Source organism: Mucilaginibacter gynuensis (assembly GCF_039541195.1).
In the GTDB taxonomy this organism is placed as follows: Bacteria; Bacteroidota; Bacteroidia; order Sphingobacteriales; family Sphingobacteriaceae; genus Mucilaginibacter; species Mucilaginibacter gynuensis.
Map to the genome: position 1 here is coordinate 461,372 of NZ_BAABFT010000003.1, position 213,639 is coordinate 675,010.

A 213,639-nucleotide genomic window follows, 5' to 3' on the forward strand; every position below is an offset into this window, starting at 1 on the left:
TGTGGATCTACAATTACGAACTGAAGACACCCAACCGGAAACCCTGATGCAATAATGACCATGAGAAAGATAAAGAATATATTGATCGCTGTAGGCACCTTGCTAACCGCAGGTGTTTGGTCGGCATGTAAAGTAGCTAAAGATATCGAGAAGGCTGATGCCGTATTGCCGGCCGTCTTCCGCAACAATGCCGATAATACCGCGGACAGCACATCGGCCGGAGATGTCCATTGGAGAACTTTCTTTGTCGAACAGGAGCTCAAAGACCTGATCGATTCAGCTTTACACAGAAATAATGACCTGCTGATCGCGATCAGGAACATCGAAGCGGCCGATCTTCAGCTGCGACAGGCCAAGCAGGGAAATACCCCGATCATCGGGGTCCAGGCAACAGCTTCCACCAACCGCCCCTCGGACAACAGTCTTAACGGTTTATCGCTGACTTCCTTTTTGGGGCAGAAACATGTGGAGGATTATACACTTGCGCCTACATTATCCTGGGAGGCTGATATCTGGGGAAAGGTCCGAAGCAGAAAGGCTGCGGCTTTGGCAACCTACCTGAGATCAGGGGAAGCCCGAAAATTATTGCAAACGCAACTGATCAATAATGTTTCCAAAGGTTATTATAACCTGCTACTGCTTGATGCCCAGATCGCGATCGCCAAAAGGAATGTCCTGTTGAACGACAGTACACTCAGCATCATCTTGCTTCAGTATAATGCCGGACAAGTATCTTCACTTGCGGTCCAACGCGCGGAAACACAAAAACTGGCTGCTGAGCGTTTGATCCCGCAGTTCGAACAAGCTTTTAACATCCAGGAAAATGCGCTTAGTATCCTTTGTGGCAGGCTCCCGGGCCCGGTTTTGCATAAGCGAGGCTTACGAGATCTTGAAGTTAATGATCAGTTGAACGCCGGGATCCCTTCGGATCTTCTCAAAAGGCGTCCGGATGTGCGGCAAGCTGAATTAGCCTTGGCAGAGTCCAATGCGTTGGTCGGTTATGCTAAAGCGAACATGTACCCTTCACTCACGATCACCGCGCAAGGCGGGCTGGATGCATTTAAAGCAAGTAACTGGTTCAACATTCCCGCGTCCTTATTCGGAACCGTGGTCGGCGGGATCACCCAGCCAGTTCTCAACCAGCGTAAGTTAAGAACAGCTTATCAAACGGCACTTGTACGTCGGGAGCAGTCCGTCATCGCCTTCAGGCAGTCTGTACTGCTCGCTGTCGGTGATGTTTCAGACGCTCTTATCAGTATCAACAAACTCAAGGAGGAAGAACTATTCCTTCAGCAAAGAGCAAGAACGCTGAATTCGGCTACACGCAATGCGCAACTACTGTTTTCGAACGGCCTGGCCAATTACCTTGAGGTTATAACGGCGCAGGAAAATGTACTTCAAAGCGAACTTGATCTCGCTATCGTGAGAAGGTCACGGCTGGATGCCGTGGTCGACCTCTACCGGTCACTCGGAGGAGGCAGGTAATACAACATTCCTCTGATATAATTATTCAAAAATAACGATTCCGGTATTATTAAAGTCTGATAAATAGACCGGTAAAAAGTAATCAATATGACTTTAAAAGCCTATATCCATTATTTTAAATCTGTTCTGAATGGGGTTGAGTTGAACGCCCCCTACGATAACCCTGAGTATCTTAACTATGTCCGGCTGAACTGCAGCAGGCATCAACGCTGGATGAAGATCGGTGATGTCGATCCTGATCTGGAGGCGATGACAGATATGCTAAATGAGCCCCAGAAATGGATCTTTATTACAGAACCGTGGTGTGGAGACGCTGCACACATACTGCCTTTTGTCGTAAAACTAACTCAAGATAATCCTATGATCGATCTGGAGATACAACGGCGTGATCATGAACCTTTTTTGATCGAAAGATATCTCACTGGCACTAGTAGGTCCATCCCTAAACTGATCATCAGGGAAAAAACAGGTACCGATCTTTTAGTTTGGGGCCCCCGGCCCAAACGTTGCCAAGCGCTTTACGATCGTTTGAAGAATAATCAGGAAGAAGATGGGAAATTGCATATCGATATACAAAACTGGTACAACAAGGATAAGGGAATATCTTTCCAGCGGGAGTTGCTGGGCCTGATGAAAAAGGTATCGAAAATACGTTACTAGGCTACCAGTTAACTTTATTTAAAACAAAAGAAGGTCCGCCGGATCTGAAAATAAAAAGTGTTAAAGTAAATTGTTCGATATCAAAGCCAGTACCTAAAGGTACCGGCTTTAATTTATACTTCCCGATCATTTCGCATTACCAGCTAGCCGGGACCAGCATTTTACCGGGTCAGTATGTGTGATCGCGTTTGTATCCATTACTGACCCACTCGGTTATCAGTTCCGCATAACTTTCGTGTGTGTCTTCCCAGGCGTAGTGCCCGGAAGGCAGTACATGAAACTCGTTGTTCGGTAACCTCTCATGGAGAATTTCCCCATTTTTTAATATCGCTAGAGGGTCGGTTTCCCCCCAGATGATGAGCACAGGTAACCGCAGGTTATCCATGTCCAACTTTGAAAGACCGGCTGGCAGTGATTTTAAGAATTTCATAGTGTCCCAAAATCTTCCGTCTTCATAGCTGACCAAGTAGTCTTCACGCACATCATGCGACAATTGATAGCTGGTCATGTTGGCCAGCGCGCCATTAATGATAGCCTTTGACCCATAACTTTTGAGCGTATCCATATCAGGGTCGAGTATCATCCCGGTCAGTATCCCATCGGAACAGATAGGTAACACGCAAGCCGCGCTGCCAACGACCGCACTTTTTATCCTATCCGGATGATATTGACCGACGAACATAGCTACGCTCGATCCGACATCAGGGCCTACAATATGCATCGGACCCAGATCGAAATGGTCGATAGCTTTTTTTACAAAGCCGGCCATAACCACGGGGCTCAAAAGCGCTTCCCTTATTTGGGATCTCCCGAATCCGGGAAGATCGATAGCGATCACATTGAATTTTTCCGCGAGTTTATCCCATATCGGTTCAAACGCCCAGATACTCTCAGGTAAGGGATTAAGCAATAAAATACTTTCAGCAAAGCCTGAAATGCTGGCTGCATAACGGATAGCCAGGTTATCGATGATTGTTGTTTGGATCGGTGACATTTTTTCCTTATTGAACTTGAGATCAAAATTAACCTATCATTTCAACGGAGATCTGTACAGATAGAGCACTCTGTTGTATCATTAGCCTGTATCTTGGGAAGGTCACCAATCGGCAACAGCAGCAAGCCGATAAACGTTTTTCTGTACTATTCTTCAGCTGATTTGGACTAATGCAAGGGCGTGGATCCCGGTACCTTTGTCTTATTCATTAACAGAACACGAAAAACAATAAAAATAGAACAAGATGGCAAAGACGATTTTCATCACAGGGGCTTCAATGGGATTCGGTAAACTATGGGTAGAAGCATTATTGGAACGGGGAGATAATGTAGCAGCAACCTCAAGGACCGCGGATGCCTATCAAACTTTAAAAGAAAGATATGGTGAGCGTTTTTTACCGATCCAACTGGATATTACGGACAGAAGCGCTGCAATAGCAGCAGTACAGCGAACGAAAGAACATTTCGGATCACTGGATGTCGTGATCAATAATGCAGGCTACGGATTGTTTGGCGCTATAGAAGAGGTAGATGAGCAAGCGGTAAAGGATATTTTTGAAGCAAATGTTTTCGGAACACTTTGGGTGACCCAAGGTGCGGTCCATATATTCAGAGAGCAGAAACATGGCCATATCATACAGTTATCAAGTGTTTTAGGTATATGGACGTTACCTACGCTCGGTATCTATAATGCGACCAAATTTGCTGTTGAGGGTTTAAGCGAAGCGCTGGCAAGCGAAGTTGAGCAATTCGGGATCAAAGTTACATTGATCGAACCGAACGGTTTCACCACAGATTTCGGAGGAACCTCTGCCGTACAAAGCGGATCGATCCCGGCCTACGACGATCTGAAGTCGTCACTTGCGCACACTGAAGGCCTTTTACCAGAAGATTATGGCGACCCGAAAGCAACTGTTCCGGCTATTCTTCAGCTGATCGATGAAACGAAACCACCTTTGCGTTTATTCCTCGGCAAGGTCGGCTTACCAAAGACAGAAAGAGTATATGCGGAAAAACTGCACACCTGGAAGTCATGGGATCATGTTGCCATAGCCGCCCATGGTTAATTGACCTGCGGTATCTGACCGCGGGTCAGATCCCATTCTACGCACCAAGAAGATCTTGATCAATGAAACAGCAAAGTTTAAAATTCCTTCATGTCAGCACCCTGCTGGCATTTATCCTTATTCCGTTAGGCGGTCTGACCACGGACATATATATCCCTTCGCTGCCATCTATGGCCCAGGGACTTGGCGTAAGCATGAGGTCAGTTCAAGTGACCTTATTGCTTTTTATGATCAGTTCCGGGATCAGTCAGCTATTTATTGGGAGCATATTGGACAGTTTTGGCAGGTACAGGATCAACGTCGCAGCATTGATCACTTTTTCAATAGCCAGTTTTGTCATTGCAACGATCCCCAACATTCAGGTCATCTACGCGATGCGGATCGTTCAGGGTATTACCGTATCACTGATCATCGTAGGTAAGCGGGCATTTTTCGTAGATATGTACCGTGGGGAACAGCTGAAACACTATACCAGTCTTTTCTCTATCGTTTGGGCCACAGCCCCGATCGTTGCGCCGTTCATCGGCGGTTACCTGGAAACACATTTCGGTTGGCGATCAAACTTTTACCTGCTTGGTTCACTAACTGCACTGGTATTGTTTTTCGAATTGAGATATACCGGAGAAACCTTGCAGACCTCCCGTGCTTTTAAACGGGCAGATATTGCCGAGGTTTACCGGATGATGCTGGGTACGCGCGACTTCACACTGGGTTTGTTGATCATTGGTTTCAGTTATTCCCTGTTGGTGGTCTACGGCATGGTCAGCCCTTTCATAATTGAGAAAAAGTATGGGCTTAGCCCGCTGGTATCGGGTTATAGTTCCCTTGCTTCGGGAATTGCCCTGATGAGCGGAGGCATCATTTCAAAAATACTCATCAATAAACCTTTACTTTTTAAGATCGTCCCCGCTACCGTTATTTTGCTGTTACTCGTTGCGGGAATGGTACTCACAACGGCATACACTGAGAACATTTGGATCCTGGTAGGCTTCACTTTACCGTTACATGTTATTTCCGGCTTTGTGTTTAACAACGTCTATGCGTATTGTCTGCAGCGTTTTACACAAAGCGCTGGTACAGCTAGCGGTCTTACCGGTGGTGGTATTTATGTGATCAGTTCGGTCGTAGGATATGGCCTGATAAACTTATTTAACATCAGGTCTGCGCATTCATTTGCTTATATCAATCTGATCATCGCGTTGCTTATGGCTGCGGCTGTCGCCGTTTTTGTAAATGTTAAAAAAGTAAAGCAATAAAAGAACCTGCGGCCGTTGCCTGAAAACAGTGTCACCTAGTAAACATAGAACATTTACAAAACATGAGGTTAGCTTGAGCAGACCCTGCCCCGAACGATTGTAAGCCCAGGATCACTAAATTTACGTTACAATTTTAAAATGATACACTATTCGTCTCTTACCGAAATGTCGCTTGAAAACCAATGGCCGTTACCCGAGCACCCATTATTTCACATTCTCGGCACTATGAAAGATTGTAAGCTGGGGAACCGGGAGTTCACGTCTGATTGTTACCTGATCGCGTTCAAGAAGATAAAGGCAGGACACATCATGTATGGCCGGACCAGGTACGATCATGAAAATGGCTCGATGTTCTTCGCCAAACCCCGGCAGATCATTGAGATGAAAGGCTTGGAATTCGAAGAAGAAGGATTTATGTTACTGATCCACGAGGACTATCTGAATGGGCATGAACTCCACCATGCGATCGAGCAATATGGCTTTTTTGATTACGAAACGGATGAAGCCTTACATTTATCGCCAAAAGAAGAGTCGGTGATCTGGGAGTTGCACGATAATATTCAGAATGAATACAATAATAACCCGGACGAATATAGTCGGGGCATCATTCTCGGACACATCGCCTCGATCTTAAGATATTGCCAGCGTTATTTCAAGAGACAATTTATAGACCGCCGGCAGCTTTCTGGTAAAACGGTCTCCAGGTTTAACGAAGTGCTGAAAAACTACCTTGGTAACCACATCATCAAAGAACAGGGGCTGCCGACCGTGAACTATATGGCGGAACAACTTTTTATTTCGCCACGATATATGAGTGATCTGTTAAAGCAAGAAACCGGCAAGACGGCAATGGAACTCATTCATCTTACGTTGATCTCTGAGGCGAAGAACTTATTAAAGCTTGGTGAGAAAACCGTTTCAGAGATCGCATATGAACTTGGGTTTGAAAGTACATCCTATTTTAATCGGCTTTTCAGAAAAAACACCGGAACTACGCCGCTGGAATTCAAAAAAAACCGTTTGAATTGATACGTAAATCGAGGCGGTAAACCCTATGACCGGATGCTATTCAAAAAGTTTTTTAAGAAATAGGTTAAGATATTCCGCGATAGTATGAGCGCTTTTGACGCCAGGAGTTTTCAAGATCGATCAGCGGGGCGATATGGTAATTCGCGACATTTACCATTTTTGATGCGAAATATCGCCTCATTTTGCCTTGTTTTATATCAAGTTATTGATTTTTAGGTATTTAAATATATGGCATTGGAGTTGGTTATGAGTGTCTCGGGAAAAGTATTTACACCCCCGATATACCATCATGTTCAAATATTTAATAATAGGGATCCTTACCTTAGGGGTATCCTCCGTCAGTGCGCAGGAACACCAGCCGGTGAAAGCTAGCGAAGATAGTACGATCGTTGCGATCCATCCTGCTTATGATAATGTAAGCGGGGTCCACCGTTGGCTGTTCGGAGAAAATTTCCGTAAGGAATGGGCCATGCCCGTTAAACTACCGGTCATTCGTATTTCGCAATGGAACGGGGGGCTTCAGCCTGTCAAGCAAGGTGGTGGCATGCAATCCACATCGCTTCGTTTAAAAGATGCCAATGGCAAAGAATGGGTATTACGTTCCGTGGAAAAGATCCCGGACAAGTTGGTCCCTGCCGGTATGCTGGGCACGTTTGCCGTAGATTGGGTAGGTGATGAATTCAGCGCTCAGCATCCTTATTCCGCACTGATAGTTCCGCCTTTGGCTGAGGCGGTCGGCGTCCCCCATACCGATCCTGTGATCGGGGTTGTAGCTGATGATCCTGCACTCGGCGAATACAAAAAAAAATTCGCAGGAATGGTTTGTCTGCTCGAAGAGCGTGAACCGGTCGGCCATTCGGAAAGCACCTTTAAAACCGAGGAAAAACTGATCAAAACTTATGATAATCGTTTGGACGGGGAAGTCATGCTAAAGGCGAGGCTGCTTGATCTGCTGATCGGCGATTGGGATCGCCACGAAGATCAATGGCGCTTCAAAGACTCGGTGAACGGCAGTCAGACCATGTTCATTCCGGTACCGAGAGACAGGGACCAGGTACTACATGTTACGCAGGGCCTTTTCCCGTTATTAGCATCGGTAAGCTGGCTAGACCCTGTGTTAGGGGATTTCAATGGCGAGATCCCGCGCGTGAAATGGTCGCTATACAAAACACGATTCATCAAGTCTTTCCCTGACCAACAGTTCAGCTATGCAAAGTGGATGCATATTACCGATGAGTTCATAAAAGCGGAATCCGATAGTGTGTTAGAGGCCGGCTTGAAAAGACTTCCTGCAGCAACTTATATTTTCCGTCATGCTGAACTTTTGCAAAAACTTAAAATGCGGCGTGATCATCTGCATGAAGCAATGGCAGAATATTACCGGTTCATTAACCGGATCGCTGATCTCAGAACGACAAGTAAAAGCGAAAACATCCTTATCACCGACGCGAGCGACGGCGGATTGGATGTCAAAATAGTCAAAGCTCCGAAAAGTGACCAAACCGATGATCTTTGGAATATACACTATGACCCGAAGATCACCCATGAATTACGGCTTTACACGTCCGGTGGTGCTGACCAGGTCAAGATCAATGCTCCGATATCCCCGATCAAATTGCGGATCATCGACAGTACCGGTATCAATACTATCGGAATTGTTGCCACAAAAAGGCCGATCCGAATTTACGCACCGATGCCTGGCACAAAAATATCTGGACTAACCGGCCGCGCGATCACACATTTCTCTAATGATACGTTAAATAACCGCTTTGTTCCCACTGACCTGTATAATATCTGGATGCCGATCGTGTCCGCCGCGATCAACGCAGATGACGGATTTTTACTGGGACTGGGATTCCGTTACAAAGGCGTGGACGGTTTTAGGAAGGGAGCATACAGCAATATCCAATCTTTGATGCTCTCTCACTCTTTTGAAACCGATGCATTCAGGATACAATACCAGGGTGAGTGGATCAGATCGGCCGGCAGCGCAGATATCGTGCTGAAGGCAGACCTGATGGGCCCCGACAATAAAATGAATTTCTTTAGCAGAGGGAACGAAACAAGGATTGACAGATCTGGAGATTACCATCGCTATTACCGGACAAGATTAGACCTTTATACCCTAGATCCTGCTTTGCGCTTACATGTCGGCAAGGGCCATACTTTAATGGCAGGTCCCTCTCTTCAATATTATCACTTTAATACCGACATAAATGACAACCGCTTCATCAATACACCGAATGCCCTGCGTAACTCATTCGACAGTACCACCTATAGGCATGACAAGGTGCACCTTGGGCTAAAATTCGACTATACGAACAATCAGCGCAACAACGAAATACTGCCATCTGCAGGCTATCTATTGACCGTGAACCTTTCCGGCTTTAAAGGTTTAAACTCCAGCGCTGACAGTTACGGACAGCTTACACCGGAATTTACCTATTATCAAAGTTTAAATGCTAGCGGTACCTTCGTCTTATCAGACAGGGTCGGCGGGGGCATAACTGTAGGGAAACCTGCTTACTATCAATCGCTGTACCTAGGAGGTCAGGGTAATTTACTCGGATACCATAAATATCGGTTCGCCGGTCAGAATGCGTTTTATAATAATTTGCAGGCGCGTTTTAAACTTACAGATATCGCCAGTTACATCGTTCGCGGACAGTTGGGGATCACAAGCTTCTATGACGTAGGTAGGGTCTGGGTAAAAGGAGAATCGTCAGATAAATGGCATCAGGGTACCGGAGGTGGGATCTATTTCTGCCCCGCCGGCCTAACTGTGATACAAGCGTTGGCCGGATATTCCAATGAGGGATGGTATCCGTATATCTCGATGAATTTCAGGCTATAAGTTCATCGCATCGCTATTTGATCAGCGACGTAGATCCGGAAACGAACTAACATGGAGCTGGGCTCGGTCTTATTTCATCAGTACTACAATACCCTTTATTGATACCACGAACGGCAAATACGTAAACATAACTTTGTCTGGTTGATCTCCCGATAAAAGTTGGCTGGTGTAACCTGAAAGTATTAAAAGTCATTTATAGCTTATGATCCTTGAATCGGCAATTTTACATGGATTTGAAGCCTTATCAGAAGTCCCTTCTGAGCAGTTGACCTGGTTATACAATGAATGTTCGCTTTTGGAACTTTCAGATGGTCAATTACTGTGTTCGCCCGAAGAGGAACTCACAGGGACATATTTCATATTCAGCGGAAGTTGTGCTGTCTGCCGCTACCAAGCAGGAATAAAACACGAGATCGGAGTCCTGTACAGTGGAGAGATCACCGGCTACCTGCCTTATTCACGTAGTTACCGTACCTCCGTCCACATTTTTGCTAAAGAACGGGTAAAGGTATTGGTGCTGCCACTTTCCAAGACCACAGACATGATCGCTTCGCACTATGAGTTGACCCAGGCACTGGTACATGTTATGTGCAACAGGATACGCTATATGACCTCTTTTCAGTTACAGAACGAAAAAATGACCGCGTTAGGTAAACTTTCCGCTGGTATCACACACGAGATCAATAACCCGGCGGCAGCCAATGTTCGCGGTGCGGCCGAGATCTTAAATTACCTAAGATCTATCCCGTCAGATATCGGCACATTAACAAACAGGCTGAGGGAAGACAAGAAACGAGAAACTGTAGTGCTTAAATTGAAGGAACTAGAAGATAAAGTCGAGGATGAGCGTTCTATATCACTTAAAGAGCGCACAGTGCTGGAACTTGGGATCACCGAATGGCTGGAAGACGAGGGACAAGAGGACTGTGACGAACTGGCAGAAAAATTCGCAGAGTTCGGGGTCGGCGTTGATGGACTTAAGGATCTGTCAGCACATTTTGTTGGCAATGACCTATGCTGGGTATTGAATTGGATCGGTGCTTTTTTAGAAGCTCAGCGGACAGCTCTGAATATCCGGGGGGCATCTAGACGTATCTCTGAACTTGTTCAATCTGTCAAAAGCTATACGCATATGGACCGGGGTACTGACCGGCAGTTTGTAGATCTTCATTCCAGTATCATGAACGCGCTAATGCTTCTAGAGCACAAGCTCAAAAGGCTCAATATTTCATTTATTGAGGACTTTGGACTCGACATTCCAGAGATCTGTGCTTTCGTTGGAAAGCTTAACCAGGTATGGACCAATCTTATCGATAACGCGCTTGATGCCATGGAACTCACAAAGAATGGGGTATTGTCCATTATTACCCGGCTTGACAAAGAAGAAGTTACCATAACGATCAAAGACAACGGGACCGGAATTCCGGAGGACATACGTACACTTATCTTCGACCCCTTTTTTACGACCAAAGAGATCGGAAAAGGGACCGGGATCGGCCTGGAGATTGTCAATATGATCATCGCACAGCACTCGGGCAGCATGGAAGTAGCATCAGTTCCCGGAAACACCTCATTTACCGTACGACTTCCTATTGAAAACAAACAGATCTGATCATGCAAAAACCCATTATATTTTCTGTGGACGATGATATCCAAGTACTAAGGACGCTTGCCAAAGATCTAAGGTCCAAATACGGTAAAGCTTACAAGATCATCAGTATGGCATCCGCTAAAGAAAGCCTCCGCGACCTGGCAGACCTCAAACGGTCCGGTGCAAAAGTTGCCCTTTTACTGAGTGATCAGCGTATGCCCGAGATGGAAGGTGTATCATTCCTCCGTCAGGCAATGAAGATCTTCCCGGACGCAAAGAAAGTATTATTGACCGCGTACTCGGACACAAATGCCGCTATCGATGCCATCAATGATATAAAACTTGATCATTACCTGCTAAAACCCTGGGATCCGCCGGAACAAAGGCTCTACCCTGTACTGACCGATCTCTTGGAAGATTGGCAAAGAGCGTTTATACCAGACTTCAGAGGCATAAAAATAATTGGTTATCAGTATTCACCACATTCACATGAGATCAAAGATTATCTGGCCGGAAATTTAGTTCCCTACCGCTGGCTTGATATCGAAACAAATAACGAAGCGCATACTTTCCTGGAGGAAAACCTCCTTTCACAGTCAATGTTGCCGGTGATCATTTACGAGGACGGTAGTTTTCAATCCAGGCCGAGCATACAAGGAATTGCGTCCAAGACCGGGAGATCAGCCCAATTAAGTTATGAATTATATGATGTGATCATCATTGGCGCTGGTCCTGCGGGACTTGCAGCCGCTGTTTACGGGGCATCTGAGGGCTTGAAAACGGTTCTGGTCGAACGTAAAGCCCCCGGAGGACAGGCCGGAACAAGTTCCCGGATCGAAAACTACCTCGGCTTTCCCGCCGGTCTGAGCGGCGCGGATCTTACACAAAGAGCGATCACTCAGGCTACCCGTTTGGGGGCGGAATTTATTTCGCCGTGCAGGGTGGTCGATATCCGCTTGAAGGATGAATATAAGATCGTTGTGCTGGAGGACAAGAAGGAGATCATCACCAGGGCTATAGTAATTACGACCGGTGTTGACTACCGTCGCCTTGAAGCCCCGGGCATAGACCGATTCACCGGCGCCGGTGTCTATTACGGATCTGCCATGACCGAAGCTTATGCCTGCCGGGGAAAAAATGTAGTCGTGTTGGGTGGTGGGAATTCCGGCGGACAATCTGCCGTATATCTTTCCAACTTCGCTCGATCGGTCTATATCGTTGTCAGGCGGAACAGCCTGGTCGAGACCATGTCCGCTTATCTTATTGAACAGATCGATAATATTAAAAATATATACCTTATCACGGAATCAGAGATCGAAAGCGTCAAGGGAACGGAGCATCTCCAGGAAGTCACTATTCGCAATATTTCCACCGGAAGCACGAAATGTTTACCGGCGGCCGCATTATATATTTTTATTGGGGCAAAACCATATACAGATTGGATCCAAGCGAATGTCGCCAGAAATGACAAGGGGTACATCTTGACCGGCAGAGACCTGTTGATAGAACGAGACCGAACGAACGAAAAAAACCAACGGGACCCTTACTTATTGGAAACCAGTTGCCGCGGTATTTTTGCAGCGGGAGATGTCCGCGCCGGAGCAATGGCAAGAGTGGCCTCTGCTGTTGGAGAGGGCTCTATGGCAATTTCATTCGTTCATAAATATCTCTCAGAACAATAAGCATCATCCTTATACTAAATGTTGCATCTTGCGAGTTCATCCACCAGCCGTACAATATTTTCATTCCTGTTGCATAGGCTTCTACGATCGATCACTAGGTATGGTCAAAAATTAGTTCGACAATGCCCTGCTCGATATTAATTGGATCCGCCAATACACTTTTCAATGACGCCACGGACTTTATCGTAGTTCTTGTTGCACCACCCTGTTCGGTTGACCAGAGTAACGTAAGCCAAGGTTCTTGATCGCCATATTTTAGACGATCTTCGTTTATTTCAACAGTTTATCGTTCTATTGCAGCGGTACAATTTTGTGAACTATCTGTACCACTGTATGAGGAATGATAACCACTACTTTTGTTACAGCCGTCAAGTCGACCGGCGTGTCTAAATGAAAATACATCTATCATGAAAAAATACTTTAAAATATTAAGGGTCAAGGCAACGGACCTGGTACCTCAGGTCGGAAATTATCCGGTAACTGCGATCAGTCCATTCGGTCCTCCTTTTGAATCCAAAGAAGACGGCAAGAATTGGCTAAAAGAAAACGCCGAGAATGGACAAGAATATTTTTTCACCAGGTTCTATACTACGAGTGCCCCTGATGGACTTGTTGTAGCTCAGCAAAAAACTAAGGAGATCAAGCATGTCGATCCTGCTAAATGAAAGGATCAAATGGATGTGGCTATTTTCGATTTTCGCATTAACAGGGAAATATTGTGCGACCTGGAGATCATTGTACCTCGCACATCAGAAGATTTCTGATACTATAGAAAAGGTCGGAAGGTTTGCTATAAACCTGATTGGCGATAACTTCAAAATTTAAATACAAAACATAAAAAAAATGGATGCTAAAATAGGAATAACAAAGGAGAACAGACAGGTAGTTTCGGAACAACTGGCCAAGTTGCTTGCTGATGAGTATATACTTTATACAAAAACACGAAATGCCCATTGGAATATCGAGGGAGAAGATTTTTTGTCTAAACACAAATTCTTTCAAGAACAGTATGAAAAGATCGACGATTTCATCGATAGGGTTGCAGAACGAATACGTAAAATAGGTCATTATGCCCCGGCAACATTAAAGAATTTTTTAGCACTGACCCATTTGACCGAGTACTCTGAGAGAAAGAACGATTCCATTGGTTTCATAAGGGACCTGCTGGCGGATCATGAAACCGTGATCGAGTTCATCCGGGGCAATATTGACCCTGTGGCCAACGATCATTCGGATGCAGGGACAAGTGATTTTTTAACTGGATTGATGGAAGAACATGAGGAAATGGCCTGGTTCCTAAGAGCCCACTTAAAATAGGGCTATTTATCTATTCGGTTGTGCCGGGCAGGAAAATTCCTACCGGCATTTTTTTAGCGGTCCTTGATTCATTTCAAAACAAAAAGGGTCCTGGGATATCGTACTAAGTGGAAAGTAATAGGTAGATCAACAGTATGATACCGATGAAAAACAGTACCACCGCAAGTAATTTGATAAGTATTTTAGGGTTATCATCATTCCCATTTTCAATAGCGGAATCGGTATCGCGATACCGCAAATAGGAAAAAACGATGATAACGGCTCCTAAACTGACGAGTAAAATTCCGACGATGTGCGAATTGACGGAAGGACGGACAAGTTCGGGCCGGGGAAGGTTGATAGCAAGGGAGACTTCTTTTAGAAAGATCGAAAATTTCACAACAACGAAACCAAAACCCATGATCGACACCGCGGTCCTTATCCACGCTAAAAATGTGCGTTCATTTGCCAAATTATCGCTCCATAGAGGTCTATTCTTATTCATATTACCTGACTTACGCTTTTGATCATGAAACTTCAGTCCTCAGGAGTCAAACGAGTCCGTTACGATCCGGTAAAGGGTTTGGCATAATAGGTAGCCGATCACTATGGTACTGCCAACAAGCATAAGGGCGGCGAAGACCGTGTGCGGAATATCGGGTCTGTGGTCATGATATCTAAAGACCGAGATCGTAATAGCGACCAAAGGAAAGCTGACTGACCACCATGTCGCCCTGAATGGACATGCCTTGGGAATATGAGCGATCTTACTGCCTAATATAAAGAGCAGGAATATATTAAAATAAAAAAATATGGTACTGACGAGATCCTGGGACCCATGAAGATTGGAATAAGCCGAAAATGCCAGTGCGAACGGGCCGGTCAGGATAAGCATGGTCGGCTGCAGGGCCACGGGTAGCTGAGCCTGGAAGGTCAGCCTCGAAAAGATGACCGGTAAGAGTATGATCGTAAAAATGATACCGATGGCAAAAAAAATGAAACAGATCTCCCTTGCTCCGTGAAAGTCAAAAGAACTGCCAACTATCGGAACATCCAAAGTTCCTACTACCGGCAATATCCAGGCTGGCATGGCATTCTCAGGCTGTTGTTGGTTATCCAACCATTTTCTGATCACATGGAGTGCAAAGAAAAACATCAATATTGCCCCCAACAACCAGATCGCAAAAGCAAAAAACGGGTAATAAGGTTTAATTATACCTGGCAATAATAGAAGGGAAATAATGAATGTAGCAAAAAAGCTTACCGAAACCGGATGGTCGAATTCCGTCCTAACGATGTTGCCAAACCTGAGTAACTTAAAGATGTAAGTTATGGTCAAAAGTAAAAATGAGAGTATAGCTATGACACCTATCCCTTCCCCGATCTGTGGTGGAACTTGCCATAATTTATATGCCAGCCTCCAGGAAAAGCACAGACCGGTAAGGCCCATTACCCCACCGAATAAGCTTACGGGTAAAAATTCAAGAAATGATCTTTTGGTTGTTGAGTTCTCTATAGCCATATAGAACAAATGTCCGTTTTCTCCAACATCCCGAATAGTAGGAATAACAGAAAATGAGGTATAATTAGCCGTAATAGCCCTAGTTGGAAAGTTGGTCTTTAAAGGCTATTCACTTGATCTAATGATCAGATTCGTGATTTTAACCTTATCAGCCATTTTTTTTCAAAAAGGTTAAAAAAAATCTTTTTTTTTCGTAAAATCAACGTATAATCCCCTAAGCAAAATGTAATGATCTTTTTGATCATTTAACGGATAAGCTGGAGATTCTGATGAACCAGACCACCTGATTCCGGGGCAAGCTGACCACCAATTCCGGGGCAAACTGACCAGGGGATTCCGGGACAAACTGACCACCCTGAACGTGTAGCAAATGCTGTAGAAGCAACCATCTTTTGGAGGCAACATATACCTCCAAACATGGCCAATTCGACGATCAGCATGAGTAAGATTAGAAAGATTTTAAGGATGTACAGCCAGCAGCGGCCCATAATGACCATCGCTGCCCAGACTGATGCATCCCGGAATACTGTAAAGAAGTACCTGGCCGCCTTTAAAGCCAGTAGCTTTACCTTTGAAGAGATCGATGCCCTTAACGATAAGGAACTCGAAGATCTCTTCGGGAAAAGCAAAGAACACCCGCCTACCAGCCGTATGCAGTCCATGCAGCGCTGTTTTCCCCAAGTAGATAAAGAACTCAAACGCACAGGTGTCAACCGGTACATGCTATGGGAAGCCTACCGCAAAGAGTTTCCTGATGGCTACCAGTACAGCCAATTTTGCTTTTATTACAACCAATGGAAAGCCAGGGTCAACCCGACCATGCACATGGATCACAAAGCCGGTGATAAGCTTTATGTGGACTTTGCAGGCGAAAAGCTAAGCTATACCGATAAGGATACCGGTGAAGTTATTGCAGTAGAGGTCTTTGTGGCTATCCTCGGAGCCAGTCAGCTTACCTATGTAGAAGCGGTTATGAGCCAGCAAAAGGAAGACTTTATTGCAGCCTGCGAGAATACCCTGCACTTTATCGGCGGCGTTCCTGCCGCCATTGTGCCGGATAACCTGAAGGCAGCTGTAACCAAAAGCAGCCGTTATGAACCTACTTTGAACGAAACGTTTGAGGACTTTGCAGATCATTACGGCACCACCATACTACCAGCGCGGGCGTACCGCCCGCGTGATAAAGCACTGGTAGAAGGTGCTGTTAAGATCATCTATACCAAGATCTATGCACCGATCAACCGGGTTACCTATCATTCTTTAAAAGAGCTGAATACAGGTATCTGGGAAGCATTGGAAACCCATAACAGCCAGTTGCTTAAAGGCCGTAACTACAGCCGCAGGCTACAGTTTGAAGAGATCGAACGGCATACCCTGATGCCGCTGCCTGTCCTGCTTTACCAGTTCAAAAAGCACTTCTATGCTAAGGTTATCAAGAACGGCCATGTCAATCTTGGCCCTGATAAACACTATTACAGTGTGCCTTACCGCTTCATCGGCAAGCGGGTAAAGCTATTGTATTCCCGCACTATCGTGGAGATCTACTCCAACTATGAGCGTATCGCTTTGCATAAGCGGGCAAAGAACCCTTACGGCTATACAACCGATAAAGACCACATGGCCACTACGCACCGCTTTGTAACTGACTGGACACCTGATAAGTTCCTGGATTGGGCCGCATCCATCCATGAGGATGTGCGGCTGTATATCCTGAAGATCCTTGACCGGAAGCAACACCCGGAGCAGGCCTATAAGTCCTGCCTGGGTGTGCTTGGCTTCGCCAAGAAAGCCGGGAACGAGCGCTTAACAATGGCCTGCCAGCGTGCGCTCAGCTATGGTATCCATAACTATAAAACGATACAAACCATCCTGGAGAACAAGATGGACGGCTATGAGGAAAGCATGTTTGCCGACGAACTGCCTATGCCTAACCATGATAATATCAGGGGAAAAGACTATTACAAATAACCATTAAACAACAAATAACATGAACACAAGTACATTGGACAAACTGCGGAAGATGAAGTTCTTCGGCATGTTCCATGCCTTCAAAAGCAGCATGGAAACGGGTAAAACGAATGATTATACAGCGGATGAGCTGCTGGCCCACCTGGTAGATGCAGAGTGGGACGACCGGCAAAACAGGCGTATCGAACGAACGATACAATATGCCAAGTTCCGCTATAAAGCCTCTGTAGAGGACGTTCATTACCATGCCGACCGAAGCATCGACCGGAACCAGATTATGCGCCTGGCAGACTGTACCTTCATTGACCGCAATGAAAACATACTGGTCACCGGCAGCACCGGTATCGGTAAAAGCTATGTGGCTTCTGCACTCGGCTATCAGGCCTGTATGCTCGGCTACAGAGTATTTTATGCCAGCACACCTAAGTTATTCGCCAAACTGAAAATGGCTAAGGCAGACGGCTCCTATATCAAGGAACTCGCTAAACTGGAAAGGACACAGCTGCTCATACTGGATGACTTCGGTATCCAGCCTTTTGATGCACAAAGCAGGGCTGCGCTAATGGAACTTATCGAGGACAGACATGGCAAGACCTCACTTATCATTACCTCGCAGTTACCGGTAAGCAAATGGTTTGAAGTGATCGGTGAAAAAACGGTTGCTGATGCAATCCTGGACCGGATCGTTCATGATGCGCACCGTATCGAACTAAAGGGAGAATCTATGAGAAGAAAACGTAACGTTGAACCGGAAACCAGCTACTAATGAAAATACCTTTTAAATAACTATTTTTGTACACGCTTTTATAGCGTTTGCTGCACGCCCCACGTCAGCTAATTGCCTGGTCAGTTTGGCCCGGAATCAGGTGGTCAACATCTCCATAACATACACGCTTGGATACATCATCTGTCTGATCATCCTGTCTTCCTTTTATTTTGTGTACCGGATGAACAGGAAAATAAATCACTAAAAGATCATGGTAGCGGTATTTAAGACCAATATAAAGAATGAGCAAGAGGTGGCTTTTATCATACAAAACTTGCAGGAACATTACCACAGCGCGGCGATCAATGTTGATCTTGATGACGAAGACAAAGTTTTGAGGGTAGATAATCCGGTTGTAGATGCCATAAAAATAATCCTGCTATTGTCCGCATGGAGCTTTAAATGTGAGGTGCTCGGCGTGATAAAAGCGAATAAAAGTAAAAGCAAAATCAAATAAATATGCCTCAACAGAAAGAAACGACCGACGGTAACCTGAACGAATTGTTAAGCTGCAACAGGGATACCGAGTATAGTTTTGACATGACCTTTGGCAACCGGCATGGCAAGGCCTGCATATTGAACGGAGAAGGCTTTACCGTGATCGATGCAAGATTTACAACAGCAAAAGGCCCGGCAGTTTGGTCCCACGAAAATGATCGCTCATTTGTCGAAATGAATTTCGTACTTGATGGACGCCTTGATCAAAGTCAATCCGGCCTGCTCGAAAAACAGCCTTATACCAAAGGCTATCACAACTGTTTATTTAATCCGGATTCTTTAGAAGAGAACAGTCTCTTGTGTGGACAGGGATTTCACATGATCAGTGTTCAGTTCGAACCCACAGCAATGCAACGCCTGTTATTGAATTATGCTCCGGACCTGGAGGTCATCGCGCATAAATTGGAAGATCATAAACCTTTCCTTCGCCAGGCACCTGTGTTAGACCTGCCGGTAGCCATCGATCTCCTGCTCAGGAACCTATGGCAAAGCCCGGGCCCGAAAGGGCTTAAGCGAATGTATTTTGAAGCGGTCGTTCTGCAATTGCTTTGTTATCAATGTGAGATCCTGCTGCCATTTGAGCGATCAGCGAAGCCCGCCGCCATCACTTTGTCAGAGCGTGATAAATTATTTTATGCGCGTGATCTTCTGCTGGTCCGTTTGAACGACCCGCCCAGCTTAGCTAATTTAGCGAGGGATTGCCAATCCAATGAGTTCAGTCTCAAAAAAGGTTTCAAGGCGTTATTTGGGCAAACTGTTTTTAACTTTGTACTACAGGAAAGAATGAAAAAGGCATGTTTTGCGCTACATTCAGGGGAAAAGACCATCTCTGAGATCGCTTATGAGCTAGGTTATACGCATCCTCAGCATTTTCATCGGGTGTTTAAAAAGTCTTTTGGCTTAACGCCGACGGAAATGAAAAGGTCAGCATTTCATACGATCCAACAGTCGCTGAAAACTTTTATCTGGATGGTTTTTCCTTTTACAGAATTTGCAGGTGATCTGTTCTGTCTGGCCATATAGTCTGCGTTCATAGCGGCAGATCATTATTCCAATAAAGATAATGTAAAGTCACTTTCCATGGTACTCTTATGATCAAACCATTTACGGATTCAGTGAGCAGGATCTGACACGCGATCCTGCTAAAAATATTTTGATCATAAAGATCGTGTAGAATATCGGTTTCCAAATATCCTGGCAATGGTAACTTCTCCATGCACTTTAGAACTTCAAAGTGGCAACCTGATCCGCGCATCCTGCTGCAATTGCAGAACAGGCTGGCATTTAACTTTCTAAAAAGATCGAACAGGGTGAGATTATAAGTTAATATGACCGGGATCAGGTGGCGGTTATGATCGCTGTCTATCATGGTAATATAGATGGTCCGTGCCCAGCCCGAACTGGTATTTATGCCCATTATAACTCTATTTAACACAAGGTCTTATTAACGGACGACAACCGAAACCACCTGGCTTGTATGGGCGCTAAAATAGCCCAGCGTTTTGGGGCTGATATTGGTCGGCGGGTTGGATGGTGCAACACCGCCACCCGGCCCGGAGTCCTGCTGTTGTACCAGGGTCAGCCAGTAGGTATAGATGGGCTTATCGATACATTGCATTTCCACCCGTAAACGATCGCCCGGATAAATTTTGATATCATTCTGGTCAAGATCAGCATGAACGTATTTCCCATCGTTAAAATCATCATTTAAGGCGAAAACAGCTTTGACCTGCTTGTCATTGACGAACATCAGGAAGCGGTACTGGTTACCAAGGCCCATCGGGTCCTGGTAGTGTACGGTAATATCCCGCTCTTTTTTTTCGAATTCGTTGACTCTTGAGGTGACCGAATCCAGTTTGACCGCATTCGGCAGGTTACTGGTCGCGGTATGGGTCTTCCCATTCACGACAACGGTCATTTTGTAAGATCTTCCCGAAACACCGGCCAACGGTGCCACGCCATAAGTTCCCGGCGTATTGGCATTCTCCGCTAATGTGTAGGAATTTCCCTGGTCATCTGAAAGCAGCACAGTTGCCCCGCTCACCGGTGGATAAGTGTTGGTGTTGGTGAACGGGACGTTCGTGCTGAGTTTAATTAATTGTTGGGAATTGGAATCGGTAATATTTCCTTCAATGACCAGATCGCCTGCTTTGTTACCCAATTTAAGGTCGATGACCTTTTCACACGCGCTAAGGGTCCAGGTGATCATTAATAATAAAATGCTGTATTTTGAGATTTTCATGTGGTTGTTGCTAAAATTTGAAGTTCCAGGTTACTGAAGGAATAGGCGCTGCGAAAATGCTGGTCTTCACAGCCTCGGTCTTTGTAGGGTCGGTCTTGCTATCGCGGAAAGTGATCATGAACGTGTCTTTATAGCCATAGACATTATAGATACCGAACGTCCAACTCGATTGGAATCTGCCTTTTTTCTTACTTTCCAAAGTCGCACCAAGATCCAGGCGGTGCGTGGCCGGTTGGCGATAACCGTTTCGTTCCGAGTAGGAATAGGTGGTCAAACCGCCCACATTGTATTTACCTGTCGGGAAACTGACCGCGTTGCCGGTCCCGTATATGAAAGCTGTCGAAAATGTCCAGCGGTCATTGTATTTATAGATACCAACGACAGAGACATCGTGCGTCCTGTCTTGTCTGGCCGGATAATAACTACCGTTATTTATCGCATCGAATCTTCTTTCGGTCTTCGATAACGTATAGCCCACCCAGCCGTTGAACTTACCGTATTTCTTTTTCAGGAAAAGTTCCATCCCATACGCGCGGCCATCACCATAGGTCAATTGAGATTCTACGTCCGGGTTAACGATCAGTTGCGCGCCATCCTTGTAATCGATCTGATTCTGCAATTTCTTATAATAAATTTCCGCGGAAAACTCATAGGCGTTCTCTTTAAAGTTCCGGAAATAGCCTGCCGAGAACTGATCGGCGATCTCCGGTTTGATATTATTACTGCTCATTACATACAGGTCAGTGGGACGGCTACTGGTCGAATTGCTCAGCAAGTGAATATTTTGCGTATTACGGTTGTAACTGGCTTTTACAGAACTTTCCTCATTGATCGTATAGCTGGCAGATAAGCGGGGCTCCAGGTTGACATAATTCTTCACACTTTGACCGGACCTGTAAGCAGTAGCATTAAGTGCATTACCTGCGGCATCATAAGTTTTGAAAGTCCCGGGACCGAGCAGGAACATACCCGCAAGCCGCAAACCATACAATACCGTGAGTTTATCATTGACTTTCCATTCATCACCGGCATAGATCGCATTTTCCAGTCCATACCTTCGTTCTGTGGTTTTGTTGTTGAAACTGGAAGTGGAGGGCGAACTGATCTCGCCGGGCGCGATGGTATGGTGAAGGACATTCAGTCCAAACCTGAGCAAATGCTTGTCGTTGATCGTATATTGCAGGTCTTCTTTAAAGTTCAGATCGGAGATTTTGGAGGTCGCTTTATAACTATCATTGCTTTGAAAGTTTTGAATGGTATAGTTGTAGTTACTATAGACGAGCGATGTATTGGAAAAGAGTTTATTGCTGAACAAATGATTAAAGCGGACCGTTGCGGTCGCATTTCCCCAGTCGGTACCAAAGATCTTTTTCAATCCAAGCACGTCCTTGCCAAAATACCCCGAAACATAGATAGCATTCTTATCGTCAAAATGATAATTCGCTTTGGCGTTAATGTCATAGAAATACAGCGAGCTGCCTTTAAGTACCGAATCGGACGACAGTTTAAGGAACATGTCGATATAGGTACGGCGGGCACTGATCATAAAGGAGCCTTTGTCTTTTACGATCGGTCCTTCGACCTTTAAACGGGAGGAGATCAAACCCAGGCCACCCTGTGCAGTAAATTTCTGATTATTGCCATCATTCATTTTGATATCCAGAACGGAAGATAACCTCCCGCCATATTGAGCCGGCATACCGCCTTTGTAAAGGCTGACATCTTTGATGGCGTCTGAGTTAAAGGTGGAAAAGAAACCGAGTAAGTGCGAAGCATTGTAAACGGTAGCCTCATCCAGTAAGATCAGGTTTTGATCCGAAGCACCACCGCGTACATAAAAACCCGTATTGCCTTCTCCTGCGGATTTAACTCCGGGCATCAGGGAAATGGTTTTGAGCACATCTTTCTCACCCATCAGTACCGGGACATTGTTGATCTGTGCCATATTCAGTTTTTCCATTCCCATTTGTGGAGAGGCGATGTTGTCGTTGTTGGGCCGGTTAGCACTGATCACTACTTCAGTGAGTTCGCTTTTTGGGGATAATGAAATATTAATAGTTTGGCTTTGTTGAAGAGATACCTTTTTGCTGATGGTCTCATAGCCGATATAAGTATATAGCAGTGTATATTCTCCCGCTGAGGCTGATAATGAGTAAAAGCCATAACTATTGGTGGCTGTACCGGTCTGTGGTAACTCTTTGATCCTGACGGTCGCACCGATCAGTGTTTCTCCGGTCGATAGATCTTTTAACGTACCACTGATCGTAAATCTCTTTTGTGCATAACTGAAATTGGCCATCATGCTTATTAGCAGGGTGCATGTGATCAGCAAATAGTTTCTCGTTCGATTTTTCATTTAAGAAGTGCTTTGAATGTTTTGATCAGATCATGATGATCCTCAGATGTCGTGCAAAGCTATCTTGCCTTCAAATCGGTGAAGTGCATAGAACGGAATAATATGTACCATATCGGGAAGTCTGGAAAGAAAATGCCCGCATATCAAGGTTTAGTTAAACTTCCTATAGAGTTGCTCTAATTCGAACAGCCCTGTTTCTTTGATCATTTGTAGATCATGATAAACTCTGACTATATACAAAGTGTTCTAACATACACTCTCTCAACAAGAGGCCATATTTACACACCCAGACAGGTTAGAATAAATATTTCGGAAGGACGAAGCCACCATAGGAGGATGTATCATTCCCTCCACCAAAGAGCCTGAAAATGCGTTGCATAAATTTACTACTTAGAAACATGGCTATTGCACGGAGGATAGCAATGCCAAACGATGATCTGGGATAAAGATAGCGAAGCCAGTTTACAAAAAAAGTACGGCCACTGTCAACGTAAGGGCGCATAATTTTCTCATATTCGCTAACGGCTTCTTTATAGTTCTGGTGTTTTTTGAGTTCCCCGGCCAAAACGTAGGCACCCGTTAAGGACAGCGGTGTGCCTTGACCGGTGAGCGCAGAAGGACAATAGGCAGCATCACCCAAAAGTATGAACCTACCCTTTGACCAGGTGGAGGCGATGATCTGCGTGTACGGTCCGAGGTAAAAATCCTGGTCGTAGTCCAGATCTTCAAGCACTCTGTTGGCAAGCCCGCCCGCACCTGCAAGTGCCTCCCTAACCATTCGTTTTTGTTCAGCCGAGTTGATGTCTCTGGTGTCAAACTGCTTTCGGCGGAAATTAACCAGGACCGTTGTATCCCTGTTATATACAGGCCTTACTAATATAAAAGAACCGCCTTTACCGTTATATATTTTTGCCCAGTCACCATCCTCAGCACGTCGCGGGATCCGAAAATATGCAGCATAAAGTCCTATATATTTATATCGGATACTTTCATCCATGACCATTCTTCGGGTATTTGAACTTACCCCCTCTGTACAAAAAACAAGATCAAATTCGTCTTTGGTGCCATCACTAAAGGTGACGAATACTTTACGCTCATTCTGATGGATGTCCGTAATCGTTATGCCAAAGCGATAGTTGCATTTCTCCTTCGTTTCATCGTACATGATATGGGCGAGGTCACCACGCAGGATCTCGTAGGAACTGGTAAAAGAGCCCACGGCACCTTTGGCTAAAGAAGCTATAGCCTTACCCGAGTTATTCAGCAACTGAACACCTTTCTCCCTTGTATTCATCGCTTCTATCTTTTCTTCAAGCCCCATTAATTTGATAACCTCTTGTCCGGGACCCTCAATATCGACGTTTTGACCACCTGTTCGGAATACCTCAGAACGCTCAATTACCGTTATGGAATACCCATCTTTTTGCAACCAGAAGGCCAGTGCGGTGCCAGCAATGCTGGCACCAGATATTAATACTTTCTTTTCAGATCTCATGTCTTTTTATATTTGTTGAAAATTGTCTATCAGGAATATATTAACCCCAAAATCCTTTCACCTTGATCTGCGATGATGAGAACCCGCACTCCTTTAGCGAACGCTTAAGTTTGCTTACTAATCTGTTGTTACCGACGATGTAAAACACAGTTTGATCGGGATGAAATTTTTGTTCGACAACCCATTGCAGCAGGGATCCGTCACCCACTTCGTCCTCACATTCGATAGGCTGTAAGCGCGAGTCGAGAGACTCCCGAAAAGATCTTAGGTGTTGCCGCTCATTCAGCAATACGGAACCCGTAAAATGACTTATTGACCTGCTCATCTGTTCTAATGCCAGCAAATGACCAAGACCGCTTAGATCACCCAGTCCCACAGACCATTTTTGCGGATCCGGTGCATGGTTAGTACGCTCAGTTTTCAGGTAATTCACGACATCGCCTTTTTGTAATCCTGCTGCCCATTTACTTCCAAACCCATTGTGTCCCGTATCGATGAATACTGTGCAGGTACGTTTGTCGGCATCCCAACCGGAAGGCGTATAATCGCGAAAAGTGAAGTCATCCACTTTAAACTTGATATATGGTATGCTTTCCCATTCCATATCCATATCCGGTAAATGAAGGTCTATCTCGACAAAAGTGGCAGGCTCCCAGGTTCTTACTGCCAGTACCTGACCCGATCGCAGTAATGATGGAATAAGCAATAGATCGGCCTTTTTCCTGAGCTGTTTTAGAAGAGAATTTTCCATGTGCCTAACATTTGCACAAAGGAACCAATAGTATGACGGGCAGAAAATGGCGGTTTGAGGGCAATGATAGGACTATTTACGGTATTGCCTGCGGAAAGCTATTGCAGGCATTCCGACTTCTTTTGTGAAGATCCGTCCGAAATAGGAATGGTCATCATAGCCTAATTCATAAGCTATCTCTTTAGAAGTTAGTTCACTGTAGTATAAAAGTCGCTTTGCCTCCATAATAGCTTCATGACGGATCCAATAGCTCACCGTAAAACCAGAGATCTTTTTCACTACCTCATTAAGATAGGATTCGGTAACATGAAGTTGCAAAGCATATGCTGAAGGGCTTTTTAAATTTTTGATCTCGGTCGATAACAACTTTTTAAATTCCTGAAGAAGTTGATGTGGTCGCGAAAGGCCAGAATTCACTCCGGTCATATGGCTGTACGATCTCGCTACCTCCAATAGGAAGGCTTGAACAAGTGCGTGGATAGCGGGACGATAGAGAACATCGTTGTTTGGGGCTTGTCGTTTTTCAAGGATCAGGTTAAGCAAGTCGCCAAATTGCCTGAGTTGTAAAGGATCCAACGGGATAGGTTGTTGCAGCATCAATTGTCCTCCTAAGGCATCTCTGCTTTGGGTGGGCATTAAAGAAGCCTCTACCCCAAGAAACCAGCCTTTAGCTGCATCTTGATCAACAGGTTGATTAACTTGACCCGGAAGTACAAAAAATAATGAGGGACTATTTACTTGAACTGTTTGGAAATCGACCAAAACAGAACCGCTGCCACTTTCAAGCAGAAAAAAAGTATAATGGTCATCCCGGTGTGCCTCGGTCGGGAAATTATCCGTAAGGTCGTTAGAAGGGATACGCTTAATATCGAACCCGATATTGTCGCTATTTTCCAATCTATCCAAAAGTATCTCTTTCATAAAATTTGCACGCTTGAACAAATTTAGGCTCAAATTAGGTTTACAGCTATTCTTTTTACCATTTTGTTAGGCTGCAGCTGCCCAACCAGTTTAGCCGGATAAACCATAAAACTGGATCAGGACGACGTTAGGACTCCTAACTATGTTTGTCATGACAATAAGGTCAACAAATCAAACTCATCAAAAAAATGGCAAAATCAATTTTCTATCATGCGGGTTGCCCGGTATGTGTAAGCGCAGAACAAGACATCATTAACTTGATCGGCGAAAACAATGTGGAGGTCGTAAATATCGGCGAAGACCGAAGCCGTATCGCCGAAGCAGAAAAAGCAGGTATCCAGTCTGTACCGGCGTTAGTAACACCAAACGGCAATGTATTGCACATCAACTTCGGCGCATCTTTAGCTGACGTTAAAGGATAAATCATCGGAGCCCTGTTTGAAAGACAGGGCTTTTTTTAATCACAGATCACCATAAAACACAAATGAAACGTATATATTTTTTGATCATCACTGCGCTGATCATCACCCTTCAGACCCAGGCCCAGGACACTAAAGCGCCTCATGGTTACACCTATGGCACCAAAGAGATAGCCAAGTCACCCTTTACCCTGGACGATCTCCAACTGCTGGAGCAGTCCATGCTATTCAATGACGAAGACGTCAAATACCTGCGCATGAGCCACGATATCCTGGCCGGACAGACCGACCAGATACTGGATGTTTGGTACGGCTTTGTCGGTTCAACACCCCAACTGGTCTATTTCTTCGGCAATAAAAGCACCGGTAAACCAGATGGCGAATATCTGGCCAAGGTACGGGCCCGCTTCAAGATGTGGATACTGCAAACCGCTGAAGCTAAATATGACCAGGACTGGCTGAACTATCAGTACGAGATCGGCCTGCGTCACTATTCGGCCAAGAAAAACAAGACCGACCAGGCCAATTCGGTACCCATTATCAATTACCGTTATATCCCGGCATTGACCATACCGGTGGTGACCACCCTGAAGCCGTTCCTGGCAAAAACAGGTGCCAGTTCAGCTGATGTAGAAAAAATGTCAAATGCCTGGCTAAAATCAGTGCTGTTACAAAGTATTCTTTGGGGACAGCCTTACATGAAAAAAGGAGAATTCTAATTATGGAACACGTTCAATGTTTGATCATTGGATCCGGCCCGGCAGGTTACACCGCAGCGATCTATGCTGCGCGTGCCGGGCTTAATCCACTTTTATATACCGGAATCGCTACCGGCGGTCAGCTGATGCTCACGACCGAGGTCGATAATTTTCCCGGCTATCCGAACGGCGTTAAAGGACCTGCCATGATGGATGACCTGCAAAAACAGGCGGAGCGTTTTGGTACAGAGATCCGCTATGGTCATGTCAGCAGCGTCGACTTTTCGGCGCGGCCGCACCAGGTGATCATTGACGAAACGATCATAATATCGGCCGATAGTGTGATCATTTCTACCGGCGCGTCGGCCAAATGGCTGGGCCTGCCTTCTGAACAAAAATACAACGGCAGCGGCGTTTCAGCCTGTGCGATCTGCGATGGATTCTTTTATCGCGGGCAGGATGTGGCGCTTTGTGGCGGCGGCGATACTGCTGCTGAAGAAGCCCTTTACCTGGCCAAGCTTTGCCGGAAGGTTTATATGATCATCCGTAAAGGTGAGTTCGCGGCATCCAAAGCGATGGCCGACCGGGTGCTGGCCACTTCGAACATTGAAGTACTGTTCCATAACGAGGTGACCGAGGTTTTAGGCGATGGCCTGGTGGTCACCGGCGTTCAGCTGATCAATAACAGAACCAACGAAGACCGTGAACTGGCGGTAACAGGTCTGTTCGTAGCGATCGGTCACAACCCGAACACCAGCATTTTTAAGAAATGGCTTGAGCTGGATAAAGCCGGCTACGTATTGACCAAAGGCAAAAGCACTGAAACCAATGTCCCGGGCATATTTTGCTGCGGTGATGCGCAGGATCCCTATTACCGGCAGGCGGTCACCGCCGCAGGAAGCGGCTGTATGGCGGCGCTGGACGCTGAACGCTATTTGGCTGTTCATGGCTCCGAAGCGATGACCACTGCGGATCAACTTGAAAATTCAGAGACCAACTAATATCAAACCTTTAAAAAAATGGCAGATCAAATAGAATTAATACCAGGGAATTCCCTGATCACCGCGACCCCCGAAGAGGGTCGCGCATTAGCGGTAAAAATGTCGCGCCTGATCATCAAAGTTACCCAGCCGGATGCAGATGTCAGGACCAAGCTGCGCAATGTTTATGCTGAAGACCCGATGATGCTGATCGCTATCGGGCAGACCGTCGCTACCGAATTTGCGACGATCGCCGCTGCAAATAACTACTGGCAGAAATCATAACAAAGCTTAAAGTTTAAGATCATGGGTAATGTTCAGCTTGTCAGACTTACGGACGATCGTGATCACGGCTTTTTGCGACTGATCGCCCAGGATGATCCGGTAAATACCGATCACCTGGGACTTTGTACGAATGATCGGTCCGATCCGCCAGTTATCACCGAACCGGCTAAGGGCTTAACCTTAGGCTACCTGAGAACAGGGGTACTTTGTGGGGTAGTTTCTTTCACAGCAGGTGATCTTAAAGGAAAAAAGCGGTCGACCGGGGAGATATCGAGTTTATATGTGTGGAGCAAAGGTCATCGTTACATCATCGGCGAACGAATGCTGATGACCTTACTACGGATCATCAGCGAGGAATTCCCGAAGATCACTGAGGTGAAATTATCAGTCGTCTCCTACAACGAACCGGCAAAGAGACTTTATTCCAGGTTCGGCTTCAGGCATCAGGTAACGCTGGAAAAAGCCATCCGTATCGCGGGAGAATACCGGGACAAGGATCTGATGATGTTGGAACTTGATAAAAAGTATTAATATCAAAAAGATGAGGTTGCAGACAATAAAAGAGAACGAACTGGTCTGAAGAAAGCTTATCGATTCGGTTGCTGAGATATTCAAAGCTGAAGGCTATGCGGATCGGTACTACTAAGATTGCGCTACTCGCCGTTATAAACAAAAAATAATCTATTACTACTTTGAAAGCTTCGACTGACCGGTCGGGGCTTTTGTCGTAGAGGCAGGTTATCGGATGAAACTCGCGCAGCATTTCAGACGACTCGCCGTTCCCGAATATCTGTAGGGAACCAAGCAATTGATCAACTCGTTATTGTATTTATTAAACGATTCTCCATTCCCGATTTGATAGCGGTCAATTTATCGGATTGACCTGAGTTTAGAAACCAGCAGGCTGACAATGCCGGAAGTAATCAGCCACCTGCTTGATATGATATTTGAAAAAGCGAAGTAATTACCTCTGTTAACTCCAAAAAAAGCCGGACTTTTTAAGTTCCGGCTTTTTTTGGAGTTGTTATGATAAGTTCGGATGGCTGAAGTTATCAACTTCTTCAATGGTCATGCCTAAAGCATTTGCAACCCCGATGCCATAGGCCGGATCGGCTTTAAAACAATTCCGGATGTGTCTTACCTGTATAAACTGCTGCGCACCGCCAACGGCTGCAGCCGTGTTGCTGAACAGCAGTTCTTTTTGCTTGTCATCCATCAGGCGGAACAGGTTGCCTGGCTGGGTGAAGTAATCGTCATCATCTTCACGGTAATTGTGGGCATAGGCGTCACCTTCCAATTGCAATGGCGGTTCTTTGAACTCAGGCTGTTCCTTCCACTGGCCAAAGCTGTTCGGCTCATAATGGATCGTCGAACCGAGATTACCATCGGTACGCATGGCACCATCACGGTGGAAGGAATGGAAAGGACATTTCGGCGCGTTCACCGGGATGTGGGAATGATTCACGCCTAAGCGATAACGTTGCGCATCGCCGTAAGAGAACAAACGCCCCTGTAACATTTTATCCGGTGAATGACCGATACCAGGCACAACATTGGCCGGGTTAAAGGCTGCTTGTTCAACTTCTGCGAAGTAATTGGCCGGGTTACGGTTCAATTCCATTTCACCCACCGGAATGAGCGGGTAATCAACTTTCGGCCAAATTTTGGTCAGGTCGAACGGATGAAAACGATAGGTTTTGGCATCTGCTTCCGGCATGATCTGTACGCAAAGCTGCCATTTAGGGAAATTACCGGCTTCAATGTTATCATACAGATCCTTTTGGCTTGACTCACGATCCTTGCCGATGATCGCCTCCGCTTCTTCATTGGTCAGGTTCGCGATGCCCTGCAGGCAACGGAAGTGGAATTTCACCCAAAAACGCTCGTTGTTCGCATTGATGAAACTAAAGGTATGGCTGCCGAAACCGTGCATGTGCCGGTAGCTTTTAGGGATACCACGCTCGCTCATGACGATGGTCACCTGGTGCAGGGCTTCCGGTAATAAGGTCCAGAAATCCCAGTTATTGTCCGCGCTGCGCATATTGGTCCTCGGGTCGCGTTTTACCGCATGGTTCAGATCGATGAATTTCATCGGGTCACGGAAAAAGAACACCGGCGTGTTATTGCCTACCAGGTCCCAGTTACCCTGGCCGGTATAAAATTTCACGGCAAAGCCACGGATGTCACGCTCGGCATCGGCCGCACCGCGCTCGCCGGCAACGGTCGAGAAGCGTAAGAACAGGTCGGTCTTTTTACCGATCTCCGAAAAAATATCCGCTTTGGTATAAGCGGTAATATCATGGGTTACGGTAAACGTACCGTAAGCGCCGGAACCTTTCGCATGCATGCGTCGTTCAGGAATGACCTCACGGTCAAAATGCGCCATTTTCTCCAGGAACCAGAAATCCTGTAACAGCACCGGTCCGCGTGGACCGGCCGTCTGCACGTTCTGATTGTCGGCTACCGGATTGCCGGCTGCCGTAGTTAACTTATTGTTTTGTTCGTCCATTTTATAAATTGTTAAGTATTTAAAATTGTAGTTCTTTATGTTGTCGGTGCCAGAAAAATATCCAGCAGCCGGTTCATGGTACGTTTTGCGGTTCTTACATTGGTACACCCGGTGATCTGGCAAGCCATACCCTGGATGTAGGGCGCGTGATCAAGCTCAGACCAGCCATGCTGGATCATATCGATGACATCATATCGCGACACCTCCAGGTGAAACTGTAATCCCAGAACGTTATCCTGATAAGCAAAAGCCTGGTTTTCATTGGCTGCAGAGATCAGCAGGTTAAGTCCGCCCTGCGGGATATCGAACTGATCACCATGCCAGTGATATACGGTTGGCTGATGTTTGAAAAGCTCATAGAACCAGCCGACCATCAGACAATCTTCGGCAGGCGCGACCGGGAACCAGCCGATCTCCTTGTTCGGTGCTTTCCTGACCGCAGCGCCGAGACTGGCAGCGATCAGCTGTGCACCAAGGCAAATGCCCAGTACTTTCTTCCCGGCCTGAATGCATGCATAAATAAATTCTTTTTCCGTATTCAGCCAGATATAGCGGTCACCATCATTTACGCCCATAGGGCCGCCCATAATGACAAGCGCATCCAGCTCATCCGGCTCAGGTATCTGAAAACCGTCTTCAAAGAATCTGGTGAAACTTACTTCATACTGTTGCAGTTCTGCCCACTCCAATATCGAAGCCGGTCCTTCAAAAGCTATGTGTTGTAAAAAATGTATTCTCATGACGTTGCAGTGCTTAAGGCGGAAGTTTCATTCCAGTAATAACTGTCAGGTGTCGGGCGCTGCCCGAAGATCGCGGTGCCCACCCTGACGATCGTGGCGCCCTCCTCAATGGCGATCTCCAGATCACCGCTCATGCCCATGGACAGTTCCCGGACCGAGACACCCGGGATGTTCGCGTCAAGGACCTTTTGCTGTATGTTTTTAAGCAGCTGAAAACAGGCGCGGACCTTTTCCGACTCATTGCTCAGCAAGCCGATGGTCATCAATCCTTTGATGCGGATGTTCTTTAAGGCAGCGACCTGTCTGACCAGTTGCAGCGTCTGGCCGGGATGCACGCCAAATTTGCTTTCCTCATCTGAGGTGTTTACCTGGATGAAGACATCGATGGTCTTTTGCTCAAATGCCAGCCGCTGGTCCAGTTTTTCTGCCAGTTCGAAGCGGTCGATGGATTGGATACAGCTCACGTCGTATTTCAGCAGGTCCTTGATCTTGTTGGTTTGCAGGTGGCCGATGAAATGGTTAACATGCTTGACAGACCTCAGTGCGCAATATTTTTCTTTGAGCTCCTGGACCTTGTTCTCCGCGATCACGCGATGCCCGGCTTCCAGCGCGACCGCGATTCGTTTGGCGGGAACGGTCTTTGTCGCCAGTAATAATAAGATCTCATGAGGGTCCCGGCCGCTTTTTTCACAGGCCTTGATGATCCGGTCCTCTATTTCTTTAATATGTTCAATGATGTTAATTTGATCTTCCATGACACAAGGTTTAAACTGTTTCAGGAACCTTATTTATTTGATGATCTTCCTGACCGGCTTCGAGCAGACAGATCAGGTTTCTCTTTACGGCAGTAAGGGTAAGGTCCTTGACTTCGGCGAACGACAGTTCATAGCGCCGTTCCACGGAGCTGATATTTTCCGGGTATTTGGAAAGCAACTGGTCGTAGTAACCGTCCAGCACCGCTGAAGATGGTAAGGTGTAGCTCAACTGCAACTGGAAACGCCTTAATAAAGCGTGGTCGATAAAATCGCGGTGATTGGTCGCGCAGATCAATAAAGTATCTGCTGTGAGCCGGTCCAGCAACTGGATCAGCGTATTCACTATACGGCGCATCTCGCCAACATCTTTATCGTCGATACTTCTGCCTTTACTGATCTGATCGAACTCATCCAACAGTAGTACCGCTTTCATTTTGGCCGCATGATCGAAGACCATCCTCAGGTTTTGCGCGGTCTCGCCGATCTTGGCATTGATGACCGTACTCAGGTTAAGTACGATCAATGGTTTACCCAGGGCATTGGCGATCGCTTTTGCCGTGGCAGTTTTACCGCAACCGGAACTGCCGTAAAGCAATACTTTATTATTGACCGGCAGCTCATATCGTAGCAGCTGCTCCGCATAGCTGAATTCTTTCAGCAGGTCGTTCAGTTGCGCACGATCTTTTTCCGGCAGGAAAAGATCGCTGAATGCAATTCTTTCTTTATCATTTATAATGAGATCTGACAGATACATCCGGGTTAGTTTATCTGATCGTCCGCGATCACATTTTTCTCCATTTTGCAATGCATGATACCGGCTTCCCCGAAAGGGCTGCCTACCTTAACAAAGCCAAAGTTTTCATAAAGGCCGGTAGCCTGGACCTGTGCGTGCAAATAGATATAACCGGCATCTGATGGCAGATCCTGTAACATGGCCTCCACCAGACCTTTTCCAATTCCCAAGCCCCGGAATTCCGGTAGCACACAGATCCGTTCCAGCTTATAGCCTTGTGTTGTTTCCCGCCAACGTGACGCGCCTGCCGGGGCACGATCAACGGTGGCCAGAAAATGTACAGACTCGTCTTCAAAGCCTTTTTCAAGTTCCGGTATACATTGCTGCTCTATCACAAATACCTGCGTTCTGATGGCGAAGACCTCTTCCAGTTTTATCGGGTCGGTCACTTTTTCCACCTGTATTTTCTTTTTCACTGACATATATGGATCTTTATTACCACAGGCCTGAACGGCAACGGGTAACTGTGGTAAATTTAAGTTAACCCGTCACCATCAGGCTGGTACAGAATTTTCAAAACATGGTAGTCCAGATCAGAACTTAGGCCTGTAAAGCAGCGACATCCTCCAGGATCTTGGTTAACTGTTGCTGATCAGCAGTACTCAGCGGCTGCAACGGACTTCTTAACTCACCGCCTGCTGTGCCCAGAATTTCAAGACCTGTCTTGATCGCGCGTGGTAAACCTTTGGCAACAATGAATTTTAGCAGGTCAAGCTGATCCAGGAACACTTTTTGAGCGGCGTTCAGGTCGTTTATTTTGATCATCTCGTATAAGCTGAGATTCAATTCCGGGATCAGGTTCGGCGCTGCTGTACACCAGCCGGTCGCACCCGCGGCGAATGCCGCTAAGGCTAACGGGTTTGAGCCGTTATAGAAAGCGACATCGTCACCCAGCTCTTTTTTCAGGGTGTGCATGCGCTGCACATCACCGGTACTTTCTTTGATCATGGTCACGTTCGGTATCTCGAGTAACCTTTTTAAAAGTGTGGTCGACATATCGACACCACCGGTAGCCGGGTTATTATAAGCCATGATCGGGATATTGATCTTAGCAGCGACCTTATCATAGTGCGCCACGATCTCGTCGTCGGTGAGTTTCCAGTAGCTCATCGGAATGATCATGACGGCAGTGGCACCTGCCTTTTCAGCGAACTGCGCGTGATAGACCGTTCTTTCCGTGGTTAAATTGGAAACACCCACCAGCGTTGGCACACGGCCACCTACCTGTTGGATGGTTGCTTCGGTGATCGCTTCTTTTTCTGTATCGGTAAGATAGGGAAGTACACCGGTGCTGCCCAGGGGTGCGATACCATGTGAACCTGTGCTGACCAGGCGTTCAACCAAAGTTTTAAATAGCGGTATATCGACTTGCTCATTTTTATCGAATGGCGTGATGGGATAAGCGATGATCCCTTTAAATGGTACATTATTCATATGTAATAGCTGGTTTAAAAGCCTCCGGTAAAGGAGGCCTGTCCGTAAATAGATTAAAGATCCCTGCCTTCTTCTTCACGAAGTGCGACACCCAGGTTTTGCAGTTGCGGCGCGTTCTCGCAGGCAATGTACTTGGCCGACTCGGCATCGCTCAGGTTCTGGTGCCTGTGCCATGCCCATGACGGGATGTATACGGCATCACCTTTTTGCCACTCTATCTTTTCACCCTCGATCTCGGTATAGCCTTTGCCTTCCAGCACATACAATACGGTCTCATAAGTGTGACGGTGTTTATTGGTCAGCTGACCCGGCAGCAAGCCGCCAATGGTCATGCTCACATTCTTACTCGGCAGGTCGACAAAGAATACCGGGTGTTTACGTTCGGTAGAGAACTGGTTGTGCTCGCCGGCATGTTCCACGTTGCGGTGTACCAGGTAAGGTGGTTTTACAAACACCGGCCTTGCAAAAGTTTTATGAAAATCTTTTGAACTGAATTGTTTTTGTTCGTCATGGATCGCTGTTTTGAACTCGGTCTCGGCAGTGTTGAATTTTGTATTTGACATCTTAAAAAAATTAAGTGTTGTTGCATTATTGCATTACAAAATTGATGTATATTTGGAGTATATAAGTGATACAGAATTTATAATTTAAGGTAGTCCAGTTATGTTAAGACCTTGGGATCTTCAGATCAATATCAATGTAGATTGCGAAAGAGCGGTGTATATCCAGATAGCGGATTCGATCATCGCTGCGATCAAAGCCGGTAAGTTGCGAAGCGGTTCGCCATTACCCGGCAGCCGTCAACTGGCCACCCAGTTAAAGCTGAACCGTAATACGGTGATCGATGCCCTGGATGTGCTGCTGGCAGAAGGCTGGCTGATCTCCAAAGAACGGAGCGGGACATTCGTCGCCGAGCGGTTACCTGAGTTCAGGGAAGTGAAAAGGGATAAGGAAACGATCGTTGTACCCCAGGCCGCGACGCTGGTGCCGGAGATCGTATTTAATGATGGATTCCCGGATAGCCGTATCGCGCCCATACCTGAGCTGGCAGGTGCTTACCGGCAGATCTTCAACCGGAAAGGCCGCTGGCAAATGATGGGATATGTCGACAGTGCCGGTGATCTTGACTTCCGTAATGCGATCATTGAAATGCTTAACTATAAGCGGGGCATGCGCCTGACCGCCGAGGAGATCTTTGTGACGCGTGGCAGCCAGATGGCGATGTACCTGACCGCCCATTGTCTTTTGCAGAAGGGCGATGTAGTAGCAGTTGAAAATCCCGGTTATAAACCCGCCTGGCAGGCGATCGAACATGCCGGTGCAAGTATCTTACCGGTCAATGTGGACAAGGATGGCATTATCGTCGATGACCTGAGCGCCTATTTACGCAAAGGCAAAACGATCAAAGCGATCTACATTACGCCCCACCATCAATTCCCAACCACAGTTACCTTAAGTCTTACCCGCAGGCTGGAACTGATCGAACTATCCAATCACTATGGTTTTACTATAATTGAAGACGATTACGACAATGAGTTCCACTTTGGTCAGCGACCGATCCTGCCGGTCAGCAGTTTTGAGAACGTAGAACATTTTGTCTACATCGGTACCATGAGTAAGATCGTAGCACCGGCCTTACGCATAGGTTACCTGGCCACCTCGAAAGAACTGATCCAAAAGGTAGGGCAATTGCGCCGGATCATAGACACGCAGGGCGATAACATGATGGAACAGGCCGTTCTGCAATTGATCAATGAAGGGCATATCAAACGGCATTTGCGCCGGGCCACACTGCTTTACAAAAGCAAGCGTGATGTTTTTGAAAAAATGATCAAAGAGCATCTTGGCGGGAAGGTGGATTTTCAAAAACCGGAAGGCGGTCTGGCTTTTTGGTTACAGCCAAAGGTGAAGACCAACATGGTCACTCTACACAAAAAGCTTTTAGAAAAAGGCGTGCAAATATTACCGCCTGAAAGTTTCAGTTATGGCGAGCCGGTCAATGGCCTGCGCCTGGGTTATGCCTCGTTAACGGAAGAACAGCTGGAAGAAGGATTGAAAAAGATCGCGAAGCTGCTATAGGACCTTTGCCGGAATGTGGTCAGCACAATCCACTTGCAGCGCAGCGACAGCCAGTTGTTTTTCCAGCAGCCGGCAGAAATGCCCGTCATTTCTCATTTCATGATAATGACAGCTCAGACACATCCGTTGTACCGGAACAACGCCGCTGTTATGCAATTCAAAGATCAGGGAACCCAAAGCGTCAAATAGCACCTCTTTTCCTGGAGCGGGTAAATTTCCCAGGGCAGCTGTCAATAGGTTGGTGTACTGTGCCGCTTCAGCCGCGGCCTGTAAACCCTCCGGCATCAAACGGATGCTGAAATTACGCAGATCGCTTCTAGTCGCAGCCTTATTTATCAAGCCTTTTTTTTCCAGGGCACTGACAGTTTCACTCAGGCTGGCCTTACTCACACCAAATTCCCTGGCCAGCGCGGTGATGCTGCTAGCGGCGTTAGGGTGGCGCAGTAAAAATATGAGGAGCTGGGATTGTACCGGGTTTAACTGCTGTTGCTTGCCGCTGTTCCAGGCCATGGTACGGAGCGCCTGGGATATACGCTCAAAGGCGACAATGATCTTGTGATCGATGCCGCCTTCTGCTGTGGTCACTATCTGTTTATCGTCAGTCACAACCTTCCATTTCTATGATATAATAACCGTTCTGTTCGATGGCCCGTTGTACTTCAGCCGGCGCGATCTCCATATGGCAAAGACGGCATTCTTTGGCAGTCAGCGACTGGCCCTCCTGTCCTTTGGACTTTAAGTAATTGTTACCCATTTCGTGGATGACGATCTCATTCGTGATCTCACTTGGGGCGAGGATATCGAAATGCATCGTGTCACCGTCTTTCTTTTCGACGTAGGTATCCCAAACTGCAACTTTCATGATCTTAATTGAATAGTAAAGAGGCCCTGCCGGTACGGCAGGGCCGGTTATGTTTAACCTTTTACATCGGCTAATGATGCACCGAAATTGATGTGCAGTACATTGCCATTAGGGGTCACCAGAGCAGGTACTGACTGGATGCCTGCTTTTTCCGCTTCAGCGATACGGGCTCTGTCTTCACCGATGTTCACTACTTCCACATTGTTTTCACCGATCAGACCGATAATGTCTTGTTCTGCGCTGACACATACCGGGCAACCGGCGTGATAGAAAATTGATCTTGCCATTTTTATAAGTTTTACTTGTTACTAAATTGTGATACAAACATAGTTAGGAGTCCTAACCCTGTCCTGATCCAGTTTTGTGGTTTATAGCCGTAAACTGGTTGGCCTGAAGAGAACAGGAAACAAAAAAGCCGACCATGGGCCGGCTTGGTCAGGTTCGCAAAGGTTCTTTGTTTATTGACAATTATAGATCCTTTGGTCGAGCCCCCTTTGTTTAAGTTAACTACGAAGCCCAGAATGCCCGTTCTGCAATAAAAAAAAGCCGGCCTGAGCCAGCTTTTTACGATCAGAGTATCCGCTACAACATATAAATGAGGAGCATCCCCAGGTTGACGAGCAGACTTGCAAAGAATGCAGTCAACGTAATGCGGATGCCCGCACCGCCCATATTGGCGACCAGGTTACCAAAGAAACCCAGTACAGTAACAGCCAGTAAAATAACCGGTGCGTTATAATAGTAAATGATCACCGCAGGCACGGCCAGCACCAGGTTGCCATGCACCACCAGGTTAATGCACCACCACATCGTTTTATGGTCTTTCTGGCCATCTGCGAACCTGAGGTAAGCTTTGACCGGGTTGAACCTGTTTCTTGCGATCGGTTTCGCTGCCCAGGCAGCTGTTGTATTTGTTTTAAGCGTAAGCATAAGCTGAAAATTTATGGGTTTAAGATCAGTTCAGTGACAGCACCTGCGGTCCGAATTCTTCAAAATAGATGCGGTCTTTATCAACCCCGGCGGCTAAAAGGTCCCGGTATTGCTTTTGGATAAAGACGGCCGGGCCACAGACAAAGTAGTGCGCGTTCGGGTCAGCGTTAAATTCCGGTATCCCGGCAATGTCCAGAAAGCCTGCGTAAATACCGGCTTGTTTGTTCTCTTCGGTCGGTTCGTTATAAAAAGTATAATGAGCTAAATTAGGGAACCCGGACGCCATAGCTTCCACGTAATGTTTAAAGGCATGAACGCCCTCATTGCGGCAGCCATGTAACCAGGTGACCGGATGCTGGTGGTCATTGCTGATCAGGCTTTGCAGCATGCTCAGCAAAGGTGTTAAGCCAACACCGCCGCTGATCAGGGTGACCGGTGCATCCAGCCCGTCTGCTAACACGAAATTACCCGATGGGGCGGTGATCTCCAGAACATCCCCCTCGTGCACATGATCATGCCGCCGGTTACTGATCATACCATTGGTATCTATTTCTTTACCTAATTCGCGCTTAACGGAAATGCGGTAGTATTCGTTATTAGGGGCGCTGGAGATACTGTACTGGCGTGCCTGGTTCAATTTAAGTTCGGGCAGAAAAGTTCGTAAACTAATGAACTGCCCGGGTTGGTGGCTGGCCACCTTTCCACCATCTGAAGGGTACAGGTAAAACGAAGTGATCTCGGCCGACTCGGCGATCTTTTGTTTTACCACAAATGGTCGCCAGCCTGTCCAGCCATATTCGGTATTGGTTTTCTGTTGATAGATACCTGCTTCATGCCCGCTCATTAAAGCCGCCAGTTGCTGGTAAGCGGCTGTCCAGGCGTCTACAATAGCCGGTGTGGCAGCTTCGCCCAATACTTCCTGTATAGAGGCGATCAAATGCTTACCGACGATAATATAATGCTCGGGACGAATGTCCAGGCTGACGTGTTTGTGACCGATACGGTCGACCACAGGCAACAGCACCATCGGGTTGGCGATGTTCTCCGCGTAAGCCAGTACAGCCAGTGCCAGCGCGGTCTGCTGTTTATCACTTTTTTGGTTACCCATATTGAACAGGTTCTTCAGTTCCGGGTGATGGGTGAACATCCGGTTATAGAAATATTTGGTAAGCAACACGCCGTTCTCTCTTAGAACGGGTACGGTTGCGGTAATGAGGGCTTCTTGATCTTTTGTCATAATAATATATAAATACCTTTTTATCCTTTATTTGATTGCAATAAGCCAGCACTGCTGATCGACGGGACAAATGTAATTGCCAGAATAATAAAAGACAAATTTATCTTTTATTATTTTTTTACTAACTTTGTTTAAGATTATGGCAATATTTTCAAAGACATGCGAATACGGGATCAAGGCAGTATTGTTTATTGCCCACACCGGTGTGCAGGGTCGCAAGGTCGGGATCAAGGAGATCGCAGCGGGCATTGATTCACCTGAGTTCTTCCTGGCCAAGATCCTGCAGGACCTGAGCCGTAAGGGGATCATTAATTCTTTTAAAGGACCCACCGGCGGCTTCTTCATCGATGAGGCTAACCTCAAGCGTCCGCTCAGCGATATCGTCGAAGCAATTGATGGTGACGGCCTTTTCCGGGGTTGTGCGTTGGGGCTTAAGCAATGTTCGGAGATAAATCCGTGCCCCTTGCACGAAGAATTCAAAGCCATCAGGACACGTATCTACGATATGCTGCATACAATCAATATTGACCAGTTCAACCAGGAACTGATGAGCGGCCTGTTATCCTTAAAGAAATAGATAAAAGCGTTATGAATTTAAAACCGGAATCATTAGCAACAACAAACTATCTGCCGGTGGCCTGGGAATACCGGGAAGTCATCGAAGAGCAGATCGCCAAAAAGACAAGCGGCAAGATCAACTTTTTTTGTCGGGAGGAAGGGATCTGTGATGCTGCCGGCACCATCGTGGAGATGAAAGAGATCCAGGGCGAAGGCGTGTTTATTTTCCTGGATAAGGGTTCACGGATCCGGATCGACCGCATCATAACGCTTTTCGGTAAACCCGGGGCGGCTTATGATGAGTATGATGCTTACGGACTGGCCTGCCTGGATTGTACCGGTGGCTATGATAAAGAAGAGTTGAAGGGCTACAGTATTTAACGGCTTAGCAAATTCCGCGACACTGTTGCGGAATTTGGCTTCATCAATATGCTAACAGGCTATATTGATAGTTTGCTATCAATTGATCTGAACTGGCCATTCGAAAAGGGAATGCTTTAAAATGGAGCCACGTTGTTGTGGCTCCATTAATTTCGCAGACATTGTTTGCGAAATTGGCAGGGTGTCTAAAATGCGGTACCTTAACCTTTCAATCTAAATCCTATCGGCTCACGCGGTTGCGGATGATATTTCGCTTCGAGCAATTCATCCAGGTAGCGAAACACGATCTCCATATTCTTATCCTGGTTGTCAAGTTTACTTTTGATCTTTTCGATCTCCAAACGCAATTCAGTGTTATCAGTGAGCATTTGACGTACTTTGGTAAATACCCGCATGATCTGGATGTTAACTGCGATGGCCGGCGCACTGCTGATCACACTTGAAAGCATGGCAACGCCTTGTTCGGAAAATACCATAGGGGCATATTTGATATTACCACCCTGTTTCAAGGTGCCAAATTGGCTCCTTGAAATTTCCTCCGGGGTTAATTCAAACATAAAGTCATCAGGGAACCGTTCAAGATTTCGCCGGACTTGCCGCTTCAGGTATTTGGTTTCGACTTGGTAAAGGTTGGCCAGATCGCTGTCTAACATAACCTTTTGACCTCTTATCAAATATATTTTATTGGTGATGATGTCATCTGACACAAAATGATCTTCCATGTTTTTATTTTTAATTATCAGCTTACTTTTCTTAGCCCGGATCTTTTTACCGCTTTCCGTTTAGGTGCTTCCGGTTCGAGCTTTTCCCGAAGTACGTTCATATCATCGCTGATCTTTTTCATTAAGACACGCGCATAGATCTGAGTGGTAGCGATCTTGGTGTGTCCCATCATTTTGCTCACCGTCTCGATCGGAACATTATTCGAAAGGGTTACTGTGGTAGCAAAAGTGTGACGCGCAACGCCGAAGGTTAGTATCTTTTTGATACCATTCATAAAGCCGATCTCTTTCAGGTAACTATTTACTTTCTGATTGGACAAGTTTGGAAATAGTGTACCGGTTATTTCAGCGCGGTCAGCGTTACGGTAACGCTCCAAAATTTGCTGGGCGACGGGAAGGATCGGGATATTGGTCGGTTCGTTGCTTTTTTGACGGAATAATTTGATCCAGTTCGCGCCATCTTCACCCGCTGAGATATTGTTCTCCTTCAAATTCATCAGGTCCACATAGGAAAGTCCGGTGTAGCAACTGAAAACGAAGAGATCACGAACGATGTTCAGCCGGTCAACCGCAAAATCTTTTACCTTGATGGAGTCAAGTTCTTTTTGATTAAGGAAGGCGGTCTCGACCTTTTTGTAGCGGAACTTATAATTCTTGAAAGGGTCACGGGATATCCAGGTCAGTTTGAGCGCCAGGGTCGTCATCTTACGCAGGCGGATCAGGTGTTTCATCACGCCGTTGTTGTTCATCGGCCGCTGATGGTCTTTGGGCTTGTGGTTCCGCAAATAGGTCTCAAAATCAATGATGAACTTATAGTCTATATCATTGATCCGGATATCCGTCGTATTTCGCTTTTCTTTCAGAAATTTTTCCAGGTAGCGGCGTGTAACGGCGTAATGTTTAAGCGTGCTCCAGGTCAGGGCCGCTGCGGCCGTCTCGTAATGGTAATCCATCAACTTGCTCAGCGAAAAGGTTTCCTCAGCTTCTTCTCCCAGGAACATGGATTTTAGTAATTGCGGTGTTACTTCTTTACCGGCGATCTGTAATTGCTGGTAATAAGTAGTGATCGTGAATTTGACCTGCTCCAGGTAAGCATTGGTCTCTTTTGCTTCGGGGACTTTGATCTTCAGGCCGCCCCGTCCTTTGTCCCAGTTGTCGACCTTGACGTAGTGCTTGAGCGCAAAATGGATCCGCTCTTTGTTGACCGTTACGGACACGTAAACGTTGGTCACGCCATCCTTTGCCTTTTCTTTTTTGATGGTGAAATGCACACCAAATGACTGCGATGTTTTCATCTTTTTACAGTTTTTAAGTGAATAAATGAATAATTACCGCCTGAAACCGTCATTTTTCAGGGCGCAAAAAGGGCGCAGGAAAGATTTGAATAGCAGTCTTTTTAAGTCTTTTTTGATCTATATTTAAAGACTTAAATAACTGTATAACAGTCCATTAACCCATAAATGCGCCTAAAATTAAAATTTAATTCCAGGGTGTCGGATTGGTGTTTTTCCCTGTGCATTCGTAAGGACTGAAAAGGATCAGAATAAAACAAAAAACCCTCTAAATCAGCGATTTAGAGGGTTGAGTGATCTTAAAAAATCACGTTTCGTGCGCCCACCTGGGCTCGAACCAGGGACCAAAAGATTATGAGTCTTCTACTCTAACCGACTGAGCTATAGGCGCCGGAAAACTTTGTTGTTTTTCGAGGCGCAATATTACATATTTGCCTTCAATTAACAAAAGCTAATTATGAAAAATATTAAAAATATAATCTTCGACTATGGTAACGTCATCTTCAGTATTGATTTTTCCAGGGCACAGCAGGCATGGAGTGCGCTGGGTATCAATAACTCCGATCAGTTTTTTGGCCATTTACAGCAGGATGCCGTATTTGATGCTTTTGATAGGGGAGAGATCACTGCCGAAGCTTTTCGCGACAAAATAAGGGCCATAACCGGTAATAATGCACTCACCGACGAGCAAATTAACACCGCCTGGAACAGCATGCTGCTCGGAATTGCCGACGGTAACCACGAATTATTATTAAAATTGAAGGCTAAGTACCGTTCGTTTTTGCTCAGCAACATCAACGCCATCCATTACGATCATATTATGGACTACTTGAAACGAGAGTTTGATTTTGAAGGTAACGATCACCTGTTCGAGAAAACGTATTACTCGCACCTTACGGGCAAGCGCAAACCCGAGGCGGCCATATTTGAGCAAGTGTTGCAGGAGAACAATCTGGATCCGGCAGAGACATTGTTTATCGACGATAGTCCGCAGCATTTGGCGGGTGCGGAAAAGTTGGGGATACAAACCTTTTTAATGACACAGCCCGATACCTTACAGGCTTACTTTGAGCGCAACGGTTTGCTGTAGTATAAAACAACAGAGGGACTGTACTACAATTAATGCGGTACAGCCCCTCTTATTTATGTTGTGTGCTTATTATTTAACTTCTTCGGCAGTAACAGCAGGCGCGGCAGCTTTAGTTTTAGCCGGTGCTTTTACTTTCTTAGGCTTGCTTTCTTTAATTGCAGCTTCGGTAATTACAGCCGCTTCGGGCTCAATGGCCTTTTCTGCCGGGGCAGCAAGCGCTGTTTCGTCTATGATAACCTCTTTTGAAATTTCTTTTGCCAGTTTTTTGGCGCTTAGTTTAATTTTTTTATCCAGCTTGTCTGAATCTTTGGCTACTTTGGCGGCTACTTCTTTAAGGTTCTTGATTAAAATGGTCTGTATATCTCTTTTTGCGCTTTTACGTGCAGTTTTAATAAGTGATTTCAGTTTATGTTTTTTCATATCTCGCTGATTTATTGAGCAAAGATAGGTTATCTAATGGTTAATTCAATGTTATGTTTATGTTAACAACCTGGGGCTGTATTAACAATTCTTACTGAAAATCTACTAACAAGGTATAAAAAAAGAGCACCTTGCAGTACTCTTAATTCTTTAACTATTTAACTGACCTCATTTATTGTATAAAGAACGGGTTGCAAGCGCAATAAATATGGCGCAAAGGTAACGGGGATACATCACGTCATTGTTAATAAATGGTTATTTCAATAGCAATGTGTATTATGTTGAAAAAATTAATAGCTGCAATGCCAAAAAGTACAACCACGGTATACAAACATTACCATTTGTACAAATTGCCCAAATAAACCCATTTAGCATTTGTTAAGGGTACAATTATGCAACACTAAACCAAGGTGGCATTTAAGCCGAAAACCGCAATTAAAGGCCATATAATGCTATTTTAATGCTTGATAAACCATACATTCCATTAAATTTGTTGCAATTATAGATCTGTACCCCGCATTTTCTTTCGCAGCCTTATCTTTTTTAAAACAAAAGACAGGGGCTTTTTTTACTATAGGCGTGTGTGGCAGGTTTTAAAAGCGTTTAGCGTACTAATGAGATCAAGGCACTATCTAATTCTTATATACACATTACTTTTAGGCTGTTTTATTACACCCGCTGAATTGTTGGCACAATCATACGGACTGGGCTTCTCTTCTCATGAAACCGTGCAGGATAAACGTACAGGGTTTGATCTTAGTCCGGATAAGACGCTGTGTTTTAAGAATGATTTTGAGATCGCGTTCGATTTTGCCTTTCTGCCCAATCATGATAATTACTTCGGCTATATTTTCAGGCTGATTGATAACGACAAACAAAATATCGATCTGCTGTATGATCGCCGGTTGGAGGGCAACCACTTTAAACTGGTTATCGGCGATAAGTTTTCAAACATATCTTTCAATATTGATGAAAAGAAACTGCTTACCGGCTGGACGCGCCTGCGTTTAAAGTTCGACTTGCGTAACAGCATGTTAACCGTGTTTGTAAATAATACGCCCTATAGTCAGCGTATCCAGGTAAGTAAGAACGATTGCTTCAAGATCCTGTTCGGCTCAAACGATTACCTCGATTTTAAAACCAACGATGTGCCGCCCATGAAGCTGCGCAATATCACCATCATCGAGGGGCAAAAACTTACCTACAACTGGCTGCTTAACGAGGGCGATGGCAATACCGCGCGCGATGAGGTGAACGGCAGCATTGCTAAAGTAATTAACCCGTTATGGATTAAAAAGCTGCACTGTATATGGCAGCCGGTAAAATCGTTCACGGTTAACGGGCCTGCGAGTATAGCGTTTAACCCCGATAGCGAATCGGTTTACATTGTATCTAAAGATTCGCTGATCAATTATTCGGTAACGCTTTCAAAAACTAAATCATACGGCTATAATTCTGGTAACCAGTTTCTCATCCGTGGTAACCAGTCGCTTTATAATACCGTATTAAAAAAGCTGTATAACATCAATACCGACCGTAAACAGGTTGCCACCTTCAATTTCAAAATCCAAACCTGGGATTTGAAACATAACAACCTCGATTTTGAAACCAATTATTGGCATACCAATAAATTTTATCACCCTGCCGATTCTTCGCTATATGTTATAGGCGGTTATGGCCAGTTCTTTTACAAGAACGAAGTGCAGCGTTACGATATACATAGTAAAATATGGGATAAGATAGATGTAACGGGCGAAACACTGGTACCCCGTTACCTTGCCGCTTTGGGCGTAACTGATAAGGGCGCTTATATTTTAGGCGGATACGGCAGCACTACAGGTCAGCAAATACTGAACCCCCGTAACCTGTACGATCTGCTTTATTTTGATGTAAAAGCCCGTACGTTTAAAAAGATATACGAGTTGAATATTAAGGGCGAAGATTTTGTGTTCGCCAATTCAATGGTGATCAATAAAGATCAGGATTCATATTACGCGCTTATCTTCCCAAAACATAAGTATAACTCGCGCCTGCAACTTATCTCCGGTTCGTTAACCAAGCCCGAGTTTAAAATGTTGGGTAATGGTATCCCTTATACTTTCCACGATATCAGCTCTTATGCCGATCTGTTTTACTGCCCGCTGAGCAAAAAGTTTATAGCCGTAACGCTGTTTTTTAATGGTAAAGGGCAAACGCGGGTAAATATGTATTCGCTGTATAGCCCGCCAATTGCAAATGAAGTGCCCGCGGCTAAGGCTAAATCGTACATGGCTTATTGGTTGTATGGCATAATAACTTTATTGATCTTGTTAGCAGCCATGGTATTCTATCGTCGCAACAGGAAGCCTAAAACCCCGGCTATAGCACCAGAAAGTCATTCGGCCCAACTTCAAACTACAACACTTGCCGAAGTAATTGTACCACCTGTATTGCCGGTAATAGAGGAAGAAGAGGAAGTGACCCACAACCGGAATTCCATTTACCTGTTTGGAGATCTGCAATTGTTTGACAGCGAGGGTACCGACATTACCCGCCATTTAACGCCGCTTACTAAAGAACTTTTCCTCATCATTATACTGTATACAATCAGGTGGGGCAGGGGTATCACTTCAGAAAAGCTGAAGGAGATACTTTGGTTTGATAAATCGGCCGAAAGTGCACGTAACAACCGTTCGGTAAATATTGCCAAGCTTAAAAACGTGCTGGATAAGGTTACTTCCTGCCAAATCACTAAAGAAAGCGGTCACTGGAAAATTAGCATTGACCCGCAGGTGGTTAAAATAGATTACAAGGATTACCTTGATGTGGTGAAGGATAAGCGCCGCCTGGATAAACAGAAGATCTCGGGACTGGCAAAGATCATTCAGCGCGGCAACTTCCTGGCCGATGTAGAGTACGAGTGGCTGGATACCTTTAAATCAGAGATCTCGAATGAGATAATCGACACCTACCTGCACTTCGCAAGTTCTATCAATATTAATGATGACCCGGAGTTTTTGATAAAACTGGCCAACTACATCTTCTATTTCGACCCGGTGAATGAAGAAGCCATGGTGCTGAAATGCAAATCCCTCATTATTTTGGGTAAGCACTCCATCGCTAAAAATGCTTACGACTCTTTTTGCAAAGAATATAAAACCATTTACGGCGAAGACTACGATAAGGATTTTAATACCTTTTTAGAGTAGTAGGTAAAATTTTACCAATATTTTCAATAAATAATAGCTTAATGCGGCAGATAAATTGATTTTACCTGCCGCATTAATAGTTTATTAAGCAATTATTAATAGCACAACGGCAAATTTGGCGATAGTTATAAACCATAACAACACTGCCTCATTTTGTAAACACTCCGGCATTCACCGTAATGCCGTAACACCGTTTTGTTGACTAATAAGCGTATGAAAATAAAAATTACTTTAATTATTCTGTTATCAGTATGTATGGGCTTGGGTAGTTATGCCCAGCTGAAGCATAGTAAACAAACCCTGTATCCCGAATACAAAGGGTTGGTAATGGCCGGTTACCAGGGATGGTTCAGGGCCGAGGGCGATGGTTCAGGCGCTAAGCGATATGCTTACGGCAACGAAAACCGCACCGGAATTGATATGTGGCCTGATGTTACCGAATACGAAAAAACCTACGATACACCTTTCAAATTAGCTAACGGACAAACGGCTAAGTTTTTCAGTTCGTATGATAAAAGCACTGTCGACCTGCATTTTAAGTGGATGCAGCAATACGGGGTAGATGGCGTGTTTATGCAGCGCTTTTTCGGCAACGCCAAAAATCATGATAAAGAATCTCTTACCATATTGCAGAACGCCTTTGAGGCGGCCTCAAAATATGAACGTGCCATTGGCGTGATGTATGATCTTTCGGGATTGAGCGGCGCTAACGAGGACTGTTCGGCATTGATCGAGGACTGGAAATACCTGGTTGACCAGTTGAAGGTAACCAACCAACCCGGCAAAAAAACATAAATCCATCATAACGGTAAGCCACTGGTTACTATATGGGGTGTTGGCTTCCCCGACAGACCGTATAATATTCGTAATATTGGTTTGGAAAGATTGATCGATTTCCTGAAGAACGACCCTGTTTACGGCGGCTGTACCGTAATGCTGGGCGTACCAACCAACTGGCGCAACCTCAATGCCGATTGCATCAACGACCCTTACCTGCATACCCTCATAAAAAAAGCCAACATCGTACTACCATGGACGGTACAACGTTAGTCGCCGTTACTGCATAACGATATGGACAGGCTGCGTGATAACACCATAGATGATATGAAATGGTGTGCCGATAACAACATTGCCTACGTGCCCTGCGTGTATCCGGGTTTTAGCTGGCACAATTTGAGCCGCTATGAATTTCCGGATGATGTGAAACCTGTTAACTCTATACCGAGGCAAGGCGGCCGTTTTTACTGGCAGCAAATAGCCACTACGCTTAACGCGGGCGCTACCATGTTATATGTAGCCATGTTTGATGAAGTGAACGAAGGTACCGCCATTTTTAAAGGCAGCGATAACCCGCCGGTGAGCACCGTAACTTCCTTTATTAATATGGACGGCAAACCATCCGACCATTATTTATGGCTCACGGGCGAGGCCGCCAAAGCGCTGCGTAATCAAAAGCCGCTCACTATTAAAATGCCCGGGCGAAAGCCTTAGCCGGTGTGGCAGCCGCAACTCCATTTATGGAGCCGAACAGCGGTAAAGCGTTTGTTTGACAGTTATAAGCCACTCATTATCAATCAGGATAAAAAAAATAAAAAAATTTAGCTTTTTTATGCAATCGATTGCATAAAAATGAATTAATCATCGGTTTTTAACTGTTTTCAAGCTGAAATTAATGTTTTGTTAATGTTTTATTAGTTGCCTCCACGTTTAATTGCATCATATTATAAACCCCGTACAATCCAATATTCGCCTGCCTTAGTGCAATAAGGAGTGTATATCAAATAACCAATTGAAATATGTATAACTACGAAAATATTCCGCCGTGAATATGCTGCCGCTTACGCTAACTATTACCCTAACCAGGTAACCAAACAATTTAAACTTAAACATAAAAGAGAAACAGTATGAAAATATTTAAATACTTACTTATTATAATTCTTCTTTACCCGCTCAGTTTGCTCGCCCAGCAACCTGTAGTTGTTACAGGTAAAGTAACTGACGCGGCCGACGGCTCGGCCCTGCCGGGGGTAACCGTTTTAAGTAACGGTACCGGCGCAACCGCCGTAGTTACCAGCGTTACCGGCGAGTACAAAGTAACCCTGCCGGCCAACGCCACCCAAATTACCTACACCTTTGTAGGCATGGGCACCGTTACCGAAAAGCTGAACGGCCGCACGGTAATTAACGTTACGTTATCATCGGCCCAATCGGCACTTAGCGAGGTGGTGGTAGTAGGTTACGCTACGCAAAAGCGCGAAACCATAACCGGCTCGGTATCTACCATAAAAGGTAAGGATATCGTAGTCACCAAAAACGAAAGCGTTGTAAACATGATGACCGGTAAAATACCCGGTGTGCGCATTGTACAGCGTACATCAGAACCGGGTGGTTTTGCTAATGACTTAAACATCCGTGGTTTTCAAACCGCGCCCCTTATTGTAATTGACGGAGTGATCAGCGGTACTGATCAATCGGTATTAGGCCGTATGGACCCTAACGAGATCGAGAGCTTATCGATATTGAAAGATGCCGCGGCTTCTATTTACGGTATCAGGGCATCGGGCGGTGTTGTGCTGGTAACCACCAAAAAGGGCGACAAGAACGGCAAGTTCGATATTAACTACTCGGTTAACCAGGCTTTCCAACAATTTGTGGGCATGCCCGAAGGTGTTAACGCGATCGACTTTATGATGCTTACCAACGAAAAGAACAAGCATAATTTTGATAATAACTTTGTAAGCGTACAACCACCAACCTATACCTATGCTAACTTTAAACCATACCTTGATGGTACTTATAAATCATCCGATTGGATAGGGCTGGCCTTTAAGGATTGGGCACCGCAAATACAGCATAACCTCAACATAAACGGCGGTACCGAAAAAATAACCTATTTCTTCAACTTCGGTTACCAAAAGCAGGATGGAGTATTTAAAAGCGGTGATATCAACTATAACAAATACAATTTCCGCTCAAACGTAACGGTTAACATTACCAAAGGCTTAAGGGCACAGGTGCTGGCATCGGGCTGGATCGACGAAAAGAACCAACCTTACCAGGATCAATGGACCATTTACAAATATGCCTGGAACCAGATCCCTATCAAGCAGATCTTCGCTAATGATAACCCACTATACCCGGCTGTAATTGATGATAACATGAACCCGGATGTGGTTACTTATGCAGATAAAGGCGGTTTCAGAAAATTCAAGAAAAAGAACTTTACAGGCCAGTTAAACCTGCAATATGAAATACCGGGCATAAAAGGCTTAACCGCTAAAGCGTTGTTCAACTTTGATACCGGTAATGATGATAACGCCGTAATCAGGCGTGCCTACACGTTGTATAACTACAATGCCGAAAACGATACATACATGCCAACAGTCGCGCAAAGCCCTAACAGGATTTACCGCGACTACTATACAAGGCAAAATACCCAAAGCCAGTTGTCATTAAGTTATGCCAATACCTTCTTTAAAGATCATAACGTAGCGGCAACGTTGGTATATGAGCAAAGTCACCAAACCGGCGACGATTTCTTTGCACAGAGGGATGCTGAATTACCTATCGATTACCTGTTTGGCGGTTTGGCCAATAACCAGCAACAAGGCGGTATGTATACAGGTGGTTTGTACGATGTTGGTTTCCGCAGTATCATAGGCAGGTTTAACTACGATTATAAAGGTAAATACCTTGCCGAGTTCATCTTCCGTCGTGATGGTTCTAACAGGTACCAGCCGGGGCCCGATCAATGGGGCTTCTTCCCGGGCTTGTCGTTAGGCTGGGTAGTTACAAAAGAGTCGTTCTTCCGCGAACTGGTTCCGGAGAATATATTAACCAGCTTAAAGTTCAGAGGATCATGGGGGCAAACAGGTGATGAGCGCGGCGCGCCGTTTAACTACATCAATGGTTATAACTACCCTGTTGGCTCATACATATTTGGCAGCGGCGCGGTAAACGGTTCTACTCAAAAATTGGGTAACCCGGGTTTAAGCTGGGCTATCAACACTAAAAAGAACTTAGCGTTAGATTATGTTTTGTTTAACGGTACCGTTGATGGTAGCGTGGAGATATTCAGAAGCGACCGTACCGGTTTGGAAGCAACGCCCGCGACAGCCTTGCCGGGAACTGTAGGTGCCGATGTACCGCAGATCAATTATAACAGTGATAGGGTACAGGGTTTGGATTTCAACATAGCCTATCATAAAAAAATTGGCGAGGTTGGCCTGAACCTGAATGGTAACGTAAGCGCAACCCGTGCGCAAAGAAGGATCATTCTTCAGGGGCAGTTTGGTAACGAAATGGAAAACTGGAGAAACAACCAGGCCAATAGGTATACCAACATCTGGTGGGGGCCAACTTATGCCGGTCAGTTCACCACTTACGATCAGATCTATAACTACCCTGTTAATACGGGCGGCGGCAACAACGGTGTAATACCGGGCGATTACTACTATGAAGACTGGAACGAAGACGGCGTGATAGACGGTAAAGATGACCACCCTATAGCAACGCAGGATATCCCGCTGTATAACTATGGTTTAAATATCGGCGTTACTTATAAATCATTTGATTTGAGTGTGCTTTTACAAGGAGCATCAGGTGTTTACGTACAATACGGCGAGCAATTTGCCGAACCGCTGATGTACAACCGCAGCGCCTTAACCCGCTTTTTGGATAGCTGGCACACCGTTAACCCAAGCGATAATATTTACGACCCTAACACACAATGGGTACCGGGCTTTTACCCTGCAATGGGTTCGCCGGTGGCGAAGGGTACAAAAGCGATACAAAACGCGAGCTACCTGCGCGTAAAAACACTGGAGTTGGGTTATAGCTTACCTGCCTCGCTGCTACAAAAAATAGGTGTTAAAAGATGCAGGGTTTATGCCAACGGCTATAACCTGTTAACCTTCACCGGTCTTAAAAATTACGATCCCGAACATCAGGGGCCAAGGCCGGGTCAGGATTTTGGTGTAGCCCTGGGCGGTTATACCTATCCAATGAACAGAACTTTTAACATAGGAGCTAACGTTTCCTTTTAACTTATTGAAACATGAAAAGATTACATAAATTAATTATAGCGTTATCTGTTACCGTTGGGGCAAGTATTACCTCATGCCAGCGGTTAGATATACCTCCAACCAACATTGTTGGCCCCGATGTAATATTTGGTACCGAGGCGGGTGTAACATCGTTTTTAGCCAATATTTATACCGGCCTGCCCATCGAGGATTTTAAATACCGTCCCGATGGCGGTTTCAGAACCGGAGGTAACGATTGGGAGAACTTTTATAATTCGGCCTCGGTTACCGGCGAAGAGGTCGGTCCGTTTGGTGGTATGGATATAGGCGGTGGTTTCGGCTACTGGCCTTATGGCGACATCCGTAAGGTAAATATCCTGTTAGATGAATTGCCGAAACACGCTGCCGAACTTACCCAGGTAAAGGTTGACCAGCTGATTGGTGAAGGTCACTTTTTAAGAGCCTACTATTACTTCGGTTTGGCTAAACGTTACGGCGGCGTACCAATTATCAAGGTAGCGCAAGATCCGGGCGCTCCGTTAGAAGAGTTACAGGTACATCGTGATAAAGAAGAAGATGTATGGAACTTTATAGGCGAAGAGCTTGATTTGGGCTACCAGATGATGCCCGAAACCAGCCCGGCCGGTCGTGCTAATAAATACGTGGCAGCAGCCTTAAAATCAAGGGCTATGCTGTATGCCGCTACTATTGCCAAATACGGTTCGGTAAATTTTGTTGACGGCCCTGCCCGTGCCGAAGGTTTTGTAGGTATAGGTGCCGATAAAGCCAATGGCTTTTTCACCAAAGCTTATGATGCTGCCAAACTGCTGGAAGGCCACTATTCATTATATGAAAGAAATCCGGACAAGCTGCAAAACTATATCGACCTGTTTTTGAAAACAGGTGACAGCCCGGAAGCCATATTTGTAAAACAATATTCAATACTAAACCAAACCGCGCACAGCTGGGATGCTACCATGTCGCCGCGTTATTTCACCGCGAACGCGCTTTCACGCTCATACCCAACGCTTGACCTGGTACAGCTTTGGGGAGATCTACCGGTAACCAACGGCGATGGCACACCGAAACGCTTTAACGATCGTGCCGAATTGATGCAGGGTCTTGAGCCAAGGTTACTGGCAACGGTATACTTTCCGGGTGCTACGCTGAGGGGCTTAACCTTTGATATGCAAAGGGGGATTTATCCGTCATTCAGCGGTACGGCTGCTGCCGAGGTTGCCAAGCCTAACAATTCAAGGAGCTTTATCCTTTCGGGCGATGTAAAAACCCTATACCAGGGCAAACAGATCATCGGTTTTACCGGCCCCTGGACCGGCGGTGACGAGCTTACCCGCACCGGTTTCTACGTGCGTAAATATGTTGATTATAACAAACCACAGGCATCTGTTGACCTGAACAGGAGCGAGCAGCCATGGATGGATCTTCGCTATGCCGAAGTATTGCTGAACAGGGCTGAAGCCGCTATTGAGTTAGGTAATACAGGCGATGCCTTAACCGATATTAACCTGATCAGGGTAAGGGCAGGGGCAACGCCTTATGCTTCTATCGACCTTGAAAAAGTACGTAAAGAAAGACGCATGGAGCTGGCCTTTGAAAACCACTACTACTGGGATTTGAAAAGATGGAGAACTGCCGACATCGTGCTGAACAACGCGAGGTTTAAGGGCCTGATGCCATACTTCGTGTTCAACGAAAACAAATTCATCTTTTTGGCCGAGCCGGAATTGTTTCAGCGTAACTACAACTTTGATAAGCGGTTTTACTACGAGCCTATACCGGGCGGCGAGCTGGGCAAAAACCCTAACCTGTATCCTAATAACCCTAATTACTAACAATATAAACGTATAGAGACATGAAAAAACAGATTAGTAGAATGTTGTTAGGCCTAACCATACTGGCAAGTTCTGCATGTACCAAAATAGATAACTACCCGGGGCCCGATGCTTCATTTGAAGGTAACCTGATATCAACCGAAGGCGGCAACCTGCTTACATCGCAAAACAGCAGCCAGATAAGGCTGGAGCAGATCAGCTGGAGCGCTACGCCATCTCCGCAGGAGATACCATCCAAGTTTGACGGTACTTTTAAAGATAGCAAACTGTTCAAAGGCAAATACAAGGTGATACCCAAAGGCGGCGCTTTTTGGCCAATTTATGATACCATTACGGTTGATATAAACAAAGGCACCAAGCACGATTTTACCGTAACACCGTACCTGCTTATCAAAAACTTTACGGCTACGCTAAACGGCACTACCTTAACGCTAACCTATGATATTGAGGCGCCTATTTCGGCAGGCCTGCCAACCATACTGGAAACGCAGCCATTCATCAATACCACTAAACTGGTGGGCGCGGGCGCTTCAATCAGGGATTACTCTGATGCATACCTCAAACGCATCAACAAAGAATATGTGGATATGACGGATGCCGAAAAGACCATCAGCATTGATGTAGAGAACATGGTGCCCGGCCGTAAATTCTTCGCGAGGGTAGGTGTGCGCCTCAACGATAGCTTTAAAAGCTACAATTTTTCCGACATCATAGAAATAGATATCCCCAAACCATAATCAACAACGGGCATGCATACGTATTTTCGTGTGCATGCCTTAAAAAAACAATTTTGCGGGTTACCACACCGCGTAATCTTTAAAAAGATAAATATATGCTGATGAAAAAGTTTAGGATACTCGTTTTGCCGGTTTTATTAACCGCGGCACTTATATCATGCTCAAAAAGCAAAGGCGAAGCCGAAATAAAACCGCCTGTTGAACCGCCGGTAACCAACCCGGGTAAAGTGTATGATACTACGGGTTTACTGTACAAATCATACACCGGTTTGGTAATGGCCGGTTACCAGGGTTGGTTTGCTGCCGAAGGCGATGGCTCACAACGAGGCTGGTACCATTACCAGGGTAACGGGGGCTTTTATCCGGGCAATACCAATGTTGATTTTTGGCCAGATATTACCGAGTACACCAAGCGCTATAAATCACCATTTAAGTTCGCTAACGGCGATGATGCTTATCTGTACAGTCCGTACGATGAGGAGAGTGTGGACCTGCACTTTAAATGGATGAAAGATTACGGTATTGACGGTGTGCACATGCAGCGTTTCGTAGGCGAAATAAAATCAAGCAACGCGTCGGGCAAAAGGCACTTTAATAAGGTGCTGGCCAACGCGCTAAAGGCAGCCAAAAAGTATGGCCGTGCTATCAGCGTAATGTACGATTTGAGCGGCTGTTCAAGTGCCGATGTAGCCTATCTGGAGCAAGACTGGAACGAATTGCAAACCCTTTTCAAACTGGCCGATAACAAGGTTAACCCAACTTATTTGTATCACAATGGCAAACCGCTGGTAACCATTTGGGGCGTAGGGTTTAATGATAACAGGCGATACACCATTGAGGATGTAAACAAACTGGTTGACAAGATAAAGGGAACCGACAACAAGTTTTCGGTAATGCTGGGTGTGCCTTTCTACTGGCGCACGCTGGGTAACGATACCGAAAAATCACCTGCCCTGCACGCACTTATCAAAAAGTGCGATATCATAATGCCATGGGCTGTGGGTAGGTTCGATTCTAAAGGATATAACCAGCAGGTGGTGTATGATGATATACAATGGTGCAAAGCCAATAAGGTTGATTATGTGCCGCTGGTATTCCCCGGTTTTACATGGGGTAATATGCACAAGGATCCGAGCATTTATTACGCTATACCACGCCTTAAAGGCGACTTTTTATGGCAGCAGATTGCAGGGGCCAAAACGGTAGGCGCAAAATCATTATACGTAGCCATGTTTGATGAGATTGACGAAGGTACTGCCATTTTTAAAGCCGCTTTAGAGAAAAATACACCACTGAACGGCGATGCAGGTTTACGGTTTGTAGGGATAGAGAATGACCTTACATCCGATTATTACCTGTGGTTAACCGGGCAGGGGGCTAAGTGGTTTCATGGTGCATCAGGGTATACCCGTAACAAACCGTCACGTTAGGCTATGCTATACTAATACCAAATAAGAAATAAGGGCGCTTTACAGCATCCTAACCCAATTTTAAACTTTAAAAACTTAAAGGAAATGAGATTAATGAAATTGATGATGGTATGTTCCATCGCTGTAGCCGCGCTTACTATGGCCGGCTGCAAAAAAGAGAAGTTCAAATCAAGGGACACCAGCCAGATAGTACCTCCGCCCGATGTACCTATTGATACCGTGGTGGTTGATCCTTCTTTGGTACTGTTCGCCAGTGCCGATGACGCGGCCGATTGGTCAACCGTAGGCGCGGTAAATATCGAAACCGAAAATAAAAAGGAAGGTACCGGTTACATCAAAAATACCATTACCAACGGTAACGAATTTATGCAGTTCATTTATAAACCTGCTACCCCGCTTGATACTAAACTGACAGCCACAAACGGTCAGTTCATGTTTTGGTGGTACCTTTCAGACCCTTCATTGGTTAAGGCCGATGGCCAGATAGAAATAAATAGTGTCGGCGACTTTGATAAGGAAGAGTATGGATGGTCTATAGCCGCCCTTAAGCCAACCCTTAAGGCAGGCTGGAACGAGATCAAACTTAATTTTAACGCTGCCGACAAAGCCGGAGGCGATTTTAACCCGGCAAGTGTTAAGCAATTCCGTATCTTCTTTTTCACCGAAGGTAAAGACCATGCCGACCTCATCAGCGGTGTTGATGGCTTAAAGTTTCGGATTGCTCCGCCAATGCCCGATGTAAGCTTTGATAAAGCCGACCTGCCCGATGGCTGGGAAACCGTTGGCACGCCAACTATTGAAACCAATGGTAAAAAAGAGGGTATAGGTTATCTTAAAAATACCATCGCCAACGGCGGCGATTTTATGCAGTTCATCAAACAATTGCCTGCCCCGCTTAACACCACCTTTACCGAAAATAACGGCCAGTTCAAATTTTGGTGGTATATCTCTGATGTATCCTTACTTAAGGCTGATGGCTCTATCGAGATGACCAGTTCGGGTAAATCAGATGCTTTTGAGTCTGCCTGGGATATCGCGCCGTTGTTGCCAACACTTAAAAACGGCTGGAACGAAATTAAGCTCGACTTTAGCACAGCCATAAAAACCGGCGACGGTGGCGCCAATTACGCGGCTGTTGACCATTTCCGTATCTTCTTTTTCACTACGGGTAAAGATCACGGCGACCTCATCACCGGTATCGACGACCTGCGTTTCGGTCAAAAACCATAAGCCCCTATATTTTAACAACAAGTATGGCAGCAGTGTAAGCTGCCGCCATACTTAAAAACTACTGCAATGAATATCTGTAACTTATTAAGAACATCGGCCGCGCTGGTAATGAGTGTGTGTATGCTGCCGTGCGCTGCCCAAACTAAAAAAACGGATACAGTTCCGTCAAATCCAATCATCCGCAATATGTATACTGCCGATCCATCGGCACATGTATGGAAAGATGGGCGTTTATATATTTATGCTTCGCACGATATTGCCCCGCCCCGCGGCTGCGACCTGATGGATCAGTATCATGTATTTTCAACCGATGATATGGTACACTGGAAAGACCATGGTGAAATACTGCGTGCCAGCCAGGTAGAGTGGGGCAGGCCCGAAGGCGGCTTTATGTGGGCGCCTGATTGCGCTTACAAAAACGGAACCTACTATTTCTACTTTCCGCACCCAAGCGGCACCGAGTGGAACGCTACCTGGAAAATTGGAGTAGCCACGAGTAAAGATCCCGCAAGTGGTTTTAAATCGCAAGGCTATATTAAAGGGTTAGAATCAATGATTGATCCATCAGTATTTGTTGACGATGACGGCCAGGCCTACTTCTATTATGGCGGCGGCGGTACCTGCAAAGGCGGCAAGCTAAAAGGCAATATGGTTGAAATTGATGGCGAAATGAAAAAGATGGAAGGGTTGGAAGATTTTCATGAGGCCAGCTGGGTACACAAACGCAACGGTATCTACTACCTGTCGTACTCTGATAACCATGATGTAGCAGGCAAGCACAACCAAATGCGCTATGCCACCAGTAAAAGTCCGCTTGGCCCGTGGACGTCAAAAGGTGTTTATATCGATCCTACGGATAGCTTTACCAACCATGGATCTATCGTTAAATTTAAAGGGCAATGGTATGCATTTTACCACAACAGCACCCTCTCCAATCACGATTGGCTACGATCGGTTTGTGTTGATAAACTGTATTACAACGCCGATGGTACTATAAAAAAGGTTGTTCAAACCGGCGCTATCAAAAAGTAAGCGCTTAAAAATACAAAGGAAGGAAAAAGGTAAATTGGTTACATGGCGGTTTTTGAAACGGGCCGTCATGCCTTCCTTTTGCCTGTACTTTTTGCCAATTACTACCAATTATGAAGAAGATATTGATCAATACCCTGCTTGTTTGCGTGCTTGCTATGGTGGCCGGCAGCTGCTCAAAAAAGAGCAGTAAGCCCCAAGCCGATAAGCCGGATAATACGGTAAAGGAAGAACCCGACACATTGGTTAATCCATTCATTACCCACATGTACACAGCCGATCCATCGGCGCATGTATGGGCCGACGGACGTTTGTATGTTTATGCTTCGCACGATATTGCCCCGCCCCGCGGTTGCGATTTGATGGATCAGTACCATGTATTTTCAACCGACGATATGGTGCACTGGAAAGATCATGGCGAGATACTCCGCGCCAGCGATGTAGAGTGGGGCCGCCCCGACGGTGGTTTTATGTGGGCGCCTGATTGCGCTTTTAAAAACGGTACGTACTACTTCTATTTCCCGCACCCGAGCGGTACTGAGTGGAATACCACCTGGAAAATAGGCGTAGCCACGAGTAAAAACCCGGCAAGCGATTTTAAATCGCAGGGTTATATCAAAGGCCTCGAATCGCTGATAGACCCATGCGTTTTTGTGGATGATGACGGACAGGCCTACCTGTACTATGGCGGCGGCAACGTTTGCAAAGGCGGCAAGCTAAAAGATAACATGATGGAAATTGACGGCGAAATGAAACCCATGCAGGGACTGTTTGATTTTCATGAGGCCAGCTGGGTACATAAAAAAGATGGGGTTTATTACCTGTCGTACGCCGATAATTTCGACCAGGCAGGTAAGCACAACCGCATGAGGTATGCAACAAGCAATAGTCCGCTGGGGCCATGGACGGTAAAGGGCATAAATATTGACCCTACCGATAGCTTTACCAACCACGGTTCCATAGTGAAATTTAAAAATGAATGGTACGCTTTTTACCACAATAGCGCCCTCTCGCATAACGATTGGCTGCGGTCTATCTGCGTAAATAAGCTGTATTATAATGCTGATGGTACCATTAAAAAAGTAGTGCAAACAGGTATGGCAAAAAAATAAAGGGTATGTAGGGTGATGGGGCTTTTCAGGGAAGTATTTAAGAATATTGCACAACGGAATTGTGCGATTCCCCTCTTGAGAGCAAGCTGTCAACTTAAGGGTTAAAGTAAAGCGCATAGCTAACTCACCCGGTCTACGCTTCGCTGGACCACCCTCTCTGCTTCGCAAAGAGGGTGAAAAAAAGCAAAGCCCCTTTTCGCTTGCGGAGAGAGGGGTGACGAGCGAAGCGAAGTCGGGGTGAGTTGATAAGCAAACATTTCATCGATCAATACTTAAGTCGACGGCTATGTTCTCAATAGAGAAATAAAACTTTAAAAAGTGATCTCCCGGCAAGCCTCCTGCAATACCTGCTTAATAATTTGTAACAGATTTTTAAAACAGGTGGATATGAACGCAAACATTGTATTAGGTATTGATATTGGCGGCTCGCACATTACCGCCGCGCTGGTTGATATGACCAGGCGAAGTATTATTCAGGATTCCTACAAGCGGCAGCACATTAATTCGCGGGGCAACCGCGAGGAGATCATCAATAGCTGGTGTGCCGTAATAGGCGATGCTTTCAGGGGAACATCATCAAAAGAAGAGAAGAAGATCGGCATCGGTATGCCCGGCCCGTTCGATTACAGTACCGGTATCTCATACATCCAAAATACCGAAAAGTATGATGCCCTGTACGGCGTAAACGTAAAAAAGCTGCTGGCCGAACGCCTGGGCATCTACGTTAACGATATCCGGATGATGAACGACGCGGCCTGCTTTCTGCAAGGCGAAGTTTTTGGCGGCGCGGCGCAAGGCTGTAAAACAGCCATCGGTATTACGCTGGGCACCGGCCTGGGTACTTCCTATTACTGTGACGGCGTAGCCAAAGATGTTAACCTTTGGAAGATGCCCTTTAAGGAAAGCATAGCCGAAGATTACATCTCTACCCGCTGGTTCCTGAAAATGTATCGGGCTTTATCGGGCAATACGGTAAACAATGTAAAAGAGCTTACCGCCCTGCACAATACCGATTCAACCGTGCGCGAAATATTCAGCGAGTTTGCCCATAACCTGGCGCAGTTTATCAGCCTGTTTGTAAACGATACCAATCCGGAGATAATTGTGCTGGGCGGTAATATAGCCAACGCGCACGCTTTGTTCTTCCACTACCTCAACATCTACCTAAAAACAAATAAAATAAATATACCCGTTAAGCGCGCACAACTTAATGAAGAGGCTGCCATAGTGGGCGCGGCAAGCTGTTTTGAAATATAAATGCGTTAATATCAATTTATTGTTACGTATTACCGCCCGCATTAATGTTTTATTAAGCTTTTCTTAACTGTGCAGGCCTTTATTTGCCCTTAACCAATTTTACCGGCAGTGCTTTTAAATGTGCTGTGATACTATATTATTAAATGAATAACACACTTTTTAACAGTCCTCCGCAGAAGAAGATGACGCGAAGACACTCAAAATATTATCCCCTAACCCCTTGATCAATTTAAACACCATCGGCTGTAATAATGCCGGTGGTTTTACAAAAACTTAAACCTAAAACCCTAATTATAAATGAAGCTAAGCATCCGTTTTTTCAGCATAATACTTCTGTTCAGTTGCAGTATGGCATCGGCCCAAAAACTCAACAATAAATGGACACCACTTTTAACTGCCGATCTTAAATACTGGGACAAGTTTATCGGTGTGCCGCACACCAGTCTTGCCCTGGAAGGTTACCCTAAAGGCGACGGAATGAACGGCACACCGCTGGGTTTAAACAACGATCCGCTGAAAGTTTTTACGGTAGAAATGGTAGACGGGCAGCCGGTATTGCACATCAGCGGACAAATGTATGGCGGCCTAAGCACCAAAGCCGAGTTTGAAAATTACCACCTGAAACTGGAGTTTAAATGGGGCGAAAATAAGTACCAACCCCGCTTGAAAGATAAACGCGATAACGGTATCATTTATCACGCCACCGGTCCGCATGGTGTGTTTTGGAATGTATGGATGCGCGGTCACGAGTTCCAGGTACAGGAGGGTGATATGGGCGATTACTATTCGCTATCAGGCGTAGGGATGGATATTCACGCGGGTTTAAAGCCCGGTACCACAAGGCCCGAGTGGATCTACGATCCGGCTGGTCCGCTGGTGCAGTTTACGTCAGACAGAACTCCCGCCAGCACCTGTACCCATCTTGGCAATTATGAAAAGCCCAACGGCGAATGGAATAGTTTAGAGTTGTATTGCTATGGCGATAAAAGTATCCACGTAGTTAACGGGCACGTGGTAATGGTGCTGCAAAACTCGCGCCTGTCGCCGCACGAAGGTGCCGAAACCGGCTTCATCAAAGGGAAGATCCAGCTGCAATCTGAAGGGGCCGAAGCCTATTATCGTAACATCAGCATTAAAAAATTAGATAAACTGCCCGCGCTGTAAACAGGCATCAAAACAGAAGTAAAACCAATTAAATACCCTAAATAATATATGAGAAATATAAACAAACTTTTACTGATGGGCTTGTTCGCCCTGGCAAGTTGCTCAAAAGGAGGCAGCAAGCAAGAACCTACGCCTGATAAGCCCGATAACCCTAATAATGGGGGCGTTGATTTAACCCCTTCGCCCGTTGGCGATGTGGTGGGCAAGGTAGTGGTAGGCTACCAGGGTTGGTTTGCCGCTATTGGCGATGGTTCGCCGATAAACAGGTACTGGCATTGGTCGCACACGTGGGAACAGCAGCCATCGCCAACCAACACCGCTATTAAATCGTGGCCGGATGTGCGCGATTATACCAGCACTTTCCCAACAGCGTACGCCAATTTGGGTAACGGGCAACCTGCTAATGTGTTTTCATCCTTTACCGACCAAACCGTTGATATGCAGTTTAAATGGATGAAAGATTATGGCATTGACGGTGCCGCGCTGCAACGTTTTAACCCCGATCCTAACGGACTGGAAGGCCCGGTTCGGGACGCCATGGCTGCCAAAGTAAAGGTAGCTGCCGAGCACAATGGTGTTAAGTTTTACATTATGTATGATGTAAGCGGCTGGACCAATATGCAATCGGAAATTAAAACGGACTGGACAAACAAGATGTCTAAGTACATCACCTCATCGGCTTATGCCAAGCAAAACGGCAAGCCCGTGGTGTGTATATGGGGTTTCGGGTTTAACGATAGCAACCATCCATGGAGCGCCGATGTTTGCCTGGATGTGATCAACTGGTTTAAAGATAAAGGCTGCTACGTAATTGGCGGCGTGCCTACCAACTGGCGTAAGCAGGAGAGCGATTCGCGCCCCAACTTTATAAAGGCTTACAAGGCTTTGGATATGATTTCGCCGTGGATGGTGGGCCGCATAGGCAATGCCAACCAGTCCGACGGTTTTTTTGTGAACATTAACAAACCCGATCAGGCGTATTGCAATGCCAACGGTATTGATTACCAGCCATGTGTTTTGCCCGGCGATTTGCAGGAACGCCAGCGCGCCCACGGCGATTTTATGTGGCGACAGTTTTACAACATGAAAAGGGTAGGCGCGCAAGGGCTATACATATCTATGTTTGATGAGTATAACGAGGGCAACCAGATAGCCAAAACCGCCGAAAGCCAGGAGTTTGCCCCGGCAGGTCAGGGTTTTATTACGCTGGATGAAGACGGTACCAAGTGCTCGTCCGACTATTACCTGCGCCTCACCGGCGATGGCGGCAAAATGTTTAAAGGCCAGATACCACTTACCGCAACACGCCCTACACCACCTATGTAAACGTTTGTAATAAATAATTGCTTAGCTGCAAGTAATTGTAAATTATACTACTTTTAATATAACCTATACATCATGAGAAATTTACCTTTACTTGCAGCTTTTTTGTGCCTGTTTTGCGGCAGCATGTTCGCTCAAACGGGCAAGGTATTCGATAATCAATCGGTACCGAGTAAAATATTGAAGATGGACCGTAAGTACGCGGTATACCTGCCGCCCGATTATGAAACTTCATCGCGCAGTTACCCGGTGCTTTACCTGCTGCATGGCGCAGGCGACGACCATACCGGCTGGGTGCAGTTTGGCGAGGTGTTGAACATTACCGATGCCGCCATCAAAAACAGCACCGCCACCCCTATGATCATCATTATGCCCGATGCCGACTCTGGCAGGCGCGGCTATTTCAACGATGTAAAAGGCGATTGGAATTACGAGGATTTCTTTTTTAACGAACTGGTGCCTTACGTAGAAAAGAAATACCGAATCAAAGCTCAAAAGCGTTTCCGTGCCATAGCCGGGTTATCTATGGGTGGGGGCGGCAGTTTTGTTTACGCGTTGCATCACCCCGAAATGTTTTCGTCGGTATGCCCGTTAAGCGCGGCTACCGGGGCGTTTACTTTGGAGGATGCCAAACAAAACCTAAGCAAAGCCAATCCGGGAATTGCGGATAGTACAGTAAGTAACTACTTTAACCGTTACAGCGTACTGGCACTGATCAATAACATGCCGGCAGATCAGCTAAAATCGCTTCGCTGGTATATAGACATCGGTGATGACGACTTTTTATATGAGGGTAACGACCTTGTTCACATCGCCCTCCGCAAAAAGAACATTCCCCACGAATTCCGCATCCGCGATGGCGCCCACAACTGGACCTACTGGCGAGCCTCACTACCCACTGTATTGGGGTTTGTGAGTGATGCTTTTCATCAGTACTGATAGTGAGTTGTATGTGGTGAGTTGTAAGTTATAAGATAGCCGTTTCGCTCTTGCGGGCTTACAGTTTTTGGTAAGCTGAAAGCTTACCCCATGTTGGGTCACGAGTACGCTATGCTAAACTCGCGACAACGCTGATGAAATATATTGGCAGGCGGCCGGAGGCCGCGAAATAGTTGCCACTTGGCCGGAGCCAAGCGGCTGCGGGATAAGGGGTGCCAATACAAAAGCACAACCTTACATAACCAAAAAAATGCGGCATCGTAAGGAACGGGTAGCACAAGCCCTGCCCAAGCACAACCCAAACATAGTTCCTTGCGCAGCCGCGACTTTTTTCTTTGGTGACTTTCTTTTTTGAGAGAAAAAAGAAAGTTACATCCACTAACGTTGATTACAGCACAACCATACCTAACAAGGCACTAACTAACAAGGCACTAACTAACAAGGCACTAACTAACTAACTAACTAACTAACGTGCAAATAGATGCTTCGTACCTCAGCACGACAGTGAAGGATATACGAAAACATTAATAAATAAAACTACCATCACCTCTGCGCTGCAACGATCGGCCATTACGTTTTGGTGAACCGCTCCATTTTTGCAGATTAACCCTTGCGCTAAACATAAAATAGCGGCTTAGAGCATTAGTTAATGTATTGGTAATACTTGTTGAAGTGATTGTTTGATCAACAAAATTGTTTTGCTTCAATATATCAAACACCTGGAAAGTTAGAGTAAGGTTTCTGCGGGCGAAAAACTCTTTTTCAACGCGTGCATTTATTACTAAAGGATTACGACTAACATTGCTGGCCACTCCTTGTATGAAGTTTTTATTAGCGCTGTAGCCAAATCTAAGTGTACGTTCTTTTAAGAAGAAAAATTGTCCGTCTATACTTAATGTAGTAGTTCTTCTGTTGGTGTTTTTATCCGGAGTTAAAGAAAAATAAGTACGCGTTACATCATAACCCACGTAAGGGTTTACCTCAATGTTTTCGTTAGGGTTTATTCTTGGCCCTAAACGTTGATTGAAATTCCATTGATCTGTGAGGCTAACTCTATTATTAGTCATCGATACATCGTGATTGTAATTAATACCACCGTTTAACGATAAGTTGTACTTACGATCGGCCAGCTGTTTTGAAATGCTGTAATTACCGTTTACACTATAGTTGCCATCAATATTCACAAAGTTACGCTCATAAATAAATGCCCCCCTTGGGTCAAGTATCTGGATAGTGTTATTAACAATGCGATTATTGACAATGCGTGTACCCACGTTTGCCGAAAAGTTAAGGCGGGAATTAGTAATGTAATTATTGTAACGTAAATTAACGGTATGTACAAATGCAGGCTTCAGGTTAGGGTTACCAACTACCGGGCTTTGCGGGTTAGATTCATCACGCACTGGCTGTATCTGATCAAAGGATGGCTCATTAGGATTACCCGAATAATTAATAGAAAACCGTTCCTGTCTTGACCATGCGTATTCAAACCTGGCTATAGGTATTAGGTTAAAATTAGTACGATGGATACTTACGTTACCCAGGCTTACTTTGGTGCCTTCCAATAAAGTTGGCACTGCCGTAACACCTAACGATAAATTGTATTTTTTTTGATTTAAGCGGTAGTTAACCGCGAAACGGGCTTCAGTAAAAGCATAATTGAAAATATTACTTAACGAATCGATTATTTGTAATTGCCCAAATGAGTCAATATTACTGGTAAGTGCTTCGTTGCTGTAACTACGGCGATTCACCTGTGCGTTAAATTCTAACTGTGATAATGAATCTAACGGTTCAACGTAAGTTGCGCTTGTGCGATAATTCTTGGTTAAATTACTACGTGCTATATTACGATACACCAAAGAGTCAATCGATACAGAATCACTGTCATTACGGTAATATATCAGGTTATTATTTTGAATATTAACGTTTTCCTGGTCGTTGTTGGATATATTAAGCTGTATAGAGAAGTTACGGCGTTTCTTTTTGAACAAATGCTGGTAAAACAAAAAGCCGCCATAGTTTGGAGTAGTATTATCTCCGCTGTTTGTGCCAATTATATCACGATGTTCGGCACCTGTTCTGAAGGTAGATGAGGTGTTGGAATTAAATGCGCCGGAATAGTTATAGTAAGGACTAACCTTTAAATAGTTAGCGCTATCAATGTTGTATTCCAGTTCAAAATTAAAGTTATGGGTATTGTTTCTGTTTCGTGAGTCACTGCTGTTCCTGAAATTAATAGTTCCTCTGTCAGTAAATTGCTGTCCTTCGCTTCTGTTAATTGAATTTACCCTGGTGTTATTAAACCTATACGAAGTATTAATCTGGACTTTTTTACTTAGTTGGTCCCTGTAATTAAGGTTTATGCCGGAAGCTTTCGTGGTTCCGCCGCTTCCGCCGCCGCTACCCACACCGTTGATGGTATTTCTAAGGTTACCATCTACAACAACTACCTGGTTACCATTTATCCGGTTGGCATTTACGTTGCTTTCAAACCGCTTTTGACTGCCAATCCCTGCATTGGCCCGCACAAAATGCCCAACCGATCTATCCGGTTTAGTGGTGATGTTCAATATTTTTTGCGGATCACCGTCTTTAATGCCCGTACGTGCGGCCTGGTCGCCGTAATCGTCCACAACCTGTATCTTTTCTACTATATCGGCTGGCAAACTTTGGATGGCCTTCGCCAGATCGCCGCCTGCATAATCTTTACCATTCAGCTTGGCTTTGGTCAGTTTTTGGCCCTGGTGGGTAACAGATCCGTCGGAACCTACTTCCATGCCTTCCATCTTTTTCAACAGCTCATCAACGGTAGCATTGGGGCGCACCTTATAATCGCTGGCGCGGTACTCAACGGTATCTGTTTTGTAGGTGATGCTGGGCGTACCGTTTACGGTAACACCTTCGAGGGTATGCTCTTCGCTTTTAAGTATAAAAGGGTCAAGCACCAGGCGCGGCAACACGTCGTTGTTCAGCATTTTCTTTACAACGGTTTTGTAGCCGATGCTGCTGATGGTAACCACAAACGTTGCCGATTTTACATTCGGGATAATAAAAACACCATCCTCATTAGTGGTGGTTGATATACTATCGGTAGCCGATATTTTTAGTTTTACGGTAGCGCCTATAAGGCCATTATCGGCAGTATCTTTAATAATGCCGCTTACCTCGCGAAAGGGCAAGGGCGGCTTGGTTTCATTTTGCGGACGGCCTGTTTGTTGTTGACGGTTAGGGTTGTTTTGCCTGTCGGTAGTGGTAGTGCGTGTGCCGCCACCACCGCCCTGCCTGCCGCCGCCGCCACCTCCGCCACCCGTTCGTTGGGCAAATGTGGTACCGGCATATATGGTGATCAATAATAAAAGTAATAATTTCTTCATGGATAAGGTTTAAATGGCCGGTTACTTTAAAGCGATTTTATACTTGCCCCAAAAGTCAGAGGGCGAAGTCATTTCGGGATCACCACCGCCGAAGAAGCCGGCACGGCCTCCGTTCATTTTTTCAGGGTCGATGCCGTTTATTTTTACGTGGTAAGCAATTTGTTTTGCTTCGGTAGCGGTGAGGCCAAGCAGGGTTAAGGGTACAGCAAGTTCGTATTGAAAATCGCCTTTATCATCAAAGCTAACCACAGTTTTAATGCCGTAGGTGTTGTATATGGAAACCACGGTATCAGTTATCGCTTTAATATTGATCACGCTAAACTCTTTCATGGTTTTGGCTACATCCTTGCGCGACGCGATCATAGTTGAATCGGGCGCGCCATTCGGGCCCGGTCCACGGCCACCGCTGAAACGGCCACGGTTGCTGCCATCATTCTTTAAATACGGGTAAGTGATCTGCGGAGCGCTTTTGTCGTTCTTTTTACCTTCGGTATTGATAGTTACGGTGATACCACCGGCAAATATTTTACCAATATGGCGCTGGTCGCTGCATTTTAGTACGATATACAGGTTGTTATCATTATTAGCCAATGTATAATTGAGCAGGGTAGCACTGTTGAAGGGTTTAAGGTTCCACTCGGTAAGTTTGCCATCAACCTTAACGGCATCAGGGGCACGTAAGCCATCAGACGGATCTGTTTTTTGAGCGAATGCGGCGGCCGAAAAACCCATTAACAGCACAATATTATAGCAACGTTTTAATAATATGTTTTTTAATAGCATAAGTAGATCATTAACGGTTATTAGAAATTAATATCTGTAATCAGAAAAAAATTGGTCAGTGCCCGGCAGTACAACACCTATCAGGAGCCGGATTTTTAAGACGTTTAAAAACAAGCGTATGATAAGCGGTGCCGGTTTGTTAAATGCCTTACTGTTAGCTGGTCAAAATTAGTGCTAACAATGTTACCCCCGAAAAATTGAAAGTAATAAATCCAATACAAAGCGCCCGGTTTTGCCATAAACAGCCTATATGCACAAACATTTTACAATTGCCGCAAGCATAAATGTTACGGCCATTTAAAATATTATAATATGTGCGAATAAGGGATGTAATTAGTGAGTGGCTATTGGTTAGTAGTGAGTATTTTTTTTGCCTAACCTTGCGCTCGTTTTCAACGAGTGCTTAACATGGGTTGGCGATTGTATCGCCACAGAAGCGTCGCAGACGCAAGACCAGTTTAAGCACTCGTTGAAAACGAGCGCAAGTGGAAAGAATGCTTTTATCTAACCAAACCCTATTTAGCCGGCGGGAACAACTGCATAAACCTTACAATACTGCTGGCTTCGTACGATTGCATGTCGCCTTCAGGGGCAGGTACATTGTAATTACGGAAAGTGAGGTCGCGTTTTTTGTCGCGGTTTTGCCAGCCGGTATTAATGTTTTTGTAAACCCATGGCAGGTATTGTTTTTGGCCGCAATCTTTAACCAAACGGTATATATAATCCGCGAATATCGATTTTAATATACCCTGCTCGTTGAAATCGCCTTCGGCGGGTAGTATGCCGTTGGTGCCCATGTGGTTCATGGTATAATCGGCGGCTAACTTGGCATCTTCAAGGTAAGTGGCATCCTTGGTGGCTTTATATAATAATATAGCCGCGCCAATGCAGGTACCCTGGTTGTAGGTATAATCACTATAGCCTACATGTTTGCCTATTTTATTATCGGCTACACGGCCATTGTTAAACAGGTTGTTTTTTGCCCATCCGTATACCAATTTCGCTTTGTTGAGATACGCGGTATCGCCGTTTATATTGTACAGGCGTACCGCTGCAATGGCAGTAGGGTAGTTGATACAGGCGTTTTTACCGGTATGTTTAAAATCCCAGAACATACCACCATCCGACGGATCGTGCGAACCTTCCCAAACATGATTAAAACCCTCAATCGATTTTTTAAGATACTCCGGGTTACCGGTGATCTGGTGCGCGCGGGCCAGCGAAGCTATCCACCACATCATATCATCGTAAATGAACCATACTACGTGGTTGCTCCAGTTGTAGGCGTCGTAATGTTTATGGTTACCCTCGTAAATGTCGGTCACAAACTTCAGCTGGGCGGGTTTTTTATCGCGCTCGTAAATATCCATGGCCTGGTCCCAGTAAATGGCCTGTACCCATATTGCGGCAACACCTTCGTGTTTGGTGGTGCCATCGTATAGTTTGGCTTTGCTATCGTAAAAATATTTGTTGAAAGCCTCAAAAGCCTTAGCGGCATCAGCCTTGGTATAAGCGGGTTTGTCTTGCGCCCTGCCTAAAGCGGTAATAAAAAGCAGGACTATAATAATACGGTAAGCGTACTTATTCATACTTGTTTTGGTTAAATTAATATAGGGTGATCAATTGTGCCCGAAATATAACTGATTCCTGTAAATAAGCCGTTAACCGGTGCGGCAAATATCATTTTTGTTACGATGGCGGGGTGTAAAAACAAAAGCACCTGTACGCGTGGCATACAGGTGCTTTTTTATATTAAGTGAAACTACCGTTTATTCGGTAGGTACCAGTACCGATAATATGTTACCTGCGGGATCTTTAAACCAGGCAATATCCGGCCCCATGCCGTTGGCGCGGCAAATGCCCTTTTCGTCGGTTTTTAAATCGGGCATATCATAATGTTCAAATTTTACGCCCCGCTTGGTCAGCTCGTCAACTGCCTCGTCAATGTTCTCCACAGGGAAGTTGAGTATGGTGAAAGTGGCCGGTTCGTGGTTGGGTTTTGGATAAATCATTACAGGGTTGCTGCCTGCAATGTTGAGCTGTATCAGGTGCTCCATTATGGTTTCCACATCTAAACCGAGTGTGTCCTGGTAAAATTCTTTGGCTTTCGGAATATCATTTACCGAAAAACCGCTGAACGCTTTTGTGTTCCTGAACATAATACTGTTATTTAGGGTTATTAAATGATATCGATTGCAATCAGCACAGCCGATAATTTACTTATGTAACAATAATATTAACATTGCAGTAGGCTAAAAGTTGTAACTTTCTCAATATAAGATGCTTGGTATTGGTTAGATATAGCAATCTTTACGCCGCTAACGCTATTCAATAACAGTCAAAATAACAGTAAATAAAAATTAACAAGCCCAATTAATGAAATATTAGTGTTTTATTAATGAACGCACTTAATATTGGCAATACAATTACAACCTAACTCAAAAACCAATTAAACAATTAGCCATAAATGACTAAGCTTTATACGTTCATTTTTTTGCCGGTACTGGTGTTGGCCTCGGTATGTGCCAACGCGCAAAGCAATACCAATTTAAAACTCTGGTATGATCATCCCGCCGGTAACACCTGGACGGATGCCTTGCCCGTTGGGAACGGAAGACTGGGCGCCATGGTTTACGGCAACCCCGAAAAGGAAGTGCTTAAACTCAACGAAACCACGGTGTGGACAGGCGGCCCGTCTGACAATAACAACCCCGACGCGATAAAGGGTTTGCCCGAGGTACGCAAGCTGCTGTTTGAAGGCCATTACAAAGATGCCCAGCGCCTGGCCGAAAAAACCATACAAGCCAAAGAGAATAACGGAATGATGTACATGCCGGTAGGTAACCTCTATCTTGATTTCCCCGGCCATGCACAACTAGAAAATTACTATCGCGAACTTAACCTCGAAGATGCCATAGCCCGTACATCATACACGGTTAACGGTGTGAAATTTCAGCGCGAGGTATTCGCGTCGGTACCGGGACAGGTAATTGCGGTTAGGCTTACGGCAAGCAAGGCCGCCGCGCTCAACTTTAGCGCGTATATGCTATCGCCTCAAAAAACTACCATTAAGGTGAACATCCAAAACGAATTGGAACTATCTGGCACCACGCCCGACCATGAAGGGGTAAAAGGACAGGTTAACTTTGTATCGCTGGTGAAAATTAAAACCGAAGGCGGTGAGGTTACCCATTCAGATACCAGCTTCAATATAAAAGGAGCTACATCGGCAACGGTGTACATCTCCATCGCTACCAACTTTGTTAATTACCATGATGTGAGCGCTAATGCGGCGCAACGTGCTTCGGCGTACCTGCAAGCGGCTTTAAAAATACCTTACGCGGGTTTGTTAACGGCTCATAAAGCGGCCTATCAAAAATATTTTAACCGTGTAAAGCTTGATCTGGGGATTACGGATGCTATTAAAAAGCCTACCGATGTGCGCCTGAAAGAGTTTGCGCAGGGCGACGATCCTCAATTGGTGTCATTATATTTCGCCTTCGGCCGATACCTGCTTATTTCTGCCTCGCAACCGGGCGGGCAACCAGCCAATCTGCAAGGTATCTGGAACGACAGGATGGACCCGCCATGGGATAGCAAGTATACCATCAACATCAATACCGAAATGAACTACTGGCCTGCCGAAAACACCAACCTTACCGAACTGCACGAGCCTTTGCTGAGCATGGTGAGAGACCTATCGGTAACGGGGCATAAAACCGCCGAAGTAATGTACGGTGCCAAAGGCTGGCTGGCGCACCACAATACCGACCTGTGGCGTATTACCGGCCCGGTTGATAATATATTTTATGCCATGTGGCCAATGGGCGGGGCATGGTTGAGTCAGCACGTTTGGGAGAAATACCTGTACAGCGGCGATAAAAAATATTTGGCCACAGTGTACCCCGCGCTGAAAGGCGCGTCGGAGTTCTTTTTAGATTTCCTGATTGAAGAGCCTACCCATAAATGGCTGGTAGTTTCGCCGGGAATCTCGCCAGAAAATTCACCAAAATCGCACGAAGGTTCGTCGCTCACCTATGGTGCTACTATGGATAACCAAATCGTGTTCGACCTGTTATCAAATACCATCAGGGCAGCCGAAGCATTGGGGAATGATAAGGCATTTGTTGAAAAGCTGAAAGCTGCCCGTAAACGCTTGCCGCCGATGCAAATTGGGCAACACAGCCAGTTGCAGGAATGGCTGGGTGACCTGGACGATCCGAAAGATCAACACCGCCATGTATCACACTTGTTCGGTTTGTATCCGGGCAAGCAAATTTCGCCTTTTCAAACGCCTGAACTGTTTGATGCCGCCCGTACTTCACTCATTTACCGCGGCGATGTATCAACCGGTTGGAGCATGGGCTGGAAGGTAAACTTTTGGGCACGCTTTCAGGATGGTAACCACGCCTATGAACTTATCAGGAAACAGCTTACCCCACTGGGCGTAAACGCCGGTGGCGGCGGTACCTATAATAACTTGTTCGACGCGCATCCGCCGTTTCAGATAGATGGCAACTTCGGATGCGTAGCCGGTATTGCCGAAATGCTGATGCAAAGCCATGATGGTACTTTACAGTTATTACCCGCCCTGCCCGATGTATGGAAAAACGGCAGCATCAGCGGTTTAAGGGCACGCGGTGGTTATGAAATTGTAAACCTGCAATGGAAGGATGGCAAGGTAGCAAGCATCAGCATAAAATCTACCTTGGGTGGTAACTGCCGCTTACGAGTGCCTAATGCCATTAAATTGGCCGCTAACGGTACATTGAAAAATGCTACTGGTGCCAATACCAATGTTTTTTACCAAACAGATGAGGTAGCAAAGCCTATCATTTCGCCGAAGGCAAACTTAAAACCTACCGGCATACAAAACACCCTGGTTTATGACATGCCTACACAAAAAGGAGCTGTTTATACGCTGGTAGCGCAATAAGATAAGCATAGCTGATAAAACGTTTAATTAACGGCGCCTACATGGCATAGCGGGTTGTACAGAAATAGTATATTGTGCCCACTAAAAGCATTTTATAAAAAGACAGATTTATAGAGGAAATATGATAAAAAACAAAATGGCCATTAAAGCGGCCGTACTATGCATGCTCATCAGCTGCGGCGTAATAACAGCGCGGGCACAGGAGAACAACGATGGGAAAGGGAATTTAAAATACGTTGATACGCGTATAGGTAACGTAGGCCAGCTGCTGGAACCTACCCGCCCTACGGTACAGCTTCCCAATCAAATGATGCGGATGTTCCCGATACGTAAAGATTACCTGGACGATCAGATCTCCAGCTTCCCGCTGCTGATTGTATCGCACCGTTTGGGTGAAGCCTTTTCTATCAAACCATCGGTTAAAGAAGTAAGCGCAGGCAGCTACCGCGCCAGGATGACGTATGATCACGATCTGGAAGTGCTTCGCCCGTGGTATTACTCAACTTATTTGGTTGATGATGATATTACGGTACAGTATGCGCCGGGCAAAAAGGTGGGTATCTACAATTTCGAGTTCCCGGCGAGCGCCACAAAAAGTATTTTGTTCGATACCTATAACGACGGACAAGCGCAGTGGAAAATGATCTCGGACAAAGAGCTTACCGCTGTTGAAACCTATCACGATGATATAAAGATCTACATGTATGGTGTGTTCAGCGAGAAGGGCACATTCGGTATTGTATCAAACAACCAGGTATCGGCAGGTAGTGAGGTTTCAGGCAAACGTGCCCGCGCATATATCAGCTTCCCTAACGCGGCGTCAAAAAATATCGAATTCAGGTACGCGGTATCTTTTGTAAGTGCCGAACAAGCTAAAAAGAACTACGATAACGAATTAACCGGCACCACATTCGGCCAGCTTAAAACCTCCGGCGAAAATGCCTGGGATAAGGTAATAGGCCAGATAAAGGTTGATGGCGGTACCGAAGCGCAAAAACGCAGCTTTTACTCGGCGTTATACCGTTGCTACGAGCGCCCTGTTGATATAACCGAAGATGGTAAATATTACAGCGGTTACGATAAAAAGGTGCACGATACTAAGCGCCCGTTTTTGGTTGACGACTGGATGTGGGATACCTATTTAGCACACCATCCGCTACGAACCATATTGAACCCTAAGCAGGAAGAAGATATACTGAACTCGTTCGTGAACATGTACGAGCAAAGCGGCTGGATGCCAACCTTCCCGGTGGTGTTTGGCGATCATGCCTGTATGAACGGTTTCCACTCGACCGTGGTATTTACCGATGCGCTTAATAAAGGCCTCAAAAATTTCGATGCCAATAAAGCTTATGAGGGTATGCTGAAAAACGCTAACCAAGCCACCATGTTACCATGGCAAAACGGCCCTAAAGGCACACTGGAAGATTTTTATTACAAAAACGGATATTTCCCGGCCCTGCATCCGGGCGAAAAAGAAACTCATCCCGAAGTGCACTCATGGGAAAAACGCCAGGCGGTGGCTATTACTTTGGGCCATAGTTATGACGATTGGGCACTGGCGCAGTTCGCCAAAAAGTTGGGTAAAACCGCCGACTTTGAAACCTTCAGCAAACGGGCTTTGAACTACAAAAATCTTTGGAACAGCAAAGAAATGTTCTTTTTACCTAAGGACGAAAAGGGTAATTGGATCGACATTGACCCTAAGTTTGATGGCGGTATGGGCGGTCGTGATTATTACGACGAAAATAACGGCTGGACCTACATGTGGCAGGTACAGCAGGATATTCCCGGCCTTGTTGGCCTGATGGGCGGTAAAGATAAATTTGAGGCCCGTTTAGACCTATTGTTCCGCGAAGGCCTTGGTCGCAGCAAGTACGAGTTCCAGGCTAAATTTCCGGATGTTACGGGTATAGTAGGGCAGTACTCTATGGGTAACGAGCCAAGCTTCCATATTCCGTACCTGTATAACTACGTAGGCGCACCGTGGAAAACTCAAAAACGCATCCGTTTCCTGCTTGATGTATGGTATAAAGATAACATCTTCGGTATCCCCGGTGATGAAGACGGCGGCGGTATGACGGCCTTCGTGGTATTCTCATCAATGGGCTTTTACCCGGTAACACCAGGCACGCCGGTGTATACCATAGGCAGTCCGCTGTTTGAGCAGGTAACTATCGACCTTACCAACGGCAAGCAATTTAAAATGGTAGCCAAAAACTGCTCGGTAACCAACAAATACATACAAAGCGCCACCATGAACGGTAAAACGCTGGATACGCCATGGTTCAGCCACGAGCAACTAATGAACGGCGGCGAACTGGTGCTTGTAATGGGGCCAAAGCCTAACAAACAGTGGGGCGTTAAATAGACATTTGTATTTGTAAAGAAAGTGCACTGTTCGATTTAGCAAACGCTAATATCAGCAAGCAAAAAATTGGACAAGCGGATTCTACAACAAGTATGTTTAAGTAAGATATAGTGTTGATAATAGTAAATATTTAGCAGATTTAGTAAAAGCTCAAAACAAGAAACACAGGTAAGCGGAGTTCATATATGCTTTAAATGCCTTAATTCAATTGTAAGGCGAAGATTTATAACCCGGCATATTCGCGGTTTTAGCGTATTGATATTCGCTAAAAGTAAATGGCTTTAAGCCCTGCTAAATTATTTTAATAAAATGCCCCTTTTTGAGGGGCATTTTATTTATTCTCATTATCTTTCGACACTAATTATACATAAAACATACTTTACAATGGAAAGAAGAAAATTTATTGCAAGTACTGCATTGCTGGGGGCCGGGGTTTTTGTTAGCAAGTTCCCAGTAAAAGCCGGGGTGTTAGAGTACCCTGTTGTACGTACTGCTGCAGCTTCAAGAAATTTTACCAGCAAAGCCGTTGAGGCAGCTATTAAAGAGTTTAAAGCAAAAGTTAAAGACAAAGAGCTGGGCTGGTTGTTTGAAAACTGCTTTCCTAATACCTTAGATACCACTGTTACCTACAAACTAAAAAATAACCGCCCGGATACTTATGTAATTACCGGCGATATTGATGCTATGTGGCTGCGCGATAGCAGCGCGCAGGTTTGGCCGTACCTGAGCATGATTAAAAAAGACGCTGCCTTGCAGCAACTGATTGCAGGTATTGTAAACCGCCAGGTGGTTAATATTTTAAGGGATCCTTATGCTAACGCTTTTTACGATGATCCTGCAAAGGTAGGTGAGTGGAAAGATGACGTTACCGATATGAAACCCGGTTTGCACGAACGCAAATGGGAAATAGACTCGCTTTGCTACCCTATACGTTTAGCTTACAATTACTGGAAATTAACCGGCGATGTAAAACCTTTTGATGGCGAGTGGAAAAAAGCTATTCAAACTATACTAAAAACTTTTAAAGAGCAGCAACGTAAAGATAACGACGGGCCATACTCTTTTCAGCGTAAAACCGCCTGGGCTACTGATGGCGTACCAATGAATGGTTACGGTTACCCGGTTAAGCCTGTTGGTTTGATCTGCTCATCGTTCAGGCCGAGTGATGATGCTACCATCTATTCATACCTTATCCCGTCGAATTTCTTCGCGGTGATCAGCCTGAAACAAGCGGCAGAAATGTCGACCCAAATACTTAAGGATGACGCGCTGGCCGGTGAGCTTACAGCGCTTGCAACAGAGGTAGATGCAGCCCTGCAAAAACACGCGGTAATTGATCACCCTGATTACGGTAAGATCTATGCCTATGAAGTAAACGGTTTCGGCAGCTATAACCTGATGGATGACGCTAACGTACCAAGCTTACTATCGCTGCCATATTTGGGCGCTTTAAAGAATACCGATCCGGTATATCAAAATACCCGTAAAATGCTGTTATCAACCAATAACCCTTTCTTCTTTAAAGGCACAGCGGCTGAAGGTATTGGCGGTCCGCACATTGGTAAAGATATGATTTGGCCAATGAGCATTATTATGCGTGCTATAACCAGTAACGATGATGAAGAGATCAGAACCTGTATCCAGGTGTTAAAGAAAACGCATGGTAATACCGGTTTTATGCACGAATCATTCCATAAAAACGACCCGACCAAGTTTACCCGTAAATGGTTTGCATGGGCAAATACCCTGTTTGGAGAGCTGTTATGGGAAACCTACCAGGCTAAACCTCAACTATTAGGTTAATAACCTGTATAAATAGCTTTAAGTAGGGATATCACTGTATCCATTAAACATAAAGACTAAATAAAATATAAGTAATTGATTATTAAGCCCTGCTGATTAAAAATCAGCAGGGCTTTTTGTTTTGGGGCAATTTAATACGCTATCCTCCCGAAAAACTTTAAAAAAAGCGTTAAAATAATACTTGTTGAGTTGACACTAATCGCCGTTTTGAGGCTGTGAGGGCATTTTTTCTTAAAAAAATATGTTAAAAATGTATATGGAACAAAGCGTATCACTTTTTAATTTATTTACTAACTAAAAACCACGTTTAGTGCTGATAATTAGGCATATTATCAATTTTTATTTTGTTATCTAAGCGTTTCAAAATTAAGTTAAGTAACTAAAAATCAGATATTTATGAAAAAAATATTTGTTTTTATGTTTTTTACTTTGATACCTTTGATTCACAAACAAGGCCAAATACATCCTCGTATAAGCCTTTTTGCATAACCAATTATTGCTTACTTAACCAATTAACTATGACGTATAAGTTTTACTTCTATTTAATTTCCTATGGCTAAATATTGGCCAAAATCTTAAAAACGGAACCCAACCAATTTCCGCAACACCCAATACACAATTATTAAACTTTATTATCCATGAGAAAAAAAATTACTTTATTTATCTTCCTGCTGTTGGCAGGATTCTCAGCCGCCTTTGCCCAGGACCTAACCGTAAAAGGTAAAGTGGTTGATCAGAACGCGCAGCCGCTGCCCGGCGTATCGGTAGTGGTTAAAGGCTCACCATCAGGTACCCAAACCGATGTAAACGGTAACTACAGCATAACAGCTCCTTCAAGTGGTACACTTGTATTTTCATTTATAGGCTACGCTAACCAGGAAGTTAGGATTGGCGGCCAATCTACCATCAACATCAACATGAGCGATGATGTGAAAAAACTTGAAGAAGTAGTGGTAATTGGTTACGGTACGCAAAAGAAAAGCGTTGTAACCGGCGCCATATCAAGTGTTAAATCAAAAGATTTTCAAGATCAGCAGGTGGTTAACATTACCGATGTGCTCAAAGGCCGCACTTCGGGCGTTGTGGCTACACAAAGCTCGGGTTCGCCGGGTTCTACCGCTACCATACGGGTGCGTGGTATCACTTCAATCAACAATAGCGAACCGTTATATGTTATTGATGGTGTTATCGGCCTTAACGGTGGCTTAGAAAATATCAACCCTAATGATATCGAATCTGTAGAAGTGCTTAAAGACGCATCGGCGGCCATTTACGGTTCACGCGCATCAGCCGGTGTTATATTGGTTACTACTAAAAAGGGTAAACTTGGGGCATCGTCAATTAGCTATAACGGTTATATCGGTATACAAAATGTGGTTAAAAAGATTGATATGGCTAATGCATCTGAGTATGCAACCCTACGTAACCAGGCATTAACTAATGATGGCGTAGCTACAACCGATCCAAGGTATTTTGACGGACACGATGCATTTCACCCAACCCCGGCCAATGCTGGTGTAGGTACCAACTGGCAAGATCAGATCTTCGGTGATAACGCTAAAATTCAAAGCCATTCATTATCTGTACAAGGCGGTAACGATAAATCGAACTACTATACTTCATTTGGTTATTTAAACCAACAAGGTATTATCTTCCCCGAAATATCAAACTACAAACGCTATAACTTTACGGTAAACAGCAGCACAAAAGTAAAATGGCTTACCGTAGGCGAAAACTTCCAGTACGCTTATACCCGTAGCCAGGGTGGTGTTAATACCAACAGTGAGTTTGGTGGTCCGTTAAGTTCGGCATTGAACCTTGATCCGCTTACACCAGTAGTGGTAACAGGCGATATTCCTAACGTTCCGGATTATCAAAATAACCTTAATTTCCTGATCCGAGATCCGCAGGGCCGTCCTTACGGTTTATCGCAACTGGTACGTAACGAATTAACCAATCCGGTTGCATTTGTTCAAACCCAGTTAGGTAACTACGGCTGGTCGCACAATGCTTTGGGTAATGCCTTTGCCGAAATTTCACCAATAGCTGGTTTAAAAATCCGTACGCAGATAGGTGGTAAGCAGTCATTTTATGGCAGCCAGTCGTTTTCACCTTTATATTTTCTGAATACACTTGTAAATAACAAAAACAATCCTAACGCTTACAGGGCTACCAACCGCAACGTTACCTGGAACTGGGATAATACTGCAAGTTATACTCGTTCAATAGGCGACCACAACTTTAGCGTATTGGTTGGTACCAGCGCGCAATCGCAAAGTGCTGTTGGCGTAGGTGCACAATACAATAACCTGCCGATAACCTCTTATCAGCAATTGTCATTTAATTTTGATTTGCCAAATGCACAACGTATTGCTAATTCAAACGAAGACCAACCATATACAGTAAGCTCATTATTTGCTCGTGCAACTTATGATTATAAAGAGAAATACCTGTTCACCGGTATCGTCCGTCGCGATGGTTCATCACGCTTCGGTTCAAACAACGTTTACGGTGTGTTCCCTTCGGTATCAGTAGGCTGGGTTGTAAACAAAGAAAATTTCTTTCCGCAGGATATATTCCTAAACAGTTTAAAAATCCGTGCTTCTTATGGTGCTGTGGGTAACGAGCAATCATTAGGGCCATTCTACTACACATCAGTTGTTGTCGGTGGTGCTAACTACGTGTTTGGCCAAGACCAATTAGTTATTGGTAACTCGCCAAAAGCACCTGCAAATGCTGATTTAAAGTGGGAGTCAGTTCGTACCTCTGATATTGGTTTTGACGCGGTATTGTTTAATAGCTTAAATCTTAGTGTTGATTTATACCGTAAGTTAACCAAGGGCATGATTCAAAATGTTGACCTGCCTGCTTACGCTGGTTTCAATGAAGCATACCGTGCAAACGTAGGTGACCTTGAAAATAAGGGTATTGAGGTGGAGTTGGGTTACAACAGGAAGTTTGGAGAGGTGAATATGAGCTTTAGCGGTAATTTATCTTACAACAAAAATAAGGTTACCTATTTAGGTTTAACCAAGTTTATGGATCAGGGTAATTTCCAGGCAACCAATTATGCCCTCTATCGTACACAAGTTGGCCAGCCTGTAACATCATTTTATGGTTTTAGAGAGTTAGGCACATTTAAATCACAAGCTGAAATTGATGCTTACACATTTAACGGAACTAAAATACAACCCGATGCGAAACCAGGCGATTTCAAATGGCAGGATACCAATGGCGATGGTAAGATAGGTGAAGATGACCGCCAGTTTTTAGGCAGCCAATTGCCAAGCTGGACCTACGGCTTTAACGTTGGCGGTACCTACAAAGGCTTTGACCTGAAAATATTCGGACAAGGTGTTTGGGGTAACATGCTTTATCAGGGTTACCGCCGTTTAGATATTGGCGATGCCAACTATCAAAGATCGGCTCTTAATGCCTGGACCCCACAAAATTCAAATAGTAATTATCCACGTTTATCAGTTGCTGACCCCAACCATAATTTTTCTTATCCATCAAACTTTAACCTGCAAAGCGGCGCGTACTTCCGCATAAAAACCGCGCAGATAGGTTATTCTTTACCAGCTACAGTGCTGCGTAAGTTAGATGTGAACAGGTTGAGGGTGTATGTAAGCAGCAACAACTTAGCTACGATCACAAAGTATGATGGTTTCGATCCTGAAATTCAGGGCGGTATCGACAGGAGTATCTATCCTCAGTCGCGCTCGTTCCTGTTGGGCTTAGATATCACTTTGTAAACAATTAATTACCATAAAAAATGAAAAGAAAATACATCAGTTACGGCGCGGCAACCATGTTGCTGGGTGTGGCGTTGTTTGCCAGCTGTAAAAAATCGTTTTTGGAACTGCAACCCGCAGGTCAAACATTGGAAGTAAATTATTATTCAACTCCTGCCGAGGCATTTGCAGGTTTAGTAGCGGCTTATGAGCCATTATCAACTGAAACCGGGGGCATCGACAATACTTATTCGGGAGTGTTGGGCCCACTTAATTCAGCCTCTGACGATTGTGTTACCGGTGGTGGTAGCTCAACGGATATGACCACCTGGCAGGTTTGGAATAACTATACATTATCGGCCGCGCAAGGGCCGCAAGGGGAATATTGGGGACTTGATTTTAAAGGTGTTAGCCGTGCAAATATTATTTTATCCAAATTGCCGGCTGTACCCGGACTGGATGATGCTACAAAAGCACGTTACACTGCTGAAGCCAAATTTTTAAGGGCGCATTATTATTTTGATTTGGTAAGATTATTTAAAAATATCCCTCTATTTACCACGCCAATTGATCCTAAAGAAGCTTACAATCAACCACAAGTAGCACCTGCAGAAATTTATACGCTTGTTGAGGCTGATCTGAATGCCGCAATTCCTGATCTTCCTGCAACTGTATCGGGAGCAGAGAATGGTCGTGCTACTAAAGCTGCTGCTACTGCATTATTGGGTAAAGTATTATTGTACCAGGAAAAATGGGCTGCTGCTGCCGCTCAATTTAAACTGGTTAACGGTACACCCGGTGGTACAGGGCCATTCGGCAATAAATTGTTAGCCAAGTTTGGAGATATCTTCAGTCCTGATCATAAATTTAATACCGAAGCTATTTTTGAAATTGCGCATACCGGTTCACAAAGCTATAGCTGGAATAACTGGGGTTCATTCAAATCAAACGTATATACCCAAATGATCGGCGCACGTTCATACAATGGCCCGGTATTTATGCAGGGCTGGGGCTTTAACCCGGTTACAAAAAGTTTGGTTGATGCGTTTAAAGCAACTAACGACCCGCGTTATGGTTATACCGTAGTTAATATGGATAGCTTAACAGCCGCAAGTAGTTCAAGTTATGAACACAGCTACCAAAACACAGGTTATTTTATGGTGAAATTTGCACCGCTTATTAAATATAAAGCCGGTACAGGTACCACCGAACTAAACTATCCTAACGATTATATTGAGATTCGTTTAGCTGATACTTACTTAATGGAGGCTGAAGCCCTTATTAAAGCGGGTTCTGATGCCGGTCGTGCTAAAGATTTGCTTGATGCGGTACGTGCCCGTGTTGGTTTAGCCAGCGTGCCTGCTACATTGGATAATATTTACAAAGAGCGCCGTTTAGAGTTGGCTACTGAAGGTCACCGTTGGTTTGACCTGGTACGCACAGGGCAGGCAGCAGCCGTATTGGGTGCAGATGGTTTTAAAACCGGTACTCACGAGTTATTGCCAATTCCGTTAAGAGAATTGAACAATACCAAACTTAAACAAAACCCAGGCTATTAATTTAACCCCTGCAATACCCTGCCGGCATAGTCGGCAGGGTTATTAAATAACCCTATAAAGCAAAACTTATGAAAATGAATACAGGCCTGTTGATGTGTGCTTTTACGGGCTTGATGCTGGTAGCTTGCGGCGGCAAAAAAAAGGACGCTACGCCCTATGTACCCGTAACGGTGAAACCGCCCGAAGATAAAGGCTGGAAGTTTGAAACCACACCATCATTTGCCGATGAGTTTGATAATACCGGTTTACCACTGGCCGATAACTGGATGTATGATACCGGTGGCAGCGGCTGGGGTAATAACGAACTGCAATATTATACCAACACCACCAATAATGCCGAGGTGAAAAACGGCATGTTAACCATTACAGCCAAAAAAGAAACTATGGCGGGTATGGGGTATACTTCATCGCGCATGGTATCAAAATTTGAGCATAGCCTGCTTTACGGCAGGGTTGAGGTTCGTGCCAAATTGCCTTCGGGGCGTGGTACATGGCCTGCAATATGGATGCTGCCCGATGGATACGTGTATGGCGCATGGCCAAAAAGCGGCGAAATTGATATTATGGAGCATGTGGGTTACGATCCTAATGCGGTACACTTTAGTACCCATACCGAAGTAAACAACGGCGGTAACTCAAAAACCAGCACCAAAATGATCGAAACCGCCATGACCGATTTTCATAACTACCGTGTTGACTGGACACCTTATGCCGTACGCGGGTATTATGATGATGACCTGGTATTTACTTATATCAACACAGGTAAGGGTTCGTCTTTATGGCCGTTCGATCAAAAGTTTCACCTGTTGCTTAACATAGCCGTTGGCGGTAACTGGGGTGGTATAAAGGGAGTGGATGATACCGTTTTTCCGGCCGCTATGCAGGTTGACTATGTGCATTTTTACAAAATGATACCTCAATAATTTGAACAGGCTTCGCAAGCCATTTTTGACCCGTTTTTCTGATATCTAATTACTTGATTTTTATATGAAGTTAAAGCCGACCCTTTTAACTGCTGCTATTGCTTTGCTTATAAATAACGGCGGAGCTATGGCCCAATCTGCTAAAAAACAGCCGGATAATGTTGATGTTAAGGTGAAAACCCTGCTGGCGAAAATGACACTGGAAGAAAAGATAGGGCAGCTGAACCAATATACCGGTGATAATGACGCTACCGGGCCGGTGAGCAAAAATAATAACAAGCTGGAGCAAATAAAGCAGGGTAAGGTAGGCTCTATGCTGAATGTACGCGGCGCTAAAGATACCCGCCAGATACAGGAAGCGGCCATGCAATCGCGGTTGAAAATTCCGCTGCTGTTTGGGCAGGATGTGATACATGGCTATCGTGTAACGTTCCCGGTTCCGCTGGCAGAGGCCGCGAGTTGGGATTTAGGCGCTATTGAACTATCTGCAAGAATAGCTGCCAAAGAAGCGGCGGCATCGGGCCTGCACTGGACGTTTGCGCCCATGGTTGATATTGCCCGCGACCCACGCTGGGGCAGGGTGATGGAAGGCGCCGGTGAAGACCCATACCTGGGTTCGCTGATCGCAAAAGCACGGGTACACGGCTTTCAGGGCAAAAGCCTTGGCGACCTGGATGCTATAATGGCCTGCGCCAAACACTTCGCGGCCTACGGTGCCGCTATAGCCGGGCGCGATTATAATTCGGTTGACATGAGCGACCGCTTGCTGTGGGAGGTATACCTGCCGCCGTTTAAAGCCGCTGTTGATGCGGGCGCGGCCACGTTCATGAACTCTTTTAACGATTTGAACGGCATCCCGGCAACGGGAAACAGTTACCTGCAACGCGATATTTTGAAAGGTAAATGGGGGTTTACAGGTTTTGTAGTGAGCGATTGGGGATCAATAGGTGAAATGATAGCCCACGGCTATGTAAAGGATAGTTATGATGCTGCCAATGCCGCCATTACCGCGGGAAGCGATATGGATATGGAAAGCCGTGCCTACATCGGTAACCTGCAACAATTAGTGAAGGATGGCAAGGTATCGGTAAAGCTGATTGATGATGCCGTAAGCCGGATATTAAGAAAGAAATTTGAATTAGGCTTATTCGACGATCCGTACCGCTTTAGTAACGAGGAGCGCGAAAAGTCGGTGCTTAATTCGGCAGAGAATAAACAAGCCGCTAAAGAAGTGGCAGAGAAGAGCATTGTACTCTTAAAAAACGATAAGCAATTATTACCGCTGTCAAAAAATGTGAAAAGCATCGCGGTGATTGGCCCGCTGGCGAAATCTAAAAAAGATATGAAAGGTTTTTGGTCGATAGACTGGGCCGGTGCCGACGAAAACGACCTGGTATCATTATACGATGGTATCCAGCACAAGTTAGGAAACAACACAAAACTATTATATGCCCGGGGCTGTGCTATTCAGGATAGCAGCCGTGCCGGGTTTGATGAAGCCGTAAAAGCGGCTAAAGATGCCGATGTGGTAATTATGGCCATTGGCGAAGCAGGTGATATGAGTGGCGAGGCCAAAAGCAGGTCGAACATCCACATCCCCGGTGTGCAGGAAGAATTGGTGAAAGCCATACAAGCTACCGGCAAGCCTGTTGTGGTACTGGTAATGGGCGGTCGTCCGCTGATATTTAACTCGACTGCCGATAACGTGCCCGCCATATTATATACCTGGTGGCTGGGCAGCGAAGCCGGTAATGCCATCGCCGATGTTTTATTCGGCGATTACAACCCCGCAGGGAAATTGCCTATCAGCTTCCCGAGATCGGAAGGGCAGATCCCGGTATTCTACGCGCAAAAAAGTACCGGCAGGCCATCTGTGAATGATAAGGATATCATCTATAAATCGGCCTACCTTGATTTGCCTAACAGTCCGCGTTTTGCATTTGGTTATGGGTTGAGTTATACCACTTTTAAGTACAGCGATCTTAAATTATCTAAAACCAAACTTAAAAATACAGAGACGCTGACTGCCACCTTCACCCTAACCAATACCGGCAAATACGCCGGCGAAGAAGTAGCCCAATTGTACCTGCACGATGTAGTAGCCAGCGCGGTACGCCCTGTAAAAGAGCTGAAAGATTTTAAGAAAGTGATGCTGAAACCGGGCGAATCGGTAACTATCAGCTTCGTGATAGGGAAGGATAAGCTATCCTTTTATAACTCAAAAATGGTGTGGACAACAGAGCCGGGCAAGTTTGAACTGATGATAGGCAGCGCGAGCGACGATGTACGCCTGAAGAGTGATTTTGAATTAGTTGATTGATCAATACAGAAAGATAAGATGAAAAAGATTACTGATTATACGTTTACCGCTTTAATAATACTGGCACTTGGCATAACGGCAGGCTGCGGCAAAAAATCATCCGGAACGGTTACGCCTCCACCGGTTGTTCCGCCCGTGGTACCCCCACCGGTTACGCCTGCAAAAACCGATGTGGCCATGTGGCTTACCAATGCTGATCAATCGGTACTGTTTAAAAAACAGAATGTGAGTTTGCTGTTCAGTACGGCTACCAACCAAAACCCAACCATTGAGGTTGATACTACGCAAACCTACCAAAGTATTGATGGCTTCGGTTTCGCGTTAACGGGTGGCAGCGCATCGCTGATCAACAGTTTGCCATCGGCCCAAAAGGACGCGCTCATTAAAGAACTTTTCGCTACTGATACCAATAACATCGGTATCAGCTATATCAGGCTTACATTGGGCGCTTCAGACCTGAGCGCGGCTCCGTTCTCCTATGATGAACCGGTGCTGAGAACTACCGACGAGGATATGAAGGAGTTTACCATAGATATGGAAAAGAAAGATCTTATCCCGGTGATCAAAAGCATTTTGGCTGTTAACCCTAATATTAAAATACTGGCATGTCCATGGAGCGCCCCAACTTGGATGAAGGATAACAAAAGTTTTTACGGTGGTAGTTTAAAACCCGAGTATTTTGGCGCCTTTGCCAAATATTTTGTAAAATATATACAAGCCATGAAGGCCGAAGGGATAACTATTGATGCCATTACCCCGCAAAACGAACCGTTGAATGCTTACAATAACCCAAGTATGCTGATGCTTTCGGCAGATCAGGGTAAGTTTATCAAGAACAACCTTGGTCCGGCGTTTAAGGCCGCCAATATCAATACCAAGATCATTATTTACGATCATAACCTCGATCACCCCGAATACGCTACCGATATTTTAAAGGATGCCGACGCGGCTGCTTACATTGATGGTTCGGCGTTTCACCTGTACGCGGGTAATATCAGCACGCTAAATTCGGTACATAATGCCGCGCCAACCAAAAATGTGTATTTCACCGAGCAGGCCACCTTTGGCGATGGCAACTTTGGCAGCGACCTTTCATGGCATGTGAGCAACCTCATTGTGGGCGCTACCCGCAACTGGAGCCGCAACGTTATCGAGTGGAATTTGGCATCTGATCCGCAATTTAAACCACATACCACAGGGGGCTGTGGTACCTGCCAGGGCGCTATTACGGTTGGTGCATCGGTAGCGCGTAACGTATCGTACTATATTATAGCCCATGCCGCCAAGTTTGTAAGGCCGGGTTCGGTACGCATCGCCTCAAACATTGTAAACAATTTGCAAAACGTAGCCTTTAAAACGCCCGATGGCAAAAAGGCTCTCATTGTACTCAATAGCAACAATGCTACTACAACATTCAATATAAAGTTTAAAGGTAAAATGGTTTCAACCACGCTCTTTTCGGGAGCGGTGGCAACTTATGTATGGTAATTAATCCAAGCACAATTTATAAATATATTATATGCAAAAGATCTATAAGTTCGCTATAATGCTGTTATGCTCGCAGCAGGTGTGGCAGCAGGCCGGGGCGCAGTCGGCGGTAAAAAACAGCAGCTTTTCGTCAGGGGCCAAAACGGTAAAGGTGTATACCACAGCCAAAAATACCGACTATCGCCTGTCGCAAACCGAAACGCTGAAGTTTGCCAAACACGGCCAGCCTTTTGAAACCGAAGCCTGCATCTTTGTTGATCCGTCAAAAACATTCCAAACCTTTTTGGGAGTAGGCGCCGCGCTTACAGATGCTTCTGCCGAAACATTTTACAAGCTGCCCAAGGATAAGCAGAAACAGCTATTGCAGGATTTTTACGATCCTCAAAAGGGGATAGGCTATACACTGGCCCGTACCAATATCCAAAGCTGCGATTTTTCGAGCGATAGCTATGCCTACGTTAAAGAAGGCGACGGCGCGCTGAAAACCTTTAATGTTGAGCACGATAAAAAATACCGTATCCCTTTTATAAAAGAAGCTATAGCGGCTGCAGGTGGCAAGTTAACCATGTATGTTAGTCCGTGGAGCCCACCTGCTTTTATGAAGGATAATAACGATATGTTGCACGGCGGAAAGCTGAAAGCTCAATATCGTCAGTCGTGGGCTAACATGTACGTGAAGTTCATCAAAACCTACCAGGCGCTGGGCATCCCTATCTGGGGTTTATCGGTACAAAACGAACCAATGGCCAAGCAAACCTGGGAATCGTGCATGTACACTGCCGAAGAAGAGCGCGATTTTGTAAAGTACTTTTTAGGCCCAACGCTGCACAAACAAGGCCTGGCCGATAAAAAACTGATCATTTGGGATCATAACCGCGATTTGATCTATCAGCGTGCCAGTACCGTACTGGAAGATCCCGCAGCAGCCAAATATGTATGGGGAACCGGTTTCCACTGGTATGTGCATGATGTGTTTGAGAACGTAAAACGTGTAAAGGAAGCCTTCCCTGATAAGAACCTCATTTTTACCGAAGGCTGCAGCGAACGCTTTAATCTCGAAAAAATTAATGAGTGGCAATGGGGCGAACTGTATGGAAAATCAATGGTGAACGATTTTAACAACGGTGTAGTAGCCTGGACAGACTGGAACATCTTTTTAGATGAAACCGGCGGACCAAACCACGTGGGTAACTTTTGCTATGCCCCGGTGCATGCCAATGTTAAAACCAACGAGATCACTTACATGAACTCATATTATTACATAGGCCACTTCTCAAAGTTTGTAAAACCGGGTGCTAAGCGCATCATCAGTTCATCAAACCGCGATAAACTGCAAACTACGGCCTTTATCAATAAAGATAACAAGCTGGTGGTAGTGGTGCTTAACCTAAGCGATGATGAATTGCCTTATAACTTATGGATTGCCGGTAATGCTGCAAAAACAAAAAGTTTACCTCACTCTATAACAACACTTGTGGTACAATAATCGTATTATTATGGTATAAACCATTATAACCTGTTTTTGAAATAAACGGATATCATTGCGGGGCTAAGGCATTGCTTCGTGCCTCGCGATGACGAGTTTTTAAATACTATTTAAGCATTATACTTATCACGATGAAGCGCAAAAGAATATTATTGTTGTGTTCAATATTCCTGGTACCGCTCGTCCTGATATTTTCTCAATGCGATAAACTTAATAAAAAAGATGATCCACGGGGGGAGTTGTATGCAGGCTCGGCAACCTGCATACGCTGCCACAAAGATGTATACACTAATTATTTACATACCGCTCATTTTAAAAGTACGCGCGAGGCCGAAGCAACAACTACCCACGGCGACTTTGCCCGCAATAACACCTTTGTGTTTAACGCGCATAGCAAGGTAGTGATGGAAAAACGCGCCGGGGGCTTATACCAGGTAGGCTATACCGATGGTAAAAAGACCGATGAGCAGCGCTTTGATATTACGTTTGGCGGGGTTAAGGCCGAAACCTATTTGTACTGGAAAAACAACCAGATATACCAGTTGCCGGTATCGTACTTCAGCAAATTGCATGGCTGGGCCAATAGTCCGGGGTATGATACTACACAGGTTAACTTTACCCGTATTATCGGCAAGCGTTGTTTTGAGTGCCATGCGTCGTACATAAAAGAACTGCCTGCCGAAACGCAAAGCCTGAGCCAAACGGTAGAGTTTGATAAGGCATCGCTGATCAACGGGGTTGATTGCGAACGCTGCCATGGCCCTGCGGCAAACCATGTTAATTTTCATACGGATTTTCCGGAGGAGAAGAAACCCAAGTACATTGCCCGCTATGCCGAACTTACCCGCGGACAAAGAATTGACATGTGCGCGGTTTGCCATTCGGGTAATAAGAACATGATTATTACCACCACCTTCAACTTTAAACCCGGCGATAAGCTGGCCAATTTTGTGGAACCCGATTTCGAGGTAAACCGTAATGATAATACGCTGCTTGATGTGCATGGTAACCAAAGCCAATTGCTTGCGCTAAGCCAATGCTTTATAAAGAGTAAAATGGATTGCGCTACCTGCCATAATACGCATGTGAACGAGGAAGCGAATCTATCCCTCGACTCAAAGAAATGTATGAGCTGCCACAGTGATGCAGGCCACAACTTTTGCAAAATGGCCGATAAGATTGGCCCGGCTATAAAAAATAATTGTATTGATTGCCACATGCCCGAGCGTTCGTCAAACATTATAGCGGTAGAAACGGCAGGCGCCGGCAAAACCAATCCGTACATGGTACGCACGCACCGGATAGCGGTATATCCCGATCAAACAGAAAAAGTTTTGGCTTATTTAAAAAGTAGTAAAAATTTAAGTAAAAATTAACATATTAAAGGTCTACAAACCGATCTAAATTATGAAGAAGAAATTATCGGGGCTGTTTTTGCTAACGGCCTTATTTTCAATGCCTCTGCTTGCGCAAAATAAATTTATAAGCGCTAAGGGAAAAGAGATCATCGGCACAGATAACAAGCCTTTTTTAATTAAAGGTACCAACTTAGGTAACTGGCTGGTGCCCGAAGGTTATATGTTTAAGCTCAAGGGTATTAACTCGCCCAAGCTGATCAACCAGGCATTTTCGGAGATCATCGGTCCTGATGATATGAAGATTTTTTGGAAGCAGTTTTTGGATACCTACATTACCGAAGCCGATATCCATTATCTTAAAACTACGGGTATTAATTCTATTCGTATCCCGTTCAATTACAAGCTGTTCACCAATGAAGATTACATGGGCGCTAACGACTCGACCCGCGGTATCAAGCTGCTGGATAAAGTGATTGGCTGGTGTAAAAAAGAGAACCTGTACGTGATACTGGATATGCACTGCGCACCGGGCGGCCAAACCGGCGATAATATTGATGATGGCTATGGCTATCCCTTCCTGTTTGAGAGCAGGCCGAGCCAGTTGCTTACCATGCGGATCTGGAAAGACATCGCGAAGCATTACAAAAATGAACCGATCATTTTGGGTTATGATCTGCTGAACGAGCCCATAGCCCATTACTTTAAAGCAGATTATTTTAACCCGCACCTGGAGCCATTATACAAGGAAATTACCGCCGCTGTGCGTTCGGTTGATAAAAACCACCTGATATTTTTAGGCGGCGCGCAGTGGGATAGCAACTTTAAACCATTCGGTACCCCGTTTGATGATAAACTGGTATACACCTTCCATAAGTACTGGACGGATGCCACCGTTGCCGTGATACAGGATTATATCGACTTCCGTAATAAATATAACGTGCCTATCTACGTAGGCGAAACCGGCGAAAATACCGACGAGTGGGTGCGCGATTTTAGGATAGTACTGGAGAAAAACAATATTGGCTGGCATTACTGGCCATACAAAAAAATGGATAACCTGCGTGGTTTCCGTACGTTTGATGAACCTGCCGGTTATGCCAAAATACTGGAATACACCGAAAAGCCGCGCCAAACCTTTGAGGATATCCGCAAGGCTACCCCCGAAGACCGTAAGGCACTTAAAGAGATATTATTTAAGGTGTTGGAGAACAGTAAGTTTGTGAATACCAAACCCAACAAAGGCTACATTGAAGCATTGGGCATGGTAGCTGGGCAGTAGCCACAGGTGCTGGGAAAAAACCAATGTCATCTCGACCGTAGGGAGAGATTTTCTTCGCTCTAAAAGTCTGCTACTTATATAGTGAAGAAGATTTCTCCTCGTTCCTCGTTCGAAATGACATAAAAACATCTTACCAACACCTGTGGGAGCAGTAGTGACGGATAGAATTTAAGAAATATAGTATATTGCGAGCTTATAAATAAACCTGAATGCCCTGCCAATTGGGCGTAAAAAACGTTTAAAAGATCTGTGTGAGTATGCTGAAAACCTTCATAAAGCGGTTAGCCGTTATTGTGTGTTTTGTAGGTATGGCCTTGAGCGCTTTGGCGCAAAAGGCCGTTCCATTAAATGATGATATCAATCAGCATATATTTGCCTACGCCGAAATTGAGAGCTTTAAAGATACTACCAACACGCTTAGTTTTGAGCAGGTTAGGAGCGCCGCTTACACCTCCAAGTTTAAATCGAGCAGTATTTATACCCCGAAGGCTTTAAGTCCGGCGGCTACTTACTGGTATCGTATAGTGATTGATCATACGGCATCAAAAAAGAACTGGCTGCTGGAGTTTATGGATCAAACCATCGATAGTATTACCACTTACACGCCCGATAATAATAACCGGTACAAAATAGCCGTTTTTGGTGCCGCTTACCCGTTTTCGCAGCGGTTGTATCGCCATAAAAACTTTACGCTCAATATTGATGGTAACGTTAGGGGGCAGCATGTGTATTACATACGTGTGCGGTCGCACCAGCAGGTGAACGTTATTATAGCGCTGCGTTCGGTGGGTTGGTTTGTGCATTACGCGCTGGATGAGTACTTCTTTTTCGGTAGCTTTTATGGTATGCTGATGGTTTTCGGGTTGTATAACCTGATGATGTTTTTCGCCATAAAGCAAAAGCAGTACCTGTATTACGTAATGTACAACCTAAGTATAGGTTTCTACGAAATGTGTACCGATGGTATCGCCTACCAATACCTGTGGACTGATTCGCCAATATGGAACCAGTACGCGTATGGTGTAGCCCTGTTTTTTGCCAGCGTTTTTGGCATGCGGTTTACCCAAAGCCTGCTGCATATTAAAGCCCGCGCGCCAAAGCTGAACAAGCTGATATGGGCGGTAATAGGTTTGCGCACTATCTTTTTTATAGTATGCTTAACGGTTGACAGAAACTGGTTCAATTATAAAATTGTTGAGATAGTGCCGCTGCTACTGGCTTGTTATGCAGGTTTTTATGTAATGAGCAAAGGCTACTGGCCGGCGCGTTTCTTTGTGGTGGGCTACAGCTTTTTGTTTGTCGGCTTTATTATCAAGATCCTCATCGCGTTTGATGTGCCCTGGTTACCTTTTGGGCCGGTTACACATTATAGTTTAAGTTTTTGTTTTATTATGGAGATGCTCTTTATCTCCTTCGCGATAGGTGAAAAGGTGAGGGCATTGAAGAAAAAGAAAGATTATGTGCAGCGCCGTATCATCAGGCAGATGAAGCAAAATGAGGAACTGAAGGATAACATCAACCGCCAGTTGGAAGAGCAGGTTAGGGAGCGTACCAGGGAACTGATAGAAAAATCGGAGGTGATTGCCCAGCAGAACGACGAACTGAAATCGGTAAACCTGCTGCTGAAAGAACAAGCCGAAGAAATATCGCGCATCAATGTGTTATTAGAGAATGATAACATTACCCTGCATACCAATATTGAAAAGGTAACGCACGACAGGGTAATGTCGGCCGAGGTAGATTTTGAAGAGTTCAGCCGCATTTATCCCGACAGGGAAACCTGCTTCAAGTTCCTTTCGGACTTGAAATGGGAGAACGGTTACCATTGCCGTAAATGCACGCACACCCATTATAGCGGCGGGCACTTGCCATACAGCAGGCGCTGTTCAAAATGCGGGTACGAAGAATCGGTTATCGCCTATACTATTCTGCAAAACACGCGGATTCCTATCAACAAGGCATTTTACATGATCTTTTTGATGTACTCTACCAAAGGAAAGATCTCGTCGCACAAGCTCTCCGAAATTGTAGAGATTCGCCAAAGTACCTGCTGGGCCTACAGTTCGCGCATCAAAAAGCTGATGGAAAGCAAAAAGAAAGAACTCCGCAACGCCGGGCATAAGGGCTGGAGTAAACTGGTACTGGAGGTAATAGAGGAATAGAGGCTTGCTTATTTTGCTTCCACTGTCATTCAGAGTGAAGAATCTATTACGCAATATTCTTATCAGTTGATTAATAGATGCTTCGTTCCTCGGCATGACAGTGTTTTAAATGCGATAAACAGGCTGACAGCCATTCAAACCTACCCAAAATCTCTGTGTAACTCCGTGCAAACCTCTGTGTACTTTGTGGTTAAATTTTCGATCTACTTTATCGTCTCCACATCTTTTGACTTCCGCCTAAAGGCCGGGAAATTCATCGGGCTTTTCTCCGGGCGTTCATCGCCCAATAACACACCCCATTGTTTAAACTGTTCCGATCTGTCGAATACGATCTTCAGCACCGCTATCACAGGCAAGGCCAAAAACATGGCCGATATTCCTGCCATTGTACCGGCTATAATAATGCCTACTATAGCTGTAAGGGCGTTTATTTTTACCTTTGAACCCACAATGCGCGGCATCAGTATGTTATTATCTAAAAACTGCACTACCGATATGGCCGCCAGTACGATAATAATATCAAAAATATCCTCGGAAGAGGAAAGCGTGATAAGCACGCCCAAAATGTTACCGATGAGCGCTCCCAAGTAAGGGATGAGGTTTAAAAAAGCGAATATGATGCCGATCAGCAATGCATGCTTTATACCGAACAGGAACAGGATACCACCTAACAAAACGGTGATGTACGTAATTTGAATGAGCAAACCTATGAGGTAACTTTTGATGATACCTTCGGTTTCGCGCATGGCCTCTTCTACCTGGTTATGTTGTTTGGGGTCAAACCACATAAAAACAAACTTAACAAACAGGTTTTTATACATCAGTATCAGGTAGATGTAGATGGGCAGCAAACCAAAGAAAAGCAGTACCCCGGTAACCGAACCGGCAGCCCCGCTGATGATACTGCCCGCCGAATTGAAAAGCTTGTTGCTTTGTTCGCTGATGAAGCGCAACTGCTCATCGGGCGAAAAATTGAAACTTTCGTTGATCCACTTACTAAGCGCGCCAAGGTGCTTGCTTATGTTCTGTTTAATCTGCGGAAAATCATTCACCAGCGAACCTATCTGCGATGAAAAGAGCCAAACAATCAAGCCCGCAAATACGGTAAGCCCCAGTATAGGCAGAAAGATGGCCAAGGCCTCCGGGAAATTGATCCGCCGGAAAAAGCGGAAGATGGGCAGCAGCATCAGGCTCACAAAAAAAGCCATCAGCAAAGGCATTAGTATGGTTTGACCAATAACGATAACTGCTCCTACCAAAAACAGGCCGAGTAATTCAATTGAGCGTTTTACTGTGACAGGCATTTCTTTCATACTATATAAATACTTATCACCTGCATATTGTTTAAATAATACTGTTCAATCTATTATAAACTCAACTAAAAATCGTGTCATTGCGAGGAACGAAGCAATCGCGAACTATGCAGGCACGATTTGCATGCGTAGAGATTGCTTTGTCGTACCTCCGCGCAATGACGGTGTAGGGTTTGTGTTTTAAAACAGCTTCTGACAGTAACATGTAATAATTGTTTAATTTTTAAGTATTAACCATATACGCTGTTAGCTTTGTACGCTGATACAATAATACTGATGCCAGAGGCCAACGACATACTTACGCTTGATGATATAAAGCTGCTGGTTGATACCTTTTACAATAAGGTGCAAAAGGATGCCTTGCTTGCGCCTGTTTTTAACGAACGCATACAAGACCGTTGGCCCGAACACCTCGAAAAAATGTACAAATTTTGGCAAACCGTATTGCTGGAAGAATACACTTATTTCGGTCGCCCGTTTCCGCCGCATGCGCAGTTACCGGTAGACCATACCCACTTTGCCGAATGGCTGCAACTGTTTAACCAAACCATCGACGAACTTTTTACCGGCGACAAAGCCACCGAAGCCAAATGGCGCGCCGCCAAAATGGCCGAAATGTTCCAGATTAAGATTGCCCATTTCAGGGGCAATCAGCATAATATTATATAGGCTGTTCGTAACGCTTTTTTTCAATCCCTCCTTGAGGAGGGGTGGGTTGGGAACTGTAGTGGCAGGGAGGTGTTTATGCTGCATTTAATTGAAAAACTTAACGATGAAACCCCTCCCTACGCCCTCCCAAGGGAGGGAATCGCACAGCCTCCCGCTTTCTCACTCACAACACCGACCATACCCTGTACTCTTCTTCACCTAACAAACTCCCCACAACTCACAACATACAACCCACAACATAATAAATAACCCGAAAAAAATATATCTTGTACCCAATTTTGGTTGCTGCAAATTGTGCACCGACCTCCGCGTTTACCATTACCTATTTTTTATGAAGAAAATCTTTACGCTCATTCTTTTTATTGCCTTGCAAATAAATGCTTTTAGTCAAACGGTGGATTTGGCTACAGGCGTAAAAAAGATAACGTCCGGCACGGCCGATAAATTTACCCCTTACAGTTTTTGTACTGAAAAGCCGATGACCACCGCGCTGGATAAACTGCCTGCGGGGAAACTGCCGTTTAACATCAGCGATATCCGGATCAATATTAATGAGCGGGGAGTAGTGGTTGAAATTCCGCTGGATGATAGCGAACAGCTATACGGTTTCGGGTTACAGATAGGCTCTTTTAACCAGCGTGGATTAAGGAAACGCCCTATCGTGAATGATAACCCGCTAAACGATTTGGGCTATACCCACGGGCCAACCACTTTTTACGTATCAAACAAAGGCTATGGTATTTTAATAAATACATCCCGCTATACCACTTTTTATTGCGGCACTACCGATAAGCTGAAAAATAAAGCCAATACAAAAGCCGATGGCAAGGGCGGTAATTCGGTAGAGGAATTGTATAAGAATGATAATGCGGCGGCCGGTAATGTAACGGTAGATATCCCCGGCGCTAAAGGCATTGAGGTATTTGTATTTGAAGGGCCGGATGTAAAGAGCGTGATACAGCGTTACAACCTGTTTTCGGGCGGCGGGGCTTTGCCTGCCATTTGGGGCCTGGGAGTAAAGTATCGAGTCAAGGCCGATTTTACGCAGAACCAGGTAAATAAAATGGCCGACTATTTCCGCGTTAACCATATCCCTTGCGATGTGCTGGGTATTGAGCCACGTTGGCAAACCGCTTCTTACTCATGTTCTTACGTGTGGAATAAAGATTTCTTCCCATCTCCGCAAGGCTTTATCGATACTATGAAAGCCAAGGGTTTCCGTGTTAACCTGTGGGAACATGCCTTTGTATCGCCGAGTTCGCCATTGTATGAACCGTTAAAGAACAAAGCGGGCAATTACCTGGTATGGAACGGCCTTGTGCCCGATTTTGCCGATACCGCCGCCAGTAACATCTTCGCTGCTTACCATAAAAAAACGTTTGTTGACGAAGGTATTTCCGGCTTTAAAATGGATGAGTGCGACAACTCCAATATCGCTTTCGGTAATGCTACCTGGAGTTTCCCCGAGTTGAGCCAATTTCCGTCGGGTATTGATGGCGAGCAAATGCACCAGGTTTTTGGCGTGGTATATCAAAAGGCCATTTACAATATTTATAAAGAAATGAACCAGCGTACTTATCTGGATGTACGCGCGTCGAACGCTTTCGCGTCATCGTACCCGGCTGCTTTGTATAGCGATACTTACGAGCATGATGAATATATCCGCATGATCCTTAATTCGGGTTTTTCGGGGATGATCTGGTCGCCCGAGGTGCGGGAGTCGAATACGATAAAAGATTTTATGCGCCGCAGTCAAACAGCGGTGCTATCGGCCCAAACCCTGTATAACTCTTGGTACCTGCAAAATCCGCCGTGGTTGCAAATCAATAAAGAAAAGAATAATAAAAATGAGTTGATGGATAACGCGAAGGAGATAGAGGCCGATGTACGCACGCTGCTCAACTTCCGCATGAGTTTGGTGCCTTATCTGTACAATGCCTTTGCCGATTACAGGCTAAAGGGCATCCCGCCATTCAGGGCTTTGGTGATGGATTATCCGCAGGATAAAAACACCTTTAACCTGTCCGACGAGTACATGATAGGCGACTGTATACTGGCTGCCCCACTAACCGAAAAGCAGGACGAACGAAAAGTATACCTGCCTGCCGGTACCTGGTACGATTATAATACCAACCAAAAATACGAAGGCGGTAAGCACTACACCATAAAACCAAGTCTTACCCAATTACCCATCTTTATAAAAGAGGGCACTATTTTACCACTGGCCAAACCTGTAGAACATGTAGCGGCCAATACCAAATTCGAGATCACCTGCTACGTATACGGCAATGCCACCGCTGCCACTTTATTTGAGGATGACGGATTAACCTTTAACTATGAAAAGGGTAATTACAATACCGTAAACCTGTTATGGAACAATGGCAAAGGCGCGGTAACACGTAGTGGGAAATTTAAAAACACCCGCTACATCATAAAAAAATGGCAGGTAATTAATTAACCTGCCATGCCAAAATACAATATGCAATGGCCAAAATGGTAAAATGATAAGCCGCGCGTGCTGATGGTTTAATAGTTATTTTAACGGTTTATTTCACCAATAAATAACAATCGATTGGCGCGTTAATGTATATACAAGTATTTGACAGGTTAAAAGGTGATGCTTGCTGCTAAAACTAATTAGCATGGGTTAATTGCCGTGTTTTTTAATATTTTAGTTGTTCAATTATAAATTTTATGTATAATTGACAGTTGCAAAAACAATTACCAATTATACGTTAAATACCTGTTTAACCGCTGCAAGAGCCACTTTGCCAAAATAGCAGGGAAATTAACGGATGATGTACCCGCTAAAAACGGATAATAAGTGCTGCCTGATTTTAATATTTATAAGGTGATGTAAATGAAAATTAAATACATCAGTAAACAATTAAATTCTGCACCCTAACCAAAATGATGAAGAAGTACCTTATTCTATTACTTGCAGCTGCTTGCCAGGTAAGTGCTATAAAAGCGCAAACCCCGGCCGATTATGTGAACCCTTTTATTGGCGCTACCACCAGCGTTGATGCCGCGGGTGTATACCATGGGCTTGGCAAAACCTTTCCGGGTGCTACGGTGCCTTATGGCATGGTACAGGTAAGCCCCAATACCATTACCGGCGGCGATAATGGTCCCGGTTATAGCTACGAACATACCAGTATCGAGGGCTTTGCCTTTACACAAATGAGCGGTATCGGTTGGTACGGCGACTTAGGTAATTTCCAGGTGATGCCCACCACGGGCAAGCTCAATACCTTTTCGGGTAAGTTAGATCATCCCGAATTAGGCTATCGTTCAACATATACTAAAACGAGCGAAGCAGCAAGCGCCGGGTATTATTCGGTAAAGCTGGATAAATACAATGTAAAGGCCGAAATGACGGCAGCCCCGCATAGCGGCATACTGCGTTTTACCTTCCCTAAAAATGACGATTCGCGTATTCAGATAGACCTGGCCCGCAGGGTAGGCGGCACTTCCACTTTGCAATATGTAAAGGTGGTGGATAACCATACTATACAAGGCTGGATGAAGTGCACACCCGATGGCGGCGGCTGGGGCAATGGCGACGGTAAGGGCGATTATACCGTATACTTTTACGCCCAATTCAGCAAGCCATTAAAAAGCTACGGCGTATGGAGCGCCAACATCCCCGACGATTGGAAACGCAAACTGGAAGATGTTACCAGCGATAAATACCAGCAGGCCATTGCCAATGCCCAGGTATTACCAAACGTAAGCGAAAAAGAAGGTAAGCACTTAGGCTTTTATACCGGCTTTGCCACAACGGCTAACGAGCAGGTGCTGATAAAAAGCGGGATCTCGCTGGTAAGCATAGAGGGTGCGAAAAAAAACCTGCAAGCCGAAATACCCGCCTGGGATTTTGACGGCGTACGCCAAAAGGCACGCGCTTTATGGAACACCGCGCTATCAAAAGTAAGCCTTACCGGTGGCACTAAAGATCAGCGTACGGTTTTTTATACAGCCCTATACCATACCATGATAGATCCTCGTATTGTGAGCGATGTGGATGGTAACTATACCGGCGGGGATAACAAAGTACACCAGTCATCAGCATTTAATAAACGCACTATTTTTAGCGGATGGGATGTTTTCCGCAGCCAAATGCCTTTGCAAACCATTATCAACCCATCGCTGGTGAATGATATGGTGAACTCGCTGGTTACCCTGGCGGGCGAAAAAAAGGAAGATTACCTGGAACGCTGGGAGTTTTTAAACGCCTATAGCGGTTGCATGCTGGGTAACCCGGCCATATCCGTTATTGCGGATGCCTACGCCAAAAATATCCGCAATTTTAATGTGCCCGAGGCTTACAAGCTATCGGTTAGTACCATGGATAAATTTGGTAATGGCGATGCAGGCTATTACTATGTTGATAACGGCATTGCTAAAACGCTGGAGTATGCCTATAACGATTGGTGCGTAGCGCAGCTGGCTAAAGGCCTCAACAAAACAGCCGATTATGCCAAATACAAACAAAAAGGCGAAGCCTACAAAAACATATTCGATCCGGAAAAACACTGGTTTCGCCCTAAGCTGAAAGATGGCAGCTGGGAGCCATGGCCTGTCGAGGGTCGTTTGAAAGAATGGTATGGCTGTATGGAAAGCAACCCTTATCAGCAAGGCTGGTTTGTACCACAGGATGTACCGGGTATGGTTAAATTAATGGGCGGTAATGCCAAGGTAATTGCCGATCTGGACAGCATGTTCATCAAAACACCCGAAAACATGATGTGGAATGCCTATTACAACCACGCTAACGAGCCTGTGCATCATGTGCCTTTCCTGTTTAATAAACTGGGCGCGCCGTGGTTAACCCAAAAATGGACGCGTGAGGTTGCCCGTCGTTCTTACAAAAACTCGGTAGAGGGATTGATAGGTAATGAAGATGTTGGGCAAATGTCGGCATGGTATATACTTGCAGCCAGCGGTATCCACCCGATATGTCCTGGTGACCCAAGGCAGGAAATTACCAGCCCGTCGTTTGATAAGGTGGTATTCAGGTTAGATCCTGCTTATGCCAAAGGCAAAACGTTCACCATAGCGGCCCGTAATAATTCGGCCAAAAATGTTTACATACAAAGCGCGAGGCTAAACGGCAAGCCTTACAACAAATGCTACCTCGAATTTAGCCAGGTAACAGATGGCGGCTACCTTGAACTTACAATGGGGCCAAAACCTGCCAAGGGCTGGGGAAGCGCCAAATAGCACTAAAACTGAAAGCTCACAATAACAATGAAAAGAAAACTGTTAATTACCGGCCTGCTTTTAACAGCAGGTTTAAAACTGATCAGCGCACCGATCGACCTTTTATCGCCCGATAAAAAGATAAAGGTATCGGTTGATCTTAAAAACCGCATTACCTATTCGGTTACCTTTAACGGCGATGCGCTGTTAAGCGATTCGTACCTGCAACTTAACCTGGATAAGCAAAAGCTGGGTGCCGATCCTAAACTGATCAAAAAGTCGTTTTCAACGGTTAACACCACTTCGCACCCGGTAGTGCCCTTTAAAAGCAGCACGGTAATTAACAATTACAACCTGTTAAGGCTCGATTTTAAGAACAATTTCAGCGTGGAATTTCGCGCGTATAACGATGGTATCGCTTACCGCTTTATCACCGGCAAAAAAGATTCGATCATCGTTAACGACGAAGACGCGCATTTTAATTTTGTTGATAATGTAGAGGCATCATACCTCGAAACCGATAACTTCAAAACCTCTTACGAACTGCTTTACGCTAAAAAAGACCTGGGTAAGGTTAATAAAAGCAACATGAGCGTATTGCCTATTTTGTTTGATAACAAAAAGTACAAGATAATGCTGTCCGAAGCCGATCTGTACGATTATCCTTGCCTGCTTTTAAAAGCTACCGGCGATAAATCGATGGATGCCATTTTTCCTAAAAATCCGATTGAGTTCGGTCCGGATGGCGACAGGAGCGTGAAATTGGTTAAAGAAGCGTCTTACATTGCTAAAACCAATGGTACCCGCAGTTTTCCATGGCGCTTTTTGGTGATCACCGATAAGGATAAGCAACTGGTAGAAACCGAAATGGTGTACAACCTATCAACCCCTAACCAGTTAAAAGATACCCAATGGATTAAACCGGGCCAGGTTACTTGGGAGTGGTGGCATAATGCTTATGTGTACGGGGTCGATTTTAAATCGGGCTATAACCAGGATACCTATAAATATTATATCGATTTCGCTTCAAAAAACGGCATCCCGTATATATTGATGGATGAGGGCTGGGCTAAAACAACGCTTAACCCGTTCGAGCCAAACCCTACCATCAACTTGCAGGAACTGATTGCTTACGGTAAGCAAAAAAATGTAAAGATAGTTTTATGGTTTACCTGGCTGGCGGTTGAGAATAACTTCAACGTGTTTGAAACGCTGGAGAAATGGGGCATAGCCGGTGTTAAGATCGATTTTATGGAGCGTAACGACCAATGGATGGTAAACTACTATACCCGTGTAGCCAAAGAAGCTGCCAAGCACCATATCCTGGTTGATTTTCACGGCGCGTTTAAACCTGCGGGTTTAGAGGTCGCTTATCCAAACGTACTGTCGTACGAGGGCGTGGTAGGTATGGAGCAAAACATAGGCGGCGGTTTCGCTACGCCTAATAATAACGTGTTCCTGCCTTTCCTGCGTAACACGGTAGGCCCTATGGATTATACGCCGGGTGCTATGCGTTCCGGTCACCCTAAAGATTACCGTGCTAATTGGCACAACGTAATGAGCGTGGGCACAAGGGCACATCAGCTGGCTTTGTACGTGGTATTTACCAGTGGTTTCCAGATGCTTGCCGATAACCCTTTCAACTATAACAAAGAGCCCGAGGCTACCGAGTTTATCACCAGCGTACCCGTTACCTGGGATGATACCAAAGTACTTGATGCATCCGTAGGCGAATACATTGCGGTAGCTAAAAGAAAAGGTGAAAAATGGTTTGTAGGTGCCATGACCAACAATAAAAAACGCGATATCACCATCAATACCGACTTCCTGAAAAAGGGCGTAACCTACAAGATCACCCTGATTAAAGACGGTGTAAATGCTGATTTTCAGGCAATGGACTTTAAAAAGATCGTAAAGGAAATTAAATCGGGCGAAGCCGTTACCATTAGTATGGTTGAAGATGGCGGTTACGTTGCACGTATTGAGCCTGTAAAATAGTATCTAACCCTAAAATTTATACAATTGAGAGCCGGCGTAATTGCCGGCTTTTTTATTTGGTTTTTGCTAAATCGGTTAACTATATTTGGGAGCCAATAGTTTTTAAACTTAATTTAAACCAACCAAATACCTGATAATACATGAAAGTACTTAACAAAGCCTGTTTATCGTTATGCGCGTTTTTGTTGGCCGGCAGCCAGTTACTGGCACAGCAGGCCCAAACTGATTTACCTGTCTGGGCATTAGGCCCTTTTGTACGGCCCGAGGGGGTAAACCCGGTGATCAACCCCGACACCAATTCGGTTTTTAACGACCCCATGCAAAAGAAGATAGCCCAATGGGAACCAAGCGATACCTTTAACCCGGCGGCTACCGTAAAAGATGGAAAGATCTATGTGCTGTACCGTGCCGAAGATCATTCGGGCGAGGGGATAGGGATGCGTACCTCACGCATCGGCCTGGCTTCGAGTACTGATGGTATCACCATGAAACGCTCAAAAACACCGGTGTTGTTTCCGGGAGAAGATAGCCAAAAGGAGTTTGAATGGAAAGGCGGCTGCGAAGACCCACGTGTTGCCGTTACTGCCGATGGCACTTATGTAATATTATACACTCAATGGAACGGTAAAACCCCGCGCCTCGGGGCGGCTACTTCTAAAGATCTGTTGAACTGGACAAAGTATGGCCCTGTTTTTCGGAAGGCTTATGATGGTAAGTTTTTTAACATGGCTACCAAATCGGCATCTATTGTAACCAGGCTGGTTAACGGCAAGCAGGTGATCGCTAAAATAAACGGCAAGTATTTTATGTACTGGGGCGAAAACGCGGTATTTGCCGCTACCTCAACCGATTTGGTGAACTGGACTCCCGTTGTCAATGAAGATGGCTCATTAAAGAAGCTGATCACCCCGCGTAAAGGTTATTTTGATAGCCAGCTTACCGAATGCGGTCCGCCGGCGGTGTTAACTGAAAAGGGTATTGTGCTGCTATACAATGGTAAAAGCGACAGCAAAAATGGCGATCCTGAATATACGCCTAATGCTTATTGCGCCGGGCAGGTGCTGTTTTCGGCTACCGATCCTACCCAAATGCTGTCTCGTTTAGATAAGCCTTTTCTTATTCCCGAGGCTTCTTTTGAAAAGAGCGGGCAGTACCCGGCAGGTACCGTATTTATTGAAGGTTTGGCATATTACAAGCAAAAATGGTTTCTGTATTATGGCTGCGCCGACTCGCGCGTAGCGGTAGCGATTTTCGATCCGAAGAAGAAAAAATAGTGTTTAAACAGCTGCTTTTGGGCTGCTGTTTGCTGGATTATTTTATGCGCTGATTGATAGGATACTCCATTTATAATAAAATGTTACTTAATTGTTTTAGCTGACTAACAGTTGGTTGTAAAACAAGATGGACTATTTTTGCTTCGGAATTTTTATTAGGTTTGGAATTAACCAATATAAGTAATACTTTTAAATGCCAATTAGACAGTTATTCTTTCGATGGCCTAATTAAGTAAACAGTTAACCCAGATTTATGAACAAACCAAAAACATTTGTAAGGAAGGCCTTTAGCCTTTTAACAGCCTTATTCTTAGCGGGTACTACCAATGCTCAGGAAAGAAAAGCCCCCGCTTATCCGCTGATAACGCATAACCCGTATTTTAGTATATGGTCAACTACTGATCTGCTCACCGGTTCATCAACCAAACACTGGACAGGTACCGATCAGTCATTATTAGGCCTGATAAATGTTGACGGTAAAACCTACCGTTTTTTGGGTGCCGAGCCTGTTAGTTACAAAACTGTTTTAGCAGCATCTGACGAAAAAGCCTATACCGTAAAATATACCGAAACTAAACCGGGCGACGACTGGTGCGCTCCCGAATACGATGCATCGGCCTGGAAAACCGGCGCTGCCCCTTTTACTGATGACAAGGCTACCGCCAAAACACTTTGGAAAAGCAAAAGCCTTTGGGTGCGCCGAACCTTTAACCTGAGCAATACCGATATTAACCAACTGGTATTAAAGCTATGGTATGATGATAACATTGAAGTATTCATCAACGGCGAAAAAGTATTGGATAAAGATCACTGGAACTCTGATTATGATTGGGTTCCTCTGAATAGCTCCGCTAAAAGCAAGCTTAAAGTTGGAGAAAACGTACTGGCCATACATATATTGAATACTGCCGGTGGCGCCGCTCTTGATTTTGGTTTATCAGACAAAATTAAACCGGCTACTCAAATTGAAGTAGCCAAACAAACCAATGTTGAAGTTACCGCTACGCAAACCGTTTATAGCTTTAAAGCCGGTAAGGTTGATTTAGGCGTAACCTTTACTTCTCCGTTGCTGATGAGCGATCTTACCATCCTGTCGAGGCCGGTATCGTACATTACTTACAAGGTAAAAGCGAATGATAAAGCTACACACAATGTAAAAGTATACTTTAGCGCTTCTACCGATGTTGCTGTGAACAAGCCATCGCAAGAGGTTAAGGCTACTAAATATGCTACCGCCGCGCTTGATGTTTTAAAAGCGGGTTCGGTTGAGCAGCCTTTATTGCAAAAACGTGGAGACGACTTGCGTATCGACTGGGGTTACATGTATGTTGCCGCTCCAAAGTCGGCAGGTGCTACCCAATTTGTATCGTACGAAAGAAACGCGGCCGCTGCCTTTACCGACAAGAGCATGGCATTAGGCGACGCGAAAGGCCATAAACTGGCACTGAATACCATTATCCCTTTCAATAAGGTTGGTGCTACCGCGGTTGAAAAATTTGTGGAGTTAGGTTACGACGAGATCTTTGCTGTTCAATACTTCAAAACCAACTTAAGGCCATGGTGGAACAACTCGGGTAAAGAAACCATTGAAGGCCAGTTAACCAAAGCCGCTGCCGAATATAAAGGCATCATTCAAAAATGTAACGCGGTTGATAAGAGTATTTATGCTACTGCTTTAAAAGCAGGCGGCGAAAAATATGCCGCGCTTTGCGTATTGGCTTACCGTCAGGCTATTTCTGCCCATGGTTTGGTGAGAAGTCCGCAGGGCGATATCCTGTTCCTGTCGAAAGAGAACTTCAGCAACGGTTCAATTAACACAGTTGACGTAACTTACCCATCGGCCCCAATGTTTTTGGTATACAATCCGGATCTGTTGAAAGGCATGCTGAATGGTATATTCTACTACAGTGAAAGCGGCAAGTTCCCTAAACCATTTGCAGCACACGATTTAGGTACATATCCGTTAGCTAACGGTCAAACCTATGGCGAGGATATGCCTGTTGAAGAATCGGGTAATATGATCATCCTTACCGATGCTATTGCTAAAGCCGAAGGCAATGCCAACTACGCCCGCAAACATTGGAAAACCTTGAGCACCTGGGTTAACTACCTGGTTGAAGAAGGTTTCGACCCTAAAACACAACTTTGTACTGATGACTTTGCCGGTCACCTTGCGCGTAATGCCAATTTATCGGTTAAGGCCATTGTAGGTATTGCCTGTTATGCCGACCTTGCCGAGCAGGTAGGTGAAAAACGCATTGCCGAAAAATACAGGATCATTGCCAAAGATATGGTAGGCCGTTGGATTCAACTGGCAAAAGATGGCGATCACTACGCCCTTACTTTTGATAACAAAGGCACCTGGAGCCAAAAATATAACATGGTTTGGGATAAGGTATTACACCTGAACCTGTTTCCGCAGGATGTGTATGATGCCGAAATTAAATGGTACAAAAGCAAACTGGGTGAATTTGGTTTGCCGTTGGATAGCCGCAAAACCTATACAAAATCTGACTGGATATTGTGGACTGCCAGCTTTACCGGTAACCAGGCCGACTTTTTAGCCTTTGCCGAACCAATGTACAATTACGCCATAAAAACCCCGTCGCGCGTACCGCTGAGCGACTGGCACGAAACTACCGATGGTAGAATGGTAGGTTTCCAGGCACGTAGTGTGGTGGGTGGTTATTATATGAAAGTGCTTAAAGATAAATTAGCTACCAAAAAGTAAAACCAATATACTAAAGTATGAGAGATATACTTTCTTCAGGACATAAAGCATTTGCTTTATGTCTTGCTGTTTTAGGTGCAAACGTTTACAACAGCAGCTACGCCCAAACGGCAACGGCTGTTAAGCAAACCGATGTATCATCAATAAACAGTTATTACGTAAGTAACAAGGCGCCGCTTAAGCCGCAGCCTTTTATAAAGCTGCCTTTAACGGCATTTAAACCGGGCGGCTGGCTAAAAAAACAGCTGGAACTACAGCGCGACGGATTGACCGGCAATTTGGGCGAGATCAGTATCTGGCTGTCAAAAACCGACAATGCCTGGCTAAACAAGGATGGTAAAGGCAAGTACGGATGGGAAGAACTGCCTTATTGGTTGAAAGGTTATGGCGATATCGCTTATATGCTGAAAGACCCCAAGATGCTGGCCGATACCAAGGTTTGGATAGATGCGGCCATCAATAACCAGCGCGAAAATGGCGATTTCGGTCCGCTGGTGGAGAAGGGTGAAGGCAAGCGCGACTTGTGGACCAACATGCCGATGCTGTGGTGCCTGCAATCATACTACGAATACGCTAAAGATCCACGGGTGCTTACCATGATGACCAAGTACTTCAAATGGCAGTTAAGCATCCCCGATGATAAATTGCTGGAAGATTACTGGGAGAAGAGCCGCGGTGGCGACAACATAGTAAGCGTTTACTGGCTGTACAATCGTACCGGCGATAAATGGCTGCTTGATTTAGCCACCAAGCTGGATAAAAACACTGCCGACTGGCGACAAACCAATAACCTGCCTAACTGGCATAACGTTAATGTGGCCGAATGTTTCCGCGAACCGGCAACTTATTATCAGCAAAGTAACAACCCTGCCGATCTGAAAGCCACTTATGATAACTTTAAACTCATCCGCGAGATTTACGGACAGGTACCCGGTGGTATGTTTGGTGCCGATGAAAATGCACGTAAAGGTTACGATGACCCAAGACAGGCCGTTGAAACCTGCGGACTGGTTGAGCAAATGACATCAGACCAGTTCCTGCTACAATCAACAGGCGATAGTTTTTGGGCCGATAACTGCGAGGATGTAGCATTCAATACCTTCCCGGCAGCATTTACGCCTGATTATAAGGCCCTGCGTTACTTAACAGCGCCCAATATGGTGATCAGCGATAGCAAAAACCATTCGCCGGGTATTGATAACAGCGGTCCGTTTTTAACCATGAACCCTTTCAGCAGCCGCTGCTGCCAGCATAACCATGCGGCAGGCTGGGTATACTATGCCGAAAATACCTGGATGGCTACCCCCGATAACGGGATAGCCGCGCAATTGTACAGCGAGGGCGAAGTTACCGCCAAAGTAGGTTCGGGTGGTTTGGTGAAGATACTTACCACTACCAAGTATCCTTTTGATGCCACTATTGATATGAAGGTGATCACCTTTGCTAAAAATAGTTTCCCGGTTTATTTGCGTGTACCGGCATGGTGCAGCAACGCATCAGTATTGGTAAATGGTAAAGCGGTAAAAGTAGTGGCCAAAGGCGGCGAATATATCAAACTGGAAAACGAATGGAAGAATGGCGATAAGATAACCCTGCACTTGCCAATGCAATTACACGTAAGGGAGTGGGCTAAGAACAAGAACAGCGCGAGCGTGAATTATGGTCCGCTTACTTTTTCGTTAAAAATCGATGAAGATTACGTGAAGAAGGATAGCAAAGCCACCGCCATCGGCGATTCGCAATGGCAGGCTACGGCTGATCCGGCTAAGTGGCCTTCGTACGAGATCTACCCAAAGTCGGCCTGGAACTATGGCTTGCTGCTTAATAAAGCCAATCCCGAACAATCGTTTACGGTAGTAAAAGGCGTATGGCCAAAGGATAACAATCCGTTCACCAATGCATCGGCACCTATTACTTTAAAGGCCAAAGGGAAACTGATACCCGAATGGAAGGTTGACCAGTACGGATTATGTGGGGTATTGCCGGTTAGTCCGGTTAAAACTGCGGAACCTGTGGCCAATTTAACGCTGGTGCCAATGGGCGGCGCGAGGCTAAGGATCTCATCTTTCCCGGTAACGGAATAAATAGCTTAATACTTTGCTAAAATAAAAGCCATAACTAACCATTATGGCTTTTATTTTTATCGCCCTGCCGCAAAAATAACCGGGACTGTTATTAATGATATAAAAAATCGATTTACTGATAATTTATATTATTTTAGGCGGCAATAACTCAAACCAATTAAGCTTTTTTACAATTCTTGTATGGACCTGAAACCAAAACTAACGGAAAAGAACTTTTATGTTGTTTTCGCATTTGTAACTTCATTATTTATGCTTTGGGGCATAGCCATTACCATGGGCGATGTGCTTAACAGGCATTTTCAAAGTGTATTGAGCGTATCAAAAGCCGATTCGGGCCTGGTGCAATTCTCTATTTTTGGCGCTTATGCCGTAATGGGTATTCCCGCAGGTTTATTTATGAAAAAATTCGGGTACAAGAATGGCGTATTGCTGGGCTTGTTTCTGTATGCGGTAGGTGCTTTCCTGTTCGTACCCGCATCTAACGCCGAGTCATTTACTTTTTTCAGGATAGCGTTATTTATTCTGGCCTGCGGTTTGGCAACGCTTGAAACAGTAGCACACCCCTTCGTAGCCTCATTAGGCGATCAGCGCACCAGCGATCAGCGTGTAAACTTCGCGCAAACCTTCAATGGTGTAGGCGCTGTAATAGGCCCGCTGATTGGTAAATTCTTTGTGTTTGGCGGTGCTTTTGCCGCTATGGGAGGTTTGATCTCCGTAAAAATATTATATGTGGTAATAGGCTCGGTAATTACCCTGATAGGGTTGTGCTTCGCTTTTGTGAAAGTTCCGCCGCTTACCGACCCGCATGTTATTGCAACCGATACCTATGCTATAGGCGAAGAGATACATGTAGAAAAGAGCCTGTTTCAACGCAAACACTTTGTTTTTGCTGCTATTGCTCAGTTTTTTAACGTAGCGGCACAAGGCGGTACATGGGCATTCTTCCTGAATTACGGTCACGACATTATGGGGATGACAGATGGTGAGGCATCAGGATATTTCTCAGCAAGTATGGTGATGATGATTGCCGGTCGTGCTGTGGGTACCGGTTTAATGCCTTACATTAAGCCATACAAATTACTGGCCATATTCGCGGCTTGTAGTATCACTATGTGCCTTATCATTGCACAAGCCTGGGGATGGACGTCATTTATAGCGCTGATATGCCTTAACTTCTTCTTTAGTATCATGTTCCCTACCATATTCAGCCTTGGCCTTAAAGATTTGGGTAAAAAAACGCAGCAAGGTTCATCCTTTATTGTAATGGGTGTAGTTGGTGGCGCGGTATTCCCTTATTTAATGGGTAAAGTGGCCAACCATAGTGTAGCGCATGCGTACTATTTACCAATCATTTGCTATTCGGTAATTTTCTTCTTTGGGTACCTGTATCCTAAACTGAATAAGCAAAGTGCTTAACGTTTAGTTAATCGTTTAGTAAAATTTTACCAAAAAATTGTTTTTTGTTGAAATGGTAATATATTAGTCTTATTAAACTAAAATTAGAGCAGGAAACAAATGTCAGCAAAGAGATTATCCATAGTAGATATAGCCGATAAACTTAATATATCAAAAACCACGGTATCGTTCATTTTGAACGGCCGCGCACAGGAAAAAAGGATAAGTGCCGAGCTGGTAGAACGTGTACTAAAGTTGGTTAAAGAGGTTGGCTACAAACCAAATTCGCTGGCTAAGAGTTTGCGTACGGGTAAATCAAATACCATTGGTTTAATGGTTGAAAATATTTCCGATCCGTTCTTTAGCGCCATAGCGCGTTTAATTGAGGATAGGGCTTATAAAAATGGCTACAAGATCATTTATTGCAGCACCTATAACGATACCCAAAAAACCAAGGAACTGATCAATATGTTTCGCGATAGGCACGTAGACGGTTATATCATGTCGCCGCCGGAAGGTATTGAAGAGGATATTACCTCATTGCTGAACGACCACATGCCGGTAGTAATGTTCGACAGGTATTTGCCAACGGTTGATACAGATTACGTGGTGATAAACAACCAGTTTAGCGCCTACAATGCTACGCAGCATTTGATAGGGCAGGGGTATAAAAACATCGCGCTTATTACCTTCTTCTCCAACCAAACCCAAATGGCCGACAGGGTAAAGGGTTACAAAATGGCGCTGAAAGAAAACGACCTGAAACCATTGGTAAAAGAGCTGCCGTTTACGCTGAATAAGAAAAATCTGATTGAGCCCGTTACTTCGTTCCTGAAATCGAAAAAGAACATTGATGCCATTTTGTTTGGTACCAACCACGATGCTACCTGCGGTTTAAAAGTAATGCAGAGCCTGGGCATCAGTATACCAAACGATATTGCGGTAGTAACTTTTGACGACTCGGACGCGTATGAACTGCATACACCGCAAATAACATCTATAGCGCAGCCGATAGAGGAGATTGCCGACAACGTGATCACCATATTGCTTAACAAGCTGGATAAAAAAACGGAGTTTGAAAAGAACCAGGCGATAACCCTGCATACCGAACTGATTATAAGAGGATCATCAAAAAGTAGTAAATAGAAAGAACGCGCTGACTGGTTCAGCGTGTTTTTTTCATATATTGTAATATCATTAAACCTTGCCATTAAGCATGCAAAAATATACCGGCGAAAAAAGGATACTTGTAGCAACAGACTGTATTATTTTTGGCTTTGACGGATCGAATATTAAATTATTACTTGTGCAAAGGGGCATTGAACCCGAAATACACAAGTGGAGCCTTATGGGCGGCTTTATACAACCATCAGAAACCCCTGATGAAGCCGCCAACCGTGTTTTAGAACAACGTACAGGTTTAAATAACGTGTACATGGATCAGCTGAACGTGTTCGGTAAACCCGACCGCGATCCGGTGGAGCGCACCCTTTCTATCGCCTACTATGCACTCATCGATATTCATCAATATGAAAAACAGCTGAATGACGATTTTCATGCCGAATGGTTTTTGCTGGATGACATGCCCGACCTGATATTTGACCACAACGAAATGGTAAAGCAGGCCCGCAAGCAACTGATGTACAAAGCGGCATTGCATCCTATATTATTCCAACTACTGCCCGAAAAGTTTACCATTCCGCAATTGCAAGCCTTGTACGAAGGCGTTTACCAAACTAAGTTTGACGACCGTAACTTTAGCCGCAAGTTGCTATCAACCGGTTTGCTGGTAAAACTTACCGAAAAAGATAAGCAATCATCAAAAAAAGGCGCGTTCTACTACAAGCTCGATCAATCGCAGTATGCCGAAAACTTCGAATCGTTCCTGAACCTGGTGCCTAATCCCAATAAATTCTTTTAAAAGGATAAATACAATCAGTGCTTTTTGTGTTAATGGCTTGATATATAAAATGCTTTATGTATTTTTATAAGCGTTGCCCCTGCGGCAACAGGCTAACCATTAATTATAAATTGCGTGAGGGGGATGTTCAGGGCACTACTGCTCCTTATTTTATTTTTTTTTGCGGAGAACAGCTTCGCACAATCTAACACCAGTAACAAGGGTACTGAGTTTTGGACGGCCTACATGGAGCATTATTACGCTGCCGATGCGAGCGAAAGGCCCAGTCAGATGGCGCTATATATTACTTCTGACGTAAATACATCAGGTAGGGTTGAACTGGCAAATGGCGCTTTCTCACTCCCTTATACAGTTAGGGCAAATCAGGTTACTATAGTAGATATACCTGTATCCGCTTACATCAGAGGGCCGGGTCAATCGCTTAAAGGTATCCATATTACAGCGGGCAAGCCAGTTGCTGTATATGCGCATATTTATGCCAAAAGTGTATCGGGTGCAACATTGCTATTGCCCGTAAATACTTTGGGTAAAAAATATATCTCTATCAATTACACCCAAAAATCAAACGCCGAAGGGGAGAGAAGGAAGGCGTTTTCAACAATCTTGGTAGTTGCAACAGAGGATAATACCCAGGTTGTCATAAATCCTACCCAGCAGCTTACTGATGGTAAGCCGGCCAATCAGCCATTTAATGTTTTTTTGAAAAAGGGGGAAGTTTACCAGGTTGATTCAGAAACTGATCTTACAGGTTCTACCGTAAATTCTTTCAGTACTACCAATGAACCCTGCAAAAAGATAGCCGTGTTTTCGGGCAGTACAAAAATAGGTATAGGTTGTGTTTATGAGTTGGACAAATTCTCCTCAGATAATCTTTTTCAACAGGTATACCCAACCGCGGCATGGGGTAAAAATTATATAACTGTACCATTAGCCAGCCGCACTTTTGATATCTACCGTATTGTATTGAGTGACCCTCAAACAGAGGTGAAGTTAAACGGAGCAGTGGTAACGCCAAATACAGGTTCGCAGTTTATAGAGTTAATTTTACAAGGCACTCAATATATAACAGCTGATAAACCTATACAGGTGGCGCAATACGCTGTTACCCAAGGCCAAACGTTTGATTGCCGGTTTAGCGGTGGTGATATTGGTGATCCGGAAATGATCTATTTAAATCCGCTCGAACAAACTATTGATCATGTAACTCTTTACTCAACAGATAAGGATGCGATAAAAAATAATTTTATAAATGTTGTTATAAAAACTACAGCAGTTTCATCATTTGTACTGGATGGTAGCCCGTACACAATTTTTGAACCTATACAGGCCACCAATAATGAATATTCATACGCCCAGATCAGCGTGGGAGTAGGCACGCATAACATATCTGCACAAGAGGGTTTTAACGCTATTGCTTACGGTTTCGGGAATAACGAATCATACGGGTATGCAGCCGGCACCAACCTGGCTAACCTAAATGAGCGGGTTGTATTGCATGACCCGATAACTGGCGAATCGGTAACCGCCGGTTGTGTAGGTACAAGCTATAAATTACAACTCACATTACCTTATAAAACCAATACTATTAGCTGGGATTTTGGCGATGGCACCACTGCCGGACCGTTTAATGATCCACCATTTACCACAAAGGAAAAAGACGGTAAAACGCTGTATGTGTATGAATATCACGAACAAACCTACAGCATAGGCGACCACGTGGTGATGGCCAAAGTTTTTAACCCAACAGGTGATGATTGCGGCTCGACTGAAGAGGTAGAGTTTGATTTTAACGTAGCTAACCTACCCGTTGCAGCGTTTGATGTAACCGCTAACTGCGCCGGTGTAAACGCAATTTTTAACGATAAAAGCGCCGCGAATGGTACTTTGATAAAGGCCTGGCTATGGCAATTTGACGACGGGACTACCTCCGATCAGCAAAACCCCGAACATATTTTCAACACAGCCGGCGATCATACCATTACCCTCACCGTAACTAACGAAAATGGTTGTACCGATGTAATTAGCAAGGTGGTAAATTTTAAGCCTTTGCCAGTTGTAGGCTTCAATACATCGGCAATGGTGTGTTCTGGTAAAGAAATAGAATTTACAGGCACCGGCAACGCGCTCAATACCATTACCAAATGGATATGGGATTTTGGCGACGGAACTATATCTGAAGCATTAACTGTTAACACAGTAAAGCATACCTACGCCGCACCGGGTGTTTATCCCGTTAAGGTAACTGCCGAAAATACCAATGGCTGTATCAGTATAAGCTCTCGTTCTGTAGATGTAGGCTTTAGTCCTGATGCTGATTTTACTATGGCACAGGCCTGCGTTAACGACCCCGCACAGTTCACCTACAAAAATTTGATAGCTACCCAAAACGATGCCACCTTTACTTTTAAGTGGGATTTTGGAGATGCGGGCTCGGGTGCTTTGAATGCATCTACCGATAGAAATCCATCACATCGTTATGCCACACCGGGTACTTATGATGTTAAATTAACAGTTACCACGCAACAAGGTTGTGTTGTTGAACGTACAAACCGCATCACCATAAACGGCGATCAGTTTGCCGGTGGTTTTAGTGTAGAGGATCAAGATAGGTTGTGCAGTAACCGCGATGTTGTTTTTATAAACAATGCAACGGTTAATGTAGGTAGTATTGTGAGGGTAGAATGGTATTTTGATTTGGACGGTCACCCTAATGATAAAGAGGTTTATACTATTGATAACATGCCTGCCGATGGAAAGTATACCCATAAATATGATACGTTTACTTTGCCGGAGAGCAAACCTTACCGTGTGAAAATGGTTGTGTATTCGGGCGAAAATTGCTCAAGGGAGTTTGAGTTGCCAATAACTGTGTATGCCCAGCCTTACGTAGCGCTTTCGCCAACAGGCAATATTGTGGTGTGTGAGGATGACGCGCCGCTAACATTCGGCCAAACAGAAAATGGTACATTAATCAGCGGAGGCACATTTACGGGTAGGGGCGTATCATCAACCGGGGTATTTGATCCTAAAGTGGCCGGGCCGGGTATATTCGAAATAAACTATACCTATTTATCGGGCAAGGGATGTGATTTTAACACTACGTTTAACGTAATGGTTAACGCATTGCCAAAAATAGATGTAAAGCCGCAGTATACGTTTTTTGAAGGTGGGCAGGTGTTAATAACAGCGCAGGCAAGCGGCGCAAGCTTGGTTTATAAATGGTCACCGTCGATTGGACTTAGCAATCCGGATATTTTGCAGCCTACAGCAAACCCGGCAGTTGATACCAAATACCAGTTAACAGTATCATCGGGCGCATGCGAAACTACTGTAGATGTGTTTGTTAAGGTATTGCGTAAAATAATTGTACCGAATACGTTTTCGCCGAATGGCGACGGTGCTAATGATACATGGAAAATTCAAAATATAGAAGATTACCCTAACTGTTTAATTACTATATTTAACAGGTATGGCGATAAGGTGTATACAAGCACAGGTTATGGCAACGGCTGGAACGGAACGCGAAACGGAGCCGGCTTGCCTACAGCTACTTACTATTATATAATTGATTTAAAAGACGGACATAAACCGGTTTCCGGTAATGTTACAATATTACGATGATAAAGAAATTTTACTTTTTAGTATTAGTGGCCCTATGCGGTGCCGGGTTAGCCAAAGCACAGCAAAAGCCGCAGTACACGCAATATGTGCTCAATAATTACTTGCTGAACCCTGCTTTAAGCGGTATAGAAAACTATACCGATATGAAAGTAGGCCACCGCAGCCAGTGGACCGGTTTAGACGGCGCGCCCGTTACCAGTTATTTTACCATTAACGCCCCATTGGGTAGTAACTTTTTGCAGGGCGATGCCTCGGCTATGCCATCTTACGGCGGACAAAACCCGTTAAGCAGACTATACACCCAAAACTATCAGGCCGCCGAACCGCATCACGGCATTGGTTTAATGGTGGTGAACGATGTTACGGGCCCTATCAACCAAACCAATATTAATGCTACCTATGCCTATCATCTGGGCTTGTCGCCAACGCTCAATTTGGCCGTAGGTGTATCCGCAGGTGCTAACTATAACAGCTTAAATACCTCAAAGCTTACCTTCGAGAACGATATAGACCCTGTACTGCGAGGCAATACCTATAGCCGCTGGAACCCTGACCTGGGTGTGGGTGCATGGGCATATTCATCAACATGGTTTGCAGGGGTATCAGCACAACAATTGCTTACGCAAAAGCTATATTTTAGCGATAATACTGCCGATAGCAAAACGGTACCGCATTATTTTGTTACCGCGGGTTTTAAGGTGTTCTTAACAGATGAGATCACCCTGTTGCCATCAACTTTATTAAAGATAATTGAGCCAACACCGGTAACCTTTGATGTAAACATGAAACTGGCCTTCAGCGATCGTTTATGGATAGGCGGCTCATATCGCAAAGGCGATTCATTCGGCGCGCTGCTGGGCGTTAATATCAACTCCATATTCAACGTAAGCTACTCGTACGATTATACCACATCAGCCTTGCGTACCGTTAGTAACGGTACCCACGAGATCGTATTAGGTATATTGCTTAACAACAAGTACAAGCTGCTATCGCCTCAACACGGGTTTTAGTAAGTAAAAATTCAAAAGTTAAAATTCAAAAACCAGAGCATAGATCAGTGGGCTTTTTCCTTGTACGCTGTCATGTTGAGGAAGGAAACATCTATCACTGGCAGGTCCTGCGTTGTAGATTCTTCACTGCGTTCAGAATGACAGGGTGGGAGTATCTTTTACACATACACAAACTGTCATGTTGAGGAACGAAACATCTATCACAAGCAGGTCCGGCGAAGAAGATTCTGAACGTAGTGAAGAATGACAGAAGCTCGGAAGATTAAATTTCATGTCATTTCGAACGAGGTACGAGGAGAAATCTTCTGCTTCGAGCAAGTGGCAGACATGAATGGCGAAGAAGATCTCTCCCTACGGTCGAGATGACAAGTAGGCTTCCCAACAGCCGTGCGTTCAGAATGACAGTATAAGGAAAATCTTACATCCTGATTCCTGAATCTCAACTCTTACTTCTAAAACTAAAACCTAAAGTTCCTTACGCAACCTCGCTACCGGGATATTCATTTGTTCGCGGTATTTGGCTACGGTACGGCGGGCTATGTTGTAGCCGCTTTCTTTGAGTATTTCGGTGAGTTTTTCGTCGGCAAGGGGGTGGCGCTTGTCTTCTTTGCCAATGTGTTCTTCCAGTATTTTCTTCACCTCTTTGTTTGATACCTCTTCGCCGCTTTCGGTTTGTATGGCTTCAGAGAAGAAGGATTTCAGCAGAAAGGTACCATGTTCAGTCTGCACGTACTTGGAGTTGGCTACGCGCGATACGGTTGATATATCCATGCCTATTCTGTCGGCAATGTCTTTCAGTATCATCGGTTTAAGGTTCTTTTCGTCGCCGGTTAAAAAGAAATCGTACTGGTACTGCATTATGGCGTTCATGGTTTTCAGCAGAGTTTGCTGGCGCTGCTTAATAGCATCAATAAACCACTTGGCCGAATCCAATTTTTGCTTTACAAACTGTACCGCTTCTTTCAGTTTTTTGTCCTTTTGCGATGCCTTATCGTAATGCTGAAACATCTCCTGGTACGAACGGCTTACCTTCAGTTCAGGCGCGTTTTTGGAGTTGAGGGTTAATATCAGCGAACCATCATTATTGGTGATATGAAAGTCGGGTATTACCTGCATTTGCTTGGTATTCACCTCGTTTGAGTCGCCGGGTTTTGGGTTGAGCTTTAATATCTCGTTGATCACCCCACGTAATTCCGCCGAATCCATATTGAGCGATTTTTCGAGCTTATCGTAATGCTTACGGGTAAACTCATCAAGGTAATGCTCAACAACCAATATGGCTTTTTTTATGATCGGGTCGGTATTGTTATCCTTTTTGCGGAGCTGGATCAGTAGGCACTCCTGTAAGGTACGCGCGCCAACACCGGCAGGGTCAAAGCTTTGTATCACCTTCAGCATGTCCTCCACCTCTTCATCTTCGGCCATTACGTTTTGCGAAAAGGCCAAATCGTCGGTAAGCGACATGATGGGTCGACGCAGGTAACCATCGTCATCTAAACTGCCGATGATCTGCTTGCCTATCATAAAATCCTTTTCGGTTAAAGGCAAAAGGTCAAGCTGGGCTTGCAGGTTTTCAAAGAATGAGCTTTGAATAGCGATAGGCATTTCTTTCTTATCTTCTTCATCATCGCCGTTCTGATCATAGCGCGAGCCATAATCGTTCAGGTTATCATCCTGCAAATAGTCGTCTATATTAAATTCATCGGCCTCGCCGCTTTCGTTATCACTGTTGTAATTGTCTTCGTCGGGGTCGCGGTCGGGGTATTGTTCTTCGGGTTCGTTAAGGTTAGTTAAACTTAGGTCTTCAAGTGCCGGATTTTCCTCCAATTCCTCCTTTATCCTGGTGTCGAGAGATACTGTAGGCACCTGCAACAATTTTATAAATTGTATTTGCTGCGGCGACAGCTTTTGTAATAGCTTTTGTTGAAGATTCTGTTTTAACATAATTAGTAGTAGGCCAAAAATACATCAAATACCCCTAACTTTAAAATAAGTTAAGCTTATCGATACTTAAAGTTGATAAAAGGATAAAAGAAAATATTTGTTTTAGCCTGCCGATTTTTTTTAACTTTATTCAACTAAACACTGAAACTTATGGGAGTTGTAAAGGAATTTAAAGAATTTGCCATGCGTGGCAACGTTGTCGATTTGGCAGTGGGTGTTGTTATTGGTGCCGCCTTTGGTAAAATAGTAACCTCATTGGTGAACGATGTAATAATGCCGCCGCTGGGGCTGCTGCTAAGTGGTATCGATTTTAAAGATGCCAAGTACGTGCTTAAACCTGCACTGGGCGATAAACCCGAAACAGCCATCAACTACGGTATGTTCATTAACAGTGTTATCGATTTTATCATCGTGGCATTCTGTATATTTTTGGTGGTAAAAGGTATCAACTCCCTTAAAAAGAAAAAAGAAGAAGAGCCTGCCGCTCCGGCTGCACCAAGCACCGAAGAGGTGTTACTTACCGAAATACGCGACTTGCTGGCAGCTAAAAAGGCTTAATATTGTGCAAATGTTAATAAATAACGGCTTTAATGCTAATTATTAACAACGGTACTATTTGACAAGTGCGAAAAAACCACTACATTTGCGCTCTTGTTTTTAAAAGACGATATTAAGAATATAAAGTAATGAAAAGAACGTTCCAGCCTTCTCAAAGAAAAAGAAGAAATAAGCACGGTTTCCGTGAGCGCATGGCATCTGCTAACGGCAGAAGGATTTTAGCTTCAAGAAGAGCTAAAGGCAGAAAAAGGTTAACCGTGTCTGACGAGCGTCGTCATAAAGCGTAATTCCGGTTTCTACGTTGCGGTAACTTCAGCCGGATCAAGTTAATTTTTTTGGTTTGGAGCCAGCAACTATGTATACTTTCAAAAAAGAAGAACGGTTATGTAACAAAGGGCTTATTGACAGTCTTTTTCATAGCGGTTCTTCTTTTTTATGTTATCCTTATAAGGCATCGTGGCGGCTTGTTGATAATGCCGGCCAATATCCTGTGCAGGTAATGTTTTCGGTTGCCAAAAAGCGGTACAAACACGCTGTTGACCGTAATACCATTAAACGCCGCTCGCGCGAGGCATACCGCCTCAATAAACAGCAACACCTTTACAATTTTTTACAGGCATCAAATAAGCACATTATTTTGTCGTTAAGTTATATAGGCAAGGATATTGCCGAGTATGATTTTATTGAGAAAAAGATGGTAAAGCTGTTAACCCAGTTGAGCGAGCAAATTAGCAAAGTAAATGATCAGGCTGTTTAACCGCATTGTCGGGGCATTTTTTTTGATGCTCATCAGGCTGTATCAATACCTGCTGTCGCCAATGCTGGGCGCGTCCTGCCGTTATACGCCATCGTGTTCGCAGTATGGTGTAGAAGCTATAAAAAAACATGGCGCTTTTAAAGGCGGATGGTTAACTTTGAAGCGCATTGCCCGCTGCAACCCCTGGGGAGGCCACGGGCACGATCCTGTACCCTGAGAATACATGAGCATAATACTACAAATTGAAACTGCTACTACCTCTTGTTCTGTAGCGCTGGCTAAAGAGGGCCTTGTTATTGCCCAAAAGCAAATTAACGAGCGCAATATACACGCCGAAGTAATTACCCTTTTTATTGAAGAACTGGTGCACGCCGCCGGGTTAACTTATGCTGATGTGGATGCCGTTGCGGTAAGCTGTGGGCCGGGTTCGTATACAGGGCTGCGTATTGGTGTATCTACCGCTAAGGGTTTATGCTACGCGCTGGATAAGCCGCTCATCGCTATTGAAACATTAGAAGCTATGGCCTATGGTGCTATGCCATTGGCAGCTGCTTACAATAAGGCAGATATTTTATTGTGCCCCATGATTGATGCCCGCCGTATGGAGGTTTACACCGCCCTGTTTGATATGCAAGGCAACCGTGTAAAAGCTACCGCCGCCGAAATTATCGATGAAAACAGTTTAGCTACCGAACTGCAAAACAACCCAATATTATTTTTTGGCGATGGCGCGGACAAGTGCGAAGCAGTGTTAGGCGCAAACAATAACGCGATATTTTCTCCCAGCTTTCAAAACAACGCGGCACACCTTAGCCAATTGGCTTTGAAAAAGTTTAACGATAAGGCTTTTGAAGATGTGGCTTATTTTGAACCTTACTATCTTAAAGATTTTATTGCCGGTAAAAAGGCGCTATAATTAGTTGCTCTTAAACAACCTGTGATATAACCTGCCAAAAAAGCCCGGTTCGCCGCTTGGCATACGGCTGGCATTCATCGGGCTTTCTATATAATTACCGAACTTAAACGATACCCCAAAAAACAGGTTGCCACCGGTGAAAGCCCCCGAATGAGTAATTTGCGATTGACGGCCATAAGCCGCCAGTATGGTCCGGCCGGTTTCAAATACCCGCTCGCTGCCTAAAAAGAACTCCGCGTTAGGCGTTTTAAACATAAACTGCCCACCAAAGCTTAACAAATTAAGGTCGTTATACGATGACAGCACCGTTACTATGCATTTTTTGTACTGTATATGGTTTACCACGGCGGCAGTAAAGCCCGAGTAAAATAGTTGCTTGTTAACGATGATGGATGGCGACATCTTCCAGGTTTGATCATAATTTAGCCAATACGCCTTTGACGCGCTTAGTTCGGCACGGCCATCGGTAGGGGTAAAGAAATGCCCTGTTTCGAGGTTCCCCGTTCTTAACAACCTTGATAATTGCGCGCTCGTACTGTCCTCACGTTGCCTTGTACTCAAATCGGTAAGCATGGTAGCGCCGTCAATATTGTATATGCTGGCTTTGCTGTTCCACCTGATAAAACCTACATCCTTTAAATTTCCCTGAAAAACCACTCCCTCATCATTTTTATATGAGCCGCCCAGCGTGAACGATAAACCCGGATTACGCAGGCTCGGTTTAAAATCGCGCGCGCCTGATGTGCCTTCCACATGCGAAGTATAGCGTTGCGCGTTTAGGGCCAAAATCGCATTGTCCTGATCATTGAACTCGATATATGAATTGTAGATCTTTAGTTTTTGATACTGCGCACCCATCAAAAAATTAAGCTTTAAGCCTAATGCAAAACGGGGCGTTATCTTTTCGCGGTAAGTAACACCTAACTGATGGTACGTTTGGTAGTAGGCATTTCCTTTGAATGGATTATTGTAAGCACCTGTTTCAAAACTACCAGAACCGTTAAAAAGGGCCACGGTTTCGTCGGTAAACAAAGCATTTCCTTCACCTCTTGATTGTAGGGAGAAACCCAGTTCCTGATCTCCATCCTGGCTGGTATATATCTTGAACATCAGCAAGTATATATTGGCGTTAACGGTGATGTGATTGAACTTGCCCTGACCAATTTGCAGGGCGCTGTTGTTGTAGCGGGCATCAAAAGCACGGCTCTTTAAAGATACCTGCGCGTTGCCGGTAATAACCAGATCGGTGCCCGCGGTAGGGAAAAGAAAATTGGAGGCGAACATCCGGCTCGAATCGCGAATAAAGGAGCGTTGCGACGGATTCTCGAACGAATCAAATAAAGTTTCGGTATTATATTGTGCCAGTTGCTGTGCAAAAAGATTAACAGAGGATAGTAAGAGTGCAAAAAACAGTAGACTTTTCTTCATAAATACGATAACGTGTGCTTGAAACTTAGTGGCTGTTTGCAAATCAGCACCTCAAACACGGTTGCGTTGCAATTTAACATTCTAATGTTAAAACGCAGTAAAGCCACTATAGTTTATAACAAAACAATTATTTATTTGCAGATAATGTAGTATCTGCCGGGTTCAGCTTCATACAAAAGTTGGTGTAAAAGTTTTTGTCCGACGCGGTGAGCTGGTACGACAGCGCGTAATAATCGTTAAAGCCGGGTTCGTTTTTCTTAAACAGATCGTACATCGGCTTGCTAAGATCACGCCTTAATATAGTTTGCGAGTTTTTGAAATTAAGATAGAAGTTCACATTGCTGCTTTGCGCCAGCAGGTTATCAAACAGGTTGTAGCTATCCATCTTTATTAAAAACTTACCGTTAATGTAGGTTTCGTAATAGCTTTCCAGTTCGGCATAACTGTTGGCAAGCAGCAGGTAATTATCAATCACCATAAAATAAGGCTTGCGGAAAATACCAAAGGCATCGCCCAGTAAAAAATAAGGCACCTTATCGTAATTAAAACGTCCGCTGTTCTCACTCATGCCCGTGCTGATGTTCAGCATGGTGGGTTTAAGCTTAGAGCCGTCTTTAATGGCGATAATACCCAGTTTTTCCTGGTAGCGGGTGGTAACTATGGCAAACTCATGCATAAGGGCACTGTTAAAGTTAGCTTGCAGGTTTACGCCAGTTTCGTTTTTAATTTTGGCGAGTAAGGCTGCTTTCTCCTTAGCTTGGTTAGCCTTGCGGTACCAGTCGGCCAGATCGGTAGTGAATTTTTTACTGTCGGCCACCCCAAAGTTGATAAAATAGGCCGTGGTTGACGGAAAGATATTTTTAAGCTGATTATTTACCGGCTGCTGATTGCTGAACAGGTTGAGGTAACTGGTAGGCGCGGTTTTATCAGTAGTGGTGGTGCCGTTAAACAGCAAAGCATCGCTTTTATAATTTAAGCTGAGCACCGCGGTTGCCGGTAATACCCTGAAGCTTTTAAATATATCGGTATTGCTGTTTTTAAAAAGGTTATCGAACAGCGCATTCAGTTCGCGGTAGTTCACATACAGGTTGGCCGGCGAATTTGAATTTTGTTTGGCAGGCAGCAGCTCGAAAGGCTGCTTTTTTTTATCGTCGTAAGCGGCTGTGGTCTCTATCAGTTCTTTAGAAAAACTTCCGCTTAGTATATTGTTGTTATTTACTATGGTATAAAAGCGCCTGTTAAGTGCTTTTACAAAAAAGGTATAGCCCTTTTTGCCTGCCACAGTATACGGACTTACCAGCAGGTTGCTTTTGCCAATGTTATTAAATATGCCTTCCTCTAAAGTTTTTACCGCGGGTATGGTAATGAGCAAATTAAGGCTGTCGTTTTTTGCAGGATGCAGGGAGATGAAGATATCCTGACCGTAAAAATAATTTTTAAGTAATGTTTTTGTCAGTACCTGCTCACGCAGTAGGCTAAGTTCATCGAGGGTTTGTTTGCCTGCCACGGCAGGTAATAGTGTATTTCCCTGAAAAATCTCGTCGAACCCGTTATCGTTACTAAACTCAAATATAAAGGCGGCATCACCGGGTATGTGGCTCATCACCTGGCTGGTATGCAAACCCGGCGGACTTAAATTTTTGAAATAAGCTACCGTCATGTATCCGGCGGCTACAAGCAAAAGTATAGTTACAATGATGATCCTTTTCATTATATGTTTGCACCGCAAGTTAGATAATTACAACACGGCATTAAAGTATAGTTTCAAATTTGGTTAACTTAGCCTTTTAATATCTTCAATGAACAAACAAATTATTATTACCGCCGCGCTGTTTGGCGCAGTGGCAGTTATATTAGGTGCATTTGGCGCTCACGGCTTAAAGGCCCTCATTACACAACCCCAATTAGAAATTTGGCAAAAAGGCGTTGATTATCAGTTTTACCACGTTTTCGCGTTATTGTTCCTGTCTACATTTACACGTTTTAAAAACAAATTAATTGCAGGCGCATACTACTTTTTTTCGTTAGGCATCGTGTTTTTTTCGGGTTCGTTGTACCTGCTGGCCTGCCGCGATCTGTTAGGATTGGACACGCTTACACGTATTATTGGCCCTATAACACCACTTGGCGGTTTGTTTTTTATAGTAGGCTGGGTACTGGTTGTTTTGGCAGCCATCAGAAATAAGTAATATAACATAGATGTTAGAGTTTGCTGATGCACATTATAGCGGCAGGAGAACGCTGTTCGTTGAGGTGATTTTGCCTTTGGCGATAGCTAAAAACTATACCTACCGCGTACCTTATGATATGAACGATGCTATTGCCATTGGCAAGCGCGTTGTGGTGCAGTTTGGCAAAAGCAAGCTTTACACGGCCATCATATCATCCATTGGCGACCAGGCGCCCGAAAAATATGAGGCTAAATATATACTGGAGGTACTGGATAGCCAGCCGATAGTAACAACCGCCCAGTTACAATTTTGGCACTGGCTGGCCGAATACTATATGTGCAATGTTGGCGAGGTGATGAACGCCGCGTTGCCTGCCGCCCTTAAGCTGGCCAGCGAAACCAAAATAACCGTTAATAAAGATATGGTGGTTGACAAAACCACCCTGCACGATAAAGAGTTCCTAATACTGGAAGCGCTCGATCTGCAACCCGAACTCACCATTAGTGATATTGCAAAGCTGCTGGGCCAAAAAACGGTGATGCCTCTATTGAAGCTGATGTTCGAGAAGAATATCATCCATATATCCGAAGAGGTAAGCGACCGCTATAAACCACGCAGGCGCACTTTTATCACGCTTAACCGCATCTACCAGGATCAGGATAACATGCGGGAGCTGTTCAATATTCTTGAACGTGCCCCCAAACAGGCCGATGCCTTGCTGGCGTATATCAAACTATCGCGCCATCAAAAAGCCATCACCAAAAACGAGCTCATAGAAGAAAGCGGTGCCGGTGCCGCGGCCATTAAAGCACTTATTGATAAGGAAGTTTTTGTGGCCGAAGAAAAAAACGTTAGTCGCCTGCATTATGAAAATGAGGATGACGGCGCGGTTTTTACCCTGAGCGAGCAGCAGCAAAATGTATTTATTGATATAAAAAGGCAGTTTGAGGATAAAGATACCGTGTTGCTGTATGGCGTTACCTCGTCGGGCAAAACGCAGATCTATATCAGGCTGATTGAAGAGATGATAGCCAGTGGGAGGCAGGTGCTTTACCTGTTGCCCGAAATTGCGCTTACTACCCATATTATTGAGCGGCTTCGCAACTATTTTGGGGCGAGTATAGGCGTGTATCACTCCAAATTTAACGATAACGAACGTGCCGAAGTTTGGCAAAAGGTACTCAATAACGAATACAAAGTTATATTGGGTGCCCGCTCATCGGTGTTTTTGCCGTATTATGATCTGGGTTTGATCATTGTAGATGAAGAGCACGAAACATCTTACAAACAATTCGACCCGGCTCCGCGCTACAATGCCCGCGACGCTGCCATTTATTTGGCAGCTACCTATAAAGGTAAAGTGTTGTTGGGTTCGGCTACGCCATCGTTCGAGAGTTATTTTAACGCCCGTATCCATAAGTTTGGTCTTGCAGAGCTCACCGAACGCTACGGCGGGGTAGAGCTGCCGGATATTGAGGTGGTGAGCATCTCCGAAGAAACCAAAAAGAAACTCATCCAGTCGCACTTTACCAGTGTGCTGATGAACGATATGCAGGTAGCGCTGGATAATAAGGAGCAGGTGATCCTGTTCCAAAACAGGCGTGGTTATGCCCCGGTGCTCATCTGTAAAATATGTGCCTACACGCCCAAGTGCATTAATTGCGATGTGAGCCTTACCTTCCATAAAAGCAGCAAGAAACTGCATTGCCATTATTGCGGCTATAAGGAAGATACGCCAAATATATGCCCGGCCTGCGGTTCTACACATTTAGAGTATAAGGGTTTCGGTACCGAAAAGGTAGAGGATGAGCTAAGCCTGCTGTTACCTAACGCCAAAATTGCCCGGATGGACCTGGATACCACGCGTTCGCGCAACGCGCTGCAAAATATATTGAACGATCTGGAAGAGAAAAAGATAGATATACTGGTAGGCACGCAGATGGTAGCCAAGGGGCTGGACTTTTCAGATGTTACCGTTATCGGTATCATCAGTGCCGATAGCCTGCTGAAATTCCCGGATTACCGGGCTAACGAACGCAGTTTCCAGATGCTGGCACAAGTGAGCGGCCGCGCAGGGCGCAGGGGTAAGCGGGGTAAGGTGGTGATTCAAACGTATGATCCCGGGCACAGGGTGATAAAGCAGGTGATCGACAACGATTTCCTCGACCTTTATTTTACCGAAATGGAGGAACGTAAAAGCTTTAAGTATCCGCCATATTACCGCATCATCAATCTCGATATCAAGCATAAAGACCCCGAGATATTGCATAACCAGGCCATATACCTGGGCAACGAGCTACGTAAGCATTTTGGCGACAGGGTGATTGGTCCCGAAGCGCCGCTCATCAGCAGAATCCGGAACTATTATATCAAATCGATCATGCTGAAATTTGAGAAGGATGGCGTATCAATAGCCAAGGCCAAAGCCATCATCAGGGAGGTGATCACCGAGTTTCAAACCACCAAACTAAGCAAAGGCAGCATAGTACAGCCCGATGTTGACCCATATTAATTATCGTTCCCTGATATCATTAAGATGAATATACGAGAAGCCGATATTGGCCGCTATACCGCAGGAGTAGGAGCCTTTCATCATATCGTAGTTTATGCGCACCTTAAGGCTGTCACGTTCCCATTTACTTTCTAAGTTTTCGGGCTTGTAATCGATATTGCCCACCCGTATCACCCAGCCGCAGCCATCGGCGGCAGGGTTACCAAGGTCGAGTATAATGGCATCGGTCTTTAGATCACTGATGTGACTATCTTTTCGGCAGCCGTACATTAAAAACAGGGCTACTACTGCCACAAAGCCATGCCTCATTATATTGGGGTATTTCATTTTTGTATTTTTAGTAATTACGTAGCGGTTTGGCTTTGTGCTACATAGCACGAAAAATTTAACCTGTTGGTAACTCGTAGCTACAGGCAAGCGCCAAAAACTGGGTTTTATGTATAACTTTGCTTGCAAATGGCTTATAAGTTTGTTGATAATTACCGCGAAAAAGGCGCCCGGAAAAGATTGGTTGAAGTATTAAAAAAGAAGGGCATTGAAGATGAACAGGTATTAGCGGCAATAGGCAAAGTTCCCCGCCATTATTTTTTCGATGAAACTTTCTGGAACCAGAGTTACAAGGATATCGCCTTCCCGATAGGTGAGGGGCAAACCATATCGCAACCATATACCGTAGCTTACCAAACCGAATTGCTGCACATAAAAAAGGGCGATAAGGTATTGGAGATAGGTACCGGTTGTGGCTACCAAACCTGTGTGCTGTTAGAACTTGGCGCAAAAGTATACACCATTGAACGCCAGGAAAAGCTATACGAACGCACCATACAGGTATTGCCCTACATGGGCTACAAACCCGAGTTTTTTTTAGGCGATGGCTCAAAAGGCATAGCCAAACATCAGCCTTACGACAAAATTATAGTGACCGCCGGCGCACCCTTCGTGCCGGATATACTGCTGCAACAGCTTAGCATAGGCGGTATATTGGTGATTCCGGTAGGGGACGAACAAACCCAGAAAATGGTAACCGTACTAAAAGTAGCCGAAAACGATTACGAAAAAATTGTGCTCGATACCTTCCGGTTTGTACCGCTGGTAGGTGATAGGGCGTGGTAACCCCCCTGCCCCCTGAAGGGGGAACTTTTGAAAAGCAAGGGATAAGATCAGGAATCAGGAAAAAAGATGAAGGGGAAAGGAATGAAGAATCTTGTTACCATTTAAGCATTTTTACATACTTGATAAATCCGCTTATTATCTCATCTTCATTATAACAACGTTCTACAACCTTTTCAAAAGGTTTGGAGTGATAAGTGAAATACACTTTCCCGGTCGCGGTTTCTAATTCTACATGCAGTGATTCCCTGTTCCATTCGGGAGTATCGTAAATTGTTATAACCAATTTGTGCAAAGATGTATAGCCAAATAGCTTTTCGCTTAAACCTGTATTGGATATGTATTGCACTAAGGAGAGTATGTTTTGAAATTCAAAGCCATGATCAACTATGAGTTGCGAGTAATGCTCCTCAATCTTGTCCCAGGGAATTGCCTTGATAAACTGCGGCTGATATTGTGATTGCGGTTTCATCCCGAAATTTAATAAAAAATTAGAGTAACAAAGAAGGCCTTGCATTAGCGAGGCCTTCTTTGTTATCGTTGCATATTAGCTCCCCCTTCAGGGGGCCGGGGGGTTACCGTTTCATCGCCCTGTCCATCTCTATTTTGGTGTCGCGTTCTTTCATGGTTTCGCGCTTGTCGAAGGTCTTTTTACCCTGGGCAAGGCCTATTTCCAGCTTGGCAAAACCGCGCTCGCTGATGAATAATGCAATTGGTACAATGGTAAAACCACGTTCTTCGCCTTTAACCAACAGTTTTTTCAGCTCCTTTTTGTTGAGTAGTAAAATCCTGTCGCGCTTGGCCTCGTGGTTATAAAACGAACCGAACGAGTATTCAGAGATATGCAGGTTACGTACATATAGCTGGTTATTAATAAAGGTGCAAAAGGCATCGTTAATATTCGCCTTGCCTTCTCTTATCGATTTTATTTCGGTACCAAGCAGTTGTATCCCGGCCACATACTTATCCAGTATGTGGTATTCAAAATAGGCCTTCTTGTTTTTTATATAGATCTTATCCTGGCTCATCTCCTGCTCTTTTGCTGCAAATATGCAAATTATTTTGGTTGTGGCTTAACAACCAGCACCGGTACGTTCACCTTATGCCTCACCGAATTTACGGTTGTGCCGAATATAAGGTCTTTAAGCGCCTTGTGCCCGTGCGACCCCATTACTATAAAATCTATCTTATCAGCATTGGTAATATCGGCAATGGCAGTGGCAGGCATACCGTAGCCAATTTTGGCAATGGCCTTGTAGCCAAGGTTTTTAAGGTCGGTTACGTATTTTTCGAGATTAGTGAAGTCGCTTTGCGTTTCAAGGTCCATTACATCGGTGCCGTGGTAGCGCGCCCCGGCGGTTTCTACCACGTGTATTAAAGTATATTTGGCGTGCTTGCCGCCTTGCATAATACCGTGGCGGATGGTGTTGAAATCGTTCTTCGAAAAATCTATTGTAATGGCGATGTTCTTGTAAGAGATCGCCTCAATATCATGTATAGCTAAAGCCAGTCCGTGCGGTAACAATTGAGGCTTCTCGTGGTGTTTAAACATCAGCGGACGAATAAATACATACAGCAGCAATACCGCTATACCTATAATAATAGGGATTACTAAAAAGTAGATCCACATAGTAGCGCCGGGATAATCGTGCAGCCAGGTAATGATTTGCTCATATACCAGTTTTACGTTAAGCCCTACAATAATTACCGCGCTTGCCCATGCACCCACCTTAACCAGTGGACCAATGGCAAACTTATCCATGCGTTTTTTGTCGGATGTAAAGTGGATCAGCGGGATAATAGCAAAACCCAGCTGAAGGCTCAACACCACCTGGCTTAATATTAACAGGTTGCCCAATGAATCTTCGCCGAAGTAAATAATGGTGATCACGGCGGGTACAATAGCCAGTATACGGGTAAGCAGACGGCGCAGCCATGGCTCGATACGCAGGTTGATATGACCCTCCATAATAATTTGTCCGGCAAGTGTACCCGTAATGGTTGAGCTTTGGCCCGACGCGATCAAGGCTACCGCAAACAGTACCGGGGCCATTTTACCGAAGATGCTTTCGAGCAGTTTGTAGGCGTCCTGTATTTCGGCTACCTCAAAATGCCCGTTGGTGAAAAACGCGCCCGCCGCTAAAATAAGTATGGCCGCGTTTACCAAAAATGCCAGGTTAAGCGCTATAACGGTATCAAACAAATTGAACTTTATAGCCGACCGGATACCTTCATCCGTACGTGAAATTTTACGGGTTTGCACCAGCGACGAATGCAGGTACAGGTTATGCGGCATTACTGTAGCGCCAATAATACCAATAGCGATGTACAATGACTTACCCGACAGAAAACTTGGCGCGAAACCCTTAACCACTTCCACCACATCGGGTTTTACGATAAACATTTCTGTAAGGAAGGAAAGCCCTACAATAAATATCATGGATACGATGAAGGCTTCGAGCTTGCGCATGCCCTTGTTCATTAAAAAGAGCAGCAATATGGTATCGGTAATGGTGAGCAACACGCCCCATATCAAAGGCAGGTCGAACAATAACTGTAAACCTATAGCCATCCCGATGATCTCGGCCAAGTCGCAGGCTATGATGGCTACCTGCGCCAGTATATAGAGGCAAAAGTTGGTAAAGCGGGGATAGGTGTTTTTGGAGGCCTGAGCCAGATCGAGCCCGCGTACAATGCCCAAACGTGCGCTTAACGATTGCAGTAGCAGGGCAATTAAGTTTGATGCCAACAGCACCCATATCAATTTATAGCCAAAGGCGCTACCACCTGCAATATCGGTTGCCCAGTTGCCCGGGTCCATATAACCAACGCTTACTAAATAGGCCGGGCCAATAAATGCGAGTATTTTACGCCACCCGGTTTTGTTTTCGGTATTTACGGAATTGTGTACATCACCTAATGATTCGTTGTGCTTGCTCATGAAGTGATATCAGAAAAAATTATCATAACTGCTTATTAATTAAAACAACAAGCGGGGCTTGCAGATGTTTATGCAATATACAAATAAATTATTTATAGCTAATATATAAAATTAGACTTGCCTAATTAGTGCGTAGAATATATTTTTGTAAACTTGTGCATGCAAAAAATATTATTTTGTATAGCATGGAATAACATATATTTGCACCACGATGGCCGCTGAACTTGATAAAATAGACCTACAGATACTAAAAATATTACAGGAGAACGGACGAATCACCAATCTACAGCTTTCAAATGAGATCGGTCTTTCGCCTGCACCTACATTAGAGCGTGTACGCAAGCTCGAAAATTCAGAATATATAAAGAGTTACCATGCCCTGGTTGACGAAGAGAAGTTAGGGCTCGGCATTAAAACATTTATACAGGTATCGCTCGATTTTCATCAGAGCAACACCATACAGATATTTTTGGAAGCCATACAGCAAATAAAAGAAGTTACCGAATGCCACCACGTAACCGGGCAGTGCGACTTTTTGCTGAAGGTATACGTACGCGACATAAAATCGTATGAGCAACTGATTATGGAAAAGATAAGCCGCATTAACGTGGTTAAAACCTTCCATACGATGATGATCATGTCGACCAGTAAGAAAGAACCTATTATTCCGCTTGAATACTAATAACAAGCGGAATAATAATTAAAGTAATTAGCTGTTAGCTACTTTAATTATTTCGCGCACCCTATCGGCACTGGTAACATCGGTGCCATACTCATCCCCGTAAAAACTACCCATTATAATATGGTCGTTATGGTACTCCATACGGCTTGGCATGCGTGTTTTTGCTGTAGAATGTAATTCGGTAGCGCCGGTAAATTTAACTATATCGGCAGCATTATGTTCGTTAACGCCGCAGCCGGGCATAATGGTGATACGGCCCGCCGCTTTTTCAACCAGGTGGTTAAGCACGCTGGCGCCTTCAATGGCCGATGTTTTACCACCCGAGGTAAGTATGCGGTCGCAGCCTATTTCAATAATATCTTCTAATGCCTGGTAAAGGTCAACGCACATATCAAAGGCACGGTGAAAAGTAACGCCAAGCCCCCATTTTTTTGCCAGTTGTACCAGTTCGCGGCAACGCTCTTTATCTACGGTTCCGTCACTTTTGAGTATACCTATTACAATACCATCGCAGCCCGAATCAATGCAAAACCTTACATCGGATGTTATAATGTCGTATTCAGTATCGTTATAAAGGAAATCGCCGCCCCGTGGACGGATCAAAACATAGAGTTTGATATGCAGCAGTTTACGTGCTGTTAAAATTTGGCCGGCAGAAGGAGTGGTACCACCATCGTTCAAATTATCGCATAATTCTACACGAACAGCGCCCCCTTCTTGAGCAGCAAGCGCAGATGTGGTAGAGTTTGCGCAAACTTCAAGTGAAACCATAAGTAATTGTGTGGTAAATTAATTAGCTTGTAAATACAATTAAGCCATAAATATACGATGTTATTTGTAAAAGCTTTTACCCTTTATCAGCAAATCTTGCTTTTGTGTGTCACAAACCGCGAATGAAAAACCATCCTGTATAGCATAAGCGCCATATTCTCCTTTTTTATTGATGGCCAGGAAGCCTACCTGTATCTGTTTAGCGGTTTCGGGCTTTTTACGGATGATGCGATGAACGGCCTCCTTACAAGCCTCTTCAGGCGACATGCCCTGGCGCATCAGCTCTACTACCAAAAAGCTGCCTACGTTGCGTATCACCTCTTCGCCCACACCGGTTGATGTGGCGCCGCCTACTTCATTATCAATATATAAACCCGCCCCAATAATAGGGCTATCGCCCACACGGCCATGCAGTTTAAAGGCCATGCCGCTGGTAGTGCACGCGCCCGATATATTGCCTTTAGCATCAATAGCCAGCATGCCAATAGTATCATGATTATACTGGTTGCCCGGTTTGTGCTGGGCGTTCTCAATATTCATTACCGGCGAATACTTGGCTGTTTTCAACCATTCTTTCCATGCTTTTTCCGACTCGGGCGTAAGCAGTTTTTCTTTTTTTATACCCTGCTCAATAGCAAACTGGGTTGCGCCTTCGCCTACCAGCATCACGTGCGGGGTTTTTTCCATCACCAAACGGGCAACGGTAATGGGGTGCGCTATATTTTCCATAGCGGCAACTGATCCGCAATTGCCATTCTCATCCATAATACAAGCATCAAGGGTAACGTGCCCGTCGCGGTCGGGGTAACCGGCACGGCCAACGGTATGGTTGCTCATGTCGGCTTCGGGTATCTTTACACCGGCCTCCACGGCATCCAGCGCACGGCCGCCGTCTTTCAGTATTCTCCAGGCTTCCTTATTGGCAGGTATACCAAAATCCCAGGTTGAAATTACCACCGGAAGATTTGGCGCAACCGGGGTGGCAATATTTTTAGCTAAGGCTGATTTGGAGATGGTAGCCACGGCAGCGCTCGCTGCTGATAGTTTAAGAAAGTTTCGGCGGTTAAACATAAGTTTTAAATGTATTAAAAAAACAGTGGTGGTAATTGCTTTGCGGGTTTGGTAATAAAATAATTACTAAACACTATAGTTGTGGGGCTTCGTCGGGTTCGTCGCCGGTGTCAATCTGCTCGGCCAGTATTTGCCTGCACTTTTCAAGGTCGTGTTCAAATACCTTGATTTTTATACCGCCAATGGCTTGGTTATAAAAAGGATTAGCGCCAATGGTGTTATCATCGGCAATAAAGCAATCAATGCCGTTAGCCTGTAACCTTGCCAGTATAATTTGTGCCAGCATGGGGTCGTAATAGCTTTCGAGGGTAACTATTTTGCCTTGGTTGTCCATAATTTTAGTCAGTTATATTAAGCTAATATAGGCTGTTTTTATTTAATTTGGCAGCCATGAACCGCATCGACAGAATATCAGCCATATTAATTCAGCTGCAATCGCGCAGGGTAGTTAAGGCCGCTGATATTGCCGAGCGCTTCAATATCAGCCTGCGTACCGTATATCGCGATGTGAAAACACTGGAAGAAGCGGGCATCCCGCTGATAGGTGAGGCCGGGGTAGGCTATTCTATTATGGATGGCTACCGTTTGCCGCCGGTAATGTTTACCAAAGAGGAAGCCACCGCCTTTTTAACTGCCGAAAAGTTTGTTGAAAAGCTCACCGATGATTCTACCATGGCGCACCACCGGTCAGCCATGTACAAGATAAGAGCGATACTCCGCAACTCCGAAAAGGATCTGCTGGAGGATATGGATGCCAACATTGCCGTAATCCGCAGTAACAGCCAGCGCTATGCCGACAGGCAAGATCATATTCAAACCATTTTAAACGCCATCGGCCAAAAAAGTGTACTGAAACTCGATTACTTTGCCATGCACAACCAGCAGCATACCACCCGTTGTGTTGAGCCGGTGGGTATTTATTACCTGGATAGTTTTTGGCATTTGATAGCCTATTGCCGCATGCGGAATGATTATCGTGATTTCAGGCTCGACAGGATAAAAACCGCGATTATAACCGACGAAATATTTGAAGACCAGCACCCCACGCTGAACGAATACATTGCCCAAACCGCTCACGACCGCGAACTGGAAACCGTGATAATGATAGTTGACCAGAAGATACATAACTACCTAAACAGTCAAAAGTATTATAACGGTTTTGTATCAGAAAAAACGATAGGCGACAGGGTAGAGATGACCTTTTTGACGGAGCACATTGAGGGCTTTGCCCGCTGGTACATGATGTTTGGCGATAGTGCCGATATTATAAGTCCGGATAAGTTGAAGGATAGGATAAAGGAAATTTATCATAAAATAGGCGCTAAATTTTAAATTCTATCTGCACTGCTGACATACTGTTGTCACTGCCGCTCATGTGATTTGCTGACGCGATAAATTGCCTGCATTGCTGGCAACGTTTTTGTTTAACATATTACATATCAAAACCAAAGCTTATGCAGTATTGGGTAACAGTGGTATCTAAAGATCATTTGGCACGTGGCGTTAAAGGCGGTTTTATGCAGGCCAACCACGGTAAGGCAGGCCCTTTAAAGAAAATAGCTAAGGGCGACTGGGTGGTGTTTTATTCGCCCAAAGTAGCTTATACAGGGAACGAACCCTGCCAGGCCTTTACCGCCATTGGCCGTGCGGCAGATGATGAGGTGTATCAGCATAAAATGACCGATGACTTTACACCCTATCGCCGCAATATCAAATTTTACGAGGCCGACGAAACACCGATAAAGCCGCTGATCAACGATCTTGAATTTATTGAGAACAAGAATGCCTGGGGATTTAAATTTCGCTTCGGTTTTTTTGAGATCAATGAGCACGATTTCGAACTGATCCAGTCGGCTATGATAGAAGACCAGCTTATACCAACACATCAACTAAAATCATATACAACTACCTAAAACAGAAGAACCATGAGCACATTAGCATTAACAACCACCGTCACCTTTAACGCGCCCAAAGCCGAAGTATGGCAAGGCCTTACCGACCCTGAAATTGTAAAGCAGTACTTTTTCGGCACCACCTTAAAATCCGATTGGCAGGTAGGCAGCCCTATCACTTTCAGCGGAGAGTGGGATGGCAATAGCTATGAAGATAAGGGTACGATACTGGAAATTACCCCGGGCGAATATCTCAAATACAACTACTGGAGCAGCATGAGCGGCCAGGAGGATAAACCTGAAAACTACGCCAACGTGAGTTACAGCTTAAGTGAAGCCGATGGCGTAACCACTTTGACCATCACCCAGGACAATATTAAAGACGAAGCCGCCAAAGAACACTCCGAACAAAACTGGCAAATGGTATTTGGCGGTTTGAAGAAGATGCTGGAAGGGGAGTAGCAGGGAAGCTTTAGTTTAAATACTTGTCATTCGATGAGGAACGAAGAGAAATCTTCTTCGATATGCAGATGAAGACTTGCATGGAGAAGAAGATTTCTCTCTACGTTCGAAATGATATTTTTTGTAGGTAACACTCACACTATTGGAAGTCAGGAGACTTCGCACAGCAAATGAGTCAAACACGGCTACCTGTCAAACGTCAACCTCACACCGGTTTTTTCAGTTGCCAAGGAATCATTGTTCCAGGCTATATTGCCGGATACTATGGTGGTGATCACTTTTGATTTAAAGGTGGTATCTTCAAACGGACTCCAGCCGCATTTGTACAGGATGTTGCTTTTATTTACCTGCCATGGCGAGTTAAGGTTTACCAGTACCAAATCGGCCCAGTAGCCTTCGCGGATAAACCCGCGTTTTTCTATCTGGAAACAGGTAGCCACGTTATGAGCCATTTTTTCGGCAACCTGCTCAAGGCTTATTTTATTGTGGTGGTATAACTCCAGCATGGCAGGCAGGGCATGTTGTACTAACGGTCCGCCGGATGGTGCTTGTAGATATGGTTGCGTCTTTTCTTCAATGGTATGCGGGGCATGGTCGGTAGCGATAACGTCGATGCGGCCATCTAATACAGCTTTCAATATGCCTTCGCGGTCGTTTTCGGTTTTAACAGCCGGGTTCCATTTAATAAGGTTGCCTTTGGTTTCATAATCGGCATTGCTGAACCAAAGGTGGTGCACACAGGCTTCGGCAGTAATACGTTTGTTTTTTAAAGGCGTGGTATTATCAAAAAGGTGCGTTTCCTTTTCGGTAGAAATATGCAGGATGTGCAAGCGCGTATTATGCTTTTTTGCCAGTGCCACAGCCATTGACGACGACAGGTAACAAGCCTCTTCACTGCGGATCTTAGGGTGCATGCGCACCTGTATGTTATCACCCAGTAACTGTTTGTAATGGTTGAGATTACTTTGTATGGTAGCCTCATCCTCGCAATGCGTAGCGATCAGCATGGGCGATTGGGCGAAGAGCTTTTCCAGTGTGTTCGGGTTATCTACCAGCATATTCCCGGTTGATGAACCCATGAAAACCTTGATACCGCACACGTTCTTAATATCGGTACGCAGCACCTCATCAAGGTTATCGTTCGATGCTCCCATAAAAAAGGAGTAGTTAGCCGGTGAGCTTTGGGCGGCAATATTGTATTTGTCTTCCAGTAATTGTTGGTTTAAGGTGTTCGGTACAGTATTCGGCATCTCCATAAAAGAAGTAATACCACCCGCAACGGCTGCTATCGATTCGGTGCGAATGTTGGCTTTATGCGTTAGGCCAGGCTCGCGAAAGTGCACCTGATCATCAATACAACCCGGTAAAAGGTGCAACCCTTCGGCATTGATCACGGTATCGGCGGGCACATCAATATGGCTGTCAATACGGTCGATATAACCGTTTTTTATTAAAAGATCGGCTACCTGCTGGCGGCCCTCGTTAACTATGGTTGCTGCTTTTATTAATATAGATGACATAGATAGAATTTCGAATTTCAAATGTTTAATTTCGGATTTTCCTTTACAAAGGTAATATAAAGTGATGAGTGGTAAATAGCCAAGCAGTAATAGTAAGAGTTGGGTCCCGCTTTCATCTTTCCGCTTTCACCCTTCGGCTTTTACCTTTCCGCTTTCGCCTTTCAGCTTTAACCTTTCTCCTTTACCCCCTTTCGCCTAAAAAGAAAAGCCTATCTTTGCGGCATGGCAGAAACATTTGAAGATTTTGATTTTAACCGGCAGATATTAAATGCCATAGCCGATGCCGGTTATACGCAACCAACTCCTGTACAGCAAAAGGCTATTCCGCCGATATTGAACGGGCAGGATGTAATGGGTATTGCCCAAACTGGTACAGGTAAAACCGCCGCGTATGTATTACCTATAATAATGCGCCTTAAATACGCGCAAGGCGAACACGCGCGTGCTTTAATTATAGCGCCAACACGTGAGCTGGCTTTACAGATAGAAGAAAACGTAAAAACCTTCGCCGCCAATACCGATTTGAGGGTGGTGGTAGTTTACGGAGGCCTTGGCCCTAAAACACAAATAGAGCAGATCAATAAAGGGGTAGATATTATTGTGGCCACTCCCGGTCGCTTTATGGATATATACCTGGCAGGCCACATCATAACCAAAACCTTACAAGTGCTTGTGCTCGACGAAGCCGATAAAATGATGGATATGGGCTTTATGCCTCAACTGAACCGCATATTAGAAGTGGTGCCGCGCAAAAGGCAAAACCTGTTGTTCTCGGCTACCATGTCTGACAAGATCCACGAGCTTTCGGCAAATTTTCTGGAACATCCAACGGTAGTGGAAGTTACACCGCAGGCTACCCCGGCGGCATCTATCGATCAGCGTTTGTATTTCGTTCCGAATATAAAAACCAAGATCAACCTGCTTAAAAAGCTGATGGATGAAGAAGGCGACATTAAAAAGCTGATGGTTTTTTGTAAAACCCGTATGGCTGCCGAGGATGTATTCAAGTTTTTGTCGCGTAAGTTTGGCGAAAACGAAGTGAAGGTGCTGCATGCAAACAAAGGGCAAAATACCCGCATCAACTCTATGAACGCGTTCAAGAATGATGAGGTAAAGATATTGGTAGCTACCGATGTGGCTTCGAGGGGGATAGATGTGAGCGACATCAGCCATGTGATCAACTTTGATGTACCCATTGTAATTGAAGATTATGTGCACCGTATCGGTCGTACAGGGCGTGCTTACCAATCGGGCGTAGCCATTACTTTTTGTAACCCGGCAGAATTGTATTATTTGCGCAAGGCCGAAAAACTGATCAGGCAAACCATCCCGGTTTATGATATTCCGGCAGATGTATTTATTGAAGAAACCCCTTATGAGGAGCGCCAGGATCAGAACCGCGAAATAGATATGCAGAAGCGCCGCGACGATCCCGACTTTAAAGGTGCCTTTCACGAAAAGAAAACGCTTAACCAAAAAAAGAAATTCGAGGCCGAAAAAGCCAAGCGCAACCCGCGTGTGGCAGCCAAATTCGCCGTTAAGCGTTCATCCAAAAAAAAGAAATACTAATTATATAAATGAAATTCAGATTAACCCCGTTAAACTTTGCCACCGCTTTTTTGATGGTAATGGCGGTTTATGTATGGCTGAACGGAGCAAAAATTGCCGGCCAGCAGTATACCCATTGGACGGGTACCATTACGTGGATCTTTTTATTGTTCGCGTTTGTGGTAGCCTTTTTGGATATTATGTTCCGTAATTTTTTTAAAGTGACAAAAGTTTTATGGTTGGTAGAACTAAGCTTTATAACTTTGGTGGTTGTTATTTTTTTACTTGTTAAATAATTTGAAATGAAGAGAGCTGAGATAAAACTCACTATAGACCTTGATGATAATAATGTTCCTGAAAACATTATGTGGGAATCAACCGATTCGCAAAACACCGAAGCGCTGCCTGTAAAATCAATGATGCTGGCCCTGTGGGACCAGAATTATAAAAATACCCTGCGTATTGATTTATGGACCAAAGATATGCCGGTTGATGAAATGAAGCGTTTCTTTTACGAAACCCTGCAAACCATGGGCGATACCTTTTTACGTGCCACCGGCGAAAAAAACATTGTGGAAGACCTGCGCGATTATTGCGCCCACTTTGCCGATAAAATGGAAATAACCCGTTAATAGTATGCGCATACCATCTTTAATTTCGTTAGTCGGTTTTATACTCATCATTGCGGGCAGCTACTGCCCGGTGCTGCGCCCCTTCGGCCTCATGAACTGGAACGTTTATGACCTTAACAAGCCTTATGGCATGGTCATATTATTAGTTGCCATAATAGGGATGATAGGCGTGGTGTTCAACAAACTAAAGGTAGCCCGTGCGGCGGCTTATGGTTCGCTGGCGTTGGTGGTTTTATTATGGATTGCCGCTTACATGAAGGTACACACCAGTTTCAGCTTTTTACCGTTTCATTCGGTGGCCGATTATCTGGCCAGCAAAATAAGGTTTAAATGGGGCTGGTACGTATTGTTCACCGGTGCCATTTTATCGCTCGCTGTATTGATAAGGGGGCGGCAACTCAGCAACGTTGAACCAACAAAATAAACTAACAGATCTTACAACCAAAACTTGTAAGATTTTTTTATTTGGCAACCGATTGGACTTATTTTACGTAATAAGTAACTCAATTATTTTAAGATATTTGTAAAAAACTAACCCTAACAAATGTTTAAACTCTCTTTTCGCAATCAGGTACTGGCAGGCTTTGGCGTGTCAATCATATTGGTATTCGCGGTTGCTATTCTATCTTACCGAAGCATAAATAAGTTTGAAGAGGACAGCAAAATGGTTGATCATACCCAAATGGTGATCAAAACATCAACCAGTTTGCTGCAATTGTTGATAGATGCCGAAACCGGGATGCGTGGTTATGGAGCTACCAATAAAAAGGTATTCCTTGATCCGTACAACGCGGCATTGCCGATGATCAACAGCGATCTTTCTAAGTTGCGTACCCTTGTTGAGGATAGCCCGTTGCAGAGCAAACGTGTCGACTCATTGTACTCAATGGTAGGGGCGCAGTTAAACATCCTTAAAACCAATATCGAAACCCGCGAAGAAAAGGGGCTCGATTTTATGGTGGCCAACAATATGTTCATCAATGGTAAGGCAAATATGGATGAGGTCCGCTTGCTTACCACGCATATTATCGACCAGGAAAATGGCCTGCTTTCCGAACGTAAAGCATCATCCGAATCGTCATCCGCACAAGCCATTACCGTTATAATTGTAGGGTCGTTTGTGTTTTTGATCATTATTATAGTATTGTTCTATTACATACAAGGCACATTTGCTACTCAAAAACGTATTGAGGCGGAAATTACGGTGGCTAATGTGGAGCTGGGCAAAGTACTGCGCGAAAACGAAGCTAAAAACTGGCTGCTTACAGGTACCGGTTTGCTAAACGAAAAAATGCAGGGCCAGCAAAGCGAGAAGGAATTGGCCGAAAAGGTGATCAGCGAGTTGTGTACTTATACACACGCCGTAACGGGTACCTTCTACCTGCATAACGAAGCCGAAACACGCCTTGATCTGTACGCTTCGTACGCTTTCCATAACCCCGAGTTTATTAAGCAGCATGTTAAAATGTCTGAAGGATTATTGGGCCAGGTTGCTTATGATAAAAAATCTACCATTGTTAAAGGCAAGCTGAACAATAAGCTGTCGCTGAATACATCGATACTTGAAAACGACCTGATAGAAAGCTTTATCATACCTTTCTTCTTTGATAAGAAATTGAAAGGTGTTATCGAGCTGGCTTTCAACAGCGCGATAGATGATAACGTGCGTGATTATATCGACGCGGTGAGCAATGATATCGGCGTATCGGTTAATACCGCGCAGGCCCGTACCATCATGCACGACTTGTTTGAGGAAACCCAGCAACAAGCCGAAGAACTGGAAGCGCAACAGGAAGAAATGCGCGTTACCAACGAAGAGCTGATGAACAAAACAGAAATGTTGCAGGCATCAGAAGAAGAGTTGCGCGTACAGCAGGAAGAACTGCGTACCATCAATGCCGAACTGGAAGAAAAAGCCAGTTTGCTTGAAGAAAAGAATCAAGCTATTGAAGAGGCAAGGGCGTCTATCAACCTTAAAGTACAGGAACTGGAAACTACCGGTAAATACAAATCGGAGTTTTTGGCCAATATGAGCCACGAGTTGCGCACGCCGCTTAACAGTATATTGGTACTGGCACGTATCCTGAAAGATAACAAGCAGGATAACCTGTCGGAAGATCAGATAAAATATGCCAGCGTAATATTCAATGCCGGTAATGATTTGCTCACGCTCATCAACGACATTCTCGACCTTTCGAAGATAGAATCGGGCAAGCTGGATATGCAAAATGAGGATGTTAAGGTAGCCGATATCCTGAACGATATGGAAATGTTATTTGCCGAAGTGGCATCTAACAAAAAGATCAACTTTACTACCAGCGTAAAAGATACCCCGGCCTTTATTTATACCGATAAGGTAAGGGTAGAGCAGGTGGTGAAAAACCTGTTATCAAATGCCTTTAAGTTTACGCCGGAGTCGGGTTCAATAGCTATCAATGTAACACAAGGAATAGCGCCTGATACCATTAGCTTCCATATTAAAGATACGGGTATAGGCATCTCGCCGGATAAGCAAAAGCTGATCTTCGAGGCATTCCAGCAGGCGGATGGTTCAACCAGTCGTAAATATGGCGGTACCGGTTTGGGTCTGTCAATCAGCCGCGAACTGGCCATGTTGCTGGGCGGCGCAATTACCTTAACCAGCGAACCGGGCCGTGGTAGTGAGTTTACGCTTACGCTGCCATACCAAGCCCAAAACACCGGCATTGTTGAAGAAGTATTGCCAACGGCCGAAACCTTTATACCAACCAAAGAGTTTTTAAAACCGGCCAGCCAGGTAGTATCTGTAAACCCGGGCCGCCGCGAACCGTTGGTGGTAATTGTGGAGGATGATAAAAACTTCGCCGATATATTAAAAGATTACTCGCGCGATCATGGTTATAAATCCATCATCGTGAACGAGGGTACACACGCCGTCGAAATTATTAAAGAGAACCAGCCCGATGCCGTAATACTGGATATTATGCTGCCGGGTAAAGATGGCTGGCAGATATTGAAAGAGCTGAAACAATCAGAAGAAACCATCAATATCCCGGTACACTTAATGTCGGCAGGCGAAGCTGCTGCCAACCGGGTCCGCCGCGAAGGTGCCATCAGTTTCCTTAAAAAACCGATAGATACCAGCGCGCTCGATAAGCTGTTTGGCGATATTATGCTGCAAAGCGGTTCCAAATTCAAGCAGATATTGCTGGTTGAAGATCACAAGGCCCAAAGCCAGGCATTGAAAGATATGATGCAATCGCAGGGTATTGAGGTCGACCAGGCTTTTGATGGCGAATCGGCTTTCCGTATGCTGCACGAAAACGAGTACCAGTGTGTTATATTGGATATCAACCTGCCGGATATATCAGGGTTGGATCTGTTGGATAAGATCAAGGAAGAAGACAGGTTCCTGGAGCTGCCGGTAATTATCAATACCGCTATGGAGCTGGATAAAACATCGGTTAACAGGCTGATGCAATACGCCAACGCCATGGTGATCAAAACCAGCAAATCATCCGACAGGCTGATTGACGAGGTGAACCTGTTCCTGAACAAGATAACCGAAAATGCCGCGCAACCATCGGCACCTGCATCAAATGGTAAAGCGAAAGCGGTAGGCAAGGGCAAGGATGCCATAAAAGGCAAAAAAGTACTTATTGTTGATGACGATATGCGTAATATCTTCGCCCTGAGCAGCGCGCTGCAAAGCTACGACATGAATGTGGAGATAGCCAACGATGGTGAAGAAGCCATTACCAAACTGCAGGAAGTTACAGACATTGATATAGTGCTGATGGACATTATGATGCCTAAAATGGATGGTTACGAAGCCACCAGACATATCAGAAAACAAAACAAATGGGCTAAGTTGCCTGTAATAGCATTAACAGCAAAAGCAATGAAAGACGACCGCGAGAAATGTATCGCGGCCGGGGCTAACGACTATATCACCAAGCCGGTAGATATGGACAGGTTAATTGCCTTAATGCAATTGTGGTTAGATAGCTAATACGAGAATATGGATTTATTGTTAGGCAACGTTACTACTGAACAGCTCGATGAATTGATCGATTTGGTTAGGCGTGTGCATGGGTTTGATTTTAGTAATTATACCAAGGCATCCCTCAAACGCAGGCTTAGCCGTATTATGCAGCTTAAAAAGCTGGAGTTTTACGATTTGAAACACCTGCTGGTAAACGATCATACCTTTTTTCAGCATTTTTTAGAGGAGGTTACCGTAAACGTTACCGAAATGTTTCGCGATCCTAATTTCTATAAATCGCTTAATACCCAGGTAATTCCGTATCTTTCAACCTACCAGCACATAAAAATGTGGAGCGCGGGTTGTTCATCCGGCGAGGAGGTTTACTCGCTGGCTATACTGATGCGCGAGGCGGGGTTGCAAAAACGGTCGTTCATTTACGGTACCGATATTAATACAGAGGTATTGCAGGAGGCCCGCAAGGGTATTTACAGTTTTCGTAAAATAAAAAGTTATGCCGAAAACTACCAGTATACAGGGCTAAAAGGATCAATAACCGATCATTTTACCATTATGTACGATGCCGCTACCATACACAGCGAGCTGAAGCAGAACACCTTGTTCTCGGTACATAACCTGGTATCCGATGGGGTTTTTAACGAGTTTCAGTTCATCAGCTGCCGTAACGTGTTCATTTACTTTGAAACCGCGTTGCAGGAGAAGATACTCGAACTATTTTATAACAGCTTGAGCCCGCATGGCTTTTTATGCCTTGGCTCGAAAGAAACTATACGGTCTGACGCTTTCCGTAAAAAGTTTAAGATGATAAATAGCAAAGAAAATATATACCAGAAAATTGGCGCTTAACGATCAAATAATACGCAGATGGCACAATACCGATGTTTTATTATTGGGTGGATCTGCCGGGTCGTTTAAACTGCTTTTCAAAATAGTAAAAAACTTTGCTGTTGACTTAAATAAGACGGTAATTATAATAATGCACCGTAAAAAGAACTTTTTTAGCGAAATTGAAAAACTATTTGCCGACAATTCTCGTATATCCCTCCGTGAAGTTGCAGATAAAGATGTGATACAAAATAACACTATTTATATAGCACCTGCCAACTACCATACTTTAATTGAAAAAGAGGGATATTTTGGGTTAGACGTATCAGATGCGGTGTGGTACTCAAAGCCATCAATTGATGTTACATTTGAAAGCGCCGCTGATATTTATAAAAATCGTTGTATGGGTATCTTATTTTCGGGCGCCAACCAGGATGGCGCGGCAGGTTTGCTGAAAATAAAGAATAACGGCGGTTTAACTATTGTGCAAGACCCTGATGATGCTGAAATGGCAGAAATGCCCTTATCGGCCATACATATTGGCGCTGCCGATCATGTATTAACAACTGAAGATATATTTAAGCTACTACAACTTTAACAGATTTTTTAAGATTACCACCCCTTATACAATTTTAGCATGACCCCAGTTAATATACTTATTGTTGATGACCGTGAAGAGAATATCATTGCGCTCGAAGCTTTGCTGAAGCGCGACGATATTAAAATTCACTCTACCACATCACCAAATGAGGCGCTCCGCATTGCGTGGGAAACGCAAATTTCAATTGCGCTTATCGATGTGCAAATGCCCGAAATGGATGGTTTTGAACTGGTTGAAATGCTCAAATCAAATCCGCGTACACGCAACATACTGGTAATATTCGTTACAGCAATATCAAAAGAAACCAAATACGCCGTTAAGGGGCTTGGCGTAGGGGCGGTTGATTATCTGTACAAACCACTCGATCCGTATATAACATCGGCCAAGGTTGATGCCTTTATTCAACTGGCACGTTTTCAGGAAGATATTAAACAAAACAACGAAGAACTGCAAAACTTCGCTACCGTAGTGCGTAACTCTGCCGATATCATTACTGTGGTTGACGCGCAAAGCCTGCGTATACAAACCATTAATCCAACGGTTGAAAAAATATTGGGCTATCGCCCTGCCGAACTGGTAGGTCAAAGCATTGTAGACCGTGTGATTGAGTCTGACAAATCGAACTTCCGCAAAAAGCTGGGCGAGATCATTAAAGATAATCTAAGCTTTTCGGTATTTGAGTTTCAGTTCGAAACCTTTAATAAAACGAACATTTGGGCCGAGTGCCGTGTATCATACCGCAATAAGTTGTTGTTTATCAACATCAGCGATGTATCACCACAAAAGAGCTATCAGCAGCAACTGATCAAATCAAAAGAAGCGGCCGAGCAATCTAAAAAGGTTAAGGAAACCTTCCTGGCCAACATGAGTCACGAATTACGCACACCTATCAACGGTATATTAGGTATAACCAACCTGTTGCGAAAAACCGAAGTTACCGAACAGCAAACCAATATGCTTAACCTGCTGGAAGTATCATCGCAATCGTTATTAGGTGTGGTGAACGATGTATTGGACATTTCAAAAATTGAAGCAGGTAAATTCAGCATAGTGCGCTCGTCGCATAACCTGCACGATATTATAAAATCTGTTTATGGCTTACTGAAATTTAAGGCCGATGAAAAGAACATCGAGTTTTTACTGGAAATAGCACCGGATGTACCTTCGCATATATTGGTAGACTCATTACGCCTTAACCAGGTGCTGATGAACCTGCTAAGCAATGCCATTAAATTTACCGAGCGTGGTTTTGTTAAGCTTGCTGTAAATGTATTGCAAAAACAAAATGACAAGGCGCAGTTGGAGTTTTGTATTGAAGACAGCGGTATAGGTATAGCAGATTCGCGACTGTCGAAAATATTTGAATCATTTGAGCAGGCCGAAGATGATACCTCTATTAAATATGGCGGTACCGGTTTAGGCCTAACCATAGTAAAACGGTTGGTTGAACTTAAAGGCGGCGAGCTAAAGGTGAATAGCCTGGTAGGTAAAGGCAGCGAGTTCAGGTTTGTGAACTGGTATACTTTGGCCAGCAAACCCAAAGAGCGTACCGATAACAAACCGGCCAGCGCCATCCTTGAACCATTCGACAGCCTGAACATACTGGTAGCCGAAGACAATATGGTTAACCAGTTTATGGTGAGCAAAATACTTAAGGACTGGAATGTAACCGTAGAGATTGTCGACAATGGCCGCAAAGCGATTGAAAAATTGCAACAGCACGATTACGACATCATACTAATGGATACCCACATGCCTGAAATGGATGGGTACCAGGCCTCAAAAATTATCCGTGTTGATTTTGAAGAACCAAAACGCAGCATCCCGATCATTTCATTATCTGCCGCTACGTTAGATCATGAGCAACAGGAGGCCATTGCCGCCGGTATGAACGATGTATTATCAAAACCATTCCAGCCGCACCAACTGCACGAAAAAATATCTAAACTGATAAAAAGGGAGCAGCCTGCTTAAAAGGGTAGTTTAGTTTGGCCGGTACCGCTTACGCGGGCTTCATGTTCAAGCAACCATTGCTTGCGCCACAAGCCGCCTGCATAACCGGTGAGGCTGCTATTTGAGCCGATAACACGGTGACAGGGCACTACAATCCACAGGTTGTTTTTACCATTTGCCGCCGCTATAGCGCGTATAGCTAATGGATTTTTCATCTCGTTGGAGAGAGCTGCATAGCTTGTGGTAATGCCGTAAGGTATCTTCAGCAAATACTCCCACACCACCTGCTGAAAGGTAGTGCCGTTTTGCTTTATCGGGAAATCAAACACTTTTCTTTCGCCCGCGAAGTATTCATCCAGTTGCAGGGCAACGGTTTTTAACAGCGGGGTTTCGGGCTCGTTGGGTTCCAGTTCCTCATCGCGTATGGATATGGAACTGATAAAACCATCCTCTTCGATAATGCGCGCCACACCCACCGGCGTACGGTAATAATTAACAGGCATAATTGTAAAATTACAATTTTTGTATAATGCTGTGTAAATATCTTGCGGTAATATGGCAAAACTGTAAATCAGTAAAATCTGTGATTATATTTGCAAACTGATGGAGCTTTACAAACAAACCGTTAATCTGCTAAAAAAAGAAATACTGCTGGAATGGCGATCAAAATACGCCTTTAACGGGGTGCTGTTATACGTGGTATCTACCGTGTTTGTGTGTTATATATCGTTTAGCCTGAGTGCCGGTTTTAAAAACACCACCGCTTACCCCATCGTATGGAATGTATTGTTCTGGATAATTATGCTGTTTGCTTCGGTTAACGCCATAGCCAAAAGCTTTATGCAGGAGAGCAGGGGGCGGTTACTGTATTACTATTCAATCGCCAGTCCGCAGGCTATCATCTTATCAAAAACCATTTACAATACTTTGCTCATGTCGTTATTGAGCATACTGGCGCTAATAGTTTACAGCCTGTTTTTTGAAAATACCCTTGGCGATCCTGTGTTTTATTTTCTATCGGTAATCATCGGCAGTATCAGTTTTTCTACCGTGTTCACCATGATATCGGCCATTGCCTCGAAAGCAGGCAACAATGGTACGCTGATGGCTATATTGAGTTTCCCGGTGATCATCCCGGTGATCCTCATTCTCATCCGCCTAAGTAAAAACGCGATGGACGGCCTCGACCGCAGTTTAAATTACGGGCATTTAGGTGTACTGTTTGCCATAAACGCTATAGTAATTGCTACTTCACTCTTATTGTTCCCTTATTTATGGCGCGATTAGGCAGGCACATCGGCATCATTTGTTTGCTGCTTTGCAGTGTGGCAATAGCCCATACAGGCTTCGCTCAAACCCTCGTTAGCGGTAAAGTAACCCGCATGGATAGCAAAACACCGATTGAAAACGCCAGCGTGTTTCTCAATAATGCCACTTTCGGTACATCAACCATAACCGATGGCGCGTATGCCCTAAAAAATGTTAAACCCGGCCAATATCAATTGGTGGTAAGCTGTGTGGGCTTTGAAGAACATGTGCAAACCATAATGGTAGGTAACGAACCACTGAAGGTAGATATACAGATGATGCCCAAAGTTACCGAACTGCGGGGCGTAGTGGTATCAACCCCTGCCGACTGGAAAAGGAACTACGAGCTTTTTAAAAAGGATTTCATCGGCACATCAGAGAACTCGAAGAAATGTACGGTAGTAAATCCGCATGTGGTGAGCCTCATCTACCGTAAATCGAAATTATTGCTGGAAGCCTATAGTGAAGAGTTTTTAGTGGTGGAGAACCGTGCGCTTGGCTATCGGGTAAAGTATTTGATAAGAGATTTTAAGAGCGATAAAATGTCGGGCATAATATCTTATGAGGGCAGGGCGCTGTTTGAAGATCTGAAAGGCAGCGAACACCAAAAGAAGGAATGGAAAGCCAAACGCGATGAAGCCTATTATGGTTCGCCAAAGCATTTTTACCGGGCGTTGTACACCAATAGGTTAAACGAAGAAGGTTTTCAGGTGCTTAACTTTTCGCGGCAGCTAAACCCGCGCCGCCCGCCCGAAGAATTGCTGCAAAAGATGCTGCGTAAGTTTGCCAATAATCGCGATTCGCTCAATTACTGGGGTGGGCTCGGTAACGAATCCCGATACTACAAGGAGAACCTGCAACGTGTACCTTTAAGCTCACTTGCTATCTGCTTTAAAACGGAGAACCCGGGCATATTCGCGTTGAGCTTTCAACGCCTGCTGTATGTGATCTACACCAAAAAACACGAGGAAACTTACTTTAAAGATTTCTATCGTCCGCTGGATATGGAGAACTTTGAGGCCAGTGTAATTACACCTTACGAGCCTTATGTGTTTTTTGATATGAACGGTACCGTAATTAAAAACGCGCCGTTATATGAGGGTACGTGGTCAAAAGCCAAACTTGCAGAACTGCTACCGGTAGATTATGTGCCTGATGAACCTGCTAAAACTGACATTAACTAAGCAACATAATTAGTACATTTGTTGCCACAATTTGATTATGAAATTAATTTATCAATCCTGGTGGAAAATATTGGCAGTGCTCATCATATTTTACACCCTGATAGCCGGATTTTTATTAGGTGTGCCCCACATGCCTATCCTTCACGAAACCATACGTAATACTTATTTTCACGTACCTATGTGGATGGCCATGTTTACGGTATTTTCCATATCGGTGTTTTACGCCATCAGGTATTTGATGACCGGGAAGGAAGAGTATGACCTGCTATCGGTAGAATGCGTTAACACCGGTGTGTTCTTTTTTGTGCTGGGACTGATTACCGGTATGATGTGGGCCAAATATACCTGGGGCGAATACTGGAGTAACGACCCTAAGCAGAACAGTGCAGCCATTGCATTTTTGCTTTATTGCGCCTACCTGGTATTGCGTAACTCTATTGATGAAGAGCAAAAACGTGGAAAAATATCGGCCATATACAATATTTTCGCTTTCCCCATTATGGTGGTGCTGATAATGGTGCTGCCCCGTATGACGGATTCATTACATCCCGGCAACGGCGGTAACCCTGCCTTTGGTAAGCTGGATATGGATAACCGCATGCGCGTGGTATTGTACCCTGCCTTTATTGCCTGGAGCCTGCTGGGTGTTTGGATAGCTACTATCCGTTACCGCATCAGGTTGATAGAATACAAAAGAAACGCTATAGACTAACGAATGAAGAAGATACTTCCCTTAATACTCCTGTTACTCAATTTTACCGCCGTTTTTGCCCAGGCAGGCAACGATGTAGAAATGGCAGATACGCTGCGCAGCTCGGGCAAAATATACGTTGTGGTGGTTACTTTGGCCATTATTTTCGTTGGATTAGCCATTTATCTGTTCTCGATAGATAAAAGATTAAAAAAAATCGAAAACGAAAAGTAGTTCAAAAAATAAACCTATGTTGTTTAAACATTGATTTAATTACTTTGTTATGTAGTGTAGCGAAAACACTAACCGTTTTGGCATTTGCAGATATGCTGAAAATTGTGTCAACTTTGCGCTGTATTAACAACCAATTAATTAATCAGAAAAATAACACATGGCTAATAATATCTTGATTGCCGATGAGGATACTCACTTTTTTGGTGATGTATGCAAGAATTTTGACTACGCTGCACAGTTTACAAAACACGATGCCGGCCTGTTAGATCAGATCAAATCATGTAACAGTGTTTACCGTTTCCGTTTCCCTATACGTAAGGGTAATGGTTTTGAAGTGATCGATGCATGGCGCGTGGAGCACTCGCACCACCAGTCGCCAACAAAGGGCGGTATTCGCTACAGCGAAATGGTGAACGAAGATGAGGTAATGGCACTTGCCGCCCTCATGACCTACAAATGCGCCATAGTAAACGTACCCTTTGGCGGCGCTAAAGGCGGTATCAAAATCAACCCTAAAAATTACACCGTTACCGAGCTGGAGAATATTACCCGCCGCTACACGGTTGAACTGATAAAGAAAAACTTTATAGGCCCCAGCATTGACGTACCCGCACCTGATTATGGATCGGGTGAGCGCGAAATGAGCTGGATAGCCGATACCTATGCCACCATGAATCCCGGTCAGTTAGATGCCTTGGGTGCCGTTACAGGTAAACCTATAGCGCTGCATGGTATTGCAGGCAGGAGGGAAGCGACAGGTCGTGGTGTGGCTATTGCCATTCGCGAGTGTGTTGATGTAGCCGAGGATATGCAAAAACTGGGCTTAACCACCGGCATAAACGGCAAGCGTGTAATTGTACAAGGCTTGGGTAACGTAGGTTTTTACACTGCTAAATTCTTAACCGAATTTGGCGCTACCATAGTTGGTCTGTGCGAATTTGAGGGCGCTATTTACAACGAAGACGGACTTGATGTAGATGCTGTATTCCAGCATCGCAAAGCAACCGGTTCTATTTTAGGATATGCGGGTGCTAAACAAGAGTTCAAAATTTCTGCAGAAGGTTTAGAGCAGCCATGCGATATCCTTGTTCCGGCAGCTTTGGAAAACCAGATCACCGGCGACAATGCAGGCAGGATACAAGCCAAGATCATCGCCGAAGGTGCCAACGGACCAACTACTCCGGAAGCCGAAGCCATATTTTACGCCAAAGGCGGCCTTATCATCCCGGATATGTATGCCAACGCAGGTGGTGTTACAGTATCATACTTCGAATGGTTAAAGAACCTTTCGCACGTAGCGTTCGGTCGTATAAATCGCAGGTTTGAAGAAAATACCAACCTTAACCTGGTAAATATGGTTGAAGGCATCACAGGTGTAGCGTTAACCCCGCTTCAACGCTCAAGCATTATCAAAGGCGCATCAGAGCTGGAACTGGTAAATTCGGGACTGGAGGATACCATGATCCGTTCGTACCACGAGATCCGTGAAACCTTCAAAAATGTAGACAAGATTGATACCCTGCGTACCGCAGCGTTCGTTGGCGCTATCAACAAAATTGCGGTATCGTACCAAAACCTTGGTGTTTGGCCGTAAATAATTTTAACGTTAAACAAAAAGAGGTAAGCTTATGGCTTACCTCTTTTTGTTTGCGTTGATCTATAAATTATTGTCATTGTTGAGGAACGAAGCGATCACACCACGTTCTGTGCGTACTATATAAATCACGTTATTGCGAGGAACGAAGCAATCTCTACTTAGGTTTTGTTTATGCTGTAATTAACGTTGGTCTGCTCATTGCCGCAGGGGCTATTACTTTTGTCGCCACAAAAGGTAACAAAAAGGCTTGTCCAGCAAAAGGCTTCTTTGCCGCACGAGGCCACGTCCTGCAAACCGTGCAGAACTTGGGCTGGAACTTTTGCCCCGCCGCGCAATCCTTACCCACATGCAACAAGTTCACTATGCCCGCCTTTACGCTCATGGCCTCCACAGTTCTGCCCGCTTTCGCCTGAAGCTGTTTGCTGACGGGAAGAGGGCCTGTTACCTGTTACCTGCTACCTTTAGCTTTGACAACTTTTTAAAAGTTGTCAAAGCTTGAGTGTTGAAAGTACATTCTCTGCTGTCGCGAGTTTAGCATAGCGTAACTCGTGACGTACGCATGGCGTAAGCTTTCATTACCTATTACATACCAATCTATTGTACAGCGGTGGGACGCCGCGTAATAGTCGTCACTCGGCCGTAGCCGTAGCGACTGCTGTTTTTTTTATTTTCTTATACCCTCTTTTTCGCTTGCGAAAGAGAGGGTCGCCCAGCGAAGCGTAGGCGGGGTGAGTCAACCCGCATGCAAAAGCACTACCCTAACATACCCCAAAAATGCGGCATCGTAAGGAACGGGTAGCACTGACCCTGCCCAAGCACAACCTTTAAAAGTTCCTTGCGCAGCCGCGACTTTTTTCTTTGGTTACTTTCTTTTTTGAGAGAAAAAAGAAAGTAACATCCACTGACGAAGATATAGTAGAACCATTCCTAACGAAGAACGGAAGAATAACGAATTAATCAAGAACAATTCTAAATAGCATATATCCCTTACAATAAACATTATTAAGTGCACGTTTCGTATTTTTGTAATCTCGAATTACAAGGAGTAAACCGCAGAATGAAAAAAGGTTCAATATTCGGTATTATAGTTATTGCCATTGCTATTGCAGTAATTATAAGTACCTATGCTTCAACAAGTACTTACGGCACGTTTACCGAAGCGCGTGCTACCAATGGTGAATTGCACATTAATGGTCAGTTAAATAAAAAGAAAGAACTGTACTATGATGCCCTTAAAGATGCCAACTACTTTTCGTTTTATATGAAAGATAGCAAGGGGCAGGAGTGCAAAGTGGTTTTCAACGGCACTAAGCCACAGGATTTTGAGCGTTCAGAACAATTGGTGCTTACCGGACAAATGATAGGCAACGAGTTTCACGCGTCAAAAATACTGATGAAATGCCCATCGAAATACACCGAGGATAAAGTAGAAGTTACAGAGGCCACCGCTAAACAGGCCAGTTTATAATTATTTAATGGATACAGACTTTAAAGGCGAACACCTTTTACCGGGGAATTTAGGCCAACTTTTTATTATTCTTTCTTTTGGCGCGGCCCTGCTATCAACCATCAGTTATTTTTTTGCTGCAAAACCACAAAACGTTAACGATACTTCGTGGCGTAATTTGGGGCGAATAGGCTTTTATATTAATACCCTATCAGTAGTAGGCATTGGTTGCTGCCTGTTTTATATTATTTATAATCACCTGTTTGAGTACCATTACGCTTGGGCGCATTCGTCAACCACGCTGCCGGTACACTATATTATTTCATGCTTTTGGGAGGGCCAGGAAGGTGCCTTTTGGCTGTGGACTTTCTGGCAAGCTGTTTTAGGTAACATCCTTATCCGCAAAGCAAAATCGTGGGAAGCCCCGGTAATGACGGTTGTGAGTTTAGCACAGGCTATGATCGCTTCCATGCTTATCGGTGTGGAGATTTTCGGTTCACGCATAGGTAGCTCGCCGTTCATATTGCTGCGCCATGCTATTGAAGGTCCTATTTTTAGTCGCCCCGATTATTTGAGCTATATTAAAGACGGTAATGGCCTTAACCCGCTGCTGCAAAACTATTGGATGGTGATTCACCCGCCGATATTGTTCCTGGGTTTCGCGTCAATGATCGTTCCGTTTGCTTACGGTATTGCCGGTTTATGGACAAGACGTTACAAGGAATGGGTAGCTCCGGCTATTTCTTATTCGCTTTTCGCGGTAATGATATTGGGTACAGGTGTTATCATGGGCTCGTTTTGGGCTTACGAATCACTAAACTTTGGTGGCTTTTGGGCTTGGGATCCGGTGGAGAACGCTTCGCTGTTCCCCTGGTTAACCTTAGTGGGTGCCTTACACGTACTTATCGTTTATAAAAATACAGGTCACTCTTATTTTACGGCTACATTTTTAACGCTCATCAGTTTTGTGCTGGTACTGTATGCGTCGTTCCTTACCCGTAGTGGTATTTTGGGCGAAACATCGGTACACGCCTTTACCGACTTAGGTATGAAATGGCACCTCATTATTGATGTATTCATCTTCCTCGGTATCGCTATAGGGTTCATCATTGCACGCTGGAAAGAAATGCCGATTACCAAGAAAGACGAAGAAACGCACTCACGTGAGTTTTGGATGTTCGTTGGTTCTATCATGATGGCGTTATCATGCCTTCAACTAGTGCTCATGACGTCTATCCCGGTGTGGAACTGGATGTTCGGCACCAACTTTGCGCCGCCGTTAAAACCTGTACCTATTTACAACGTGGTACAAGGTGGTTTCGCGGTAGTGATCGCTATATTAACGGGCTTTACCCAATTCTTAAAATATAAAAAGACCGATACTACAAGGTTCTTCATCACTCTGGTGGTTTACCTGTTCTGTTCGGCTGCTATTACAGCGTTGGCCGCTTACGTAACCGGTGTTTACAAATTACAGTTTGTATTTGTACTGGTGATGTTTGCCGCAGTGTACACGGTATTAGCAAATGCGAAGGTATTGGCCGATGTATTTAAAGGCAAGGTGAAACTGGCCGGATCGGCAGTGGCGCATATTGGCTTTGGTTTTATATTGATAGGGGCACTTATCGCGGCCGGTACCAGCAAGGTTGTATCTGAAAATACCACCGGCGAACAATACGGGGCCGAATTTGCAAAAGGCAACAATCCTAAAGAGAATATCCTGATCTACAAAAACGAGCCTATCAGAATGGGCGAGTATATGGTGAGCTATATCGGCGATTCAATTGCTACACCTAACCATTACTTTAAGGTAGAATATAAAAAACTGGATGCTAAGGGTAATGTTACCGATCATTTCATCCTGAAACCAAATTCACAGGCTAACCGCAAAATGGGTCTGGTTTCATCGCCTGATACCAAACACTACCTGTTCCACGATTTGTATACGCACATCAGCATGGCGCCTATCAAATATGATGATGAACCGGCAGAAGGAGAGGACAGCGCGCACGGAAACCCAGAAGAAGATAAAAAATATGATCCTGCTGTGCCGCATGAAGTAGCCATAGGCGATACCATTAATTTCCGCGATGGCTTTATGGTATTCAAAGGCATCAACAAACAGGCAAAATTACATAACATGCCATTGGCCAAAGGCGATGTAGCCGTAGGCGCGCAACTGGATGTGGTGGTTAACGGTAAAACTTATCCAACCGAGCCCATCTATGTAATTAAAGGCCGTAACGTATTCGATTTCGCTAAAACTATTGACGATATCGGCCTGAAAGTACGCTTCTCTAAGATCATCCCTGAACGTAATAAGGTTGAGATCAGCGTATATCAGCAGCCTCAAAACAAACGCCCTTATATAGTAATGCGTGCCATTGCGTTCCCGTATATCAACTTCCTGTGGTCGGGTACTATTATTATGGTTATCGGCTTCCTGATGTCTATCTTCCGTCGTAATAAAGAATTGAAGGTTAGTTAATCAGCATTGAAAGATCTGCAGTTCGATCAGCAAAACATCGTGGATAATGGGTTTACTATTATCCACGATGTTTATACTCCCGATGAACTTCAGCAAATTACAGCCGGGCTGGAGGCTATCGATCCGGCAAATCCCAACTTTCGTAAAACTAAAGACCTGTTTGCCATAAGGCAGTTCTTTAAAGAAATACCGGCGATAGTGCCATTGGTATTTAATAATAATTTACACACGCTTATTGGCGAATTATTTGGCGATGATTACTTCATCGTAAAATCCATATATTTTGATAAACCCGGAAACTCCAACTGGTTTGTAGCATACCACCAAGATCTCACCATATCGGTAGATAAAAAACTTGATCTGCCGGGCTACGGTCCGTGGACGATTAAGCATAACCAGTTCGCGGTACAACCTCTGTTAAGTATCCTTGAAGATAACTTTACCATCCGTATTCATTTAGATGATACCGATGCGGATAACGGCGCGTTGAAAATAATTCCGCAATCGCATAGCAAAGGTGAGTACCGTGCCGATACCATCAATTGGGATAATGAAACCGAGGCGACATGTACCGTAAAAGCAGGCGGCATCATGATCATGAAACCCTTATTGCTCCACGCGTCTAACAGAACTATAAATGGCAACAACAGGCGGGTGATCCACGTAGAATTTAGTCGATCGGTACTGCCCGATGGATTAGAATGGGCTGAAAAGCTATTAATTGTTTAATTTCGCCTATATATCTACAATATGCGTATCACTATCATAGGTTCAGGCAATGTGGCTACTCATTTGGCGGCGGCATTTAAAAATGCCGGTCACCGTATTGTTCAGGTTTACAGCCGTACCATGCAAAACGCCGCGCTGCTGGCCTATCATGTAGGGGCCGAAGCCATTGATGAGCTTACCCATATCAATACCGAAACAGACATCTTTGTTATTTCTGTTAAAGACGATGCCATTGGCGGTATAGCCGAAGTGCTTGCCGGTTACAATAAGTTGATAGTACATACATCGGGTGCCAGTAGTTTGGCTTTTATAAAGGCTTTTACTGATAACGCGGGTGTGTTTTACCCGCTGCAAACATTCAGTAAAACCCGCGAACTCGATTTTAGGAATGTCCCCTTATGCCTTGAAGGTGCAGATGATGAGATAGTGAATACCTTACAGGAACTTGCCCGTACGGTGAGTAACAAAGTTTACCTGGTTAATTCCGATCAGCGGAAGATATTGCATTTGGCAGCGGTGTTTGCCTGCAACTTTCCTAATTACCTGTATCATGTATCACAGCAGCTTTTGGCTCAGCACGATCTCGCTTTCGACCTCATACGCCCCCTTATTGATGAAACCGCCCAAAAAGTTCAGCAGCATAACCCTGCCGATGTGCAAACCGGGCCGGCGGTGCGTAATGATGAAATAACAATGAACGCACATCTGCAATTGCTTGACGGTCAAACTGATTTGCAGCTTATATATGAAGTACTCAGTCAGGGTATTATCAAAATGGATAAAAGCACTTAGCTACCATCGGTAATTTTGTTACTTTTGCCAAAATGAATATTTTTAAAGTAAAGATAAACTTTGAGGAACAGGGGCACGAGCCTATTGAACTCCCCATTGCCGAAGGGGAATCCGTGCTGGATGTTTGCCTTGAAAATGGTATAGAACTACAGCACAACTGTGGTGGTGTGTGCGGATGCAGTACCTGCCATGTATACGTTAACCGTGGTATGGATAACATACAGGAAATTGCTGATAAAGAAGAAGATTTTATTGACAGGGCTGTTAACCCGCGCATTAACTCGCGCTTAGGTTGCCAGTGTGTTATTATCGATGGCGATATTGAAGTAACCCTGCCTGATCAGTCGCAGTTTTTAGGACACTAATTTTTAGTACAGCATATAAACCCAAAATGACAGAAAATAAATTTGCCCTGCCCATATACTGGAACGATCATGAAGATATTGCCATAGAGCTTTACGAAAAGTTTGGCGATGATTTTGATGAATCGAAAATATACCGTATCCGGTTTACCGACCTGTTAGAGTGGATATTGACCCTGCCTAACTTTGCCGGTACACGCGAGCAATCAACCGAAGGTCACCTGGAACAGATCCAGTCGGCCTGGGTGTACGAATGGCGCGATAATCAATAAGAGATTTGCAATTTTTGAGCTTGCCGCAGGCAGGCTCAAAATTAAATAGTTCCCTAAGCCGATCAGTGTTAATACCCCCAACATGGAATCTTTTTTAAACAAGCTTAAAGATATCACCACTTTTATTTTTGATGTGGATGGCGTGCTTACCGATGGTTCTGTTTTTGTAACGGAAACCGGCAGCCAAAGCCGTGCCTTCAATATAAAAGATGGCTATGCCATGCAACTGGCCGTTAAGTGTGGTTATAATGTATGTGCCATATCGGGCAGCCGCTCAAAAAGCTCTATTTACCGTTTAAACAGCCTTGGCATTACCGATGTATTTGTGGGCGCACGCAACAAGGACGAAAAGTTCAAAATATACCTCGAAGAACGCCACATCAAAGCTACCAACGTATTATACATGGGCGATGATATTCCTGATTTGGGAGTGATACAACTGGCCGGTTTACCCGTTTGCCCTGCCGATGCCGCCGAAGAGATAAAAGCGGTTTGCGAATACGTATCGCCATTTGCAGGTGGTAAAGGCTGCGCCCGCGATGTGATAGAAAAGGTATTAAAGGTACAGGGCAAATGGATGAACGCCGAAGCTTATAGCTGGTAGTATTTAATTCAAAAGTTAAAAGTCAAAATTCAAAAAAGCAACTCACTATGGTAAAGCTTCCTTCAATTATACTGGCATCAAAATCGCCGCGCAGGCAGGAGTTGTTACGTTTGATGGATATTGACTTTCGTGTGGTGCTGAAGGATGTAGACGAGTCGTACCCGGCGCATTTAAGTCCGGAAGAGATAGCGGTTTACATCGCCTCAAAAAAAGCCGAAGCCTTTGATGAAGAGCTTGGCGATGATATTGTACTTACCGCTGATACCATTGTTTGTATTGACGAACTGATACTTGGCAAACCCGAATCACCGGAACACGCGGTAGAAATGCTAACATTGCTATCGGGCAGGGTACACAGGGTAGTAACCGGCGTTTGCCTGCTGAATAAGCACCATTATAATAAATTCTTCGATGTGTCTGAAGTATTCTTCCGTAAACTGACAGAGCATGAGATCCGGAGTTATGTGGAACAATACCAACCTTTAGATAAAGCCGGTTCTTACGGTATCCAGGAACGCATAGGCCTGATCGGTCTAGAAAAGATCAACGGCTCATACACCAATATTGTAGGCCTGCCTACCGAGAAGCTGTATCAGCAATTGCTCAAACTGGCTTAAATTTCCCTCTTGTTATTTAAATTACATTAGTTAGCTTTAGTGTAATGAATAAACCTGTCAAAAGTATCGCCATTAATACGCCATGCCATGAGCGGTGGGCAGATATGCAGGATACCGCAAGCGGCAGGTTTTGCTCATCCTGCCAAAAAAACGTTATTGATTTTACGCAATTATCGGATGCCGAAGTGGTGGATTTTGTGGCAACCCACCAACAAAAACTTTGCGGGCGTTTTAGCCAAAGTCAATTAACCAGAATTAATCAAAATCTTGTTGCCGGTAACAGGTCATTCTCGTGGAAGAACTTAAAGTTCGCGGCCATTGTTGCCGGGCTTATTCCATTTGCAGGTTTTGCAGCCAAAGCAGAACCTCCACAAACCGAACAACATCCTTTTACCAACAGGGACACTGCCAAAAAGGTACAGGACACCACAGGGATGCGCTTAATAACCGGGCAAATTGTTGACGGTTATGATAAGTTGCCTATACCGGGTGTGTACGTTTCTTATAATCATACACGCGTTCAAACTGATACCGCCGGGATTTATAGATTATACGTACCGGATGATTTGAAAACATTGGAAGTGGCTTTTGTAGGTTATAAAATCAGTATTATTGATTTAAAACAAGGGGTTAATAAATATGATGTTGTATTAGAGGGCTCTATTACGGGCGGGATAGTGGTATCATATCCATTTCATAAACGGGTATGGCATAAAATAAAACATCTGTTTAGTCGCAACTAATCCAGCATCCCCGTCAAAACCCCTTCTTTCAGCGAATTGGTCGACATTAGCACGTTGCCGATGGCCAGCTTACGCATTACAAAGCGTGTTATCAGCGATGCTACTACAATCATATCTACCCGGATAGGGATAATGGCTTTGTTGGCCTTGCGTTCCGCGTGCGATGAGTTGATGAGCTTGTCGGTTGCCGCTATGAGGTCGTCATTTTCAAATAAATAGTTCTTGGTGGTCTTCAGGTCGAAATGGCGGCCTTTGGCCTGTTCAACTACTTCGGCCAGGGTTTCAAAAGACCCCGATGAGCCGATCAACTGGCCGATCTCGTATCCGGCTACTGCCGTCAACATATCTTTTAACTTATCTTCGAGGTAATTATTCAATTCATCAATAGATGCCTGCGGAATAGGGTCGCTTTTGTGGAACTTATCCATCAGCCTTGCCGCGCCAATTTCAAAGCTTTGTTTCCAGATGATGTACTCGTCGTTCCCTAAAATAAATTCAACACTGCCCCCGCCAATATCAATAATTAATACGTTACCGGCAGAAAGGCAATCACCCGCTTTAACTCCCTGGTATATAAAGTTGGCTTCGGCATCACCATCAATAATTTCAATGCTGATGCCTGTTAGTTTAGCTACCTCGTTAATAAATTGGGTACCATTGGCAGCATTACGCAGCATAGAGGTTGCAATGGCGCGCACTTCGGTAACGTTATGGGCTTCTATATCCCGCTGAAACAGTTGCATGGTATCCAATCCCCGCTGAAAGGCTTCGGGCTGTATAAAGCCTTTATTGATGCCTCCCTCGCCCAACTTAACGGCAATATGCTCATGTATCAGTTCGTGATAATTGGTAATTGTACCTTCGGCTATCAGTAAGTGAAAGGTATTGGTACCAAGGTCCATTACCGCTACGCGTTTATTCATATCACCAGTAAACTTATAAATACGGTAAATAGTTTGGCTGTATTTTTACTTTAAAGCAGGCTTAACATTGCCGCTTAAAAGTAACGAAGTTTTTTGCAGAATAAAGAATATAGCGAACGATGGCAGCAGGTACAGTAAGTTTGAATACAGCAGCATAAACTTTACAGTTGCCGGGTTAAACTTATCGTGAAAGTAAGTGAGTATTACCAATGGGATGCTGATCTTAATAAGATGGCACAACAAAACTGTAATAGCAAACCCACGGAAGGGGATAGCCAGTTCTTTAAATTTGGTACGCAGGGTAATGATCACCATGTAGGTTTCAATCACGAAAAAGGCCATACTAAAGCCAGCCAGTATCTTTTGGGTTTCCGCATTCGGCGATAATAACAACGAGCCAAGAAAAGTAGCCAGTTCAAGAAACATGAACAGCGCGTACGGTAATACGGTAGCGGTAGTGGTCCACTTGCGTAATACGGCTACGAGGTAGAGCAGCACGATGATGTAACTGGTTTCGGAAAAGAAAAGGAAAACGTAGTAAATAGTACTGTTGATTGGAACGTTGATGATATTGAGGCCAAAAAGCAAGCCTATGGCAATGATGTGGATCATCGTCATGACGAAGGCCAGTATATTGGTAGTGTTGTTTACCTTCATGTAAAAATGTATTAAGCCGTAAAGATATTAATGCCCGCCAAGCTTTTACGAAATTAGTGCGTTTATTAGATTTACCTGATAAAAACAAAGCCCGCGATCATAACAATCACGGGCTTTACTATATCTAATCTTTCAGTCCCAATACTTTCCGACTTTCGGACTTCCCCGACTTCCGGTCTTTTCAGACTAAAATAAACTACTCAAAATATTCCTTCATCCGTTCAAAGAAGCTCTTATCGTTCTTGCCCGGATTTGGTTTAAAGTTTGGTGAGTTTTGCAGTTTCTCTAATATTTCGCGTTCCTCGCGGCTCACAACCTTTGGTGTCCAAATGTTGATGTGTATCAATTGGTCGCCGCGGCGGTATGAGTTTACTTCGGGCACGCCTTTGCCTTTTAGGCGCAGTATTTTACCACCTTGGGTACCCGGGTCAAGCTTAATTTTGGCTTTACCATCAATGGTAGGCACTTCAACGCTGGTGCCTAAAGTGGCATCAATAAAGTTTACATGCAAATCGTATATGATGTTGTTGCCATCGCGTTTCAGGGTTTCGTGCGGTACTTCCTCAATCAGTATGATCAGGTCGCCCGGTACACCACCTCGTGGGGCTGCATTACCTTTGCCGCTCATGCTTAGCTGCATACCTTCGCTTACGCCAGCAGGTACGTTAATGGTAATGGTTTCTTCGCCACGTACCACGCCATCGCCATGGCATACGTTACATTTCGATGTAATTACCGAACCTTCGCCATTACAGGTAGGGCAGGTACTGGTAGTTTGCATCTGGCCCAAAATGGTATTGGTAACACGGCGAACCGCGCCCGAGCCACCACAGGTTTTACAGGTTTGGAACGATGATTTATCTTTAGCGCCGCTCCCATCGCAGGTTTTGCATAAAACCTGTTTGTTTACTTTTATCTTCTTTTCGGCACCGTTGGCAATTTCTTCGAGGGTTAGTTTTACCTTGATACGCAGGTTGCTGCCACGGGCTACACGCCTGCCGCCACCCTGACGGCCACCGCCGCCACCAAAGAAACCTTCGAACGGACTACCGCCGCCGAATATATCACCAAACTGGCTGAATATGTCGTCCATATTCATATTGCCGCCGCCATAGCCACCACCGCCATTAGGCGATTGCGCGTTGGCAGCATGGCCAAACTGGTTATAACGCTGGCGTTTTTCGGGGTTACTTAAAACCTCGTAAGCTTCGGCTGCTTCCTTAAACTTCTCTTCCGCTTCCTTGTCGCCCTCGTTCTTATCCGGGTGATATTTGATGGCCATCTTACGATAGGCCTTCTTTATCTCATCCGCATCGGCACCCTTGGCAACGCCCAGTACGTCGTAATAATCTCTTTTAGACATTCTATCTTCTTATTTTTTAAATCAGCGATTTAGTAAATGAGCGAATGAGTGATTGTTTTGGAAGCTCCAATAATCACTCATTCACACAATCAGTATTTCACTAATTGTTAACTTCCAACTATAACTTTGGCAAAGCGTACCACTTTTTCGTTAAGTGTGTAGCCTTTCTCCATTTGGTCAACCACCTTGCCTTTTAAATCGTCGGTAGGGGCAGGTATGTTAGTAATGGCTTCGTGTATATCGGCATCAAAAGGCTGGCCTATGGCCTCCATTTCGGCTAAACCTTTTTGTGCAAGTATATTTTTTAGCTTGTGCTGAATAAGCGCTACACCTTCTTTAACCGGGATAACATCTGTAGCGGTTTCCATTGCTTTTATGCCGCGTTCAAAATCATCAAGTACAGATAGCAGCGAAACAATAAGGTCTTTGCCTTCCAGTTTGCGGGCGTCTTCACGCTCTTTAATGGTGCGCCTCCTAAAGTTATCAAATTCAGCGTATAAGCGCAAGTATTTGTCATTTGCCAGTGCAAGTTCTTCTTTAAACTTATCCTCGGCAGATGGCTCCGGCGCGGCTTGTTGAGTTTCCTCGTTTTGTTCCTGTTCTTCTACAGGGTTGGTATCGTTTGTCACGTCAGTTAAGTTTTCAGGTGTATCAGTATTTTCCTTCTTCTTTTTCTTCAGCATATCGTTAAATTTCATAGCTAATATTGCCAATCAAGTACCTTGCCACGGCTGTAAAGCCGACAAGCTGTCAGCATGGTTGTAGTTTTTTAAGTAGCACTGGCAGTGCTGCCAATGTTGTAATGGCAGTTGCAGCGTTGTATGGCAGGTTTTTACAAACCGCCGGTATGGGGTAAATATAAAGCGCCCTTTGCTTTTTTACCGGCAAAGGGCGCTTGTTAAAATTAAGTTTTAAGCTATTTGTACATCCTCCAGCACTTTACCGTTCTCGCACTTAATAATACGCGACGGAAACGTGCGGATGATATGATAATCGTGCGTGGCTATCAGCACCGCCGTGTTTGATTGCTGGCTGATCTGTTTCAGCAGCATCACAATTTCTTCTGATGTATCCGGGTCGAGGTTACCTGTAGGTTCATCGGCCAGTATAATCTCAGGGTCGTTAAGCAGGGCACGGGCAATTACCACCCTTTGCTGCTCACCGCCCGAAAGCTCATGCGGCATCTTTTTCAGTTTCGAACGCAGACCAACTTTCTCTAACACATCAAGCGTACGCTCGTTGATCAGGCCTTTATCTTTCCAGCCGGTAGCCTGCATTACAAAGTGCAGGTTTTGCTCTACCGAGCGATCAGTCAATAATTGAAAATCCTGGAAAACAATGCCCAGCTTGCGGCGCAAAAACGGAATATCCTTTGGCGCTATCTTATCCAGATCGTATCCGCAGGCATGTCCTGTACCGCTGGCAATATTGATATCGCCGTAAAGTACCTTCAGCAAACTACTTTTGCCCGATCCGGTTTGCCCTATCAGCCACACAAAATCACCCTTATCAATATGCAGGTTCACGTTTGATAGTACGAGGTGCTTTTGCTGAAAAATATCAGCGCCGTTCAGTTTTATAATTGAATTTCCAATCATTTTATAATTCCAGTTTTAAGATCTTCCCAAAGGGGAGATCTTTAATAATGTCCATAATTTGCGCGGCCTTATCGCCCAAACCCACCTTATCCAGCGATTTATCGGGCCTGTCAACCCTGAAATAAGCCAGGAGGGTAAACTTATCATCGCGCAGCTGTACATAATCGGGTATTTTGGCAACGCCTTTTACTTTGATAACATACATAGGTGTAAAGGTAATAATCCCGTAATAATTTAATGTAGCTAATTAATAAGAAATACACTTGGGCGTTGCCTTCGGCCCGCGCTTTCCGTTGCAAGTCCTCATTTCGCTGCGCTGCATTGCGGGCTTTTCACTGCAATCGCTAACGCGGCATAACATTATAAGCTGCTTAAAAAGGCCATCGTATCCACACCGTCGGCATAATCTGCCAGGCCGGGCTGCTGGCTTTGGCCAAAGCCAACTACCTGGTTGGGTATGTTCAGCGGCGCGGCGGTCACTACGCACTGTATGCTTTCGGTTTGCAGGTTAAGCTTTTCTTCGGCGGCAGCCAAATCATCATAATACTCAAAGTACAAAACCGCCAATGGCGATGCGAAACGCTCGTCTTCCTTTACCAGCAAAAAGCCGTTATCAAGGTGCTTATCGCGGTTTACAAGGTATATCGATTTGTTGTAGTCGTAATTGTTATGAAATTTATTATGGTTGGCAATGTCGTTATGCGCTTCTATCGACTCAAAAAAGAAGGTGAAGTCATAATCTTTAGGTACCAGCAGTTTTGATACATTGCGGCAACCCAGGCCGTAGTAATCAAAAATATCATGCCCGAGGTTGAACAACTGTTCGGCGGTTTCGTTGCCGGTAAGCAGCGCCACACTATTGCGGTTTTTACGGATAATATTGGGCACTTTACCAAAATAGTACTCAAAATAGCGCGAGGTATTATTGCTGCCGGTGGCAATTACGGCATCAAAACCTTGCAGGCGTTCTACAAAACTATAGCTATCGGTAAAGGCAGGTTCAATAGTAACCAACTTGTGTAAAATGTATTTGATAAGGCGTGCATCCTGCGATGATGCCTTGATAAGGGCATGGTTACCGGTAATGAGCACGCATAAAATATCATGAAAACCCACCAGCGGAATATTGCCCGCCAGTATCAATCCTACTTTTTTTGCGGACTTATTTTGGTCGATAATATATTGGCTTGTCCACTTGGTAAGATCGTAACTGTTAAGGGTTTCGGCAATGGCGGCAACGGCGGCGTTTACGCTTGCCGGGGTAAACCAGGCATTGTGGTATTGCTCGGAAGCTATCAGCTGTTGCAGCTCATCATCCGGATTGCGCAAGTGCTCGCCCAATACAGAAAATGCTTTTATGAATGTTTCTAAATTGTAATTTGACATATTTATATACTAACTGTGTAAACCCCCGATTGCTTTTTTTGTTATATTTGCATAACTGTAGGTTTACAGGAAGCAAAGTTATTTAGATTAATAAGATATTTTAGAATATGGCGATTAAAATCACCGATGAATGCATAAACTGCGGGGCCTGCGAGCCGGAGTGCCCGAATAATGCTATTTATGATGCAGGTGCCGCCTGGCGATTTTCTGATGGTACGGGTTTAAGAGGTGTTATTGATTTTGGCGATGGCAACACTTTAAATGCTGAAGAAACACAGGCTGCTTTGTCTGACGATATATATTATATAGTACCTGATAAGTGTACCGAGTGTGTTGGTTTTCATGATGAGCCACAGTGCGCCGCGGTTTGCCCGGTTGATTGCTGTGTGGATGATGAAGATATCCGCGAAACTGAAGAAGAGCTTTTAGCGAAAAAAGATTGGCTGCACATTAACGAGTAAGCCCTTATATAACATTAACAAAAAAGGAATATCCGTTTTGGATACTCCTTTTTTTATGCCCTTAACTTTCGGGTTTACAAAAACATTTCCATTTTAACATTGGCCCTTTGGTATGGCGAATTACCAACCGGGATATGCTTAAAGCCAAATTTTTCGTACAGGCCCAATGCCGGGCCAAGCTTGGTGTTTGAGCCAAGCCATACCCTTTCGGCCTTCAGGTCTTTAGCTATTTTAATAACAGCCTCCATCAGGGTATTGCCAATTTTACGCCCCTGAAATTTAGGCGCTACAGCCATCTTGGCAATTTCGTATTCGTTTTTGCCGGTTTTTATGAGGGCGCAGGTGCCTGCAATTTCATTATCGGCCTTAGCGAAAATTATTTTACCGCCACCGGCCAGTATATGATCTTCGGGGTGGTTAAGTTGTTCCAGGTCGTGCTCTTCTACCGTAAAGTAGGTATTGATCCACTCTATGTTTAACGATTTGAAGTATTTAGCCAGCTGTGGTTCGTAGTTTAAGATACTTACACCTGTGCTGTCTAACGGTTCAAACATCTCCTTAAACCGCTGATAGTACGGTTTATCATCTAATTGTTGTTCGGTTTCCATTATTGCTGTGAGTAAATTATTTTTCTGATTATTAAAAAGTGTTCTGTTCAAAAGCAGGATCTTATCCCAAACACGATCAAACTTTTGTAATGATGCCAAGCCTTTTTCCGATAGGCGAAGGATGCGTTTGCGGTTATCGGTCTTTGATTTTACCGATTCTATATAGCCCAATGTTTCCAGTTCCTTAGCCAGGTGGATTACCCCCGGATGGGTGAGGGCCAGCTCTTCGGCAATATCGGTAATGCCAATTTCGCCGCGCTTGCGTATCAGGTAAAACAGGGTGAAATATTTGGGTTCAAAATTATCCAGCTGCTCATCCTTATATATCTGTATTACATCTTTTGAGAATGTATCGTACAACCTTTTCATCCTCGCGCCAACGGCTAATTCCTGCAAATCATCTATTATTGACATATCTATGTATATAATTACGTAAGTACTTACAAATATAATTCATATTATTTATTAATTTTAATTTTTTTATAAACTTAAATGGAATACGGTATATGTAACCTGGCGGTAGTGCCCTTACGGGCCGAACCCAATGAACGTAGTGAGCAGGTTTCGCAAGTGCTTTTTGGCGAGGCGTTTGAAATATTAGAGTGGCAGGAGCATTGGGTACAAATCATCACAGCTTATGATAACTACAAAGGCTGGATAGCCCGTTTGCAGGTGAACCCGCTTGGCCATATCGCTTATAAGCAAATAAAAAATGGCCATGTACCGCAAACCCATCGTGCTATTACACAGGCATGGAAAAAAGCCGATAACAGTGTATTATATCTTCCCGTTGGCAGTTCGCTGGTATTTTTGGAGGGCGACCGTTGTAAAATAGGGCATGAAACTTTTACCATTGTGGGCGAAATAGGGGCGAGCACCAACATTGCCACCACCGCCAAATCATTTTTAAACTCGCCATATCTTTGGGGAGGCCGTACGCATTTGGGTATTGATTGCTCGGGTTTTACGCAATCTGTTTTTAAACTGCACGATATTAAAATTGACCGTGATGCCAGTCAGCAGGCTAAACAGGGTACCGAGGTAACCGACCTGAAAACCGTAAAACTGGGCGACTTAGCCTTTTTTGAGAACAAGGATGCCCGCATTATCCACGTAGGTATCATGCTCGATCAAAAACATATCATCCACGCATCTGGCAGGGTGAAAATTGAGCTGTTTGATGAAAAGGGTATCTATTCTGAAGAGCAAAAACGCTATACCCACAAGTTTTGCATCATGAAGCGTTACTTTTAAACATTACTGTTTCACAAACTTTCCTCGGCCTATTACCTGCTTGGTTTTATTATCGAGTACCCTTACAATGTAAGTACCCGGTAATAGGTTGCCGGCATTGTATTGCCATGAGGCCTGCGATGTAACCGCCGTGGTAACCAAGTGCCCCGAACTGCTCATCAGGTTAATGGTATAGCTGCCGGCTTGTTCGTTTTTGCTTAGTTTTACGTTTACAAAGTTCACTGTAGGGTTAGGATACACCATTATGTTGCTGCTTACTATCTGCGGCTCTTCGTATTTAAGCGATACCGGCTGCGTGGTAGTGATGTTATTGGTGAGGTCTTTCACGCGTAAGCGGTACTGGTTTACACCGATCTGCGGGTTGTAATCGGTAAAGCTGTAATCATCGGCATTGGTAGAGGCAAAGGTGGTTAATACGCTGTAGCTGGTTCCGCCATCAGTACTGCGTTCCAGGTAAAATATAGATGAGTTGTAAGCGTTGGCGGTAGTCCAGTTGATGAGCGCGCCAGCCGCTGTTTTTGATGCCTTAATATCCACCACCTTTAAAGCCAGTGCCGGGTCGGGACTGATCACGATACTCAATCGGTTCTTTCCGAACGAGTTTTCATCAGCCTTATCAATAGCAAAGCTGTATATGGCGTTGGTACGCAAATTAGCCGAATCGCCTGTTAATTTATCTTTTAACCACACGCTATACACCGCCGGGATGTTTTTCAGTTCGGTTAAGCGCAATTCATAAGTGCCCGATGCGGTAGCATTTACCGCCACAGGTATAATACGGGCTGCATTTTGCGGAAGCGGCAGGCTGTTGATGGCCAATGTAACACTATCCGACGAGAGTACAGACAGGCTTACCAGCGCGCCGTTGCCGCCAATATCTATGCCGTCCTCATTGCTATCGTATTCGGCAGCGTAGTTGTTATCAAAGTTGATGAGTACCTCGTCATCGTTAATAGTATCTTTCACCATTTTTAAGCGCATAGATGGTTCGGGTCGTGGCGGATCAACAGCGAATTGCTTTGGCAGCCCCATGAGCAAATTAAGGTTAGTCGCCGATGGTTGCGCCGTAGTGCGTGCCCCCTCGCGAAAGGATAAGGTACCTGCCGTTGAAACCGCACGAACAAAGAAGCCCTGTCCGCTGGCTATCATATTGCTGGCATTATTAGTGCCCGTGTATACGGTAGTGGTGGTATCGGCAGATGATGTTATAGTAGCCGTGCGGCGTAAATAAGTGCCGTATTGTTTGTTACTGGGATTATACATCCAAATAGTGGTAGCCACCCCGCCCGTACCGTATATGTTTGAATTGCTGCCGCTGCGGTTATATTTTTCCCAATTGATGGTGGAAGCGTAGGGATTGCCTACCAAACAATAGCCCTGTATGTTGGCATTGCCCGGCGATGGGTTGGTGATTGCGGTCGATGGGAGTGCATTATCTAAACGATACCATAACCTCACATTGATGGTGCCAGAATTAAGCACGCCCGTTTGGGTAAAGGTAACATCCTCGGGGAAGGCGAATGGCTGCGTGGTTTTGGTAGTGCCGCCGGTATTGTTTCCCCTGAAAAAGAAGAGTACGCCATTGCCAACCGGTATGGGCATTATGGTATCATTAGCGGTATTGGTAATGGTGGCCCGCTGAAGTGAGCCTGTATTGTAAACTGGCGAATTGTTTATTTTGGTGATGGCCTTAAAATTGCCCGACGTAAATGAAACAGCCGTACCCACCACATCCTCGCGATAAAGGTATAAGGACGGATTTGTACCCGATGGCGCGTTAAAACCATTGGTAGCACCGCCCGCACCCGATACATAGGCATTGTTAGTTAAATAGCTTAAATCGAAAACATTAGTTGCGGGGCTTGTAACCGAACCGGTGTACACAGGCGATGAAATCAACCTGTAACCCCTCATGGTTAAACTGGCCGAGCTGCCCTTAAAAAAACGTTGCACATTCACATTGCCGGTAATGGAAGCCGTTGGCGGCATACTGGCCACATTGGCCGAACTGCTGGCATCTGATCTTAAAGTAAGGTTTCCCCCGGCAGCCAGCGTTGTACTTGCAGCCATGGTAAGCAGCCCTGTTGAAGCTACCGCGAACTTGCCGGATGTAATGGTTTTTGTACCACCGCCCTGAAAGAAAACATTTTTGAATACTATGCCTATACCACCATCAGAGCCACCGTCGGTTAAGGATTGGGTTGTACCCTGGAAGATGACGTTCGGACTGTTGGTTACCGCATCAACCTTACCGGAGGAAGAAGATGAATTCCAGTTGCCGAACACTTGCAGATCATTAGCTTGCAGTGTTTTAGTTCCTGCGCCCGCGAATCCTATATTTTGATAAGTGGTTGGGGTATTATCTAAACAGGTGGTAGTGGTATTGGTGTATACAGTTTGTCCAGACCCGGTATATTGTACAGTTGATGTTCCGGTGCCGCCGCTATTATTGTAAAAATCAATCGACCCGACAGCGCTTGTTGTATTAATTGGGGTAGTATTTGATAATTGCAGTATAGCGCTTGTTGTTGTTCCGGATAGATTATCGATGCTGAATTTTGGGATAGCTACAGCCAGTGGCAAAAGCCCGCCTTTTGTATTAATCGCTAATATTTGTCCTCCTATCGACATTGTTCCGGCTCTTAATGAAATTGCTGCATTATTTATTCCAAGACCTAATCCAAGTGCACTGAAACTGGTGCTGTAAATATTAACATTCCCGGATATATTTAAATTATTGATGGTTGATATCAGGTTGAGGTCATTGGCACCACCAAGGGTAAGTTGCAAAAATATAGTGTTGTCACCAGCTGTCAGCGAGGTCGCTTTTATTCTTCCGGTTCCAGCAAAGGTTGTAGTAATTGTGCCTAAAACGGCATTGGGAGCCTGAGTAATAGGCCCATTAACAGTTAGGGTGTCATTTACGGTTAATGTAACAACATTTATCATTACACCTAAACTTAACGATGCGCATGATGTCGCGGCGCTTATTGTTGGTTGATTAGTGAATACCCTGTTAGTTCCTATTCTTATTATATCTGTACTTGAGGAAGGTGCAGTTGCAGGAGCTGTACCATTAACCCGCCAATTACTTGCAGTTGACCAGGCGCTACTTGTTGTACCGGCCCAGTCATACGTTATTTGTGCCACGGCAGTAGAACAAAAAAATAATAGCACCACACACAACCGCAAAAAAAGTATAAACTTTTTCATAATATAAACGCAAATACGACTTGCCTGTATAGGCTAAATCAAGTATAAGTTTACGTTATATCTTTAAGCTTTCTTTCTTTTGAGGCAAAGATGAACGGAATGAATAAGTAGCTGATTAGCTGAACTTAATATCCCATATCATCACGCGTTTGTCGTCGCTTACGGAGATGAGCTGATCGCCGTTCCAAACCAGTTTATTTACGGAGAGCACGTGGGCTGGCAGGCCTTTTTCGCGACTGATGATTTTACGGAGTTTAAAATCGTTGGCATCCCATATTTTGATGCTTTTATCCATACTCGCTGTGGCAAAATAGGGGAGGGTAGGATGAAAAACAATATGGTTAACAGCAAACAAGTGCGCCGGGATGTTATGCAGCAATTCGTAGTTGCGGGTGTCCCATATCTTCACCTGCGCGTCGCGGGCACCCGAAACGAGGTGATCGCCGTTAGGGGAATAACTTAATGAAAACACCGACATACTGTGCCCTTTCAAGGTAGTTATAAAGGAATAATCTTCCAGATCATACACGCGGATGTTGTTATCGCGGCAGCCAAAGGCCACTTGTCCGCGCTTTTCTGATAAGGCGATGCACCGCACCGTGTCCGATGATACATTGATGGTATGCAGCAGGTTGAGGTTTTCTAATTGCCAAATGGTCACCGAACCATCTTCAGATGCTACCAGTAGTTCTTTTTTACCGGGAGCCGATTTAATATCGAAAACGGGTTTGGTATGATGCTTTAACAGCTTGATCACTTTTTGCTGCAAAAAATCAAACACCACCACATCGCCGGTGCGCAAACCCGCGAACAAATATGGGTAACCCTCCGGGCAATGTATAGCGTAAACGGACGACGGCACCGGGAACATCACTTTTATAAAAGCATGCTCTGTAAGGCTCCACTCCACCACACCCTTATCGTTACCGCCGGTAAACAAAATGCCCGGCTTCTGCGATAATTCGGCAGTAAAAATGGGGTTACTATGCCCGGTAAGTTCCGCTATCTTTTCCGCTGTAATCATTTGTTCAGGTTCCTGGTTCGGGATTTGAGGTTTCTGTGTTTTGATGTTCGGGATTTTGGTTTCAGGTTCCTGGTTCGAGGGGCGTAAGGTGTTCTTTAAATCTGGTGACTTCCACTATCCCAATTCACTCGAACCTGGCAACTGAAACCTCGAACCTATTATTTATGTCTCTCTTCTAAATTTTTCGCTATAGTTTCCAGTTTCAGGTTCTTTTCACGGAGCAGTACCAGCAGGTGAAATACCAGGTCAGATGCTTCGTTGATCAGGTCTGTCTCGGTTTCGGCAAGGGCGGCTATTACGGTTTCAACCGCTTCTTCGCCTACCTTCTGGCTTATTTTGTTCAACCCTTTTTTACGCAATTTGTTCACGTACGATCCCTCTTGCGGGTTCTCGTAACGATCGCCTATAATGCGTTCCAGCTCGTTAATAAAGTTGCTGTTGTAATCAGTTTTAAAGCAGCTGCGTTCGCCGGTGTGACAGGTTGGGCCGTCGGCTTTAACTTTTATCAGCAGGGTATCATTATCGCAATCCAGCTTAATATCCTTTACATGCAAAAAGTTGTTGCTGGTTTCGCCTTTGGTCCACAAACGTTGTTTGCTGCGCGAAAAAAAGGTAACTATATTTTCCTGAACGGTTTTATCATAAGCCTCGCGGTTCATATAGCCCAGCATCAGCACCTCAAGGGTTTGCTCATCCTGAATGATCACGGGTACTAAACCGTCTGTTTTGTCGAAATCGATGTTCATTTTATGTTCAGTTGCCGGTGGCCGGGTTCGGGTGGCGGGTGTCAGGAGCGTATCTCTGACCACTCAAACCCCGAGCCTCGCCACTCGTATTAAATTCTTACTTCTATATTGTTTTGTTTCAGGATGCCTTTCAGGTCCGGTATCAATATTTCGCCGTAGTGAAATACCGATGCGGCCAGGGCTGCATCCACATTGGTTTTCTCAAACACATCTACAAAGTGCTGTACCGAACCCGCGCCGCCTGAAGCGATCACCGGGATATGCACCGCATTATTCACTGTTTTTAACAGGCTATTATCAAAACCGGCCTTGGTGCCGTCATGATCCATAGAGGTGAGCAGTATTTCGCCAGCGCCACGGCTTTCGGCTTCCAGTATCCAGTTTAAAGTTTCCTTTTCGGTTGGTAGCCTACCGCCATTCAGGTGCACAATGTTTTTGTTATCGATAACGCGGGTATCTACGGCTATTACTACGAATTGCACCCCAAAGGCCTTTGCCAATTCATCAATAAGCGCCGGGTTACGCACCGCGGCCGAGTTGATGGATATTTTATCGGCACCGGCATTCAGCAAAGCATCGGCATCGGCAATTTCGTTGATGCCACCGCCAATGGTAAAGGGGATATTGATTTGCCTCGCTACTGATTTTACCAGCTCAACCATGGTTTTACGGCGCTCAACAGTGGCGGTAATATCCAGGAAAACCAGTTCGTCGGCACCCTGGTTCGAGTAGTTCCAGGCCAGTTCAACAGGGTCGCCCGCATCACGCAGGTCAACAAAGTTCACACCTTTCACGGTGCGGCCATCCTTTACATCAAGGCAGGGGATAATTCGTTTAGATAACCCCCCTAACCCCCTGAAGGGGGAGTTAATATGTGTATTTATTGATTCCAATACTTTTTCTAATTGATAAAATACTTCCTCATTAGTGAACCTTAAAACTTTTAACCCTTCTTTTTCAAAAAAGAGTTGTTTCTCAATATCATTTTGTAAAACTTCCGGAAGTAAATGAATACTGCCATCTACTTCAATTACTAATCTATGTTGATGGCAGTAAAAATCTGCTATGTAATTTCCTAAAGGGTGCTGGCTCCTGAACTTTGCATCAATGTGCATTCTTAAAGCACTTTTTAATGTGCTTTCCGCCGCTGTCAAACTATATCTTAATGACTTAGCATTGGCGAATATTTCAAAATTCGCACCAAGAAACATTTTCTTTTTCAAAGCAGTATTTCAAAAGCTCCCCCTTTAGGGGGTTGGGGGGCCTTATATCGATATCAGCGATTCTAAGTTCCAGTTTTTTACATCTTCGATAGAGATATGACCTTCGTAGATGGCTTTGCCTACCACGCACGATTCTACTTTGAGGCGGCTAAGGTCTTCAATATCCTTCATTGAGCTTACACCACCCGATGCGATCAGTTTAATGAATGGCGAATGGTCTAACAGTTTAGCATACAGGTCGATACCTGCACCGCCCAATTTGCCATCTTTGTTGATATCGGTACACAGGAACCTGAAGAAACCCAATGCCAGGCATTTATCAACATAGTCCATTAATTTAATGGGAGAGCTTTCCATCCAGCCGGAGTATTTAATTACTTCGTCGAGTACATCGATAGCTATCACTACCTGATCCGAACATTTATCGCGGCCGCAAACTGATTTGCTCAGGTCTTCTAAAAACGAAGGATTGGTAAGTGCCTGGGTACCTACAATTACGCGGTGTACACCGGCATCAATCAGTTCTTTTACCTTTTCAATGCTGCGGATACCACCGCCGTACTGCACCTTCATTTCTGTTTTGCGTATTACATCAAACAGGTATTGCTGGTTGGTAAAGTCGTTTTTAGCGCCATTAAGGTCGATAATATGAATAAAGTTTGTACCGTTTGACTGATACCTTTCGATCATTTCTTCGAGCGAAACGTCGTACTCGGTTACCTGGCCATAATCGCCTTCGCGAAGACGTACCACTTTTTTGTTCAGAATGTCGATAGCTGGAATAATATACATGCCGTTATATTTTAGAAAAATTTGTTAAAAGGGTTTCACCATACACACCAGATTTTTCAGGGTGAAACTGTACCCCGTAAAAATTATCAAGCCAAATTGATGCCGAAAATTTATTGTTGTAAGTAGTTGACGACAAAGTATACGCATCGGCATACTCAATAAAGTATGAATGTACAAAGTAAAAGTGTGAACCTGTGGGTATATTTTCAAAAAGTTTGTTGTCTTTTTCGGGGAAAACACGGTTCCAGCCGGTATGCGGAACCTTGTATTCGGCGCTGTCTTTAAAGCGTAAAGTACGCACCGGAACGATGTTCAGCAGGTTGGCATCGCCCTCCTCAGAGTATGAGGTGAGTAATTGCATCCCCACACAAATACCCAATACGGGTTTAGTGAGCGATTTTATTTTTGGCACCAGTCCGGTACTTTCTAATTTATGCATTGCTGCGCCTGCATGGCCTACTCCGGGTATAATATAACGGTCAAACTGTTCAAAATCAGCTTCAGTATTTATCATACCATACTCAATACCCAACCGCTCTAATGCCGCGGTGAGCGAGAAAATATTACCGGCGCCGTATCTAACTATGCCAACCCCCCTGCCCCCTGAAGGGGGAGTTTGCGATTGGGGTATGTTATCGTTTGTTGTGGTCATGTATTTATTCGCTCCCCCTTTAGGGGGCCGGGGGGTTAAAGTACTCCCTTTGTACTTGGTAAAACCATATTGTTCACGTCTCTTTTTACCGCCATTTTTATGGCTTTGGCAAAGGCTTTAAATATAGCTTCTATTTTATGATGTTCGTTATAACCTTCTGCTTTTATATTGAGGTTGCATTTAGCCGCGTCACTGAACGATTTAAAGAAATGGTAGAACATTTCTGTAGGTACATCACCTACTTTTTCGCGTTTAAACTCGGCTTCCCAAACTATCCAGTTACGGCCGCCGAAGTCTATGGCCGCTTGTGCCAGGCAATCATCCATAGGCAGGCAAAAACCGTAGCGTTCAATACCCTTTTTGTTGCCCAATGCCTCACCGAAAACTTCACCCAGGGCAATGCCTGTATCCTCAACGGTGTGGTGTTCGTCGATATGCAGATCGCCTTTGGCCTCAACTTCCAGATCGATACTGCCGTGACGGGCAATCTGATCGAGCATGTGATCAAAAAAGTGCAGGCCGGTTGATACCTTGGCATCGCCTTTTCCGTCGAGGTTGATCTTGATGTAAATATCGGTTTCTTTGGTGGTGCGCCTGTGTTCTATAACGCGCTGACCTAATTTTAAGTATTCGTATATCGCTTTCCAGTCGGTAGTTTCAAGGGCGATGGTATCGCGTACCTCATCGGCCCACGAAGTATCGTGCTGAAATTCGGCACCGCCAAGGTTCGATTGATTGTTTAGCCACAAAGCTTTTGCACCCAGGTTTTTAGCCAGCAGTACATCATTCTTGCGGTCGCCAATTACGTACGAGTTTTTAAGATCATACTTTTCCGGATCGAGGTATTGCGTAAGCATGCCTGTGCCCGGTTTGCGGGTAGGCGCGTTTTCGGCCGGGAAGGTTTTATCAATATATACAGCATCAAACTTTACACCTTCGTTTTCAAAGGTTTTGAGGATGAAATTATGCACCGGCCAAAAGTTTTCTTCGGGGTGCGATGCCGTGCCGAGCCCATCCTGGTTGGTAACCATTACCAGCTCGTAATTAAGTTCGGCTGCTATTTTGGGCAGATATAATAATGCCAGCGGATAAAATTCCAGCTTGGCAAACGAGTCTACCTGCTCATCGGCAGGTTCTTTTACCATTGTTCCGTCGCGGTCAATGAATAATACTTTCTGCAAACTGCTCATTTATAGTTTTGTAAGTTTTTCAACAATAATTCATTCTCGGCAGGCGTACCCACGGTAATGCGCAGGCAACCTTCGCAAAGATCAATTTTCGATCTGTCGCGCACAATGATACCCTTTTGCACCAGGAAATTGTATATTTCTTTAGGGGCAGTTGTTTTAACGAGGATAAAGTTAGCGTCGGATGGATAGATGTCCAACACAAAATCGAGGTTTTTAAGTTCGAGCACCAGCTTATCACGCTGTGCCAGCGTTTCGCGGATCCAGCCGTTCACCTGGTCAACATTGGCCAAAGCCTCTAAAGCCAGTTGCTGCGATGCCTCGTTGATGTTGTAAGGTGGTTTTACCTTGTTCAATACCTCAATGATCTCTTCGCTGGCGAACGCCATACCCACACGTAAACCTGCAAGTCCCCATGCTTTTGAAAGGGTTTGCAACACTACGAGGTTGGCATATTCGGTAAGCTCCTGTATAAAGCTTTTTTGACGACTGAAGTTGATATATGCCTCATCTACAATTACCAAGCCGCTGAAGTTGGCCAGCAGGGTTTCAACATCCTCGCGGTTAATAGAATTACCAGTTGGGTTGTTAGGGGAGCAGATGAATATCAGTTTGGTATGCTCATCAATCGCTTCGGCAATACCTTCGAGATTCAGCTGAAAATCGGCAGTAAGTGATACCCTACGGATAGCGATATCGTTGATATTAGCCGACACTTCGTACATGCCATAAGTAGGCGGTACCAGTATCACATTATCAACACCGGGGTTACAAAATGCCCGGAAGATAACATCGATGGCTTCGTCGCTGCCGTTGCCTAAAAATATGTTGCGTGGTGGTACGCCCTTTATTTCGCTGATCCTTTTCTTAACCTTATACTGCATAGGGTCGGGGTAGCGGTTGTATTGCGTATCCAACGGTGAGCCAAACGCGTTTTCATTAGCATCAAGATACACACTTGCCTCACCCTTAAATTCATCGCGTGCCGATGAATAGGGGACAAGGTTTTTGATGTTGTTTCTTAGTAACCCCCCTAACCCCCTGAAGGGGGAGTTTGCATTGGGGCCGCTATAAAAGCCAAATATGTTTTTATTGTTGTTTTCCATTGTAATAATCTTTTGAGGTTACTCATTCCCCCTTCAGGGGGTTAGGGGGGATCTTACCGTTACTGCGTTTGCATGCGCATGCAAGCCTTCCAATTCGGCGAGTATTTGTACCGATGGACCAATGTTTTGCAAGCCTTGGGCCGTGATATGCTGAAAGGTTACCTTCTTCACAAACGAATCGACCGATACACCTGAATAGGCCTTGGCATAGCTACTGGTTGGCAGCGTATGGTTGGTGCCCGATGCATAGTCGCCCGCGCTTTCGGGGGTAAGATTACCCAAAAATACCGATCCTGCATTGATGATGCTATCCGTTACCTGTTGCCAGTTTTCGGTGGCCAGTATCAGGTGCTCCGGCGCGTATTGGTTGCTGAAATCTACCGCTTGTGCAAGATTATCAACCACTACAATGTAAGAGTTGTCAATAGCCTGCTGCGCAATTTCGGCACGTGGCAATACAGATAGTTGCTTGTTTACCTCTTCAATAGCAGCGGTAGCAATAGCGGGCGAGGTGCATACCAGTATCGACTGGCTGTCGATACCGTGCTCTGCTTGTGCCAGTAAATCGGCAGCTATAAATTTCGGGTTTGATGTTTCATCTGCTATCACCAATACTTCCGACGGGCCGGCTGGCATATCAATTGCCGTGGTAGTGGTAGATTGAATGATGGTTTTGGCCTTGGTTACAAACTGGTTGCCCGGGCCGAAGATCTTATCAACCCTGGTAATGGTTTCGGTACCGTAAGCCATGGCGGCTACAGCCTGCGAACCACCCGCCAGGTAGATCTTCTCTAAACCCAGCATCAACGCAACATAAGCTATAAAGGCGTTTACCTTGCCATTTTTTTGCGGCGGCGAACAAACCACTATTTCATGGCATCCGGCTATTTTAGCAGGTATGCCCAGCATTAAAAAGGTGCTTGGCAACACAGCAGTACCGCCCGGAATATACAGGCCCACCTTTTCGATTGGCCTTAACTCGCGCCAGCAGGTAACACCCGGCATGGTTTCAATTTTGCCTTCGGTTTTTAGCTGCGTTTCATGAAATTTATAAATGTTTTGATAAGCCGTATCCAACGCCGCCTTTTGCTCGGGCAGTACGGTTAATGCTATCTCGGTTAGTTCGGCCTTATCTAAATATAGTTTATCAAGCGTTACCTTATCAAACTTATTGGCATAATCATATAAAGCACGATCGCCGTTTTGTTGAACGTTGCTGATAACATCCTCCACAATAGCGCGGATCTCATTAGCAGGATCAACATTGCGCTGTACCAGTTGCTGAATGTTCGCTTTGCTTAAATCTGAATAGTTATATGTCTTCATCCCCAGGTTTGTGTTGTGAGGTTCGTGTGGCGGGTAAATAGCAAATTTTATTTACTGGCAACCCGCAACACGACCCCGGCCACCATTAAAGAATTATCTTCTCAATAGGCATTACTACAATGCCTTGCGCGCCGGCTTGTTTCAGCTGGCTTATCCTGTCCCAAAAGTCGCGCTCAGGGATTACGGTATGTACCGCAACCCAGTCGGCCTCGGCCAATGGCACTACTGACGGACTTTTTACACCCGGCAATAAGGCCAGTACTTCGTCAAGGTTCGCTTTGGGCGCGTTCAATACCACGTATTTGGTTTCTTTGGCACGCAATACCGATTGTATACGCTGAATAAGTTCTTTGATCAGGTCGTCGTTCTCCGAACCTTTACGGCCAATCAGTACTGCTTCGCTGCTCATTACATCGGCAAAGGCTTTCAGGCCGTTACTTTTAAGCGTACCGCCGGTTGATACCAGGTCGCAGATAGCATCGCTCAGGCCTAAACCCGGAGAAATTTCTACCGAACCCGAAATGGTGCGGATATCGGAATCTATCTTTTTACTGTCTAAGAATTTTTTAAGTATTACCGGGTAGGTAGTGGCAATGGCTTTTCCATTTAAACCTGCCAGGCTTTGTATATCGCTGTTGTTTGGGATAGCGATCTTTAACGAGCATTTACCAAAGCCCAAACGTTGCAGGTAGCTTACCTCCACTTCGGTTTCTTCAATAACGTTTTCGCCAACTATACCTAAATCGGCAATGCCATCCTGCACATATTCAGGAATGTCATCGTCGCGCAGAAAAAGTATTTCTAAAGGGAAATTTGATACCGGTGATATCAGCGAGCTTTTATAATTTTCGAAATTAAGACCGCAATTCTTTAATAATTCAACAGATTTCTCATTGAGCCGACCCGATTTCTGGATCGCTATTTTAAGTGTTTTCACAAAAATGTATTATAGGGTAAATAAAAATAAACGGGGGTTGTTATTTCACGTAGAAACATACATTATCTAATATCGCCATGATGGCGATGGTGCAGATGAAGATGATGTTGTATCGTGTAACCGTTCATTTTTTTAATATAGTGTTTACTATAGTTGTATGAGGTGCTGCAAATATAGGGAGTTGTTTATAAAATCAAAATTATATATGAATTTAGTAGAGATTATTGGCGATACTCGTATATAGCCCCGTCTTCCAAATCGTATAACTTAGTTAAATGTTTCTTCTGCTCAATGTCTTTTATGTTGATGATCTCCGCATTGCCCAGCTTTTTAAACCATACGAGGTAATAATGTTTTTCGCTGTAAAATTTGGCTACGTCGGCTTTGAAAAAACGATGGGGCAGTAGTTTGGCGCCGGTAATTCCGCCGAAAAAATATAAGGCTTCATCAGCATCAGAATAAATGGTTACACCGGGTTTAAAGATATTACGATGCGTTTTCAAAAAGGTTACAAATGCCGATTTATTCCAGTCATCGTCGCTGTAGCCGGGGATGCCGTATTCAAACTCATCATCGTAGCGTTGCCTGTCTATATGATATATATTATATAAATAGCCGCACATTATAATAACAGATGCTCCCGATGCCAACCAATACGCGCCGCGCTTTTTAATCTTACGGATCACATTCGGTACCCAATATGTACAGGCGATCAGCAGCGTAATAAACATGGGCGATAACAAACGGCTGTTCACCCTTTCAAAACGCGATACCGTGGCAATGATGAGTATGAACAACCCATATACCACGGCGAAAAACGTGATGACGCTTTCGTAGCTGTTCAGCCGGTTTTTTAACGAGTTTATCACCAGCCCCGCAATTAAACCCACCAATATAAATACAGCTAAACCGCTCGCGAAAGGATAAACCACATTGGTTAAGCCCAGCCAATCGCACAGTACAGTGCCAAAGTAATGCAGGTTTTCACTGAATGGTGTTATGGATGGCTCGCGTGTACCCGTTGCCAACCCCGATGAAAGGGAGTTGACGATAAGGTTAACCGCCAGTAAACAGGAGGACGCTATTCCGAATGTCAACCCATGTAACATACGTTTACGAAAGGGAAGCGTACCGTCTGCCAGGATCATGAGTCCGCCGGTGGCAATTATAGTGATGCCTGCGTAACGGGTAATGCAACATATAGCAGCCACTAATGCGGCAAGCAATAAAGCCGGCCAGCTGTGCTTTTGCAGGTATTGTTTAAACGCTAAAATGAAGAGTAATATGGTAAGCACAAACAATGTTTCCGACCATAAAAAGGAATAGATCTCCAGCATGGCCGGGCTTAATACTATGGCAGCCAGGATGAGCCATTTATAAATAATAGATTTTGCCTTGAACCGCGATATCAACAACCCGCTTACAAATATTACCGCTGCGAACAACAGTCCGTTGATCAACCCACCGTACGCTACCGGATCGGCCTGAAAAATGATAAGGCTGATACTTAAGAAGGCAGGATAGAACACCGGGAAAAATACCAGAGGACCGCCATTGAAGGTAAGCAGCGAACCATGCTCATGAATGTTGCGCGCGGTGCTCACATACATAATAGAATCGGGCGAGATGCCGATACCGCTGTAAGCGCTAAAAAGATGAATGGCATAAAAACCCGCTATAGCCGCAACAAGGGTGTCGATATGTTTAAGGTAGCGGGTGGCTTGCATGGTTGTTTGTTAGTCGGCAGGGAAGGAGAATTTGTCATTGCGAGGTACGAAGCAATCCCGTAGTTATGCATGTTCGCTCTGTATAGTTCGCGATTGCTTCGTGCCTCGCAATGACAGTATTAGTATTGATCACCGAATCACTCATTCGGTAAATCACTCAATAAATATTAGTCTATCAAATCCAACACTGTACTTATCGGCTGGTCGCTGTCAATTAATATACCTTTTACACCTGCTAATGTACCGGCTTCCACATCACGATCGCGGTCGCCAATGAAGTATGATTTTGACGGGTCGATATTGTATTTCTCAATGCCTCTTAGTAACAGGCCCGGTTTGGGTTTGCGGCAATCGCAATCGCCGGTAAACAGCGGGTGGTGAGGGCAATAGTAAAAATCGGTGATCTCTACACCATGGGCGTGGTATACTTCTTTTAAGTGGTTGTGCATTTTACCAAGCTCATCTTCGGTATACCAGCCTTTGGCTAAACCGCCCTGGTTGGTTGCTACTATTAACAGGTAACCTTTATCCTGCAATGTTTTTAAGGCATCAAAATTATCGAGTACATGGAAGTCTTCAAAGCGGCGTACATAGTCGCCCATTTCACGGTTCAGTACCCCGTCTCTGTCTAAAAACACAGCTTTATTTTTATCCGGCATATAATGTTTCAATTTTTGCAAATTTAGCAATTATGTAATTCTAACAGGCGTAATAAAAAGATGATTTATATGATGTTTGCAATTTTATCTTGCTTACAGTTGTGTTTAATCGAAATACTATATCATCCAAAATGGTATATCAAAATAAAATTTTGATTTTAGAATCAATCTAAAATCTATAAATTATTAAATGTTTCATACAATAATTTAACATTTTGATAATTTTATATACTAATTGCTATTCTATATTAGAAAACTTGCAAAAGTATTAAGCAGATTTTCAATTTTCTGCCGTATTAAGTATCTTCGTGATTACACCCTAATTATAACGGTTTTATTTTTATTATGAATCAAACTGATAGCCCCCAGGGACTTTATCGCCCTGAATTTGAACATGACTCGTGCGGAACCGGCTTTATAACCAATATTAACGGACATAAAGACTACAAGATCGTTCATGATGCGCTTACCATGCTTGAGAATATGGAACACCGCGGCGCTTGCGGCTGTGATCCTGAATCAGGCGATGGTGCAGGTATTTTAATACAATTGCCGCATGAATTATTGATGGATGAGTGTTCCAACCTCGAAATCAGCTTACCAGAACCCGGTGAATACGGGGTAGGTATGATCTTTTTTCCGAAAGATTCGGCCCTGAAGAAGGCCTGCCGCACTATTATAGCTAACGCTATTGAAAAACTTGGCCTACAAAAGCTGGGTTACCGTAAGTTAATTACCGATTCATCTGTTATTGGAGAAACCGCGCGCAGCGCCGAACCGGATGCCGAACAGGTATTTGTGGCCAGGCCGCACCATATTACCAATATTGATGATTTTGAGCGTAAGCTATATATTTTACGCCGTTACATTACTAAAACAGTTACCGAGCAGCTGCCAAAAGCTGCCGAGCACTTCTATTTTACATCATTTTCTGCAAAAACAATTATTTACAAAGGGCAGCTTACCACCTACCAATTGCGTAATTATTTTGCCGATCTTTCTGATCCGCGTGTTGCATCGGGTTTAGCTTTGATCCACTCGCGTTTCTCAACCAATACATTCCCATCATGGAAGTTGGCCCAGCCATTCCGCTTAATTGCGCACAACGGCGAGATCAATACCCTTACCGGTAACCTTAACTGGTTCTATTCGGGCTTAAAATCACTGGCTTCATCATACTTCACCAGCGAAGAGATGGAGATGCTGTTGCCTGTAATTGACAACAACCAGTCTGACTCGGCTTGTTTGGATAACATCATCGAGATATTGCTGCACACCGGCCGCTCATTACCACACGTAATGATGATGCTGGTACCTGAAGCATGGGATGGTAACGAGCAAATGGACCCTGTCAAAAAGGCGTTCTACGAGTACCACGCTACGCTGATGGAACCATGGGATGGCCCGGCCGCTATCAGTTTTACCGATGGTAAACTGGTAGGCGCGTTGTTAGACCGTAATGGTTTGCGCCCGTTGCGTTATGCCGTAACTAATGATGGTCGCGTTATAGCAGCATCTGAAGCCGGTGTACTGGTAATTGACGAAAGCACTGTTATACAAAAAGGCCGCCTGCAACCAGGCAAAATGTTGCTGATCGATACTGAAAAAGGTAAGATCATCACCGACGAAGAAATTAAACACGAGATAGCCTCGCGCCAGCCTTATGGCCGTTGGTTAGAGAACTATAAAATTCGCCTGAACGAACTTTCAGAACCACGTTTGGCATTTGCCGATCTTACCCCTGATTCGGTTTTCCGTTATCAGCAGGTATTTGGCTACAGCCGCGAGGATATCGATACCATTATTAAGCCAATGGCCGTTGATGGTAAAGAGCCTGTAGGTTCAATGGGTACTGATGTGCCGCTGGCTATCCTGTCAGACAAACCACAGCACCTTTCAAGCTACTTTAAACAATTTTTCGCGCAGGTTACCAACCCGCCGATAGATCCTATCCGCGAACGTTTGGTAATGAGCCTGGCTACCTTCATTGGTAACAACGGCAATTTGCTGGACGAAGATAAAATGCATTGCCATTGCGTAACGCTTAAACATCCGATATTGAAAAACCACCAGCTTGAAAAGCTGCGTAGTATCGATACGGGTATGTTCCACGCTAAAACGCTGCAAACGTATTACATGGCCGATGGTATGCCGGGTTCCCTTGAAAAAGGTATAGCAAGGCTTTGCCGTTACGCTGAAGACGCGGTTGACGATGGTTTCGAGGTATTGATCCTGTCCGACCGTGCTATCGATTCGGAGCATGCGCCAATCCCTTCATTGCTGGCTACATCAGCTGTGCATCACCACCTCATCAAAAAAGGTCGTCGTGGCGCGGTAGGTATAGTGGTAGAAACAGGTGACGTTTGGGAAGTACACCACTTTGCCTGCTTACTGGCATTCGGTGCTACGGCCATTAACCCTTACCTGGCGCTGTCAACCATTGAAACCGTTAAAAATAACGGCGATTTGGAAACCAGCCTGGATATTAAACAATTGCATAAAAACTATGTGAAATCTGTTAATGATGGCTTGCTGAAGATCTTCTCTAAAATGGGGATCTCTACCTTGCAATCATACCATGGTTCACAGGTATTTGAAATATTGGGTATCAATAAAGAAGTGGTCGATCGTTACTTTACCGGTGCCGTTAGCCGCATTGGTGGTTTAGGTTTAGATGAAATTGCGCGCGAATCGTTAACCAAACACCGCGCAGGTTTCCATACCAACAAGGCCGATGAAACCCGCTTACTGCCCGAAGGTGGTATTTACCAGTGGAAACGCAGGGGCGAGGCTCACTTGTTTAATCCGCAAACAGTACACTTACTGCAACATGCTACCCGTACCAATAACTACGAGGTATATAAATCATACGCCAAACTTATCAACGAGCAGGGCGAAAAGCACTTCACCATCCGTGGCTTGCTTGATTTTGCCCATCACCGCGAACCGATCAGTATTGATGAGGTTGAATCGGCAGAAAGCATCATGAAGCGTTTCGCTACAGGAGCCATGTCATTCGGTTCTATCTCGCACGAGGCGCATAGCACTATGGCTATTGCCATGAACCGCATTGGCGGTAAAAGTAACACCGGCGAAGGTGGTGAGGATGAGATGCGTTACCAGGTAATGGAAAACGGCGATTCTATGCGTTCTGCAATTAAGCAGGTAGCATCGGCACGTTTCGGGGTAACCTCAAATTACCTTACCAATGCCGATGAGTTACAGATAAAAATGGCGCAAGGCGCGAAACCGGGCGAAGGCGGGCAACTGCCGGGCCATAAGGTTGACGACTGGATTGCTAAAACCCGTCACTCTACGCCGGGTGTAGGTTTGATCTCTCCGCCGCCGCACCACGATATTTACTCTATCGAAGATTTAGCCCAGCTGATCTTCGACCTTAAAAACGCTAACCGTGCAGCGCGTATCAACGTTAAACTGGTATCAAAAGCAGGTGTAGGCACTATAGCAGCAGGTGTTGCTAAAGCCCATGCCGATGTAATTTTGATTGCCGGTTATGATGGCGGTACTGGCGCTTCACCAATCAGTTCGGTTAAACATGCCGGTTTGCCCTGGGAGCTTGGCCTGGCCGAAGCACACCAAACACTGGTACGCAACAAACTGCGCAGCCGTGTGGTATTACAAACAGATGGTCAGTTAAAAACCGGCCGCGACCTTGCCATTGCCGCCCTTATGGGTGCCGAGGAATGGGGTGTAGCAACTGCCGCCTTAGTGGCCGGCGGTTGTATCATGATGCGTAAATGCCACCTGAACACCTGCCCTGTAGGTGTGGCCACGCAAGATCCTGAATTGAGAAAACTATTCTCGGGCGATCCGGCTCACGTAGTTAACCTGTTCAAATTCTTAACACAGGAGCTGCGCGAGATCATGGCCGAATTAGGTTTCCGTACCATCAACGAAATGGTTGGCCGCGTTCAGTTCCTGAAAGTAAAAGATAACCTGAAGAGCTGGAAAGCTAAAAAGGTTGACTTATCGGGCATCTTACATCCGGTTAACAACCCTAAAGACGTTACGCTTTACAACAGCGAAAAACAAGATCACGGTATGGATAACATCCTCGACTGGAAACTGCTTGAAGCAGCAAAACCTGCGCTGGATGATAAAACACCGGTATTCGCTTCGTTCGATGTGGTAAACGTTGATCGTACGGTAGGTACGTTGTTATCAAACGAAATATCAAAGATTTACGGTTCTGCCGGTTTGCCTGATAATACCATCAATATTAAGTTCAAAGGTTCTGCCGGTCAAAGTTTTGGTGCTTTCGCTACCAAGGGTATCTCTTTCGAGCTGGAAGGCGAAGCTAACGACTATGTTGGTAAAGGCCTTTCAGGCGCGCAACTGGCTATCTACCCTTCATCTAAAGCTACGTTTGTTCCTTCAGAGAATATCATCATCGGTAACGTTGCACTTTACGGCGCAACATCTGGTGAACTGTATGTGGGCGGTATGGCCGGCGAACGTTTCGCGGTGCGTAACTCGGGTGCTACAACGGTAGTTGAGGGTATCGGCGATCACGGTTGCGAGTACATGACCGGTGGCCGCGCGCTTATATTGGGTAAAACCGGCCGTAACTTCGCGGCAGGTATGAGTGGTGGTTTGGCTTGGGTATATAATCCGGATAATGATTTTGCCGAAAACTGCAATACCGAAATGGTTGATCTTGATCCGCTATCTATTACAGACGAGGAGCAAATTTTAACCCTGTTGCGCAAACATGTTCAGCTAACCGGCAGCAAGCTTGCTCAGGATTTGCTGAACAACTGGAATACCGTATCAACACAGTTTGTGAAGGTATATCCTAAAGAGTACAAAAAAGTTATCGAAAAATTACAATACCAAACTATCGGCTAATATATTATGGGAAAACCAACAGGATTTCAGGAATTTAACAGGGAGCTTCCATCTAAAACACCGGTAAGTGAACGCGTTAAAAACTATAACGAATTTGTGGGTATGTACAGTGATGAAAAGCTGAACCAGCAATCGGCACGCTGCATGAACTGCGGTATTCCGTTCTGCCATTCAGGCTGTCCGCTGGGTAACATCATACCCGAATTTAACGATGCGGTTTACCGCAAAAACTGGCACGAGGCCTACAGAATTTTATCATCAACCAATAACTTCCCGGAGTTTACCGGTCGTATATGTCCTGCTCCGTGCGAGTCGGCCTGCGTACTGGGTATCAACAAACCTGCGGTAGCTATTGAGGAGATAGAAAAACATATTATAGAAATTGCTTACGAACAAAACCTGGTTAAACCTACAGCGCCTTTAGTTAAAAGTGGCAAAAAGGTAGCAGTGGTAGGTTCGGGCCCGGCGGGTATGGCGGCAGCGGCACAGTTAGCCAAGGCAGGCCACGCGGTAACCGTTTACGAACGCGATGATAAAGCAGGCGGTTTATTGCGCTATGGTATCCCCGATTTTAAAATGGAGAAATGGATCATCGACCGTCGTATAAAAGTGATGGAAGAGGATGGCGTTAACTTTGTATACAATACCGAAGTAGGTAAGGATATTGCCGCCGAAGAAATTGTACGTAACAATGACGCCGTGATACTGGCGGGTGGCTCGACCATTCCGCGCGACCTGAACATTCCGGGCCGTCATTTTAAAGGTGTTCATTTCGCAATGGATTTCCTGAAACAACAAAACAAACGTGTTGGCAGCAGTCCATTTGATACTGAAGATATTTTAGCGACTGATAAAGACGTAATTGTGATAGGTGGTGGTGATACCGGTTCTGACTGTGTGGGCACTTCAAACCGTCAGGGTGCACGTTCTATCAAACAGTTCGAGGTAATGTTTAAGCCATCTGATGAGCGCCCGAACAGTATGCCCTGGCCGAACTTCCCTGGCGCGTCAATGCTAAAAGTAACCAGCTCACACGATGAAGGTTGCGAGCGTTTCTGGAGCATCAACACCAAAGAGTTTTTAGGTGACGAAGATGGTAACCTGCGTGCTATTAAAGTAGTGGATATTGAGTGGGAAACAGATTTTCTGGGTCGCCCGGTAAAATTCACCGAAATAGCCGGTACCGAACGCGAATTGCCTGCACAACGTGTGTTTTTAGCTATGGGTTTCTTAAACCCGCAGTTTGAAGGCGCTATCCAAAACTTAGGTATTGAGGTTGACGAGCGTAAGAACGTTAAAGCTAAAGAAGGTGTTTACCGTACCAACGTAGGCAAAGTATTTGCCGCCGGTGATATGCGCCGCGGACAATCGCTGGTTGTTTGGGCTATATCAGAAGGCCGCGAAGCTGCCCGCAAGGTAGATGAGTTCCTGATGGGGCACTCTATATTGGAAAGTAAAGATGGTGTAAACCAGTTTGAACAAGCTTATTGATCTGTCAGCAGATAAATAAATAGCATTTTTTTGAAAGCCGGGTATTTATATCCGGCTTTTTTGTTGGCCATGCTTAACAATAAGATAATGTAACAAGCTTGTAGTTTACATCGGCATAAAATGTAAAACACAATATATTTGCCGGGTGTAAAGGCATTTGTTTGGTGCCGATCTATTTATCTATCTATTTTAAAATGATTATGCGTTTACTTGCAGGCTGTTTTTTTATTACCGCAATAATGTTAAACTCCGTGGTTAAGGCACAGGATAAACCCTTGCTTTTAAGTAATTACAAAATCCCCGTTGATGGTAAAACCAAACTGATTGGGAAGGTATACCTTGATGACATAGCTAAAGGCGGTAAACTGGTTGAAGATACCTCGGGCTTGTTTGCTATAAATAAGGGCGGCGAGCTGTCGTTAAAAAAGGCGGCAAAATTATCGGCTGTTAAGTATAATATCGCGGTACAATACCAAAATACCAGGCAGGAATTTGTATTGGTTACCAATAAGTTCAATTACAATAAAGTAGTAGCACACCGTGGTGCCTGGAAGAATAATGCAGGCAGCCAAAACTCATTAACCTCGTTAAAGGACGCCATTAGGTTAGGTTGCGAAGGCTCTGAATTTGATGTGTGGCTGTCAAAGGATGGCATCCCCGTGTTGTCGCACGACGATCACATTGGCGGTAAAAAAATAGAGGAAACACTGATTGCCGAATTGCAGGCTATTGAACTGAAAAATGGCGACCATGTACCGCTGTTTGAAGAATATATTAAAGAAGCCATCAAGCAAAATACTACGCACTTGGTGCTTGAACTTAAACCTTCGGGCTTAGGTAAAGAGCGCGGCGAGGAACTGGCCACTAAATGTGTGGATATGATACGCAAGTATAAATGCCAGGGCTGGATGCTGTTTATCAGCTTTGATTATAACATCTGCAAGAAAATTGTCGCGCTCGATCCATTTGCTAAGGTGGCGTACCTGAATGGCGATAAATCTCCGGCTGATTTAAAAGCCGACAAAATGTGGGGGCTTGATTACCATTGGGGTGTGATTGAAAAAGACAGTAACCTGATTGCCGATGCCCACAAGAATGGGATCGATGTAGATATATGGACAGTTGACGCGCCCGAAAAGATGGATGCTTTTTTGAAAGCCGGGGCCGACCACATCACCACCAACGAGCCTGAAATTTTGCTGGAAAAAGTTAAAGGTGCTAAAACAGCCCAATAAGCAGTATATTTATTGGCATTTGAATACCTGCACCTAATGATGATCAGTAAAATTAAAGGAGTAATTTTTGATTTAGACGGCACTATAGCCAATACTTTGCCGCTTTGTATTGCCGCGTTCCGTAAATCGGTAGAGCCGCTTGCCGGTAAGGCCTTGAGCGATGAAGAAATTGTAGCAACCTTTGGTCCGTCGGAAGAGGGGACTATCAAAGCGCTTGTGCCGCAGCATTACGATAAGGGTGTTGCCGATTACCTGTTGCATTACGAGGAAATGCACGGCCTTTGCGCAGGTCCGTTTGAAGGCGTTGTTGAACTGATAGCCTCGCTAAAGGAGCGTGGTGTAAAGGTAGCCATGGTGACCGGTAAGGGGAAATACAGTACCGATATTTCGTTAAAACAGTTCGATATGCTGAACGATTTCGAGATCATAGAAACAGGCGCCCCCGAAGGCCCACGAAAAGTGCAGGGGATTGAGATTGTGCTGAACGCCTGGAAAGAGCTGAACAAAGAAAACATCATATATGTTGGCGATGCCCCAAGCGATATCCACGCCAGCAGGACCGCCGGTATCCCGGTAGTAGCCGCTGCCTGGGCCGAAACTGGCGAACCCGAACAATTGATCCCCCTGCAACCCGATGAAATTTTCTACACCATAAAAGATTTCTCGAATTGGGTGGGAGGGAAGATTTAGGTATTGGGCATTCGTCAATAGTCATTTTGGCCGTCAATGAGATGTAAGGCTTTGTATGCTTATTGAGTTTGTATTAATTTTATAAAGCCCTATAGATATTACAATAAATACAGACCTTTGCAGCCGAATAACTTATCACAGTAATGAAAATACAGTTTAAATTAGACTTTAAAGAGTTTTTGAAACTTCAATATCTGTTAACCTATCGTAAGCCACGCACAATAATTATCACATCTTTGGGCGTGCTGTTGTTAGCTTATTCAATACTTTGTTTAACAGGTAATTGGAATGATGAAGCGCCTTACATGGCATTAATAGTAGGGGTTTACACAGTATTGTTGCCTTTAATTATTTATTTATCAGTTAAAAGGAGTTTTTCTAATAATGCCCGTTTGCAAGAAATAATGTCTTACGAGTTTACCGATAAGAGTATAAGAGTTACAGGTGAAAGTTTTAATGCCGAATACAGTTGGGAGAAAACGCATAAGGTTTGGGAACTGAACAATTGGATATTGATCTATCAAAATAGTCGTTCGGCAAGTGTGATTCCTAAAAGTAGTTTTAGCGACACTCAATTATGGGATTTTAAATATATGGTAAAAAACGTGCCGGGATTAAAGGCTAAGCTTAAATAAATGTTAAAAAAGGTTGTTTTAATAGTACTCTGTTCGTTTCTATGTGCTATCGCGGGTGTTGGGTTACTTGGTGTATTAGCGGTGAGACAATCAAACCTCGCGTTTACAGGGGAAATGTTTGTGAAAACTTACGCGTATTTCTTCCCGATGTTTTATGTGATATTGTTTATAGCGGGTAATTTACTGGTAAGAATCACCAAGTATAGCCGCATTAAAGACCGTGTTAAGAGCAACGCTGCCCTGTTTGTTATACTGGCGCTCACGGTGATATTCGGCTCTTTCTCTTTTCGTGAGTTAATAGGCGACGAATACCTGCTTGATATCAGCATAGCGCTATGCTTTTCATTATCGCTTAATGTTTATTTAAGATTGCTCACCATTGTTGAACGTAATACGGTAGTTCCGGTGGCTAACCCGGTGGGTAAGGCCAAATAGCATTTCTCAATTGTAACACTTGGCCTGTTTGATTGTCTGATTATCAATTGCATTTGAATAATGAGATATCAGCAAATACAGGCTCCGGAACATCTTAAAAATCACATCCGCTATTTTTGGACGCTGGAAAGCGATTCGCTGCACACTTCCGCACAGCAATTTACTACCATTGCCGATGGTTGCCCCGGCTTGATATTTCAGCATGCCGACTATGGCAAGCTATCGCAATTTGATAAAAAAATGCCCGGCCTCTGCCTTTACGGGCAAACTACTAAATATGCTCAAATCAGTTTATCCGGCAGATTCAATACCATAGGAGTATATTTTTATCCAAGTGTATTGCGTTCCGTTTTTGGTATAAGTGCTGATGAGTTGACGGATAGCTGCATTGATATGAACCTGCTGCCCGGGATACAAGCAAATTTTGAATCGCAATTATTGCAAGCCGTATCTGTACCACAGAAGGTAAGCATTTTGTCGGCCTGTATTGCACAGCAAATAAAACTGAATAATAAAGCCAATGATAGCCTGTCTCAATTTGCTTTGTTGCAGATCATCGGCTCAAAAGGTATCATTCCGTTAAGCGACTTACAACAAAATCTAAAGCTATCGGAGAGGAGTTTCGAGCGAAGGTTTAAGCAATACGTGGGTATCTCACCGAAATTGTTTTCACGCATTTGTCGTTTCCAATCGTCGTTAAGCCAGTTACGCAGTAACGATTATGACAAACTTACCGATGTGGCTTATCAAAATGAGTACGCCGATCAATCGCATTTTATACGGGCGTTTAAAGAGTTCGCGGGCGTTTCACCTTATCAGTATCAGAAAAAATCAAACGAGATAGTTGAAAACCTTGCTGCTATGAATAACTGACGGGCAGCTGTCGGTTTTGTTCTATTTTATGAATTGCAGCCATCATAGTTTTGATAAAAAATTAAAATTATGAAAGCACATATCAATCTACTCGTTTTTGGCGCAACAGGCGCTACCGGTCGTTATATTGTAGAACAAGCCTTGGCACAGGGCTACAACGTAACCGCTTTTGCGCGAGCCCCCACAAAGGTGAGCATCAAACATCCAAACCTGAAAATACACATTGGCGACGTACTGGATTATGCATCAGTAAAAAATGCTATGCCCGGTCAGGATGTGGTAATATCACTAATTGGCGATGGCGAAAAACGCAGCACCCTGCGTGCAGATGGTACCCGCCAAATTATGAAGGCAATGGAAAATACCGGAATCAAACGTTTCATCAGTACATCAACATTGGGGATTGGCGATAGCCGGCCGTTGCTTAGTCCGTTATATAAATATTTGTTGGTACCATTTATTCTTAAACATGCCTTTGCCGATCACGAACAACAAGAGCAATACATAGAAGCCAGCCAGTTAGACTGGATAATCGTTCGGCCATCCGCATTAAATAATGGCCTGCAAACAGGTAGTTATCGCCATGGCTTTACAGCAACAGAAAAAGGCCTTAAGCTAAAAATTTCCCGTGCTGATGTAGCTGCATTTATGCTAAAGCAGGTGGCTATTGATACCTATCTGCATAAGAAAGTTGGGATATCTAATTGATAACAACATGAAAAAACGCGTCATTGAAGTACGAAGCAATGACGCGTTTTTTATAATTATTCGGTTCTCTTACTTCAAAATCAATTCAATAACCGGCACCTCGTACCTTGGTTTATCCTTGGGGAGATTGATCACCAGGTCATCGGCCGTGCTTTTTTCGGTATTGATCACCAATTCAGAATTATCATGAAGGAACTGCGCGTATTTTACTTTGCTTCGGAAGCCCGGCAATTTGTACTCACCGCCATCATACTTAAATAAGTGCACATATAAGCGTTTGGCTTTGGCATTGTAGGTTAAACGGGTGTTTTCAGGTGCCTTAAATTCCGACGGGGCGTAAGTGCATCCGTAGATGGATTTGCTGTTAGCATGCATCCAGTATGAAAGACTATCCAGCCTGTTATTGGCACGAAAATCAAATTCGCCGCGGGCTGTTGGGCCTACGTTCAGTATCAGGTTACCGCCGTTGGCAGTGGCAGTGATCAGCAGATCGAGCAATTGTTTTGGTGATTTCCAGCTGTTTTCGTCGCGGTGGTAGCCCCATGAGCCCGAGAAAGTTTGGCAGGTTTCCCACGTTTTACCACGGAATTTTAGTAATTCATCTGTGCTAACCTGTTCAGGTGTTTCAAAATCTTCGCCACCGGCATATCCGGCCAGGTCGAGGCGGTTATCCACAATAATACCCGGCTGTAGTTTTTTAATCAGTTTTAACAACTCTACTGATCCCCAATCATCTTTGCCCTTACCATGCCCATCAGCACGCGGAAAAGAGAAATCGAGCCACAGAATATCGATCTTACCATATTTAGTGAGCAGTTCAGTTACCTGGTTGCGCAGGTACAGGCGGTACTTCACCATGTCGCGGCCTTTGTTCAAGCGGGCGTAAGCGGTGTCGCTTTTGTCTTTAGGCGATTGCGGGTGGTATTCATCTATTGTATAATCAGGGTGGTGCCAATCTAACAGTGAATAATAGAAACCAATTTTAATACCCTGCGCGCGGAACGCGTCTACATATTCTTTTACCAGATCGCGCTTAGCGGCGGTATTGGTGGCCTTATAGTCGGTAAATTTACTATCGAATAAGCAAAAGCCTTCGTGGTGCTTAGTGGTAAGCACGGCGTATTTCATGCCTGCTGCCTTTGCTCTTTGTGCCCAAAATTTCGGGTTATAGAGGTCGGGGTTAAAGGTGTCAAAGTAGATTTCATACTTGGCATTGGTTATTTTCTCGGCGCTCTTTACCCATTCGTGGCGTGCAGGCAGGGCATACAGACCCCAGTGAATGAACATGCCAAAGCGGTCGTTTTGCCACCAGGCCATACGTTGGGTCTTTTGTTCGGGCGTTTCGGCAGTAAGCACCTTTTGCGCGAATACCGGTGCGGTAGCAATGAGCAGCAGAATGATAAACTGTAATTTTTTCAGCATAATATCAGGTTGAAGTTTAAGAATTGGAAGGGCTTAATTTATAGGTTATTACATTCCACTCAAATGGACTATCCTCGTATTGATATGGACTATCGTGCAGTTAGTCCTGCTCCCCGTCTTTATCAATCTTCCTTTTAGCTTTATTAACAATGTAAAACAGCAACGCGCCGCCGATAGCCACAAGCACAAGGCTAAAAATGATGAGTGATGCCTGCATAGAAATATTTTGTGGTTTACTAAATGTACTGATTTAATAACATGCAGAATAAGAATATGTTGCAGAGTAAATTCAGCCCCCAATAATTAACTATTTTTCAGCAGGGTTCTTTTTATTGCCGAGCAATTTATCTATCATTTTTACCAGCCTGTCGGCACGGGTTTTTTCTTGTTTGGCGCTGAGTATCCACACTATATATTCCTTTTTGTGCGAGTAGGCAAGGGTTTCGTAATAGGCCAATGCAGTGGGCTCGGCCGTAAGGGCTTCCTGCACATCGGCGGGCAGTATCACAAGCTTCTTTTCGGGGAAGATGTATCCGGCAAACTCATTGTTTTTACCTATGGATGCCCGGCTACTTTCCGAATCTTTTACCAACTCGTTGGGTTTAAAGCGAAGGGCAGTCCAGTCGTCGTTAACAGCTGCAGATGCTACCGGCCGCAAATTACGGTTGGTGAACATGCTCCAATCCTTCATCATCTCCAGGTCGCTGTTGATTTTGCCGCTCTTTTTAGGGTATACCAGCCATAGGTAGGTTTCGGGCTTTAACAATGATTGTATTTCATTGAGAGAGGGGATGAGTTCGGCGCTGTTTGTTGCAAATAACAGGATGCCGTTAACGGCTGCGTCAGCAGTAAAAACTAACTGCGTGTCTACGGGCAGTCCGTCGAGCATTACCGCGAAGTTTTCGGGGGCATTAAATAAAAGCCAGCGGCTGCCGGCTTTTATCTGTAATTTTTTAGCGAGCGCGTTCATCACGCTAATTTATATAAAACATTATCTGCTATGAAACGGGCACTATCTTGGCAAAAAAATCCCAAAGTACAATACCTGCCGATACCACAATGTTGAATGAATGCTTAGTGCCAAACTGCGGTATCTCAATACAGGCATCAATGTTTTGCATTACTTCGTCGCTTACGCCGTTTACCTCGTTGCCAAATATCAGGGCATACTTTTCGCCGGGGGCAGGAGTAAATTCATTTAGCATCGTACTGTTTTCGGCCTGCTCAATGGCTATAATCTTATAACCTGCCGAACGTAGTTCGTTCACGGCATCCATAGGCTCGGTAACGTGTTTCCACTCTACCGATTGTGTAGCGCCGAGGGCGGTCTTTTCAATTTCGCGATGTGGCGGCTGGGCAGTAATACCGCACAGATAAATGAGCTCCACAGCGAAACCGTCGGCCGTGCGGAAGATAGAACCGATATTGTGCATACTCCGCACATTATCAAGCACTACTACTACCGGTAGCTTATCCTGCGTTTTAAATTCATCTACCGTGGCACGGTTAAGTTCGTCGAGCTTTAGTTTGCGCATTATTTAGCTTAAAATACCCACACCCGGCCCAATCAATGAGCTATATACCGATGGCGCGTAGCCAATTTTATCTGTATAATATTTTATCAGTTCGCGGCTAAAATCTTCAAAAGCGGTTTCTTCAACCAAAGCTATAGCGCAACCGCCAAAGCCTGCACCAGTCATACGGGCACCGGCCACGTTAGTGTTGGTTTTGCTGTATTCAACAATGGCGTCAAGCTCTTTGCCGCTCACTTCGTACAAGTCGCGTAATGAATCGTGCGATCCGTACATCAGCCTGCCAAATTCAGCCAGGTCATTACCTGCCAATGCAATAGCGGCCAGTTTAACACGGTCGTTTTCTTCAATAACGTGTTTAGCACGGTTTTTTACAATCGGGTCGGTAATCAAATACTCGTGCCCGGCGTAAGTAGCGGCATCAATATCGCAAAGGTTGCTGATATCCAGCTTTTGTTGCAGGGCAGCAAGCGCGGCAGCACATTCTTCTACACGCTCGTTATATTTTGATTCGGCCAGTTTACGTGGTTTGTTGGTGTTGATAATTGCCAGCAGGTGAGTGCCCAGGTTGCTGTCTACCGCCTGGTAATCAAGCGTATCGCAATTCAGCATCAAGGCCTTATCTTTTTCGCCGAAGGCAACCGCAAACTGGTCCATAATACCACAGTTAACACCGATGAAATGGTTTTCAACAGCTTTGGCAATTTTCACCAGCTCCAGTTTGCTGTAACCCGCTTTCAGCAGATCGTTCAGCGCGAAAGCCGTAACCACCTCGATAGAAGCCGATGACGACAAGCCCGAACCGATAGGAATATCGCCGTAAAACAACATATCAAGCCCTTGTATCTGGTGACCATCTTTCAAAAAGTGCTCAAATACACCCAGCGGATAGTTGTACCAGCCTTCGCCGTCTTTTTGGTAGCTTGGCTGAAGCGGAATCTCTAATGATTCTTCAAAGTTCACACTTCTAAAGCGCAGCACACCATCGTTATTAGGCGCGGTTAATAAATAGGTACCAAAGGTAATGGCACATGGCATCACCAGGCCGCCATTATAATCAATATGCTCGCCGATAAGGTTTACACGACCGGGCGAAAAATAATTGTTTTGTGCCTCTTTATTATAAATACTTATAAAATTCTGGTTCAGGCTATCCTTCATTGTTTTACTGAAAATTAAGCTTTTTGTAAGATGTGCAAATATGGTAAATACTTGCAATGTTGTTTATAATTATTATTCGGTTTCAAATATATGTAATATTGACAGTTAAAACAACTGCAAATTTTTTTTTCGTAAATTATTTATTAAACAAAAAATACAAGGCGTATGTTAGTTGCCTGTAATTATAGCTAAAACATGAACCAGTACCTCATTACCGCTTACGACTATACCGACACCGAAGCGCTTAACCGCCGCATGAATGTACGCCCGCACCATCTGGATGGGGCTAAGGCATTGAAGCAAAGCAGCAATTTTATAACTGGCGGCGCTATATTGAACGATGATGGTAAAATGATAGGTTCGGTAATGATCATGCAGTTTGAAAGTGACGAAGCGCTGGAAGCCTGGAAACAAAGCGAACCGTACATTACCCAAAAGGTGTGGGAAACGATAGATATAAAGCCATTTCGCGTGGCCGATGTATAACTTCGCGAAACGAATTGTATTTTAGCTTTCAAAAAAATGATAACCATGCTTTCCGGTAAACGAATAATCTTATTACACGCTTTTTTTTGCCTTGCATTTGTGGTGGGGGTAATGGCCAATGCTAAATCGGCATCGGGCTATTATTATAAACTGGCAGTATACCACTATAAAACCGCCGCGCAGGAAACCCGGTTGGATACCTACTTTCAGCAAGCATACCTGCCTGCCTTGCATCGCGCGGGCTTTAAACAAATTGGCGTATTTAAACCGGTTGAGCAGGATACTGCCGATAAAAAGATATACGTGCTTATCCCTGCGTCGTCGTGGGATAAACTGAAAGATGTTGACGAGAAGCTATCTTCAGATAATACCTACACATCTGCCGCTGCCGATTATACCGATGCCTTATATAATAACGCGCCTTATGATCGTATCGAAACCATATTGCTAAAGGCCTTTACCAAAATGCCGGTGCCTGCAATTCCAAACCTTAACGGCGATAAGAACGAACGCGTTTATGAACTACGCAGCTATGAAAGCGCTACCGAAAAACAGCACATTAACAAAGTGAAAATGTTTAACGATGGCAACGAGGTGGCCTTATTTAACCGCCTTGGCTTTAACGCTGTTTTTTATGGCGATGTAATAGCGGGCGGCCACATGCCCAACCTGATGTACATGACCACCTTTAACAACAAAGCCGACCGTGATAAACATTGGGATGCCTTTGGCAGCGATGCCGAGTGGAAAGAGCTTTCGGCCCGGCCGGAGTATCAGCATAATGTATCAAAAAACACCATTGTATTTTTACGCCCTGCGCAGTATTCTGATTTTTAAGGCAGCGTACTCTTGTGTTGATCAGCATGACTGTGGTTAATTAAAAACTTAATTTTTAACTGCGGGAAAAAGTGTGGTGCAGGTTGTGCATTTTTCTCAAAAACAAAACTTAATTTTAAATTCTCCGTATATAAGTCGGTTACCGTGTAAGCTTAAAAGTTTATTGCAATTTATGGTCATAATATAGAGTTTTGGGCTAAATTGCGGGTGATTACAATCTAAAAGCTACTTTTTTAATGAAGATAAAGATACTATCAGGCTTTATTATTTTTTTGGCCATATCAATACAACAAAGAGCTTTTGCACAGGAGTCAATAATACAGGATGTTACTGACGCGTATGTTGAGAAGCTGGTTGAGGTAGCCAAAACCAATTTTCCGAGGCATAAAAGTTTTGAGAGTAAAGTTGATATAGCTAAAGCCAATGTATCCAGCGCCAGGTTATCGCTGTTTGATGCCTTGTCGGTATCATATATCTACCAGCCGGGTAATACTACTACTATTGATCCGGTAAATCCAAGTACCAGTTATTTTAAAGGTTTGCAGGCAGGTGTTTTCTTAAACTTAGGTTCGTTACTGCGTACGCCGGTTAATGTGCGTAAAGCAAAATCAGAATTACAGGTAGCGCAAAATGACCAGGCCGAATACGACCTTACACTGGCCACCGAGGTACGCAAAAGATATTACTTATATGTGCAGCGTTTAGCGCAGCTTAAACTCCAAACCCGCTCAAGGCAACAGGCCGAAAACGCTGCCAAGGATATGGAGTACAAATACAAAAAGGGTGAAGAAACTTTTGACGCGTATAACAAAATACTAATTCAGTTAACCGAGCATTCTGAAAGTAAAATCTCGGCCGAGGGCAATCTGTTTATTGCCAAAGCTGACCTGGAAGAACTATTGGGCCAAAAACTGGAAACTATAAAATAATGGAGCTGAGCAAATTTATAAAGCTGCTGCTGAAGCATAAATATACACTGATAGCCATACCGGTTATAGCAGTTATTATTACCTATTTTTTGGTGCGTAACCAGCCCGATGTATACAGTTCTCAGGCGCAGATAGCCACCGGTATAGTTGACCAAACCCAGCAGGTACTGAACAGCGAAAATCCGCAGGAATCAAAAATTAGCCAGGAGTTCAGCAACCTTATAGAGATGATGCGCTCTAAAAAGATGCTCGATCAGGTATCATACCGCCTTATCATTCACGATCTTACCAGCGATAAACCATACCGTAAGCCAAGCCCTTTACTAACACAGCTAACGCCCGATGCCCGTAAACACGCGCTGGCCGTTTATAACGATCTATATAAAAGGCGTACGTCATTATCATTATTCAATCCCGACCAAAACGGGCTTAATAAATTGCTGGAGTCAATGCGGTATGACGATAAATCGTTACTGAAAACCCTTACTATTTACCGTGCCGATAACAGCGATTTTATCAACGTACAATACGATGCTGAAGATCCGGAACTGTCTGCTTATGTTGTAAATGCCCTGTGTAAAGAGTTTATAGATTATTATACGCTGATAGTAAAAGAAAACCAGCGTAAAGCGGTCGATTTCCTATCGAAATTATTGAACGATAAGCAGGATTCACTTGCTGCTAAAACAGCGGCTTTGAGGCAATACAAAATTCATAACCGGGTATTGAACTTAAGCGAACAGGCTAAAAGTTTATACGGACAGCTGGCCGATTTTGAAACCCGTAAAGAGGAAGCTCAAAAAAGTGTGATCTCTACCGAAGCGGCTATCCGCAAAATTGACGGACAGTTTGATCCCAAAGATCGCCAGTACCTCGAAAGCTCGCTTAACCGCATCAATACCCAAATTACCGAGGTAGATGAACAACTGAATGCCGCTAACCGCGAGTACATTGAGAATAACTTTGATGAGCAATATAAAGCAAGGGTTGATTCGTTAAACGAGGTGTTTACAGCCAAATTGCACCAATCGTCAGATAAATATATTCTTAACCCTTTGGCTGCCAAGCAAAACCTGGTTGATAATAAAATAACCCTGCAAACGCAAAACGTTTTGGCTAAAAACAGTATCAGTTCTATTGATAAAGAACTGAGCCGGTTAAACAGCAAATTCGACAAGTTGGTACCGCACGAGGCCGTAGTAGGCTCGTACGAAAAAGCCATTGAAATAGCGCAGGAAGAGTACATGGTGCTGCTGTCTAAATACAACCAGATCAGCATGGAGGCCAGTTATTCGGTACAGCTTAAACAGGTGGTTACCGCTATGCCGGGCTTGCCGCAATCATCAAAAAAGATGCTGTTGGTTATTATTGGCGGTATAGTGAGCTTTGTGTTCTGCGTGGTGGTGCTGTTTATAATATTTATGCTGGATGATAGCGTTAAGTCGCCAAAAGAATTGGCTAACCGTACCAAAATACCAGTGTTGGGTTACCTTAACCTGTTAAACAACAGCGTTATCGATTTTAAAAAGATATGGGATACCAATGATGGCAGCGGTCAAACGCAGCTGTTCAAAAACCTGCTGCGTTCTATCCGTTTCGAGATAGATAACGAAATGGCCGGTGATAAAATATTGCTGGTAAACAGTATTTCGCCCGCCGAGGGTAAAAGCTTGCTGGCTATCAGCCTGGCCTATTCACGTGCGGTAGTAAACCAAAAGGTATTGCTTATTGATGGTAACTTTGAAAACTCGGGCATTACGCAAACGGTGCATCCTAAGTTATATATCGAAGATTACCTGAAAGGAAAGATCGGCATTGAGGAGCTGCAAACTGCGAATTTATTGAACGTTTGGGGTAACCGCGGCGGTGATATTTCGCTGTTTGAGATAGTGACCGAAGCAGAGGCGCAAGTTAAATTTAAAGCCCTGCGCGAATACTTCGATATCATTATTATCGAATCGTCGGCATTAACTACGCTTAACCGTTCGAAGGAATGGGTACAGGTATCAGATAAGGTAGTAGCCGTATTTGAAGCCGGACAAGACTTAACCGAAACCCTTAAACCGAACATCAACTATCTTAAAACCATACGCGAAAAGTTTATTGGCTGGGTGTTAAACAAAGTGCCTTCAGATGCAGAAGCAAAAAAGAAGTCATAATACAAATATCATAATATGGCTGTTGTAAAAATTATTTGGTGGGTATTACAAATCCTGATAGGATATAACCTTATTATGCCATTTGTGCTGTACTTGCTATCGTTATTCGGCAAAAAGAAGGTGTATCCAACATCAATAAACCAGGTAGATTATGCCATTATAGTCACCGCTTATGAGCAAACAGCGCCGCTGCCTGCCGTTGTAAGCTCTATATTACGCGTTAACTACAGCAACTATTTAATATATGTAGTGGCCGATAAATGCGATATCACCAATCTTCATTTTGATGATGAGCGGGTAATATTGCTTCGCCCGCCCGAAACTTTGGCCAATAACATCAAATCGCACTTTTACGCCATCAATAACTTTGTACGGCCGCATAGCCGGGTTACCATTATCGATAGTGATAACCTGGTGCACCCCGAATACCTGAACGAGTTAAATAAACTGTTCGATGCGGGTTTTACCGCGGTACAAGGCGTTCGCGAAGCGAAAAACCTGGATACTACTTACGCTTGCCTTGATGGCGCGCGCGATATTTATTATCATTTTTACGATGGTAAGTTATTGTTCAACCTGGGTTCATCCGCTACGTTGGCAGGATCGGGCATGGCGTTTACTACGGCATTGTACCGCGAATGTTTGGAGCATAAAAATATTTCGGGAGCAGGGTTTGATAAGGTACTGCAATCTGAAATTGTTGGCCGCAACCTGCGGATAGCCTTTACCGGCGATGCCATTGTGTACGATGAAAAAACTACCCGGTCTGACCAATTGGTAAACCAACGCTCACGCTGGATCAATACCTGGTTCAAATACTTTAGCCTCGGTTTTGTGATCATCGGCAAAGGGATCAAAGACTTTAGCGTTAACCAGTTTCTGTTTGGTTTTATACTGTTGAGGCCGCCATTGTTTATCTTTTTGCTGCTGTCGATAGTATGTATGCTGGCCAATGTGTTCATCAGTATTACGGTAGCGTTTGCGTGGCTGATCGCCTTTATATTATTCGTGCTGGGCTTTTACATCGCTTTGGCAAAATCAGATACCGACAGGCGCATTTATCAATCGCTGATCAATATACCTAAGTTTATTTTTTACCAGGTGATCTCATTGCTGAAATCGCGCACGGCCAATCAGCGTTCGGTAGCAACCCAGCATTACCATACCAATGTTACAGATGCTAATTTGAAAAGTGATGAGGATAGAACCATCTGATGAGGCATTAGGCAATGAGCAGGCCAAGCGCCGGTTACAGCGCCGTATAGATCGTATAACCCGCATTGTAGCTATTATAGTGGCGGGTTTAAGCACATTTACATTCATTATAAAAATACTTTTCCTTTAAGGTGGACAATTTTCAGTTAGAAGTAAAAAACACAAAAGGCGTTGCCGGCAAAGGCGACGGGTTTTTTAGCAGACTGAGAAAAATGATCCTGATTGAAAAGCTGTACAACCGTACCGGCCTTGCTATACTTATTCTTTTAGGGTTGATTATAGCGGTAGGCACAGCCAAATTCGGGCCAATATTTGGCGCGTTGCTGCTGGTTATGGCTGTGGGCATCCCCATGGTGGTAAGCGTGGTAATGTTCCCCAACTTCGGGATGATCGTGGTACTCATCATGGCTTATCTGCTCTTCCTGCTAATGCGGATAGGGGTATCCGGCCCGATAGGTATAATCATGGACGGCTTGCAAGTGTTGATGATGCTTGGCCTGCTCATCAGGCAGCGCCGAGAGCGTAACTGGGCGCAATTGAGTGGCCCTATTACTACCATGATATTGATTTGGATTGGTTACAACGTATTTGAAATTGCCAACCCATCAGCCGAGTCGCGTCTGGCCTGGGTGTATACCATACGCTCGGTGGCTATTGTGTTGCTGAGTTATTTCGTTTTTCTGTACAATATCCGCAGCATACAAATGGTGAGGCTTATATTTAAGCTTTGGCTGGGTTTGGCACTATTTGCCGCTTTGTATGCTTATAAGCAAGAGTATATCGGTTTTTCGGCAGTTGAAGAAGCTTACCTAAATTCCGATCCGGCTATCGCATCCATCCTGTTAATTGGTGGGCACTGGCGCAAATTCTCTATTTTTTCTGATCCGGTGGCATTTGCTTACAACATGGTGATGCCAAGCATACTGTGTATTTGCATTATTGCCGGTAAGTTTAAGCTGTGGAAAAAACTGGTGCTGGGTTTTGTGATGTGCCTGTACCTACAATCGATGCTATTTTCGGGTACCAGGGGGGCAAACGTATTGCTGCCTGCGGCGTTGTTCCTTTTCGCTATACTGAACTACAATAAAAAGGTATTGATCTTTACTGCGGTAGCCGCGGTATTCCTGGTGTTTTTGATCAATGTACCTACTAACGATCAAAACCTGTTGCGTTTTCAAACGGCTTTCCGGCCAAATAAGGATGACTCGTATACCGCCCGTAAGGTAAACCAAAAGCGGATCCAACCATTTATATTAAGTCACCCGATGGGGGGCGGTTTAGGGGCTACCGGTACATGGGGCAGGCGTTTCGCGCCGGGTTCGTACTTGTCGCGTTTCCCGCCTGATAGTGGTTACATACGTGTGGCTGTTGAGTTGGGCTGGATAGGGTTGACGATTTTTTGCGCGCTTATGTTTACCATTTTGCGAACGGGTATCAATAATTACTACAAAATTAAAGACCCGGAACTGAAAACATACTGTTTGGCCATGACGCTGATCATTTTTGCTTACAATGTGGCCAACTTTCCGCAGGAAGCACTCGTACAATTCCCGTCGAACGTTTACTTTTCAATGGCTGCTGCTATGCTTACCGTTGTATACCGTTTAGACAGGCAAAAACGTCGCCCGGATGAAGTGATGTACAAAGACGAAACAGTTAAATATTAATTAGCCCATAAATGAGCGGAAACGATATTATAAAAAACAGGGATATTGTAATTGTAGGCCAGCAACCCTGGGATGTTGAAATTGGCAGCAATTGCAAAAATATAGCACTTGAGTTTAGCAAACATAACCGCGTGCTGTACGTAAATTCCCCGCTCGATCGTATTACGCTATTAAAACATAAAGCCGACCCCAAAGTGGCCAAACGGATAGACGTGGTGCATAAAAAGGCTGATGGTATTGTACCTATACAAGATAACCTTTGGAACCTTTATCCTGATGAACTGATTGAATCTATTAACTGGATAAAGAACGATACGATTTATACCTTCCTCAATAAAGTAAACAATAAGCGCTTCGCACGATCTATAGACCGGGCTATAAAGAAGCTGGGTTTTAAGGACGTGATATTGTTTAACGACAACGACATTTTCCGTTGCTTTTACCTGAAAGATTTGCTGAAACCGGCTGTAAGTATTTATTACTCGCGCGATTTTCTGCTATCGGTAGATTACTGGAAACTCCACGGTGAAAAACTGGAACCACAACTGATTGCCAAAAGCGACCTTTGCGTGGCCAACTCTACTTACCTCGCCAACTACTGCGGCAAGTATAATAAAAGCTCGTTTTATGTAGGGCAGGGCTGCGATCTGGAGATATTTACCAATAAACAAGGCATTGCCACTCCTGGAGATGTTGCAGGGCTTAATAAGCCTGTAATTGGCTATGTAGGGGCGTTGCAAAGTATCCGCTTGGATATTGATCTGTTGGAGTACATCGCTAAACAAAAACCTGATTGGAGCATTGTATTGGTTGGTCCGGAAGATAATGAGTTTAAGGCAAGTCAACTGCACGGTATCCCCAATATCCACTTCCTGGGTAGTAAACCGGCCGAATTATTACCGGCGTACATCAATTCGTTCGATGTTTGCCTGAACCCGCAAATGGTAAACCAGGTAACTATTGGTAATTATCCCCGAAAAATAGACGAATACCTTGCCATGGGCAAACCAACCGTTGCCACCCGAACCGAGGCCATGAGCGTATTTGAAGAGCATACTTACCTCTGCAATACCAAAGAAGAATACGTAGCCGCCATCCAAAAAGCACTCGACGAAAACTCACCCGAACTACAACACCAACGCATCGACTTCGCCTCATCACATACATGGGAGAATAACGTGAAGGAGATTTATAAAGCGATAAACGCTGTTGTTGGGTTGTAAGTTGTGTGTTGTGAGTTGAAAGTGGAATTACTTTTTTTCGCTCTCGCGGGCTTTCAGCCCGTGAGTAAGCATGTTGGCAGCTTTCAGCTGCCGGTAAGCTGAAAGCTTACGCCATGTTGGGTCACGAGTTACGCTGCGCTAAACTCGCGACAGTTAAGTAAAGATCAATGTAAGTTCTCTGTGTAACTCCGTGGAAACCTCTGTGTCCTCCGTGGTAAAAAAACACTCCCCGCTCTCTGCGAAACCTCAGCTCCCTCAGCGGTTAAAAGCAACCGTGCTTAAAACAATTCAAAAACAAAAAAAGCTGTCATTCCTAAGAACAACAGCTTTTAACACAGTTACAAAAAGCGGAACTATATTTTCAATGCCTTAATATCCTGTGCCAGCTTCTTGGTAAACGTTTCGGCACCGTTTTTATTTAAGTGCTCGGAGTTGTAGAAGTAGGTAGTATCGTGCGATATTGGATCGTTTGAATAATCAAGGAACGGAATACCGTATTGCTTGGCCGCATCCTGGTAATAGCTGAATATGGTGGCGCGGTTAACAAAGTATGGCTGCACCTTCACATATTCGGGCGAGTAAACGAAGTATAGCTTTACATTATTAGCCTTGCACGTTTTTATCAACTCATGAAACTCTTTCACCAAATTAGTATCGGCTTTAATGGTATAGGTCTTTTTTAACTTTTTAAAGTTCTCAAAACTATCATCCCATACACGCTCACGGGCCTGGTAACCTCTTACACGCACATCATCATTAGGTACTTCTTTGCCGAAGTAAAGATTAAACCCTACCGAATACGAAATTGGGTCGGAGCGGTACTTCATGGCCGGTACATAATAATCGGCCAATGTAAAGCTGTTTTGGTAGCCTGCGGTTCCTTTTCTGATGATGGTATCGTTAAGGTAAGGCATAAACTGCTGATTGTTGAATATACCTATACCACGTTCCAAATCGCTGGTTGATACCGATAGGATAACCGTTTTTGGCATTTTGTTTTTGCTCAGATATACCTTAAAACGGGTATAAGCGAGGTTAAAATCGCCACCATCAACACCCAGATCATAAGCCGATTGTTTAAGGGCAGTATCCAGTACCAATGGCGATATATTTACAAACGCGCGTGAATTGCCTAAAATAATAAGATCGGCATTGATGTTGCCGCTGTAAATATCGTTCCACACGGCGTATTCGCCTTTGCGGTATTTGTGCATGCCTTCGTCAACTATCTTTTGCACTATATACAGGGGTATGTACAAAAGCACCACGAATAATATAATTTTTAATGTAAGCTTTGCCATGTTTAGAATTGGAAATAGATAAACCTGTGTGCTGTTGACGATGCAAAGAAGATCATGATGATCATCAGCGAATAATAAACCGACCACCTCAATACAATATTTTGGTTGCGCAGTTTATTAAATACATCGTATTTGTTATCTAAATAATGCAGTGTTTCAAGCAGTAAGATGAACACACCGCAGTATATCAAACCTAATTTCGGCAGGCTGCCATCAAAAATAGGCTTGGTACGTGTTACCGACCAGTTGGCTATCTCTGTAAAGAAACCCGGGATGCGCTTCAATACATAAAATGCATCTGCCATGGTATTGGCCCTGAAGAAGATCCAGGTATAGCAAACAAACAAGAATGTTAGTACCTGGCTCACCCTGCTGTAAATAAACGGATTTACCTTTTTCGATAACCTGTTGCGCCACTTTTTAGTCAAAAACTCGTAGCTGGTAGCAAAGCCGTGCATCACACCGAAACCTACGTAGGTCCATGCGGCACCGTGCCATAAACCGCTTAATGAGAAGGTAACCATCAGTGCGAAAACGATACCGAACTTGATAGAGCCACGGTTGCTGATTACCACCGGGGTAAACAAATAGTCGTTAAACCAGGTAGTGAGCGACATGTGCCACCTGCGCCAAAAATCGGTTACGTTACGGCTGCGGAAAGGGTAGTTGAAGTTTTTCACCAACTCATATCCCATTACACGTGCCGCGCCGCGGGCTATATCGGTATAGGCCGAAAAGTCGCAATAGATCTGGAACGCGAAGAAGAAGATGGCCACCACTATGGCTATTGACGTTTGCACGTGCAGGTTATTGTAAACCCCGTCGGTATAAGTGGTTAGGTTATCGGCAATCACAATCTTTTTAAACATGCCCCAAAGCATCATCCGCAAGCCATCCACTACACGGCTGTAATCGAAGCTCTTTTTTTCGTGGAATTGGTGCAGTACGTTCTGCGGTCTTTCTATAGGGCCGGCAACCAGCTGCGGGTAAAACATTACATACAGCGCGTATATACCAAAGTGCCTTTCAGCTTTGTAGTTTCCCCTCGAAATTTCGAGCGTATAACTCATCGCCTGAAACGTGTGGAATGATAAACCGATAGGTAGCAGCATGGTTAACGCCGGGATATGGTTCTTCCAACCGAAAAGGCTTGCTACGCCTGTAATGTTCTCATTAATAAAGTTATAATACTTAAACACAGCCAGTACGCCAATATTGGCAATAAGGCTTATGAGCAGGTAATACTTTTTCTGTTTAGCGGTTTTCGCCTCTTCAATAAGTATACCGGCGTAGTAATCAACTACAATGGTAAAAGCCAGGATAAGGATATATTCCGGCTTAAAAAACATATAAAAGAAACACGAGGCTGCCAGCAGCAACTGCCACCTGAAACGGTGCGGCAGAAAGAAGAACAGCGCAGTTACTATAGGGAAGTATAGTAAAAACTCAAATGAATTAAAGAGCATTTTGGGGTAACGTTTAAAAGATTAGGGGGATTGTGGTATTGTTTTTAGCTCAGTTTGCTTTCGATAGAACCGATCAGCTCACCAACGTTTTTGAAATGATGTATCTCAGTTGAGGTGAATTTGATCTTGAACGATTTTTCGATAGCAACGATGATCTGGATGTGGTTTAACGAATCCCAATCTTCTACATCGGTAGCCACGGTGGTATCCGTTAGCACAATGTCGTCATTGTCAAGCACGTCTTTAAAAATGTCGGTAACTTTAGCGAGTATTTGTTCTTTGTTCATACTAATTAATTATGTTCTTGTTATAAATATTGGTTTGCTTAATGTATAAGTAATAAGGTTGAGCACGTAGCTGTCTTCACTCACCGGTTCAAAACCTAACGATGGATAATGCTCTTTAACCATCATGTTCTTTTTGGTAGGTATATATTCGCCGATTATCTTGGTGAAGCCGTTCAGCTTCGCGTCTTCGGCAATGGTATCTAAGGTAAACAGCTCCATGCCTCTTTTTAGCACACGGCAGCTCATGGCCCAGTTTTCTACAAAGAGGGTAGTTTCGTCAATTTGCTTTAACACAACAAAGGCGATGAGGCCATTGTCGCCGTATTTATCTTTAAGTGTGTACGAGTAGGTAAAATAGTTTTTATCCTTGCTCATGTTCACCAGATCTTCTTCGGTATAACGTACGGTGCGCAGGTTAAACTGGTTTGAACGTTGCGATAACTGCGATACCCTCGGAATACTGAAACCTTCGAAAGCCTTAACTTCTGACACCATATCAAGGTTAGCCAAAAACTCCTCCTCGTTGGCAAAGCTCTTCATGAGGCTGCTGCGCTTGGCTTCTTCCTGGTATTGCAGGGTGCGTTGCTCATCGCCCTCGGTAAAGGAAGCGGTTTCAAACAGGTTAAGCGATTTCAGGAACAACAGGTACTCTGCCGCGTCATCGGGCAGGGTAGGTACCGTTACTTCCGGAATTTCTTTCTTCACCAATTCGCGCTCAAACGGGTTATCGTCAATAAACACAATAGAATCCATACCGATGTTCAGGATGCTCTGTATATGGCGGATGTTATCGGCTTTGTTTTCCCAGTTAGCTACAAATACAGCGATATCCTCTAAACGCAACACCATTTCGGGGTGACTCTTAAAAGGCTCCAAAGCTATCTCTTCGGTATTTTTACTGCAAACCGCTACAATGATACCACGTTGCTTAAGCTGTTTTACCCAAAGCTGAAACTCCGAGAATATCTTTCCGCTGCCAAGGTCGCCGATTTGGATACCATCTATACCATCATCACCTATAATACCGCCCCAGGTAGTATTGTCCAGATCGAGGATAACGCATTTTTTGAACGTGCCGGTAATGGCCAGTATAATATCGCTGATGTTTTTGGCGAGGTATGGTAAAAAGTCGATACTGAAAACCATATCGGCGCTGAAATACATTTTCGGGTCGAAAGATTGCAGGTAACCGGTTTTGGTAACCAAAGCATCCAGATCAAGCAGGAATAGGTTTTTGCGCTCCTGGCTAAACTCCATCAGCTTAAAGTTGAGCTTTTTTAACTGATACAGTAAAGATGAACTCACTTTTGAAGCGAAGTTGCCAAACACCCCATCGTTTAGTTCGAGGTAATTGTTGATGATCACCCTGCTTTTTAACCTGCTGCCAATGGTTTGGTATAAACCGTCGATATAGTCTATCTGGTTGGCGGCAAAATTCTCTTTTTCGGCTTTATCAAGCTTGTAAAAGTATTTTGATAAACGCTCGGTACTTCTCAGTATAATAACAAAATCGGGCTCATACTCGTACAACTCCGAACTTGGGTCGAAAACCTGGCGGTCAATCTGGTTATAATCAGCCTCGAAAATATTGAAGTTAACATTGTGTTCAACTCCGTAACCCTTGATTGCCTGCGTGATCAGTTGCGATGCTGAATCAGACAGGATGGCTACCTTTATTACTTTTTGGGTTTCAGATACCTTCTTAAGGTTCTTTTTGAGGTGGTTGAAAGTTTGGATAATCACGCCCTAAGATAATTTTTTAAATCAGTAGTTGCTTCACATTTTGTACGCTTTTTTCACAAAAATGTTACACAGTAGCCACTTATAACAAATAGGAAATTATTACTGTTGATATAGTTAATAATTTCTTTTAGCGTAATTTTGATTCATTCTATGACTAACAATACTACCCCGGCAATTAACCGGATCGATTCCCTCGACTACCTGCGTGGCCTGGCTGCATTCGGTATAATGATTTACCACATGCACCTGTTCACTTACGGCGAGGCCGATGCATCAAGCGTGCTGGCAAAAATTAAGATATATGGGGTAGCTATCTTTTACGTTTTAAGTGGACTAACACTCTACATGGTTCACATACGTGGTTTTGTATTTAGCAAACCGGTACTGGTTGAGTTTTATATTAAGCGCTTCTTCAGGATTGTGCCACTGTTATGGATGGCTACGGCGTTAACGCTGGTAATAGTTTATCCTCAAATGCTGTCGGTAAAAAAGATAATAGCCAATATTACTATAATACCCGGTGCCATAAAGCCCGAAACCTTTATCGCTAACGGCGCATGGTCGATAGGGGATGAACTGTTCTTTTACATCCTTTTCCCGTTCTTAATATGGATGGCTAAGTTTAAAAAGGGCTTATTCTGGGGATTTGTAGCGTTGTCGTTCCTGATTCTGATCTACTTTACCTTTAAGGTGCTTGACCCTAATGTATACCTGGGTAAGCAATGGGCCGAATATGTGAACCCGCTTGGCCAGATGTTTTATTTCGCAGCAGGTATAGGCCTGGGAGCTATTGAGCGTAACATGAAAAAGTTTGGCTGGCCTGCTGTTTTAGGTATTGTATTTTTATGCTCGCTCATTACATTTTACCCCGTTACCGGCGAACCTGTACAATTGGTGACCGGCTTTAACCGGTTAATACTAAGTGGCTATGTAATTGCGCTGTGCTTTTTGTTTTATAAATGCGATTTCGACTTTTTGCCCGGTTTTATAAAAACTATTCTGCGTACACTCGGCGAAATCAGTTTTTCGGTTTACCTGATCCACCCTATAATATACGGACTCATCCGTTTTGCCGCGGCTGACTATTTATCCGCTAACCCCATTATACACATCGCGCTTACCATCGCTATCACCCTTGTACTTAGCTTTTACAGCTACACTTACTTCGAGAAGTATTTTATACGCCTTGGAAAATCTGTTAGCGCTAAAGCGAAACCTGCGGTTGCTTCGTAGGAATTTTAAAATGCTTATCATTGCTGTAAGGGTTATGTAATTCGGTAACAGAATTAGCTTTTATTTTTTGTTGTTTAGGGAGGCCATATCGATAGGTTTTTTACCATTAATACCTTGATGAGGTCTTTCCCAATTATAATAAACAAGATAC

At 44.6% G+C, this 213,639-nt stretch carries 184 protein-coding genes, 1 tRNA gene and 1 pseudogene (1 of these 186 running past the window's edge); 116 read left to right on the plus strand and 70 right to left on the minus strand.

Features of this window, described 5'->3' with window-relative positions:
* The 3 genes from ABD894_RS08225 to ABD894_RS08235 form a co-directional block, all read left to right on the plus strand.
* On the plus strand, window positions 1-55 hold the 3' end of the coding sequence (locus ABD894_RS08225) for an efflux RND transporter permease subunit (protein ID WP_345210529.1). 3,131 nt of this gene lie to the left of the window's left edge; only the last 55 of its 3,186 coding nucleotides appear in the window; its start codon lies beyond the left edge, outside the window; it ends in the stop codon at window positions 53-55.
* A 5-nt stretch (window positions 56-60) separates the two neighbouring features.
* Window positions 61-1,485: an efflux transporter outer membrane subunit gene (locus tag ABD894_RS08230; protein WP_345210530.1), complete on the plus strand. Its 1,425-nt coding sequence runs from the start codon at window positions 61-63 to the stop codon at window positions 1,483-1,485.
* Window positions 1,486-1,572: 87 nt separating this feature from the next.
* On the plus strand, window positions 1,573-2,145 hold the full coding sequence (locus ABD894_RS08235; protein ID WP_345210531.1) for a thioredoxin family protein: 573 nt from the start codon (window positions 1,573-1,575) through the stop codon (window positions 2,143-2,145).
* A gap of 169 nt (window positions 2,146-2,314) precedes the next feature.
* Here ABD894_RS08235 and ABD894_RS08240 read toward each other — a convergent pair whose 3' ends face one another.
* Window positions 2,315-3,139, minus strand: a complete 825-nt coding sequence (locus ABD894_RS08240) for an alpha/beta fold hydrolase (protein WP_345210532.1) — start codon at window positions 3,137-3,139, stop codon at window positions 2,315-2,317.
* A gap of 244 nt (window positions 3,140-3,383) precedes the next feature.
* Between ABD894_RS08240 and ABD894_RS08245 the strand changes: the two genes are divergently transcribed.
* From ABD894_RS08245 to ABD894_RS08285, 8 genes are all read left to right on the plus strand, one after another.
* Complete coding sequence (locus ABD894_RS08245) at window positions 3,384-4,205, plus strand: SDR family NAD(P)-dependent oxidoreductase (RefSeq protein ID WP_345210533.1); 822 nt, start codon at window positions 3,384-3,386, stop codon at window positions 4,203-4,205.
* A gap of 62 nt (window positions 4,206-4,267) precedes the next feature.
* Window positions 4,268-5,461, plus strand: a complete 1,194-nt coding sequence (locus ABD894_RS08250) for an MFS transporter (RefSeq protein WP_345210534.1) — start codon at window positions 4,268-4,270, stop codon at window positions 5,459-5,461.
* 165 nt (window positions 5,462-5,626) lie between these two features.
* The gene (locus ABD894_RS08255) at window positions 5,627-6,490 is read left to right on the plus strand and encodes a helix-turn-helix domain-containing protein (protein ID WP_345210535.1); all 864 of its coding nucleotides are present in this window, start codon (window positions 5,627-5,629) and stop codon (window positions 6,488-6,490) included.
* Window positions 6,491-6,779: 289 nt separating this feature from the next.
* A complete protein-coding gene (locus tag ABD894_RS08260) occupies window positions 6,780-9,344 on the plus strand; it encodes a BamA/TamA family outer membrane protein (RefSeq protein ID WP_345210536.1) in 2,565 nt (854 codons plus the stop codon).
* 202 nt (window positions 9,345-9,546) lie between these two features.
* The gene (locus ABD894_RS08265) at window positions 9,547-10,956 is read left to right on the plus strand and encodes an ATP-binding protein (protein WP_345210537.1); all 1,410 of its coding nucleotides are present in this window, start codon (window positions 9,547-9,549) and stop codon (window positions 10,954-10,956) included.
* A 2-nt stretch (window positions 10,957-10,958) separates the two neighbouring features.
* On the plus strand, window positions 10,959-12,617 hold the full coding sequence (locus ABD894_RS08270) for an FAD-dependent oxidoreductase (RefSeq protein ID WP_345210538.1): 1,659 nt from the start codon (window positions 10,959-10,961) through the stop codon (window positions 12,615-12,617).
* A gap of 407 nt (window positions 12,618-13,024) precedes the next feature.
* Entirely contained in the window at window positions 13,025-13,282 is a 258-nt protein-coding gene (locus tag ABD894_RS08280; RefSeq protein WP_345210539.1) for a hypothetical protein, read from the plus strand.
* 178 nt (window positions 13,283-13,460) lie between these two features.
* The gene (locus ABD894_RS08285) at window positions 13,461-13,934 is read left to right on the plus strand and encodes a Dps family protein (protein ID WP_345210540.1); all 474 of its coding nucleotides are present in this window, start codon (window positions 13,461-13,463) and stop codon (window positions 13,932-13,934) included.
* A 103-nt stretch (window positions 13,935-14,037) separates the two neighbouring features.
* On the opposite strand, the gene ABD894_RS08290 is transcribed toward ABD894_RS08285, so the two are convergent.
* Together ABD894_RS08290 and ABD894_RS08295 are read right to left on the minus strand one after the other, a co-directional pair.
* Window positions 14,038-14,418 carry a YidH family protein gene (locus tag ABD894_RS08290; RefSeq protein WP_345210541.1) on the minus strand — a complete coding sequence of 127 codons (381 nt, stop codon included), beginning with the start codon at window positions 14,416-14,418 and terminating at the stop codon, window positions 14,038-14,040.
* A 39-nt stretch (window positions 14,419-14,457) separates the two neighbouring features.
* Window positions 14,458-15,435: an SLAC1 anion channel family protein gene (locus ABD894_RS08295; RefSeq protein WP_345210542.1), complete on the minus strand. Its 978-nt coding sequence runs from the start codon at window positions 15,433-15,435 to the stop codon at window positions 14,458-14,460.
* 438 nt (window positions 15,436-15,873) lie between these two features.
* Between ABD894_RS08295 and istA the strand changes: the two genes are divergently transcribed.
* The 4 genes from istA (at window position 15,874) to ABD894_RS08315 (ending at window position 19,690) form a co-directional block, all read left to right on the plus strand.
* Entirely contained in the window at window positions 15,874-17,403 is a 1,530-nt protein-coding gene (istA, locus tag ABD894_RS08300) for an IS21 family transposase (protein WP_345210543.1), read from the plus strand.
* Between the two features lie 19 nt (window positions 17,404-17,422).
* On the plus strand, window positions 17,423-18,169 hold the full coding sequence (gene istB, locus ABD894_RS08305; RefSeq protein WP_345210544.1) for an IS21-like element helper ATPase IstB: 747 nt from the start codon (window positions 17,423-17,425) through the stop codon (window positions 18,167-18,169).
* A gap of 211 nt (window positions 18,170-18,380) precedes the next feature.
* Window positions 18,381-18,626, plus strand: coding sequence for a hypothetical protein (locus ABD894_RS08310; protein WP_345210545.1), 246 nt, complete (start codon window positions 18,381-18,383; stop codon window positions 18,624-18,626).
* Between the two features lie 2 nt (window positions 18,627-18,628).
* Entirely contained in the window at window positions 18,629-19,690 is a 1,062-nt protein-coding gene (locus ABD894_RS08315; protein ID WP_345210546.1) for a helix-turn-helix domain-containing protein, read from the plus strand.
* Window positions 19,691-20,111: 421 nt separating this feature from the next.
* Here ABD894_RS08315 and ABD894_RS08320 read toward each other — a convergent pair whose 3' ends face one another.
* The 5 genes from ABD894_RS08320 to ABD894_RS08340 form a co-directional block, all read right to left on the minus strand.
* Window positions 20,112-20,909: a DUF4249 domain-containing protein gene (locus ABD894_RS08320; RefSeq protein ID WP_345210547.1), complete on the minus strand. Its 798-nt coding sequence runs from the start codon at window positions 20,907-20,909 to the stop codon at window positions 20,112-20,114.
* Between the two features lie 10 nt (window positions 20,910-20,919).
* The gene (locus ABD894_RS08325) at window positions 20,920-23,211 is read right to left on the minus strand and encodes a TonB-dependent receptor (RefSeq protein ID WP_345210708.1); all 2,292 of its coding nucleotides are present in this window, start codon (window positions 23,209-23,211) and stop codon (window positions 20,920-20,922) included.
* A 349-nt stretch (window positions 23,212-23,560) separates the two neighbouring features.
* Window positions 23,561-24,760 carry an FAD-dependent monooxygenase gene (locus ABD894_RS08330; protein ID WP_345210548.1) on the minus strand — a complete coding sequence of 400 codons (1,200 nt, stop codon included), beginning with the start codon at window positions 24,758-24,760 and terminating at the stop codon, window positions 23,561-23,563.
* Between the two features lie 40 nt (window positions 24,761-24,800).
* Window positions 24,801-25,511, minus strand: a complete 711-nt coding sequence (locus ABD894_RS08335; protein ID WP_345210549.1) for an SIP domain-containing protein — start codon at window positions 25,509-25,511, stop codon at window positions 24,801-24,803.
* Window positions 25,512-25,583: 72 nt separating this feature from the next.
* Window positions 25,584-26,432, minus strand: a complete 849-nt coding sequence (locus ABD894_RS08340; protein ID WP_345210550.1) for a helix-turn-helix domain-containing protein — start codon at window positions 26,430-26,432, stop codon at window positions 25,584-25,586.
* A gap of 188 nt (window positions 26,433-26,620) precedes the next feature.
* On the opposite strand from ABD894_RS08340, the gene ABD894_RS08345 reads away from it, so the two are divergent.
* The 5 genes from ABD894_RS08345 to ABD894_RS08365 all read left to right on the plus strand — a co-directional run bounded on the left by ABD894_RS08345 (window position 26,621) and on the right by ABD894_RS08365 (window position 29,345).
* Window positions 26,621-26,854, plus strand: coding sequence for a thioredoxin family protein (locus tag ABD894_RS08345; protein WP_345210551.1), 234 nt, complete (start codon window positions 26,621-26,623; stop codon window positions 26,852-26,854).
* 62 nt (window positions 26,855-26,916) lie between these two features.
* Complete coding sequence (locus ABD894_RS08350; protein WP_345210552.1) at window positions 26,917-27,570, plus strand: protoglobin domain-containing protein; 654 nt, start codon at window positions 26,917-26,919, stop codon at window positions 27,568-27,570.
* A 2-nt stretch (window positions 27,571-27,572) separates the two neighbouring features.
* Window positions 27,573-28,550, plus strand: a complete 978-nt coding sequence (gene trxB / locus ABD894_RS08355) for a thioredoxin-disulfide reductase (RefSeq protein ID WP_345210553.1) — start codon at window positions 27,573-27,575, stop codon at window positions 28,548-28,550.
* 18 nt (window positions 28,551-28,568) lie between these two features.
* Window positions 28,569-28,814 (plus strand): hexameric tyrosine-coordinated heme protein, encoded by a 246-nt coding sequence (locus ABD894_RS08360; RefSeq protein ID WP_345210554.1) that lies wholly within the window; start codon window positions 28,569-28,571, stop codon window positions 28,812-28,814.
* 21 nt (window positions 28,815-28,835) lie between these two features.
* Window positions 28,836-29,345, plus strand: coding sequence for a GNAT family N-acetyltransferase (locus ABD894_RS08365; protein ID WP_345210555.1), 510 nt, complete (start codon window positions 28,836-28,838; stop codon window positions 29,343-29,345).
* Between the two features lie 493 nt (window positions 29,346-29,838).
* On the opposite strand, the gene ABD894_RS08370 is transcribed toward ABD894_RS08365, so the two are convergent.
* The 7 genes from ABD894_RS08370 to ABD894_RS08400 all read right to left on the minus strand — a co-directional run bounded on the left by ABD894_RS08370 (window position 29,839) and on the right by ABD894_RS08400 (window position 35,608).
* Complete coding sequence (locus ABD894_RS08370) at window positions 29,839-31,446, minus strand: catalase (protein WP_425562932.1); 1,608 nt, start codon at window positions 31,444-31,446, stop codon at window positions 29,839-29,841.
* The gene (locus ABD894_RS08375; RefSeq protein ID WP_345210556.1) at window positions 31,359-32,063 is read right to left on the minus strand and encodes a type 1 glutamine amidotransferase; all 705 of its coding nucleotides are present in this window, start codon (window positions 32,061-32,063) and stop codon (window positions 31,359-31,361) included. The genes ABD894_RS08370 and ABD894_RS08375 overlap by 88 nt, the downstream gene beginning before the upstream one ends.
* Window positions 32,060-32,818 (minus strand): YggS family pyridoxal phosphate-dependent enzyme, encoded by a 759-nt coding sequence (locus ABD894_RS08380; protein WP_345210557.1) that lies wholly within the window; start codon window positions 32,816-32,818, stop codon window positions 32,060-32,062. Before ABD894_RS08380 ends, ABD894_RS08375 begins: the two co-directional genes overlap by 4 nt.
* Window positions 32,819-32,828: 10 nt before the next feature.
* Complete coding sequence (locus tag ABD894_RS08385) at window positions 32,829-33,572, minus strand: AAA family ATPase (protein ID WP_345210558.1); 744 nt, start codon at window positions 33,570-33,572, stop codon at window positions 32,829-32,831.
* Window positions 33,573-33,577: 5 nt separating this feature from the next.
* Window positions 33,578-34,033: a GNAT family N-acetyltransferase gene (locus ABD894_RS08390; protein WP_345210559.1), complete on the minus strand. Its 456-nt coding sequence runs from the start codon at window positions 34,031-34,033 to the stop codon at window positions 33,578-33,580.
* Between the two features lie 118 nt (window positions 34,034-34,151).
* Window positions 34,152-35,045 carry a dihydrodipicolinate synthase family protein gene (locus ABD894_RS08395; RefSeq protein WP_345210560.1) on the minus strand — a complete coding sequence of 298 codons (894 nt, stop codon included), beginning with the start codon at window positions 35,043-35,045 and terminating at the stop codon, window positions 34,152-34,154.
* 53 nt (window positions 35,046-35,098) lie between these two features.
* Window positions 35,099-35,608 (minus strand): cupin domain-containing protein, encoded by a 510-nt coding sequence (locus tag ABD894_RS08400; protein ID WP_345210561.1) that lies wholly within the window; start codon window positions 35,606-35,608, stop codon window positions 35,099-35,101.
* A gap of 100 nt (window positions 35,609-35,708) precedes the next feature.
* Between ABD894_RS08400 and pdxR the strand changes: the two genes are divergently transcribed.
* Window positions 35,709-37,124, plus strand: coding sequence for a MocR-like pyridoxine biosynthesis transcription factor PdxR (gene pdxR, locus ABD894_RS08405; protein ID WP_345210562.1), 1,416 nt, complete (start codon window positions 35,709-35,711; stop codon window positions 37,122-37,124).
* Here the strand turns inward: pdxR and ABD894_RS08410 are convergent.
* The 5 genes from ABD894_RS08410 to hmpA form a co-directional block, all read right to left on the minus strand.
* Window positions 37,119-37,730: a MarR family winged helix-turn-helix transcriptional regulator gene (locus tag ABD894_RS08410; protein WP_345210563.1), complete on the minus strand. Its 612-nt coding sequence runs from the start codon at window positions 37,728-37,730 to the stop codon at window positions 37,119-37,121. The genes pdxR and ABD894_RS08410 overlap by 6 nt on opposite strands.
* Window positions 37,723-37,986, minus strand: a complete 264-nt coding sequence (locus ABD894_RS08415; RefSeq protein WP_345210564.1) for a DUF2024 family protein — start codon at window positions 37,984-37,986, stop codon at window positions 37,723-37,725. Before ABD894_RS08415 ends, ABD894_RS08410 begins: the two co-directional genes overlap by 8 nt.
* Window positions 37,987-38,039: 53 nt before the next feature.
* Entirely contained in the window at window positions 38,040-38,273 is a 234-nt protein-coding gene (locus tag ABD894_RS08420; RefSeq protein ID WP_345210565.1) for a thioredoxin family protein, read from the minus strand.
* A gap of 295 nt (window positions 38,274-38,568) precedes the next feature.
* Entirely contained in the window at window positions 38,569-38,916 is a 348-nt protein-coding gene (locus ABD894_RS08425) for a hypothetical protein (protein WP_345210566.1), read from the minus strand.
* 25 nt (window positions 38,917-38,941) lie between these two features.
* A complete protein-coding gene (gene hmpA / locus ABD894_RS08430) occupies window positions 38,942-40,153 on the minus strand; it encodes an NO-inducible flavohemoprotein (RefSeq protein WP_345210567.1) in 1,212 nt (403 codons plus the stop codon).
* Window positions 40,154-40,292: 139 nt separating this feature from the next.
* On the opposite strand from hmpA, the gene ABD894_RS08435 reads away from it, so the two are divergent.
* A complete protein-coding gene (locus ABD894_RS08435; protein ID WP_345210568.1) occupies window positions 40,293-40,730 on the plus strand; it encodes an RrF2 family transcriptional regulator in 438 nt (145 codons plus the stop codon).
* An 11-nt stretch (window positions 40,731-40,741) separates the two neighbouring features.
* Window positions 40,742-41,092: a hypothetical protein gene (locus ABD894_RS08440; RefSeq protein WP_345210569.1), complete on the plus strand. Its 351-nt coding sequence runs from the start codon at window positions 40,742-40,744 to the stop codon at window positions 41,090-41,092.
* Window positions 41,093-41,292: 200 nt separating this feature from the next.
* Here ABD894_RS08440 and ABD894_RS08445 read toward each other — a convergent pair whose 3' ends face one another.
* The 3 genes from ABD894_RS08445 to ABD894_RS08455 form a co-directional block, all read right to left on the minus strand.
* Window positions 41,293-41,814 carry an ORF6N domain-containing protein gene (locus ABD894_RS08445; protein ID WP_345210570.1) on the minus strand — a complete coding sequence of 174 codons (522 nt, stop codon included), beginning with the start codon at window positions 41,812-41,814 and terminating at the stop codon, window positions 41,293-41,295.
* 17 nt (window positions 41,815-41,831) lie between these two features.
* A complete protein-coding gene (locus tag ABD894_RS08450) occupies window positions 41,832-43,109 on the minus strand; it encodes a site-specific integrase (protein WP_345210571.1) in 1,278 nt (425 codons plus the stop codon).
* Between the two features lie 314 nt (window positions 43,110-43,423).
* Window positions 43,424-43,497, minus strand: a tRNA-Ile gene (locus tag ABD894_RS08455).
* Window positions 43,498-43,563: 66 nt separating this feature from the next.
* Here ABD894_RS08455 and ABD894_RS08460 point away from each other — a divergent pair.
* A complete protein-coding gene (locus ABD894_RS08460; protein WP_345210572.1) occupies window positions 43,564-44,196 on the plus strand; it encodes an HAD family hydrolase in 633 nt (210 codons plus the stop codon).
* 69 nt (window positions 44,197-44,265) lie between these two features.
* Here the strand turns inward: ABD894_RS08460 and ABD894_RS08465 are convergent, their stop codons facing one another.
* Window positions 44,266-44,616, minus strand: coding sequence for a hypothetical protein (locus ABD894_RS08465; RefSeq protein ID WP_345210573.1), 351 nt, complete (start codon window positions 44,614-44,616; stop codon window positions 44,266-44,268).
* Window positions 44,617-45,302: 686 nt separating this feature from the next.
* On the opposite strand from ABD894_RS08465, the gene ABD894_RS08470 reads away from it, so the two are divergent.
* From ABD894_RS08470 to ABD894_RS08540, 15 genes are all read left to right on the plus strand, one after another.
* Window positions 45,303-47,804 carry a Kelch repeat-containing protein gene (locus tag ABD894_RS08470; protein ID WP_345210574.1) on the plus strand — a complete coding sequence of 834 codons (2,502 nt, stop codon included), beginning with the start codon at window positions 45,303-45,305 and terminating at the stop codon, window positions 47,802-47,804.
* A 213-nt stretch (window positions 47,805-48,017) separates the two neighbouring features.
* Complete coding sequence (locus tag ABD894_RS08475) at window positions 48,018-48,599, plus strand: glycoside hydrolase family 71/99 protein (protein WP_345210575.1); 582 nt, start codon at window positions 48,018-48,020, stop codon at window positions 48,597-48,599.
* An 81-nt stretch (window positions 48,600-48,680) separates the two neighbouring features.
* A complete protein-coding gene (locus tag ABD894_RS08480; protein WP_345210576.1) occupies window positions 48,681-48,854 on the plus strand; it encodes a hypothetical protein in 174 nt (57 codons plus the stop codon).
* 21 nt (window positions 48,855-48,875) lie between these two features.
* A complete protein-coding gene (locus tag ABD894_RS08485) occupies window positions 48,876-49,295 on the plus strand; it encodes a glycoside hydrolase family 71/99 protein (protein ID WP_345210577.1) in 420 nt (139 codons plus the stop codon).
* Window positions 49,296-49,708: 413 nt separating this feature from the next.
* A complete protein-coding gene (locus ABD894_RS08490) occupies window positions 49,709-52,849 on the plus strand; it encodes a SusC/RagA family TonB-linked outer membrane protein (protein WP_345210578.1) in 3,141 nt (1,046 codons plus the stop codon).
* A gap of 11 nt (window positions 52,850-52,860) precedes the next feature.
* Window positions 52,861-54,681: a RagB/SusD family nutrient uptake outer membrane protein gene (locus ABD894_RS08495; RefSeq protein WP_345210579.1), complete on the plus strand. Its 1,821-nt coding sequence runs from the start codon at window positions 52,861-52,863 to the stop codon at window positions 54,679-54,681.
* A 20-nt stretch (window positions 54,682-54,701) separates the two neighbouring features.
* The gene (locus tag ABD894_RS08500; protein WP_345210580.1) at window positions 54,702-55,418 is read left to right on the plus strand and encodes a DUF3823 domain-containing protein; all 717 of its coding nucleotides are present in this window, start codon (window positions 54,702-54,704) and stop codon (window positions 55,416-55,418) included.
* Between the two features lie 101 nt (window positions 55,419-55,519).
* Window positions 55,520-56,848 (plus strand): glycoside hydrolase family 99 protein, encoded by a 1,329-nt coding sequence (locus ABD894_RS08505; protein ID WP_345210581.1) that lies wholly within the window; start codon window positions 55,520-55,522, stop codon window positions 56,846-56,848.
* An 84-nt stretch (window positions 56,849-56,932) separates the two neighbouring features.
* Window positions 56,933-58,078 (plus strand): hypothetical protein, encoded by a 1,146-nt coding sequence (locus tag ABD894_RS08510; RefSeq protein ID WP_345210582.1) that lies wholly within the window; start codon window positions 56,933-56,935, stop codon window positions 58,076-58,078.
* A gap of 66 nt (window positions 58,079-58,144) precedes the next feature.
* A complete protein-coding gene (locus ABD894_RS08515) occupies window positions 58,145-59,110 on the plus strand; it encodes a family 43 glycosylhydrolase (RefSeq protein WP_345210583.1) in 966 nt (321 codons plus the stop codon).
* Window positions 59,111-59,220: 110 nt separating this feature from the next.
* Window positions 59,221-60,219 (plus strand): family 43 glycosylhydrolase, encoded by a 999-nt coding sequence (locus ABD894_RS08520; RefSeq protein ID WP_345210584.1) that lies wholly within the window; start codon window positions 59,221-59,223, stop codon window positions 60,217-60,219.
* 387 nt (window positions 60,220-60,606) lie between these two features.
* Window positions 60,607-61,476 (plus strand): ROK family protein, encoded by an 870-nt coding sequence (locus tag ABD894_RS08525; protein ID WP_345210585.1) that lies wholly within the window; start codon window positions 60,607-60,609, stop codon window positions 61,474-61,476.
* A 297-nt stretch (window positions 61,477-61,773) separates the two neighbouring features.
* A complete protein-coding gene (locus ABD894_RS08530) occupies window positions 61,774-62,640 on the plus strand; it encodes a 3-keto-disaccharide hydrolase (RefSeq protein ID WP_345210586.1) in 867 nt (288 codons plus the stop codon).
* 48 nt (window positions 62,641-62,688) lie between these two features.
* Complete coding sequence (locus ABD894_RS08535; protein ID WP_345210587.1) at window positions 62,689-63,966, plus strand: glycoside hydrolase family 99 protein; 1,278 nt, start codon at window positions 62,689-62,691, stop codon at window positions 63,964-63,966.
* A 72-nt stretch (window positions 63,967-64,038) separates the two neighbouring features.
* Window positions 64,039-64,902 carry an alpha/beta hydrolase gene (locus ABD894_RS08540; protein WP_345210588.1) on the plus strand — a complete coding sequence of 288 codons (864 nt, stop codon included), beginning with the start codon at window positions 64,039-64,041 and terminating at the stop codon, window positions 64,900-64,902.
* 524 nt (window positions 64,903-65,426) lie between these two features.
* Here the strand turns inward: ABD894_RS08540 and ABD894_RS08545 are convergent.
* From ABD894_RS08545 to ABD894_RS08560, 4 genes are all read right to left on the minus strand, one after another.
* Window positions 65,427-68,279 carry a TonB-dependent receptor gene (locus ABD894_RS08545; protein ID WP_345210589.1) on the minus strand — a complete coding sequence of 951 codons (2,853 nt, stop codon included), beginning with the start codon at window positions 68,277-68,279 and terminating at the stop codon, window positions 65,427-65,429.
* A 21-nt stretch (window positions 68,280-68,300) separates the two neighbouring features.
* Window positions 68,301-69,062, minus strand: coding sequence for a hypothetical protein (locus ABD894_RS08550; RefSeq protein WP_345210590.1), 762 nt, complete (start codon window positions 69,060-69,062; stop codon window positions 68,301-68,303).
* A 515-nt stretch (window positions 69,063-69,577) separates the two neighbouring features.
* Complete coding sequence (locus ABD894_RS08555; RefSeq protein ID WP_345210591.1) at window positions 69,578-70,651, minus strand: glycoside hydrolase family 76 protein; 1,074 nt, start codon at window positions 70,649-70,651, stop codon at window positions 69,578-69,580.
* A gap of 180 nt (window positions 70,652-70,831) precedes the next feature.
* Window positions 70,832-71,221, minus strand: coding sequence for a VOC family protein (locus ABD894_RS08560; protein ID WP_345210592.1), 390 nt, complete (start codon window positions 71,219-71,221; stop codon window positions 70,832-70,834).
* A gap of 308 nt (window positions 71,222-71,529) precedes the next feature.
* On the opposite strand from ABD894_RS08560, the gene ABD894_RS08565 reads away from it, so the two are divergent.
* From ABD894_RS08565 to ABD894_RS08620, 12 genes are all read left to right on the plus strand, one after another.
* On the plus strand, window positions 71,530-73,998 hold the full coding sequence (locus tag ABD894_RS08565; protein WP_345210593.1) for a glycosyl hydrolase family 95 catalytic domain-containing protein: 2,469 nt from the start codon (window positions 71,530-71,532) through the stop codon (window positions 73,996-73,998).
* Window positions 73,999-74,119: 121 nt separating this feature from the next.
* Window positions 74,120-76,369 carry a GH92 family glycosyl hydrolase gene (locus ABD894_RS08570; protein WP_345210594.1) on the plus strand — a complete coding sequence of 750 codons (2,250 nt, stop codon included), beginning with the start codon at window positions 74,120-74,122 and terminating at the stop codon, window positions 76,367-76,369.
* 384 nt (window positions 76,370-76,753) lie between these two features.
* Entirely contained in the window at window positions 76,754-78,172 is a 1,419-nt protein-coding gene (locus ABD894_RS08575) for a glycoside hydrolase family 125 protein (RefSeq protein WP_345210595.1), read from the plus strand.
* A 638-nt stretch (window positions 78,173-78,810) separates the two neighbouring features.
* A complete protein-coding gene (locus ABD894_RS08580; protein WP_345210596.1) occupies window positions 78,811-81,927 on the plus strand; it encodes a SusC/RagA family TonB-linked outer membrane protein in 3,117 nt (1,038 codons plus the stop codon).
* Between the two features lie 20 nt (window positions 81,928-81,947).
* Window positions 81,948-83,465, plus strand: coding sequence for a RagB/SusD family nutrient uptake outer membrane protein (locus tag ABD894_RS08585; RefSeq protein WP_345210597.1), 1,518 nt, complete (start codon window positions 81,948-81,950; stop codon window positions 83,463-83,465).
* 68 nt (window positions 83,466-83,533) lie between these two features.
* Entirely contained in the window at window positions 83,534-84,388 is an 855-nt protein-coding gene (locus ABD894_RS08590) for a glycoside hydrolase family 16 protein (protein ID WP_345210598.1), read from the plus strand.
* 64 nt (window positions 84,389-84,452) lie between these two features.
* Window positions 84,453-86,708, plus strand: coding sequence for a beta-glucosidase BglX (gene bglX, locus ABD894_RS08595; protein WP_345210599.1), 2,256 nt, complete (start codon window positions 84,453-84,455; stop codon window positions 86,706-86,708).
* Window positions 86,709-86,726: 18 nt separating this feature from the next.
* Window positions 86,727-88,196 (plus strand): glycoside hydrolase family 30 protein, encoded by a 1,470-nt coding sequence (locus ABD894_RS08600; RefSeq protein WP_345210600.1) that lies wholly within the window; start codon window positions 86,727-86,729, stop codon window positions 88,194-88,196.
* A gap of 31 nt (window positions 88,197-88,227) precedes the next feature.
* Complete coding sequence (locus ABD894_RS08605) at window positions 88,228-89,682, plus strand: glycoside hydrolase family 30 protein (protein ID WP_345210601.1); 1,455 nt, start codon at window positions 88,228-88,230, stop codon at window positions 89,680-89,682.
* A gap of 131 nt (window positions 89,683-89,813) precedes the next feature.
* Window positions 89,814-91,058, plus strand: a complete 1,245-nt coding sequence (locus tag ABD894_RS08610) for a multiheme c-type cytochrome (protein ID WP_345210602.1) — start codon at window positions 89,814-89,816, stop codon at window positions 91,056-91,058.
* A gap of 31 nt (window positions 91,059-91,089) precedes the next feature.
* Window positions 91,090-92,319 carry a glycoside hydrolase family 5 protein gene (locus tag ABD894_RS08615; RefSeq protein ID WP_345210603.1) on the plus strand — a complete coding sequence of 410 codons (1,230 nt, stop codon included), beginning with the start codon at window positions 91,090-91,092 and terminating at the stop codon, window positions 92,317-92,319.
* A gap of 257 nt (window positions 92,320-92,576) precedes the next feature.
* Complete coding sequence (locus ABD894_RS08620; RefSeq protein WP_345210604.1) at window positions 92,577-94,481, plus strand: 7TM diverse intracellular signaling domain-containing protein; 1,905 nt, start codon at window positions 92,577-92,579, stop codon at window positions 94,479-94,481.
* 203 nt (window positions 94,482-94,684) lie between these two features.
* Here the strand turns inward: ABD894_RS08620 and ABD894_RS08625 are convergent, their stop codons facing one another.
* A complete protein-coding gene (locus ABD894_RS08625) occupies window positions 94,685-95,785 on the minus strand; it encodes an AI-2E family transporter (RefSeq protein WP_345210605.1) in 1,101 nt (366 codons plus the stop codon).
* Between the two features lie 285 nt (window positions 95,786-96,070).
* Between ABD894_RS08625 and ABD894_RS08630 the strand changes: the two genes are divergently transcribed.
* From ABD894_RS08630 to ABD894_RS08685, 12 genes are all read left to right on the plus strand, one after another.
* Window positions 96,071-96,463 (plus strand): group III truncated hemoglobin, encoded by a 393-nt coding sequence (locus tag ABD894_RS08630; protein ID WP_345210606.1) that lies wholly within the window; start codon window positions 96,071-96,073, stop codon window positions 96,461-96,463.
* Window positions 96,464-96,794: 331 nt separating this feature from the next.
* Window positions 96,795-98,921, plus strand: coding sequence for a glycoside hydrolase family 31 protein (locus ABD894_RS08635; RefSeq protein WP_345210607.1), 2,127 nt, complete (start codon window positions 96,795-96,797; stop codon window positions 98,919-98,921).
* Window positions 98,922-99,373: 452 nt separating this feature from the next.
* Window positions 99,374-101,689: a GH92 family glycosyl hydrolase gene (locus tag ABD894_RS08640; protein WP_345210608.1), complete on the plus strand. Its 2,316-nt coding sequence runs from the start codon at window positions 99,374-99,376 to the stop codon at window positions 101,687-101,689.
* Window positions 101,690-101,716: 27 nt separating this feature from the next.
* Window positions 101,717-103,666, plus strand: coding sequence for a glycoside hydrolase family 97 protein (locus tag ABD894_RS08645; RefSeq protein WP_345210609.1), 1,950 nt, complete (start codon window positions 101,717-101,719; stop codon window positions 103,664-103,666).
* 140 nt (window positions 103,667-103,806) lie between these two features.
* Window positions 103,807-104,940, plus strand: a complete 1,134-nt coding sequence (locus tag ABD894_RS08650) for a glycoside hydrolase family 130 protein (RefSeq protein WP_345210610.1) — start codon at window positions 103,807-103,809, stop codon at window positions 104,938-104,940.
* Between the two features lie 253 nt (window positions 104,941-105,193).
* The gene (locus ABD894_RS08655; protein WP_345210611.1) at window positions 105,194-107,671 is read left to right on the plus strand and encodes a glutaminase family protein; all 2,478 of its coding nucleotides are present in this window, start codon (window positions 105,194-105,196) and stop codon (window positions 107,669-107,671) included.
* A gap of 17 nt (window positions 107,672-107,688) precedes the next feature.
* Window positions 107,689-109,755, plus strand: a complete 2,067-nt coding sequence (locus ABD894_RS08660) for a beta-L-arabinofuranosidase domain-containing protein (protein ID WP_345210612.1) — start codon at window positions 107,689-107,691, stop codon at window positions 109,753-109,755.
* A 180-nt stretch (window positions 109,756-109,935) separates the two neighbouring features.
* Window positions 109,936-111,171 (plus strand): L-fucose:H+ symporter permease, encoded by a 1,236-nt coding sequence (gene fucP / locus ABD894_RS08665; protein WP_345210613.1) that lies wholly within the window; start codon window positions 109,936-109,938, stop codon window positions 111,169-111,171.
* Between the two features lie 99 nt (window positions 111,172-111,270).
* Window positions 111,271-112,296: a LacI family DNA-binding transcriptional regulator gene (locus tag ABD894_RS08670; protein WP_345210614.1), complete on the plus strand. Its 1,026-nt coding sequence runs from the start codon at window positions 111,271-111,273 to the stop codon at window positions 112,294-112,296.
* A gap of 70 nt (window positions 112,297-112,366) precedes the next feature.
* On the plus strand, window positions 112,367-113,071 hold the full coding sequence (locus ABD894_RS08675; protein WP_345210615.1) for an NUDIX hydrolase: 705 nt from the start codon (window positions 112,367-112,369) through the stop codon (window positions 113,069-113,071).
* Between the two features lie 123 nt (window positions 113,072-113,194).
* Complete coding sequence (locus ABD894_RS08680; protein ID WP_345210616.1) at window positions 113,195-116,692, plus strand: PKD domain-containing protein; 3,498 nt, start codon at window positions 113,195-113,197, stop codon at window positions 116,690-116,692.
* Window positions 116,689-117,702 carry a PorP/SprF family type IX secretion system membrane protein gene (locus ABD894_RS08685; RefSeq protein WP_345210617.1) on the plus strand — a complete coding sequence of 338 codons (1,014 nt, stop codon included), beginning with the start codon at window positions 116,689-116,691 and terminating at the stop codon, window positions 117,700-117,702. The genes ABD894_RS08680 and ABD894_RS08685 overlap by 4 nt, the downstream gene beginning before the upstream one ends.
* 465 nt (window positions 117,703-118,167) lie before the next feature.
* On the opposite strand, the gene rpoN is transcribed toward ABD894_RS08685, so the two are convergent.
* A complete protein-coding gene (gene rpoN, locus ABD894_RS08690; protein WP_345210618.1) occupies window positions 118,168-119,646 on the minus strand; it encodes an RNA polymerase factor sigma-54 in 1,479 nt (492 codons plus the stop codon).
* Between the two features lie 150 nt (window positions 119,647-119,796).
* Between rpoN and mscL the strand changes: the two genes are divergently transcribed.
* The 5 genes from mscL to tsaB all read left to right on the plus strand — a co-directional run bounded on the left by mscL (window position 119,797) and on the right by tsaB (window position 121,877).
* Window positions 119,797-120,204, plus strand: coding sequence for a large-conductance mechanosensitive channel protein MscL (gene mscL, locus ABD894_RS08695; RefSeq protein WP_345210619.1), 408 nt, complete (start codon window positions 119,797-119,799; stop codon window positions 120,202-120,204).
* A 128-nt stretch (window positions 120,205-120,332) separates the two neighbouring features.
* Window positions 120,333-120,491 carry a 50S ribosomal protein L34 gene (rpmH, locus tag ABD894_RS08700; RefSeq protein WP_345210620.1) on the plus strand — a complete coding sequence of 53 codons (159 nt, stop codon included), beginning with the start codon at window positions 120,333-120,335 and terminating at the stop codon, window positions 120,489-120,491.
* Window positions 120,492-120,559: 68 nt separating this feature from the next.
* A complete protein-coding gene (locus ABD894_RS08705; RefSeq protein ID WP_345210621.1) occupies window positions 120,560-120,961 on the plus strand; it encodes a ribonuclease P protein component in 402 nt (133 codons plus the stop codon).
* Window positions 120,945-121,178, plus strand: coding sequence for a membrane protein insertion efficiency factor YidD (yidD, locus tag ABD894_RS08710; RefSeq protein WP_345210622.1), 234 nt, complete (start codon window positions 120,945-120,947; stop codon window positions 121,176-121,178). Before ABD894_RS08705 ends, yidD begins: the two co-directional genes overlap by 17 nt.
* Before the next feature lie 6 nt (window positions 121,179-121,184).
* The gene (tsaB, locus tag ABD894_RS08715; RefSeq protein ID WP_345210623.1) at window positions 121,185-121,877 is read left to right on the plus strand and encodes a tRNA (adenosine(37)-N6)-threonylcarbamoyltransferase complex dimerization subunit type 1 TsaB; all 693 of its coding nucleotides are present in this window, start codon (window positions 121,185-121,187) and stop codon (window positions 121,875-121,877) included.
* Here tsaB and ABD894_RS08720 read toward each other — a convergent pair whose 3' ends face one another.
* Both ABD894_RS08720 and ABD894_RS08725 read right to left on the minus strand, forming a co-directional pair.
* Entirely contained in the window at window positions 121,878-123,305 is a 1,428-nt protein-coding gene (locus ABD894_RS08720) for a DUF5723 family protein (RefSeq protein ID WP_345210624.1), read from the minus strand. It lies immediately after the preceding gene.
* A gap of 127 nt (window positions 123,306-123,432) precedes the next feature.
* Window positions 123,433-125,016 carry a hypothetical protein gene (locus ABD894_RS08725; protein ID WP_345210625.1) on the minus strand — a complete coding sequence of 528 codons (1,584 nt, stop codon included), beginning with the start codon at window positions 125,014-125,016 and terminating at the stop codon, window positions 123,433-123,435.
* 88 nt (window positions 125,017-125,104) lie between these two features.
* Here ABD894_RS08725 and ABD894_RS08730 point away from each other — a divergent pair, with 88 nt between their 5' ends.
* A complete protein-coding gene (locus ABD894_RS08730; protein WP_345210626.1) occupies window positions 125,105-125,494 on the plus strand; it encodes a DUF423 domain-containing protein in 390 nt (129 codons plus the stop codon).
* Between the two features lie 10 nt (window positions 125,495-125,504).
* Window positions 125,505-127,988, plus strand: coding sequence for a replication restart helicase PriA (priA, locus tag ABD894_RS08735; RefSeq protein WP_345210627.1), 2,484 nt, complete (start codon window positions 125,505-125,507; stop codon window positions 127,986-127,988).
* On the opposite strand, the gene ABD894_RS08740 is transcribed toward priA, so the two are convergent.
* The gene (locus ABD894_RS08740; protein ID WP_345210628.1) at window positions 127,989-128,315 is read right to left on the minus strand and encodes a hypothetical protein; all 327 of its coding nucleotides are present in this window, start codon (window positions 128,313-128,315) and stop codon (window positions 127,989-127,991) included.
* 129 nt (window positions 128,316-128,444) lie between these two features.
* Between ABD894_RS08740 and ABD894_RS08745 the strand changes: the two genes are divergently transcribed.
* Window positions 128,445-129,101: a protein-L-isoaspartate(D-aspartate) O-methyltransferase gene (locus tag ABD894_RS08745; RefSeq protein WP_345210629.1), complete on the plus strand. Its 657-nt coding sequence runs from the start codon at window positions 128,445-128,447 to the stop codon at window positions 129,099-129,101.
* 94 nt (window positions 129,102-129,195) lie between these two features.
* Here ABD894_RS08745 and ABD894_RS08750 read toward each other — a convergent pair whose 3' ends face one another.
* The 3 genes from ABD894_RS08750 to ABD894_RS08760 all read right to left on the minus strand — a co-directional run bounded on the left by ABD894_RS08750 (window position 129,196) and on the right by ABD894_RS08760 (window position 132,039).
* On the minus strand, window positions 129,196-129,570 hold the full coding sequence (locus ABD894_RS08750) for a hypothetical protein (RefSeq protein WP_345210630.1): 375 nt from the start codon (window positions 129,568-129,570) through the stop codon (window positions 129,196-129,198).
* Between the two features lie 103 nt (window positions 129,571-129,673).
* Window positions 129,674-130,126 (minus strand): SsrA-binding protein SmpB, encoded by a 453-nt coding sequence (gene smpB / locus ABD894_RS08755; RefSeq protein WP_345210631.1) that lies wholly within the window; start codon window positions 130,124-130,126, stop codon window positions 129,674-129,676.
* Between the two features lie 29 nt (window positions 130,127-130,155).
* Window positions 130,156-132,039 carry an Nramp family divalent metal transporter gene (locus ABD894_RS08760; protein ID WP_345210632.1) on the minus strand — a complete coding sequence of 628 codons (1,884 nt, stop codon included), beginning with the start codon at window positions 132,037-132,039 and terminating at the stop codon, window positions 130,156-130,158.
* A 211-nt stretch (window positions 132,040-132,250) separates the two neighbouring features.
* On the opposite strand from ABD894_RS08760, the gene ABD894_RS08765 reads away from it, so the two are divergent.
* Complete coding sequence (locus tag ABD894_RS08765) at window positions 132,251-132,721, plus strand: Lrp/AsnC family transcriptional regulator (RefSeq protein ID WP_345210633.1); 471 nt, start codon at window positions 132,251-132,253, stop codon at window positions 132,719-132,721.
* 27 nt (window positions 132,722-132,748) lie between these two features.
* On the opposite strand, the gene ABD894_RS08770 is transcribed toward ABD894_RS08765, so the two are convergent.
* The 3 genes from ABD894_RS08770 to ABD894_RS08780 all read right to left on the minus strand — a co-directional run bounded on the left by ABD894_RS08770 (window position 132,749) and on the right by ABD894_RS08780 (window position 134,897).
* A complete protein-coding gene (locus ABD894_RS08770) occupies window positions 132,749-133,492 on the minus strand; it encodes a copper homeostasis protein CutC (protein WP_345210634.1) in 744 nt (247 codons plus the stop codon).
* A 60-nt stretch (window positions 133,493-133,552) separates the two neighbouring features.
* On the minus strand, window positions 133,553-134,563 hold the full coding sequence (locus ABD894_RS08775; RefSeq protein ID WP_345210635.1) for an isoaspartyl peptidase/L-asparaginase: 1,011 nt from the start codon (window positions 134,561-134,563) through the stop codon (window positions 133,553-133,555).
* A 73-nt stretch (window positions 134,564-134,636) separates the two neighbouring features.
* Window positions 134,637-134,897, minus strand: coding sequence for a putative signal transducing protein (locus ABD894_RS08780; protein WP_345210636.1), 261 nt, complete (start codon window positions 134,895-134,897; stop codon window positions 134,637-134,639).
* Window positions 134,898-134,953: 56 nt separating this feature from the next.
* On the opposite strand from ABD894_RS08780, the gene ABD894_RS08785 reads away from it, so the two are divergent.
* The 3 genes from ABD894_RS08785 to ABD894_RS08795 all read left to right on the plus strand — a co-directional run bounded on the left by ABD894_RS08785 (window position 134,954) and on the right by ABD894_RS08795 (window position 136,917).
* On the plus strand, window positions 134,954-135,895 hold the full coding sequence (locus tag ABD894_RS08785; protein WP_345210637.1) for a helix-turn-helix transcriptional regulator: 942 nt from the start codon (window positions 134,954-134,956) through the stop codon (window positions 135,893-135,895).
* A 122-nt stretch (window positions 135,896-136,017) separates the two neighbouring features.
* Window positions 136,018-136,476, plus strand: coding sequence for an EVE domain-containing protein (locus ABD894_RS08790; RefSeq protein ID WP_345210638.1), 459 nt, complete (start codon window positions 136,018-136,020; stop codon window positions 136,474-136,476).
* A gap of 12 nt (window positions 136,477-136,488) precedes the next feature.
* Window positions 136,489-136,917 (plus strand): SRPBCC family protein, encoded by a 429-nt coding sequence (locus ABD894_RS08795; protein WP_345210639.1) that lies wholly within the window; start codon window positions 136,489-136,491, stop codon window positions 136,915-136,917.
* A gap of 185 nt (window positions 136,918-137,102) precedes the next feature.
* On the opposite strand, the gene ABD894_RS08800 is transcribed toward ABD894_RS08795, so the two are convergent.
* A complete protein-coding gene (locus ABD894_RS08800; RefSeq protein WP_345210640.1) occupies window positions 137,103-138,437 on the minus strand; it encodes a dihydroorotase in 1,335 nt (444 codons plus the stop codon).
* A 222-nt stretch (window positions 138,438-138,659) separates the two neighbouring features.
* Between ABD894_RS08800 and ABD894_RS08805 the strand changes: the two genes are divergently transcribed.
* From ABD894_RS08805 to ABD894_RS08840, 8 genes are all read left to right on the plus strand, one after another.
* Window positions 138,660-140,006, plus strand: a complete 1,347-nt coding sequence (locus ABD894_RS08805; protein WP_345210641.1) for a DEAD/DEAH box helicase — start codon at window positions 138,660-138,662, stop codon at window positions 140,004-140,006.
* Window positions 140,007-140,014: 8 nt separating this feature from the next.
* Window positions 140,015-140,281 (plus strand): hypothetical protein, encoded by a 267-nt coding sequence (locus ABD894_RS08810; RefSeq protein WP_345210642.1) that lies wholly within the window; start codon window positions 140,015-140,017, stop codon window positions 140,279-140,281.
* Window positions 140,282-140,287: 6 nt separating this feature from the next.
* On the plus strand, window positions 140,288-140,617 hold the full coding sequence (gldC, locus tag ABD894_RS08815; RefSeq protein ID WP_345210643.1) for a gliding motility protein GldC: 330 nt from the start codon (window positions 140,288-140,290) through the stop codon (window positions 140,615-140,617).
* A gap of 4 nt (window positions 140,618-140,621) precedes the next feature.
* Window positions 140,622-141,041 carry a hypothetical protein gene (locus ABD894_RS08820; protein WP_345210644.1) on the plus strand — a complete coding sequence of 140 codons (420 nt, stop codon included), beginning with the start codon at window positions 140,622-140,624 and terminating at the stop codon, window positions 141,039-141,041.
* Between the two features lie 120 nt (window positions 141,042-141,161).
* A complete protein-coding gene (locus ABD894_RS08825) occupies window positions 141,162-144,608 on the plus strand; it encodes a response regulator (RefSeq protein ID WP_345210645.1) in 3,447 nt (1,148 codons plus the stop codon).
* A 9-nt stretch (window positions 144,609-144,617) separates the two neighbouring features.
* Complete coding sequence (locus ABD894_RS08830; RefSeq protein WP_345210646.1) at window positions 144,618-145,448, plus strand: CheR family methyltransferase; 831 nt, start codon at window positions 144,618-144,620, stop codon at window positions 145,446-145,448.
* Window positions 145,438-146,025, plus strand: coding sequence for a chemotaxis protein CheB (locus ABD894_RS08835; RefSeq protein WP_345210647.1), 588 nt, complete (start codon window positions 145,438-145,440; stop codon window positions 146,023-146,025). The genes ABD894_RS08830 and ABD894_RS08835 overlap by 11 nt, the downstream gene beginning before the upstream one ends.
* A 39-nt stretch (window positions 146,026-146,064) precedes the next feature.
* Entirely contained in the window at window positions 146,065-148,002 is a 1,938-nt protein-coding gene (locus ABD894_RS08840) for a hybrid sensor histidine kinase/response regulator (protein WP_345210648.1), read from the plus strand.
* On the opposite strand, the gene ABD894_RS08845 is transcribed toward ABD894_RS08840, so the two are convergent.
* Window positions 147,999-148,484, minus strand: a complete 486-nt coding sequence (locus ABD894_RS08845; RefSeq protein ID WP_345210649.1) for a methylated-DNA--[protein]-cysteine S-methyltransferase — start codon at window positions 148,482-148,484, stop codon at window positions 147,999-148,001. The genes ABD894_RS08840 and ABD894_RS08845 overlap by 4 nt on opposite strands.
* Window positions 148,485-148,584: 100 nt before the next feature.
* Here ABD894_RS08845 and ABD894_RS08850 point away from each other — a divergent pair, with 100 nt between their 5' ends.
* From ABD894_RS08850 to ABD894_RS08915, 14 genes are all read left to right on the plus strand, one after another.
* A complete protein-coding gene (locus tag ABD894_RS08850) occupies window positions 148,585-149,268 on the plus strand; it encodes a heme exporter protein CcmB (protein ID WP_345210650.1) in 684 nt (227 codons plus the stop codon).
* Window positions 149,256-150,473, plus strand: coding sequence for a carboxypeptidase-like regulatory domain-containing protein (locus ABD894_RS08855; protein ID WP_345210651.1), 1,218 nt, complete (start codon window positions 149,256-149,258; stop codon window positions 150,471-150,473). Before ABD894_RS08850 ends, ABD894_RS08855 begins: the two co-directional genes overlap by 13 nt.
* Window positions 150,474-150,489: 16 nt before the next feature.
* The gene (locus tag ABD894_RS08860; protein WP_345210710.1) at window positions 150,490-151,185 is read left to right on the plus strand and encodes a cytochrome c biogenesis protein; all 696 of its coding nucleotides are present in this window, start codon (window positions 150,490-150,492) and stop codon (window positions 151,183-151,185) included.
* Window positions 151,186-151,188: 3 nt separating this feature from the next.
* Complete coding sequence (locus ABD894_RS08865; protein ID WP_345210652.1) at window positions 151,189-151,398, plus strand: CcmD family protein; 210 nt, start codon at window positions 151,189-151,191, stop codon at window positions 151,396-151,398.
* A gap of 157 nt (window positions 151,399-151,555) precedes the next feature.
* Window positions 151,556-152,992: a Glu/Leu/Phe/Val family dehydrogenase gene (locus tag ABD894_RS08870; protein WP_345210653.1), complete on the plus strand. Its 1,437-nt coding sequence runs from the start codon at window positions 151,556-151,558 to the stop codon at window positions 152,990-152,992.
* Between the two features lie 1,060 nt (window positions 152,993-154,052).
* Window positions 154,053-154,463 (plus strand): cytochrome c maturation protein CcmE domain-containing protein, encoded by a 411-nt coding sequence (locus tag ABD894_RS08875; protein ID WP_345210654.1) that lies wholly within the window; start codon window positions 154,053-154,055, stop codon window positions 154,461-154,463.
* Between the two features lie 7 nt (window positions 154,464-154,470).
* Complete coding sequence (ccsA, locus tag ABD894_RS08880) at window positions 154,471-156,930, plus strand: cytochrome c biogenesis protein CcsA (RefSeq protein WP_345210655.1); 2,460 nt, start codon at window positions 154,471-154,473, stop codon at window positions 156,928-156,930.
* Between the two features lie 6 nt (window positions 156,931-156,936).
* Entirely contained in the window at window positions 156,937-157,659 is a 723-nt protein-coding gene (locus ABD894_RS08885) for a phytanoyl-CoA dioxygenase family protein (protein ID WP_345210656.1), read from the plus strand.
* 21 nt (window positions 157,660-157,680) lie between these two features.
* Window positions 157,681-158,451 carry a Rossmann-like and DUF2520 domain-containing protein gene (locus ABD894_RS08890; RefSeq protein WP_345210657.1) on the plus strand — a complete coding sequence of 257 codons (771 nt, stop codon included), beginning with the start codon at window positions 157,681-157,683 and terminating at the stop codon, window positions 158,449-158,451.
* 32 nt (window positions 158,452-158,483) lie between these two features.
* Window positions 158,484-158,816 (plus strand): 2Fe-2S iron-sulfur cluster-binding protein, encoded by a 333-nt coding sequence (locus ABD894_RS08895; protein ID WP_345210658.1) that lies wholly within the window; start codon window positions 158,484-158,486, stop codon window positions 158,814-158,816.
* 26 nt (window positions 158,817-158,842) lie between these two features.
* Window positions 158,843-159,085, plus strand: coding sequence for a Fe-S cluster assembly protein IscX (gene iscX / locus ABD894_RS08900; protein WP_345210659.1), 243 nt, complete (start codon window positions 158,843-158,845; stop codon window positions 159,083-159,085).
* A gap of 82 nt (window positions 159,086-159,167) precedes the next feature.
* Window positions 159,168-159,689: a KdsC family phosphatase gene (locus ABD894_RS08905; RefSeq protein WP_345210660.1), complete on the plus strand. Its 522-nt coding sequence runs from the start codon at window positions 159,168-159,170 to the stop codon at window positions 159,687-159,689.
* Between the two features lie 47 nt (window positions 159,690-159,736).
* Window positions 159,737-160,306: a Maf family nucleotide pyrophosphatase gene (locus ABD894_RS08910; RefSeq protein ID WP_345210661.1), complete on the plus strand. Its 570-nt coding sequence runs from the start codon at window positions 159,737-159,739 to the stop codon at window positions 160,304-160,306.
* A 44-nt stretch (window positions 160,307-160,350) separates the two neighbouring features.
* Window positions 160,351-161,049 (plus strand): peptidase associated/transthyretin-like domain-containing protein, encoded by a 699-nt coding sequence (locus tag ABD894_RS08915; protein ID WP_345210662.1) that lies wholly within the window; start codon window positions 160,351-160,353, stop codon window positions 161,047-161,049.
* Here ABD894_RS08915 and ABD894_RS08920 read toward each other — a convergent pair.
* From ABD894_RS08920 to ABD894_RS08950, 7 genes are all read right to left on the minus strand, one after another.
* The gene (locus ABD894_RS08920) at window positions 161,046-161,972 is read right to left on the minus strand and encodes a Ppx/GppA phosphatase family protein (RefSeq protein WP_345210663.1); all 927 of its coding nucleotides are present in this window, start codon (window positions 161,970-161,972) and stop codon (window positions 161,046-161,048) included. The genes ABD894_RS08915 and ABD894_RS08920 overlap by 4 nt on opposite strands.
* A gap of 45 nt (window positions 161,973-162,017) precedes the next feature.
* Window positions 162,018-162,629: a hypothetical protein gene (locus ABD894_RS08925; protein ID WP_345210664.1), complete on the minus strand. Its 612-nt coding sequence runs from the start codon at window positions 162,627-162,629 to the stop codon at window positions 162,018-162,020.
* A 196-nt stretch (window positions 162,630-162,825) separates the two neighbouring features.
* A complete protein-coding gene (gene dnaJ, locus ABD894_RS08930) occupies window positions 162,826-163,992 on the minus strand; it encodes a molecular chaperone DnaJ (RefSeq protein WP_345210665.1) in 1,167 nt (388 codons plus the stop codon).
* Window positions 163,993-164,099: 107 nt separating this feature from the next.
* The gene (locus ABD894_RS08935) at window positions 164,100-164,690 is read right to left on the minus strand and encodes a nucleotide exchange factor GrpE (RefSeq protein ID WP_345210666.1); all 591 of its coding nucleotides are present in this window, start codon (window positions 164,688-164,690) and stop codon (window positions 164,100-164,102) included.
* Window positions 164,691-164,903: 213 nt separating this feature from the next.
* On the minus strand, window positions 164,904-165,590 hold the full coding sequence (locus ABD894_RS08940; RefSeq protein ID WP_345210667.1) for a cell division ATP-binding protein FtsE: 687 nt from the start codon (window positions 165,588-165,590) through the stop codon (window positions 164,904-164,906).
* A gap of 1 nt (window position 165,591) precedes the next feature.
* Window positions 165,592-165,795, minus strand: coding sequence for a fructose-6-phosphate aldolase (locus tag ABD894_RS08945; protein WP_345210668.1), 204 nt, complete (start codon window positions 165,793-165,795; stop codon window positions 165,592-165,594).
* A 155-nt stretch (window positions 165,796-165,950) separates the two neighbouring features.
* Window positions 165,951-166,976 carry an acyl-CoA reductase gene (locus ABD894_RS08950; RefSeq protein WP_345210669.1) on the minus strand — a complete coding sequence of 342 codons (1,026 nt, stop codon included), beginning with the start codon at window positions 166,974-166,976 and terminating at the stop codon, window positions 165,951-165,953.
* A 107-nt stretch (window positions 166,977-167,083) separates the two neighbouring features.
* Here ABD894_RS08950 and ABD894_RS08955 point away from each other — a divergent pair, with 107 nt between their 5' ends.
* Entirely contained in the window at window positions 167,084-167,437 is a 354-nt protein-coding gene (locus tag ABD894_RS08955) for a 4Fe-4S dicluster domain-containing protein (RefSeq protein ID WP_345210670.1), read from the plus strand.
* Window positions 167,438-167,511: 74 nt separating this feature from the next.
* On the opposite strand, the gene ABD894_RS08960 is transcribed toward ABD894_RS08955, so the two are convergent.
* On the minus strand, window positions 167,512-168,459 hold the full coding sequence (locus tag ABD894_RS08960) for a bifunctional helix-turn-helix transcriptional regulator/GNAT family N-acetyltransferase (protein ID WP_345210671.1): 948 nt from the start codon (window positions 168,457-168,459) through the stop codon (window positions 167,512-167,514).
* A 78-nt stretch (window positions 168,460-168,537) separates the two neighbouring features.
* Between ABD894_RS08960 and ABD894_RS08965 the strand changes: the two genes are divergently transcribed.
* On the plus strand, window positions 168,538-169,299 hold the full coding sequence (locus ABD894_RS08965; RefSeq protein ID WP_345210672.1) for a C40 family peptidase: 762 nt from the start codon (window positions 168,538-168,540) through the stop codon (window positions 169,297-169,299).
* Window positions 169,300-169,302: 3 nt separating this feature from the next.
* On the opposite strand, the gene ABD894_RS08970 is transcribed toward ABD894_RS08965, so the two are convergent.
* The 13 genes and pseudogenes from ABD894_RS08970 to ABD894_RS09030 form a co-directional block, all read right to left on the minus strand.
* Complete coding sequence (locus ABD894_RS08970) at window positions 169,303-172,248, minus strand: T9SS type A sorting domain-containing protein (RefSeq protein WP_345210673.1); 2,946 nt, start codon at window positions 172,246-172,248, stop codon at window positions 169,303-169,305.
* A 379-nt stretch (window positions 172,249-172,627) separates the two neighbouring features.
* Window positions 172,628-173,536, minus strand: coding sequence for a WD40 repeat domain-containing protein (locus tag ABD894_RS08975; RefSeq protein ID WP_345210674.1), 909 nt, complete (start codon window positions 173,534-173,536; stop codon window positions 172,628-172,630).
* Window positions 173,537-173,694: 158 nt separating this feature from the next.
* Entirely contained in the window at window positions 173,695-174,282 is a 588-nt protein-coding gene (hisIE, locus tag ABD894_RS08980; protein WP_345210675.1) for a bifunctional phosphoribosyl-AMP cyclohydrolase/phosphoribosyl-ATP diphosphatase HisIE, read from the minus strand.
* 89 nt (window positions 174,283-174,371) lie between these two features.
* The gene (hisF, locus tag ABD894_RS08985) at window positions 174,372-175,154 is read right to left on the minus strand and encodes an imidazole glycerol phosphate synthase subunit HisF (RefSeq protein ID WP_345210711.1); all 783 of its coding nucleotides are present in this window, start codon (window positions 175,152-175,154) and stop codon (window positions 174,372-174,374) included.
* A gap of 9 nt (window positions 175,155-175,163) precedes the next feature.
* A pseudogene (locus tag ABD894_RS08990) lies at window positions 175,164-175,493 on the minus strand (endonuclease domain-containing protein); the annotation flags it as partial.
* A 54-nt stretch (window positions 175,494-175,547) separates the two neighbouring features.
* Window positions 175,548-176,297, minus strand: coding sequence for a 1-(5-phosphoribosyl)-5-[(5-phosphoribosylamino)methylideneamino]imidazole-4-carboxamide isomerase (locus ABD894_RS08995; RefSeq protein WP_345210676.1), 750 nt, complete (start codon window positions 176,295-176,297; stop codon window positions 175,548-175,550).
* Between the two features lie 4 nt (window positions 176,298-176,301).
* A complete protein-coding gene (gene hisH, locus ABD894_RS09000) occupies window positions 176,302-176,949 on the minus strand; it encodes an imidazole glycerol phosphate synthase subunit HisH (protein ID WP_345210677.1) in 648 nt (215 codons plus the stop codon).
* A 35-nt stretch (window positions 176,950-176,984) separates the two neighbouring features.
* The gene (hisB, locus tag ABD894_RS09005) at window positions 176,985-178,139 is read right to left on the minus strand and encodes a bifunctional histidinol-phosphatase/imidazoleglycerol-phosphate dehydratase HisB (RefSeq protein ID WP_345210678.1); all 1,155 of its coding nucleotides are present in this window, start codon (window positions 178,137-178,139) and stop codon (window positions 176,985-176,987) included.
* On the minus strand, window positions 178,136-179,242 hold the full coding sequence (hisC, locus tag ABD894_RS09010) for a histidinol-phosphate transaminase (protein WP_345210679.1): 1,107 nt from the start codon (window positions 179,240-179,242) through the stop codon (window positions 178,136-178,138). The genes hisB and hisC overlap by 4 nt, the downstream gene beginning before the upstream one ends.
* Window positions 179,243-179,275: 33 nt before the next feature.
* Window positions 179,276-180,568 (minus strand): histidinol dehydrogenase, encoded by a 1,293-nt coding sequence (gene hisD / locus ABD894_RS09015; RefSeq protein WP_345210680.1) that lies wholly within the window; start codon window positions 180,566-180,568, stop codon window positions 179,276-179,278.
* 85 nt (window positions 180,569-180,653) lie between these two features.
* Window positions 180,654-181,505, minus strand: a complete 852-nt coding sequence (hisG, locus tag ABD894_RS09020) for an ATP phosphoribosyltransferase (protein ID WP_345210681.1) — start codon at window positions 181,503-181,505, stop codon at window positions 180,654-180,656.
* Between the two features lie 221 nt (window positions 181,506-181,726).
* Window positions 181,727-183,232: a hypothetical protein gene (locus ABD894_RS09025; RefSeq protein WP_345210682.1), complete on the minus strand. Its 1,506-nt coding sequence runs from the start codon at window positions 183,230-183,232 to the stop codon at window positions 181,727-181,729.
* Between the two features lie 167 nt (window positions 183,233-183,399).
* Entirely contained in the window at window positions 183,400-183,891 is a 492-nt protein-coding gene (locus ABD894_RS09030) for a D-glycero-alpha-D-manno-heptose-1,7-bisphosphate 7-phosphatase (RefSeq protein ID WP_345210683.1), read from the minus strand.
* Between the two features lie 345 nt (window positions 183,892-184,236).
* On the opposite strand from ABD894_RS09030, the gene gltB reads away from it, so the two are divergent.
* The 8 genes from gltB to ABD894_RS09070 all read left to right on the plus strand — a co-directional run bounded on the left by gltB (window position 184,237) and on the right by ABD894_RS09070 (window position 194,827).
* Window positions 184,237-188,760, plus strand: a complete 4,524-nt coding sequence (gene gltB, locus ABD894_RS09035; RefSeq protein ID WP_345210684.1) for a glutamate synthase large subunit — start codon at window positions 184,237-184,239, stop codon at window positions 188,758-188,760.
* A gap of 6 nt (window positions 188,761-188,766) precedes the next feature.
* Window positions 188,767-190,251, plus strand: a complete 1,485-nt coding sequence (locus ABD894_RS09040) for a glutamate synthase subunit beta (RefSeq protein WP_345210685.1) — start codon at window positions 188,767-188,769, stop codon at window positions 190,249-190,251.
* A 239-nt stretch (window positions 190,252-190,490) separates the two neighbouring features.
* Complete coding sequence (locus ABD894_RS09045; protein WP_345210686.1) at window positions 190,491-191,486, plus strand: glycerophosphodiester phosphodiesterase; 996 nt, start codon at window positions 190,491-190,493, stop codon at window positions 191,484-191,486.
* 36 nt (window positions 191,487-191,522) lie between these two features.
* Entirely contained in the window at window positions 191,523-192,176 is a 654-nt protein-coding gene (locus ABD894_RS09050) for an HAD family hydrolase (RefSeq protein WP_345210687.1), read from the plus strand.
* 143 nt (window positions 192,177-192,319) lie between these two features.
* Window positions 192,320-192,811 (plus strand): YcxB family protein, encoded by a 492-nt coding sequence (locus ABD894_RS09055; RefSeq protein ID WP_345210688.1) that lies wholly within the window; start codon window positions 192,320-192,322, stop codon window positions 192,809-192,811.
* A 114-nt stretch (window positions 192,812-192,925) separates the two neighbouring features.
* Window positions 192,926-193,246 carry a hypothetical protein gene (locus ABD894_RS09060; protein WP_345210689.1) on the plus strand — a complete coding sequence of 107 codons (321 nt, stop codon included), beginning with the start codon at window positions 192,926-192,928 and terminating at the stop codon, window positions 193,244-193,246.
* Between the two features lie 60 nt (window positions 193,247-193,306).
* Entirely contained in the window at window positions 193,307-194,119 is an 813-nt protein-coding gene (locus ABD894_RS09065) for a DUF6597 domain-containing transcriptional factor (protein ID WP_345210690.1), read from the plus strand.
* 69 nt (window positions 194,120-194,188) lie between these two features.
* Complete coding sequence (locus ABD894_RS09070; RefSeq protein ID WP_345210691.1) at window positions 194,189-194,827, plus strand: NAD(P)-dependent oxidoreductase; 639 nt, start codon at window positions 194,189-194,191, stop codon at window positions 194,825-194,827.
* A 69-nt stretch (window positions 194,828-194,896) separates the two neighbouring features.
* Here ABD894_RS09070 and ABD894_RS09075 read toward each other — a convergent pair whose 3' ends face one another.
* From ABD894_RS09075 to ABD894_RS09090, 4 genes are all read right to left on the minus strand, one after another.
* Entirely contained in the window at window positions 194,897-196,249 is a 1,353-nt protein-coding gene (locus tag ABD894_RS09075) for an alpha-L-fucosidase (protein ID WP_345210692.1), read from the minus strand.
* Between the two features lie 307 nt (window positions 196,250-196,556).
* Entirely contained in the window at window positions 196,557-197,219 is a 663-nt protein-coding gene (locus tag ABD894_RS09080) for a YdeI/OmpD-associated family protein (protein WP_345210712.1), read from the minus strand.
* Window positions 197,220-197,247: 28 nt separating this feature from the next.
* Entirely contained in the window at window positions 197,248-197,784 is a 537-nt protein-coding gene (locus ABD894_RS09085) for an RNA methyltransferase (RefSeq protein ID WP_345210693.1), read from the minus strand.
* Window positions 197,785-197,787: 3 nt separating this feature from the next.
* The gene (locus ABD894_RS09090; protein WP_345210694.1) at window positions 197,788-198,942 is read right to left on the minus strand and encodes a galactokinase; all 1,155 of its coding nucleotides are present in this window, start codon (window positions 198,940-198,942) and stop codon (window positions 197,788-197,790) included.
* A 195-nt stretch (window positions 198,943-199,137) separates the two neighbouring features.
* On the opposite strand from ABD894_RS09090, the gene ABD894_RS09095 reads away from it, so the two are divergent.
* From ABD894_RS09095 to ABD894_RS09130, 8 genes are all read left to right on the plus strand, one after another.
* Window positions 199,138-199,428, plus strand: coding sequence for a YciI family protein (locus tag ABD894_RS09095; protein WP_345210695.1), 291 nt, complete (start codon window positions 199,138-199,140; stop codon window positions 199,426-199,428).
* Window positions 199,429-199,539: 111 nt separating this feature from the next.
* Window positions 199,540-200,265, plus strand: a complete 726-nt coding sequence (locus ABD894_RS09100; protein WP_345210696.1) for an NIPSNAP family protein — start codon at window positions 199,540-199,542, stop codon at window positions 200,263-200,265.
* A gap of 236 nt (window positions 200,266-200,501) precedes the next feature.
* The gene (locus ABD894_RS09105; RefSeq protein ID WP_345210697.1) at window positions 200,502-201,194 is read left to right on the plus strand and encodes a TolC family protein; all 693 of its coding nucleotides are present in this window, start codon (window positions 200,502-200,504) and stop codon (window positions 201,192-201,194) included.
* On the plus strand, window positions 201,194-203,353 hold the full coding sequence (locus tag ABD894_RS09110) for an exopolysaccharide transport family protein (RefSeq protein WP_345210698.1): 2,160 nt from the start codon (window positions 201,194-201,196) through the stop codon (window positions 203,351-203,353). Before ABD894_RS09105 ends, ABD894_RS09110 begins: the two co-directional genes overlap by 1 nt.
* 15 nt (window positions 203,354-203,368) lie before the next feature.
* Window positions 203,369-204,568, plus strand: coding sequence for a glycosyltransferase (locus ABD894_RS09115; protein WP_345210699.1), 1,200 nt, complete (start codon window positions 203,369-203,371; stop codon window positions 204,566-204,568).
* Window positions 204,549-204,698, plus strand: a complete 150-nt coding sequence (locus ABD894_RS09120) for a hypothetical protein (protein WP_345210700.1) — start codon at window positions 204,549-204,551, stop codon at window positions 204,696-204,698. The genes ABD894_RS09115 and ABD894_RS09120 overlap by 20 nt, the downstream gene beginning before the upstream one ends.
* A gap of 82 nt (window positions 204,699-204,780) precedes the next feature.
* Entirely contained in the window at window positions 204,781-206,235 is a 1,455-nt protein-coding gene (locus ABD894_RS09125; RefSeq protein ID WP_345210701.1) for an O-antigen ligase family protein, read from the plus strand.
* A gap of 11 nt (window positions 206,236-206,246) precedes the next feature.
* Window positions 206,247-207,458 (plus strand): glycosyltransferase, encoded by a 1,212-nt coding sequence (locus ABD894_RS09130; RefSeq protein WP_345210702.1) that lies wholly within the window; start codon window positions 206,247-206,249, stop codon window positions 207,456-207,458.
* Between the two features lie 353 nt (window positions 207,459-207,811).
* On the opposite strand, the gene ABD894_RS09135 is transcribed toward ABD894_RS09130, so the two are convergent.
* The 4 genes from ABD894_RS09135 to ABD894_RS09150 are packed head-to-tail and all read right to left on the minus strand — an operon-like array spanning window position 207,812 to window position 212,255.
* The gene (locus ABD894_RS09135; RefSeq protein ID WP_345210703.1) at window positions 207,812-208,759 is read right to left on the minus strand and encodes a hypothetical protein; all 948 of its coding nucleotides are present in this window, start codon (window positions 208,757-208,759) and stop codon (window positions 207,812-207,814) included.
* A gap of 2 nt (window positions 208,760-208,761) precedes the next feature.
* Window positions 208,762-210,225 carry an MBOAT family O-acyltransferase gene (locus ABD894_RS09140; RefSeq protein ID WP_345210704.1) on the minus strand — a complete coding sequence of 488 codons (1,464 nt, stop codon included), beginning with the start codon at window positions 210,223-210,225 and terminating at the stop codon, window positions 208,762-208,764.
* Window positions 210,226-210,269: 44 nt separating this feature from the next.
* On the minus strand, window positions 210,270-210,512 hold the full coding sequence (locus ABD894_RS09145; protein ID WP_345210705.1) for an acyl carrier protein: 243 nt from the start codon (window positions 210,510-210,512) through the stop codon (window positions 210,270-210,272).
* 9 nt (window positions 210,513-210,521) lie between these two features.
* Window positions 210,522-212,255 (minus strand): HAD-IIIC family phosphatase, encoded by a 1,734-nt coding sequence (locus tag ABD894_RS09150; RefSeq protein WP_345210706.1) that lies wholly within the window; start codon window positions 212,253-212,255, stop codon window positions 210,522-210,524.
* A 150-nt stretch (window positions 212,256-212,405) separates the two neighbouring features.
* On the opposite strand from ABD894_RS09150, the gene ABD894_RS09155 reads away from it, so the two are divergent.
* Entirely contained in the window at window positions 212,406-213,488 is a 1,083-nt protein-coding gene (locus tag ABD894_RS09155) for an acyltransferase family protein (protein WP_345210707.1), read from the plus strand.
* Window positions 213,489-213,639 lie beyond the last annotated feature (151 nt).

Bases quoted from the DNA above. Each gene is read 5' to 3' on its own strand.
- ABD894_RS08550 (WP_345210590.1), bottom strand. From the start codon at position 69,062: ATGCTATTAAAAAACATATTATTAAAACGTTGCTATAATATTGTGCTG.
- dnaJ (WP_345210665.1), bottom strand. From the start codon at position 163,992: ATGTCTAAAAGAGATTATTACGACGTACTGGGCGTTGCCAAGGGTGCC.
- ABD894_RS09060 (WP_345210689.1), top strand. From the start codon at position 192,926: ATGTTTGTGAAAACTTACGCGTATTTCTTCCCGATGTTTTATGTGATA.
- ABD894_RS09125 (WP_345210701.1), top strand. From the start codon at position 204,781: ATGATCCTGATTGAAAAGCTGTACAACCGTACCGGCCTTGCTATACTT.
- ABD894_RS08240 (WP_345210532.1), bottom strand. From the start codon at position 3,139: ATGTCACCGATCCAAACAACAATCATCGATAACCTGGCTATCCGTTAT.
- ABD894_RS08895 (WP_345210658.1), top strand. From the start codon at position 158,484: ATGAATATTTTTAAAGTAAAGATAAACTTTGAGGAACAGGGGCACGAG.
- ABD894_RS08385 (WP_345210558.1), bottom strand. From the start codon at position 33,572: ATGTATCTGTCAGATCTCATTATAAATGATAAAGAAAGAATTGCATTC.
- ABD894_RS08770 (WP_345210634.1), bottom strand. From the start codon at position 133,492: ATGGTTTCACTTGAAGTTTGCGCAAACTCTACCACATCTGCGCTTGCT.
- ABD894_RS08655 (WP_345210611.1), top strand. From the start codon at position 105,194: ATGAACAAACCAAAAACATTTGTAAGGAAGGCCTTTAGCCTTTTAACA.
- ABD894_RS08520 (WP_345210584.1), top strand. From the start codon at position 59,221: ATGAAGAAGATATTGATCAATACCCTGCTTGTTTGCGTGCTTGCTATG.
- ABD894_RS08805 (WP_345210641.1), top strand. From the start codon at position 138,660: ATGGCAGAAACATTTGAAGATTTTGATTTTAACCGGCAGATATTAAAT.
- ABD894_RS08555 (WP_345210591.1), bottom strand. From the start codon at position 70,651: ATGAATAAGTACGCTTACCGTATTATTATAGTCCTGCTTTTTATTACC.
- ABD894_RS09145 (WP_345210705.1), bottom strand. From the start codon at position 210,512: ATGAACAAAGAACAAATACTCGCTAAAGTTACCGACATTTTTAAAGAC.
- tsaB (WP_345210623.1), top strand. From the start codon at position 121,185: ATGAGCATAATACTACAAATTGAAACTGCTACTACCTCTTGTTCTGTA.
- ABD894_RS08870 (WP_345210653.1), top strand. From the start codon at position 151,556: ATGGCTAATAATATCTTGATTGCCGATGAGGATACTCACTTTTTTGGT.
- ABD894_RS08425 (WP_345210566.1), bottom strand. From the start codon at position 38,916: ATGCTTACGCTTAAAACAAATACAACAGCTGCCTGGGCAGCGAAACCG.
- hisB (WP_345210678.1), bottom strand. From the start codon at position 178,139: ATGAGCAGTTTGCAGAAAGTATTATTCATTGACCGCGACGGAACAATG.
- ABD894_RS08605 (WP_345210601.1), top strand. From the start codon at position 88,228: ATGCAAAAGATCTATAAGTTCGCTATAATGCTGTTATGCTCGCAGCAG.
- trxB (WP_345210553.1), top strand. From the start codon at position 27,573: ATGGAACACGTTCAATGTTTGATCATTGGATCCGGCCCGGCAGGTTAC.
- rpmH (WP_345210620.1), top strand. From the start codon at position 120,333: ATGAAAAGAACGTTCCAGCCTTCTCAAAGAAAAAGAAGAAATAAGCAC.
- ABD894_RS08350 (WP_345210552.1), top strand. From the start codon at position 26,917: ATGAAACGTATATATTTTTTGATCATCACTGCGCTGATCATCACCCTT.
- ccsA (WP_345210655.1), top strand. From the start codon at position 154,471: ATGGATACAGACTTTAAAGGCGAACACCTTTTACCGGGGAATTTAGGC.
- rpoN (WP_345210618.1), bottom strand. From the start codon at position 119,646: ATGTTAAAACAGAATCTTCAACAAAAGCTATTACAAAAGCTGTCGCCG.
- ABD894_RS08265 (WP_345210537.1), top strand. From the start codon at position 9,547: ATGATCCTTGAATCGGCAATTTTACATGGATTTGAAGCCTTATCAGAA.
- ABD894_RS08585 (WP_345210597.1), top strand. From the start codon at position 81,948: ATGAAAAGAAAATACATCAGTTACGGCGCGGCAACCATGTTGCTGGGT.
- ABD894_RS08460 (WP_345210572.1), top strand. From the start codon at position 43,564: ATGAAAAATATTAAAAATATAATCTTCGACTATGGTAACGTCATCTTC.
- ABD894_RS08235 (WP_345210531.1), top strand. From the start codon at position 1,573: ATGACTTTAAAAGCCTATATCCATTATTTTAAATCTGTTCTGAATGGG.
- ABD894_RS08485 (WP_345210577.1), top strand. From the start codon at position 48,876: ATGGACAGGCTGCGTGATAACACCATAGATGATATGAAATGGTGTGCC.
- ABD894_RS08800 (WP_345210640.1), bottom strand. From the start codon at position 138,437: ATGTCATCTATATTAATAAAAGCAGCAACCATAGTTAACGAGGGCCGC.
- ABD894_RS08280 (WP_345210539.1), top strand. From the start codon at position 13,025: ATGAAAAAATACTTTAAAATATTAAGGGTCAAGGCAACGGACCTGGTA.
- yidD (WP_345210622.1), top strand. From the start codon at position 120,945: ATGATCAGGCTGTTTAACCGCATTGTCGGGGCATTTTTTTTGATGCTC.
- bglX (WP_345210599.1), top strand. From the start codon at position 84,453: ATGAAGTTAAAGCCGACCCTTTTAACTGCTGCTATTGCTTTGCTTATA.
- ABD894_RS08490 (WP_345210578.1), top strand. From the start codon at position 49,709: ATGAAAATATTTAAATACTTACTTATTATAATTCTTCTTTACCCGCTC.
- ABD894_RS08230 (WP_345210530.1), top strand. From the start codon at position 61: ATGAGAAAGATAAAGAATATATTGATCGCTGTAGGCACCTTGCTAACC.
- ABD894_RS08510 (WP_345210582.1), top strand. From the start codon at position 56,933: ATGAGATTAATGAAATTGATGATGGTATGTTCCATCGCTGTAGCCGCG.
- ABD894_RS09140 (WP_345210704.1), bottom strand. From the start codon at position 210,225: ATGCTCTTTAATTCATTTGAGTTTTTACTATACTTCCCTATAGTAACT.
- iscX (WP_345210659.1), top strand. From the start codon at position 158,843: ATGACAGAAAATAAATTTGCCCTGCCCATATACTGGAACGATCATGAA.
- ABD894_RS08650 (WP_345210610.1), top strand. From the start codon at position 103,807: ATGAAAGTACTTAACAAAGCCTGTTTATCGTTATGCGCGTTTTTGTTG.
- ABD894_RS09050 (WP_345210687.1), top strand. From the start codon at position 191,523: ATGATGATCAGTAAAATTAAAGGAGTAATTTTTGATTTAGACGGCACT.
- ABD894_RS08725 (WP_345210625.1), bottom strand. From the start codon at position 125,016: ATGAAAAGGATCATCATTGTAACTATACTTTTGCTTGTAGCCGCCGGA.
- ABD894_RS08630 (WP_345210606.1), top strand. From the start codon at position 96,071: ATGCCAGAGGCCAACGACATACTTACGCTTGATGATATAAAGCTGCTG.
- ABD894_RS08905 (WP_345210660.1), top strand. From the start codon at position 159,168: ATGGAATCTTTTTTAAACAAGCTTAAAGATATCACCACTTTTATTTTT.
- ABD894_RS08245 (WP_345210533.1), top strand. From the start codon at position 3,384: ATGGCAAAGACGATTTTCATCACAGGGGCTTCAATGGGATTCGGTAAA.
- ABD894_RS08330 (WP_345210548.1), bottom strand. From the start codon at position 24,760: ATGAGATCTGAAAAGAAAGTATTAATATCTGGTGCCAGCATTGCTGGC.
- ABD894_RS08580 (WP_345210596.1), top strand. From the start codon at position 78,811: ATGAGAAAAAAAATTACTTTATTTATCTTCCTGCTGTTGGCAGGATTC.
- hisH (WP_345210677.1), bottom strand. From the start codon at position 176,949: ATGACCACAACAAACGATAACATACCCCAATCGCAAACTCCCCCTTCA.
- ABD894_RS08290 (WP_345210541.1), bottom strand. From the start codon at position 14,418: ATGAATAAGAATAGACCTCTATGGAGCGATAATTTGGCAAATGAACGC.
- ABD894_RS09080 (WP_345210712.1), bottom strand. From the start codon at position 197,219: ATGAACGCGCTCGCTAAAAAATTACAGATAAAAGCCGGCAGCCGCTGG.
- ABD894_RS08935 (WP_345210666.1), bottom strand. From the start codon at position 164,690: ATGAAATTTAACGATATGCTGAAGAAAAAGAAGAAGGAAAATACTGAT.
- ABD894_RS08525 (WP_345210585.1), top strand. From the start codon at position 60,607: ATGAACGCAAACATTGTATTAGGTATTGATATTGGCGGCTCGCACATT.
- gltB (WP_345210684.1), top strand. From the start codon at position 184,237: ATGAATCAAACTGATAGCCCCCAGGGACTTTATCGCCCTGAATTTGAA.
- ABD894_RS08450 (WP_345210571.1), bottom strand. From the start codon at position 43,109: ATGAAAACATCGCAGTCATTTGGTGTGCATTTCACCATCAAAAAAGAA.
- ABD894_RS08730 (WP_345210626.1), top strand. From the start codon at position 125,105: ATGAACAAACAAATTATTATTACCGCCGCGCTGTTTGGCGCAGTGGCA.
- ABD894_RS08820 (WP_345210644.1), top strand. From the start codon at position 140,622: ATGCGCATACCATCTTTAATTTCGTTAGTCGGTTTTATACTCATCATT.
- ABD894_RS08670 (WP_345210614.1), top strand. From the start codon at position 111,271: ATGTCAGCAAAGAGATTATCCATAGTAGATATAGCCGATAAACTTAAT.
- ABD894_RS08925 (WP_345210664.1), bottom strand. From the start codon at position 162,629: ATGAAGGTAAACAACACTACCAATATACTGGCCTTCGTCATGACGATG.
- ABD894_RS08780 (WP_345210636.1), bottom strand. From the start codon at position 134,897: ATGGACAACCAAGGCAAAATAGTTACCCTCGAAAGCTATTACGACCCC.
- ABD894_RS08390 (WP_345210559.1), bottom strand. From the start codon at position 34,033: ATGTCAGTGAAAAAGAAAATACAGGTGGAAAAAGTGACCGACCCGATA.
- ABD894_RS08845 (WP_345210649.1), bottom strand. From the start codon at position 148,484: ATGCCTGTTAATTATTACCGTACGCCGGTGGGTGTGGCGCGCATTATC.
- ABD894_RS09115 (WP_345210699.1), top strand. From the start codon at position 203,369: ATGGCTGTTGTAAAAATTATTTGGTGGGTATTACAAATCCTGATAGGA.
- ABD894_RS08400 (WP_345210561.1), bottom strand. From the start codon at position 35,608: ATGTCAAATACAAAATTCAACACTGCCGAGACCGAGTTCAAAACAGCG.
- ABD894_RS08830 (WP_345210646.1), top strand. From the start codon at position 144,618: ATGGATTTATTGTTAGGCAACGTTACTACTGAACAGCTCGATGAATTG.
- istA (WP_345210543.1), top strand. From the start codon at position 15,874: ATGAGTAAGATTAGAAAGATTTTAAGGATGTACAGCCAGCAGCGGCCC.
- ABD894_RS08435 (WP_345210568.1), top strand. From the start codon at position 40,293: ATGGCAATATTTTCAAAGACATGCGAATACGGGATCAAGGCAGTATTG.
- ABD894_RS08775 (WP_345210635.1), bottom strand. From the start codon at position 134,563: ATGTTTAACCGCCGAAACTTTCTTAAACTATCAGCAGCGAGCGCTGCC.
- ABD894_RS08995 (WP_345210676.1), bottom strand. From the start codon at position 176,297: ATGTATATTATTCCAGCTATCGACATTCTGAACAAAAAAGTGGTACGT.
- ABD894_RS08375 (WP_345210556.1), bottom strand. From the start codon at position 32,063: ATGAGAATACATTTTTTACAACACATAGCTTTTGAAGGACCGGCTTCG.
- ABD894_RS08475 (WP_345210575.1), top strand. From the start codon at position 48,018: ATGAAAATAAAAATTACTTTAATTATTCTGTTATCAGTATGTATGGGC.
- ABD894_RS09110 (WP_345210698.1), top strand. From the start codon at position 201,194: ATGGAGCTGAGCAAATTTATAAAGCTGCTGCTGAAGCATAAATATACA.
- ABD894_RS08875 (WP_345210654.1), top strand. From the start codon at position 154,053: ATGAAAAAAGGTTCAATATTCGGTATTATAGTTATTGCCATTGCTATT.
- ABD894_RS08920 (WP_345210663.1), bottom strand. From the start codon at position 161,972: ATGAATAAACGCGTAGCGGTAATGGACCTTGGTACCAATACCTTTCAC.
- hisD (WP_345210680.1), bottom strand. From the start codon at position 180,568: ATGAAGACATATAACTATTCAGATTTAAGCAAAGCGAACATTCAGCAA.
- ABD894_RS09120 (WP_345210700.1), top strand. From the start codon at position 204,549: ATGAGGATAGAACCATCTGATGAGGCATTAGGCAATGAGCAGGCCAAG.
- ABD894_RS08600 (WP_345210600.1), top strand. From the start codon at position 86,727: ATGAAAAAGATTACTGATTATACGTTTACCGCTTTAATAATACTGGCA.
- ABD894_RS08615 (WP_345210603.1), top strand. From the start codon at position 91,090: ATGAAGAAGAAATTATCGGGGCTGTTTTTGCTAACGGCCTTATTTTCA.
- ABD894_RS08940 (WP_345210667.1), bottom strand. From the start codon at position 165,590: ATGATTGGAAATTCAATTATAAAACTGAACGGCGCTGATATTTTTCAG.
- ABD894_RS08570 (WP_345210594.1), top strand. From the start codon at position 74,120: ATGATAAAAAACAAAATGGCCATTAAAGCGGCCGTACTATGCATGCTC.
- ABD894_RS08395 (WP_345210560.1), bottom strand. From the start codon at position 35,045: ATGAATAATGTACCATTTAAAGGGATCATCGCTTATCCCATCACGCCA.
- ABD894_RS08745 (WP_345210629.1), top strand. From the start codon at position 128,445: ATGGCTTATAAGTTTGTTGATAATTACCGCGAAAAAGGCGCCCGGAAA.
- ABD894_RS09040 (WP_345210685.1), top strand. From the start codon at position 188,767: ATGGGAAAACCAACAGGATTTCAGGAATTTAACAGGGAGCTTCCATCT.
- ABD894_RS08850 (WP_345210650.1), top strand. From the start codon at position 148,585: ATGGAGCTTTACAAACAAACCGTTAATCTGCTAAAAAAAGAAATACTG.
- ABD894_RS09090 (WP_345210694.1), bottom strand. From the start codon at position 198,942: ATGAAGGATAGCCTGAACCAGAATTTTATAAGTATTTATAATAAAGAG.
- ABD894_RS09065 (WP_345210690.1), top strand. From the start codon at position 193,307: ATGAGATATCAGCAAATACAGGCTCCGGAACATCTTAAAAATCACATC.
- ABD894_RS08465 (WP_345210573.1), bottom strand. From the start codon at position 44,616: ATGAAAAAACATAAACTGAAATCACTTATTAAAACTGCACGTAAAAGC.
- ABD894_RS08315 (WP_345210546.1), top strand. From the start codon at position 18,629: ATGCCTCAACAGAAAGAAACGACCGACGGTAACCTGAACGAATTGTTA.
- ABD894_RS08360 (WP_345210554.1), top strand. From the start codon at position 28,569: ATGGCAGATCAAATAGAATTAATACCAGGGAATTCCCTGATCACCGCG.
- ABD894_RS09130 (WP_345210702.1), top strand. From the start codon at position 206,247: ATGAGCGGAAACGATATTATAAAAAACAGGGATATTGTAATTGTAGGC.
- ABD894_RS08255 (WP_345210535.1), top strand. From the start codon at position 5,627: ATGTCGCTTGAAAACCAATGGCCGTTACCCGAGCACCCATTATTTCAC.
- ABD894_RS08740 (WP_345210628.1), bottom strand. From the start codon at position 128,315: ATGAAATACCCCAATATAATGAGGCATGGCTTTGTGGCAGTAGTAGCC.
- ABD894_RS08335 (WP_345210549.1), bottom strand. From the start codon at position 25,511: ATGGAAAATTCTCTTCTAAAACAGCTCAGGAAAAAGGCCGATCTATTG.
- ABD894_RS08440 (WP_345210569.1), top strand. From the start codon at position 40,742: ATGAATTTAAAACCGGAATCATTAGCAACAACAAACTATCTGCCGGTG.
- ABD894_RS08270 (WP_345210538.1), top strand. From the start codon at position 10,959: ATGCAAAAACCCATTATATTTTCTGTGGACGATGATATCCAAGTACTA.
- ABD894_RS08785 (WP_345210637.1), top strand. From the start codon at position 134,954: ATGAACCGCATCGACAGAATATCAGCCATATTAATTCAGCTGCAATCG.
- ABD894_RS08760 (WP_345210632.1), bottom strand. From the start codon at position 132,039: ATGAGCAAGCACAACGAATCATTAGGTGATGTACACAATTCCGTAAAT.
- ABD894_RS09030 (WP_345210683.1), bottom strand. From the start codon at position 183,891: ATGCCGGATAAAAATAAAGCTGTGTTTTTAGACAGAGACGGGGTACTG.
- ABD894_RS08795 (WP_345210639.1), top strand. From the start codon at position 136,489: ATGAGCACATTAGCATTAACAACCACCGTCACCTTTAACGCGCCCAAA.
- ABD894_RS08285 (WP_345210540.1), top strand. From the start codon at position 13,461: ATGGATGCTAAAATAGGAATAACAAAGGAGAACAGACAGGTAGTTTCG.
- ABD894_RS08955 (WP_345210670.1), top strand. From the start codon at position 167,084: ATGGCGATTAAAATCACCGATGAATGCATAAACTGCGGGGCCTGCGAG.
- ABD894_RS08620 (WP_345210604.1), top strand. From the start codon at position 92,577: ATGCTGAAAACCTTCATAAAGCGGTTAGCCGTTATTGTGTGTTTTGTA.
- ABD894_RS08540 (WP_345210588.1), top strand. From the start codon at position 64,039: ATGAGAAATTTACCTTTACTTGCAGCTTTTTTGTGCCTGTTTTGCGGC.
- ABD894_RS08260 (WP_345210536.1), top strand. From the start codon at position 6,780: ATGTTCAAATATTTAATAATAGGGATCCTTACCTTAGGGGTATCCTCC.
- ABD894_RS08295 (WP_345210542.1), bottom strand. From the start codon at position 15,435: ATGGCTATAGAGAACTCAACAACCAAAAGATCATTTCTTGAATTTTTA.
- ABD894_RS08415 (WP_345210564.1), bottom strand. From the start codon at position 37,986: ATGAAAGTTGCAGTTTGGGATACCTACGTCGAAAAGAAAGACGGTGAC.
- ABD894_RS08975 (WP_345210674.1), bottom strand. From the start codon at position 173,536: ATGATTACAGCGGAAAAGATAGCGGAACTTACCGGGCATAGTAACCCC.
- ABD894_RS08495 (WP_345210579.1), top strand. From the start codon at position 52,861: ATGAAAAGATTACATAAATTAATTATAGCGTTATCTGTTACCGTTGGG.
- ABD894_RS08340 (WP_345210550.1), bottom strand. From the start codon at position 26,432: ATGAAAGAGATACTTTTGGATAGATTGGAAAATAGCGACAATATCGGG.
- ABD894_RS08320 (WP_345210547.1), bottom strand. From the start codon at position 20,909: ATGAAAATCTCAAAATACAGCATTTTATTATTAATGATCACCTGGACC.
- ABD894_RS08790 (WP_345210638.1), top strand. From the start codon at position 136,018: ATGCAGTATTGGGTAACAGTGGTATCTAAAGATCATTTGGCACGTGGC.
- ABD894_RS08685 (WP_345210617.1), top strand. From the start codon at position 116,689: ATGATAAAGAAATTTTACTTTTTAGTATTAGTGGCCCTATGCGGTGCC.
- ABD894_RS08365 (WP_345210555.1), top strand. From the start codon at position 28,836: ATGGGTAATGTTCAGCTTGTCAGACTTACGGACGATCGTGATCACGGC.
- ABD894_RS09070 (WP_345210691.1), top strand. From the start codon at position 194,189: ATGAAAGCACATATCAATCTACTCGTTTTTGGCGCAACAGGCGCTACC.
- ABD894_RS09100 (WP_345210696.1), top strand. From the start codon at position 199,540: ATGGCCAATGCTAAATCGGCATCGGGCTATTATTATAAACTGGCAGTA.
- ABD894_RS08945 (WP_345210668.1), bottom strand. From the start codon at position 165,795: ATGTATGTTATCAAAGTAAAAGGCGTTGCCAAAATACCCGATTATGTA.
- ABD894_RS09095 (WP_345210695.1), top strand. From the start codon at position 199,138: ATGAACCAGTACCTCATTACCGCTTACGACTATACCGACACCGAAGCG.
- ABD894_RS08675 (WP_345210615.1), top strand. From the start codon at position 112,367: ATGCAAAAATATACCGGCGAAAAAAGGATACTTGTAGCAACAGACTGT.
- ABD894_RS08645 (WP_345210609.1), top strand. From the start codon at position 101,717: ATGAAAAGAAAACTGTTAATTACCGGCCTGCTTTTAACAGCAGGTTTA.
- smpB (WP_345210631.1), bottom strand. From the start codon at position 130,126: ATGAGCCAGGATAAGATCTATATAAAAAACAAGAAGGCCTATTTTGAA.
- ABD894_RS08250 (WP_345210534.1), top strand. From the start codon at position 4,268: ATGAAACAGCAAAGTTTAAAATTCCTTCATGTCAGCACCCTGCTGGCA.
- ABD894_RS08310 (WP_345210545.1), top strand. From the start codon at position 18,381: ATGGTAGCGGTATTTAAGACCAATATAAAGAATGAGCAAGAGGTGGCT.
- hmpA (WP_345210567.1), bottom strand. From the start codon at position 40,153: ATGACAAAAGATCAAGAAGCCCTCATTACCGCAACCGTACCCGTTCTA.
- ABD894_RS08545 (WP_345210589.1), bottom strand. From the start codon at position 68,279: ATGAAGAAATTATTACTTTTATTATTGATCACCATATATGCCGGTACC.
- hisC (WP_345210679.1), bottom strand. From the start codon at position 179,242: ATGGAAAACAACAATAAAAACATATTTGGCTTTTATAGCGGCCCCAAT.
- ABD894_RS08680 (WP_345210616.1), top strand. From the start codon at position 113,195: ATGTTCAGGGCACTACTGCTCCTTATTTTATTTTTTTTTGCGGAGAAC.
- ABD894_RS08825 (WP_345210645.1), top strand. From the start codon at position 141,162: ATGTTTAAACTCTCTTTTCGCAATCAGGTACTGGCAGGCTTTGGCGTG.
- ABD894_RS08750 (WP_345210630.1), bottom strand. From the start codon at position 129,570: ATGAAACCGCAATCACAATATCAGCCGCAGTTTATCAAGGCAATTCCC.
- fucP (WP_345210613.1), top strand. From the start codon at position 109,936: ATGGACCTGAAACCAAAACTAACGGAAAAGAACTTTTATGTTGTTTTC.
- ABD894_RS09155 (WP_345210707.1), top strand. From the start codon at position 212,406: ATGACTAACAATACTACCCCGGCAATTAACCGGATCGATTCCCTCGAC.
- ABD894_RS08565 (WP_345210593.1), top strand. From the start codon at position 71,530: ATGACTAAGCTTTATACGTTCATTTTTTTGCCGGTACTGGTGTTGGCC.
- mscL (WP_345210619.1), top strand. From the start codon at position 119,797: ATGGGAGTTGTAAAGGAATTTAAAGAATTTGCCATGCGTGGCAACGTT.
- ABD894_RS08840 (WP_345210648.1), top strand. From the start codon at position 146,065: ATGACCCCAGTTAATATACTTATTGTTGATGACCGTGAAGAGAATATC.
- ABD894_RS08610 (WP_345210602.1), top strand. From the start codon at position 89,814: ATGAAGCGCAAAAGAATATTATTGTTGTGTTCAATATTCCTGGTACCG.
- ABD894_RS09075 (WP_345210692.1), bottom strand. From the start codon at position 196,249: ATGCTGAAAAAATTACAGTTTATCATTCTGCTGCTCATTGCTACCGCA.
- ABD894_RS08950 (WP_345210669.1), bottom strand. From the start codon at position 166,976: ATGTCAAATTACAATTTAGAAACATTCATAAAAGCATTTTCTGTATTG.
- ABD894_RS08500 (WP_345210580.1), top strand. From the start codon at position 54,702: ATGAAAAAACAGATTAGTAGAATGTTGTTAGGCCTAACCATACTGGCA.
- ABD894_RS08640 (WP_345210608.1), top strand. From the start codon at position 99,374: ATGATGAAGAAGTACCTTATTCTATTACTTGCAGCTGCTTGCCAGGTA.
- ABD894_RS08535 (WP_345210587.1), top strand. From the start codon at position 62,689: ATGAGAAATATAAACAAACTTTTACTGATGGGCTTGTTCGCCCTGGCA.
- ABD894_RS08420 (WP_345210565.1), bottom strand. From the start codon at position 38,273: ATGGCAAGATCAATTTTCTATCACGCCGGTTGCCCGGTATGTGTCAGC.
- ABD894_RS09025 (WP_345210682.1), bottom strand. From the start codon at position 183,232: ATGCAAGCCACCCGCTACCTTAAACATATCGACACCCTTGTTGCGGCT.
- ABD894_RS08530 (WP_345210586.1), top strand. From the start codon at position 61,774: ATGAAGCTAAGCATCCGTTTTTTCAGCATAATACTTCTGTTCAGTTGC.
- ABD894_RS08705 (WP_345210621.1), top strand. From the start codon at position 120,560: ATGTATACTTTCAAAAAAGAAGAACGGTTATGTAACAAAGGGCTTATT.
- ABD894_RS08960 (WP_345210671.1), bottom strand. From the start codon at position 168,459: ATGTCAATAATAGATGATTTGCAGGAATTAGCCGTTGGCGCGAGGATG.
- ABD894_RS08445 (WP_345210570.1), bottom strand. From the start codon at position 41,814: ATGGAAGATCATTTTGTGTCAGATGACATCATCACCAATAAAATATAT.
- ABD894_RS08560 (WP_345210592.1), bottom strand. From the start codon at position 71,221: ATGTTCAGGAACACAAAAGCGTTCAGCGGTTTTTCGGTAAATGATATT.
- ABD894_RS08380 (WP_345210557.1), bottom strand. From the start codon at position 32,818: ATGGAAGATCAAATTAACATCATTGAACATATTAAAGAAATAGAGGAC.
- ABD894_RS08505 (WP_345210581.1), top strand. From the start codon at position 55,520: ATGAAAAAGTTTAGGATACTCGTTTTGCCGGTTTTATTAACCGCGGCA.
- ABD894_RS08970 (WP_345210673.1), bottom strand. From the start codon at position 172,248: ATGATAAATGTTGTTACATTAACCGTAAATGACACCCTAACTGTTAAT.
- ABD894_RS08855 (WP_345210651.1), top strand. From the start codon at position 149,256: ATGGCGCGATTAGGCAGGCACATCGGCATCATTTGTTTGCTGCTTTGC.
- ABD894_RS08915 (WP_345210662.1), top strand. From the start codon at position 160,351: ATGAATAAACCTGTCAAAAGTATCGCCATTAATACGCCATGCCATGAG.
- ABD894_RS08865 (WP_345210652.1), top strand. From the start codon at position 151,189: ATGAAGAAGATACTTCCCTTAATACTCCTGTTACTCAATTTTACCGCC.
- ABD894_RS08515 (WP_345210583.1), top strand. From the start codon at position 58,145: ATGAATATCTGTAACTTATTAAGAACATCGGCCGCGCTGGTAATGAGT.
- ABD894_RS08625 (WP_345210605.1), bottom strand. From the start codon at position 95,785: ATGCCTGTCACAGTAAAACGCTCAATTGAATTACTCGGCCTGTTTTTG.
- ABD894_RS08965 (WP_345210672.1), top strand. From the start codon at position 168,538: ATGGAATACGGTATATGTAACCTGGCGGTAGTGCCCTTACGGGCCGAA.
- ABD894_RS08720 (WP_345210624.1), bottom strand. From the start codon at position 123,305: ATGAAGAAAAGTCTACTGTTTTTTGCACTCTTACTATCCTCTGTTAAT.
- ABD894_RS08890 (WP_345210657.1), top strand. From the start codon at position 157,681: ATGCGTATCACTATCATAGGTTCAGGCAATGTGGCTACTCATTTGGCG.
- gldC (WP_345210643.1), top strand. From the start codon at position 140,288: ATGAAGAGAGCTGAGATAAAACTCACTATAGACCTTGATGATAATAAT.
- ABD894_RS08635 (WP_345210607.1), top strand. From the start codon at position 96,795: ATGAAGAAAATCTTTACGCTCATTCTTTTTATTGCCTTGCAAATAAAT.
- ABD894_RS09105 (WP_345210697.1), top strand. From the start codon at position 200,502: ATGAAGATAAAGATACTATCAGGCTTTATTATTTTTTTGGCCATATCA.
- hisIE (WP_345210675.1), bottom strand. From the start codon at position 174,282: ATGAACATCGATTTCGACAAAACAGACGGTTTAGTACCCGTGATCATT.
- istB (WP_345210544.1), top strand. From the start codon at position 17,423: ATGAACACAAGTACATTGGACAAACTGCGGAAGATGAAGTTCTTCGGC.
- ABD894_RS08910 (WP_345210661.1), top strand. From the start codon at position 159,737: ATGGTAAAGCTTCCTTCAATTATACTGGCATCAAAATCGCCGCGCAGG.
- ABD894_RS09055 (WP_345210688.1), top strand. From the start codon at position 192,320: ATGAAAATACAGTTTAAATTAGACTTTAAAGAGTTTTTGAAACTTCAA.
- pdxR (WP_345210562.1), top strand. From the start codon at position 35,709: ATGTTAAGACCTTGGGATCTTCAGATCAATATCAATGTAGATTGCGAA.
- ABD894_RS08345 (WP_345210551.1), top strand. From the start codon at position 26,621: ATGGCAAAATCAATTTTCTATCATGCGGGTTGCCCGGTATGTGTAAGC.
- ABD894_RS09135 (WP_345210703.1), bottom strand. From the start codon at position 208,759: ATGGCAAAGCTTACATTAAAAATTATATTATTCGTGGTGCTTTTGTAC.
- ABD894_RS08575 (WP_345210595.1), top strand. From the start codon at position 76,754: ATGGAAAGAAGAAAATTTATTGCAAGTACTGCATTGCTGGGGGCCGGG.
- ABD894_RS08765 (WP_345210633.1), top strand. From the start codon at position 132,251: ATGGCCGCTGAACTTGATAAAATAGACCTACAGATACTAAAAATATTA.
- ABD894_RS08810 (WP_345210642.1), top strand. From the start codon at position 140,015: ATGAAATTCAGATTAACCCCGTTAAACTTTGCCACCGCTTTTTTGATG.
- ABD894_RS08590 (WP_345210598.1), top strand. From the start codon at position 83,534: ATGAAAATGAATACAGGCCTGTTGATGTGTGCTTTTACGGGCTTGATG.
- priA (WP_345210627.1), top strand. From the start codon at position 125,505: ATGTTAGAGTTTGCTGATGCACATTATAGCGGCAGGAGAACGCTGTTC.
- ABD894_RS09085 (WP_345210693.1), bottom strand. From the start codon at position 197,784: ATGCGCAAACTAAAGCTCGACGAACTTAACCGTGCCACGGTAGATGAA.
- ABD894_RS08660 (WP_345210612.1), top strand. From the start codon at position 107,689: ATGAGAGATATACTTTCTTCAGGACATAAAGCATTTGCTTTATGTCTT.
- ABD894_RS09045 (WP_345210686.1), top strand. From the start codon at position 190,491: ATGTTAAACTCCGTGGTTAAGGCACAGGATAAACCCTTGCTTTTAAGT.
- ABD894_RS08325 (WP_345210708.1), bottom strand. From the start codon at position 23,211: ATGATGGCCAATTTCAGTTATGCACAAAAGAGATTTACGATCAGTGGT.